This is a genomic window from Nonomuraea sp. MTCD27, assembly GCF_041950495.1.
Lineage (GTDB): Bacteria > Actinomycetota > Actinomycetes > Streptosporangiales > Streptosporangiaceae > Nonomuraea.
Genome location: NZ_JBGNUW010000021.1, coordinates 1 through 220,623, shown reverse-complemented (window position 1 = coordinate 220,623; position 220,623 = coordinate 1). Strand labels below are relative to the sequence as shown.

The window sequence follows — 220,623 nt, the reverse complement described above, 5'->3', positions numbered from 1 at the left end:
TCACGCCCTCGAACTGCTGCCGCAGCCGCTCGGGGTACGGGCCGAACCCACCGATCGGCAGGTAGGGCTCGATGAACTCCCACTCCGCGTCCGTCAATTGCACTCGCGTCACGCAAAACGATCTACCAGATCGGACCCCGAAACGAGGGCGGATCCCGCAGATTGATCACAACCAAATACACGCCCTAGCCGCCGCTCTCCCTGTCGTCATCGTCGTCGACGGCCAGGACGTTCGTCCTGATCGTGAAGAACGTGATCAGCGCCGCCACCACCATCATCCCGGCGCTGATCAGCATGGCCATCCGGAACCCGGCGTCGAACACCGGCGGGTTCTCGAACGCGTCGCCCACCAGCCCGACCAGCGGCGGCACGGCGGCCACGGCCAGCAGGCTGCCGGTGCGCGCCACCGCGTTGTTCACCCCGCTGGCCGTGCCGGCGTAGCGCTCGTCGGCGGTGGCCAGCACGGTCGCGGTCAGCGGCGCGACGGCCGCCGACAGGCCGAGCCCGAAGACGAACACCGCCGGCAGCACCAGGAGCAGGTAGGACGAGCCGAACCCGATCATGCTCATGAGCAGGAACCCGCCGGCCGCCACCAGGATCCCGATCGTCATGGGCCAGCGCGGGCCCACCCGCTTGGCCACGTCGCCGGCCCGGGCCGACAGCAGCATCATCAGGATCGTCGTCGGCAACATCGACAGCCCGGCGGCGATGGGGGAGAACCCCGACACCACCTGGAGCTGCACCACCAGCAGGAAGAACACCACGCCCATGGCCGCGTACATGATCAGCGTCACCACGTTCACCGCCGTGAACACGTGGTCGCGGAACATCCCCACCGGCACCAGCGCGTCGGGTGACCTGCGGATCTGGACCACCACGAACGCGACCCCCAGCGCCACCCCGGCCAGCAGCGGCGCCGGGGCGCCCTTCTCGATCAGGCCGTAGGTGATGCCCGCCAGCGCCAGCGCCGCCAGCACCGACCCGAGCACGTCGAACCGCCCGGCCGCCCGCTCGTCCTTGCTCTCCGGCACGTGCCGCAGTGTGACGAACACGATGAGCGCCGCGAACGGCAGGTTGATCAGGAACGCCCACCGCCACCCCGCCGTCTGCACCAGCCACCCGCCCAGCAGCGGGCCGATGGCGCTGGCCACGCCGCCGAGCCCCGACCACATCCCGACGGCCCTGGGGCGGTCGTGGCGCACGAACGACGCCTGGATGATGGCCAGCGAGCCCGGCGTGAGCAGCGCGCCGCCGATCCCCTGCAGGGCGCGCGCCGCGATGAGGAACTCGATGTTCGGCGACAGCCCGCACAGCGCCGAGGCCACCGCGAACCAGACGGTCCCGATGAGGAAGAGTCTGCGGCGGCCGTAGCGGTCGCCGAGGGAGCCGCCCAGCAGGATCAGCCCGGCCAGGGTGAGCGTGTAGGCGTTGATCGTCCACTGCAGGCCGTCCATGCGGGCGTCGAGCTCCCGCCCGAGGAACGGCAGCGCCACGTTCACCACGGTGCTGTCGAGCAGCGCCAGCCCGGAGCCGAGCACGGTCGCCAGCAGGATCCAGCGGCCGCGTGCCGACTTGAGCTCGACATGATCGTGGAGCTCTTCCGGGTGGTATGTCATGGAACGATCCTCCCACCCGCCATCAGTGGTACGTCCCCCGGGTATCTACGCGTTGCCCAAGGCCCGCAGCACGAACTCCGACACCAGCTCCCCGGCGCGCTCCACCGTCACGTCGCCACTGATCAGCGGCACCCGCTCGGCCCCGATGACGGCGAGGACCATCCGCGCCGTGGCCGCCACGTCGAGCACCCGGAAGTCGCCGGCGTCGATGCCGCTCTCCAGGATCTCCACCAGGATCCGCTGCATGGGCGCGACGTGCTCGGCCAGCCGCTGGTAGGCGTCGGGCCCCAGCGCCGCGCTGAGGTCGGCGGCGCCCGGATGGGGGTGGGCGAGCAGCCCCGTGAGCTGCAGTCGCACGAACACCCGCAGCCGGTCGGCGGGGGAGGCCCCGGCGGGCAGCTCCCGCTCGTAGCTGTCGATGAAGTATTGGGTCACGCGCTCGGTGAAGGCCAGCAGCAGCGCCGCCTTGTCGGGGAAGTAGTTGTAGAGCACCGTGCGGGTGATCCCGGCCTCGCCGGCCACGTCGGTCATGGAGATGGCGTCGATGCCCTGCACCCGCGACAGGCGCGAGACGGCCTGGAGGATCCGGTCGCGCGTCTGGGCGCGGTGCTCGCCGATGGTGGCGGCCGAGATGCGGGGCATACGCCCATCGTAGGCCGGACTCGGCGCGGCGTTCCGCGTAACTCGGATGAGAGCCGTACTACGACGTCCTCGGCGCCGTGGGCCGGCGTAAGTGGAGCCCGCACGGTGACACCCTCGACTGGGTGCGGTTCACACGCGGTGCGTCTCCGCGCTCTAGGAGGCGTTCGTGAACCGGCGGCTGCGGCGCAGCCGGTATCAGGCCGACGAGGAGCTCAGTCAGGGCCAGGCCGCCCGCGACCTGCGCGATCTCGCCGCCAAGGGCTGGTTGCAGCCGTACGGGGAGACGAAGGGCCGCTATTACCAGGCGGGGCCCAGGATGGCGCGGCTCAAGGAGGGCTTCGCCGAGCGGACCGTTCCTCTGCGCGACCCGTACCGGTAGGTCGGATGGTCGGCCGTCCGGCTTCTCCCCCCCGGGCGACGGTCAGGCGGCGGCCTTGACCACGTGCCTCAGTTCGGCCAGGACCTCCGCGTTGAGCTGGTAGGCCAGCCGGACCTCGCTGATCATCCGCTGCTGCTCGCGCTCGTCGAGCTCCAGGCCGAGCACGTCGAGGCGCGAGCGGTATTCGTTCTTGAAGCGCGGCAGGCTGCCCAGCTCGTCGAAGATGTAGAAGTCGACGCCCCCGCCCTTGGCGTAACCGTAGATCTTCTGCAGCTCCATGCGGATGAACTGGCCGCCCGACAGGTCGCCGAGGTAGCGGGTGTAGTGGTGGGCCACGTAGCCGCCCGGCCAGTCGGCCACCTGGTGGATGCGGGCCATCAGGGTGCGGGTGGACTTGGACGGCGCGATCCGGTCGCGCCAGCCGGGGCCGTAGACCGTGGCGAGGTCGCGCTCCAGCGCCGGCTCCCGGTAGAGCTCCGGGAACACGAACCGGCCGGCCACCGGGTGGTCGCTCAGCTCTCGTGACACGCCGTCGAGGGCGGTGTACGCGAAGTAGTGCTGGGCGACCATCTCGCCGTATTCGTGCTCGCTCAACCGCCCGGCCATCAGCGCTGAGAGATATCCCTCGGACTCGGCCGACTCGTGGTCGGCCCAGGTGGCATTCCTCAGGGTCTCGGAGAACGACGTGGTCACGGCCCACCTTTGCTCGTGCTGGCGTTTCATGACGAAGTGTCACAAACGTCGGCGTCCGGCGTCAAGCTGATGACGACACCATGTCATCAAAGCTTGCCTTCCCTCTCACGTACCCAGGAACGGAGAAGCCAAGAGCTCTCGAGCTCGCCCGGCGTCGGCCGTACGGTATGCGTATGGGCTGGGTGCGTGCGGAGGAGGCCGGCGCGGTCGGCGCGGTGCGCAGGAAGGCCGTCGCCCTGGCCGAGGCGGCCGGCTTCGACCAGCTGCTCGTCAGCCGGCTGGCGGTGGCCGTCAGCGAGGCCGTGTCCAACCTGGTCAAGCACGCCAGGGAGGGGGCCGCGCTGGTGCGGCCGCATCCCGAGGCGCCCGCCACGGTGGAGCTCATCGCCCTGGACCGCGGGCCGGGCATGGCGGACGTGGCCCGCGCGCTGCGCGACGGCTACTCCACCTCCGGGACGCTGGGCATCGGCCTGGGCGCCATCTCCCGCAGCGCCTCCGGCTACGACGTGCACTCCCTGCCCGGCAAGGGCACCGTGCTGGCGATGTACTTCACCGCCGGCCGCACGGCCCGCCCGCCGCTGCGGGTCAGCGGCGTCACGCGGGCGGGCGGCGACGGGTTCGCCGTCCACCGGGCCGGCCCGGTCACGACCGTGCTGGTCTGCGACGCGGCCGCGCGCCTGCTTCCCGAGGTGGGCGGGCAGGAGCCGCAGGCGGTCGTGGCGCGGCTGCGCGCCGCGACGGCCGGTGCCGGGGGGATCGCGGTCGCCCGCGTCGAACCGGGCCGCGTGTCCTTCGCCGGGGTCGGCGACGTCTCCGGCTGGGTCGTGCACGGCGGGCGGCGGCGGGGGCTGACGCCCGGGGACGGCGCGCGGGGGTACGCGCTGCCCGCCCATGCCACCGTGGTCCTGCACACCGGCGGGCTGGCCGGCCGCTGGGACCCCGCGGCCCTGCCCGGCCTGTTCACCCGCACCCCGGCGGTGATCGCCGCCGCGCTGATGCGCGAGGCGGACGGCGGGGGTGACGACGTGTGCGTGGTGACGGTACGGCCGGGCCGGGACGACGCCTGAGCGGCCACCCAGGTCGTGCGCTCGGGCGGGCGCTCAGGTCGTGGGCTCAGGTCGTGCGCTCAGGTCGTGCGCTCAGGCGACGGCGTGCGCTCGGGCGGGCGCTCCGCGTAGTGGCAGGCGGCGTAATGGTCGCCGACCGCCTCCAGCGCCGGCTCCACCTCGGAGCACCGGTCGGTGGCCTTCCAGCAGCGCGTGTGGAAGCGGCACCCGGGCGGCGGCGCCACCGGGCTCGGCGGGTCGCCGGCCAGCATGATGCGCGAGCGCCCCCGCAGCCGCGGCTTCGGCACCGGCGCGGCCGACAGCAGCGCCATCGTGTACGGATGCGCCGGCGCCCCGTAAACCCCGGCCGCCGGCCCCATCTCCGCCACCCGCCCCAGGTACATCACCCCCACCCGGTGCGAGACGTGCCGGACCACGGCCAGGTCGTGCGCGATGAACACCAGCGCCACCCCGAGCGTCCGCTGCAGCTCCGCGAAAAGGTTCACCACCTGCGCCTGCACCGACATGTCCAGCGCCGACACCGGCTCGTCGCACACGATCACGTCGGGCTCCGTGGCCAGGGCCCTGGCGATCCCGACCCGCTGCCGCTGCCCGCCGGAGAACTCGTGCGGGAACCGGTGCATCCGGTCCGGCGACAGCCCCACCAGCTCCAGCAGCTCCCCGACCCGGTCCCGCATGGCCCGCGCGTCCCGGGCCAGCCGGTGCACGCGCAGCGGCTCGGCCACGATGTCGTGCACGGTCATGCGCGGGTTGAGCGAGGTGAGCGGGTCCTGGAAGACCATCTGGACGCGGCGCCGGATGTCGCGCGGCACGCCGCCCCCGGAAAGGCCGCGGCCGAAGAACGGGCGGCCGCGGAAGGCGACCTCGCCCTCGTCGGGGCGTTCGAGGCCGACGAGCATCCGGGCCAGGGTGGACTTGCCGCAGCCGGACTCGCCGACGATGCCGAGCGTCTCCCCGGGGTACAGCTCCAGGTCCACGCCGGCCACCGCGCGTACGGCCCCGCCCCGGGAGAGCAGGCCGCCGCGGTAGGTCTTGTGCAGGTTCGAGGCTGTCAACACCGGCTCGTGGTCAGGCGAGGGCGCCATCGAGCATCTCCTCCGAGTGGTGGCAGGCGGCGTACCGGTCGATCCCGGTGCGCAGGACGGTCAGCGGTGGCCTGGTGGTGCCGCACACCTCGCTGGCCCGGTCGCAGCGCGGCGCGAACGAGCACCCGGGCGGCGTCTCGGCCGGGCTCGGCGGGGCACCGGGGATGGCGCGCAGCTCCGAGGCCGGGCTGTCCAGGTCGGGGATGGCGGCCAGCAGGGCCGCGGTGTACGGGTGCGCGGGCAGGTCGTACAGCTCGCCGACCTCCCCGCTCTCCACGATCCGCCCCGCGTACATCACCGCCACCCGGTCGCTGACCTCGGCCGCCACCCCGAGATCGTGCGTGATCAGCAGCACGGCGGTGCCCAGCTCGCGCCGCAGCCGGTCGATGAGCTCCAGGATCTGCGCCTGCACGGTCACGTCGAGCGCGGTCGTCGGCTCGTCGGCGATGATCAGGTCCGGTTCGAGCGCCACCGCCATGGCCACCAGGATCCGCTGCCGCATCCCGCCGGAGAACTGGTGCGGGTAGTCGTCGATCCGCTTGGCCGGGGCCGGGATGCCCACCAGGCCCAGCATCTCGATCGAGCGCGCCCTGGCCTGCTTGCGCGACAGGCCGAGGTGCACCCGGTACAGCTCGCCGATCTGGTCGCCGATGCTGAGCACCGGGTTGAGGGCCGACAGCGCGTCCTGGAAGACGAGCGTCATCTCGCTGCCGCGCAGAGCCCGCCGCTCCTCGGCGCCCATCGCGAGCAGGTCGCGCCCGCCGAGCCGGGCGGCCTCGCAGCTCACCCGGACGTTCGGCTGGTCGAGCAGGCCCATGACGGCCTTGGCGGTGACGGATTTGCCCGAGCCGGACTCGCCGAGCAGCGCGAGCGTCTGGCCGCGTTCGATGGTCAGGTCCACCCCGCGCACGGCCGGGATCTCGCGCCCGTGGGCGGTGAACGTGACGTGCAGGCCGCGTAGCTCCAGGACCGGTGGTTCGCTCACCGCACCCCCTCCTCGATTGTGACGAAAGCTGGCGTAGAGATTGGCTTGGCTGCCGGAAAACAACTTCAATATTGTCTTTCGCGCCCGATCCTGGCAAACTTCCCGCAATTGAACAAGAGGGGTTACCAGATGCTGGAAGCTGCGAAGAGCTACAAGGGCTACCGTTCCTACGAGTACCTGGAGGCAGGTGTCGACTACCGCCGGTTCGACCTGGCGCCGGAGCTCGGCCGGGTCCCGGCGTACGCGGGGCCCGAGCTCACCTCCGAGCAGAGCGGGCGCGTACGCCGCCTGCTCACCGACAGCCTGGTCGTCTCGCTGCACGACCACCCGTCCGTCTTCCCCGACGACATCAGCGAGACCGTCGACTACAACCGCACCGCCCGCCACCACACCGGCTACGAGGGCCTGGCCCGCTCCGGCATGACGGTCGTCTTCGACAACCTCATGGACGGCACCTGCTGCATCACCAGCCAGGCCGGCTGGAAGTGGAACGACGTGGTGGCCGACATCGGCATGCGCCTGTCGGACCTCGCCCACCAGGACTTCCTGATCAAGGTCGAGCGCCTGGCCGACGTGCACCAGGCGCACGCGAGCGGCCGCATCGGCCTCGTGCTCGCCCTGGAGGCGGCCACGATGATCGAGAACGAGGTCGACCGGATCGACATGCTGTACGGCTTCGGCGTGCGCCAGATGGGCATCGCCTACAGCGAGGCCAACACGCTGGGCAGCGGCCTGAAGGAGCGCGGCGACGGCGGGCTGACCCTGTTCGGCGAGAAGGCCGTGCGCCGCATGAACAAGCTGGGCATCGCCATCGACGTCTCCCACTCCGGCGACCAGACCTCGCTCGACACCATCCGCCACTCGACCAGGCCGATCCTCATCACCCACGCGGGCGCCCGCTCGGTCTGGCCCACGAACCGGATGAAGCCGGACTCGGTCATCAAGGCCGCGGCCGAGCGCGGCGGCGTCATCGGGCTGGAGGCGGCCCCGCACACCACCCTGTCGCCCGACCACCCCAGGCACAGCCTGGAGTCGGTGATGGACCACTTCACCTACTGCGTGGACCTGGTCGGCATCGACCACGTGGCCTTCGGCCCGGACACGCTGTTCGGCGACCACGTCGGGCTGCACGACACGTTCGCCGAGCACCTGTCGCTCAACGAGGCGCACGCCGGCGTCGGCTACGAGAAGGTGCCCTACGTGGACGGCCTGGAGAACCCGGCCGAGTGCTTCTGGAACATCATCGCCTGGCTCGTCACCCACGGGTACTCCGACGACGAGATCACCAAGGTCGTGGGCGGCAACGTCATGCGCGTACTGGAAGAGGTCTGGATCTGATGAGACGTGCGGCTCTCCTCACCGCGCTGGCCGTCGCGCTTACGGCCTGCGCCCCCAGCGTCCCCGGCCAGTCCGGCTCGACCGGCTCCCAGGACGGCTCGCAGGCGCCGGCCTCGGCCGACCGGCTGACCATCGGCACGACCGCCGACGTGGTCAACTACAACCCCCTGGTCGGCAACAGCCGGACGGACTCGTGGGTCACCAACCTCATGTACCCGCACCTGACCCAGATGGACGGGACCGGCAAGCGCATCCCGTACCTGGCGACCGAGTGGTCGTACGCCGAGGACGGCAAGACGGCCACGGTCAAGCTGCGCGACGACATGAAGTGGTCCGACGGCAAGCCGGTGACCGCCGACGACGTCGTGTTCTCGATCACGGCCGTGCAGAAGGAGAAGTTCGGCGTGGTGGCCGGGCTCATCACGGCGCTGGACGAGGCCGAGGCCGTCTCGCCGACCGAGGTGCGGTTCAAGCTGAGCCGCCCCGACGGGACGTTCCTCGACAACGTGGGCTTCTGGCTGCCCGTCGTGCCCAAGCACGTCTTCGAGAAGGCGCCGAGCGTGCAGAAGTTCGCCAACGACAAGGACTGGGTCAGCGCCGGGCCGTTCAAGCTGACCAAGGTCGAGCGCGGCCAGCGCTACATCATGGAGCGGGTGGACGACTTCGGCCCCGGCACGCCGGCGGTCAAGGAGATCGTGTTCCGGGTCTTCCCCGACGTCAACACCGAGGTCCTGGCGCTGCGCAACGGCGAGATCGACCTGATCGGCAACGTGCTGCCGCCCGCCACCGCGACCGACCTGAAGAACGACCCGAAGGTCAAGCTGCAGCAGATCCCGTCGCTGGGCTGGGCGCACCTGCAGTACAACACCAAGCGCAAGCCGCTGGACGACGTACGCGTCCGCCAGGCCCTGGCACACGCCGTGGACTACGAGGCCATCAGGAACATCGCGCTCAAGGGCTTCGCCAAGTCCTCCAACTCCAGCGTCCTGACGCCGTCGCTGCCCGCCTGGACGGACCCGGCGTCGAAGGAGTACGTCTTCGACCCCGAGCAGTCCAAGAAGCTGCTGGCCGAGGCCGGGGCGTCGAACCTCAGCCTGAGCATGATCTACGACCAGGCCGACCCGAACATCGCCCGCTGGGCCCCCATGGTCCGCGACGCGGCGAAGAAGGCCGGGATCACGATCAAGCTGCAGGGCCTGGAGCGCAACACGTACCTGGACAAGACCCTGAAGCGGGACTTCGACATCTACGCCGGATCGTGGGCGGTCATGGACAACCCGCCCGCCAACCTGGGGCTGGCCTTCAAGACCGGCGGGTTCATCAACTACGCCCAGGTCAGCGACCCCAAGCTGGACGAGCTGATCGACCGGGCACAGCGGGCGCTCACCACGGAGGAGGCCAAGGCGCCGATCCAGGAGGCCGCGCGGATCATCCATGACCAGGTCTACGACAACGTCCTGTACGTGGAGACGTTCAACATCGCGCACTCCACGAAGTGGACCGGGTTCCAGCCGATGCCGAGCGAGCTGCTGTCCGTCCTGAACCCGCTCTCCCTCGCCTCGGCGAAGCCGGCGGGCTGATCGCCATGCGGTTCATCGGCCTCCGGCTGGCCCGCGGCCTGCTCACCCTGTGGTTCGCGGTCACGGTGACGTTCTTCCTGGTCCGCCTGCTGCCCGGCGACCCGGTGCTGGCCGTGGCCGACCCGAACATGACCGAGGAGCTGCGCCAGAAGCTGCTGGCCGACTTCGGCCTGGACAAGCCCCTGGCCGCCCAGTACGTCGACTACCTCGGCCAGCTCCTGCACGGCAACCTCGGCATGTCGTTCCGCCAGTCGATCCCCGTGACGACCGTGCTCATGGAGCGGCTGCCGTGGACGCTGATCCTGACGATGTCGGCCATGGCGGTGACGATCGTGCTGGGCATCCCGCTCGGCGTGCTCGCCGCCACCAGGGCCAAGGGGTGGGTGGACCGCGTCATCCAGCTCACCGGCGTCACCGCGCAGTCGCTGTTCGTGCCGAGCGTCGGGATCTTCCTCATGTACGTCCTGGGGGTCTGGCTGGGCTGGTTCCCCATCGGCGGCGCGGTCGATCTCGACGCCACCGGCTTCGCCGCGACGCTCAGCATGCTGCACCACCTGGTGCTGCCCTGCCTGTCGCTGGTGCTCATCCAGCTCGGCGGCTACGTGCTGACGATGCGGACCACGCTCATCGACGCGCTCGGCGAGGACTACGTCTCGCTGGCCAAGGCGAAGGGCGTGCGCCCGGGGGCGGTCGTGTGGAAGCACGCCCTGCGCAACGCGCTGCTGCCGACCACCACGATCGCCGGGCTCCAGCTCGGCACCCTGGTGGGCGGCGCGGTGCTGACCGAGACGATCTACGCCTACCCGGGCATCGGCCGCGCCATCTACGAGGCGGTGGGCCAGCTCGACTTCCCTGTCCTCCAGGGCGCGTTCGTGCTGCTCGCGGCCGCCGTCGTGGTGGCCAACCTGATCACCGACGTGGCCTACGGAATCCTCGACCCCAGGGTGCGTACCTCATGACGGCAGTCGCTGTGGAGCTCACGCCGCGCCGGCGGACCTGGGCCTCCTTCCGCCGCAACCCCCTCGGCGTGGCCAGCGGTATCCTGCTGATCCTGCTGGCCCTGGTCGCGATCTTCGCACCGCTCATCGCGCCCTTCCCCGAGGGGTACGGCGCCGACACCTCGCAGCCGCCCTCGGCCGCGCACTGGTTCGGCACCGACGACATCGGCCAGGACGTCTTCGCCCAGGTCATCTGGGGTGCCCGGGTCAGCATGGCGGTCGGCGTCAGCGCCTCCGTGCTGGCCATCGTCATCGGCCTGCTCATCGGCGTCAGCGCCGCCTACTTCCGGCGCCTGGACACGCCGCTCGGCGTGCTGGTGGACCTGTCGCTGTCGCTGCCCGTGCTGCCGCTGATGATCCTGGTGGCGGCGCTGGCCGGGCCCAGCGTGCGCACGCTGGCCGTGGTCATCGCGCTGTTCAGCTGGCCCGAGGTGGCCCGCGTGGTCCGCTCGCAGGCGCTGTCGATCGTGCCCATGCCGTTCGTGTCGGCGGCCAAGGTCGTCGGCGGCTCGTCGTTGTGGATCGTGCGCAAGCACCTGCTGCCCGGCGTGGTGCCCGTCGTCGGCGTGTCGGTGGTGCTCACCACCTCCCGCGCCGTGCTGGCCGAGGCCGGGCTGTCCTTCCTCGGCCTGGGCGATCCGAACAGCTGGTCCTGGGGCACGATCCTGCACAAGGCGCAGCAGTCGGGCGCGCTCGCCTCCGCCTGGTGGACCACGCTGTTCCCGTCGCTGGCCATCCTGCTGCTGGTCCTGTCCACGACCCTGCTGTCCGTGGCCTACAACGACGCTCGCAACCACAGGAACGACACATGACCTTCTCCCAGAGGCTGCCCGACACCTTCTACGCGGGCGCGCTCGACCGGGTCCGGGCTCTCATGGCCGCCGAGGGGCTGTCGGCGCTGCTGCTCGACGACCCGCTCGATGTCGCCTACCTCACCGGCTTCCACCACTTCCCGAACGAGCGGCCGGTCGCCTGCTGGCTGCCGCTCGACGGCGACCCGGTGCTGCTGGTGCCCGACCTGGAGCGGGAGTACGCCCAGGACCAGCGGGCCCGGGCCGAGATCGTGGCCTACCCGGAGTTCCCCGGGATCAGGTCGCCGTTCGCGGTGCTCGCCGGGCACGTACGCGTCCCCGGCACGGCCGGGTACGCGCCCTCCATCAGCGTCGCCCGTACGCGGGCGCTGGCCGAGGCGTTCCCCGCGACCCGCTGGAGCGCCTGCGACGCGGTCGGCCGGGTGCGGCTGCGCAAGCAGCCCGAGGAGATCGCGCTGCACGAGGAGGCCGCCCGCATCGCCGACCAGATGATCGAGGCCGGCGTCGAGCTGGTCAGGGCGGCCGTCGAGGCGGGCGGCGAGCTGCCCGCCGAGACGGAGCTGGCCGCGCACGTCATCTCGTACGGCTCCCGCCTCATGTACGCCGGGCACGAGGACGTCGTCGTGGTCCCCATGCTCACCGGCGGCCTGGTCTACGGCGGGCCCAACTCGGCCCAGCCGCACCGCCTGCCCGGCGGCGACCGGCTGCGGGCGGGGGAGACGTTCATGCTGTCGCTGGGCTGCGCGGTCGGCGGCAGGTTCGTGGAGAGCGAGCGCACGTTCGTCATCGGCGAGCCCAGCTCGCGGCAGGCCCGCTACTACGAGGCGGTCCGGGAGGCGCAGGAGGTCGGCACCGAGGCGCTGATCCCCGGCGTCACCTGCGAGGAGGCCAACCGCCGCTGCCTGGAGGTGATCGAGGAGGCCGGGCTCGCCGAGCACATCCGCCACCGGCAGGGCCACGGCATCGGGCTCGGCTTCCACGAGCCGCCCTGGCTGTCGGACGGCGACGCGACCGAGCTGGCCCCCGGCATGATCCTGTCCAGCGAGCCCGGCGTGTACGTGCCGGGCCACGCCGGCTACCGCATCTCCGACACCGTCCTGGTCACCGGGTCGGGGCCGCGCCGGCTGACGGCGTACCCGCGCGAGCTCACCGACGTCATCATCTGAAAGGGACCCGCTTTGCTCGTCGACATCAACGACAACCCACTCAACGTCGAGATCCTCGGCGAGGGCGAGAACGTGATCATCGCCCACCACGGCGCGCCGGGCCTCGGCTCGCTCGCCGAGCCCAGGAGCAGCTTCGGCCGGCTCGCCGACGCGTACAAGGTGGTCGTCTTCGACGCCCGGGGCTCCGGGGCCAGCGGCCTGACCGGCCCGTTCACGCACGAGCAGTGGGTGGCCGACGTCGAGGGCCTGCGCGAGTGGCTCGGCGCCGAGCGGGTGGTGATCGCCGGCGGCTCGTACGGAGGCTTCATCGCCATGGAGTACGCCGCCCGCCACCCGGACCGGGTGAGCGCCGTGGTGCTGCGCGACACCTCGGCCGACAACGCCAACCAGGAGCTGGCCACGCGCAACGCCGCGGCCTCCGCGCGGGTGCGGATCGACCGGGACAAGCTCGACCGGATCATGTCCGGCACCGTGCGCGACGACGACGACCTGCGCGACTGCTGGCGCGAGATCCTGCCCCTCTACGACCACGACTACGACCCGGCCGCGGTGGAGCGGCGGGTGGCCGCCACCCCCTACCACTACGAGACGCACAACTACGCCTTCGCCGTGAACCAGCCGAACTACGACATCAAGCACCTCCTGCCCGGCATCGAAGCCCCCACCCTGGTGACCGTCGGGCGGCACGACTGGATCACGCCTCCCGAGTGCAGCGAGCTGATCGCCCGCCTCATCCCCCGAGCCGAGCTGCGGATCTTCGAGAAGTCGGGGCACTCGCCGCAGGTCGAGGAGGCCGAGCTGTGGGAGGCCACCGTCCGCCAGTTCCTCGCCACCGCGCTGGGCGAGGTGCGAGCACGGGCCTGATCGCGCGATGATGCCCCCGATGGAAGATCTCGACGAACTGGACCGCAAGATCCTCGCCGCGCTCCACGTGAACGGCCGGGCCAGCTGGACCGACATCGCCCAGCTGCTCGGCATCTCCACCACCACGGTGGCGCGCCGGGCCCAGCACCTGATCGGCGCGGGCCTGGCCCGGGTGGCGGTGCTGCCGCACCTGGAGCACGAGGGGCCCGTCCACGTGTTCATGGTGCGGCTGACCTGCGCGCCCGGCAGCCAGCTCAGGGTCGCGGGACTGCTGGCCAGGAACCCCGACATCCGGTACGTCACCATCGTCACCGGCGGGTACGACATCGTGTTCGAGCTGGTCGCGCCCAAGCACCGCGACCTGTACTCGATGCTGGTCGACTTCGTCCACTCCGTGCCCGGGGCCCAGCAGAGCAACGCCGACCTGGTGCTGCACACGTACAAGGTCAGCTACGACTGGAGCGTCCCGGTGCTGGGGGACCGGGCGGCGCCGTTCGCGCTGCGGCGGCCCGCGCACATGTGCGAGCGCGGGCACCTCGACGACGTCGACCGGGAGGTGCTCGCGGCGATGCGCGAGGACGGCCGGGCCAGCTTCCAGTCCGTCGGCCGCCGCCTGGGCATCAGCGAGAGCACGGCCCGGCGGCGGCTGGAGGCCATGCTGGAGCGCGGCTGCGCCACGATCACCACGTTCATCCCGGCCGCCGCGCTCGGCTACGAGGCGGAGATCCTGTTCTGGCTGTCGGTCGAGCCCAGCATGCAGGACAGCGTGGCCGAACGGCTGTCGAACGAGCGCGGCGTGCGGATGATCGCCTCCATGCTGGGGCAGGCGTCGCTGATCTGCGAGGTGATCGTGCCGACCACGGCCGACCTGCACCATTTCACCTCCCGCACGCTGGCCTCCGTCCCGGGGATCCAGTCGTGGACGGCGGGCGTGCAGGTGCTGACCGTCAAGCGCGGCTTCCTCATGGTGCCCTGGGCCGAGGACCGGATCGCGGCGGCCCTGGCCGGTTGACCGCTCACAGGGGCGGGAACGGCAGGCCGCTCGTGTCCAGCTCGAACGAGCCCCGGGCCACGGCGAGCCGGCGGCCACCGCCGTCGGACGCCTCCGGCAGGAGCTCGACCGGCAGCGTGAAGCCGCGCCTCCTGGACGCCAGGCGGGGCCACTCGTGCACCTCCTCGATCGACCCCCCGCCCTGCTTCCTGAGCTCCGCGACGAGGGCCCGCTCGGCGGCGTCGCCCCACGTGTCCGGGGTGCCGGCGAACGCCGCCGGGTCCTCCTTGACGGCCGCCTCGTGGACGCCGCGCAGGACGGGCCCCGCCCGGCCGCCCGACACCATGTTGGCCGGGGCCCTGATGTGCCAGCGGTAGACCAGCGCCATGCCGCGCTCGGAGGTGACCACCTCCTTGACGCGGGCCGGGCGGGGCCCGTCCGGCGACGGCACCGTCCACGTGGGCGGACCGGCGGGCGCGTCCCAGGGGGTCTCGCCGATGTCGCGGATCCGCAGCCGCGCCATGGGCCACATCGCGCGGCGGAAGCCGTCCACGGTACGCGCGGCCATCTGGAAGCGGTAGAACCAGTGCCAGCCGCGGAACATGTCGTACTCCTCGACCGTGGCCAGCGGGCGCCGGCCGCCGCCCTCCTGGGGGACCGCGGGCCGGGAGGTGTACTTGCGCTGGTTCTCGTCGAACAGCGCCGCGCCGTTCGCGCCCCAGGCGAGGGCGACGTCGATCCCGAAACGCCCGACGGCCTCCGCGAACGCGACGCGGTCGGTGGCCTTGAGGTAGGCGAGGAAACCCGGCAGCTCGGCCTCGCCGACGGCGGCCCCCGGGGCGGGGCCGGCGGCCAGGCCCGCCGTCCAGTGGCACGGCCCCAGCGAGACGAACGCCCGGTCGTAGGCGTTGAGGCCGTCGAAGTAGCCGACCGCCTCGACCTCGCTCACCGCGCGCACCACCTTGTACGTGCTGAGGGGCGCGCGGTCGGCCGCGTCGAGCAGCTCCCGCAACGTGGGCCCCCGTCCGCCTCCGCCCTCGCTCCCGTCGTGTCCGGGGGCGGGCAGGAGGTGCTCGGGCAACATCTCGCCCTCCGGCCGCCACGTGTGCCCGAACTCCGGCCAGGACCGGGGCCCCTGCCAGTCCGGCGGGACGTCCGGGGGCGGGGTGCCCAGAACCCGCCAGTCGCCGGCCACGTCCAGCTCCGGGTGCGCGGGGGCGACGGGCGGGCGGGCCGGGCGCGGCCAGGTCCGGGTCAGGTCGCGGACGTAGAAGCGCGGTCCGTTCGCGGTGACCTCGCGTCCCCAGACGTTGCCCGCCCAGACGCCGCCCGCCTCGACGCTGCCTGCCTCGACGTCGTTCGCCCCGGCGTTGCCTGCCTCGATGTTGCTCGCCTCGGCGTTGCCCGCCCGGCCGTCGGTCATCCGGTGCAGGCGGTCCGGCTGGTTGTCGCGCAGGTCCCACGCCTCCACGACGATCGGGCAGCGCCGCCGCCGCTGCTTCCAGCGGCGCAGCACGAACCGGGTCCACGGGTTCACCACACCGGTGATCGGCTCCGCGTACCGCTCGTAGAAGCGGGCGGGCACCGGGACGAGCCGGTCCGACCAGCGGATCAGCTCGACTTCGGCGCCCGCGGCATGGGCGGCGGCGACCGTGTCCTGCACGCCGCGCGTCACCCCGAACCCGTCGGCGGTGACGCCGCCGACTTCGAGGACCTCGCCGTCCACGCACACCCGGAACGGCGGGGCGGCGGGGAACGCCGAGCGGGGCCCGGCCTTCAGCACGGGGGAGTCCGCCGCCATCCCCTCGGTGAGCGTCGCCCGGCCGGGCTCGCGCTCGGTGGCGGAGTCGGGCAGCGAGGCGTAGCGCTGGAACTCCATGACCGCCAGCCACGTGGCCGTGGTGAAGGTGGTCGCGTCCGCCGGGGCCAGCAGGAAGCCCAGCTCGCGCAGGTCCCGGTGCAGGTCACGGACGTGCGTGGTGCCCGTCAGCTCCGGCCGCTCCTGGCCGCCGTACCGGGCGGGCGCTTCGGGGGCCGGGTCCCGGTCGCCGGGCCGCAGGTCGTACTCGCCGTACAGGCCGGACGTGGGCCGGATGAGGGCCGCCAGCAGCCAGGCGAGCATCTGGTCGAGGTCTTCCAGCATGAGCCGTCACCTGCCGTGGATCGTCGTGGCACCGCCTCCTCGACGGTAGGCCCGCCCGCGCCTGCCCGCCCCAGGGAGCGCACTAGGGAAACCTCTGGGCGTCCGAGCCGCACAGCGTGGGCCCGTCTTCTCCCATCGGAAGCCCGTTGACTCCCGTTAGCGGGTGTAACGGTGCTTGGCCCCCGGCGGGAAGTACTCCGGGTCGCCGGCCTCCCGGAGCCGGATGAACGGCATCTGCTGCTGCTTGGGGACATAAGCCGCGAACTCGCTGTTGAGCCGCAGGAGCTGGGCGTGAATGGACGCGCCCACCGCCTGGGCCACCTCGTCGGACGGCTTCTCGCCGGGCATCAGCTCCACCGTCACCGTCAGGTGCCGGTCCCGGCGCTCGTCCTCGGCCACCTCCACCACGAACTTGCCGGTCACCGCCCCGCTCACCTCCGGCTGCTCCAGGCCGACCGCGATGTTCTCCGGGTAGACGTTCGCGCCGTAGTAGGACACGGTGAAGTGGCTGCGGCCGAAGACGTACACGAACGGGCGCTCGGGGCCCCGGGCGCGCGGCTCGAAGCCGCGCTCGCGGACGAAGCCCAGCAGGTCACGGTACGGGATGACGCCGCCCTCGTCGGCGATGTGGTAGCGGATGAGCGGGACACCGTTGTCGCCCGAGAACAGCAGCGTGCCCTCGTGCTCCTCGAAGAAGCGGACCCCGGGGTCGTACTGGACGAGGGTCGGCAGCCGGGACTCGCCGAACAGGTCCCTGGCCGTGCGCGGGCGGCCGGCCAGGAACCTGCGCAGCTCGACCGACAGCGGGGTCTCGTTGCCCAGGACGCCGGCGTCGGCGGTGCCGTACAGGGAGGCGATGCCGCGTACGGGGTCGGCGATCCCGGCCCGCTCGGCGACCAGCGCGCGCCACTCCTCGCTGAACACCTCGCCCGCCGTGACCAGCTTGACGTTCCAGTCCGCCCAGGGCAGGTCCTCGGTGTCGATGACGTTCTTCAGGAACGGCGGGTAGCCCAGCAGCACGACCTGGTCGAAGTGCGGGGCCAGCTCGGGGAGCACCCGCAGGATCTCCCGCCGGTCGGTGCCCGGGGCGACCACGGTGATCGGGTAACCGCGTTCGGCCAGGTGGCGGCAGCAGCCGACGGTGAACAGGCCGCCCACCCAGGTGCCGAGGGCGAAGCAGACCACGGCCAGGGTGCGGCGCTCGCCGGCGTCGAAGGAGTCCCTGAAAACCTCCTCGAAGCGGTCGGCGATCACCCGCTCGTCGCCGACCGAGCGCGGCCAGAACGACGGCACCCCGGTGGACCCCGACGAGACGGCGATCATGTCCCCGATCACACCGTCCCTGCACAGGTCGGGGAGGGGGTGACGGCTGGTGTAGTTCTCCTTGGTGGTCATGGGCAGGCTCGCGAAGTCGGCCAGGGTCACGATCTTCGACGGCTCCACGCCGTGCTCGGCGAGGAACCTGCCGTAGGCGGGGACGGTGGCCGCCACCTGATGGAAGAGCTCAACCGGGTCCATCCGCCGACTGTACGACGAGGGGGCGGGGGAGCGGAACGCGCATAAGATCGTTCTCTGTAACGAAACGAACGCTGAAAGTGATGACTCTGTGAATTCACGGGGGTGACTCACCACATGAGGATCATTGACCGGCTGTGCCCGGCTGGCGCGGCCTTACTGGGAGCGGCGGTGCTGGCGTTGAGCGGCTGCGAGGGCGGCCCGCCCGACCCGGTCGTGGACACGACGACGGCCTCGCACGACCAGGAGGAGCAGGCGCCGCCGAAGAAGGATCAGGGGCCGGCCGCGCCGGGGTGCCCGGAGGGCGGTGGTGACGCGGTCGACCCCGCCTGCCCGAGCGTCCGGGCGGGGGAGACCTCCGAGGGCGGCATCACCGAGCTGCCCACCGCCGAGCCCACCGAATCGTACGAGACTCCGACGCCCGATCCGGAACCAGAGCCGGAACCAGAACCCGAGCCGGAGCCGGAGCCGATGCCCGAACCAGAGGATTCATGACCGGAATCCCAGACAGCGAGCCCGGGAGCAGGGCACCAGACGGCTCCCGGGCCGGCGTCAAGATCGACCCGATCGCCCTCAGCACCTTCCTGCTCACCTCGTCCGCCACCGTCGTCATCTATGTCGGCTGGATCTACACCGACAGCTACCTGGAGCTGTTCCAGCTCAATGCCTCCGCCATCGGCTACCGGCTCGACGAGTACGCCCTGCGCGGCCTGAACATCTTCCGGTCCGACATCCTGCCCTGGCTGGCGGTGCTGCCGCTCGTCTGGCTCGCGATCGGCCTGCAACGCGACATCGCCCTGCGGCGGAAACTGCTCGGGGGCGGCGGCCTGGGCCTGACCGCCACCGGGCTGATCCTGGCGGCGGTGGCGCAAGGCGGCGGCTCGGTCAACACGATCCTGATCCTGCTCCTCATCGCGTTCGGCCTGCCCATGCTGGTCGCCCCCTTCCGGGACCGGCCTCTGGGACGCAGCGCGTTCATCATGGCGGCCGGTGTCGCCATCCTCTGCCTCCTCTGGAGCGCCGCCCTGTTCGCCCAGATCCGGGGCAGGGAGGCGGCGCGCGAGTTCGCCGCCGGCCTGCCCCGCCGCACCCAGGTCTCGATCTTCGCCAAGGACCAGCTCGCGCTGAGCGCCGTGGGCGTCACCAGGACCGACCTGCCCGAGGGGGCGTACCGCTACCGCTACGACGGCCTGCGCCTGCTGCTCAGCCGCGAGGCCAAGCACTACCTGGTGCCCGCCATGACGTACGAGCAGTGGCGGACCGGCTATGGGCGGACCATCCTGGTGAGTGAGAACGAGGCCATCCGCATCGAACTGCTGCCCGGCTTCCGCTCCGGATAGCCGTCACCGCCCGCGCTCCCCGCCCACCCTTACTCACCCGCCACCCTTACTCGGCCGAGCTCGCCCGCCCCCGCCTCACCGGCCGCGCGTCGCCCGCTTCGCCTCACTCGTGCCGCCTCACTCGTGCCGCCTCACTCGCCCGGCCGCACCAGCCCGCTCTCGTACGCGAACACGATCGCCTGGGCCCGGTCGCGCAGCCCGAGCTTCATCAGCACCCGCCCCACGTGCGTCTTGACCGTCTGCTCGGCCACGAACAGCTTCCCGGCGATCTCCTGGTTGGACAGCGCCTGGGCGACCAGCGTGAGCACCTCGGTCTCCCGCTCGGTCAGCTCCTCCACCCGCCTCCCGGTCGCCGGCCGGGGCGTGCCGAGCCGGGCGAACTCCGTGATCAGCCGCTTCGTGATCGCCGGGGCGATGAGCGCCTCCCCGGCGGCGACCACGCGTACGGCCTCGGCGAGCTGCGCCGCCGACGCGTCCTTGAGCAGGAACCCGCTCGCCCCCGCCCGCAACGCCTCGTAGACGTAGTCGTCGAGGTCGAACGTCGTCAGGATGAGCACCCTCGTCGAATCCTGGCGCGCCAGCAGCTCCCTGGTCGCCTCCAGGCCGTTCATGACCGGCATCCGCACGTCCATGAGCACCACGTCCGGGCGCAGCTCGGCGGCCCGCTCCACGGCCTCCCGCCCGTCGGCCGCCTCTCCGACGACCTCGATGTCCGGCTGGCCGCTCAGGAACACGGTGAACCCCGTGCGCACCATCCCCTGGTCATCGGCGATCAGAACCCGTATCAAGCGCTCTCCCTCTCCGCGATCGGCAACGTCGCGCGTACCTCGAACCCTCCGCTGGCAAGGGGCCCGGCGTCGAGCGTGCCACCGAGCAACGCCGCCCGCTCCCGCATGCCCACCAGCCCCTGCCCCGCCCCGCGCCCGGCCCTCTCCCCTGGGGCGGTGCCCGGTCCGTTGGTGATGCGCAGCCGCAGCTCGCCGCCCTTGCGGGCGACGTCCACCGCCACCGTGGCGCCGGGCGCGTGCCGCATCGCGTTGGACAGCGACTCCTGCACGATCCGGTACGCCGACAGCTCCACGGCCGGCGGCAGCCCGTCGAGCGTGCCGCTCCGCTTGACCAGCACGGCCAGACCGGCCGCACGTGCGTTGGCGATCAGCTCCTCCACCCGGTCGAGCCCCGGCTGTGGCGCGGTGTCGGTACGGCCATCCTGGTCGCGCAGGACGCCGAGCACCTGACGCAGCTCCGCGATGGCCTCCAGCGACAGCCCCCGGATCTCGGCCAGCCCCGCCTCCAGCTGCGCGGGATCGCCCGCCGCCTTGAGCGGCACCGCCTCCGCCTGGATCGCGATCACCGACATGTGGTGCGCGACCACGTCGTGCAGCTCCCGCGCGATGCGGGCCCGCTCCTCCAGCACGGCCTGCGCGCTCTCGGCCTGCCGGGTGCGCTGCTCCTCCTTCACCAGCTTCGCCGTGGCGGTGCGCCGGACGCGGACGTTGTAGCCGAACAGCACCGCGACAGACACGATGACGGCGATGAGCGGCATCGAGTTGGGATGGATCATCCAGGCGGCGAGCACCGTGATCACCCAGACACCCACGGAGATCCGCCGCTCGCAGCGGACGGCGACGGAATAGAGCACCATCAGGTAGGTGAGGATCGCCGACACGGGATAGGGCGGATCGCTCTGGACCAGCGTGATGTCGACCCACACGACGACCGGCATCCCGGCGATCGCCACCCGCCAGGCGGCCAGCGGCCACCGGTGGCGCAGCGCCATGGGGAGGGAGACGCCGATCGCCGTCAGGTAGGCGAAGAGCTCGGACACCGGCCCGGGCGCGTTCCCGTGGAGCGCGAGCGTACGGGCGGCCCCGGCGTTCCAGTCGAGCACCATGGAGAGGGTGAGCCCGTAGAGGACGATCGCCAGGACGAGATCGGCGGCCTGGACCAGGTTGTAGGTCCGGAACGGGACCAGGATGCCGAGCGGGCGCGGCACCGGATAGGTCAGGCGGGGCGTGGCGGCCGGAGGATCGGCGTCCCCCTGGAACAACGCCAGCCCGAACGGCCGCACGACCGCCGTCGCCGCCTGCCGCACCCGCCCGCCCGGCTCCGGCCGTTCCCCGCCCCCATCGCCACGACCCCCGGTGTCGGGACGGTCTCCGCCCCCATCACCACGACCCCCGGTGTCGGGACGGTCGCCGGCCCCGTCGTCAGGACCGCCCGCGTCAGGCCGGTCGCCAGCCCGATCGCCACGATCGTCCCTTCCCGCGCTTCGCAGGCGGCCGTGCGCGAGCGCCTGGCCGAGTTCGCGCACGCGCCGGACGAGAATCACCCGGTCAAGCTTAGGAGCCGCCCAGGCGGAAGGCGTCACACCCAGGTTTGATTCTTCCTCACCCTCAGGTATCGCTTACATGATTACGATCGCCCTGAGCGAACATCAGCAATGAAGGGAACAGCACCAGGCTCCGATGAGTTGAGCCGGTATAACTCAACCCTTTGGAGTTCGCATGAGTGAGAGCTTGATCCTCCCGGTCCTGCCGCTGGACGACGAGGTCGTCCTGCCGGGCATGGTGGTTCCGCTGGACCTGTCCGACTCCGAGGTGCGCGCTGCCATAGAGGCGGCCCGTGCATCCGGTGGCAACAAGCCACGGGTCCTCCTCGTTCCCCGGATTGACGGTCGTTACGGCGCGATCGGTGTCCAGGCCGTGATCGAGCAGGTCGGGAGGCTCCCGGGCGGTGAGCCGGCGGCAGTGGTGCGTGGCGTGAACCGCGTGCGCGTGGGCACCGGCACGACCGGACCGGGCGCCGCGCTGTGGGTCGAGGCCGACACGATCGACACCGTCGCGGCCGGCGAGCGCGCCCATGAGCTGGCCAAGGAATACAAGGCGCTGGCCACCACCATCCTGCAGAAGCGCGGCGCCTGGCAGGTGGTCGACCAGGTCAACCAGATCGACGACCCCTCGGTGCTGGCCGACAGCTCCGGCTACACCCCGTGGCTGACCACGGCGCAGAAGGTCGAGCTGCTCGAGGCCGCCGACCCGGCCGAGCGGCTGGCCAAGCTGATCGAGTGGTCCCGCGAGCACCTCGCCGAGCTCGACGTCGCCGAGACGATCCGCAAGGACGTCCAGGAGGGCATGGAGAAGCAGCAGCGCGAGTTCCTGCTGCGCCAGCAGCTCGCCGCCGTGCGCAAGGAGCTCAAGGAGCTCAACGGCGACTCCACGGAGACCGAGGAAGAGGACTACCGGGCCCGGGTGGAGGCCGCCGACCTGCCGGAGAAGGTGCGCGAGGCCGCACTCAAGGAGGTCGACAAGCTGGAGCGGACCCCCGACCAGTCCCCTGAGACCGGCTGGATCCGCACCTGGCTCGACACCGTGCTCGACATCCCGTGGAACGAGCGCACCGAGGACAACTACGACATCACCGGCGCCAGGGCCGTGCTCGACGCCGACCACACCGGCCTCGACGACGTCAAGGACCGCATCATCGAGCACCTGGCCGTGCGCAAGCGCCGCCAGGAGAAGGGGCTCGGCGTGGTGGGCGGCCGCCGCAGCGGCGCCGTGCTGGCCCTGGCCGGCCCTCCCGGAGTCGGCAAGACCTCGCTGGGCGAGTCCGTGGCCCGCGCGATGGGCCGCAAGTTCGTACGCGTCGCGCTCGGCGGCGTCCGCGACGAGGCCGAGATCCGCGGCCACCGGCGCACCTACGTCGGCGCGCTGCCCGGCCGCGTCGTGCGCGCCATCCGCGAGGCCGGCTCGATGAACCCGGTCGTCCTGCTCGACGAGGTCGACAAGGTCGGCGCCGACTACCGCGGCGACCCCACGGCCGCCCTGCTGGAGGTGCTCGACCCGGCACAGAACCACACGTTCCGCGACCACTACCTCGAGGTCGAGCTCGACCTGTCCGACGTGCTGTTCCTGGCCACGGCCAACGTCCTGGAGGCCATCCCCGGGCCGCTGCTCGACCGGATGGAGGTCGTCACGCTCGACGGCTACACCGAGGACGAGAAGGTCGCGATCGCCCGCGACCACCTGCTGCCCCGGCAGCTGGAGCTGGCCGGGCTGACCGCCGAGGAGGTCACGGTCGAGGACGCGGCGCTGCGCAGGCTGGCCGCCGAATACACCCGTGAGGCCGGCGTCCGCTCGCTGGAGCGCTCGGTCGCCAGGATCCTGCGCAAGGTCACGGCCAGGGACGAGCTGCCCGTCACCGTGCGGGAGGACGACCTGGTCGACTACATCGGGCGGCCCAGGTTCGTGCCGGAGTCGTCGCTGCCCGAGGCCAAGCAGCGCACCTCGGTGCCGGGCGTGGCCACCGGCCTGGCGGTCACCGGGGCGGGCGGCGACGTCCTCTACGTGGAGGCGTCGCTGGCCGACCCGGAGACGGGCGAGACGGGGCTCACGCTCACCGGCCAGCTCGGCGACGTGATGAAGGAGTCGGCCCGGATCGCGCTGTCCTACCTGCGCTCGCACGGCGCGGAGCTGGAGCTGCCGGTCACCGCGCTGAAGGACCGCTCGGTGCACGTGCACTTCCCGGCGGGCGCCGTGCCGAAGGACGGGCCGTCGGCCGGTGTGACGCTGACGACGGCGCTGGCCTCGCTGCTGTCCGGGCGGCTGGTCCGCGGTGACGTGGCCATGACCGGCGAGATCTCGCTGACCGGGCGGGTGCTGCCGATCGGCGGCGTCAAGCAGAAGCTGCTGGCCGCGCACCGGGCGGGCATCACCACCGTCCTCATCCCGGCCCGCAACGAGCCGGACCTGGACGACGTGCCTGAGGAGGTGCGCAAGGAGCTGACCATCCACCCGGTCAGCGACGTGCGCGAGGTCCTGGACATCGCGCTCGCCCCGGCTCAGGTCGCCTCCTCCACCGTGGCGGCCTGACCCGCAGGGCCACTGCCCCGCCGCACCCGGCCTCCCGGGGTGCGGCGGGGCAGTCGCCTGTCCACCCGCACCGCCGGGACCGCCGGGACCGCCGGGACCGCCGGGACCGCCGGGACCGCCTGCACTCAACCACCCCCTGCACCGCCGCCGCCCGTTCTGTGCGTCCTGCGCGGTTTGCGGGAGCTCGCCAGGGCCGCCGTCGGGACGGCCTCCTGACGGCGGAACGCGGGGCCGCCAGGCCGACCTGTGGCGGAGCGTGACGCGGATCACGAAACAGACGGGGAATACAGGGATCTCACCACGTCGTTAGCAACGGCGTGAACGAGGCATACGTGACCGACCGCAGCGCCCCCAGGGACGCGGCGTGTCGCTGCATGCGTATGGGGCGAATGCCGGCCCGTTAGAGCACTCCGTCCGCCCGTTCTCCTCGAAGGTCGTCATGATCACACCTGGTTTCGTGCTGCGCAGGCTGAGCCACCTGCCGTTCCACCCGGGCACCCGCTGACCCCGAGCCCTCTCTTCCGGTGATGTACGTTCCCGCGGCCCCGCTGGCGGCCGCGCTCAGTCGTGGGGATTTTCCGTGATCCAGGCTTCAGGCCTGCGCAAGCAGTACGGCACCACCGTCGCCCTCGACGGCGTCGACCTGCACGTGCGCGAAGGCGAGATCTACGGCGTGCTCGGTCAGAGCGGCGCCGGCAAGAGCACGCTCCTGCGCTGCGTCAACCTGCTCGAACGCCCCACCGCGGGCACCGTCACCGTCGCGGGCCAGGACCTGACGGCACTCGGCAGCGGCGAGTTGAACCGCGCCCGCCAGCGCATCGGCATGATCCACCAGCACTTCGCCCTGCTCTCCTCCCGCACGGTCGCCGGGAACGTCGCCTTCCCCCTGGAGGTCATGGGCGTGCCCAGGGCCGAGCGCGAGCGCCGCGTCGCCGAGCTGCTCGAACTGGTCGGCCTGGACGGGCGCGGCAAGGATCGTCCCCACCAGCTCTCCGGCGGCCAGAAGCAGCGCGTCGGCATCGCCAGGGCGCTGGCCGGCAACCCGGCCGTGCTGCTGTCCGACGAGGCCACCTCGGCGCTCGACCCGGCCACCACGCAGTCGATCCTCGCGCTGCTCAAGCGCCTCAACGCCGAGCTCGGCCTGACGATCCTGCTCATCACCCACGAGATGAACGTCGTCAAGAGCGTCTGCGACTCGGTCGCCATCATGTCCCGCGGCCGCATCGAGGAGTCGGGCGTCATCGCCGACCTCATCAGGACCCCCGGATCCCGCCTGACGAGGGAGATCTTCCCGCTGCCCGAGCCCGCGCCGGCCGGTTCCGTGACGCTCACGTTCACCGGCGATCCCCGGCAGCCGGTGGTGTCGGAGGTGGTCAGGAAGTTCGACGTGGACCTCAGCATCCTGGGCGGCTCCATCGAGGAGCTGGCCGGGGGCTCGGTCGGCCGCCTGCGGGTCGCGCTCGACGGCGCCGACTCGACCGCCGCGCTGGCGTACCTGCGGGACTCCGGACTGATCGTCGAAGTGGCTGGGGAGGCCGCGTGACCTGGGAAGAGATGCTGCCGCTGCTGTGGCCCGCCACGCTGGAGACGGCGCAGATGGTCGGCTGGTCCACGCTGTTCACCGCGCTGCTCGGGCTGCCGCTGGGCGTGGCGCTCGTGGCGTTCGACCGGGGCGGGCTGCGGCCGGCGCCGGCGTTCAAGTCGGCGCTCGGGTTCGTGGTCAACGTCGGGCGGTCGCTGCCGTTCATCGTGCTGATGATCGCGATCATCCCGTTCACCAGGCTGGTCGTCGGGACCACCATCGGGACCGCCGCGTTCGTGGTGCCGCTGACCGTGGGCGCGGTGCCGTTCTTCGCCCGGCTGGTCGAGACGGCGCTGCGCGAGGTCGGCGCGGACGTGGTGCAGGCGGCCCAGGCCATGGGCGCGAGCCGGACCACGATCGTGCGCAAGGTCCTGCTGCCCGAGGCACTGCCCGGCCTGGTGGCGGGCCTCACCGTGACCGTGGTCGCGCTCATCGGCTACTCCGCCATGGCCGGCACGCTCGGCGGCGGCGGTCTGGGCGACCTCGCCGTCCGGTACGGCTACCAGCGCTTCGAGACGCTGCTCATGATCGTGACGGTCGTGCTGCTCCTCGTCATCGTGCAACTCCTGCAGAGCCTGGGCGACTGGGTCGCTCGGCGCCTATCGCATAAGTAAGGAAAAATCATGAAAATTCACCGCCTTGTGGGTGCCGTCGCGCTGGCTCTGTCGCTCGCCGCATGCGGTACGTCGCAGTCGGCGACGGAGGCGGGCACCAAGACCGCCGAGTCGGCCGACACCGTGCTGAAGATCGGCGCCAGCCCCGTGCCGCACGCCGAGATCCTGAACTTCGTCAAGCAGAACCTGGCCCCGGCCGCCGGGCTGAAGCTGGAGATCGTGGAGTTCACCGACTACGTCCAGCCCAACGTGCAGCTCGAGGAGGGCCAGCTCACGGCCAACTTCTTCCAGCACAAGCCGTACCTCGACGACTTCAACGCCACCAAGGGCACCAAGCTGAGCTTCGTCGCGCCGGTCCACCTGGAGCCGCTGGGCCTGTACTCCAAGAAGATCACGAACGTCTCGGCGCTGGCCAGTGGCGCGACCGTGGCCCTGCCGAACGACGCCACGAACCTGGGCCGCGCGCTCAAGCTGCTCGCCGACAACGGCGTGATCACGCTCAAGGACGGCGCCGGCACCGCCGCCACCGAGCGCGACGTGACCGGGAACCCGAAGAACCTGCAGTTCAAGCCGCTGGAGGCGGCGCAGCTCCCGCGTTCGCTGGAGGACGTCGACGCCGCGGTGATCAACGGCAACTACGCCATCGAGGCCGGGCTCAAGCCCGCCACGCAGGCCCTGGTGCTGGAGAAGACCGCGGGCAACCCGTACGTCAACGGCCTCGTCGTCCCGGCCGGCCACGAGAAGGACGCGAACATCGTGACCCTCGGCAAGCTCCTTCAGGACCAGAAGGTCAAGGACTTCATCGAGCAGAAGTACGAGGGCTCGGTCATCCCCGCGGAATGATTTCGAGTACGCCAGGGGAAAGATCGGGAATATCGCCTTGTCGATCCTTTTATGGCGTCAAGTGAATTGAAAGCGGCGCGCAATGCGGCGGGCGTACCAAGACGGGGTCAGCACAACCTCTCCCGAGGAGGCCCCGAAGTGCGATTCGTGTCACGAATCATGCTGGGTGTCACGGCCGCCGCATTGGTGGCGATAGGCGCTCCGGTCGCCGCGAACGCGACGACCACTTCCGCAACAACCGCCACATCCGCCTATGTCGTCGACTGGGGACCCTATTTCTCCGGCGACCACAAGGCCAAGGCCGACGGGCATGTGGCCGTCGAGAAGAAGCGCTTCAAGCACTGGTCCTGGAAGTGGGAGCCGGTCAAGAAGTGGGTCTGCAAGAAGGATCACAAGGGCGAGCGCCACTGCAAGTGGGTCGTCAAGAAGGTCAAGAAGTGGACGTGGGAGTGGCGGTTCAACCACTTCTACACCGTTCACAGCACGCTCACCAATGACAAGTGGTGGGGCAAGAAGAAGTGCGCGTGGGAGACGTTCAAGGTCGTGAACAAGGACGGCTCCTCGTACTTCAAGAGCTTCTCCTTCTGCGGGAAGCACTCGGCGCACTTCTCCTTCTCCGGTAAGAACGCCGCCCACATCTACGTGGACGTGAGCAGGGGCGACCGGCACCGCCCGACCGGCTACCACTCCGGCTGGAAGGACGTCTACCACGCGGCGGCCTGACCGCCCATTGAGCCGCGGCCTCGACGGCGAGGCCGCGGCTCTCGGCGTGCCGGGAAACGGGTTCTGGCGCGGCGGGCGATCAACCGAATAGTGTTCTGGTCATGTATCCGGGAGCCATCGCAGCAGTCACCCCAGACAAGCCCGCTGTGATCATGGCGGGCTCCGGGCAGGTCGTCACCTACCGCGAGCTGGACGAGGAGTCGAACCGGCTGGCCCACCTGTTCCGCGCGGCCGGGCTGCGGCCGGGTGACCACATCGCCTTCATGCTCGCCAACCACCCCCTCTTCCTGGCCGTCGCCTGGGCGGCGCACCGCTCGGGCCTGTACTACACGCCGATCAGCTCGCGGCTGCAGACCGACGAGCTGGCCTACATCGTGAACAACTGCGGCGCCCGGGTGTTCCTCTCGAGCGCGGACCTGGCCGGCGTCGCCACCTCCATCACCGCCACCACGCCGGACGTCGAGCTGCGGCTCATGCTGGACGGCGTGGCCGAGGGCTTCGAGTCGTACGAGGAGGCGGTGGCCAAGCAGCCGGTCACCCCGATCGAGGACGAGTGCACGGGCATGGACATGCTCTACTCCTCGGGCACCACGGGCCGGCCCAAGGGCGTCAAGCTGGCCTCCACGCACGGCCCGCTCGACGAACCCGGCATGCTGCTGCAGCTCATCAAGGGCCTGTTCGCGCCGTCGGAGGACAGCGTCTACCTGTCGCCCGCGCCGCTCTACCACGCCGCGCCGCTGCGCTACAGCCTGACGTTCCAGCGGCTGGGGGCCACGGTCGTGGTGATGGAGCGCTTCGACCCGGAGCAGTACCTGGCGCTGGTGGAGTGGTACAAGGTGACGCACTCGCAGCTCGTCCCCACGATGTTCATCAAGATGCTCAAGCTGCCCGAAGAAACCCGGACAAAATACGATCTTTCCTCCCTCCAGTACGCCATCCACGCCGCCGCCCCCTGCCCCGTCCCCGTCAAGGAGCAGATGATCGGCTGGTGGGGCCCGATCATCCACGAGTACTACGCGGGCACCGAGGGCAACGGCTTCCTCTACGTCGGCCCCCAGGACTGGCTCCAGCACAAGGGCACGGTCGGCCGCTCGCTGCTCGGCGTCGTGCACATCTGCGACGAGGACGGCAACGACCTGCCGCCGGGCGAGCACGGCACGATCTACTTCGAGAACGGCGGCCGCTTCGAGTACCACGGCGACCCCGCCAAGACCCGCTCCTCCCAGGACCCGCTCGGCCGGGGCTGGACCACGCTGGGGGACATCGGCTACCTGGACGAGGAGGGCTTCCTCTACCTCACCGACCGCCGCTCGTACATGATCATCTCCGGCGGGGTGAACATCTACCCGCAGGAGGCCGAGAACGTGCTGTCGGTGCACCCCAAGGTGGCCGACGTGGCGGTGTTCGGGGTGCCGGACGAGGAGATGGGGGAGCAGGTCAAGGCCGTGGTCGAGCCGGTGTCCATGGACGAGGCGGGACCGGGGCTGGAGGCGGAGCTGATCGCGTACTGCCGGGAGCACCTGGCCCACTACAAGTGCCCCAGGTCGGTGGACTTCCGGCCGGAGCTCCCCCGCCATCCGACAGGCAAGCTCTACAAGCGGCTGCTGCGGGACGAGTACTGGCCCGCGGAAAAGTAAAATCTGGAAATTTCTTCCGGCGCGGCACCCCTGGTCCTGACCTCGATCGATAAGGCCGGCATCAGGGGTCGACACCCCCCTGGATCACGGGCTTAACGTGCGCTTACGCGACTCTTGACACCCTTGAATCATCGGGATTTGAGGAGATGACAGATGAACGCGAACGAGCCTCGCGAGCAGGGCACCGGCGGGTGGAGCCAGTTCGGCGCCACCCCGCCGGCCGCCGGGGGCTTTCCCCGGCGGGACACGATCGCCATGGAGGTGCCTCCGCCTCCGCCTCCCGCGCCGCCCAAGAAGCAGCGCTTCACCGTGGGTCAGAAGGCCATCGCCGGGCTCGCCCTGGCCGCCATGGCGGTCGGCGGCGGAGCCGTGGGGGCCGTCGTCGCCACCTCGTTCCAGCCCGAGACGGTCGCCGGCAGTAACACCGGCGCCCCCAGCCCCGTCTTCAAGTCGGCTTCGGCGCAGCTCACGGTCGCCGAGGTGGCGGCGAAGGTGCAGCCCTCCGTCGTGATGATCCAGGGGCAGACGGGAGAGGGCTCCGGCGTGGTGCTGTCGGAGGACGGGCTCATCCTCACCAACAACCACGTGGCCGTCGGCGCGGGACAGGGCGGGCAGATGACCGTCAAGTTCAGCGACGGCAAGACCGCCAAGGCCACCGTCGTCGGCACCGACCCCGCCACCGACCTCGCCGTCATCAGGGCGGAGGATGTCTCCGGGCTGACCAAGGCCACGCTCGGCGACAGCGACCAGCTCAAGGTCGGCGACGCCGTGCTCGCCATCGGCAGCCCGCTCGGCCTCGACGGATCCGTCACGGCGGGCATCGTCAGCGCCCTCGACCGCACGCTCAACCTCGGCAACGACCAGCGTCAGCAGATCCCGCCCGGCTGGGGCCAGGAGCAGCAGAGCCAGGCCGCCCCCACCACGATCGGCGGCGCGATTCAGACCGACGCCTCGATCAACCCGGGCAACTCCGGTGGTGCGCTGGTGAACGCCGCGGGCGAGCTCATCGGCATCAACACCGCGATCGCCTCGGAGGCCGCGGGCGGCGGCGTCGGCTTCGCCATCCCGGTCAACACCGCCAAGCAGGTCTCCGAGCAGCTCATCAGCAGCGGCAAGGTCAGCCACGCCTTCCTCGGCGTGAGCGTCACCGACGCGACGGGCGACGTCCCGGGCGCCCTCGTCAGGCAGGTCACCGACGGAAGCCCCGCCGAGAAGGCCGGGCTGCAGCAGGGCGACCTGATCACAAGAATCGGCGACAAGGCGGTTGACGGAGGCGATACGGTTGTCGGGCAGGTCAGAGGTTTCAAACCAGGGCAACAGGTCAAGATCACATATATGAGGGACGGCGCGACCAGCGAGGTCACCGTCACTCTCGCGGAGAACAAATAACAGGACCCCCTCATGGACGGGTGTGCCGTCGAGATCGCTGCGGACTCGGCGGCACACCCCCCCAATCCAGACCCATCCGGTCGGGAGGGTCAGGAGAAGCGCCGGCCCTCGTCGCGGCGATAGGCCCAGGCGGCCCCCGCCGCCGCGGCCACGGTCCACACGGCCAGCGCCACCAGCGCCACCGGGTCCGGCGTGGTGCCCGCGGTGATCGCCCACAGCAGCTCCGCCACGCCTCTGGTCGGCACGTACGGCGAGACGACCGCGATGAAGTCCGGCAGCATCGCCGGGGGCAGCAACAGCCCGCCCACGATGGCCATCGGGAAGAACAGGGCCTGCGACATCGCGATCGCGCCCTTGGCCGTCATCACGAAGCCGATGAACAGGGCCATCAGCATGAACGGGATGACCCCCACGACCAGCACGCCCAGCCCCAGCAGCAGCCGCACCGGCGTGGTCGTCGCCTCGGTGAGGAACACCGCGACCAGCAGCACCGGCACCACCGACACCAGTGTGACGGCGAGCGTGGCCAGGATCCGGCCGGTGAAGCGGGGGAGCGGGCCGGCGGGGAGCGTGCGCAGGTACGGGTTCCACGGCTGCTCGCGGTCCTGGGCCACGGTGATGCTCAGCCCGATGAGCGCCCCGGCCATCGCGCCGAAGAACATCAGCGAGCCCGTCGCCATGGTGGCCGGCCGGGGATCGTCACCCGCCAGCGGCACCACGAACGCCACCATGGAGATGGCCGGGAACAGCGCCCCGGCCAGCAGGCCGATCGGCACCCTGAGCTGTTCCAGCAGGAGATAACGGGTGTGCGCGGCGACCAGGCTCGACATGCTCTGTCTCCTTCGAGGTGAGGGCGAGGAAGGCCTCCTCCAGGGTGGTCGGCCTGACCTCCAGGCCGGAGAACGGCGTGCCGCTCCGTACGAGCTCGACGACCAGCCGGTCGGGGTCGGTGGTCACCAGGTCGACCCGGCCGTCGTGGCGCTCCGTGCCGATCACGCCGGGCAGCTCGGGCAGCTCCGCGGCGACCAGCGAGACGCGGCGCACGCCCACGAGGTCGCGTACGGCGCGCACCGTGTCGTCGGCCAGCACGCGGCCCTGGCCGACCACCACCACCCGCTCGGCCAGCGCCTCGATCTCCTCCAGGTAGTGGCTGGTCAGCAGCACCGTGCCGCCGTCCTCGTGGAACGACCTGATGCCCGCCCACAGCGAGCGGCGCGCCTCGACGTCCAGGCCGGTCGTGGGTTCGTCGAGGAACACCAGCCGCGGCCTGCCCGCGAACGCCAGCGCCACGGCCAGCCGCCGCTTCTGCCCGCCGGACAGCCCGCCGACCTGCCGGCCGGCCAGATCATCCAGCCCGAAGCGGGCCAGCAGCTCGCCCCTGTCCGCCCTGTCGGGGAAGTGCGCCGACACGAAGTCGACGACCTCCCCGACGCGCAGCGTCTCGGGCAGCCCCGTCTCCTGCGGCGTCATGCCGATCCCGCGCCGCGCGACCGGGTCCTGGGGCGAGCCGCCGAACAGCTCCACGGTGCCGGAGGTCGGCCGGCGCAGCCCCACGAACAGGTTGATCAGGGTGGACTTGCCCGCGCCGTTGGGCCCGAGCAGGCCGACCAGCTCGCCGGCCCGGATGTCGAGCGAGACGCGGTCGAGCGCCAGCACGCCGCCGTAGCGGCGGGTGGCCTCGATCGCCCGGGCGAGGACCGTCATCCCATGCCTCCGGCGTTGTCGAGCAGGGCGCGGATCGCCTTGGTGTAGTCCTCGAAGGCCAGCCGGCCGCGCTTGGTGAGCGCCACGTAGGTGACGGGGGTGCGGCCCTTGTGGGTCTTGGTGATCCGGACGTATCCGGCCTCTTCCAGCTTGGTCAGGTGCACCGACAGGTTCCCGGCGGTCATGCCCAGCAGCTCCTTCATCGAGTTGAAGGCCATCTCGTCCCCGTCGCCGAGGACGTTGAGCGAGGCGATCACGCGCAGCCGCGCCTGCGCGTGGATCACCGGGTCGAGCTCGGGCAGCGCCTTGTCCGCCGTCACAGGCAGCGCCTCAGCCACAGCCCCGCGACCACGAAACCGCCGCCCAGCAGCACGGCCGTCAGGAGCGCGTGCCAACCGGCGCCGAGCAGCACGCCCAGCGCGTTGACGCCGGCGGTCCAGGCGCCGACGAAGAACATCGGCCAGTTGAGCCAGACCGCGCCGCCGGCCATGTAGAGGACGGCCACCACCATGAGCGCGGTGCCTCCCCAGAGCAGGCCGCTCTCATGGTCCGGCAGCAGCGAGCCCATCCGGAGGGCGATGACCACCATGAGCAGCATCCCGGCGAACCACGCGTAGCCGTACATCATGCCCCTGGCGGCCGAGTCGCCGCGGACCAGCATGTTCATCCGCACGATCCCGTACGCGGCCACCGCCCCCGCGACGAGCTGGGCGCCCATCAGCACGGCCACGGCCTGCATCTGCGTGATGGGCGCGTAGGACTGCCCGTACAGCCCGTAGTGCAGGAACAGCGCGCCGAAGCCGAGCAGCCAGGCGGCGCCCCATGGGACGTAGAGCAGCAGCGGATCGCCGTAGAGGCGTTTGACCGTGGCCACGCTCTGCTCGTCGATGATGCGGAGCGTCTCCTCGGGACTGCGCTCTTCGTCCACCATGCAAACTCCTCGAAATGACAAACTGGTTTGCATCGTAAACCTGATGGCGCCGCCAGCTCAATGCCGGGGCGGGTCCGAGAGGGTTACCGCCGGGTGAGGACCTCGGACTCCCACAGGTCGCGGTAGTAGCCGGGCACGGAGACGAGCTCGTCGTGCCGTCCCCGCTGGACGACCCGGCCCTCCTCCAGCACGACCACCTCGTCGACCAGCTCCAGCCCCTTGAGGCGGTGCGTGACGAGCAGCGTCGTGCGGTCCCTGGTCACGTCGAGCAGGTCGCTCATCAGCCGGTCGGCCGTCTCCTCGTCGAGCGCCTCGGCGGGCTCGTCGAGCAGGAGCACCGGCGGGTCGTACAGGAGCGCCCTGGCCAGCGCCAGCCGCTGCAACTGGCCGCCGGACACGGTCCTGCCGTCCTCGCCCAGCTCGGCGTCCCACCCGGTCCGCTCGACCCACTCGTCGAGCCTGGCGTCGCGCACGGCCCGCCGCAGCGTCTCGTCGTCGGCGGCGGGCCCGGCCAGGCGCAGGTTGTCGCGGAGGCTGGCGCGGAAGATGTAGGGGTCCTGGGTCAGGCCGGTCATCAGCGTGCGTACGTCGTCGCCGGACAGGTCCCGCAGGTCGGCGCCGTTGACCCTGATGCCGCCGGACTCGGGCTCGACCAGGCGCATGAGCGCCGCCAGCAGGGTGCTCTTGCCGGCCCCGCTGGGACCGACAATCGCGACCCGCTTGCCGGGGGTGAGCCGCAGCGACACGCCGTCCAGGGCGGGGCGGGCGGCGTCGGAGGCGGCGTGGCGGACCACGAGGTCGTCGATCTCGACGGTCAGCGGGGCCTCGGGGCGGGGCGCGGGCGCGGCGGGCTCGGTGACCGCCGGGGTGGCCGAGCGCACCTCGCGCAGCCGCCCCAGCGCGGCCATGATGCCCGCCATCCGCTCGCCCGCCGCCGCCAGCGGCAGCACCGGCTCGAAGGCGACCAGCGAGGTCAGCGCGAGCACGGCCGTGCCCACCGAATCAGCCCCCGCCGCCTGGGCGAGCAGGACGACGGCCGCCACGGTCAGCCCCTGCACGAGGGTGCCGCCGGCCAGCGCGGCCGCGTGCACGCGGGCCTGGCGGCGCTCCAGCGCGGCCAGCGACTCGTCGGCCGACAGGGCCTTGCTCAGGGCCTCGCCGTCGGCGCCGTACGCGGCCAGGTCGGCGGAGCCGTGCACCAGGTCGGCCACCCGGCCCGCCAGCGCCGCCCGCGCGGGGGCGATCCTGGCCGACCAGCGGCGGGCCGCGGCGGCCGTACCGGCGGGCAGCAGCACCCCGGCCACCACCAGCCCCGCCACCAGCACCAGCGCCGCCACCGGCAGGATCGTCAGCCCGATCACGACGGCGGCCAGCCCCGCGATCGCCGCCGCGGCGGCCGGCAGGAGGCAGCGGACGAGCAGGTCCTGTACGGCCTCGGTGTCGTCCACCATGCGGCTCAGCAGGTCGGCGCCGCCGTGGCGGGGCTGCTGGGGCGGGATCAGGGCCTGGTAGAGCCGCTCCCGGGTGCCGGCCTGGGCGCGCAGGGCGACGTCGTGGCCGGTGAGGCGCTCGGCGTAGCGGAAGACGCCCTTGCCGGTGGCGAACGCCCTGGTGGCCACGATCGCCACGCTGAGGGCGGCCAGGGGCGGCTGCTCGGCGGCCCGCGTGATCAGCCAGGCCGCGGCGGCGATCAGCCCCAGCCCGGCCAGGTCGGCCGCCGCCCCCGCCAGCACGGCCCAGCCGAGCCGCGTGCCCATACGCCGGTTCACCGCCCGCTCCCCTCACGCCTCGCCTCAGCCCGCTCCTGCCCCCTCCGACCGCCTCCGGCGCCCGGAGGCGGATCGACACCCCCCGCCGTACGCGCCGCACCCGCCGCGTCTGCCGCGGGCGCCGGGCCATCGTGCGCGAGCCCGTCGTGCGCTGGGCCGTCGTGCACCGGTGCCGCGCCCGCGTCGGCGATGCGCGCTTCGGCGGAGGCCGGGCGAGCGGCGGCGGCGACCGGTTGGGCGGCCGGTTGGGCGGCGGCCGGTTGAGCGGCTGATCGCGGTGCCGGCCGGGTGGCCGAAAGAGCGGTCGGCCGGGCGTCGGCACCAGCCGGCTGGATGGCGGGGGACCGGGTGGTGTCGGAGGTGATGCGGCCCTCGTGGACGCGGATGACGCGGTCGGCGAGGTCGATCATGGCTGGCCTGTGGGCCACGATGACGGCCGTGCGGTCCCGGGCCAGGTCCGAGGTGGCCGCGACCACCGCCGCCTCGCTGCGCCCGTCCAGCCGCGCCGTGGGCTCGTCCAGGAGCAGCGCCGTGGCGCCGGCCCGGCAGAAGGCGCGCGCCAGCGCGATCCGCTGCCGCTGCCCCGCCGAGAAGTTGGTCCCGCGCTCGCCCACCACCGTGTCGAACCCCTGGGGCAGCGCCGCCACGAAGTCCACGTGGGCCGCCGCGGCCGCCCGGCGGACCTCCTCCAGGGACGCCGCGGGCGCCCCGAGCCGGATGTTGTCGGCCACCGACGCCGCGAACAGGTGCGGCCGCTGCGCCACGAACGCCAGCCGCGCCCGCCAGCTCGCCAGGTCGAGGTCTCGCAGGTCCGTGCCGTCGATGAGGACCCGCCCCGCGGACGGCTCGACGAAGCCGAGGATGAGGTGGAGCAGCGTGCTCTTGCCCCCGCCGCTCTCGCCCACCAGGGCGACCCGCTCGCGCGGGCCGATGGTGAGCGAGACGTTCTCCAGCGCGGGGGTGTCCCGGCCCGGATAGCGTACGGTCACGTTCTCGAGGCGGATCTCCGGAGCCCCGCCGCCGGGGGACTCCCGGCGCCCCTCGCGCTCCCGCGGCTCCTCCGCCGACCGGTCCAGTACGGCGAAGGCCGCGTCGGCGGCGGCCACCCCCTCCATCGAGGCGTGGAAGCGCGTCCCCATCGCCCGCAGCGGCAGGTACGCCTCGGGTGCCAGCAACAGCACCAGCAGCGCCGTCGTCAGGTCCAGCGACCCCCCGAGCAGCCGCAGCCCGATCGGCACCGCCACCAGCGCCAGCGACAGCGACGCGCACAGCTCCAGCACCAGCGACGACAGGAACGCCACCCGCAACGTCCGCATGGTGGCGCCGCGGTGGGCGTCGGCGATCTGCCCGATGACCGTGGCCTGGTAGCGGGCCCGCCCGAACGCCCGCAGCGTGGGCAGGCCGCGCACCACGTCCAGGAAGTGGCCGCCGAGCCGCGACAGCGCCAGGAACTGCCGTTCGGTGACGGCCTTCGTCGTCATCCCGACCAGCGCGCCGAAGACGGGGATCAGGGGCAGCGTGATGAGCACGATCACCGCGCTCGCGAGGTCGGCCGCGAACAGCCGGATCAGCACGGCCAGCGGCACCACCGCGGCCACCGCGATCGACGGCAGGTAGCCGGTCAGGTAGGCGTCGAGCCGGTCCAGGCCGCGCCCCGCCAGCGTGACGAGCTCGCCGGAGCGGTGCGCGGCGAGCCGGCCGGGGCCCAGCTCGCGCAGCCGCTCCAGCAGCCGGTGCCGCAGGGCCGACTTCACGCCCGTCGCGGTCCGCCCGGCGAAGACACCCTGGGTCCAGGCCAGCAGCGCCCGTACGCCGACCACCGCCGCCAGCAGCGCCAGCGCGGCGGCGGTGAACCGGCCGGACAGCACCCCGGCCAGCAGCTCGGCCTGGACCAGCACGAGCAGCCCGGCCAGCAGCGCGGCGGCCATGGTGACACCGAGGTGGCGGCGGACCGAGCGCTCGGCCCGCATGAGTGCGAGGAGATCCTTGTGCACGTTCCCTCAGAAGAACGACGGGAGCCGGGAGACGTCCTTCCCTGGGCGGAAAGTGCGCCACACCCATACTTGCGCGCCCAGCATGATGGGTGCGAACGGCAGCACCATGACACTGAGCACATTCAACGTAGCCGGGGGCGCGCTGTGCTCCAGCAGGTACGGCATCGCGCCCGCGAGCACCCCCACCGCGGGCAGCGCGGCCACCAAACCCGAGACCAGCAGCACCCGCCCCGACCTGGTGGCGCCGAACACGCCCGGCGTCCGCCAGCCCAGGAACGTCCACCCGTGGAAGGCGAACAGCAGCGTCACCACCACGCCAAGTAGCAGCCCGACCGGGTGCACGGGGGAGGACTCGAACCCGGTGGCGGCCGCGTACAGCGCCATTCCCCAGCCCACGGACAGCCCCAGCGACCCGAACGCGATCGCCCCGTCCCACAGCCCGCGCCACGCGGAGCCGTCCAGCCTGCGCCGGAACCACAGCCCGGCGTCCCGCAGCACCCAGCACAGCAGCATGGCCACCACCAGCGGGTACAGCCCGAACAGCACCTCGCCCTCCAGCAGCGGGTAGACGCCGAACATCGTCCCGGCCACCGCCACCAGCCACACCTCGTTGGCCAGCACGTACGGGGCCATGGCGGCCACCATCCGGTCCCGGTTGGCGCGCGTCCTGCCCAGCACCGGCAGCAGCAGCCCGACCCCCAGGTCGAACCCTTCGAGCGCGAAGTAGCCGGCCAGCAGCACCGCGAAGAAGAAGAACCAGATCACTTCCATTGTCAGCACTCCTCAGTAGCCGGCTCAGTAACTCAGCGCGGGGGTCCGTGGCTCATCGGCGGCGGCCCCGAGGTCGAGGGCCCGCGGCCCGCGCCGGATCAGCCGGGCGATGAGGACGTAGTCGACGATCGCCAGCAGCCCCAGCACGGCCGCGAACCCGATGAGCGAGGCGGTCACCATGCCCGGCGTCAGGCCGGGCGACATGGCGTCGGCCACGGTGAGCTTCTCCCAGATCATCCAGGGCTGCCGCCCGATCTCCCGGGCCATCCAGCCCATGATCGACAGGGCGAACGGCAGCGGCGTCATCGCGATGAGGATCGGGTGCGTCCACCGCGCCCTCGGCAGGATGGAGATCATCGGCAGCATCACCAGCAGCACGACGAGCCCCAGCAACTGGCCGAACTCGATCATCAACCCGAGCCCGACGGCCGCCGCCACGTTGTGGTCGCCGAACTTGCCCTCCGGCACCCCGGCGAACTGCGCGTACCCGAAGCCCATCGTCAGGAAGATCCCGATGGCCGCCGTGACCACGCCCATGCGCAGCGACCGGGTGAAGAACTCCACCTCGGGGGCGCGCCGCCGCAGCCGCCACGCGCTGGCCCCCACCAGCACCATGCCGCCGGTGAACAGCCCGGCGCCGATCACGTGCGGGAAGGAGAAGATCAGGGCCTTGTTCGTGAGCAGGGCGCCGAAGTCGGTCAGCTCCATCCGACCGCCGGTGACCACGGCGCCCGCCGGGTTCTGCAGGAAGGAGTTGGCGACCATGATGTAGAACGCGCTCGCGTACGCCGTCAGCGTCACGACCCAGATGCAGGCCACGTGCGCCCACTTGGGCAGCCGCCCCCAGCCGAAGATCCACAGGCCCAGGAACGTGGACTCCAGGAAGAAGGCCACCAGCGTCTCCATCGCCAGCGGCGCGCCGAAGACGTCGCCCGCGTAGTGCGAGAGCCCGCTCCACGCCAGGCCGAACTGGAACTCCATCACCAGCCCGGTCACGATGCCCAGCGCGTAGTTGATGACGTAGACCTGCCCCCAGAAACGCGTCATGCCTTCGTGCAGCGGCTTGCCCGACCTCGCCCACCGGGTGTGCATGATCGCCACCAGCGGGGCCAGCCCCAGGGTGAGCACCACGAACAGGAAGTGCAGGCTGCCCGTCACCGCGAACTGCGTGCGTGCCAGATCCAGTACGTCCATACATCGCTCCGTTGTCGTGCCTCTCTATATGTAGAAAGCCTACATGTAGACTGGCTACATGAAGCACGGGTGTCTAGGATCGATGTCATGAATCCCGATGCGCTGCGCGGGCACATGGACGCGCTGCTGCTCTCAGTGTTGGAGCGAGAGCCGCTGCACGGCTACGCGATCATCGAGGCGCTCCAGGAGCGCAGCGGTGGTGCCCTCAACGTGCCCACGGGCACCGTCTATCCGGCCCTGCGCAGGCTGGAGCGCATCGGCTACCTGTCCAGCGAGTGGGCCACGGTGGGCGGGCGCAAGCGCCGCACCTACCGGCTGACCGACTCGGGCAGGAAGCAGCTGCAGGGGGAGCGATCGGCCTGGCGGGAGTTCACCACCGTGATCGGCGGCGTCCTGCGGGCCGAGGCCAGGGTCATCGGGTGAGGTCGGAGGCGGGTGCCCGGGTGATGCGTACGCAGCGCGTGGCGCAGTAGATCTGCATGCCCCACATGGCGGCGGTCACCAGGTTGGCCAGCACGCCCGGCAGGAAAGCGAGCGTGTTCGGCGCGTCCGTGCCGTATGACAGCAACAGCCCGAGCCCGGCCGTCACCGGTAGCGCCGTCCACACCAGCACGCCCAGCGACCTGGTCGCCACCCGCGGCCGGCGGATCCACCGTGCGCCCCGGCTCAGCGCGAACAGCACGAGCCCCCCGTAGAGCCCGGTGGCGAGCTGGATGATGTCCAGCAGCCGCGCGACGGTCACGTACCACGCCGGCCGGTTGATCCAGATGTCGTCGTGCGCCGGGTAGATCCGCCACAGCACCGACCACATGGCCACGGTGATCGGCACGCTGACGAACATCAGCACGCCCAGCCGCCGGCCGGAGGAGGCGGTCAGCTCGGACTGGTAGCCGGCCGCGATCTCGGAGACCTGCCCGAACTCCGCCACCGCCAGCCGCTCGGCCTCCGCCCGGTCGAGCCCGTCGGCCTCGAACGCGTCGGCGGTGTCGGTCAGGCTGTCGCGCGCCTCGACGACCATGTCGCGCTTGGGTCCCCGGGGCCCGGCCAGGGCATCCTCGAGTTCTGCCACGTAGTCGTCGATGAGCATGGCTCCCAGTGTACGGACGGTGATCCCCGGTCCCCATCAGGGAATTCCCTGATTTCCGCCCGAGCGGTTGTCGTGTAGGAAAAAGCCTACATATAGTGGCTGACATGCAAATCTCCTCCATCCTCACCATCACCGTGCCCGTCGCCGACCAGGCGAAGGCGCTCGACTTCTACACCGGCGTGCTCGGCTTCGAGGTCCGCACCGACAACCCGTTCCCCATGGGCCGTTGGCTCACCGTCGCCCCCAAGGGCGCCGAGACCGCGCTGCTGCTGGCCTCCTGGTTCCCGGACATGGCGCCCATCGGCGGCCTGGTCGTGGCCGCGCCCGACCTCGACGCGCTGGCCGCCCGGCTGCGCGAGCACGGGGTCGCCTTCGAGGGGCCGAGCGAGCAGGCGTGGGGCCGCCAGCTGCTCTTCCACGACCCGTTCGGCAACGGATTCGTGGTCAGCCAGGCGTGACGGCCGACCACGTCTTCGCCGCGCTGGCCAGCCCGGCCCGGCGCGAGCTGCTGCGACTGCTGCTCGACGAGGGCGCCCAGCCCGCCGGCCGGCTGGCCGAGCGGTTCGACATGAGCAGGCCCAGCGTGTCGGAGCATCTCAAGGTGCTCAGGGACGCGGGCCTGGTGGCCGAGACCCGCAAGGGCAGGGAACGCCACTACCGCCTGGAGGCGGCACCGCTCATGGAGCTGCGCGACTGGCTCACCCCGTACGAACGGTTCTGGCGGGAGAAGCTCACCGCCCTCACCACTCTGCTCGACGACATGGAGGACGACGATGTCCCACGAGAAGACCGCTGAAGATCTGCGCGCCATCCGGCTCGACCAGTTCATCGCGCACCCGCCCGCCAAGGTGTGGCGCGCGCTCACCGAACCCGAACTGGTCGCCCGCTGGCTCATGCCCAACGACTTCAAGGCGGAGGTGGGGCACCGGTTCACCTTCACCACGCAGCCCAAGAAGCAGGTCGGGTTCGACGGGGTGGTCCACTGCGAGGTGCTGCGGATCGAGCCGGAGAAGCTGCTGAAGATCAGCTGGAGCGACGGCAAGCGGGCCGACTGGACGGTCACCTGGCGGCTGGAGCCCGAGGGCAGGGGCACCCGGCTGTTCCTCGACCACGAGGGCTTCGACCCGGACGACGAGGTGCAGCAGCTGTCCCGGCGGATCATGGGCGGCGGCTGGCCCCGCCACTTCGGCGCCATCGAAGCCATCGCCGCCGACCTCTGACCCGCCACCCACCCGCGCGCCCACCCGCGCGCCCACTCGCGCGCCCACCCCGGGCCCGTCCCGCTCCGCCCGTCCGGTGGAAGCGGCAGGCGGGAGCACGCTCGGGCGGCTTCCGCCGGTTCGGCCGAAGCCGCGCGTGGGAGCACGCTCGGGCGCTCCCGCCCGTCCGGTGGGAGCGGCGCGGGTGGAGGGGCCGTACGGGTCAGCGGTGGACGGTTGGGTTCGGGGGAGCGGGGCGGTTGGTGGCGTGGGAGGCGGAGCCCCAGAGGACGGCGGCGGCCGTGATCGCCGCCAGCAGGGCGAACCAGGCCGCCGCCCGCCCCATGCGCATGCCGTACCCGCACAGGAGCCACGACACCGACAGCCACCACCCGTGGCCGGCCTGGCGCCGCATCTCCATGGCCGCGAACGCGAAGTCGGCCGAGGTGGCGCGGTCGCTGGGCCGCAGCCCCGCGTAGAGGGCGGCCAGCCGGTCGGGTGAGGTGCCCGGGTCGTCCGCGTCCGCCCGGCCGCGCACGCTGGACTCGTCGGCCAGCGCCCGCCTCCGGGAGAACCAGCGCAGCATCGGCCAGCGCAGGCTCAGCCGCACCCCGCGCGGCGTGATCGCGAACGTGCAGTCCTTGACCCGCACCCCCGAGGGATGGGACAGCCCGGCGAACCGGCACGCCGACAGGTCCAGCCCGGACAGCCCCAGGTCGGTGGCCTCGACCTGCCGCAGCGACGTCAGCATGGACGTGCCCCGGCCCGTCACGGTGGCCGGGCCGCGCAGCACCGCGCCCTCCAGGTCGGCCTGCGAGTCCGTGAGCCGCACCGTCGTGGCGCCCGTCACCTCCACGCCGCGCAGGTCCACGCCGCAACGCGCGACCGCCACGTCCAGCGACCCGTCGGCGCGGGCCCGGGTCGCCGAGAGCCGGCCGGTGGCCGACAGGTACGCGTCCGCGGCGAAGTGTGCCGCCTCGAACCCGGCGTGCCCGCTGACCTTGCGGAACGACAGGGTACGGCCGAAGCGCGCCCCCCTGAAGGCGGCCCCGTCGCCGAGCCGGGCCCCGTCGAAGGTGGCGTACCCGTCGAACCTGGCCCGCTCGCACGACAGCCCGTGACCGAAAACGGCCTGGCTGAACAGCGCGTCGCGGGACATCACGGCCCGGTCGAGCGAGACGTGCCCGCGTACGGTGACGCCGTGAAAGGACAGCTCGCGGATGAACCGGACACCGGCCAGCGACACGTTGCCCTCGAACCGGGCGCCGAAGAACGAGGCCAGCCGGTCGAACCTGGCGTTGTCCAGCGACACGTCACCGGCGAACGTCACCCCGGGCAACCGGACGTCGCCGGTGAACCTGGCCCGGTCGAGCCGGGTGCGTCCCGGTCTGCCTCCGGTGGCCTCCAGGATCCTGGTCAGCAGGTCGCTGGTGACGGTGGTGCCGCGCAGGTCGAGCAGGCGTCCGGGGGACATCTCGCCGAGCGCCGCGCCGAGCTGTTCCGGGGTGAGGTGGGCGAGGCAGAAGCCGGACGGCCGGCTTGCGACTCCGGTGCAGGCAGCCGAATACGCGCAGGTGACCCAGTCCATGCATGGGTGATACCCGCCGCGGCCCATGTCAAGGTTCGATGATTTTATGTTGTAACCACATTTATGGGGAAATATGCAGTCTAAATTCCCCGTAATGTGCCCGACATGCGTGCTACATCCCGAGCGTCCCTGGCCGCCCCGAGTGCGGTAGCCGGTGCCGCCGGACCGTGCGCGTCAAGGGCAGCTTGACAGCCGGCCGTCGTCCGCCGTTCGTGGACGATCCCCCGACGGGGGAACGCCTGCCGCCTCCCCTCACACCGCCGCGCCCGGCGCCGGAGCATGGAATGCTGGTGGAGGGTACGTGGTTGAAAACGGATGCATTTGCAGCTACGAACAAGCGAGGAGCCACTTGTGGCGACCATCGAAGTAACCGAGAAGAACTTCAACGACATCGCCGACAAGGGGATCGTGCTGCTCGACTTCTGGGCCGAGTGGTGCCCGCCGTGCAAGAAGTTCGGCCCGATCTTCGAGCAGGCGTCGGACAAGCACGACGACATCACCTTTGGCAAGATCGACACGGACGCGGAGCAGGGGCTCGCGCAGGGGTTCGACATCACCTCGATCCCCACGCTGATGGCCATCCGTGACGGCATCGTGGTTTTCGCCCAGGCAGGTGCTATCCCGGCGCCCGCGCTGGACGACCTGATCCGGCAGGTCAGGGCGCTCGACATGGACGCCATCCGGGCCGAGCTCAGCGAGGAGCTGAAGAACGCCCAGCAGAACTGACCCCGTCCCCGCGACCTGCCCCGCCCGTACGGCGGGGCTTTCGCGTTTCCGGGGCCGGTTCCCTCCGGGTCAGGGCTTGCGCCCGACCCCCACGTAACCGAAGTCGATGCCGTTGCCCGGGGCGGACGGGTCGTCCGGACGCCAGCCGTTCGGGAACGTCAGCCCCGGCTCGGCCAGCTCGTAACCGTCGAAGAACCGCAGGATCTGCTCGCGGGTCCGGAGGTTCAGCGCGGCCGTGGCCTTCTTGTAGATCTCCAGGGCCTGCGGGGTGGTGTCCGGTGTGGGGTCCACCGCGTGGCTGATCACCAGGTGGCTGCCCGGCGCGCTCGTCTCGCGCAGCTTGGTCACCACGTCGTAGGCGATGTCGTCCGGGATGAAGTGCAGGATCGCCAGCATCAGGAACGCCACCGGCTGGTCGAAGTCCACCAGCGAGCCCAGCTTGTTCAGCAGCTCGTCCGGCTCGCGCACGTCGGCCTGCAGGAAGTCGACGTTCTCCTTCCTGGCCAGCAGCGCCCTGCCGTGCACGCACACCACGGAGTCGTAGTCCACGTAGACCACGCGGGCCTCGGGAGCGATCTCGTGCGTGTTGCCCTGGGTCGGCAGGCCGGCGCCCAGGTCGACGATCTGCCGAACGCCCGAGTCCACCAGGTGCCGCACCGCGCGGCGCAGGAAGGCCCGGTTCGCCCGGGCGCCCTCCTTGGTGTGCGGGAAGTTCTTGAGGATCTGCTCCGCCGCTGCCCGGTCGGCCGCGAAGTTGTCCTTGCCGTCGAGGTAGTAGTCGTACATGCGCGCGACGTTGGGGACGTTTGGGTCGACCCCCTCCGGAGCACTATCCACGTCGTTATCTCCCGAAATATTGGTATCTTTCGGGGCGATCATAGTCGTGGGACCCGTCAATTCACCGGAATTCGCTTACGTCCGGCAATGAGACCTAAATCACTCAGGCCCCATGGGCGGGCCGGAGGGTGTCCGGCCCGCGCGCCAGGTCAGCCGCGGTAGAGCTCGGCCACCCGGAAGGCCAGGTCGAGCGACTGGCTGCGGTTGAGCCGGGGGTCGCACGCCGTCTCGTAGCGCGTCGCGAGGTCGGTCTCGCCGATCTCGTGCCCGCCGCCCACGCACTCCGTCACGTCGTCGCCGGTGAACTCGATGTGGATGCCGCCGGGGTGCGTGCCGAGCGACCGGTGCACCTCGAAGAAGCCCGCCACCTCGTCCAGCACGTCGTCGAGGCGGCGCGTCTTGTGCCCGCTCGGCGCCTCGAACGTGTTGCCGTGCATCGGGTCGCAGATCCACGCCACCCGTGCCCCGGTGGCGGTGACCTCCTTGACCAGCGCCGGCAGGTGCTCGCGGATCTTGGAGGCGCCCATCCGGGTGATGAACGTGAGCCGCCCCGCCTCGTTGGCCGGGTTGAGCTTGTCGATGAGCGCCAGCGCCTCGTCCGGCGTGGTCGTGGGGCCGAGCTTGACGCCGATCGGGTTGCGGATCTTGGCGAAGAAGTCGACGTGGGCCCCGTCGAGCTGGCGGGTGCGCTCGCCGATCCAGACCATGTGCGCCGACACGTCATAGGGCAGCCCGGTGCGCGAGTCGATCCGCGTGAGCGCGCGGTCGTAGTCGAGGATGAGCGCCTCGTGCGAGGAGTAGAACTCGACCGTGTGGAACTCCTCGGGGTCGGCCCCGCAGGCCCGCATGAACGCCAGCGCCTGGTCGATCTCCCTGGCCAGCTGCTCGTAGCGGCGCCCGGCCGGCGACTCGCCCACGAAGTCCTGGTTCCACGCGTGCACCTGCCGCAGGTCGGCGTAGCCGCCCTTGGTGAACGCCCGCGCCAGGTTGAGGGTCACGGCCGAGGAGTGGTAAGCCTTGAGCAGCCGCCACGGGTCCGGCTGGCGCGACTCGGCGGTGAAGTCGAAGCCGTTGACCATGTCGCCCCGATAGGCGGGCAGCTCGACGCCGTCGCGGACCTCGGTGCCCTTGGAGCGCGGCTTGGCGAACTGCCCGGCCACCCGGCCGATCTTCACGACCGGCACCCGGCCGGCGTAGGTCAGCACGATGGCCATCTGCAGCAGCGTCTTCAGCTTTTGGCGCACGTTGTCGGCGGTCGCGCCGGAGAAGGTCTCGGCGCAGTCACCGCCCTGCAGGACGAACGCCTCGCCACGGGCGACGGCGGCCAGCTGCTCCTTGAGCTGGTCGCACTCGCCGGCGAAGACCAACGGGGGCAGGCCGCCGAGCTCGGCGACAACCTTGTCGAGCTCGCCGCGGTCCGGCCAGTCAGGCTGCTGCGCCGCGGGGAGGGCTCGCCAGGAATCGAGATCCACGAGATTGCTGCTCACGAGATACGAGGGTATTCCACTGGCTCGACCCCACCGACCCCCTTGTCCACGTTGTGAGAATGCGGTTATACGCGTACGAACCCAGAGGAAGTCAAAGTTCCTTTACTGTCACGTGCTCGGGTCTGACACCGTGGCCGATGAAGCGCGCCGCCACCCGGTTGATCACCGGGATCCTCGTCAGGTCGCGCGGCATCCTGGAGGGGTCGAAGCGCCGTGACAGCGCGGGGCTGATCACCCGGTTCTGCACGAGCCGCTGGGCCGCCTGCGTGATCCGGGTCGGCAGCATGCGCCGCCGCTGCAACCGGTGGAGCGTGGACTCGGGGATCGGCGCGCCCGCCCTGAGCGGCCCGGCCAGCAGGTTGGCCGTGGCGACCGCGTCCTGCACGGCCAGGTTGACGCCCACCCCGAACACCGGCGACATGGCGTGCGCGGCGTCCCCGATGCACAGGAAGCCGGGCCGGTGCCAGCGGCGCAGCCGGTCGAGCGCGACCGTGAGCACGCTGACGTCGTCGAAGCCGGCGATCTGCCCGGCCCGCTCCGCCAGCCACGGCAGCAGCTCGGCCACCGGGCCGCGCAGGGCGTCGATGCCGCTTTTTCGCAGCGTGTCGTAGCCGCCCTTGGGGATCAGGTACGCCAGCTGCCAGTACGTCTCCCGGTTGATCGCGACCATCATGTGCCCCGACGACACGCGCAGGAACGTGTCGTCCCGGTCACCGGCGTGTCTGGGCAGCCGGAACCACACCACGTCCATCGGCGCGCCGAGGCTCTCGGGCACCAGCCCGGCCCGGCCGCGCAGCACCGAGTGCCGCCCGTCGGCGGCGACCGTCAGGTCCGCCCTGATCTCGTGCTCGCCGGACCCGTCCCGGTAGCGCAGCCCGCGCACGGCGCCGCCCTCGCGGATCAGGTCATGGGCCTCGGCGTTCATCAGCAGCCGGAACCCGGGGTAGCGCCCGGCGGCCGAGGTGATGAGCTTGAGGAGGTCCCACTGCGGCACGAACGCGATGTAGCCGTACCTGCCGGGCAGCCTGCGCAGGTCCGCCAGCCTGATGTCGCCGATGTCGGAGACCATCTTGAGCCCGTACGCCTTGCGGTGCGGGAGCTCCAGGAATTCCTGGGCCAGCCCGAGCTCGTCGAGCACCTGCAGCGTCGAGGGGTGGATCGTGTCACCCCGGAAATCCCGCAGGAAGTCGCCGTGTTTCTCCAGCAGCGTCACCTCGACGCCCGCCCTGGCCAGCAGCAGGGCGAGCATCGCTCCGGCGGGGCCGCCGCCCGCTATCACGCAGCCCATAATTCATCACCCCATGAAATTCTCGCACGTCATGTGAAAAGAGCAAGCATCAGAGCCATCCGGCGTGCCCGAACAGCCGAAGTACATGCGTGAGCCGCCTCTCACACCAGGGAGTGGACGATGAAGGACGAACTCCACACCCTCTCTGGCGCCTACGCCGTGCACGCACTGCCGTACGCCGAGTGGGTGCTGTTCGAGGAGCACCTGCACGCCTGTCAAGGATGCGCGGCCGAGGTGCGCCGCCTGCGGGAGACGGCCGCGAGGCTGGCGGAGGCGGTGGCCGAGCCACCGCCCGCCGGACTTCGGATCCGCCTCCTCGACGCCGCACACCGGTCACGGCCCCCCGATGCCCGGTCCGATCCCCGGTCCGATCCCCGGTCCGACGGCCGGTCCGCTGACCGGCCCGACGGCTGGCCCGGCCACTGGCCCGAGCGGGTGGCCGACGACAGCCCGACCGTCTGGAGACCGCCGAGGGAGCGCGCGCCCGCGGCCCTGCCGCCCGACGCCCCCACGATGGGCCTCCCGGGCGGCCTCCCGGGCGGGCGGCAGGTCACCGACCCGCCGACGCTCAGCCTGCCGCCGGAGGCCGCGTTCCGGATGGCGCCGGAGATCCCCGTGACCCCGGAGGGAGGGCAGGTGGTCCCGCTGCGGCGCAGGCGTACGAAGGTGCTGGCAGCGCTGTCGGCGGTGTCCGCGGCGGCCGCGGTCGCGCTCGGCGCGGTCGCCATCGACGCGCGCCGCGACCTGGGCGACCTGACCACCAGGAACGAGGAGATGATCGCCGTGCTGGCCGCCCCGGACGCCGAGACGATGCGGCAGCCCGTCACCACCGGCGGCACCGGCACGCTCGTCATCTCCCGCGCCGAGGGACGCATGGTGTTCACCTCGTCCGGCCTGGCCGACCTGCCGGACACGCAGGTGTACGAGCTGTGGCTGATGGGCCCCGACGGGCCGCGCCCCGCCGGCCTGCTCGACCGGAGCCGGGACGGGGTGAGCCCGCCCGTGGTGGTCACGCCGCTGGACCGCGACGAGCGCGTGGCGCTCACCGTCGAGCCCGCGCGGGGCTCGGACAAGCCCACGACCCAGCCCGTCATGCTGGCCGAGCTGCCCGAGGCGTGATCGAATCGGGATGGACTGCCGGGCCTGACGGACCGATAGTGCATCTCATGCGTACTTTCGCGGCCCTGGTGCTGGCCGCCGCCATGTTATGCGTGTCACCGGCCACCCCGGCGAGCGCCACCGCCGAACCGGGCTCCGCCACGGTCGTGCCCGTGCAGGTCACCGGCACGACGGCCAAACGATTCAACCTGATCATCATGGGCGACGGCTACACCGAGGCCGAGCAGGCCCGGTTCCGGGCCGACGCCGACCGGCACCTCAACGTGATGTGGTCGATCGAGCCGTTCAAGTCGTACCGGAACTACATCAACGTCTACCGGATCGACATCGTCTCGGGGGAGTCGGGCATCAGCTGCGACCCCGGTCTGGACGCGCCGCGCCGTACGACGCCGCTGAGCATGGGCTTCTGGGGCCGGTGCAACCCGAACAGCGTCCAGCGCCTGATCACCATGGACAACGCCGCCGCCACCCGCTACGCCGACCTGGTCACCGGCACCTCCTCCGGCAACCGGCAGATCCTCGCCCTCGGCAACAGCGGCACGTACGGCGGCGCGGGCGGCTCGTACGCCACCGCCTCCGGCAGCAACAGCATGTCCGCCCTGATCAGCCCGCACGAGCTGGGCCACTCCCTGGGCGGCCTGCAGGACGAGTACGACTACTACCAGCGCGGCGTCCCCGGCGGCGCCTACACCGGCCCCGAGCCGTCCAGCGCCCACCACACGCTGCTCACCGAGCAGGAGCTGCGCGACCAGCGCAGGAAGTGGTGGCGCTGGCTGGGCGAGCCCAGCGAGTCGGGCGGCCCGATCGGCCGCTACGAGGGCGGCCTGTACTACACCAGCGGTGTCTGGCGGCCGAGCGCCCACTCGATGATGAAGACCCTCGGCTACTACTTCGACCAGGTCAGCCGCGAGGTCATGGTGCAGCGCATCACCGCCAAGACCATGGTGATCCAGGACTCCACACCGACGGGCGCGCCGGTCGGCGCCGACCGGGTGCTCTGGGTCGAGCCGATGCGCCCCGTCAGCCACTCCCTGACGACCACCTGGAACGTGGACGGCAAGGACCTCCCCGGCGACCGCGACACGCTCGACCTGCGCACGCTCGGCCTGGCCCCGGGCACGCACACGGTCACCGCCACCGTCTCCGACCCGACCGGGTTCGTCCGCGACCCGGCGATCAGGACCGCCATCACCAGGACCCGCACCTGGACGGTGGACACCGCCCGCACCACCCCGCCGGACGGCGTCGAGCCCGCGTTCGTCTCCTCCACCCCCACCGACCGGCCGCTCGGCCGCGACGACGTCGTGTACGTCGAGACCACCCACCCCGCCGCGGCCGTGCCCGAGGTCACCTGGACGCTGAACGGCGACCGGTTCACGGGCACCGACCTGGACCTGGGCGAGCGCGACCTGAAGCCGGGCACGCACACGCTCACCGCCAGCCTCGGCGGCCGGACGCTGACGTGGACGGTCGACGCCACCGCGCCGGACACCGGGTACGAGCTGTCCCGGCCGCTGGCCAGGTCCGGCCACACCTACGTCTACAACGGCCCCTTCACCATGCGGCTCACCGGCTCCGACGACCGCGACGGGTACGTGGTGTCGGAGTCGCGGGTGGACGGCGACGGCTGGTTCAACTACTTCGGCTGGCCCACGTCCTCGGAGCTGCCGTGGACGTACTCCGAACAGGGCACGGTGATCGACTCCCTCGTGTACGGCAAGCTGCCGCGCGGCCGGCACACGATCGAGTACCGCTCCATCGACGCCGCCGGGAACTACGGCGAGCCGGAGGACTTCACCGTCACCACCATCGCCCCGCCGCCGGCGTGCACCCGCACGGTCACCGGCACGCACCAGGGCGCGCTCACCGTCGCCGACGGCGTCACCTGCCTGGACGGCGCCCAGGTCACGGGGGCGGTCACGGTCCGGCCGGGCGCCTCGCTGGTGGTGACCGGCGGCCGGATCACCGGCGCGCTCACCGCGGCCGGGCCCGCCGAGGTGCACCTGCTCGGCGCCCGCGTCAGCGGCGCGCTCGCCGTGAGCGGGGCCGGGAACCTGACGATCGTGGGCGCCGACCTGCGCGGCGCCGCGCTGCTGAGCGGCAACACGGCACCGGTCCTGTCGGGCACCATGGTCAGGGGCGCGCTCGCCTGCCCGGGGAACACGCCCGTGGACCTCGGCGTGCCGAACACGGTCAAGGGCGGCGGCCGGTGCGCCGACCTAGCGGACGGCCCCCGGGGCCGCGCGTACGAGGCGGTCCAGCACCTCTCCCAGTGAGGCGGTCGCGAGATCGCGGACCCTGGCGTACTCGTCCTCCGGGTACTGCCGGGGTCCGTTCTCGACCAGCAGGATCAGGTACAGGTAGGCCCGGTAGAGGTCGATCCGGATGCGTGCCGCCGGGGTGAGCTCCAGCGGCGTCACCTCGCGGTAGCCCGCCAGCAGCGGGTCGTCCTCCTTCAGCTCGCCGAAGATCGTCGGCGTGACGAACTCGGCGAGCGGGTCGCCCCAGAAGGCCCGCTCGTGGTCGATGATGGCCTGGATCCGCGGCGGGCCGCTCAGGTCGAGGAAGACGTTGCCCGCCCACACGTCGAAGTGCACCAGCCGCGGCGTCGTCACCTCGTCCAGCGCCGGCGCCGCGGCCTCGCACACGGCCATGATCTCCGCGGCCGGGCGCGGCAGCGGCGTCGGGTAGCGCTCGGTGTCGCCCAGCAGCGCCGCCACCATCGCCAGGAACGCCTCCCGCCACGTGGCGCCCACGATCCCGGCGTGCGGGTAACCGAACACCTCGCCCGTCACCGTGTTGAACCGGGCCAGATGCCCGCCCAGCTCCCGGCGCAGCGCGGCCTCGCCCTCGGGCTTGACGTCGTTCCACGACACCCCGTCGAGCGCGGCCAGCAGCAGGTAGTCGCCGCCCAGCACCGGGTCGTCGAACCCGGCCCGCAGCAGCCCGGCGACCGGCACGCCGGCCTCCAGCGCCAGGCCGATCGCGGCGGCCTCCATGCGCAGCAGGTTGCGCTCGTAGCTGAGCTGCTCCAGGTCGGGCGGGGGAGCCAGCTTGAGCACCGCCTCGCGCCCGTCGTCGAGCTTCAGCCGCCAGACGGCGTTGGCGTAGCCGTCGGTCAGCTCGGTGGCGGCGGTGACGCCCGTGCCCACCGCCCGCCGGACCAGCGCGTCCAGCTCTGCCTCCGATAACCGGCGCTTCGTCCTGCTGTCCACGGCACCTCCCTGTCGATGTCACATGGCGCCCCGCCCCCGCCCCCGCCCGGGACCGCGGCGGGCCGGGGCGCTTCCCCGTCAGGCGGACTCGCGGCGCACCAGGTGCGTGTCGAGGATCACGACGGGCTGGCGCAGCTCCCGGCCGTTGATGCGGGCCACCAGCAGCTGGGCCATCTGCCGGCCCATGGCCTCGGTCGGCTGGTGGACGGTGGTCAGCGGCGGGTCGGCGTGCAGCGCGGCCTTGGAGTCGTCGAAGCCGATCACCGCCACGTCGCCGGGGATCGCCCGGCCCGCGGCCTTGAGCACGCGCATCGCGCCCAGCGCCATCGGGTCGGACGCGGCGAAGACCGCGTCGAGCTCGGGATGCGTCCGCAGCAGCTCGGTCATCGCCGCCGCGCCGCTGTGCTCGGAGAAGTCACCGTAGGCCACCAGCTCCGGCAGCCCCGAGGGCAGCAGCGCGTCGCGGTAGCCCGAGAGGCGGTCGACGCCCACGCCCATGTCCTGGGAGCCGGCGATCGTGGCGATGCCGGTGCGGCCCAGGCCCAGCAGGTGCTTGACCGCCTGCCGGGCTCCTGCCCTGTTGTCCATGTCCACGTAGCTGTAGGGGTCGAGGCCGACGGGCCGGCCGCCGAGCACGGTCGGCACGCCCATCGCCTCGAGCCTGCCCGGCAGCGGGTCGGCGCCGTGCAGCGACAGGAGCAGCACGCCGTCGACGTGCTGCCCCGTCAGGTAGTGCTCCAGCCGCGCGTGCTCCTCCGGGGTGCGTGCCATCGCCAGGATGAGCTGCAACCCGGTCTCGGCCAGCGCCGAGCCGATGCCGCGGATGGTGCCCGCGAAGTACGGCTCGTCGAAGACCCGGAACTGGGACTCGGACACCACCAGCGCCACCGTGTCCGTGCGGCGCGTGACCAGGGCCCGCGCCGCACGGTTGGGCACGTAGCCCAGCTCGCGGATGGCCAGCTCAACGGCCTCGCGGGCCTTGGCGCTGACGTTCGGCGAGCCATTGATGACTCTCGACACCGTGCCCCGGCCTACCCCGGCCCGAGCCGCGACTGCCTCAAGAGTCGGTCGGTTCATGGCGCCTATTCTGCCGGATGATCTCCGAGTACCAGAGCGCGCTGTCCTTGAGCAGCCGTTCCTGGGTCTCGAAGTCCACATGTACCAGGCCGAAGCGCTTGCCGTAACCCCAGGCCCACTCGAAGTTGTCCATCAGTGACCAGGCGAAATAGCCCTCCAGGGGCACGCCCGCCTCGATGGCCTCCTTGCAGGCGCCCAGGTGCGCCTCCACGTACGCCTGCCGCTCCCGGTCGTGGATCCGGCCGTCGACGAGAACGTCGTCGAAGGCGGCGCCGTTCTCCGAGACCACCATCGGGATCGGCGGGTAGTCCCGCGCCACCCGGGTGAGGATCTCCACCAGGCCGCCCTCGTCGATCTCCCAGCCCATCGCGGTGACGGGCCGGCCGCCGTTGACGAAGGACACGTGCTCGCTGCCCACCCACGGAGAAGCCGAGTCCGTGGGGGCCGCCGCCGCCGACGCCCTGCCGCCTGGTGCTCCCGAGACCGTGAAGCGGCTGTAGTAGTTGACGAGCAGCACGTCGATGGGCGAACCGATGGTCTTCATGTCGCCCGGCTGGATGACCTCCGGGTCCATCCCCAGGTCGTCGAGCACGTCCTGCGGATACTGGCCGGTCAGCAGGGCGTCGAGGAAGAACCGGTTCTGCAGCCCGTCGATGCGCCGGGCCGCGTCCAGGTCCGCCTCGCTGTCGGTGGCGGGGGTGACCGCGTACAGGTTCACGCAGCCGCCGACCCGCCGGGCGCCCATCGCCTGGACGGCCAGCCCGTGCGCGAGGTTGAGGTGGTGCGCGCCCCTGATCGCGTTCTGCGGCTCGCGCCTGCCCGGGGCGTGCTCGCCCGAGGCGTAGCCGAGGAACGCGGCGCACCATGGCTCGTTGACGGTGCTGAAGGTGTGTACGTGGTCCTTCAGCGCTTCGTGCACCGCCGAGGCGTACTCGGCGAAGCGGTAGGCCGTGTCACGGTTGGGCCAGCCGCCCTGGTCCTCCAGCGCCTGGGGCAGGTCCCAGTGGTAGAGGGTCAGCCAGGGGTCGATGCCCTGCCGGAGGAGCTCGTCGGTGAGCCGCCGGTAGAAGTCGAGGCCCTTCTGGTTGACCGCGCCGGAGCCGGTCGGCTGGATGCGCGGCCAGGAGACCGAGAAGCGGTAGGCCGTCAGGCCCAGGTCCGCCATGATCGCGACGTCTTCCTTGAACCGGTGGTAGTGGTCCATGGCGACGTCACCATGATGGCCGTTGAGCACCCTGCCCGGGGTCTTGGTGAAGGTGTCCCAGATGGAGGTGCCGCGGCCGTCCTCGGCGACGGCGCCCTCGATCTGGTACGCCGACGTCGCCGCGCCGAACGCGAAGCCAGTGGGGAAGCGCAGGCCGGAACGCGTCTGTTCCTCTTGAGTCGTCACGCCTTGACCGCACCTTCCATGAGTCCGCCGACGATCTGGCGGCCGAATGCGATGAATACCGCGATGAGCGGAATGATGGACAGCGCCGTACCTGCGAAGATCAACGTGTAGTTCGTGGAGAACCGCTCGTTGAGGTTCGTGATCGCGGTCTGCACCGTCGGGTTGTCCGGGGTCAGCACGATCAGCGGCCACATGTAGTCGTTCCAGATGAGCATGAACGTGTTGATGCCGAGCACGGCCATGCCCGGACGCACGGCCGGCAGCACGACGTTCCACCAGATGCGCAGCGTGGCCGCGCCGTCGACCCGGGCGGCCTCGACCAGCTCCATCGGCACGGCCTGCCGGGTGTACTGGGTCATCAGGAACACGCCGAACCCGTTGAGCAGGTAGGGCAGGATCACCGCCGTGAGCGTGCCCGTCCACTCCAGGCTCACCATGAGCCGGTAGAGCGGCACCACGCCCATCTGCTGCAGCGGCACCGCCATCGTCAGCAGCACGAGCAGCAGCAGCAGGTTACGACCCTTGAAGCTGAGGTTGGCGAAGGCGAAGCCGGCCAGCGTGGAGATGATGACCACGGAGACGGTGACGACGCTCGCCACGATGAACGAGTTCGTCAGGCCGGTCAGGAACTTGGCGTCCTCGTTGTTGAGCACCGCGACGATGTTCTCGCCCAGGTTCCCGCCCGGCAGGAACACGGGCGGCACCGCGATCGCGTCGGCGTTGGTGCGCGAGGCGATGACCAGCATCCAGTACAGCGGGAACGCCGACAGGACGATGGCCACGGCCAGCATGACCCTGGTGATGATGGTCGGTGACCAGTTGGTCATTTCGTGCCCCCGATCCTGCGCACGACCAGGAAGTTGATGAGCGCGCCAACGAGAATGAGCAGGAACAGCAGCCAGGCGGCCGCGGAGGCGTAGCCGTAGTCGTACTCACGGAAGCCCTGCTTGTAGATGAACATGGCCACCGTCTGGAACTGTCCCTGCGACCCGCCGTCGGGGTTGCCGTTGTAGAACGTGATCGGCTCGGCGAACAACATCAGCCCGCCGATCGTGGAGTTGAGCACCACGAAGATCATGGTCGGGCGCAGCATCGGCAGCGTGATCTGCCAGAACTGCCTGCGCCGCGAGGCACCGTCGATCGCGGCGGCCTCGTACAGGTCGCGCGGGATCGTCTGCATGCCGGCCAGGAAGATGATCGCGTTGTAGCCGGTCCAGCGCCAGTCGACCATGGTGGCGATGGCGATCCACGACGGGATCCGCTCGGCCCGCCAGTTGGTGGTCTCCATGCCGAACTGGCCCAGGATCCAGTTGACCAGGCCCCAGTCGCGGGCGTACAGCTGCGTGAACACCACCGAGACGGCGACCACCGACGTCACGAGCGGCAGCAGCACGCTCATGCGGATCGCCAGGCGGAACCGGAAGCGCTTGTTCAGCGCGTTGGCCAGGAACAGCGCGAGCAGCATCTGCGGGACGGTGGCGAGCACGAACATGCCCACCGTGTTCACCACGGCCCGCCAGAAGTCGTCGTCCCCCAGCAGCGCGGTGTAGTTGCCCAGCCCGGCCCACTCCGTGGTCCCGGCCAGGTCGTAGTCGTAGAGCGAGTAGTAGAGCGTGAAGACCAACGGGAAAAGCCCGAAGGCGGCGAACAGCAGGAAGTAGGGAGACACCAGGGCGTACGGCATCGCCTTGACGTCCATTCTGGAACGCCAGCGGCGGCCGGGCGGGCGGTCACGGCGGTGGGTGTTCCGTGCCGCCCGCGGAAGGGTGTCGAGGCTCATAACAGACCTTTCAGCGGCAACATGCCCGGCCCGCTCCTGGCGGGCCGGGCGGGGAGATCAGCCCGCGGCCTTGACCGCGTCGTCGACCAGCTGCTGCCAGGCCTTGTCGTAGGGGACGGAGCCGTCGTCCATGCCCTGGATGACGGACTCGATGGCGTTCTTGACCTGGGCGTGCTTCACGCCGAGGAAGACCGGCTGGAGGCTCGACGCCGACTTGGCGAAGATCTCACCGATGGGGGCGTCGTTGAAGAACTCGTTCTTCGCGCCCTGCACGGCCGGGTCCTGCTGAGCCTTGGTGTTGCTCGGCATGTTCCCGAAGTCGGTGAAGATGCTCGCCTGCGTCGTGGCCTGCGTCAGGTAGTCGGCCACCTGGGCCGCTTCCTTCGGGTGCTTCGACTGCTTCGGCACGGCCAGCCAGGAGCCGCCCCAGTTGCCGCCGCCACCGGGCACCGCGGCCACGTCCCACTGGCCCTTGCCGGCGTCGCCCGCGTTGCCGCTGACCACGCCGAGCATCCACGACGGGCAACCGACCGTGGCGAACGCGCCCTTCTGGGTGCCCGCCGCCCACTCGTCGGTGAAGTTGCGCAGCTTGGCGGTCAGGCCCTGCTGGCTCATCTTCTGGGCGAAGTCGAAGCCCGTCTTCACCGCCGGGTTCTTGTCGACGATGAGGTTGTTGCTGGTGTCGAAGTAGCTGACGTTGCCGTTCTTGGCCGCCTCCTGGTAGAGCACCACCTGGTAGAGCGTGTTGGTGCCGTCAGCCCACTTGGTGTCCTTGACCTTCGACTGGAACTGCTGGCCGACCTTCATGAACTCGTCCCACGTGGGCCACAGCGCGCTGACCTTGTCGCGGTCCGTGGGCAGCCCGGCCTTCTTGAACAGGTCGGTGCGGTAGCAGATGCTCATGCCGCCGATGTCGGTGCCCAGACCGAACACCTTGCCGTCGGCCGCGACGCCGTTCTCCCACTTCCACGCGGGGAAGTCGGCCTTGCGCGACTCCAGGCCGTACTCCTTCAGGTCGGCCCACCACTCGCTGCGCGCCTTGGCCAGGCCCATGCCGCCCTCGTCGATGCCGACGACGTCGCCCGCGCCGCTGCCGGCCTGGAGCCACTGGATCATCTGCGGCCAGTACTGCTGCTCGAACTGGTCGGTCAGGTTCTCGTACTTGATCTGGATGTCCTTGTGCTCGGCGTTCCACTTGTCGACGGCGTTCTTGTAGCCGAAGTTGGAGCCGCCGCCGAACGTCTGGACGCGAATCGTGACCGGCTCAGCCGCCGCTGACGACGCTGGAGCGCTGGACTCCGGCGTGCTGCCGGAACCACAGGACGCGACGGCCAGCGCCGCCGCGGCCAGGGCCGAGGCCGCGGCAAGACCGCCGCGACGCTTGCTGATCATCATGGTGGACCCCTTCTCGGGTGAATGGTGGGGAGGTGCACCGCGGCACGCGCTCCGCCGCGGTGGGAGACTTTGGGAGCGCTCCCACAAAGGGTGCACTTGCGGGGTCTGGACGTCAATCCCGCGAAACGCAACCGTTACCTATGGTGCGGTTTACAACTGTGAAACCGGATTTTCCACGATAAATAGCCCAAAGAGCTGATTGGGAGCGCTCCCACCACAAGAGACATCTTTTGTGTCGCATCAAGGGCATGTCACCCGCACAGCCTGCCCTTGCCCCCGCTGACAACCGGCAGTCACGCCGCCGGGGGAGTGCGGCGGCGGGGCCGTCGCGTCCCGATCTCCGTCCAGATAGTGAGAAGATTTGTCTCGTGCGGTGGGCCTATCGCCGCCCCCAGAAGGCGTACGGGTCCCGCCCCGGCCGGAACCCGTGGGCCGCCGCCATGTCCGCCGCCTCCCGGAACCCGTGGGCCACGGACGAGGGGTCGTGGGCGTCGCTGCCGAAGGTGACCGCGTCCCCGCCTTCCTTGTGCCACCACCGCACGATCGCCGGGTTCAGCGGCAGGCGCGTGTTGATCTCCAGAGCCCGGCCCGACGCGGCGGTCGCCCGCAGCGCGTGCCGGAACTCCTCCTCGAACGCCGCCAGGTCGAACGGGCCCGCCGTCCGTTCCGGCCAGTAGCGGATCGGATAGTCGATGTGGGCCAGCACCGAGAACACGTCGCTCCCGGCGACGAGCCGGGCGACCTCGGCCAGGTAGTCCCGGACGACGTCGGCCGCGGCCCGGCGCTCGTAGTGGCCTGGCGGTTCGGCGAAGCCGTCGCCGATCGGGAGGCAGTGCAGGGAGCCGAGCACCAGGTCGAACCGGCCGGCGCCGAGCACCTTCGCGACGGCCGCGGTGTGCCGGTGGGGCTCCCCGAGCTCCAGGCCGGTCAGGATCCGCAGGTCCGGGAACAGGTCCCGGCACCTGTCGATCTCCTCCAGGTAGCCGAGCGCGTCGAACGCCGGAGGGGTCAGCCGCCCCTCCGGCGTGGTCAGCGTCGCGAGGTGGTCGTCGGGGTCGGGGACGATCGTCCAGACCGTGTGGTCGACGTGCTCGGTGAAGGCGATCGCCGGCAGGCCGAGGTGCACCGCCCGCGCGCAGGAGCGTTCCATCGAGCCCGCCGGGGCGTCCCAGGACCACTCGCTGTGCACGTGGCCGTCCAGTGATGGCGTCAAGGGTTCCACTACTTCCGACACATCGATCCAAGGGTCACAGGAGCAGCTCGCCCACCGTCTCGCCGTACAGCACCTCACCCGTCGGCTTGAAACCGAGCCGCAGGTAGAACCGCTCGGGCCCGCCCGTGCCGCGCTCCCACAGGACCGTGACGCGCCGATGGCCGCGCCGCCGGGCCTCCTCGCACACGGCCCGCACGGCGAAGCGGCCGTAGCCCTTGCCCTGCTCCCCGGCGGCCACGTTGAGGCGCCAGATGCCGCAGCGGAAGGCGCCGATCTCGTTGCCGGGGTCGAAGTTGCCCATGACGAACGCCACGGCCCGCTCCCCGTCGCGGACCAGGCGGGGCCAGGCGGTGTGGCGGGCGGCGTACGCCTCGGCGAGCGAGGCCATCACCGGGGCGACGAACGCCTCCTGCTCCGGGCTCACCTTGATGCCGAGGGCGGCGGAGAGGTTGCCTGGGGTGATCTCTTCGAGTCGTGGTGGCACGGGTCTCCTCACAGCTCCGGGGGTTTCGCCGCCGCGGCACGCTCCTCCAGGAGGGCGCGTTCGCGGGCGTTGCGGGTCATGCCCGCCGCCCGCTCGAACTCCGACCTGGCCTCCTCCATCCGCCCCAGCTTGAACAGCAGGTCACCGCGCACGCTGGGCAGCAGGTGATAGTCCTTGAGCGTCGGCTCGTCCACGATCTGGTCGAGGAGCTCCAGCCCGGTCGCCGGCCCGTACGCCATCGACAGGGCCACCGCCCGGTTGAGCTCCACGACCGGGGAGCGGGACATCCGGGCCAGCGACTCGTACAGGCTCGCGATCCGCACCCAGTCGGTGTCCTCCGCGTCGACGGCGCGGGCGTGACAGGCGGCGATGGCCGCCTGCAGGGTGTACGGCCCGGGCGTGCCGGCCAGCTCCTCGGCCCGGTCGAGCGCGGCCAGCCCGCGACCGATGAGCAGCCGGTCCCAGCGGGCGCGGTTCTGCTCCAGCAGGAGTATGGGCTCGCCGGACGGGCCCACGCGGGCGGCCGAGCGCGACGCCTGGATCTCCATGAGCGAGACCAGGCCGTGCACCTCGGGCTCCTTGGGCATCAGGCCGGCCAGCACGCGGCCCAGCCGGAGCGCGTCCTCGCACAGCGCGGGGCGCATCCAGTCGTCACCGGCGGTCGCCGAGTAGCCCTCGTTGAAGATGAGGTAGATGACCTCCAGCACGGACGACAGGCGGCCGGCCAGCTCCGCGCCCTGCGGCACCTCGAACGGGATCCGCTGGTCGGCCAGGGTGCGCTTGGCGCGGACGATGCGCTGGGCCACGGTGGACTCCGAGACCAGGAACGCCCGCGCGATCTCGTCGGTGGTCAGGCCGCCGAGCACGCGCAGCGTCAGCGCCACCCGCGCCTCCACCGACAGCGCGGGGTGGCACGCGGTGAACACCAGCCGCAGCAGGTCGTCCTCGATCTCGTCGACCTCGGGCAGCTCCTCCTCCAGGTCGAGGCGGTGGCCGAGCTCGGCGAGATTGCGCTGGAGGCGTTCGTTCCTGCGGATCAGGTCGATGGCGCGGCGCTTGGACACGGTCATCAGCCAGGCGCCGGGGTTGCGCGGCACGCCGGACGCGGGCCACTGCTCCAGGGCGGCGACCAGCGCGTCCTGCGCCAGCTCCTCGGCCAGGCCGACGTCGCGCACCATACCGGCGAGCCCGGCGATGAGCCGGGCCGCCTCGATGCGCCAGACCGCTTCGATCGCGCGATGGGTGTCGGAAGCCGTCACGGGCCCATGAGACCAGCCCCGCGCCCGCCGTCGCAACCCGGTCCGGTCAGGGGGTCAGGCGCCAGGGGGTCAGGCGCCGGGGTCGTCCACGCCGAGCCGCTGGCGCAGCGCCTCCTCGCGCTCGCGCTCCTCGGCGGGCATCGAGTCGTCCGGTACGTCCGAGGCGTCGAACACCCGCCACACGTCCAGCCCGATCCCGTCGTGCCCCGGCGGCACCGGAATCCGCAGGGCCCACTCGATGGCCTCCTCGCGCGACTTGACCTGGATCAGCCAGAAGCCCGCGATCAACTCCTTCGCCTCGGTGAACGGCCCGTCGATCACGCTCGCCCGGCCACCGCTGTAGGCGATCTGCGCCCCCTGCGAGCTGGGGTAGAGGCCCTCGCCGGCCAGCAGCACCCCGGCCTTGGCCAGGGACTCGTTGTAGGCGTGCATGTTGTCCACGAGCTCCTGGCTGGGCAGGACCCCGGCCTCGGTCTCCGCGCTGCCCTTGCCCACGATCATGAACTTCACCGCTGTGCTCTCCTCCGCTTCCGTGGCGGCCCCGGGAGCCGCCCTCACCCGACGCGTCGAACGGCCGCGCCGCGGATCGACACGCTCCCGGCGCGTTGTTCCGCGTTGTTTCCCGCCGAGCCCGGGCCGCGATGCCGTCCAGAACGTACTCGAGTCAGGTCTCGAACGGCTCCCGTCCGTAATAAATCTACAGTGTAAAGGCGGCCAGCTCGTCCAGGAAAGCGCGCGCCGTGGGCGCGCAGTCCTCCGGCGACGGGACGGCGAGGGCCAGCGTTCGGGTCATCGCCGGCTCCAGGGGCCGGGTGACCACCGAGCCGAGGTCGGCGGGCAGGCCCAGCGTGGGCACGATGCTGACCCCCAGGCCGGCGCCGACCATCTCCAGGATGGCGGCGGGCCCGCTCGCCTCGAGGGCGATGTCCAGCCGCACCCCCTCTCCCGTCGCCGCGCCGGTGATCAGCGGCCGGCAGCCGGCGGTGGTCAGGATGAACGGCTGGCCGGCCAGGTCGGGCAGGCGCACGACCGGGTGGGCGGCCAGCGGGTGCCCGGCCGGCAGCACGGCCACCATGTCGTGGGTGCTGAGGTGCGTGGTGTGCAGGCCGGGGGCGGGCAGGGTGACGACGCCGATCTCGGCGGCGCCGCGGTGCAGCCAGTCGCGGATGTCGTCGTCCACGCCCTCGAACAGGCGCACCCGGACCTGCGGGTAGCGGTCGGTGAAGGCGCGCAGCAGCTTCGCCACGATCGTGCCGGTGGCACTGGGCAGGCTGGCCAGGCGCAGTTCGCCGGTGATCTGGCCGTTGGCGGCGGCCACGTCGGCGCGGATGAGGTCGAAGTGCCGCAGCGCCTCGCGGGCCCGGGCGAGCGCGCGGCGGCCGGCCTCGGTGAGGGCGATGCCGTCGCGGTGGCGGACGAACAGGGTCGCCCCGAGCTCGCGCTCCAGCGTGGCGACGGCGCGGCTGACGGCGGGCTGGGACATGCCGAGGTGGTCGGCGGCGGTGGTGAAGCCGGCGTGGTCGGCGACCGCGACGAGCACTCTGAGCTGCGCCAATGTCATGCCGACATACCCTAGTTGGTATTTGACCGGGGCTGGAGCAGAACACGATGGTTATGCCATGACCACGCGAGAGACGATTGACGTAGACGGGCGGCGGGCCGGCTATCTGACGGCCGGGGAGCGGGGCCCGATGGTGCTGCTGCTGCACGGCACGTACTGGAGCCGGGTCTGGGCGCCCGTGATCGACCGGCTGGCCGCGGCCGGGCTGCGGCCGGTCGCGGTCGACCTGCCCGGTCTGGGGCGCTCGGAGGGGGAGTTGACGGTCGAGACGGCGGCCGTTCCGGCGCTGGCGGAGTGGGTGGCCCGCTTCGCGGCGGCGGTGGGGGCGGAGGAGCCGGTGGCCGTGGCCGGGCACGACATCGGGGGCGCGGTCGCGCAGCACCTGCTGGCCGCGGGGCCGGTGCGGGTGCGCAGGCTGGCGCTGGTCAACTCGGTCACGTACGACTCCTGGCCGGTGGCCGCGGTGGCCCGCTACCGCGACCCGGCGGTGGCCGCCGCGACGACCGCCGAGGACGTGCTGGCCGCGCGCCGCATCGCCGTAGGTGCCGCGCTGGCCCGTCCGGCGACGGAGGAGGAGCTGGCCGACTACCTCGACCCCTGGACCGACCCGCGGGTCTGCCGGTCGTGGCTGGCCCTGGCGGGCGCGGCCGACAGCCGTTACACGCTCGACCTGGTCCCGGCGCTGCGGGCCGACCGTACGCCGAAGCTACTGGTCTGGGGTGAGGACGACCAGTTCCAGCAGGTGCGGCAGGCCGAGCGGTTCGCCGCCGAGATGCCCGCCACCAGGCTGGTGCGCATCCCGAAGGCGGGTCACATCCCGATGGAGAACGACCCGGACGGGGTCGCCGGGGCGCTGGCCGCGTTCTTCCTGGAGTGAGCCGGGCTTATCCCGATGTGCCCGCATCGGTTTGACCCGCCGAGCGCGGCGGGGTTACCGTCAGGCACATGGCATACCAATGTGATCGCATTGGATTGGCGTGAGGGCCGTCAGTCTCGCCGGCCTGCTGCCGCTGGCCGGGCCCCGCCGCCTGCTGCCGCTGGCCGGGCCCCGCCGCCTGGTGCCGTTCGGCCTGTTCGGTGCGGGCGCGGCGACGCTGGGCCCGCTCGGCACGGTGCCGCTCGGCCGGCTGGTCTCCCACGGCGGCGCCGCGCCGCTGATCGCGTTGCTCGATGCGGGAGGCCCCGCTCCTGCTGGTGCTGGACGAGCCGACCGCCTCCCTCGACGCCCCGGCCGAGAGCGCCGTCTTCGCCCGCTACGCCGAGGCCGCCCGCCGCCACCCCGGGACCGTCACGCTGCTGGTCACCCACCGCTTCCCCACGGTGCGGACGGCGGACCTGATCGTCGTGCTCGACGGCGGCCGGGTCGTCCAGCGTGGCACCCACGACGACCTCGTCGCCCGCCCCGGCCCGTACGCCGAGCTGCATGCCATCCAGCGCGACGCCTTCACGGCGGCCGACGGGCTGTGACGCGGGGAGCGCCGCGGGTCATCGCGAGGCCCGCCGGAGCCTGAGCAGGGGTGCTGGTGAGCATGCCGCCACGCCGAGGACCGGTGCCCGGCACGCTCATGACGGGCATCGGCATCGCCGGGGGAAGCCGGGAAACGCGACGAGCGCGCGTCCCGTTCGGGGACGCGCGCTCGTCGCGTTCAGGGAAGGCGGGGGAACCCCCTCGGCCGGAGTCCGTCAGGCGCGGTACTGCGGGTAGCCGTAGCCGACGACCTGGGACTTCGGACGGATGCGCTCCTCGACCCGGCCGTTGCCGGTGTTGCCCTCGATCGTGGAGATGGTGCCGTTCTGGTTGTCCTTCACGACGAACCCGACGTGCTGGATGTCGCTGAGGCTCTTGCCGCCGTCCCAGGAGAAGAAGACCACGGCGCCGGGCTTGGCGACGGTGCCGAAGCGGTGGTTGGCGGCGAACCACTTGGCGTGGGCGACGGTGTAGGCGTCCCAGCCGACCTGCGGGCGGGCGCCGGTCTGCTCGCCGACCCAGGAGACGAACATCGAGCACCAGGCGGCGTTCAGGTACGCGGCGCGGTTGCCGCCGTCACGGGCGACGGTCTCGGCGGCGCGCTTGGAGGCGGCGTACCACTGCTGGTACTTGGTGCCGCCGCCGTAGGCGTTCTCGGAGGTGCCGACCTGGGCCCTGGCGAGGGCGAGGACCTGGTCCGCGGTGACGTTGACCTTGGTCTCCTCCACCCTGTCGCCGGCCTTGTGGGCGGCGATGGCGGTGTCCGGGTGCCTGGCGGCGGTGGCCGCGGCGACGCCGGTGGCGGTGTCGGCATTGGCGGCTACGGCGTTGGCGCCGAGGGCCGAGGCGATGACGGTGGCGCCGAGGACGGCGCGGGCGATGGTGGTCTTCGAGGCAGCGGAAATACGGTGCTTGGCCATCGAGGGGGTTACTCCTTGCTTCCATGCCGCTTACCGGGTTAGCTGACGGGTTCGGGCGTGGAAGCTGCCCTACGGCACCGGAGTGCCGATTCACCCCAAAGGACATGGGTCCCCGGTTCCGCGCGGACGCGGATTCAGCGGTCACAGGGCGATCCTGTGATTTGTCGTGCGATGGTCAGACATAGCCGGACAAACCGGACGTATGCCTCAAGTTGCCCCATAAGGTAATACATGAGGCAAGAGGATTACAAATCCATAAAAGCGCGGCTAGGCAAGTTGCCTGCGTGCGTCGGCCAGAAGCCCCATCATGGCAAGGGATTCGTCAAGCGGCATGATCGAGGATTCGGTCCTGCCTTCGGCCGTGGCGGCGCGGACTTCGCGGAGCTCTCCGGCGTATCCGTTGTCCGCCGGATCGAGCACGTGCTCTTCCGGCTCCATGGAGGGCCCGGTGAGCAGGATCCGCTGCGGGGCCCAGAACGGCGCCTGGATGTCCGCCCGCATCTGAGTACCTACAACACTGGCCTGGTTAGGGTAATTCCCCAGCAATGAGGTGGCCACGAGAGCATGCCTGCCACCGGGGTAGAGCAATACGCCGGCCGCCTCCGCGTCCACCCCGTTCGGGGCCAGGGAGCCGGTGATGCGCAGGTCAGCGGGCATGCCCAGGAGGAGCTGGGCCAGGCCGAACGGGTAGATCCCCAGGTCGAGCAGCGCGCCGCCGCCCAGCTCCGGCGCCCACAGCCGGTGCGCCGGGTCGTACGGCAGGGCGAAGCCGAAGCTGGCCTGCACGGAGCGGATCTCGCCGAAGCGCGGGTCGGTCGCGATCCGCCGGACGAGGGGGTTGAACCTCATCCACATGGCCTCCATCAGGAACACGCCCGCCTCGCGCGCCAGGCGCACCATCTTCTCCGCGTCGTCCACGGTCGCCGCCAGCGGCTTCTCGCAGAGCACGGCCTTGCCCGCGGCGATGGCGGCCTCGGCCACCCGCAGGTGCTGCGCGTGCGGCGTCGCGACGTAGATCGCGTCCACCGCCGGGTCGGCGCACAGCTGCTCATAAGAGCCGTACGCCGACTCCGCCCCCAAAGTCGTGGCCAGGGCCTGCGCCCTGGCGAGGTTCCTGGATCCGACGGCGGCCACCCGCATCCCGGGCTCCGCCACGATGGCGGCCCCCACGGTACGCGCGATGCCGCCGGTCGCCGCAATTCCCCATGTGAAATCTTGCACGCGGCAGATCGTATCCGGATGGTAAAAGGTGACTTATGGCGGCGTCATGTAACGGTAATTCCTTTACGTCACATGAGCCACTCCGGTCACTCACGTCATGTTGAAAGTCTCGGGATCGGGGCCGATGCGCCTGCTCCTGTTCATCGCGCCGATGGCCGCCATGTCCTCGGCGTCGAGGATGAAGCTGAACACGTCGATGTTCTCGGCGATCCGCGCGGGCGTCACGGACTTGGGGATGACCACGTTGCCGAGCTGCAGGTGCCACCGGAGCACGATCTGCGCGGGCGTCTTGCCGTACTTCTCCGACAGCACCGCCAGCGCCGGGTCCGCGAGCAGCCCCTTGCCCTGCCCGAGCGGGCTCCACGCCTCGGTGAGGATGCCGTTGGCCTCGTGGAAGGCCCGCATCTCCCGCTGCTGCAGGTAGGGGTGGAGCTCGATCTGGTTGATGGCCGGGGTGATGTCGGTCTCGTCCATGAGCCGGGTGAGCGTGTCGACGGTGAAGTTGGACGTGCCGATGGCCCTGGCCCGGCCGTCACGGTAGATCTTCTCCATCGCCTTCCACGCCTGCACGTACTTGTCCTGCTTCGGCACCGGCCAGTGGATGAGGAAAAGATCTACGTGGTCGAGGCCCAGCCGGGTCAGGCACTCGTCGAAGGCCGCCTCCGCGCGGGCGTGGTCGCCGTTCCACAGCTTCGTGGTCACGAATACCTTCTCGCGGGGCAGCCCGCTCGCGAGCACGGCCCGCCCCACGCCCTCCTCGTTGCCGTAGGCCGCGGCGGTGTCGACGTGCCGGTAGCCCGCTTTGAGCGCGGTCGCGACCGCGTGCTCGGCCTCGTCGGCCGGTACCTGCCAGACGCCGTACCCGAGCTGCGGGATCTGCACGCCGTCGCTGTTGAGCATGAGCGAATTCATACCCTCCATTGTTCACGTCGCGTTTCTGAGGGCTTAAGCCGGTGGGGCTAGCTTGAAGCGGTCGTGAACGGGCCATCACCCCGCTGGGAGGGCAAGGAGTGGTCGAACAGGCGTCGGCCTGGGTGGAGTCCCCGCTCCAGATGCTGTGCGCCGTCGAGGCCCACCACGCCGGGCTCCTCGGACCCGCGACGGCCATTGTGCCACGTGCGGGCCTGCGGCCCCTGAAGGCCACGCGGCGCGAGCTGCGCGCCCTGGGGCTCCCGGAGGGCCTCGAGCTGGCCGAGCCGCGCGAGCGCATGCCCAGGCGCGTGCAGGCGGTCGGAGACGCCTTCTCCGGCAAGGTCCAGCTGCGCTGGCTCACCTCCAGGCCCGGCCACATCGTCATCGTGGACGACGGGCTGGCCACGCTCCGGCTGCTGGAGCTGCTCGCCGCCGGCCCGTACCGCCCGCTGCTGCGCGCCCGCGCCCAGCCCACCCGGCTGCGTGCCGCGCTGGGCGTGGCGGCCGCGCTCCGGCTGCGCATGAGCAAGGTGTCGGTCTTCACCGCCCTGTCCGTGGACGACAAGCTCGAGGAGGCCGTCCGCCGCGCCGGGGTCGACCTCGTCCGCCACGACTTCGCCTGGTTGCGCGCCCAGCCGCTCAGCGCCGAGGGCCCCGCCGAGCGCACGGTCGTGCTCGGCACCTCGCTCGTCCGCAACGGCCTGGTGCACCGCGACCACTACCTGCGCTGGCTGACGGACCTGGCCGCGCGCGAGCCGCTGGCCTACTACCCGCACCGCCGCGAGGACCCCGTGGACGTCGCGCTGATCCGGGAGCGCCCCGGCATCACCGTCCACGACGCCGGCGTGCCCGCCGAGCTGACGCTGCGCGGGCTGGACGCCGGGCAGCGCGTGCTCAGCCTTCCCTCGACCGCGATCACCTCGCTGCGGGTGCTGCTCAGCCCGCGCGGTGTCGCCGTCGAGCCCGTGGACGTTCCCGATGACTGGTGGACCAGCAGGGCGGCCCCCGCCCTGCGATCACATTTGACTGGAGTGTCCGGGTGAGAGTGTTGGCGGTCGCCGACTCCGACTCGTATCTGAAATGGGCGGCCTGCCTGCTCGGTGACCTGCCTTCGGGCTGCGTGACAGAGCTGGTCGTGGTGCGCACCCCGATCGCCCCCTCGCCGGAGCAGATCGCCGCCGCAGTGGGCGGGCGGGAGGCGCCGCCGGTGCTGTCCGCGCGCTCCGTGCGGCGGCTGGCCGAGCGGACGCAGCCCGACGTCATCCTGGTGGCCTGCACGGGCCCGGTGGTGGACGTGCTGGTGGCCGAGGTGCTCAACGGGCTGCGCCCGCGGCCGGTGTTCGCCAGCGGGCTGCCGGGCATCTCGGTGCCGGCGACGGAGAAGGCATGGTTGTTCCGCAGCGGCTGCGACCTGTTCGTGGTGCACAGCGAGCGGGAGGTGGCCGAGTTCTCCGAGATCGCCGCCCGGCTCGGCGGGGGAGGGGCGGTGGGCCTGGCCCGGCTGCCGTTCCTGCGGCCCGAGCTGACCTCGCGGGGCGGCAACCGGGTGGTCTTCGCCACCCAGGCCAAGGTGCCGCGCGAGCGGGAGCAGCGCGAGCGGATCCTGCAGTCGCTGGCCGAGCTGGCCGGGCGGCGGCCGGACCTGGACGTGGTGGTCAAGCTGCGCGCGCTGGAGGACGAGCGGCAGACGCACAACGAGCGCCACCACTACCAGCGGCTGTGGCGGGAGATGGGCGAGCCGGGCCGGCTGGCGTTCGAGGCCGGCTCGATGCACGACCAGCTGGAGCGGGCGGCCGGGTTCGTCACGGTGAGCTCGACGGCGGCGCTGGAGGCCATCGCCATGGGCGTGCCGTCCCTGGTGCTGAGCGACTTCGGCGTGAGCGCCGAGATGATCAACCTGGTGTTCGAGGGCAGCGACCTGCTCGGCACGCTCGACGAGCTGGCCGCGGGCGGCTTCCACGACGCCTCGCCGGCCTGGTGCGCGGCCAACTACTTCCACCCGGCCGAGCGCAACGACTGGGCGGGGCTGCTGACCGGGCTGGCGATCGCCAGGCCGCGGGTGCCCGCCAGGTCGCTGCTCGACGGGCCGGAGCACGCGGCGGGGCGGCGCAGGGCCCGCCTCCGGGTGGAGGTGCCGCCCAAGATGCTCCGGGCGGGATACAAGGCCAAGCGCCGCATGCGCCGCTACCTCAGATCGCTGACCTGATCTTCCTGCGGATCCTGGTGAGGGCGCTGGGCTTGTCGGCGAAGCCCAGCGTCTCCAGGCGCTTGCGCTTGAAGTAGCGCGGATCGAAGTCGATGCTGTCCGGCCGCAGGTCCGGGTAGGTGTCGGCCTGCATGCAGTAGCCCACCGCCCGCACCAGCGCCGGCAGGTCCGTGACCGGCGGGCGGTCGAGGCCGCCCTCCGCCGTCAGCCGGGGCAGCAGCGCGTCCACGATCGTGGCCGGGATTCGGTTGCTGTTCTCGTACGGGGTCAGCCGCTCCAGCACCAGGTCCGCGCCGTACGACGCCACCGGCAGCCCGAAGTAGCGCTGCGCGGTCACCAGCCCGGTGGAGAAGCAGCCCACGACCAGCTCGGGCCGCAGCGCCGCGAAGCAAACCTCGGCCGGCACGCTCTCCCCGGCCACCGACAGGCGCACCCCTAACGAGCCGGCGGCGGCGCGCAGGAGCTGGGCGTGCCGCCGCCCGGCGGCCGGGTGCGGCTTGAAGACGACGTTGGTGCAGCCGCGGGCGGCCAGGGCCTTGAGCATCGTCTCGTGCAGCCCCGCCTCCTCCTCCGGCGTGACGATCTCCAGCGCCGACAGGTACTGGCCGAGGATGATCGCCTGCCCGGCCAGCATGTCGGGGGCGGTGGCGGTGACCTCGTGCACGATCGACAGGAACCGCTCGTCGGGCAGGATCTCGGGGGCGACGCCGTACTCGCTGAGCAGCAGCGGCTTCAGCCCCGGCACCAGGTCCAGGTGGATCAGGCGGCCGATGCGGCGGAAGATCTCCGCGGGCAGCGGGTCGCGGGTGGGGCCGTAGCTCATCAGCCCGTCGGAGTAGACCGTGATCGGGCAGTCGCGCACCAGCCCCGCGATCGTGCGGGCCGGCGGCACCGCGATCGACTCCAGCACCAGCTCCTCGACGCCCTCCAGGCCCCAGTGGGAGCTGATGAGGCGCTCCATCATCGGCACCTCGATGACGCGCGCCCGCCAGTCCGACGGGTGCAGCGGCGCGATGAGCTCGTTCCACGAGTGCACCTCGTCGAAGCGCGAGCGCAGCACGGCGAAGCCGGGCGTCTTGTCCAGCGGCGTGGCCACCTCGGGGATGGCCGCGTTGGTGGACACGACGAGCACGCGGCGGCCGTCGCCGAAGCGGCCGTCGTCGATCGCGGCCGCCAGCGACATCGCCCCGAACAGGGTTGAGGCGTAGAAGAGCTTCACCTAGGACTCCTCCCGGTCACGGCGGACCCGGACGTGCTGGCTTGGGGGCAGGTCGGGCACCAGGGCCCGCAACGTGGCCTCGCGTTCGACGGACATCCGCGCCACCGACTCGGCCACCAGCTCCGGCGGCAGCACCCGCACCATCTGCGCGCCGCGTTCCTCGAAGCGGGCCCGCAGCGCCGGGGTGAACCGGTCGCCGATCTCCAGGTGGTGGGCGAGCAGGGCGCAGAAGTTGCGGGCCGCCTTGGGCAGGAACTCCGGCTCCAGGTCCTTCAGGACCAGCTCGAACGCGTCGAAGAAATGCAGCTGGCGCTCGTCGCCCACCTGCGTCAGCGAGCCGGACACCAACCGCCGGTAGAACACCCCGGCCAGCGACACCACCGCGAACGAGGCCGCCTCCCGGTGCAGCCGCCAGATCCACGGCCGGTCCTCCGCGGTGTGCAGGGAGCCGGGGAAGTGCAGCAGGTCGCCCAGGGAGCGGCGGTAGATCCCCGCCCACGCGTACGGGTAGTCCACCATGGTCCGCACGCTCGCGGGCAGGATGGCGTCGCGGGGATCGAGCACCACGCCCCGCCGCGCCAGCGGAGCGCGGTGCACGACCCGTTTACGGCCCTCGACCTGCACGTGGTCGGCGCGTACGAAGTCGCAGCCGAGCCCGTCGATCGCCTCGACGAGCCGCGTCAGGTAGCCGGGGGCGAGCCAGTCGTCACCGTCCATGAACGTGACGTACCGGCCCGTCGCGGCCGACAGGCCCGTGTTGCGCGCGTCCGCCAGCCCCACCGGAGCGGGGTTGCGGACCACGGTCAGCCCGGGGAGGTCACCGGCGAAGTCGTCGATGATGTCCCCCGTGGCGTCCACGGACCCGTCGTTCACGACGATGAACTCGAAGTCGTGGCGCGCGTTGCGGGACAGGGAGGTGAGCGCGTCGGCGATGAAGCGCTCGCCGTCCCGTACGGGCACGACGACCGAGAGCGTGATCAATGTGCGTTTCTCCTGATGGGAACGGTCAGACGGTCACCCGGCGCAGGCGGGCCTTCGGAGCCTCCTCGCCGGGGAAGACGCGCTTGACGCCGTCGCCCATGGCCTGCTCGATGATGCGGATGTCGCGGACCAGGTGCTCCAGCCCGGACGGCTCCAGCGAGGCGGCGTGGTCGGAGCCCCACATCGTCCGGTCGAGGGTGATGTGCCGCTCCACGCAGACCGCTCCGAGCGTGACGGCGGCCAGGGAGATCTGCAGACCGCGCTCGTGCCCGGAATAGCCTACGGGGACACCGTACCGCTCCTTGAGCGTGGTGATCGTCCGCAGGTTCGCCTCCTCGGGAGGCAGCGGGTACGTGGACGTCGCGTGCATCATGATCAGCTTCTCGGTGCCGAGGATCTCGACGGCCGCGTCGATCTCCGACAGCGTGGACATGCCGGTCGAGAGCATGATCGGCTTGCCGGTGGCGGCCAGGGCGCGCAGCAGCTCGTGGTCGGCCACGCTGGCCGAGGCCACCTTGTGCACCAGGACGTCCATCTCCTCCAGGAACTCCACCGACGGCACGTCCCACGGCGAGGCGAACCAGTGCAGCCCGCGCTCGTCGCAGTATTTAGCGATCTGCCGGTACTCGTCCCGGCCGAACTCGGTGCGCTCCTTGTACTCCAGGTACGTCATCTCGCCCCACGGCGTCTGCCTGATCTGGCCCTTCTGCTCCTCGGGCACGCAGATCGCGGGGGTGCGCTTCTGGAACTTGACCGCCTGGCAGCCGGCGTCGGCCGCCACGTCGATGAGCTGCCTGGCCAGGTCGAGGTCGCCGTTGTGGTTGATGCCGATCTCGCCGATGACGTACACCGGCTCGCCGTGGCCCACCATCACCTCGCCGATCGCCACCGGGCCGAGGCGGGGCCGCGTGCGGATCTCCGAGGCGGGCGCGGCGGGCAGCTCGGGCCGGGCGGCCACCACCCGGTCGCACAGCTCGCGCACCGCGCCGGAACCGCCGGGCCTGGTCAGCACCACGCGGGCGGCGGCGCGCACCCGCGGGTGCGCGTCGGGGGTGGCGACCGGCCAGCCGACCTCCGCCATCGGGCCCAGGTCGTTGACGTCGTTGCCGACGTAGGCCACGCGGGCCGGGTCGAGGCCCTCGATGCTCAGCCAGTCGCGCAGCACGGTCCGCTTGTCGGCCAGCCCCTGCAGCACGGGCACGCCGAGCTTGCGGGCGCGGGCGGCCACCACCGGGTTCTGCTCGGTGGACATGACCAGCACCTTCACGCCGGACCGCTTGAGCAGCGCGACGCCCATGCCGTCGGAGCGGTTGACCAGCACCATCTCGCGGCCGTCGGAGTCGACGTAGGCGCGGTCGTCGGTGTGCACGCCGTCGAAGTCGGTGATGACGGCGTCCACGTCGATCGGCTCGGGCGTGTCGATGAACGGGGCGAGCGCGCGCACGAGCTCCAGGTCCTCCGGGTTGTCGATCTCGATGGCGTGCTTGGTGGGCACCGGCTGGACGGCGATCTCGCCGAAGAAGCGGTGGCCGTGCTCGCGCAGGCCGGCGGTGCGCATGACGTAGAAGGCGCCGTTCTCGCGGAACTCCGGCGCGCGGTCCTGACGGCGCTGCCTGACGGCCGGGTCGTGGTTGATGCCGCCGCCGGTCGCCGTCCACAGGAACTCGTGCGTGGGCAGCCCGGACACGACGGAGTCGGCCTCGCCGTCGAGCACCTTGCGCACCGCCGCCGACAGGTCGTCGGGGTCGATGAACGCGCTGGTGGCCTGCACCAGCACGACGACCTCAGGGTCCTCGCCCAGGGCGTCGAGCGCGTGCAGCACCGCGGACTCGCTGGAGGCGGTCGCGCCGCTCAGCTCCGCCGGGCGCTCCACCACGATCGCGCCCGCCTCCCTGGCGGTCTCGGCGATCCCGTCGTGGTCGGTGCTGACCACGACCTGGTCCACCAGCTCGGCGCGCAGGCAGGCCCGCACCGCCCGGGTGACCAACGGGACGCCCCCCACCAGGGCGAGGTTCTTCAGGGGTACGCCCGCCGAACCTCCGCGGGCGGGAACTACGGCCAGGACTCGCAAGGTGTGTCTCCTCAGTGCATCGGATTGCACCCAGAAGCTAGAGGGCTGGATTGAACGGCCAGCGTCACCGTCATTAACTTTCCATGGGGATCCGGTAGAGCAACTCTGGCCGACCCACTCCGCCGTACTGCGGGATGCGGGCCGCCACACCCAGCTCGACCAGGTATTCCAGGTAGCGCCGGGCCGTCACACGGGACACCCCGATCGCCTCGGCCACGGCCTGCGCGCCCATCCCGTGCGGGTGCTGCCGCAACCGTGCCACCACGGTGTCCAGGGTGTCCCGCGCCATGCCTTTGGGCAGCTCCGAGGGGCCGCGCAGGGCGCCCAGCAACCGGTCCACGTCGCCCTGCCCGACCGCCAGGCCGGCCTCCTCCTTGAACCGGGCGTAACGCGTGAGCTTCTCGGCGAGTGTCGCGTACGTGAACGGCTTGAGCAGGTACTGGGAGATCCCCAGCGACACCGCTGAACGCACCATGGCCAGATCGCGCGCGGAGGTGACGGCGATCACGTCGCACATCAGGCCGGCCGCGCGCACCGCCCGGCACACCTCCAGCCCGTGCATGTCGGGCAGGTACAGGTCGAGCAGGATGAGGTCCACGGGCCGATCCCTGGGCCGCCCGCGCAGGAAGCGCAGCGCCTCCTGGCCCGACCGGACCACCCCGGCCACCTCGAACCCGGGCACCCGCTCCACGTAGATGCGGTTGGCCTCGGCGGTGATCTCCTCGTCCTCGACCACCAGAACGGAGATGACCGGGCCCGAGCCCGGCACCGGGACGGTCATGATCGGGGCAGCCTCACCGTGAACGTCGAGCCCGCCACCTCGATCGTGCCGCCCAGCCGCCGCACCGCCTGCCCCACCAGCGCCAGGCCCAGCCCGTGCCCGTCGCCCTTGGTGGTCCAGCCCTTCTCGAAGGCCGCCGGGCCGGTCAGCCCGGGCCCGTCGTCGGACACCCTGATCACCACGCCCCGCTCGTCCCCGCTCAGGTGCACCTCCGCCCGGGAGGCCGCGTCGAACGCGTTGTCGATCAGGTTGCCCACGATCGTGACCAGCTCGCGCGGGTCGAGGCCCGGGTCGTCCAGCTCGCTGTCCTGACTGATGACCAGCTCACTCCCGCGCTCGGCCGCCTCGGCGCTCTTGCCCAGCAGCAGCGCCGCCAGCACCGGCTCGCGTACCGAGCCCACCACCCGGTCGGTCAGCTCCTGCGCGGCCCGCAGCTCCGCGGTGCCCAGGGCCACCGCCTGCTCGGTGCGGCCCAGCTCCACCAGCGTGATGACGGTGTGCAGCCGGTTGGCCGACTCGTGCGCGGCCGAGCGCAGCGAGTCGGCGAAGCCGCGCTCGGCGTCGAGCTCGCCGGTCAGCGCCTGCAGCTCGGTGTGGTCACGTACGGTGACGACCGTGCCGAGCCTGCTGGCGGCGCTGTTGACGGCCAGCACCCGGTCGCCGACCAGGTGGACCCGCTCCTCGCCGGCGGTGAGCACCTCGGCCAGGCCCAGCTCGCGCACGTGCCGGCCCTCGGCGTCGGCGGGCAGGCCGAGCAGCAGCCGGGCCGCGTCGTTGCACAGCGTCAGCGTGCCGTCCCGGCCCACCAGCAGCAGGCCCTCCCTGACGGCGTGCAGGACCGCGTCGTGGTGCTCGTGGATGCGGCCCAGCTCCACCGGGCCAAGGCCGTGCGTCTGGCGGCGCAGCCGGGCGGTGACCAGCCAGGTGCCCGCCGCGCCCAGGGACAGCGCGAGCGCGACGAGCAGCGCGCCCCAGGCGAGCTGGTCGCGCAACCTGCCGCTGATCCGGTCGATCGTGATGCCGGCGCTGACCAGCGCGCGCACCCGCCCGTCCGCCATGACCGGCGTGACCGCCCGCCTGGAGGCGCCGAGCGTGCCGGTGTAGGTCTCGGTGAACGTCTCGCCCGCCAGGGCCCGCCCGGTGTGCCCGAGGAACCGCTTGCCGATCTCGGTCCGGTTCGGGTGGGTGTAGCGGGTGCCGTCGGGCTTCATGATGGTGACGAAGTCGACCCCGGTCGCCGTGCGCACGCGCTCCGCGTACGGCTGCAGCCGCGTGCTCGGGTCCGCCTCGTCCAGGGCGTCCAGCACGTCCGGGGAGGCCGCCACGCTGACCGCGACGGCGCTCGCCGTGCGGCCCGCCTCCTCGGTGAGCAGCTCGCGGGCCTGCACCAGGGCGAGCGCCGCGCCGCCCGCCACGGTGACGGCGACCACGAGCAGTTGCAGGACGAGCATCTGCCCCGCCAGGCTCCAGCGCCGCATCTGACATCTCTTTCGTGAACGAAACTTACTCAATAGTGACCTGCATCACTGGTGAGCCGCATAGTCGCACATCAAGAAGGTCCCTCCCAAAAAGCCGGAGAACCCCCCTATGCGCGATCGCACTCGCTATCTCTACCTGGCCGTCATCGTGGCGGTCCTGCTCGGGATCCTGGTCGGCTTCATCTGGCCGGACGTGGGCAAGGAGCTCAAACCCCTCGGCACCGGTTTCGTCGCGCTGATCCAGATGGTGATCGGTCCCATCATCTTCTGCACGATCGTGCTCGGGATCGGCTCGGTGCGCCAGGCCGCCAAGGTCGGCAAGGTCGGCGGCCTCGCCCTCGGCTACTTCATCGTCATGTCCACAGTAGCGCTGGTCATCGGCCTGGTCGTGGGCAACCTCATCGACCCCGGCTCCGGGCTGCAGCTCACCGACACCGCCCGGCAGGCCGCCGAGGCGGAGGCGGCCAAGGGGGCGGACGCCAGCACGGTCGACTTCCTGCTCGGCATCATCCCCGAGACGGTGGTGTCGGCGCTGACCGACGGCTCCGTGCTGCAGGCGCTGCTGGTCGCGCTGCTGACCGGGTTCGCGCTGCAGGCCATGGGGCCCAAGGGCGCGCCGATCCTGCGCGGGGTGGAGCACTTCCAGCGGCTCGTGTTCCGCATCCTCGCCATGATCATGTGGGCGGCGCCGGTGGGCGCGTTCGGGGCGATCGCGGCCGTCGTGGGCGCCACCGGCATCGAGGCGCTCAAGAGCCTGGCCATCATCATGGTCGCCTTCTACGTGACGTGTCTGCTGTTCGTCGGCGTGGTGCTGGGCACGATCCTGTGGCTGGTCGCCCGGATCAACCTGTGGTCGCTGCTGCGCTACCTGGGCCGCGAGTTCCTGCTGATCCTGTCCACGTCGTCGTCGGAGACGGCCCTGCCCAGGCTCATCGCCAAGATGGAGCACCTGGGCGTGAGCAAGACCGTGGCGGGCATCACCGTGCCGACCGGCTACTCCTTCAACCTCGACGGCACCGCGATCTACCTGACCATGGCCACGCTGTTCATCGCCACCGCCACGGGGTCGCCGCTGGAGTTCGGGGAGCAGGTGGCGCTGCTGCTGTTCATGATGATCGCGTCCAAGGGCGCGGCGGGCGTGACCGGGGCGGGGCTGGCCACGCTGGCCGGCGGCCTGCAGGCGCACCGGCCCGAGCTGGTGGACGGCGTGGGCCTCATCGTGGGCATCGACCGGTTCATGTCCGAGGCCAGGGCACTGACGAACTTCGCCGGCAACGCCGTGGCCACCGTACTCGTCGGCACCTGGACCGGGGAGTTCGACCGGGAGCGGGCCGACCGCGTGCTGGCCGGGCAGGCGCCGTTCGACGAGGCCACGCTGCTGGACGACGACGACGCCGGGACCGGGACCGGCGGGGACACGGGCGACGAACCGCGCGAACCCGCCAAGCAGATGTCCCCCGCCTGACGCCCCACGACCGCCGCCCGGCGTCCTGCCGGACGCCCCCACAACGGCCGCCCGGCGCCCTGCCTGACGGCCCCACGACCGGCTGCGACGGGCCTCCCCTGCCGGAGGCCCCATCGCGGCCGCTCCGGCTCTCCCCGCCGAGAGGCGGCCCGCTCCTCATCAGGACCCCCAGCCGAAGTGCGGTGGGAGAGAGCCTGCGGGACGACGAAAGCGCCGGACTTCTGGAAAAGGCCGCTCAGACGGCCGGAAGGCGCAGGACGAACCTGGCGCCTCCCCTGAAGTCCTCCACGCAGATCTGGCCGCGGTGCGCCATCGCCACGTCCCGCGCGATGGCCAGGCCCAGCCCGGTGCCGCCGGCGTCGCGGCTGCGGGCGGCGTCCAGGCGGGTGAAGCGCTCGAAGATGCGCTCGCGGTCCTCCACGGCTATCTCCATGCCGTCGTTCTCCACCGCCAGCACCGCCGTGCCGCCGTCCCTGTGGCCGTCTCTGGGGGTGTCTCTGTGCCCGTCCCTGGGGCCCTCCCTGGAGACTTCCCGGGAGACCGTGACCCGGACCGTGTGCTCGGCGTGCCGCTGGGCGTTGTCCAGCAGGTTCGTCAGGACCCGGGCCAGCTGCAGGCGTACGCCCTCGACCACCACCCCCTCGGCCAGGTCCACGCGCACGGGGATCTTGTCGCTGCGTACCGCGAGCTCCTGGCGCACCAGGTCGGCCAGGTCGATGCGCTCCTTGGCCATGTCCACCCGGGAGCCGATCCTGGCCAGCAGCAGCAGGTCCGTGATGATCGCCTCCAGCCGGTCGGTGTCCCGCAGCGCGCTCTCGACCAGCGCCTCCATGTCGGTGTCGTCCGGGTAGAGCTGGGCGCTCTCCAGCTGGGCCCGCAGGCCGGCGATCGGGGTGCGCAGCTCGTGCGAGGCGTCGGAGGCGAACTGGCGCTGCTGCTGTGCGGAACGTTCCAGCCGGGCCAGCGTGCCGTTGACGGCGCGGGCGAGCTGGGCCACCTCGTCGTCGCCCGGCGGCTGCGAGACGCGGTGGCTGAGGTCGCCGGCGTGCACGGCGTCCAGCTCGGCGCGCATGGTCGCCACCGGTCTCAGCGCCCGGCCGGTGACCAGCCACGTCGCCCACGCGGCCAGCGCGATGAGCAGGGCCACCTCGGCGAGCACGATGACCTCGAGGGTCCGGCCGGCCAGCGCGTCGGGTGTGCTGCGGCCGGCGTAGACGATGGGGGAGTCGGAGTACATGGACACCCGCACCGCCGACAGGTGCACGCACTCGGTGGGCAGGCAGCTGGTGGTGTTGACCACCCGGTTCTCCGTGGTGGGGCGCACGTCGCTGAGCGGCGGCAGGTTCCTGGCCGCGTCACTGGTGGCCAGGAACCGCCCGTCGGGCCCGACGATCTGGATCAGGTCCACCGACGGGTCGGGCAGCGGGATGGAGGCGCCCATGGGCAGGGCGCCCCCGCGCATCTCGTACGCGATCCGCTCGGCGGTGTCCCTGGTGGCGTTGTAGACGCTGGCGGCGATCAGGGCCCGCGCGGTGAGGATGCCGCCGATGGCCACGGGGATCAGCACGAGGGCCGCTACAGCCGTCGCGATGAGGGTGACGCGTCCGCGCAGGGACCTGGCCCACCAGGGTGCCACTCCCCGAGGTTACCGAGCGTGATTGCTGCCATTTGTCGGGTATTTGCCGGGTAGAGGGAAAGATTCCGCCAATCGTCAGCGCTGCAGCCAGATTGTGGTGTCGGGCGGGAGGGTGCCGTCGGCCGCGAGCGGGCCGCTGGACAGCAGCACCTCGCCGGCCACGTCGAGCCGCACCGGCTCCTCACCGGTGTTCAGCACCACGACCAGCCCGGGGTCGCGCTCGATGGCCAGCACGTCCTTGGGGGAGTCGAGCCACGTCAGTGTGCCGCCGCCGAGCGCCGGGTGCCGCTTGCGCAGCTTCAGCGCGGCCCGGTAGAGGTTCAGCGTGGAGGCGGGGTCGTCCTCCTGGGCCTCGGCCGACAGCGCCGACCACTCGGCCGGGATCGGCAGCCACGGGTCGCGCCAGCCCAGGCCCTCGGCGGAGATCCACGGGAGCGGCACCCGGCAGCCGTCGCGGCTGTCGCCCCGGCGCCGGAACGCCGGGTCCTGGCGCAGCTCGTCGGGCAGGTCGAGCACCTCGGGCAGGCCGAGCTCCTCGCCGTTGTAGAGGTAGGCCGAGCCGGGCAGGGCCAGCATGAGCAGGGTGGCCGCCCGGGCGCGGGCCAGGCCGCCGTGCCGGGTGACGTGGCGCGGCTTGTCGTGGTTGGACAGCACCCACGTGGTGGGCGCGCCGACCAGCTCGGCCTCCTTCAGGGACTTCTCGATCACGTTGCGGAACGACTTGGCGTGGAAGTCCGCCATCATGAACTCGAAGTTGAACGCCTGGTGCAGCTCGTCCGGGCCCACGTAGCGGGCCAGGCGCTCGGGCGAGGACACCCACGCCTCGGCCACCGCCATCCGCCCGCCCGGGTAGGAGTCGAGGATCGGCCGCCACTCGCGGTAGATGTCGTGCACGCCGTCCTGGTCGAAATAGGGCACCTGCTCGTCGCCCAGCATCTCGGCCTGGGGGCCTTCCTTCTGCCCCACGTCGGGCAGGCCCGCGGCCTTGATCATGCCGTGCGCCACGTCGATCCGGAAGCCGTCCACGCCCCGGTCGAGCCAGAAGCGCAGGATGTCGCGGAACTCGGCGCGCACCTCCGGGTTGTCCCAGTTGAGGTCCGGCTGCTCGGGGGCGAACAGGTGCAGGTACCACTGCCCGTCCTCGACCTGCGTCCACGCCGGGCCGCCGAAGATCGACTCCCAGTCGTTGGGCCGGTCACGGAAGACGTAACGGTCACGCAGGCCGGCCTTGAACCAGGGGTGCTGGTCGGAGGAGTGGTTCGGCACCAGGTCCACGATGACCCTGATGCCCTTGGCGTGCGCGTCGGCGACGAGCGCGTCGAAGTCGGCGAGCGAGCCGAACATCGGGTCCACGTCCCGGTAGTCGGCCACGTCGTAGCCGCCGTCGGCCATGGGGGAGGTGTAGAAGGGGCTCAGCCAGATGGCGTCCACGCCCAGCTCGGACAGATAGTCCAGGCGCTCGCGCACGCCTGCGAGGTCGCCGACGCCGTCGCCGTTGGCGTCGGCGAAGCTTCGCGGGTAGACCTGGTACACAACGGCGTCGCGCCACCAGTCGTCGTTGCCGAGCATGGTTGTCCTTCCCCCGGATGACCCGAGATGTCGGGTGATGTTCTGTGAAGGATGTCGCGATCGCCCGCCGATGGTCAAGTGCAAGTTTCGGAAAGTTGCAGATCTCCTCCGCAGCCGCCGGGACGGGTTGCCCGCCAGGTCAGACAGGCTGGGCAGGATCTGGATCAGGTAACGCTCTTTCGCAAGTTCTTCCAATTCTTGCAAAGAGCCGCTAGCGTCCCGGAAACGTTCAAGCTTTCCTCTGACGGCGGCGCGTGTCGCGCCGCCGTTCCTCCGTGACCTCAGGAGGTCCCCCATGCGCATGCGGGCTCTGGGTGTGGCAGCCCTCGCCACCCTCGCGTTCGCCGCGACGGCGTGCGGCAGTTCCCAGTCGGCGGCACCGGCGGCACCCAGTGCGTCAGCCTCCGCCCCCACCGCGGTGGCCGGCGGCGGCACGCTCGTGATCTGGGCGGACCCCAGCCGGGTGCAGCCGCTCAAACCCTTCGCGGACCGGTTCGGCACCGAGAACGGCGTGACCGTGGAGGTGAAGGAGATCAGCAAGGACAACCAGATGACCTTCCTGACCGCCTCCCAGCAGGGCAGCGGGCCGGACATCATGATCGGCGCGCACGACTGGATCGGCAACCTGGTGCAGAACGGCGCCATCGACCCGGTCACCCTGACCGAGGAGCAGAAGGCGGCCTTCTCCCCGAAGGCGATCCAGGCGGTGACGTTCAACGGCCAGATCTACGGGGCCCCGTACGCGGTCGAGAACATCGCCCTGATCCGCAACACCGAGCTCGCCCCCGACGCGCCCGCCACGATCGAGGACATGATCGAGAAGGGCACGGAGCTCAAGAAGGACGGCAAGGTCAAGGAGGTGCTCTGCATCCCCGTCGGCCAGAAGGGCGACGCCTTCCACGTCTACCCGATCTTCGCCTCCGGCGGCGGCGCCCTGTTCGGCGCCACGGCCACCGGCGACCCCGACCCCAAGCAGGTGCTGCTCGGCTCGCCGGAGTCGGTCAAGGCGTTCGAGAAGCTCAAGGCGCTCGGCGAGAAGGGCGACGGCGCCCTGCGCACCTCGCTGACCAACGAGAACTACATCGTCAACTTCGCCGGCGGCAAGTGCGCCTACCTCGTCTCCGGCCCGTGGGCGATCAGCGAGGTCAAGAAGGGCGGCATCACGTACGACATCACGGCCGTGCCGTCGTTCAAGGACGGCGAGCCCGCCACCCCCTTCGTCGGCGTGCAGAGCTTCTTCGTCGCCTCCAAGGGCAAGAACAAGGCCCTGGCCCAGGAGTTCGTCGCCAACTACGTGACCGACAAGGACGTCGCCAAGGCGCTCTACGACGCCGACCCGAGGCCCCCGGCGCTGACCGCCGCCCTCCAGGAGGTCCAGGCGAGCGACCCGGACGCGGCCAAGTTCATGGACGCCGGCAAGGACGGCATGCCGATGCCCGCCATCCCCGAGATGGCCGCCATCTGGGAGCCGTTCGGCATCGCGGAGACGGCCGTGGTCAAGGGCGGCGACGCGGCCAAGGCCGCCGCGGCGGCGCAGAAGGCCATCGACGGCTCGCTCAAGAACTGACGTCATGGCTCTGGACGTGCGTGAGGCACCCAGAGAGGGCGCGGGGCCGGCCGAGCCGGCTCCGCGGCCCCGCCGGGAGATCACCACGGCGTTCGTGGTGAGCAGGATCATGGTGCTGGCCATCGCCGCCGCGATCCTGCTCTACGCCGTGCCGCCGCTGGTCGCCGCCGGGTCGTGGGTCTCGCTGGGGCTGCTGTGCGCGGTGGGCGCGCTCATCGCCTACCTCTACCTGACCCGGCGTTTCATCCCCGCCAAGTACCTCGTTCCCGGCACCGTCTTCCTGCTCGCCTTCCAGGTGTTCCCCGTCGTCTACACGGTGACCACCGCGTTCACGAACTTCGGCGACGGGCACCGCGGTGACAAGGCCGCCGCGATCACCGCCATCGAGACCGGCTCGGTCCGGCAGGCGCCCGGCTCGCCCGAGTACTCCCTGACCGTGGCGCTGCGCGGCGAGGAGCTGGTGTTCCTGCTGGTGGACCCGGCGACCGAGCAGGTTTCGCTGGGGACCGCCGACGGGCTCTCGCGGCTGGACGGAGCGCAGGTCGGCGTCACGGGCAAGGTGCTGAGCGCGCCCGGGCTGACCGTGCTCAAGGCGCCCCAGGCGGCCGCCCGCGGGCCGGAGGTCTCCGCGCTGGCCGTCCCGACCGGCGACGGCCTGATCAAGGCGAACGGGCTCAGCCGGGCCGTCGAGGGCAAGGCCGCCCTGGTGTACGACGCCGGCTGCGACTGCGTACGCGGCGAGGGCGGCACCTGGACGGCCGACGAGGGGCAGGGCTACTTCGTCAACGCCGAGGGCGAGCACCTGGCACAGGGCTGGCAGGTCAACGTCGGCCTGGACAACTTCTCCCGCGTGCTGACAAATCCCACTATTTCGGGATACTTCGCGGGGGTGCTGGGCTGGAACATCTTCTTCGCCCTGGTCTCCGTGCTCGGCACGTTCGGGCTCGGCATGTCGGTGGCCCTGGCGCTGCACCATCCGCGCATGCGCGGCACCCGGTTCTACCGGATCGCGCTGATCCTGCCGTACGCGATGCCCGCCTTCGCCATGCTGCTGGTCTGGCGCGACATGTTCAACCGCGACTTCGGCCTGATCAACCAGCTGCTCGGCGCCAACATCGACTGGCTCGGCGAGCTGGGCACCGCCCGGTTCGGGGTCATCCTGGTCAACCTGTGGCTCGGCTTCCCGTACATGTTCCTGGTCACCACCGGCGCGCTGCAGGCCATCCCGCGCGAGCTGACCGAGGCGGCCGCCATCGACGGGGCCACGCCGTGGCGGGCGTTCCGCCGGGTGACGCTGCCGCTGCTGCTCGTCGCCCTCACGCCGCTGCTGATCTCGTCGTTCGCCTACAACTTCAACAACTTCAACGCCATCGCGCTCACCACCGACGGTGGCCCCTTCCCCGCCGAGAACCCGCAGGTGGGCGGCACCGACCTGCTCATCACCTACACGTTCAGGCTGGCGTTCGGGGCGGGCGGCGCGCAGTTCGGCTTCGCGGCGGCGATCTCGGTGTTCATCTTCACCATCGTGGCCGTCATCTCGGCCGTGGCGTTCCGGCGCACCCGCAGGCAGGAGGAGATCTACGCGTGAAGATGACGCTACGGCACGCCTACGTGCTCATCGTGTGCGCGTTCGCGGTGTTCCCGATCCTGTTCGTGCTCTCCGCCGCGATCAACCCGATGGGCACGCTGGCCTCCACGGACCTGCTGCCCACCGGCGCGAGCCTGAACAACTTCGCCAACCTGCTGACCTCCGACACCTACCCGTTCGCCCGCTGGTTCTTCAACTCGGTCTTCATCGCCCTGGTGTCGTCGTTCGCCAGCCTGCTGCTGTCGATGCTGGCCGCGTACGCCTTCAGCCGCATGCGCTTCGCCGGGCGGCGCGTCGGTCTGCTGGCGCTGCTGCTCATCCAGATGTTCCCGCAGTTCCTCGCCATCGTGACGATCTTCATGATCTTCACCGAGGTGACCGAGCTCTACCCGGCCTTCGGCTTCAACACCGTCTGGGGGCTCCTGCTGCTCTACCTCGGCGGCGCGCTCGGCGTGAACACCTGGCTGATGAAGGGGTTCCTCGACACGGTGCCCAAGGAGCTGGACGAGGCCGCCACCGTGGACGGCGCCACCCACGCCCAGATCTTCTGGCGCGTCATCATGCCGCTGGTCACGCCCATCCTCGCGGTCACCGCGCTGCTGGCGTTCATCGGCACGATGAGCGAGTTCCTCATGGCCAACGTGTTCCTGCGCGACCCGGAGAGCAAGACGCTCGCCGTCGGCATGTACGGCATGATCGCCGGCGACCACCGCAACGCGAACTTCGGCATGTTCGCCGCGGCCACGCTGATCACCGCCGTTCCCACGGTCGGTGTGTTCCTGTGGTTGCAGAAGTACATCGTCTCCGGGCTCACCGCCGGAGCTGTCAAGGGATAGGTGCAGATGCGCTATCTGGGGGAGCCGCATCACGACGGCTCAGCTCTGTATGTCTCCGACCAGCGGCCCGAGCTCGGCTCGCGGGTGACGGTCTGGCTGCGGGCGCCGCTGGCCGCGGGGGTCACCGGCGTGCACGTGCGCGCGGTGCACGACGGGGAGCCGCGCTACTTCGAGGCGTCCCCGGACCCCTCGCGCCGGGACGCGGGCGGGTACGGCCGCACCGACGTCTGGTGGCGGGCCGAGATCACCGCGGTCAACCCCGTCACCCCGTACCGCTTCCTGCTGCGCACCGGGAGCGGGCACTCCTGGCTGACCGCGGCCGGGCTGTTCGGCCACGACCTCACCGACGCCGGCGACTTCCGCCTGGTCTGCCACCAGGCGCCGCCGTCGTGGATGCCGGACGCGATCGTCTACCAGATCTTCCCCGACCGCTTCGACCGCTCCGGGCCCATGCCCGACGTGCCCGACTGGGCGATGCCGCGCGACTGGGACCGCGACCCGGTGATCGCCACCGGCCCCGGCACCTCGCAGCAGTTCTACGGCGGCGACCTCGACGGCATCGTGCGGCGGCTGGACCACGTCCAGAGCCTCGGCGTCGACACCGTCTACCTGACGCCGTTCTTCCCCGCCCGCTCCAACCACCGCTACGACGCCTCGAACTTCGAGCACGTGGACCCGCTGCTCGGCGGCGACGACGCCCTGCACCGCCTGTCCGGCGCGCTGCGCGACCGGGGCATGCGGCTGCTCGGCGACATCACCACCAACCACTGCGGCGACGCGCACGAATGGTTCACCGCGGCCGTCTCCGACGTGAACGCCCCCGAGCGCGAGATGTTCTACTTCGACCCCGAGACCGGCGACTACGAGTCCTGGTGGGGGTTCAAGACGCTGCCCAAGCTCAACTGGGGCAGCGAGCTGGTGCGCTCCAGCATGACGGCGGTGCTGAAGAAGTGGCTCGGCCCGCTGGACGGCTGGCGGGTGGACGTGGCCAACATGACCGGCAGGCGCGGGGGCGACGACTACGCCCACGAGGTCGCCGCCCTGCTGCGGGCCCAGCTCGGCCCCGAGGCCGCCTTCATCGCCGAGCACAACCACGACGCCACCCGCGACCTCGACCGCGACGGCTGGCACGGCACCATGAACTACGGCGGCTTCACCCGGCCCGTCTGGGCCTGGCTGCGCGACCCCGGCCTGGACCTGGAGCACTTCCTCGGCGCCCCGGGCGGCGTGCCGGAGCGCGACGGCCGGGCCACGCTGGCCGCGTTCCGGTCGTTCGCCTCGCAGATGTCGTGGCGCTCGCTCGTGCACTCCTGGCAGCTCCTCGACTCGCACGACTCGCCCCGCATCCGCACGGTGACCGGCTCGCGCGAGCGCCACCTGCTCGCGCTCGGCCTGCAGGCCACGCTGCCGGGCACGCCCATGGTCTTCGCCGGCAGCGAGTTCGGCCTGACCGGCGTGAACGGCGAGCACTCCCGCACCCCGATGCCCTGGAACCGGCCGCACGACCAGGACCTGGAGACGCTGGCCGGCTACCGGGAGCTGTTCGGGCTGCGCCGGGCCGAGCCCGCCCTGCGGCACGGCGGCCTGCGCTGGCTGCACGCCGACGCCGACTGCCTGGTCTTCGCGCGCGAGACGTACGAGGAGTCACTCCTGGTGTGCGCACGCCGCGCGCCGGGCGAGCCGCTCGCCCTCGGCACGCACGCGACCGGCCTGTACAACGCGCCGGACGGTGACGTCATCCCCGGCGAAGGACCTTCGCTACGTGTGTGGCGCCTCACGCGTCGATGACGCTACGGTTGCCTCTGCTGATTCTCCGTGTCCCCAACTAGATAGTGGTGTGCTCGCATGAGGTTGCTCTCCGTAGCCGTTATGGCCTCGCTCCTGCCTGCCGTACCGTCCGCGGCCGCAGCCCAGACGAGCGCACAGGCGGGCACCACCTACTACGTCGACTCCAGGTCGGGCGACGACGCGGCGGCCGGCACCAGCGCGGCCGCCGCGTGGAAGTCGCTGGCCAACGTCAACGCCGCCGAGCTCAAGCCGGGCGACACCGTCTCCTTCAAGCGGGGCAGCTCCTTCACCGGGCCGCTCACGCTGGAGGCCAACGGCACCGCCGCCCGGCCCATCGTCGTCCGGGCCTACGGCAGCGGCGCGCTCGCCAGGATCAGCGGCGGCGAGGCCGACTGCGTGGTCGTCAAGGGCAACCACTGGCGCATCAGCGGCCTGCGCGCCTCCGGCTGCCGCTGGTCCGGCTTCGAGGTCGGCGGCGACTCCAACGAGCTGGCCGGCGTGCAGGCCGACCGCAACATCGCCGGCGTGTACGTCACGCCGTCCGGCTCGCGCAACACCATCCGCGACAGCGTCCTGACCGACAACAACCGGATGAGCGTCAACGACGACGGCGGCGACAACGACTCCGGCGCGTTCGGCGTGCTCCTCAACGGCGACGACAACGTGGTGACCGGCAACACCATCACCGGCAGCTTCGCCAAGAGCGAGGACTACGGCACCGACGGCGCCGCCGTGGAGATCTTCAACGGCGACCGCAACCGGGTCACCCACAACACCTCCCGGAACAACGAGACGTTCACCGAGCTCGGCGCCCAGAAGGGCAAGACCGCGACCGGCAACCTCTTCGCCTTCAACGTCGTCACCTCCTCGCGCAGCCGCGGCTCCTTCCTCATCACCCGCGGCCCGCGCCACATCGTCGGCCCGGTCAAGGGCACGGTCGCCGTGCACAACTCGGTCTATCTGCCGGCCGCGGACACCATCGGCTGGTCCTGCCACGACGGGTGCTCGCCGTCGATCCTGAAGCTGCGCAACAACGTGATCCTGGTGGGCGGGGAGGCGGGCTGGGAGGACGGCGCGGGCGCCGACGAGGCCGGCAGCGTGTACAAGGGCCGCACGGCCAGGTTCAAGCTCGGGCCCAAGTCGGTCATGGCCGACCCGAAGTTCGTCTCCCGTACGGACCTGCGCCTGCGCCCCGGCTCCCCGGCGCTGGGCCGCGGCGTGTCCCTCACCGCCAGGTGGTACGGCGGCAAGGCCTTCGCCAAGGACCTCGCGGGCAAGCCCCTGACCGGTTCCCCGGACGCCGGGGCGTACCAGCGCTGAGACGTGTCTAGAGTGGTCAGCGTGGTTCCAGAGGTTCCTGAAGATCTTCGCCGGCCGCTGGTGCGGCAGCTCGCCGAGTCCGACGCCCCCCGCCACTACTGGCACATGGGCGACGACGACGGGCGCGCCTGGCTGTTCGAGAGCGTCGAGGGCGACGGCGAGCACTGGGCCGTCCGGCAGGTCGAGGTGGGCGCCGACCGCGCCGCCCGCCGCTACTGGTGGCGGCACCTGCACGACGAGCAGGGCTTCCTCACCGACCAGCCGCTGGAGATCTGGGAGCTGACCGAGATCACCCCGGTGGCGTTCGAGGCCGTCTGGGAGGCGGCGGGCTGAGACGATCCGCCGGGAGAGCCGGTCGAATCCGGGGCCGCCTGTTCGACGCGTTGGTGACAGACCAGCACAGAGCATCGGAAAGGAAGGGACCCAGTGGACTGGAAGCTCGAGGTGGTGTCGATCCCGGTGGCCGACGTGGAGAAGGCGAAGCAGTTCTACAGCGAGCGGCTCGGGTTCGTGGTCGACCACGACACCCGGATCAGCCCCGGCACGCGGATCGTGCAGCTCACCCCGCGCGGGTCGGCCTGCTCGATCGTGATCGGCGCGCCCGCCGGGGGTGCCGTGCGGGGGCTGCAGCTCGTGGTGCCCGACATCGACGCCGCGCGGGCCGAGCTGGCCGGGCGCGGCGTCGAGGTCAGCGACGTCAAGCACTACGAGAAGGACGGCACCCTGGCCGACGGCAAGGGCGGCCGGTGGAACTCGTTCGTGTTCTTCAACGATCTCGACGGCAACGGATGGGTGCTGCAGGAACGCCCTAGCGGGGAGTGAGCGCGGGGTAGAGGAGCTCGAGGCCGCCCGACAGGGCGGCCTTGACGTTCTGGCTGACGCCGTCGGCCAGGACCTCGTACGCGCCCTGCTCCAGGCCGTCGAGCGCCTGCGCGACCACCTCGGCCGGGCTGACCTTGGGGTCGGTGACGCCGGCGGCCATGTCGGTGTCGATGTAGCCGGCGTGCACGCCGAGCACGTGGGTGCCCTGCTCGCGCAGCTCCACCCGCAGCGCGTTCGTCAGCGACCAGGCCGCCGCCTTGGCCGCCGAGTACGTGCGCAGGTGCGGGAACGTCACCCACGACAGCACCGACAGCACGTTCACCAGGGCCCCGCCACCGTTGCGGGCCAGCACGGGCGCGAAGGCGTCGCTCATGGCGAGCGTGCCGAAGTAGTTGACCTCCATCTCCGCGCGGGCCGATTCCTGGCCGGGGCCGTACGGCAGGAGGACGCCCGCGTTGTTGATCAGGAGGTCCACGTCGGTGCAGCGCCCGGCCGCGGCCGTCACGGCGGCCGGGTCGGTGATGTCGAGCGCGATGGGCGTCAGGTCCGGGTCGGTGACGGTGTCCGGGTTCCTGGCGGCGGCGTAGACGGTGCGGGCGCCGCGCTCCAGGAGGGCGCGGGCGAAGACGGCGCCGAGGCCGCGGTTCGCGCCGGTGACGAGGGCGGTGCTGCCGGAGATCTTCATGAGGTGTGCTCCAGGATGAGGGCGTTGGCCAGGCCGCCCGCCTCGCACATGGTCTGCAGTGCGTAGCGGGCGCCGTGCTCGCGCATGGCGTGGACGAGGGTGGTGGTGATGCGGGCGCCGCTGGCGCCCAGGGGATGGCCGAGGGCGATGGCGCCGCCCTTGACGTTGATCTTGGCGGGGTCGGCGCCGGTCTCCTGCTGCCAGGCCAGTACGACGCTGGCGAACGCCTCGTTGACCTCGAACAGGTCGATGTCGGCCAGCCGGAGCCCGGCGCGGCGCAGGACCTTCTCCGTGGCCGGGATCACGCCGGTGAGCATGAGGACCGGGTCGGAGCCCGTGACGGCGAAGGTGTGCAGCCGGGCCAGCGGCTTCAGGCCGAGGCGGGCCGCCGTCTCCGAGGTGGTGATGAGCACCGCCGCGGCCCCGTCGTTGATCGGGCTGGAGTTGCCCGCCGTGACGGACCAGGAGATCTGCGGGAACCGCTCGGCGTAGCCGGGGTCGGCGAAGGCGGGCCGGAGCCCGGCGAGGATCTCCCCGGTGGTGGACGGCCGTACCGACTCGTCGTGGTCGAGGCCCGCCACGGGTGCGAGCTCGTCGGCGAAGGACGCGGCGGCGGCCTTGGCGTGCGAGTGCGCGGAGAACGCGTCGAGCTGCTCGCGGCCGAGTGACCACTTGGCGGCGATCAGCTCGGCGCTGATGCCCTGCGGCACCAGGCCCTCCGGGTAGCGGGCGGCCACGGCGGGGCCGAACGGGTCGGCTCCGGCGGGCACGTTCGACCACATGGGCACGCGGCTCATCGACTCCACGCCACATGCCACGACCAGGTCGTACGCGCCGGACAGGACTCCCTGGGCGGCGAAGTGCACGGCCTGCTGGGACGAGCCGCACTGCCGGTCGACGGTGACCGCGGGCACCGAGTCCGGCAGGCCGGCCGCCAGCCAGGCGTAGCGGGTGGTGTTCATGGCCTGCTCGCCCACCTGGTCGACGCAGCCGCCGATCACGTCGTCCACCAGGGACGGGTCGATCCCGCTGCGCTCGACCAGCGCGCTCAGGGCGTGGGCGAGCAGGTCGACCGGGTGGACCCCGGACAGGGCCCCGCCGGGCTTGCCCTTGCCGATCGGGGTGCGTACGGCCTCCACGATGACGGCGTCACGCATCGCGGCCCCTCCTTGTCAGTTGGAAAACCGAACCCACTCTAGGTGAGTTGGATTTTCCAACGCAACACTTAGCTGGAGAAACCCGCCAATCCATGGATGATCAGCCGGATGGCCGTGTCGAAGTCGCGGCTGATCTCGTCCGGGTCGTCCGGCAGGTGGCCGCGCGTCTCGGCGACGACGAAGCCCGTCACGAACGCGTGCAGCACGTCGCTCGTGCGCCGCAGCTCCGACTCCGGCACCCCCGCCAGCCGCAGGATGCGATAGAGCGCCTGCCAGATCGACATCTGCCGGTCCGCGACGGCCTCCGGATGGTTCTGCAGGTAGGTCCACAGGCTCTGGTGCTCCCGCGCGTGCCGGTAGTAGGCCAGGGCCAGCTCCCTGAGCTGCTCCTGCCAGGGCGAGCCGTCGTCCGGCGGCAGCTGGACGTGGTGGGCCGCCGTGGCGCAGATCAGGCCGATCAGCGCCTCCTTGCTCGCCACGTGGTGATAGAGCGACATCGGGTTGACGTTCAGCTCGGCCGCCAGCTTGCGCATGGACAGCCCCTCCATGCCGCCCTCGTCTATCAGGCGCAATGCCACGGAGCTGATCTCTTCGAGAGTCAGGGGTGCGCCCCTGCGCGCGCTCACTGCCATACACCGTATGGTAGCGTCAGCCATACGGTGTATGGCTATGGAAGGGAGCACTCATGGCGCGGATCCCCGCCCCGCAAGGTCTGCCGATCGTGGGCAACACGCTGCAGATCCCGTCGCACTCGCCGGTGGAGCACTTCGTGAAGGTGGCCGCCGAGCACGAGGAGGGCATCTTCCAGCTGGAGATCGCCGGGCGCCGGGTCGTGCTGGCGTACGACCCGGACCTGGTCGTCCAGCTGTGCGACGAGAGCCGGTTCGTCAAGCGGATCAACCCGCCGCTGTCGATCGTGCGCGACTTCGGCGGCGACGGCCTGTTCACGGCCGAGCTGCACGAGCCGGTGTGGGGCCACGCGCATCGCATCCTGATGCCGGCCTTCAGCCAGCGCTCGATGAAGGCCTACTACCCCCAGATGCTCGAGGTCGCCGAGCAGCTCGTCGAGTCGTGGGCAGGTCGCCAGGGGGAGGACCTGCCCGTCGCCGACGACATGACCCGGCTGACGCTCGACACGATCTCGCTCACCGGGTTCGGCTACCGGTTCCACTCGTTCGACTCGCCCGAACTGCACCCGTTCCTGAAGGCCATGGGCGGCGCGCTGACCGAGGCCATGCTGCGCAACCAGCAGCTGCCGTTCGTCACCCGGCTCAAGAAGAAGCACGAGGAGACCTACCGGCGCGACATCGCCACCATGCAGGCGCTCGTCGACGACGTGATCAGGCAGCGCCGGGCCGAGGGCGGCGGGGGCGCCAAGGACCTGCTGGGGCTCATGCTGGAGGCGTCCGACCCGCGGAGCGGCGCCCGCCTGTCCGACGAGAACATCCGCAACCAGGTCCTCACGTTCCTGATCGCCGGCCACGAGACCACCAGCGGCCTGCTCGCCTTCGCCCTGTACAACCTGCTGCGCGAGCCGCACACCCTGGCCCGCGCGTACGACGAGGTGGACCGGCTGCTGCCGGGCGACGAGCCGCCCACGTACGAGACGATCATGAAGCTCGACGTCATCCCCCGCATCCTGGAGGAGACGCTGCGGGTCTGGTCGCCGATCCCTGTCTTCGCCGTGAGCGCCGTCCAGGACACCATGCTCGGCGACTACCTCATCCCGCGTGACCAGGGCGTCGGCGTGCTGCTGCCGCCGCTGCACCGCAGCGCCAAGGCGTGGGAGCGGCCCGACGAGTTCGACATCGACCGCTGGCTGCCCGAGCACAAGAAGCACCACCACCCCGGCGCGTACAAGCCGTTCGGCAACGGCGAGCGGGCCTGCATCGGCCGCCAGTTCGCCCTCACCGAGGCCCGGCTCGCGCTGGCGATGATCCTGCGGCGCTTCGCCCTGTCCGACCCCGGCGCCTACCGGATGAAGATCAAGCAGACGCTCACCCTCAAGCCGGACGGGTTCACGCTCCGGGTCCGCGAGCGGCGCGCGCACGAGCGCGCCGTCGTGGCCGAGCAGCGGGCGCAGGAGAGCGAGCAGCAGGACATCGCCGTGACGGGCGTGCCGCTCACCGTCGCGTACGGCTCCAACCTCGGCACCAGCGCCGACCTGGCCGAGCGGCTGGCCGAGCGGGCCGGGCGGGCCGGGTTCGCCACCACGCTGACCACGCTGGACGAGCTGACGCCGCCCGCCGAGGGCCTGCTCGTCGTGGTGGCCTCCTCCTACAACGGCAAGGCCCCCGACAACGCCCAGCGCTTCGACGCCCTGGAGTCCCTGCCCGACCTGTCCGGAGTGCGGCTGGCCGTGCTGGGCTGCGGCAACACGCAGTGGCCGACGTACCAGGACTTCCCCCGGCGCGCGTTCGAGAAGCTGACCGCCGCCGGGGCCGTGCCGCTGGTCGAGCGCGGCGAGGCCGACACCGACGGCGACTTCGACGGCGACGTGTCGGCCTGGACCGCCCGGCTGTGGGCGGCGCTGGCCGCGGAGTACAGCGCGGCCACGGATCTGGGGGCGGGCGCCGGGCCGCGCTACGCCATGGAGGTGCTCACCGAGGCCGAGGTCAGGCCCTCGGTGGTCTCCGAGCGGGCCGTCCCGCTGACCGTCGTCTCCAACGAGGAGCTCACCGGCGACCCCGAGGGGCTCTGGGACTTCTCGGTCGAGGCGCCGCGCCCCGGCGTGCGCTCCATCGTGGCCCGGTTGCCCGAGGGCGTGACGTACTCGGCCGGCGACCACGTGGCCGTCTTCGCCAAGAACGACCCCGAGCTGGTGGAGTGGGCGCTGCGCTGCCTGCGCGTCCCGCGCGAGCAGGTCGTGCGCCTGCGCACCGCCGGCGCGACCCACCTGCCCGTGGACACGCCGGTCACGGCCGGGCTGCTGCTGACCGAGTTCGCCGAGCTGCAGGAGGTGGCCACCAGGTCCGACCTGCGGGCGCTGGCGGACCACACCGCCTGCCCGTGGACCACGGGCCAGCTCGCCGAGCTGACCGAGAGCTACGCCGACGAGATCCTCGCCAAGCGCGTCTCCCCGCTGGCCCTGCTGGAGCGCTTCCCGGCGATCGAGCTGCCGCTGCCGGTGTTCCTGGAGCTGGCCGGGCCGATCAAGCCGCGCTACTACTCCGTGTCCTCCTCGCCGCTGGCCGACCCCGCCCTGGTACGCCTCACGGTCGGCCTCGTCGAGGGCCCCGCCTGGTCCGGCACCGGCACCTACCAGGGCATGTGCTCGGCCTACCTGGCGGGGCTGAAGGAGGGCGAGGTGTTCTACGGCTACGTCCGGGTGCCCGCGCCGCCGTTCCGCCTGCCGGACGACCCGGCCACGCCGGTGATCCTGGTGGGCCCCGGCACGGGGTTCGCGCCGCTGCGCGGCTTCCTGGAGGAGCGCGCGCTGACCGGGGCCACCGGGCGGGCCGAGGTGTTCACCGGGTGCCGCCACCCCGAGCACGATCTGCTCTACGCCACCGAGCTGGCCGCCTGGGACGAGGCCGAGGGGGTGACGGTGCACCGCGCGTACTCGGCCGTGGCGGGGCACCCGTACCGGTTCGTCCAGGACGCGGTCGCCGCCCGCGCGGACGAGGTGTGGGAGCTGCTCTCGCAGGGCGCCCACGTCTACGTCTGCGGCGACGGCCTGCGGATGGCGCCCGCCGTGCGGCAGGCCCTGCTGGACATCCACCGCGACAGGACCGGTGCGGACGGGGCCGCCTGGCTGGCCGGGCTGGAGGCGGCGGGCCGCTACCAGCAGGACGTGTTCGCCTAGCGGCAGGTAATGAGGGAATTGTCAGAAATTGGCAGCAACAACACGATGACCTGCGGAAACCCCAACTCCCTTTTATCGACAATCCGGACTTAACACTGCATCCTGGGATATAACCGCAGCATGTGCGACATATCCGTGGAACATGCTGGAAACCTTTCCACGGCACTGTGAGAGCCTCTGGAAAGGGGGCGGCAATGCTGCTGCGACTGAGGGTGTCGTTGCCCGACCGGCCGGGCGGTCTCGGGCAGGTTGCGAAGGCGCTGGGTGCGCTGGGAGCGGACATCCTGCAGGTCACCGTGCTCGAGCGGGAGGCCGGTCGGGCCGTGGACGACTTCACGGTGTCCTGGCCGGGCCCGGTGACCGCCGCCGAGGCGCGCGAGCGGCTGTCCGCCATGCCTGGCGTACGCGTTGAAGGGGTTTGGCCCACCAAGGAGGTGCCCGGCTCGGCCCTCGACTACGACCTGCTCATGCACGTGGCCGCCGAGCCCGCCAGGGGCTTCGCCACGCTGGTGGACGCGCTGCCGGGGCTGTGCGGCGCGGAGTGGTCGGTGGCGGTGGTCGACGGGGCGGTGCGGCACGCCTCGCTGGCCGCCCCCAGCGAGTTCGAGCTGCCCGAGCCGCCTCCCCGGGCCATCACGATGGACGCCAAGGAGCTGCGGCTGATGTTGCTGCCGGTGGTCGCGGCCGGGCTGCACCTGGTGGTGGCCCGCGCCGAGGGGCCGGTCTTCCACCGCGCCGAGGTCGAGCGCGCCGCCCGCATCGTGGACGTGGTCTCGAAGATGGCCGCCCGGTCGTACGTGGCTGATTGACCGAACAATCATCTGGTCACTAACGTGAGCGGTCTGATCGTTGTCAACAGGAGCAGAGCCCTTGACCGTTCACGAGCCCGCCATCGGCCGCTACTATGAGGACTTCACCGTCGGGGACGTCTACCAGCACCCCATGGGCCGCACGATCAGCGAGGCCGACAACACCTGGTTCACGCTCCTGACCATGAACACGAACCAGAACCACTTCAACGCCCACCTCGCCGCCAGGTCCCCCACCGGCAAGATCATCGTGAACTCCGGGCTGACCGTGGCGATCGTGCTCGGCATCTCCGTCATCGACGTGAGCCAGACGGCGATCGTGAACCTCGGCTGGGAGGACATCAAGCTCACCCACCCGGTGTTCGTGGGCGACACCCTCTACGCCGAGTCGAAGGTGACCGCGAAACGCGAGTCGAAGTCGCGCCCGTACGCGGGGATCGTCACCTGCTACACGCGCGGGCTCAACCAGGACGGTGACGAGATCATGTCCTGGACGCGGACCGTCATGGTCTACAAGCGCCACGCCCCGCACGACAAGGGCTACTTCCCACAGGCCAGGACCGGCCCGCTCTGAGGAATTGAGGCACATGGACTTCGAGCTGACCGACGAGCAGAAGGCCTTCCGCGAGACCCTGCGCGCGTTCGTGGAGAAGGAGATCCTGCCGGTGGCCACCGAGTGGGAGCACTCCGGCCGCTATCCCACCGAGATCGTCGACAAGATGAAGCAGATGGGGCTGTTCGGCCTGTCCGTGCCGGAGGAGTACGGCGGCATGGAGGCCGACATGGTCTCGTTCGCGCTGGTCTTCGAGGAGATCGCGCGGGGCTGGATGGGCGTGGCGGGCACCATCGGGTCCCACTCGCTGGCCTGCTGGATGATCGCCCGCCACGGCACCGAGGAGCAGAAGCGGCTGCACCTCGCCGACCTGGCCAGCGGCGCGCGCCGCACCGCGATCGCGCTGACCGAGCCCGGCGCGGGCACCGACCTGCAGGGCATCCAGACCCGGGCGGTACGCGACGGCGACCACTACGTCGTGACCGGCACCAAGACGTGGATCACCAACGCCCGGCACGCCGACCCGCTGCCGGTGCTGGTCAAGACCTCCATCGCCGAGCCGGCGCACAAGGGCATGTCGGTGCTGCTCGTGGACCCGTCGTCGGCGGGCTTCAGCGTCAGCCGCGACCTGCCCAAGCTCGGCTACAAGGGCACCGAGACGTGCGAGGTGGTGCTCGACGAGGTGCGCGTGCCGGTGTCCGGCCTGCTCGGCGGCGTCGAGGGGCGCGGCATGCAGCAGGTGCTCGGCGGGCTGGAGATGGGGCGGATCAACATCGCCGCCCGCGCCGTCGGCGTCGCCCAGGCCGCGTACGACGCCGCGCTGAACTACTCGCGCGAGCGCACGGCCTTCGGGCAGCCGATCGCCGAGTTCCAGGCCATCCAGCTCAAGCTCGCCGACCTGGCCACGGAGATCCAGGCCGCCCGGCTGCTCACGTACTGGGCCGCGTCCCAGGCCGACGGGGGCAAGCGGGTCGACATGGAGGCGGGGATGGCGAAGTACTTCGCCTCGGAGGTGGCGCTGAAGGCGTCGCTGGAGGCGATGCGGATCCACGGCGGGTACGGCTACTCGCAGGAGTTCGTGGTCGAGCGGCTCTACCGGGACGCGCCGCTGATGGCGATCGGCGAGGGCACCAACGACGTCCAGCGCATGGTGATCGCCCGCGCGCTCATCTCGGGCAAGGGCAAGGTGGGCTGGTAACCTCCCCGGATCAGTCGTGCCGGGGCAGGCCCGACACCTCGTGGTCGGCGTGGAACAGGGCTTCCGCGATCAGCGCCCGTACGTGGGAGTCCCTGGCCCGGTAGAGCACCCGGCGGCCGTCCCGGCGGGTGTTCACCAGTCCGGCCAGCCTGAGCTTGGCCAGGTGCTGGGACACCGACGGGCGGGGCACGCCGATGGCCCCGGCAAGTGAGTTCACATCGCGTTCCCCGGACGACAGAAGCCACATCAGGCGGAGCCGGGTGCCGTCGCTGAGCATCCTGAACGCCTCGATGGCCGCGTCCACCTGGGCGGGGGTAGGTTCTTGCGACGGTTCCGCACCTGAGGTGTTGTCGCGTGCGTACATGACTACATATCCTGGTCAAAAGGGACGAATTGCGCAAGCGAGGGATGCCATGTCTGACCAGCGCGACCCGGCTTCGACACCGCACCAGCACGATCATGGGGACGAGCACGGTCATGGGCACGGTCATGGCCACGGTCATGGCCACGGTCATGGCCACGGTCATGAGACCGGCCACGGCCACGGGCACGGTGAGGAGCGGGGCCGGGGGATCAAGGCGGTGCTGGGCCGGGTCGTCCACGCGCTCGCCCCCCACAGCCACGACACCTCGGACAAGACCGACTCCGCCCTGGAGAGCAGCAGCCGCGGCATGCGCGTGCTGGGCATCTCGTTCGCCGTCCTCATGGTCACCGCCGCCGTCCAGGCGGTCATCGTCGTGGCCTCGGGCTCCGTCGCGCTGCTCGGCGACACCCTGCACAACCTGGCCGACGCGCTCACCGCCGTGCCGCTGGCCATCGCGTTCTCGCTCGGCCGCCGCGCCGCCACCCGCCGCTTCACCTACGGGTACGGCCGGGCCGAGGACCTGGCGGGCATCGTGATCGTCGCGCTCATCACCGCCTCGGCCGCGCTGGCCGGGTACGAGGCCGTCCGGCGGCTGCTGGATCCCCAGGAGATCACGGCACTGGGCTGGGTGGCCGTGGCGGCGCTGATCGGGTTCGCGGGGAACGAGTGGGTGGCCCGCTACCGGATCAAGGTGGGCAAGGAGATCGGCTCGGCCGCCCTGGTGGCCGACGGCCTGCACGCCAGGACGGACGGCTTCACCTCGCTGGCCGTCCTGCTGGGCGCGGGGGGCGCCGCGCTCGGCTTCCCGATCGCCGACCCGATCGTCGGGCTGCTGATCACGGTCGCCATCTGCTTCGTGCTGCGCGACGCCGCCCGCGAGATCTACCACCGGCTCATGGACGCCGTGGACCCCGCCCTGGTGGACGACGCCGAGCGCATCCTGGCCGGGGTCGACGGGGTGCGGCAGGTGGGATCCGTACGGCTGCGGTGGATCGGGCACGCGCTGCATGCCGAGGTGGAGATCCTCGTCGATCACGACATGTCGGTCGTGGCGGCGCACAAGGTGGCGGTGGAGGCGGAGCACCGGCTCATCCACGAGCTGCCCCGGCTGCGGGCCGCCACCGTCCACACGGACCCGCACGGCCCGGCCGGCGCCGACCACCACGCCTCCCTGACCGCCCACCGCACCCGCTGACCCTCCCCTCCGCCCACCGACGTCTCATCCGCCCGTCTCATCCCCCCGGCCCATTTCGGCTGCCCTGACCGGCTGCCCTGATCGGCCGCCCTGACCGGCCGCCCTGACCGTTCGCGTTCCGGGCCCGCGCCGCACGCCGCACGTCCTCGCCGCCGTGCCGCGCCCTCCTGACGGACTGCCGCAACCCCGCGGGAGGTGGGGCCCGAAAGGCGCCAACCCCCGCATCACCCCCTGCGGAACGGGTAAGTTGGGGCGAGTGTCCGCCACCGCCGCCGCCCTGCCCGCGCCCACCCCCGTCGCGAGGCTCGCCTGGCTGGACGCCCTGCGCGGCATCGGCGCCCTCGCGGTGGTGGCCGAGCACCTGCTGCCCTGGTTCCTGCCGGCTCTCCGGCCTTACTGGTTCAACCTGGGCGTCTACGGCATCCTGGTGTTCTTCCTGGTCAGCGGCTACATCATCCCGACCTCCCTGGAGCGCCACGGCGACGTGCGCGCCTTCTGGATCAGCCGCTTCTTCCGCCTCTACCCCCTCTACCTCGCCGTCATCGTCCTCGTCCTGGCGCTGGCCTGGTGGGTGCCGGTGCGGGAGGCCGTGCCGCGCGACGGGAGCGCGGTGGCGGCGCACGCGACCATGCTGCTCGACGTCGTCAGCGTCGGCGGGGTGGCCGACACCATGTGGACGCTCTCGTACGAGATGGTGTTCTACCTGCTGGTCACGGCGCTGTTCCTGACAGGCGGGCACGGGCGCAGCGGGCTGCTGGCGATGCTGTTCGCGGCCGGGGCCGTGGTGGTCGGGCTGGTCGCGCCGGGGGCGGTGCTGGGCGGCGGGTGGCCGGCGTACGTGTCGTGCGCGGTGTTCGTCGTGGGGCTGGCGGGCGTGCTGCTGGGCAGGCTCCGTACGGCCGCGGCCTGCGTGCTCGGGCTCATGGCGGTGGTGTTGCTGGTGCTGAGCAGCCGGGTGCCGTGGCTGGGGACGGCGGTGCTGGCGGTGATGTTCGCGGGCACGGCCATCCACCGGTGGGAGCGGGGCAACGGCGGCCTGTGGCCGGTGGCGGTCACCGCGGCGCTGGTCGGGATCTCGCCGCTGTGGGCCATCGAGAGCGGCTGGTGGTGGGTGCAGGCCGACGTGTGGTTCACGACGATCGCGCTGGCCGGAGCCACGTTCGCGGGCGGGATGGCGCTGCGCGGGCGGCGGCTGCCCCGGCTGCTCGTGTGGTTCGGGCTGATCAGCTACTCGCTCTACCTGGTGCACCATCCGCTGCTGAAATACTTCGTGGAGGTCACCGGTGACCTGCGGCGGGCGGAGGTGCCCCGCCAGGTCGCCATGGCGGTGCTGGCCGTCGCCCTGGTCGTGGGCGCCAGCGCGCTGACCTACCGCTACGTCGAGCGTCCCATGCAGGAGATGGGCCGCCGCGTGTCACGCCGGTGCCGTAGCGGGCTCCAGGGCGGGCCTGAGGGCGGGCTTCAGGGCGGGGGCGATGCCGGGGTGGCGGGACAGGGCGCGGGACACCACGGGGTCCTCGGCCATGAGGAAGGCCAGGTGCCTGACCGCGTGCGCGACCACGTTGGCCAGGGCGAGCCGCTCAGGTGACGGCGTCGCCGGGGCCCGGCCGCGGGCGATCTCCAGCACGGGCACCTCGACCGCGGGCAACCAGGGCGACGGATCGGGGCAGACCGCGTATGTCAGCACGACCTTCCCGTCCGGCTCATATCGCCAGCTCGTGGAGTGCACGACGACGTCCGGGTCGCCGGCGGCGACCCCGCTGAGCCGCCGCGCCGCCTCATCAGGGCTTTCCCCGCGTAGCGGCTGGGTAATGGCATGCCGGTAGGACCAGCGATTGTCGGTGCCCACCCGTAGCATGAGCGTCTCAACCGAGACCACGTGTCTTCCCGTCACCGCCACCAACTTACTGCCCATCATATGCAAGTGCGTTCCCAACGCATATTGTCTCCCGCTCTTGAACACCGCGGCGGACCGGGCTGTAGTCGAGGGCGTGCGAGAGAGAGGCCGACAGCCATGCCCGGTTTGCTGGTGCTGATGGGGTCGGGCGAGACGAGCCCGACCATGGTCGAGATCCACCGTGCCGCGGCGCGGACGCTCCGCCCGGGGGCGCGAGCCGTGCTGCTCGACACTCCCTACGCCTTCCAGGAGAACAGCGCCGACATCTCCGCCCGCGCCTGCCGATACTTCGCCCACAGCGTCGGGCTGGATGTCGAGGTGGCTCCCGCGATCACGGGCGCCGACTGGGTGTTCTCCGGGCCCGGCAGCCCGACGTATGCGCTGGACCGGTGGGCGGGCTCCGGGGTCGCGGGCGACCTGCGGGCCCGGATTCGCGCTCGCGAGGGGGTGACCGTGCTCGCCTCGGCGGCGGCCTGCACGGCGGGGCTGGCCACCGTGCCGGTCTACGAGATCTACAAGGTGGGCGCGGAGCCCCACTGGCGCGAGGGCATCGACCTGCTGGAGCCGCTGGGGCTGCAGGCCGTGCTGATCCCGCACTTCGACAACGCCGAGGGCGGCACCCACGACACCCGCTACTGCTACCTCGGCGAGCGCCGCCTGTCGCGCATGGAGCGCGAGCTGCCGGCCGGCACGGCGGTCCTCGGGCTCGACGAGCACACGGCGCTGGTCGTCGACCTGGAGAGCGAGTCGGTGCGGGTGGCGGGCCGGGGCGGCCTGACCGTGCGCCGGCCGGGGTCGCTGACGGTGCTGCCGTCGGGGAGCCGTACGCACCTGGCCGAGCTGCGCCGCCTGGCCGAGGGCCGCGCCGGCACCCCGGCCCCGCCCCCGCCCGGCCCCGTCGAGACCACTCCCGCCGAGGTGACGCTGGAGGAGTCCATCCAGTCGTGCGAGGAGCTGTTCAAGGCCGCCGCCGCCCGCCCCGACATGGTGGCCGCCGCCCAGGCCGTGCTCGACCTGGAGGCGGAGATCGTCAAGTGGGCCGCCGACACGGAGGAGGACGCGGGCGGGGTGGAGCAGGCCAGGGAGCTGATGCGGCTGCTCATCGCCCGGCTCGGCGAGCTCGCCTCGACGGCGACCCAGCGCTCCCAGGGCCTGCCCGCCCTGGTGGAGCCGCTGCTGGCGCTGCGGGCGGAGCTTCGGGAGAAGGGGTGCTACGACGTGGCGGACGCGCTGCGGGCGGCGATGGCACGCGGCGGCGTCCTGATCGAGGACACCCCGGACGGCCCCCGCTGGACCCCGCCCTCCTGACCCCGGACGAACATCCGCGCTCACCGGGCTCCGCCGCTAGAACGTCCTGGCGACTTCCCTGGCCCGCTCGCCCGCCTGCTTGCGCTCGTTCTCGTACGACCCCGTCAGCGTCGGATGGTGCCGGATCTCCTGGACGTCGGCGATGCCGGCCCACGTCAGCCATCCGCCGAAGAACGTGGACTGGAAGTCGGTGCCGAACTCCGGCCCCAGCGCCGGGCCCCAGACGGAGCTGGTGTAGACGACGGCCGCGCGCTTGCCGGTCAGCAGGGCGCGGTAGCCGGTCTCGGGATGCACGTCGAAGATCATCGCCGGCTGGCTGACGACGTCGATGAACTGCTTCAGCTTGTACGGCACCCCCGAGTTCCACATCGGCACGCTGAACAGGTAACGGTCATAGGCGTCGAACCGCTCGAAGGTTCGCACGGCGGCCGCCCACGCCTCCGCCTGCTCGCCCACCGGCGTGCCGCCCCCGAACACGGTCATCTTGGCGCCCGCGGCGGCGGGGCCGAACTCCGGGAGCGTCCCGTCCCACAGGTCGAAGTGGTCCACGCGGGAGCCCGGGTGGGTGGCCAGGTACTCGTCGGTGAAGGTCCGCGCGAGGTCCAGCGAGATCGACTCGCTGCCGCGCGGGGAGGCCGAGATGTGCAGCAGGTGGCTCATGAGGTCAGGTCCCTTCAACTTTCCGGACTGCGGTCCGTTTTCTGGTCCCGAAGATACGGACTGTGGTCCGGTTGGTCAAGGGCAAAAGAAACGGCCGGTCGCCATGGTGGCGTCCGGCCTGGAAGGGGGAGAAGGAAGGGCTACCGGCGCGGGGGGTCGATGCGGGCGCCGTCCGAGGTGAAGATCATGATGCGGGAGAGGTCCACCGCCACCTTGGCGGCGTCGCCGGCGCGCCAGACGGGGCGGTTCCCGAGCCGGATGATCAGGTCCGACCGGCGGTGGATGCCGCTGTTCGGGTGCTGGCCCACCTGCTCCTGGTCCTGCGGCTCCTCCCTGGGGTGCGAGAACAGCCGCCGTACCAGGTTGGACACCATGCCGTGCCCGTTCTTCTCGCCGTTGACGCGGCTCCCGCGCCCGCGCGGGTCCGGCGGCTCGGGCACCGGTACGGCCGGCATGCCGCACTCCAGGTACGCCAGCCATTCGTGCCCGTGATACTCCAGCGCCCGCACCCGCCCGAAGAACGACGGCCCGTCGTACGACTCCGGCACCGGGGCCAGCCCGTCCGGCCGCAGCCCGATGAGGACCTGCCCGCCCGTGTGCTGCGAGATGGCGTACGCCCTGGGATCGCTCCACGGCATCGTCAGCCTGTGCGGGCCGAAGTCGAGCATCACATATTGGTTCTGCGGAGTCCTGACACCCGCCGCCAACAGGTTCAACTGCTGGGAGTTGAGAAAAGCCGCCACGAAGGCCGTCGCTGGATCGTTGTAAATCTGGGCCGGAGTTCCGACGTCCTGCAGGACGCCGCGATTCAGGATCGCGATCCGGTCCGCCAGCGTCAGGGCCTCCACCTGGTCGTGCGTGACGTAGATCGTGGTGACGCCGAGCGACCTGACCAGCGACGAGATCTCCATCCGCAGCTCGGTGCGCATGCCGGCGTCCAGATTCGACAGCGGCTCGTCCATGAGGAACAGCTTGGGCTGGCGGACGATCGCCCGGCCCATCGCCACCCGCTGCCGCTGGCCGCCGGAGAGCGTGCCAGGACGGCGGTCGAGCGTCTCGTCGATGTGTAACGCCTTGGACAGCTCGGTGACGCGCTCGCGCACCAGGCCGGGATCGGACTTGGCGATCTCCAGGGGGAAGGCGATGTTCCCGCGTACCGTCCGGTGCGGGTAGAGCGCGCCGTTCTGGAACACCATCGCCACGTCGCGGTCACGCGGGGCCAGGTGGTTGGCCATCTGCCCGTCCAGCCAGAGGTCCCCTTCGGTTATCTCCTCCAAGCCCGCGATCATGCGGAGCAACGTGGACTTGCCGCATCCGGAGGGGCCGAGGAGGACGAGGAACTCGCCGTCTTCCGCCCGCAGGCTCAGCCGGTCGACTGCGAGGTAGTCGCCCGGATACACCTTGGTCACTTTGTCGAGAACGACCGAGCTCATGGGCCCACACCTTGCGTGTCACCTGTGACGAGGCTGATTGAAGAGGTAGTACATCGCGCCTTAACGCTACATGTCCACCCTTGACATAAAGATTCTCGTTCGTGGGGGTTTCGGTCGGGGGTTTTGGGTGTCCGTACACCGAAATTTCCGGTTCTGGGCTCTGTGGAAGGGCTTGCGTAAAGTTGCGGAAAGAGCTTTCATAGTCGGAACGTACGGGGGAGATTCGGGGGAAACCATGACCGCTTGGTGGCGGAACGCCGCGATCTACCAGGTCTACGTGCGCAGTTTCGCTGATGGCAACGGCGACGGGATCGGGGACCTGATCGGCGTTCGCGATCGCCTGCCGTATCTCGCGGAGCTGGGCGTGGACGCCATCTGGCTGACGCCGTTCTACACCTCGCCCATGGCGGACTTCGGCTACGACGTGGCGGACTACAGGGACGTTGACCCGCTGTTCGGATCACTTGCGGATGCCAAGGCGCTCATCGACGAGGCGCACGGCCACGGGCTGCGGGTCATCGTGGACGTGGTCCCGAACCACACCTCCTCCGCCCACCCCTGGTTCCAGGAGGCGCTGCGCGGCGAGCACCGCGACCGCTACATCTTCCGTGACCGGCCCAACGACTGGGAGTCGATCTTCGGCGGCCCGGCGTGGACGCAGGTCGAGGACGGGCAGTGGTACCTGCACCTGTTCGACTCCGCGCAGCCGGACCTGAACTGGGACAACCAGGAGGTGCGCGGGGAGTTCGAGTCGATCCTGCGCTTCTGGCTCGACCTGGGCGTCGACGGCTTCCGCGTGGACGTGGCGCACGGCATGGTCAAGCCGCGCGGCCTGCCCGACATCGGCCGCGGCAACCAGGCCAGGATGGTCGGCAGGGAGCCGGTGCCGTTCTTCGACAACGACGGTGTGCACGAGATCCACCGCGCCTGGCGGCGCGTGCTCGACTCCTACCCGGGCGAGCGCATCGGCGTGGCCGAGGCGTGGGCGCCGACGGCCGAGCGGCTGGCCATGTACGTCCGCCCGGACGAGCTGCACCAGGCGTTCAACTTCCACTACCTGTTCACCCCGTGGGACGCCGCCGAGCTGCGCGCGGTGATCGACTCCTCGCTGGCCACGGCCGCCTCCGTGGGCGCGCCGACCACCTGGGTGCTGTCGAACCACGACGTCAAGCGGCACGTGACCCGCTACGGCAACCTGGCCAGGGCCCGCGCCGCCGCGCTGCTGACGCTCGCCCTGCCCGGCTCCGCCTACGTCTACCAGGGCGACGAGCTCGGCCTGCCCGAGGTGCTCGACCTGCCGGCGGAGCTGTGCCAGGACCCCCAGCGGCTGCGCGACCCCGACAGCGGCCGCGACGGCTGCCGGGTGCCGCTGCCCTGGACCCGGGAGTCCGGCTGGAGCGACCCCTGGCTGCCCATCCCGGCGGACTGGGCCGAGCTGAGCGTGCAGGCCCAGCAGGGCGTGCCCGGCTCGACGCTGGAGCTGTACCGGGAGGCGCTGCGGCTGCGGCGCGACCTGGAAGGGGAGCTCACCTGGCACGACTCGCCGGAGGGCACGCTCGTGTTCTCCCGGGGCGAGTTCGTCTGCGCCGTCAACCTGACCGCGGCACCCGTGGACTTCGGGCTCGATGAGTTGTTCGGCGGGGAGTTCGGCGGGGAGCTCCTGCTCGCCTCCGATGTCCCTGGAGCAGCGGATTCGGCGGCCTGGTGGAAAGTAAAGTGTGTGCCATGAACGGTCACGCTCGCCTAGCCGACATCGCCGCCCAGGCCGGGGTGAGTGAGGCCACGGTCAGCCGGGTGCTCAACGGCAAACCCGGTGTCTCGGCCGCCACCCGCCAGGCGGTCATGACCGCGCTCGACCTCATGGGCTACGAGCGCCCGCCCCGCCTGCGGCAACGCAGCAACGGGCTGATCGGCCTGGTGACGCCCGAGCTGGACAACCCGATCTTCCCCGCGTTCGCGCAGGCCATCGAGAAGGCGCTGACCCAACACGGCTACACGCCCGTGCTGTGCACCCAGCTGCCCGGCGGCGCGCCCGAGGACGAATTCACCGAGCTGCTCGTCGATCGCGGCGTCAGCGGCATCGTGTTCGTCTCCGGCCTGCACGCCGACACCACCGCCCGGATGGACCGCTACACCCGCCTGACCGACCGCGGGCTGCCGATCGTGCTGGTCGACGGCTACAGCGAGCACATCGACGCCCCGTTCATCTCGCCCGACGACCGCCTGGCCGCGCGGCTGGCCGTGCAGCACCTGGTCGACCTCGGCCACGAGCGGATCGGGATCGCGCTGGGGCCGCGCCGGTTCGTGCCGGTGATCAGGAAGATCGAGGGCTACAAGCAGGCCATGGCCCAGCTGCTCGGCGCGGCCGACGTCGACGACCTGATCTCGCACTCGCTGTTCTCGGTCGAGGGCGGGCAGGCCGCCGCCGCGCAGCTGCTCGCCCGCGGCTGCACCGGCATCGTGTGCGCGAGCGACCTGATGGCGCTGGGTGCGATCCGCGCCTGCAGGCAGAAGGGGCTGTCGGTGCCGGGAGAGGTGTCCGTGGTCGGGTTCGACGACTCGCCGCTGATCGCGTTCACCGATCCGCCGCTGACCACCGTGCGCAAGCCGATCGGCGCGATGGCCTCGGCGGCCGTGCAGACGCTGCTCGAAGAGGTCAACGGCGCCCCTGCCAAGCACGTCGAGCTGATCTTCCAGCCCGAGCTGGTCGTGCGCGGCTCCACCGGCTCCGGCCCGCTGGTCAACCGATGACGCGGGACGTCCTCGTCCTGGGCGGCGCCGGGGTGGACACGACGGTCTACGTGCCCGAGCTGCCGCTGCCGTACAAGGACACCTATCTGGTCCCCCCGGTCGTCGACCGGATCGGCAGCACCGGCGCCGGCGTGGCGCTGGGCTGCCACGCGCTCGGGCTCGGCGTCGCGTTCGCCGACCTCATCGGCGACGACCCGCAGGGCGCGCTGATCCGCCACGCCCTGCGCGACCTCGACTGCCGCTGGGGCCCGGCCGCGGCGGGCACCCGGCGCAGCGTCCTGCTCGTGGGGCCCGACGGGCGGCGCACCTCGCTCCACGACCCGAAGTTCACGCCCGGCGAGCGGCTGCCCCGGGAGCTGTACTCCGACGTGCGGCCCCGCCACGTACACGTGTCGATCATGAACTTCTGCCGCCACGTCTACCCCGACCTGGACGGCGTGCCCGTCTCCACCGACCTGCACGACTGGGACGGCGCCGCCGACTACCAGAAGGACTTCGCCTACGGCTCCGACCTGGTCTTCCTGTCGGCCGCCGCCCTGCCCGACCCCGCCGCCACGATGCGCGACATCCTGGAGCGCGGGCGCGCTCACACGGTCGTGTGCACGCGCGGCGCCGGCGGCTGTCTCGTCCTGACGCGCGGCTCCGAGGTGCGCGCCTTCCCGGCCGCGCCGCTGCCCGGACCGGTGGCCGACAGCAACGGCGCCGGCGACGCGTTCGTCTCCGGATTCCTGTACGGCACCCTGCGCGGCAGGCCGCTGGAGGAGTGCGTGCGCCTGGGGGCGATCGCCGGCGCGCACGCCTGCACGGTCGCCGGCACCCACGAGTCCCCGATCAGCGAGCGGCTGCTGCTCGACAGGGCCTCGGCGTAGCCCCGTCACATCCTGGCCGGTTGCCGCCGGTCCAGCTCCCGCCAGGTCCGGCAGACGAAGGGCGGGACGGAGATCACCACGTAGACGCAGGTGAAGGCCAGGAGGGTGGCGTCGAGGCCGGTGAGGGCGGTGAGCGAGCCGGCCAGCAGCCCGCCCACCGGCATGCCCGCGTACGCGGCCGCCGTCATGGTGCCGATCACCCGGGCCCGCATCGGGGCGGGGATCCGGTCGTACTGGAGGATGCCCAGGATGGGGTTGATCGCGCCGGCCGCGAACCCCGACACCGCGGTGACGGCGAGCACGGCGGGGAAGGGCGCGCCCACGGCCAGCACCAGCACGCGCGGGACCCCGGCCATGAGGAAGCACAGCCCATAGGTCAGCCTCATGGGTAATCGGTGGCCCGCCGTGCCGTACACGATCGTGCCGGCCACCGCGCCCGCGCCCAGCACGCCGGTGAGCAGCCCGAACACCCGCGGGTCGCCGGCCACGTCGCGCGCGTACAGCACCAGCAGCACCTGCGTCACTCCCGTGTCCAGCAGGTTGACCACCACGATCATCGCGGTGGCGCTCAGCTGCAGCCGGTCGTGCCGGAGGAAGGTCAGCCCGGCCCGCAGGTCGCTCACGTACCCGCCGGATTCGCGCCGCTGCCGGCTGACACGCGGGACCCCGACGGCGATGAACAGCGCGGACAGCAGGAACGTGACCCCGTCCACGAGCAGCAGCAGGCTCGGCCCGAGCCACAGGATCAGCACCCCGGCCAGCGGCGCGCCCACCATCGCGGCCCCGCGGTAGACGCCGTCGTACGCGGCCGTGGCCCGCTCGATCCGCACCCCGGCGATCCCGGCGAGGTCGGGCAGCATGGCCTTGCGCGCGGTCTCCCCGGGCGTGGCCGCCAGCCAGCGGACGAACAGGAGCAGCAGCAGGAGCGGGTAGCTCAGGCCGGTGGTCAGGTAGAGCGCGGGGACGGCCAGCACGATCAGGCCGCTGGCCAGGTCGGACAGCACGCTCGTGACGCGGAACCCGAGCCGGTCCACCAGCGCGCTGCCGAAGGCGGCGGAGATGACGATCGGGAAGGTGGTGGCGAACGAGGCCACGCCCGTCAGCACGGCGCTGCCGGTGATCTCCAGGACGAACCACGGGATGGCGAGGATGGAGAGCATGCTCCCGGTCACGGAAAGGGCGTTGGCGGCCAGCAGGGTGATGAATGGACGCCTCACGCGTTGAGCCCCCGGCATCGGTCTCCGGATTCAGCGTTCCTCATGGGCGGCTTGTGGTCAAGGGAGCCCGTTTGAGGGGATAAGTCGCGATATAAGGTCATTTGATAGTACTATTCCGCCGTGATCGAGAGGTGCGAGCTGTGAGCGTCGTGGTCTGTGGCGAGGCGATGCTGCTGATGCTGGCCGAGCCGGGCATCCCCCTGGAGCGCGCCACCGCGTTCCGCCGGTCCGTGGCCGGCGCGGAGAGCAACGTGGCCGCCGGCCTGGTCAGGCTGGGCCACGAGGTGCGCTGGCTGGGCCGGGTCGGATCGGACCCGGCGGGCAAGTCCGTGCTGGCCATGCTGCGGGCCGAGGGCATCGACACCCGCCACGCCGTCACCGACCCGCACGCGCCGACCGGGCTGCTGCTGCGCGACAGCCACCCGGCCAGGGCCATCGACGTCCAGTACTACCGCGCCGGCTCGGCCGCCTCCAGGCTGGCCCCGGAGGAGCTGGCGCCCGGGATGCTGAGCGGAGCCAGGCTCGTGCACGTCACCGGCATCACGCCGATGTTGTCCGACTCCGCGCACCGGGCCACGCTCCGGCTGCTCGACCTGGCCGCCGAGGCGGGCGCGCTGATCTCGTTCGATCCGAACATCCGGCTCAAACTGGGCGCGCCCGCGCAGTGGCGCGAGCGGGTCGCGCCGCTGCTCGGCCGCGCCGACGTGGTGCTGGCGGGGGAGGACGAGCTGGAGCTGCTCGGCGTGGACCCGGCCGGGCTGGGCGGGCTCGTCGTGGTCAAGCACCGCGACAAGTCGGCCACGTGCGGCGGGCTGCGGCAGGAGGCGTTCCCGGTGCCCGTGACGGATCCGGTGGGGGCGGGGGACGCCTTCGCCGCCGGGTTCCTGTCCGGGCTGCTGCGCGGGGCGCCGTACGAGGTGTGCCTGCGCGAGGCGGCGGCCGTCGCGGCGCTCGTGGTGCAGTGTGCCAACGACACCGACGGGCTGCCCGACCGGGCCGCCCTGGACCGCGCGCTGGCCTCGTTCACCGCCTCGAAAACCGGGGCCGGCGAGACCGTGCACCGCTGATGAGAACGCCAGGAAGGGAAGTCATGTACCGCTGGGAAATCGTCGAGGCCGTCACCGCGCAGCGGGTGTTCGGGATCGTCAGGAGCGCGGGGCCGCAGGAGGCGGTGGCCGCCGCCGAGGCCGTGCTGGACGCCGGGCTGAAGGCCGTGGAGGTGGCGCTCACCACGCCGCGCGCGCTGACCGCCGTCGCGCGGCTCACCGAGCAGCGGCCCGAGGCGCTGGTCGGGGCCGGCACCGTGCTCGACGCCGCCGCCGCCCGCGCCGCCGTGGAGGCCGGCGCGCGCTTCCTGGTCTCGCCGAACCTGCATCCCGAGGTGATCCGCGCCGGGCACCGCTACGGCGTGCCCGTGTTCCCCGGCGTTGCCACGCCGACCGAGATCGTGCGGGCCCTGGAGGAGGGCGCGGACGCGGTGAAGCTCTTCCCGGCCTCCGCCGTGTCGCCGTCGTGGCTGCGCGACGTACGGGCCGCGCTGCCGCAGCTGCCCGCGATCCCCACCGGCGGCGTGACCATCGACAATGCGCCTGACTGGATCGCGGCCGGCGCGGTGGCCTGCGGCATGGGCTCGGCGCTGACCTCGGGCGGCGCGCAGGCGGCGGGGGAGCGGGTCACCGCGCTGCTGGCCCGGCTCGCCCGGGCGCGCTGACCGTCATGGGGCTTCAGGGCCTGCACGGGCAGGTGGTCGACGGGATCGGGTGCTCGCTCGCGGCCGGGGAGATCCGCGCGGGCGAGGTGCTGCGGCTGGAGGACGTCCAGGAGCGGTACGGGGTCTCGCGCACGGTCGCCCGCGAGGCCGTACGCGTGCTGGAGTCCAAGCGCATGGTCACCAGCCGCCCCCGCGTCGGCGTCACCGTGCGCCCGGAGTCCGCGTGGAACCTCTACGACCCCCAGGTGATCCGCTGGCGGCTCGCCTCGCCCCGGCGCGAGGCGCAACTGCGCGAGCTGGCCGAGCTGCGGGCCGCGGTCGAGCCCGCCGCGGCGGCGCTGGCGGCCGGGCACGCCGCGCCCGGCGAGCGGCAGGAGCTCATCGCGCAGGCGCGGGCCCTGATCGGCGCGGCGCGGGCCCGCGACAGCGAGGCGTTCGTGACCGCCGACGCCGCCTTCCACCGGGTCCTGCTCGGCGCCTCGGGCAACGGCATGTTCGCCCAGCTCGCCGAGGTGACCGAGGAGCTGCTCGTGGGCCGGCGCGACCTGCTGCTCCTGCCCGAGCGGCTGGACAACCCGGCCGTCCGCCGCCACCTCGACGTGGCCGAGGCGATCGCCGCCGGCCGCGGCGCGGAGGCGGCCCAGGCGGTCGGCTCGATCGTGGCGGCGGCCCGCAACGAGGTCGAACGCATCCTGGACGGCACCGCCTGCCCCCTCCCCACCTGAAACCCCGCGCCCCCGCCCGTGCGCCCCCGCGTCCCGCGCCCCCCGTCCGACGCCCTCAGTGCCGATGAGCCTTGCCTCACGCCACACCACTCTCAAAAGGACGCCCGCCAACTGCGGGGGGAAAGCCGTGCGGGGGCTCAGGGACGACGGACGGCTGGCCGGAGCGTCAGGGGCGCGGAGCATCCGGACAACCTGGGCGATATATGCTCACACGTGATCAACATCCTCTGACCGGGAGGCCGCCCGATGACCGTCGCCGTTCACGTCGGCCCGGAACCCGTGCCCGTGCTCATCGACGCCGTACGCCGAGCAGGAGGCCGCGTCGTGCCGCTGGCGGAGGCCGAGGCGATCGTCTACTACGGCAGCGACGACCCCGCCGAGGTGCGGTCGATGCTCCACGAGGGCATTCGCTGGGTGCAACTCCCGCACGCGGGCGTCGAGCGCTGGGCCGACGCCGGGGTCATCACCGAGCATCCCGTCTTCACCGCCGCCACCGGCTCCTACGGCCCTGCGGTGGCCGAGCACGCGCTGGCCCTGATGCTGGCCGCCGCCCGCGGGCTGCACCGGGCGGCCCGGGCCACGACGTGGGGACCCAACACCTCCAGGGTGTTCGCCGGCTCGACGGTCGCGATCGTCGGCTGCGGCGGCATCGGCCGGGCGCTGATCCGGATGCTGGAGCCGTTCGGCTGCACGGTGGTGGCGGTCAGCGACAGCGGTGACGTGCCCGGCGCGGCGAAGGTGCTCCCGCGCGCCCGCTACCGCGAGGCGCTGCCGGGGGCCGACTACGTGGTCGTCTCGGCGCCCGCCACCCCGGGCACGCGGGGCATGTTCGGGACGCGCGAGTTCGAGCTCATGGGCACGGACGCGTGGCTGGTGAACGTGGCCAGAGGCGGCCTCGTCGTCACCGGCGACCTGGTGGCGGCGCTGCGCGCGGGCGACATCGGCGGGGCGGCGCTCGACGTCACCGACCCCGAGCCGCTGCCGGCCGGCCACCCGCTGTGGGAGCTGGACAACGTGCTGATCACGCCGCACAGCGCGAACCCCCGTCCCGCCTACTGGCGCGGCCTGGCCGAGCGCGTCACCGCGAACGTGCACCGCTTCCGGGACGGCCTTCCGCTGGAGGGCGTGGTCACCCCGGCCCGCGGCTTCTAGGCCCGGCCGGGTCCGGGCCTTCCGGCGTGGCCGGGCCGAGGCCGCCGCTTCCGGCTCAGGCCGCTGCGGGCGCGCAGTGCACCGGTGGTCGGCGGCGCAGCGGTGGTCGGCGGTGCAACGGTGGTCGGCGGTGCAACGGTGGCGGGCGAGCGTGCGGCAGCCGCCGCTAGTCGAGGTTGAGCCGGGCTCCGGTGCTCTGCCCGGAGTCGTGCACCTCGATCCCCGTCGGGTCGAGGTCCTTCGGCAGCTCGAACACCAGCACACCGGTGAACGTCTGGCCCGCCTCGATGCGGATCGGGGTGATCTCCTTGCCGCCCTTGTCGAGCAGCCTGGTGCCGCCGTGCAGCGTGTCGTCCTCGTCGATCAGCTTCTGCTGGCCCGGGTCGAGCACCCTGGCCTCCTCGCCGACGTTCCTGACCTGCACGCCGACCTGGCACGTGCGCTTCGCCGCCGCCTTGGCGGGCTTGGGGCACTCGGAGCCGGTCACGGCGAAGCGCAGCTTGCCGTCCTGCACCGGCCCGTCCTCCCCGGCCGCCGTCGAGCGGAAGAACCAGGCCAGCACGGCCAGCAGCACCACCATCACCACGACCGCGATCACCAGGGCGGTCAGGCAGCCCGCGAACACGCCGCGCTTGGGCCGGGCGGGACGGTAGCCCGGCAGCCGTCCCTGACCGGTGGTCGCGTGGTGCGGCAGCGGCACCTGGCCCGTCTGGTGGGGGAGCGGCACCTGCCCGGTCTGGTGCGGCAACGGCCCGCGCGCCGGCGGCGGCCCCTGCGGCACGCGCGCGCCGCCCGGCCTGGGCCCGGTGCGCTCGGCCGGTGACGGCTGTTGTGGCAAGCGGGACGAGCCGCCCGGCGTAGGGCCCGGTGTCGGGCCCGTGCGCTCGGCGAGCGGCGGCTGCTGCGGCACCCGGGACGAGCCAGGGGTCGGTCCGGTGCGCTCGGCGGGGGAGGGCTGTCGCGGCCCGTGGGACGACCCGGGCGTCGGCCCCGTGCGCTCCGCGGGCGGTGGCTGCTGCGGCACCCGGGAGGAGCCCGGCGTGGGACCCGTGCGCTCGGCGGGGGGAGGCGGCTGCGGGGCGCGGGACGACCCGGGCGTCGGGCCGGTGCGCTCGGCCGGTGGCGCCTGGCGCGGACCGTGGGCCTCGGGAGGCCGAGGCGACTGGGGCGGCTGGGCGAGATGGCCGGGGACGGGACCGGTGCGGTCAGGCGGCATCGGGTGCGGCATCAGCGGCCCGAACTCCGACGGGTTCCACGCGCTCGTCAGGTGCTTGCTGGCGGCGAGCTGCGCGGCCGGCTCGTCGGCCGCGCCCACGAGCTCCAGCAGCAACTGCTTGGCCGGGGGCCGGCGCGCCGGGTCGGGATGGATGGCCGCCGCGACCAGCCGGTCGAGCGGCGCGGGCAGCCCGCGCAGGTCCGGCGGCGCGCTGCGGGCCCTGGCCGCCATCACGTAGGCGTCGCCCTCGCCGAACGGATGCCCGCCCAGCCCCGCGTACGCGATCAGCGACCCCCACGCGAACACGTCGCCCGCCGGGCTCGTGCGCCCCTCGAAGACCTGCTCGGGAGCGATCCAGCCGGGCGTGCCCATCACCATGCCGGCGTTGGTGTGCCGGGAGTCCACGTGGGTCGAGCGTGCCAGCCCGAAGTCGATCACCCGCGGCCCCGCCAGCGTCAGCATCACGTTGGCCGGCTTGAGGTCGCGGTGCACCAGCCCCACCGCGTGGATCGCGGTCAGCGCGGCGGCCACGCCCACGGCCGCCGCGTGCAGCACCGACGGCGACAGCGCGCCGTGCTCGATGAGGTGGTCCTCGAGGGAGATGCCGTCGATGTACTCGGTGACGAGGTAGAGGACGCCGCGGTCCTCGCCGTGGTCGAGCACGCGGGCCGTGCAGAACGAGGCCACCTTGCGCGCGTTGGACACCTCTTCGTGGAAGCGCGCCCGGTAGACGGGGTCGGCGGTGTAGTCGCGGCGGATCGCCTTGAGCGCCACGCGCGGGCCGTCGGCGGCCTTGGCGAGGTAGACCACGCCCATCCCGCCGGAGCCGAGACGGCTGATCAGCTCATAGGGGCCGATCGCCGGCGGGTCTTCCGGCTGCAGAGGAGTGCCTGCCGAGCGCCCCAACGTCGCCGTCCTCTCGCCGTCGTCATCGCGTCTCAACCCGAACCGATCCTCCCGCCGGCTCGTTCTCTGGCAACCCGAACCGTTCCGCCCGTTTGTACCCCAGACTCTAACGGAGGAAGGGCCTGCCCGTTGGCCACTAGCCCTGAGCAGGGTCGCGCCGCAGGGGGCGCATCGACACCCGCAGCCGCGACAGGTCGATCGTGTGAGGCAGCGGCCGGTGCGGCGACAGCAACCGCCCGACCGGCTTGGGGCGGGCGGTGCGCAGGACGGCCCCGAGGAAGGCCGTGCCGACCGCGAGCGTCAGGTGCACGCCGTCGCAGCCCGGCCGGGCCCACCACTCGTCCGCGGCGGTGCCGTCCAGCCAGATCTCGGGCGCGAACGTGTTCGCGTACGGCAGGCGCGCGCTGCGCTGGTGCGCCGCGATCGGCACGAGCACGGTGGTGCCGGCGGGCAGGGCGGTGCCGTACCACTCGGTCTCGGCGGTCGTGACCCGCGACAACGCGGGCACCGGCGGCCACAGGCGCAGCCCCTCGCGCAGGCAGGCCCGCAGGCGGTCGGGGTCGTGGCGGGCCGCCTTGCGGTGGGCCGGGTGGGTGGCCAGCAGCGCCAGGGTCTGCGTCAGCCCCGCCGCGGTCGAGCCCAGCCCCATCAGCCAGTACGCCGCCTGCATGAGCCCGCGCGACTCGGCCTCCGGCGTCTCGGCGATCAGCCCGGCCAGGCTGCCGGGCTCGGCACGGCGCAGGTGGTCGATGATGCGCGCGTCGTAGCGGCCCGAAAGGATCTCCCGGCGCCGCCGGGCCCGCCACCGCCCGGCCCGGGTGACGCCCGCCAGCAGCCGGGTGAGCTCCTCGTCCCGGGCCGCGCCGTCGCCGTAGACGCAGCGCCGGGCCACCCGCTGCCAGCAGGCGTTCACCCGCGCGTGGTCCACCACGCCGCTGGTCAGCTCCTTGGCCTCCTGCGCGGCGATCTCGATGAACCGCGGGCGCAGCACGTCGGTGGGCAGGCCGAACGGGCGCTCCTCCAGCGCGGGGGCGTAGGCGTCGCCGTCGGACAGCACGCGCAGGGCGTCGCGCTTGGACAGGACGAGCAGGACGGAGCGGCGCAGGCCGCGCACCAGCACGGGACGCCCGCCGTAGCGGGCCTCGAAGGCGGCCAGGAGCGCGCGGGAGCGCAGCGGGTCGCGGCCGTGCGTCACGTGCGGGGTGCCCGGTGGCACCAGGGTGGCCAGGCGCAGGCTCTCCAGCAGGGTGGCCCTGGGCAGACCCCTAGGCACGTTCGGCCTCCCGCAGGGCTCGGTCCCGCGGGGCGGGTGGGAAGGTCATGCGTCGATGTGATCGCCCCGGGGACCGCGTTCGCAATCACGGGTTTCGGTCACTGGAACACTTTCGGCCTCAAGATCTGCCGACGTTCCGGTGACCGGAACAAGGGTCACAGGCGGAGGAGCATCGCCGAGATGGCCTGGGCGGCGCCGCGTACGGAGATGCTCAGCTTGGCCAGCGGCGCCAGATGGGCGGGCGCCGCCACGCCGAGGGACATGCAGATCCGCCCGCCAGGACCGAACACCGGCGCGGCCACGCAGGCCACGCCCTCGGTGTACTCCTCCTGGGAGTAGGCGATGCCGTGCCTGCGGACCTGGGCCAGCTCGCGTTCGAGCCCGGCCAACGTGGTGATCGTGCGGCGGGTCATCCGCTCGAACGAGCCGCGCGCCAGCAGCTCCTGGCGCAGCTTCGGGTCGAAGGCCAGCAGCGCCTTGCCGGTCGCCGTGCAGTGCAGCGGCGCCCGGTCGAGGCTGTCGGAGCGCGAGCAGACCCGGTTGTGGCCGTACAGGCGCTCGACGTAGCGGGCCTCCAGGCCCGAGGGAACGGCCAGGTTCACCGTCTGCCTGGTGGTCTCGTACAGGTAGAGCAGGTAGGGGAGCACCAACTGCCGCGTGCCGGGGACACGCGCGCGGGTGATGCCCGCCATCGACTCCAGCAGCTCGCCGGGCAGGTAGGCGTTGCCCACCCGCCGGGCCAGCTCCCGCGAGCAGAGCACGCCCAGGATCCGGTGCGCGGTGGACTTGGGCAGGCCCGTGCTCCGGCAGAGCTGCGACAGCGTGACCGGGCGGGAGGCCGCGCTGAGCGCGAGCAGGATGTCGATCCCCCTCTCCAGGCTGCCCGGCTGGGACGCGGGGCGCTCGTCCGTCACCGTGTGCACGTGCGGTAGGTGGCTGGCCGTTTCCGTCGGCATCAAGTTCCCTTTCGCTCTCCGAGTAGCGGAAGGGGCTTCCCGGGGCTGCGTTTTTCCATTTCTTGGCGTACCCGGCTGCCGCCCGCTGATACCCCGGCTCAGCGAAGTGCGATGATCTCCGCGTACACGGAAACTGCCACCTCACCAGGCGTTCTGGCCCCAATGTCCAGACCCGCCGGGACATGCACCCGTTCCCCTCCCTTCACCCGCGCCAGCACCGCCGCGCCGCGCTTGCGGCTGGCGATCAGCCCGATGTACGGCACGCCCTCGGCCAGCGCCTCCGCCAGGACCGCCTCCTCGCCCACCCCGTGCGAGGCGACCAGCACGGCCGTGGTGTCGGGGGCGATGGGCGTCATGCCCGATTCGACCGTGTAGCCGAGCGCCTTGCCGACGTCGGCGAAGGCCCGCGCGATGGGGCTGTCGCCGTGCACGTGGACGAGCGTGGGCGGCAGCACGGCCTCCAGGAAGATCTCCAGCGTGCCGCCCGACAGGCAGGGCTGGCCCACCGCGACCAGGCCCTCCTCCTCGTGCGGCTGCTCCGCCTCGGGGGTGATCCGCAGCAGCGTGGCCTGCCCGGTGCGCATCAGGCGCAGGCCCTGCGCGCGTACGGTGTCGGTGGCGCAGGTGCCACCGACGAACCCCTCGATCGTCCCGTCGGGCAGCACCAGCGCGCGGTCGCCCGCCTTCGCGCTGGTCGGCCGCTGCGCCCGCACGACGGTGGCCAGCACGTACGGCTCCCGCCCCGACCGCAGCCGCGCGGCCCGGCCGTCCAGGTCGGCCCCCGGCGGCGGGGTCAGTGGGCCCGGCGGGACCGGCGGCCCGCCGCGGGGGCGGGGCGCCGGCATGCCGATGAACTCGCTCACGGGATCGCCAGGTCCGTGCGGAACGGGTCGCCGTTGATGACGCGCCACACGTTCGCCGGGGTGAGCGGCATGTCCGCGTGCCGCACGCCGTACGTCGAGAGCGCGTCCACCACGGCGTTGACCACGGCCGGGGGCGACCCGACGGTGGCCGACTCGCCGACGCCCTTGGCCCCGATCGGATGCGTCGGCGAGGGCGTCACGGTCTCGCCCAGCTCCCACGACGGGCACTCCATCGCGGTCGGCAGCAGGTAGTCCATGAACGAGGCCCCCAGGTGGTTGCCGTCCTCGTCGAACGCCATCACCTGCATGAGCGCCATGCCCACCCCGTCGGCCAGCCCGCCGTGGATCTGCCCCTCGACGATCATCGGGTTGATCCGCACCCCGCAGTCGTCCACGGCCACGAACCTGCGCACCTTGACCTGCCCGGTGCCGGGATCGACGTCCACGACGCAGATGTAGGCGCCGAAGGGGTAGGTGAGGTTGGGCGGGTTGTAGACGGTGACGGCGTCCAGGTGGCCCTCGACGCCCTCGGGCAGCTCCAGGTTGGAGTGCGCGGCCAGCGCGATCTCCGCCAGCGACCGGCCGGTGCCCGGGTCGCCCACCACCGACCACTTGCCGTCGGCCCACTCCAGGTCGTCCGGGGACGCCTCCAGCATGGCCGCGGCCACGATCTTGGCCCGGTCGCGCACCTTCCTGGCCACCAGCGCCGTGGCGGCGCCGGAGACGGGGGTGGAGCGGGAGCCGTACGTGCCCAGGCCGAACGGCGTCTGGTCGGTGTCGCCGTGCACCACCTCCACGTCGTCGGCCGGGATGCCCAGCTCCTGCCCGACGATCTGCGCGAACGTGGTCTCGTGCCCCTGCCCCTGCGACTGGCACGACACCCGCAGCACCGCCTTGCCCGTCGGGTGCACGCGCAGCTCGGCGCCGTCGGCCATGCCGAGGCCGAGGATGTCCATGTGCTTGCGCGGGCCCGCGCCGACGGCCTCGGTGAAGAAGCTGATGCCGATGCCCATCAGCTCGCCCCTGGCCCGCTTGTCGGCCTGCTCGGCCCGCAGCTTGTCGTAGCCGATCATGTCCATGGCCAGGCGCAGCGCCTTCGGGTAGTCGCCCGAGTCGTACTCCCAGCCGGTGGGGGAGTGGTACGGGAACTGCTCGGGGCGCAGCAGGTTGCGCATGCGCACCTCGGCCGCGTCCAGGCGCAGCTCGGCGGCCAGCACGTCCACCATGCGCTCGACCAGGTACACGGCCTCGGTGACGCGGAAGGAGCAGGCGTAGGCGACGCCGCCGGGGGCCTTGTTCGTGTAGACGCCGGTGACCTCGCAGTGGGCGGCCTCGATGTCGTACGAGCCGGAGAAGACGTGGAAGAACCCGGCCGGGAACTTGGTCGGCTGCGCGGTGCCGTTGAAGGCCCCGTGGTCGGCCAGCACCTTCACCCTGATCGCCTGGATCTTGCCGTCGCGCGTTGCGGCCACCTCGCCGCGCATGTGGTAGTCGCGGGCGAAGGCGGTGCTCATGAGGTTCTCGGAGCGGTCCTCCATCCACTTGACCGGCTTGCCGGTGACGATCGAGCCGACGATCGCGCAGACATATCCCGGATAAATCCCGACCTTTCCGCCGAAGCCGCCGCCGATGTCCGGCGAGATCACCCGGATCTTGTGCTCGGGCAGCCCGGCCACCATCGCGTACAGCGTGCGGTGCGCGTGCGGCGCCTGCGTCGGGCACCAGACGGTGAGCTTGCCGGTGACCTTGTCGAAGTCGGCGACCGCGCCGCACGTCTCCAGCGGGGCGGGGTGCACGCGCGGGTAGATCAGGTCCTGCTCGACCCGGACCTCGGCCTGCTCGAAGATCGCGTCCGTCCGCGCCCGGTCCCCGGCCTCCCAGTCGAAGATGTGGTTGTCGGTACGGCCTTCGAGATCGTCCCTGATGACCGGGGCGCCCGGGTCGAGGGCCTTCCTGGCGTCGACGACCGCGTCGATGGGGTCGTACTCGACGTCGATCAGCTCCAGCGCGTCGCGCGCCGAGTAGGCGTCCTCGGCCACCACGAACGCGACCTCCTGCCCCTGGAAGCGCACCTTGTCCGTGGCAAGCACGGCCTGCGTGTCCTGCGACAGGGTGGGCATCCAGGCCAGGTTCAGCCCCGCCAGGGTCTGGCCGGTGATGACGGCCTTGACCTTCGGGTGCGCCTCGGCGGCGCTGGTGTCGATGGAGACGATCCTGGCGTGGGCGTGCGGGCTGCGCAGGACGGCGCCGTACAACATGCCGGGCAGCCGTACGTCGTCGGTGTAGTTGCCGCGCCCCCTGATGAAGCGGGCGTCCTCCTTGCGCTGCATGCGGCCGTAGCTCATGACGTGGCCTCCACGCTGGTCGCGGGCTCGGAGCCGGCGGCATCAGAAGCCGCGGCCCACTGGATCGAGCGGACGATGTTCTCGTAGCCGGTGCACCGGCACAGCTGTCCCGAGATGGCCTCGCGGATCTGGCCCTCGTCGGGATCGGGGTGGCGGTCCAGCAGCCAGCGCGCGGTCAGCAGCATGCCCGGCGTGCAGAACCCGCACTGCAGCCCGTGGCACTCCACGAACCCCTTCTGCACCGCGTCCAGCTCGCCGTCGCGCTCCAGGCCCTCCACGGTGGTCACCTCGTGCCCGTCGGCCATGACGGCCAGCACGGTGCACGACTTGACCGGCACGCCGTCGAGCTGCACCGTGCACACCCCGCAGTTGGAGGTGTCGCAGCCCCAGTGGGTGCCGGTCAGGCCCAGCTCGTCGCGCAGGAAGTGCACGAGCAGCAGCCTCGGCTCGACGTCCCTGGTGTACGGCTGCCCGTTCACGGAGACCGTGATCCGCATGTCAGATCCTTCCCGCGGCAGTGGTCAGGGCGCGCCGGGTCAGCTCGGCGGCCAGGTGTCGCTTGTAGTCGGCGGGGCCGCGCTGGTCGGCGTGCGGCTCGCAGTTCGCGGCCGCGATCCGGCCCGCCTCCGCGAACGCCTCCTCGCCCGGCGCCCGGCCCTCCAGGTACGCCTCCGCCTCCGGGGCGCAGAAGTGCTCGGCCCCGACCGCGGTCAGCCCGATGCCCGCCTGCGCGATCACGCCGTCCTCGATCCTGAGGACCGCGCCGGCCGCCGCGACGGGCCAGTCGCCGACGCGCCGCTCGACCTTCACGTACGCGCTGCCCGTGCCGGGCGTGACGGGCACGCGGAGCTGGATCAGCAGCTCGCCGTCCGCGACCGCGGTCTCGTAAGGACCCTCGTGGAATTGTCTGACCGGAACGGTACGAGTGCCGCCACGCCCCTGGATGACCGCGGTCGCCCGCAATGCCGAGAACACCGCCGACAAATCCTCAGAAGGATCGCCTTGACACAAGGAACCTCCAACGGTCCCCCGATTTCGCACTATTGGGTCGGCAATAACGCGTTCCGCATCCCGAAATATCGGGAAAATGTCGGTGGCGGTGGTGCTCTCCAGCAACTCCGCGTGCCGCACCAGCGCCCCGATGGCCAGCTCGTCGCCCTCGACCCCGATCCGCCCCAGCTCAGGGGCCAGGCCGTTGATGTCGATCAGCGCCTCGGGCTGGGCCAGGCGCAGCTTCATCATGGGGATGAGGCTGTGCCCGCCGGCCACCACCCGGGCCTCGGGACCGTACCGCTCCAGGAGCTCGAGCGCGTGCGGAACGCTCTCGGCTCTCTCGTATTCGAACCTCGCGGGAACCTGCATGAGAGCACAGTGCTGTTACCGATTTGTCGCGACAATCCGCAAATAAGGGTTTCCTTAATGGGGTCCGGAGAACTATGAAGGGTGCGTGACACTCAGCCAGCTCGGCGCGTTCGTTTTCGTCGCCCGCCTCGGCTCCGTCAAGGCCGCCGCGCGGGCGCTCGGCGTCAGCGAGCCCGCCGTCTCCCAGTCGCTGGCGCAGCTGCGCCGGCACCTCGGCGACCCGCTGGTGACCCGCTCCGGCGACCGGATGGTGCTCACGGAGGGTGGCCGGCGGCTGCTCGGCATCGCCTCCCAGATGGTCGCCCTCGGCGCGGAGGCGGTCGCCGCCGTGCAGTCCGGCCACGTGGCGCGCCTGCACGTGGTCATGGACGCCGGGCTGGCCGAGTACGTCGCCGGGCCCCTGATCTGCCTGTTCACCCAGCGCAAGTCGGTGGACGCGACGACCGGCGTGGCGGCCACGACGGAGGTGCCGCTGCTGCTGACCAGCCGCCTGGCCGACGTCGCGCTGGGCGCCCAGGCGCCGGGGGAGGGCCTGGTCAGCCGGCCCGTCCTGCGCTGCCGCCTCATCGTGGTCGGGGCGCCGCGCGGCCGCCGGGACCACTGGCTGGTCGGCCCGTCCGGCACCGACCCGGCCAGCGACACCAGCCGCCTGCTGCGGTTGTTACGGGTGCCGGAGTCGCAGGTGCGCGTCTTCGCGAACCAGACGGCGGCCTGGAAGGCGGCGGCCGAGGGCGCCGGGGTCGCGCCCGCCACCGCCCACCTGGTGGCCTCCCAGGTCCGCAGGGGCGAGCTCGTGCCCATCGACACCCCGGCCACCCCGCTGCCCGCCTACTGGTACGCCACCACCCTGGAACCCACCAGCCGCCCGGCCGCCGCCGGCACGTTCCTGGACTTCCTGACGACCCCGGCGGCCACGCAGATCATGCGTACCCCGGACGACGGCATCCCCCGCAGCCGCTTCCGCCCGCCGGTGCACGTGTCGATCTGGAGCTGATGAACCGCGCCGGAGCCGCCTGCCCGGGCTCGGCTCAGTATTTGGCCCAGTAGATCATGCGGCCGTAGGAACGCAGCTTCGCCGGATCGGGAGCTCCGTCATGAATCCTCGGCTCAATGACCGGACCTTCCCCGGAGCGAAGAGCGTCCATCTCGAAGACCCAGGAGCGCCTGAACGGCGTCCGAGCTGCTCCCATGCGCGGAACACGAACACCTTCCACGATCAAGCGGCCGGGCCACCCGGAACGCGAGTTACCTGAGGGCCGCCGCCTCCGAGGCCAGCTTCTCCACGCGTCCCCAGTCGCCGGCCGCCAGCGCGTCGGAGGGGGTCAGCCAGGTGCCGCCGACGCAGCCCACGTTCGGCAGCGCGAGGTAGTCGGGGGCGGTGTTCACCCGGATGCCGCCGGTCGGGCAGAAGCGTACGTCCGGGAGCGGCCCGCCCATCGCCTTCAGGTAGGGGACGCCGCCCGCGGCCTCGGCCGGGAAGAACTTCAGCTCCTTGATCCCCCGCTCGACCAGCGCCATCGCCTCGGACACGGTGGCCGCACCCGGCAGGTACGGGACGCCGCTCGAGTCCATCGCCTCCACCAGCGACAGGGTCGTGCCGGGCGAGACCAGGAACTTCGCCCCCGCCGCCACGGACGCCGCGATGTCGTCGGTCGTCCGGATCGTCCCCGCGCCCACGGTCGCCTCGGGCACCTCGTCGGCGATCCTGGCGATGGCCTCGCGCGCGGCGGGCGTGCGCAGGGTCACCTCGATGACCGGCAGGCCACCGGCGACCAGCGCCCGGGCCAGCGGGACGGCGGTCTCGACGTCCTCGATCACCACGACGGGGATCACTGGGGCGAGATCGAGCAGGCTCATGGATTCCTTCTCCTCATCGGCCGGTCGACGGCCGTCCAATGCCGGGAACGGCTGGTGCCGCTCTCAGCTCACGAACTCCCTGCGGGCACGCTGGCTCAGCCAGGCGGCCGCGCCCGTCATCCCCGGCTGGGATGCGACGATCAGCACGGTCCCGATGCCCGCCAGGTAGGCGGCCATGTCGGGATTGGCCTCGAACCGCGTACGGAAGCCACTGGTACGCACGCGTTCCACGATACGTGGCAGCACTCCGCCGGCCAGGTAGACCCCACCCCGGGCCCCGAGCGTCAGCGCCACGTTCCCGGCGAAGCTGCCCAGCATCTCGCAGAACACCTCGATCGTCTCGGCGCACAGCGAGTCGTCCTGCCGCGCCACGATGTCCGAGGACGTCAGGTCCGGCGCGCTGACGCCGTTGACCAGGGCCAGCGCCCGGTACAGCCGCACCAGCCCGGGCCCGGACAGCACGTGCTCGGCCACCACGTGCGGCATTCCCATCGTCTCCAGCGCGCGGACGATCTCGAACTCCCGCTGCTCCACCACCGGCACCGTGACGTGCCCGCCCTCGCCGGGGACCGCCGTCCAGCCGTGCTCGGTCGGCACCAGCCCGCCCACGCCGAGCCCGGTCCCCGGGCCCAGCACCGCCTTGACCCCGTGAGCCGGCTCGGGCCCGCCCAGGGACACCAGCTCGTCGCCCGCCAGGTGCGGCAGCGACACGGCCAGCGCCTCGAAGTCGTTGAGCAGCCGGGCGTACGGCACGTCGAGGTCGCGTACGGAGCCGGCCCACTTCGAGTTCGTGAGCCGGTAGCGGTCGCCGTCGATCGGTCCCGCCAGGGCCAGGCACGCCGCCCCCGGTCGCACTCCGCCCGCGTGTTCCGCGAGATAGGCGGCTACGGCTTCGGGGAGGGTGTCGTAGTCGGCACCGGCCAGGACCGCGACGTTCGACGGGCGCGCTCCGGGCGAGGTGACCAGGCCGAACCTGGCGTTGGTCCCCCCGATGTCGGCGACGAGCCAGGGAAGGTCAAAGGCACTCACACATACCTCCGGCGTTCAGGGCGGCATCAAGATCGCTCGCCGTACACCGAAGAATGCCACGACCGCACACGAGGGTCACCGCATCAGCCCGGCGGGGCGCGCACCTACCGGCGCGCCCGTCTCCAGGTGGGAGGAGCCGGCCTCGGCCGGGAAGCCCAGACCGGGGCCGTGGTGCGGCGACTCGGCGCCGCTCACCCCGAAGATGCCGGCGCCCTGCTCGGCGTGCCCGGCCATCCGGCGGAAGGCGGCGAACAGCTCGCGGCCCGTGCCGACCCACTGCGCGTCGCTCAGCGGGCGGCCCTCGGGCACGCGCCGGGCCAGCTCCTCGGCCGGCACCAGCAGTTCCAGCGTGCCGTCCGCCGAGTCCAGCCTGATCACGTCGCCGTCGCGCACGAGCGCGATCGGCCCGCCGTCGGCGGCCTCGGGCGACAGGTGGATGGCCGCGGGCACCTTGCCGGACGCGCCCGACATGCGGCCGTCGGTGACGATCGCCACCCGCTGCCCCCGGTCGAGCAGCACGGCCAGCGGCGAGGTGAGCTTGTGCAGCTCGGGCATGCCGTTCGCGCTCGGGCCCTGGTAGCGGATGACGGCCACGAAGTCCTGCCCGTCCAGCTCGCCCGCCTCGAACGCCTTCATCAGGTCGAGCTGGTCGTGGAAGACCTTGGCCGGCGCCTCGATGACCAGGTGCTCGGGCTTGACCGCGGAGACCTTGCTGACGGCGCGGCCGAGGTTGCCCTCCACCATGTGGATGCCGCCGTCCGCCGAGAACGGCCTCGCGACCGGCCGCAGCACGTCGAGGTCCTTGCTGCCCCCGGTCACCGGCGACCAGACCAGCTCGCCGTCCACCAGCTCCGGCGCCTCCCGGTAGCGGTCGAGGCCGGGGCCGGCCACGGTGAGCACGTCGCCGTGCAGCAGCCCCTCGTCGAGCAGGTCGCCGATGAGCACCTGCATGCCGCCGGCGTCGCGGAAGTGGTTCACGTCCGCCTGGCCGTTCGGGTAGATCTTGGTCAGCGACGGCACGACCTGCGACAGCTGCGCCAGGTCGTCCCAGGTCAGCACGATGCCCGCGGCCGCGGCCATGGCCACCAGGTGCAGGGTGTGGTTCGTGGAGCCGCCGGTGGCCAGCAGGGCGACGCAGGCGTTCACGATGGACTTCTCGTCGACCAGCTCGCCGATCGGCGTGTACTCCGAGCCGTGCGCGGTGATCTCCACCGCGCGCCGACCGGCGGCCCGGGTGAGGGCGTGGCGCAGCTCGGTGTGCGGGTTGACGAACGTCGAGCCCGGCAGGTGCAGGCCCATGACCTCCATCAGCGCCTGGTTGGAGTTCGCGGTGCCGTAGAAGGTGCAGGTGCCGGGGGAGTGGTACGACTTCGCCTCGGCGTCGAGCAGCTCGTCCCTGCCGACCTTGCCCTCGGCGAAGAGCTGCCGGGTGCGGGCCTTGACCTTGTTCGGCAGGCCGGAGGCCATGGGGCCGGCGGGCACGAACAGCGCGGGCAGGTGCCCGAAGTGCAGCGCCCCGATGAACAGGCCGGGCACGATCTTGTCGCACACGCCCAGCAGCAGCGTGGCGTCGAACATGTCGTGCGACAGCGCGATCGCGGTGGCCATGGCGATCACGTCGCGGCTGTAGAGGGACAGCTCCATGCCGGCCCGTCCCTGCGTGATGCCGTCGCACATCGCCGGCACGCCGCCCGCCACCTGCGCCACGCCGCCCGCCGCGCGTACGGCCGCCTTCAGCTCCGGCGGGTACGTCTCGTACGGCTGGTGCGCGGACAGCATGTCGTTGTAGCTGGTCACGATGGCCACGCCGGGCTTGGCCGCGGCGCGCAGGACCGGCTTGTCCTCGGCCGGGGCGCCCGCGAAGCCGTGCGCCAGGTTCGCGCACCCGAGGTGCGCCCGCGCCGGGCCCTTCGCCCTGGCGGCCTCGCCGTCCTGGCGGATCCGCTCCAGGTACGCGCTCCGGCTGGCGGAGCTGCGCTCGGCGATGCGGTCGGTGATGTCCTGGATGATGCGGTTCACAGTTCCTCCTCGTGCCAAGCGCGACCGCTGCGGCCGAGCAGTTCGTGGGCTCCGGCGGGGCCGGTCGTACCGGCGGGGTAGGGCTCGGGCAGGGCGGGGTCGGCCTTCCAGGCGTCGAGGATCGGGTCGATCCAGCGCCAGGCCGCCTCCACCTCGTCACGCCGCATGAACAACGTCGGGTTACCGGCCAGCACGTCGGTCAGCAGCCGCTCGTACGCCTCCGGCACCCGGGTGGTGAACGTCTTGCCGAAGCTGAGCGACATCGGCACCGGCTTCAGCGTCACCTCGCCCGCGCCCGGCTCCTTGGCCATGATGTGCAGCTCGATGCCCTCCTCCGGCTGCAGCCGCAGCACCAGGCGGTTGGGCGCGCCCCCGGGGAAGATGGAGTGCGGCACGTCCTTGAACTGCACCACGATCTCCGAGCGCCGGTACGGCATCCGCTTGCCGGTACGCAGGTAGAACGGCACCCCCGCCCACCGCCAGTTCTTGACCTCGGCCCGGATCGCGGTGAACGTCTCCACCCGCTCCGACGCCTCCGTCGGCGGCGTGGAGGCGGGCTCGTCGAGGTAGCCCGGCATGCCGTCGGCCTCGGTGTACTGGCCGCGCACCGTGAACCGGTCCACCTCGCCGCCGGTGATCGGCCGCAGCGACTGCAGCACCTTGACCTTCTCGTCGCGGATCGACTCGCGGTCGTTGCGGGCCGGCGGCTCCATCGCGGTCAGCGTGAGCAGCTGGAGCAGGTGGTTCTGCACCATGTCGCGCAGCGCGCCCGCGTGGTCGTAGTAGCCGCGCCGGCCGGGCGTGCCGACGGTCTCGGCGGCGGTGATCTGGACGTGGTCGATCCACAGGGAGTTCCAGACCGGCTCCAGGAAGGCGTTGGCGAAGCGCAGCACCAGGAGGTTCTGGACCGTCTCCTTGCCCAGGTAGTGGTCGATGCGGAAGATCTGGCGCTCGTCGAAGATGGCGCCGACCTCGTCGTTGATGCGCTGCGCGCTCGGCAGGTCGTGGCCGAGCGGCTTCTCCAGCACCACGCGGGAGCGCGGGGTGACGAGGCCGACCTCCTCCAGCTCGCGGCAGAAGGGGCCGAACGTCCTGGGCGGGCTGGCCAGGTAGAAGACCCGGTCGCGCTGCTCGTACCCGGCGAGGAGCCTGGTCAGCGCGCTCCACCCGGACCTGTTCTGGCCTCCGACGTCCACCGACACGTGGTGCAGGCGGCCCAGGAAGCGCTGCCACATGGCGGGATCGTCGACGGGCACCTGGTCGCGTACCTCGGCGTCCACCTTGCCGCGGAAGTCTGCGTCGGTCAGTCCACCCCTGGACATGGCGATGATGCGGGTCTCCGGGGCGAGCCGGCCGTCCCTGTCGCAGTGGTACAGCGCCGGGAGCAGCTTGCGCATGGCGAGGTCGCCGGTTCCGCCGAAGACGACGAGGTCGGCGATGTGGGCAGGGCTGGTTGCCGGGTGGGTGGACACGGTAAGGGGCTCCGATGATCTACCAAGCAGGGACAGAACGGACACTAACGAGAGTTTGGGTCACACACAAGCGGAGTTTTGGTATTTGAGATAAAAAAGTTCTGACTTTTCATGACACAACCCCATGTGGTTCACTTAGCCGATGCCACGACGTACCGCCGCGACCCTTGCCACAAGTGGTGAGGTGCTCCGCCTCATCCGCACCGGTGAGGCCGTGACGCGGGCCGACCTCGGCCGGGTGACCGGCCTGTCGCGCCCCGCGGTGCAGCTGCGCGTCGGTGAGCTGCTGGAACGCGGCCTGGTCGTGGAGCGCGACGACGCCCCGTCCACGGGCGGGCGGCCGCCGGTCCGGCTGGAGTTCAACGCCGCGGGCGGCGTGGTCCTGGTGGCGGCGCTCGGCGCCAGCCGCACCCGCGTGGCCGTGTGCGACCTGGCCGGGCAGGAGCTGGCCGGGCGCGAGTTCACCATGGACGTGGAGCAGGGGCCCGACATCGTGCTGCCGCTGCTCATGGACACCTGGGACGAACTGCTCGGCGACCGGCCGCGCGCGATGATCAGGGGCGTCGGCATGGGCGTGCCGGCCACGGTCGAGTTCGCGCAGGGCCGTACGGAGAGCGCCCGCGTCATGGCCTCCTGGACCGGCGTGGTGATCCCGCCGATCATCCGCGAGCGCTTCCCCGTGCCCGTGCTCGTGGACAACGACGTGAACGTGCTGGCCATCGGCGAGCACCGCGGCACCTACCCCGAGCTGGACGACCTGATGTTCGTGAAGATCTCCACGCGCATCGGCGCGGGCGTGATCGCGGGCGGCGGCATCCTGCGCGGGGCGCTCGGCGCGGCGGGCGAGATCGGGCACATCCCCGTGCTCGACGGCGGCGGCGTGCTGTGCCGCTGCGGCAACTACGACTGCGTCGACTCCGTGGCCAGCGGCACCGCGCTGCTGCGGGAGCTGCGCGGGCGCGGCAAGGACGTCAAGACGATCTCGGACGTGACGACGCTGGTGCGCGCGGGTGACGCCGAGACGATGGCCACCGTCCGCGAGGCCGGCCGCCGGATCGGCGAGGTGCTGGCCGGCGCGGTCAACATCCTCAACCCGTCGGTGGTCGTGCTCGGCGGGGACGTGGCGGAGGCGTTCGGGCCACTGGTGTCGAGCATCCGGGAGGTCGTCTACCGCCGCTCCACGGCCCTGGCGACCAGGCGGCTGCGCATCGAGCCGAGCCGGCTGGGAGCGGGCGCGGGCATCAGCGGCTGCGCGGTGATGGTGCTGGACCACGTACTGTCGCCGGAGGCCGTGGACGAGACCATGACCCTCACGACACTGCGCCGCGACCGCGCGACCCCGACCCCGGCGTAGCGACCGCGCGACCCCGACCCCGGCGTAGCGACCACGCGACCCCGACCCCGACCCGGCGTAGCGTCGGTGCGACCCCGGCCACTGGTTGCCGCGCGCCGGCTTCAGAGATCCCAGCGAGGCTCGTCGCTCTCCCGCACGAGGCCGTCCGCCCCGAAGATCAGGTACCGGTCGAGGTCGTCGGCGAACCACCGGTCGTGCGTCACGGCCAGCACCGTCCCCTCGAACCCGCCCAGCCCCCGCTGCAACGCCTCCGCGCTGGCCAGGTCGAGGTTGTCGGTCGGCTCGTCGAGCAGCAGCAGCGTCGCGCCCGACAGCTCCAGCAGCAGGATCTGCAGCCTGGCCTGCTGCCCGCCCGACAGGGTCTCGAACGGCTGCCCGCCCGCCGGCGCCAGCTCGTACCGGGCAAGCGCCGCCATCGCCTCGTTGCGGGTCATCGCGTGCTCGCGCATCACCACCTCGGCCGCGGGCCGCCCGTGCAGGTCGGGCCGCAGGTGGGTCTGGGCGAAGTGGCCGGGGGACACCCTGGCGCCCAGCCGCGCGACGCCGCTGTGCGCGATCGGCTCGCCCGCCAGCAGGCGAAGGAAGTGGGACTTGCCGGTGCCGTTCATGCCGAGCACGCCGACGCGCTCGCCGTACCAGATCTCGGTGGAGAACGGCCGCAGCAGGCCGCTCAGCTCCAGCTCCTCACAGACGACCGCGCGCTTGCCGGTGCGGCCGCCGCGCAGCCGCATCCGTACGTTCTGCTCCTTGGGCGCGCGCTCCGGCGGCCCCGCCCGCTCGAACCGCTCCAGCCGCGTCACCGCTGACTGGTACGCCCCCGCCAGCGCGTCGTTGTTGGCCGAGCGCTGCCGCAGCGTGTGCACCAGGCGCCGCAACCGCCCCCGCTCGTCCTCCCACCGCTGCCGCCGCTCCTCCAGCCGCTCCTTGCGCTGCCTGCGGGCCTCGGCGTAGCTCGCGAACCCGCCGCCGTGCACCCACACCCCGCGCGCCTCGACGGTGACGATCCGGTCGGCGGCCTCGGCCAGCAGCCGCCGGTCGTGCGAGACGAGCAGCACGGTCTTCCCCGACGCCTGGATCGCCCGCTCCAGCCATTGCTTGCCCCGTACGTCCAGATAATTGTCGGGTTCGTCGAGGAGCAGCACCTCGTCGGGCCCGCGCAGCAGCGCCTCCAGCATGAGCCGCTTCTGCTCGCCGCCGGACAGCGTGGTCAGGCTCCGATCCCTGATCTCCTCGTACGGCACCCCCATCGCCTCGGTGGCGCACACGTCCCACACCACTTCGAGCTCGTAACCGCCGGCGTCGGCGTAGTCGGCGATGGCCTGCGCGTAGCCGAGCTGGTGCTCCTCGTCGTCGCGCGCCGAAATGGCCGCCTCGGCGCCTTCGAGCGCCGCCCACGCCTCCTGGATCCGCCGGGGCGCCACGTTGAGCAGCAGATCGCGCACGGTCCCGGCGCCCAGGAACTGCCGCATGACCCCGACCCCCCCGCTCGCCACGACTCTGCCTGCCACGGGGGCCACCTCCCCGGCGATCAGCCGCAGCAACGTGCTCTTGCCGGCCCCGTTGGGCCCGACCAGCGCCGCCTTGGCGCCGTCACCCACCTTGAACGACACCTCCAGCAGCAACGGCCGCCCGTCGGGCAGCAGGTACGTCACCTCGCTCACGTCGATGTGCCCCATGACCACCCTCCTCCGGACCAACGTTCCACCCACTAGACCATCGATCCGGTCACTCGTACAACGTATTATCTCCGGATGGACAACGTGTGGTCGCGCCCCCGCAGGACGCCCCGGCAGACCCTGACGCTGGACCGGATCGTGGAAGAGGCGATGGCGCTGCTGGACGAGGAGGGGGTCGGCCGCCTGACCATGCGCCGCCTCGCCGAACGCCTGAACACCGGCTCGACCACCCTCTACTGGCACGTCAAGACCAAGGACGACGTCCTGGACCTGACCCTGGACGCCATCTTCCGCGAGGTCCGCCTGCCGGCGCCCCCTCCTGCAGGCCACGGCCGGGGAGAGGCGGGCTCGGCAGGCACCGCTTCCTGGGATGTCGAGCGGGGCGGCCTGCCCGGCACCGCTTCCCGGGATGTCGAGCGGGAAAGGGGCGGCCTGTCCGGCACTGCTGCCGGGGATGTCGAGCGGGGAGGGGGCGGCCTGCCCAGCACTGCTTCACGGGATGACTGGCAGGCGCGGGTGCGTGGATTGATGCGCGGCTGGCGTGCGGCCCTGCTCCGCCACCCGTGGTCGGCCACCATCCTCGACCGGCCCCTCATGGGCCCGAACGCGCTGGAGCGCACGGAGTTCCTCTACGAGACCCTCACCGCCGCCGGTTTCACCGCACCGAACGCGGCGGCGTACAGCCTGTCCAACTACGTCATGGGCTCGGTCATCATGCAGGTGACCTGGGAGGGCCGGAACGGCACGGACACCGACGGATTCCTCCGCGACCGCGCCGACCGCTACCCGGCCCTCGCCGAACACGGCCTGGACCTGGACTGGGACGCCACGTTCGACGAGGGCCTGGGCTACTTGCTGAGCGGAATGGAGCAGTCCCGCACCCACCCCTCCCAAGACGCCCACCCATAACCTCCCCACACCCACCCACCCACGTCCGCCCACCGACGTCCGCCCGCCGACGTCCGCCCGCCGACGTCCGCCCGCCGCTCGCCCACCGCTCGCCCACCGCTCGCCCACCGCTCGCCCACATCCGCCCACTCCGGGGCGGGCGAGTCAGTGGGTGGGGTGGGGAGGCGTCTCGTCGCGGGTCTGGCGGGGGAGCATCAGGCCCGCGACGAACGTCGCGGCGATCATCCCCGCCGCCACCCCCAACGCGACCTGCACGCTCCCCGTCCCGAAGTACACGGTCCCCAGCAGTGCCAGCCCCAGCGCCCCGCCCACCTGCTGCAGCGCTGACAGAGTGCCGGAGGCGGAGCCGGTCTCCGAGGGGTCGACGGCGGCCATCACGATCCCGAAGTACGGCGTCATGATCAGCCCGCTGCCCAGCCCCGCGACGGCGAGCGCCGGAGCGAGCTGCCACGGCGAGACGCCGGGCCCGGAGACGACGATCATGGCGAGCACCCCGAGCCCCATGACGAGCGCCCCCGCCAGCAGCACCTTGCGCCCGTGCCTCCGGGCGGCCTGCGCGACGCCCATGCCCGCGATCATGCCGAGCGAGGACGGTACGCCGGTCAGTGCCGCCTTGAGCGGGGAGTAGTGCAGCCCGAGCTGGGTGTAGAGGCCGACGATCAGGAGGAACCCGGCGAAGGCGGCGAAGTAGATCGCCCCCGTCACCATGCCGGACACGAACGCGGGCTTGCCGAACAGGCTCGGCGCCACCAGCGGGTCGCCGCCCCGCGCGGCCTTCCTCCTCTGGTGGGCGGCGAAGAGCGCGAACACCGCGACGGAGGCGGCCATCATCGCGAACGACCAGGCGGGCCAGCCGTGCTCCCGCCCCTGCACCAGCGGGAAGACCAGCAGCACCACGCCGGCCGAGGCCAGGACCGCGCCGGGCAGGTCGAGCCGGGTGCCCTTGCGGGGGCGGGAGGCGGGCAGGAAACGCAGGGCGGCCAGCGCGGCACCGGCCCCGATGGGCAGGTTGATCAGGAAGATCAGCCGCCAGTCGACGGCGGTCAGCGCGCCCGCCAGGATGGGCCCGCCCACCGCCGACAGCCCCATGACCGGCCCGAACAGCCCCATCGCGGTCGCCAGCTCCCTGGGCGGGAACATCTCCTTCATCAGCCCCATGCCCTGCGGGATCATCGCCGCCCCGAACAGCCCCTGCACGATCCTGGCCGCGATGATCGTCTCGGGGGAGAAGGCCAGGGCGCACAGCAGCGAGCCCACCGTGAACCCGGCCACGCCGATGAGGAACATGCGCCTGCGGCCCACGATGTCGCCGAGCCGCCCGCCGGTCAGCAGGCCGGCGGTCATGGCCAGGATGTACGCCGCCCCCAGCCACTGGATCAGAGAGGTGCCGCCGCCGAGGTCCGCCCGCATGGTCGGGCCCGCGATGTTGGTGACGGTGGCGTCGAGCAGCTCCATCACGGAACCGGCGAGGATCACGGCGAGCGCCGGCCACCGCCACCGGTAAGGCGCCGCCTCCGAGGCGGCCGGGGGTTGCAGCGTGGCGGCCCCTGCGGTCCCGACGGGGTCCTGGGAGGCGGGCGTGGAGTCCGTGGGTGATTGTGCCGGGCGGGTGTCCAGTGCGGTCATCGCAGGCCTCCGATTGCGGAACGGCTTGTTCTGTTCCAACAATAACAGAACGGAACGCTTTATTCCACAATGAGGGCAAGATCCTTCCCTGGACACCCCGGAACCGGGGGATCAGGAGGAGGAAGGAGAGGCGAAGGTGCCTTCGCGGCGGATCGTCTGCCAGGGCAGCCGCACCCCGAGCAGCGCCGTGGCCAGCGACTGAATGACCACCAGGTACATGAGCTGCCGGTACACGAACTGCTGCAGCGGCAGCACCCAGAGCACCCTGGCCCGCTCCCGGTCGAGCCGCAGCGCGTACCAGCCCGTCAGCGCCTGTACGGCCACGAACCCGGCCCACACCGCCACCACCGGCAGCGGATCGCCCATCAGCACGCTGTAGACGGCCATCACGTCCACCACCGGCGCGAACAGCGGCAGCACCACCTGGAACAGCGCCAGATAGCCGAGCCCGCGCCGCCCGAACGTCCCCCGCTCGGTCACCGCCCGCCGGTGCTTCCACATGGCCTGCAGGGTCCCGTAACACCACCGGTAGCGCTGCCGCCAGAGCTGCCGCAGCGAGGTCGGCGCCTCCGTCCAGGCCAGCGCCTTCTCCTCGTAGACCACCCGCCAGCCGTTGCGGCAGATGGCCATCGTCAGGTCGGTGTCCTCGGCCAGCGTGTCCACGCTGAGCCCGCCGGCGGAGTCCAGGGCGGCCCGGCGGAAGGCGCCGATCGCCCCGGGCACGGTGGGCATGCAGCCGAGCAGGTCGAACGCGCGGCGGTCCAGGTTGAAGCCGATCACGTACTCGATGTGCTGCCAGCGGCCGAGCATGCCGCGCCGGTTGCCGACCTTGGTGTTGCCGCTGACGGCGCCCACTCCCGGGTCGCTGAGCGGCGCCACCAGGTGGCCGATCGTGTCCGGCTGGAACACGGTGTCGCCGTCCACCATGATCAGGATGTCGTGGGCCGCGTACGCGATGCCGGTGTTGAGCGCCGACGGCTTGCCGCCGTTGCGCTGCCTGATCACCCGTACGCCGGGCAGCCCGAGCGCGGCGGCCTTGGCGGCGGTGTCGTCGGTGGACCCGTCGTCCACGACGATCACCTCCACCTCGCCCCGATAGCCGGTGGTGACCAGCGACAGCACCGTCGCCTCGATCCCCGCCGTCTCGTTGTACGCCGGGACGATCACGCTGACCGGCGGCGGCGACGGCCACGGCGCCGCCCGCCCGGCCCGCCTCTTCCCGCCGCGCACGCGCCGCACGTGCACCCACGCCAGGACCAGGAAGAACAGCAGCCGGGCCAGCGTGAGCACGCCCGCCCCGGCCAGCACCCACGCCAGCGTCTCCACGAAGGCCGCCGAGCCCCGTTGCGCCAGGCTCAGCCCCTGGCCGATGAGGACGTCCGCGCTGCCGGCCGGCACGTACGCCGAGCTCAGCCCGAGCCCCTCGGTCAGCGTCGTGGCCCGGTACCCCCGCTCGCCCAGCCGCGTGAGCAGCCGGTCCACGGCCTCGACCGTCTGGCTCCGGTCGCCGCCGGAGTCGTGCAGCATGACGACCGCGCCGCGTCCGCGGGCGGGCGTGCCGGCCCGGACGATCTCGTCGGTGCCGGGCCGGCTCCAGTCCTTGGTGTCCAGGTCGGTCAGCGCCACGAGGTACCCCTCGCGCCCCAGCTCGCGCATCGCCTGCCACTGCGGGGCGGTGACGGAGTCGGGCGTGGAGGAGTACGGGGGCCGCAGCAGGCGGGTGTGCACCCCGGTCGCCCCCGCGATGGCCTTCTGCGTGAGCGACGCCTCCAGCCTGAGCCGCCAGGCCGGGACGCCCGAGATGTCGGCGTGCGCGTAGGTGTGGTTGCCCAGCTCGTGGCCCTCGTCCACGATCCGCCTGGCCAGGGCGGGGTTCTCGGCGACGCGGGCGCCCACGGCGAAGAACGTCGCCTTGGCGCCGTGCCGCTTCAGCACGTCGAGCAGGCGCGGCGTCCACACCGGGTCGGGCCCGTCGTCGAACGTGAGCGCCACGGTACGCGCGGGCAGGCGCAGGCTGGCGGGCCCCTGACCGGTCGTGTTCACCACGGGGCCGCCCTCGCGCACGCCCTCCGGGGCCGGGGACGCGGCGCTCGGGGCGCGGGTCTCGCCGACCTCGTTGGTCGCGTACCCGTGCAGCACGAGCGCGACCGACATCAGCAGCACCGCGACGACCATCAGGAACCAGTGACCGCGCGGGTCGGCCTGCCGGGGACGGTGGGTCGCGGGGGAGGCGGGTTCGACGGGCCAGACGTGGGTGTCGGCCTGGGTCACGTCTTGGGGCCCTGCGTCTTGTTCGGGTCCAGGCCCGGGGGCTCCTTGGTGTGGCCCGGCGGCGTGTGCCCGGCGCCGCCCGTCGGCCCGGTCGTGGGCGCGTCCGGCGTCGGGGACGCGGAGGAGGAGGGGGCCCGCGTGGCGCTGGGGGTGGCGGAGGCGGTCGTGCCCGGCCGGGCGGTGGGTTCGGTGCTCCGCTCGGGAGTGCGGAGCACGGTCCTGCTGCGGGTGGGCGTCGAGGTGACCTCGGTGCTCGCCGGGGGAGCGACCGACCGGCTGGGCCGCGGGGTCGGCGACTCGGACGGCCGCGACTCTGGGGTGGCGGGCGCGGACGTCTCAGGGCCGCCGTCGCCCGGCCAGTCCACGGCGTCGAGCCTGGTCGTGCTGAACGCGCCGCCGATCAGGATCGCGGCCGTGGCCAGCATCAACGTGCCGAGCAGGATCCCGGCGACCATCAGCACCCGCCTGCGCCGGCCGCTCTGATCGACGAACACCGCTGTGCTCGGCGTCCGATCCGTTCCACTCACGGGTCAAATGGTAGAGAGGAGAGCGCACTCCTATGACCGATGTAAAGGTTTGTCCGAATAATTCACAGTTAATCGTGATCAACTCTGCCGCTGACCAGCGAAACAATGATCTGTCAGCACGAGCACAACAGCCCGCGCAGCGCCGTCTCCAGGCACAGGTCGGTGCCGGCGGGCGTCGGCCACTGGAAGCGCACGAGTGACTCGTCCACCCGTACGGTCGCCCCGAACCGGTCCAGCTCCCACAGCCACACCTCCCCGGCCGGCTCGCCGAGCTGCCTGGTCACGCCCGCCGTGAGCTGCGGCCGGTGCGAGGCGTTGACGTGCGCGAGCACCCGCTCCGCCGTCTCGGTCAGCGGGTCGGGCGCCGCCCCCAGGTAGTCGTCGGCGTCCAGCAGCCCGGACTCCTGCCCGGTCAGGTAGACGACCTGGCCGACGTCCAGCCGCAGCAGCCGCGGCGCGTCCCGCTGCCCGAACCGCTCCAGCGCGTCGAACAGGCTCTCGTCCGCGGTGTGCGCGGCCACCGCCACGGCCGCGGCGCGCGCCTCGGCCTCCGGTACGGCCTCCGCCCAGCCCTGCACCTCGATCAGCCCGCGCGGGTGGGTGACCGTGCCCAGTTGCCGCATCGACGTGAGGTTCACCGCCACGACGGCGTCCTCGCGCAGGCCGTGCAGCGACTCGCCGGGCAGGACGAGCAGGATGGGCCGCCCGCGCTCGTCCACCCCGCCGCGCGCGGGCGAGGGGGCGCCGTCCACGGAGAGCTTGGCGACGCCGGCGGTCGCGGCGAGGGTGCGGACCCGCTCGGGGATCGGCAACATGGCGACTCCTTGAGCAAACAATGGTGTAGGTTAGCCTTGCCTAAGTAAGGATTACCTAATCACATTGAGGTGAACGTGCGCTACACCGGCCCCAAGGTGCGACTGTCGCGTCGCGCGGGCGTCCCGCTGACCAGGAAAGCCGTCCGCTACTTCGAACAGCGCCCCTACCCGCCGGGCGAGCACGGCCGCAAGACCAACCGCCGCACCACCGGCGACTACGGGCTGCGGCTGATGGAGAAGCAGAAGCTGCGCTGGTACTACGACGTGTCGGAGCGGCAGCTCCGCCGCTACTGGGACCTCGCCGTGCGCAAGCCGGGCGCCTCCGGCGCCGAGCTGGTCACGCTGCTGGAGAGCCGCCTGGCCTCCCTCGTGCTGCGCTCCGGGCTGGCCCCGTCGATCTACGCGGCCAGGCAGTACATCACCCACGGGCACATCGCCGTGGACGGCCGCAAGGTGGACATCCCCAGCTACCTGGTCAAGCCAGGACAGGTCATCACGGTCCGGGAGCGGTCCCGCGGGATGCAGCCCTTCGTGGCGGCCGCCGAGGGCGTGCACGCCGACGAGCGCATCGCGCCGTACCTGTCGGTCGACCTGAAGGAGCTGCGCTTCACGCTGGTGAGCCGGCCCGAGCGCGAGCAGATCGTCGTTCCCGTGGACGAGCAGCTCGTGGTGGAGTTCTACTCCCGTTAGGCGCGGCGGGAGCGGCAGAGCGCCACGTGGCCGGACGTGGCGCTCTTTTCATGTCGCCTTTCGTGCCGCCGGGGGCTCAGCCGCTGCGCACCCCGCGCAGCTCGGCGATCTCCTTGCGCAGCTCGGCCAGCTCGTCGAGGATCTGCTGGGTGTGCGCCGTGGTGTCCTCCAGCGCGGCCCGCTCCTCGGCGTTCTCCTCGTCCATCGCGCTCACCACCACCGCGAGGAAGAGGTTCAGCACCACGAAGGTGCACACGAGGATGAAGATGGTGAAGAAGATCCAGGCCGTGGGGTGCCGGCTCATGACCTCGCGGGCGATGTTGCCCCAGTCGTCGCCCGTCATCGTCTGGTAGAGGGTGAACAGCGAGGTCGGCAGGCTGCCGAAGCGGTCGGGCGCGGTCTGCCCGTAGAGCTTGGTGGCCATGACGGCGGCCACGTACAGGACGAGCGAGAGCAGCACCACGATCGAGCTCATCCCCGGCATCGCGCGCAGCAGCGCCGAGACCACCCGGCGCAGGCTCGGCACGACCGACAGCAGCCGCAGCACCCGCAGGATGCGCAGCGCGCGCAGCACCGACAGGCCGCCGGTCGTGGAGGCGAAGGCCACGCCGATGATGAGGGTGTCGAAGATGTTCCAGGGGTCGCGGACGAAGGCGGTGCGCTCGACGTAGAGCTTGGCGATGAGCTCGGCGGTGAAGATGTAGAGCGCGATGTGGTCGATCACGGTGAGCAGGGCGCCGTGGCGCTCGACGACGGCCGGGAAGGTCTCGAGGCCGAGGGTGACCGCGTTGAGCAGGATGACGCCGATGACGAACCGCTGGAAATGCCGGTGGGTGAGGAAGGCACGGGTGCGTTCACGCACGGGGGAAGGCTCCTAAAGGGTGGATCATGTGCCACACCATGATGACGCAACATGATCAAGAGGGGGATCGTGGTATAAATGCCGACCTGACCGCAGAGATGAGGGGGCGAGCGAGCGTGTCTTATCCCGATTACGGTCCTGGCTATTACGGCCCGCCGCCGCAGAGCCATCCCAGCGGCACCACGATCCTCGTGCTGGGCATCCTCAGCCTGGTGGTCTGCACCTTCATCGGCCCCTTCGCGTGGTCGATGGGCACCAAGGCGCTACGCGAGATCGACGCCAGCGGCTATGTCTACGAGAACCGCGGTCACGTCCAGGCCGGGCGCATCTGCGGCATCATCAGCTCAATCATGCTGATGGTCACGCTCGGCTTCGTGGCCCTGGGCCTCTCCGTCGCCCTCATCGGCGGCGCCTTCTCCTCCACCGGCTCCTACTAGAGCCCGCCCGCCGAAGCCGCCCAGGCCGGCTTCGAGCAGGTCGAACGCCTTCTCCGCCTGCGTTCTGAGCAGCGGCGCGATCCTCTCCCACGGCTCGCCCGCCAGCATCATGGCGACCGCGTGCTCGCTCAGGATGCGGGTGGTGTTGAGGATGTGCGCCGCCGCCAGCTCCGGGGTCAGGTCGTCGGGGTCGGTGTCGAGCTCGTCGGCCAGCGCCCGCGCCAGGCCCCGCACCCGCTCGACGTGCATCTCGCGCAGCCGGGCCACCAGCGCCGGGCTGGCGTTGACGATCCCGGTGAACACGTCGTTGCCCGCGTTGAGCCCGTGACGCCAGTCGCGCGTGTCGATCGCGTCGAGGAAGTCGCGCCGGAACGCGCGCACCACGCCCTCGCCGGGCCCGCGCTCCCGGAGCACCTGCTGCGGCAGCTCCACCGCCAGCTCCTGCCGGTCGGCGAACAGGTCTTCCTTGGTGCTGAAGTAGTTGAAGACCGTGTTGACCGACACGTCCGCGGCCTGCGCGACCTCGGCCACTGTCACGTTGTCGAACCCCCGGGCCATGAACAGCCCCATCGCGATGTCCGAGATGCGCTCCCTGGTCTCGCGCTTCTTCCGCTCCCGCAGCCCCTCTCGCATGCCTCCATCCTATCGAGTTTGCAGTGACCCCAAAATTGTTGTTACTCTAATTTTGGAGGCGATTAAATGATCAAGACATCGGGTCTGAGCAAGACCTTCGACGGCGGCGTGGAAGCCGTCAGGGGCGTCGACCTGTCGGTGGAGCCCGGCCAGATCGTCGGCTTCCTCGGTCCGAACGGCGCGGGGAAGACCACGACCATGCGCATGCTGACCACGCTGCTGCGCCCTACCGCCGGCACCGCCACGGTGGCCGGCCACGACCTGATCGGTGCGGCGAAGGAGGTGCGCAGGCGCATCGGATACGTCGCCCAGGGCAGCGGGATGCCGCCCGTCACGCCGGTGAAGGGCGAGCTAGAGCTCCAGGGCCTGCTGTACGGCCTGAGCCGCCGCGAGGTCGCCGCCAGGACGGCGGAGGTCCTGGCCAGGCTGGAGCTCACCGGGCTGGAGACCACGTTCCCCGCCGCGCTCTCCGGCGGCCAGCGCCGCCGCTTCGACATCGCGTTCGCCCTGCTGCACGAGCCGGCGCTGCTCTTCCTCGACGAGCCGACGACCGGTCTCGACCCGCAGAGCCGGGCCAACCTGTGGGACCACATCCGCTCGCTGCGCGCGGAGAAGGGAATGACGGTGTTCCTGACCACCCACTACCTGGACGAGGCCGACGCGCTCTGCGACCGGCTGCTGATCATCGACCACGGCCGCATCGTGGCCGAGGGCGCCCCGGCCGAGCTCAAGAGCGGCGGGCGCACGCTCGACGACGTGTTCCTCGACATCACCGGCAGGTCGCTGCGCGAGGTGAACGAGCTGTCCGGACAGGGGGCCTGATGCTGCGTGACACCTGGGTGCTCTTCCGCCACGGCGTGAGCGTCACGCTCCAGCAGAAGGTCGGCATCGTCTTCGGCGTGATCCAGCCGCTGCTGTTCCTGGTGCTGTTCGGGCCCATCTTCGCCACGATCGGCACGTGGGAGACGCTGGTCCCGGGGCTGATCGTCCAGCTCGGGCTGATGAGCACGGGCATGGCCGGGTTCGGGGTGGTCTTCGAGAAGCGGCTCGGCGTGCTGGAGCGCATGCGCGTCACCCCGGCCAGCCGCCTGGCGCTGCTGCTCGGGCGGGTGCTGAACAACGTCGTCACGCTGATCGTCCAGACGCTGCTGCTGCTCGCGGTGGCCTTCGCCTTCGGCCTGCGCGCCCCGGCGCCGGGACTGGCCGCCGGGTTCGTGCTGGTCGTCGTGCTCGGGGCGGGCCTGGCCGCGCTGTCGTACGCGGTGGCGCTGAGCCTGAACGAGCAGCTCTTCGCGCCGGTGATGTCCACGGCGGTGGTCCCGCTGATCCTGCTGTCCGGGGCGTTCCTGCCGATGTCGATGGCGCCGGGCTGGCTCGACGCGATCTCGCACATCAGCCCGTTCAGGTACGTCCTGGAGGCGATGCGCGACCTGTTCCAGGGCCGGTACGCGACCGGCACGGTCGGCGCCGGCGTGGCCGTGACCGTGGTGTTCGCCGTGGTCTGCCTCACGATCGGGACGCGGGTGTTCAACCGGGAGCAGGCGTAGGAATCCGGGCCGGGAGGGCGGCCCGGTCCTCGCCGGAAGGGGTCAGGGCACGCTCTTGGCCCGCCGCTGGAGCGCGGCCATGAGCCCGGCCGGATCCACGGTCCCGTAGCCGTAGTCGTAGTCGAACCCGACCTCGCTGCGGTCCTCCGCCGTACGCCGCAGCAGCGCCCGCAACTGGGCCGGCGACAGCTTCGTGGCCGGCCACCGGGTGCGCACCGCCGCCACGAGCCCGGCCGCCACCGGCGCCGCGGCGGACGTGCCCGTGTCCGGCTGGTCCGCGCCGAACGCCTTCGACCCGGAGAAATGCGTGTACGCGCACACGTCGGGCTTGCGGGCGGTCAGCCGGCCCGGCCCCTGCGAGGAGTAGCCCACCCGCTCGCCGTTGACGTCGACGCCGCCCACCGACAGGGCCTTGGGATGGGAGTTGGCGCCCACGATGGGCCTGCTGGAGTAGGCGCAGCGGCCGTCCGCGCACTCCCGCCCGCAGTTGCCCGCCGCGAACAGCACGTCGGCGCCCGCCTTGTCGAGGGCGGCCACCATCAGGTTGAACGGATGGGCGGCGTTGTCGGAGTAGTTGCCCGGATGCCCCACGGGGAAGTCCCACTCGGGCGAGAACGAGCCCCACGAGTTGTTCACCACCAGCGCCCTGGTCCCGGCCGGCTGGGCGTCGAGCACGTTGCGCAGGTGCGCGAAGGCGGCCACCGCGTCCGACAGCAGCCCGTCGAGCGCCGAGCCGCCCGGCCGGGTGGACAGCAGCACCGGGATGTCGATCAGCGTGGCCTGCGGGGCCGCGATGAGCGTGTCGAACGCGCACATCGTCCCGTGGTCGACCTCGAACTCGCCCGGCCGGCCCGGCACGCCCGACGGGCTCCAGCACCGCTCGGCGTCCAGCGTGACGCCCCTGCCGAGGTGCCGGGCCGTGTGGGCCGCGTTGATCCCGGTGTCCAGCACCGCCACCGCGACGCCGGTGCCGTCGAGCCCCTGCGCGTGCAGGCCGGGCACGTTCAGCAGCCGCTCGACGTCGTGCCAGTCGCCGACCGGCGGGTCGCCCCCGCAGGCGGGCGTGGACTCGATGACGGGGTCGGCGAAGATGCCCACCACGTCGGGCCTGAGCGCGGGCAGCAGCGTGACCCTGGCGGCCAGCTCGTCGTCCGAGATCGTGCCCCTGACCAGCACCGACGCGTCCTCCGCGGCCAGGGAGTAGTCAAGCGGCTGGTTGAGCGAGAGGGGATCGCCGCCCGCGGAGGGAACGGGCCTCGGCACGGCCACGGGGACGAAGGCCGGGTCGAGCTCCACCCCGGGCAGACCATCGGCGACGTCGGCCGTGCTGGCGCTCTGGCCTGGGTCGACGACGGCCGCGACCAGGTCGGGGGAGGGACGGAGCTGGATCAGTATCCGCATGTGTCACCACCGGACGGTTTCTTGGAGGGAACGAACCTCCCAACATTCCTTCATCCGTCCCGGCACGTCCAGCACATCTCGGGGGTTTTGACCTGCGCGAACACCCCAATCGGCGCGAAGCGGACGACATTTGTTCTGGGCTGTCAGACTTCCTTGTTTTCGGTCTGTTCACTACGGTGAGGCATCATGACGCTCCAGGCGCAAAAGCCGGTAGACGACGGGGAAAAGGCACACTGGCTGGCGGTGCGGCCGCGACTCATCCTCGCCAGTGCCTTCATGCTCTTCCTCGAGTTGGCGCTGATCCGGTGGACCGGGTCCAACATCGTCCATCTCAGCTATTTCACCAATTTCGTGCTGCTCGGCTCTTTCCTCGGCATCGGGCTCGGCTTCCTGCGCGTAGGGCGCTCGCGGCGGCAGCCGTACTACTCGCCCGTCGTGCTGGCCGTCCTGGTCATTGTCGTGCTGACCTTCCCGGTCACCGTCGACCGCAACACCGAGGGCGTCCTGTACTGGACGAGCCTGTCCACCAGCGGGCCGCCCGCGTGGGCGATCCTGCCGGTGATCTTCTGCGCCGCGGCGGTGGTGCTCATGGGGCCGGCCGAGCTCGTCGGGCGGTGCTTCCCCGAGTTGCCGCGCCTTGAGGCCTACCGCTACGACCTGATCGGCAGCCTCACCGGCATCGCCGCGTTCACGGCGCTGTCGTTCCTGAGCGCGCCGCCGGTGTTCTGGGGGCTGATCGGGGCGATCTGCTACGGCTTGCTGCTGGTGCCCCGGCCGCGCGCGCTCTACGTGGGGCTGGTGACCGTGCCGTCCCTGGCCGTGGTCGGGCTGCTGCTGGCCGAGACGCTCACCGCCGGGGCCATCTGGTCGCCCTACTACAAGGTCACCACCAAGCAGCTCCAGCAGCTCGGCATCCCCGTCACCGACATCGCGGTCAACGGCATCCCGCACCAGCAGGCCGTGCCCGCCGCCGCCCGGCTGCAGTGGGAGGCCCAGTACGGCCTGCCGTACGAGCGGACCAGCAAGCCGCCCAAGGACGTGCTCGTCGTCGGCGCGGGCAGCGGCACCGACGTGGCGATCGCGCTGTCCAAGGGCGCCACCCGCGTCGACGCCGTCGAGATCGACCCCAAGCTGCGCGAGCTGGGCGGCTCGGTCCACCCCGACCGGCCCTACGACGACCCGCGCGTCACCACCCACGTCACCGACGGCCGCGCCTTCCTGGAGCGCACCGGCGACAAGTACGACCTGATCCTCTTCGCCCTGCCCGACTCGCTCACCCTGGTCTCCGGCGCCAGCTCGCTGCGGCTGGAGAGTTACCTGTTCACCGAGGAGGCCATGCGGGCGGCCCGCGACCACCTCAAGCCGGGCGGCACGTTCTCGATGTACAACTACTACCGCGAGAGCTGGCTCGTCGACCGCCTGGCCTCGACCATGCAGGGCGCCTTCGGCCACAAGCCGTGCGTGGACGTGGTCAGCACCGCGGGCCAGCAGGCCGTGATCACCGCCGGCCTGGCCCCCGCCGACCAGCGCTGCGCCACGGAATGGCCGGGCGCCGCGCCGGGCACGCCGCAGCCCGCCGGCGACGACCGGCCGTTCCTCTACCTCAAGGACGCCACGATCCCGCCGATCTACGTCATCACGCTCGCCCTGATCCTCATCGTCAGCCTGCTCGCCGTCCGCGTCGTGGCCGGCCCGTACCGGCGGATGCGGCCGTACGCCGACCTGTTCCTGCTCGGCGTGGCGTTCATGCTGCTGGAGACGAAGAGCGTGACCGGGTTCGCGCTGCTGTTCGGCACCACGTGGGTGGTCAACGCGATCGTCTTCGCGGGCGTGCTCGTGGCGGTGCTCGCCGCCGTCGAGGTGACCCGCCGCTTCCGCACCCCACCGCTGCCGGTCATGTACGGCGTGCTGCTCGCGGGCCTGCTGCTGGCCTGGCTCGTGCCGAACGAATGGCTGCTGTCGCTCCCGCTGCCGCTGCGCGCGGTGGCGGCCGTGACGGTGGCGTTCCTGCCGATCTTCGCCGCGAACGTGGTCTTCGCCAAGCGCTTCGCCGAGACGGCCGACGCGACCACGTCCTTCGGCGCGAACCTGCTGGGCGCCATGGTCGGCGGCTGCCTGGAATATGTCGCGCTGGTGATCGGCTACAAGGGCCTGCTCATCGTGGCGGCCCTGCTCTACCTCGGCGCCCTGGCCCTGCTGCCGAGGAAGAACTCCGCACTGGTGTGACACTCCGGCGAATTACCGAGGTCATTTCTGAAATGGCCTCGGTATTTTCTTGACCGATGGTCAGATGGATTGTTTCGGATGTGGGTTGATTTGTCGGAGACTGCGAGGTGAGGTAGACGTAGGGGTACCAGCCATGCCTTGATCGCGATGTTCGTTGAACGTGGAAAGGGAAATTCTTCTTCCCGGAAATGGAGGTACGGGATCGGGGGTGACGTCCGGTAAACCCACGAGAAAAGGTGTAATCATGGCGACACAAGGGGCAGCAAGGATAGATGTCGAGCTCGCCCTGCGGCAGGAGTCCGACCCCGTGCCCGCCGGTCGCGCCGAGCAGATCGCCGGAGTGCTGCCGAAAGGAGTGCTGTTCGCGACCCCGGCGCCGCCGCCCACCGGAGAGCAGCGGACGCCGCAGGAGGAATGGACCCTCACCTCCGCCTGGCCCTACCTGGGCCGTACCGCCACCGGGACCGCCGCCGTCCATTACGGCGCCGGCCACGACCGCCTCGTCCGGCCGATGATCCTCGCCGACGGCTTCAACCACGGACCCAGCGACCTGCCGGGGCTGTGGCGCCACCTCAACGCGCCCTACCCGCCCCACCAGCACCGCCTGCTCGACCAGCTCCTCGCCCAGGGCATCGATGTCGTGCTGCTCGGCTTCGGCGCCCGGCACACCCACATCCAGGCCAACGCCGGGGTGGTGGCCACCTGCGTCCGCCGGGCCATCAGCGGGCGGGCCGGTGACGCGCCGCTGATCGTCGGCGGCGTCGGCATGGGCGGGCTGGCCACCCGGTACGCGCTGGCGGAGATGGAGAACCGCGGCGAGGACCACCAGACCATGACGTACCTGTCCTACGACTCGCCGCACAACGGCGCGTGGATCCCGCTGATCCTCCAGCAGCTCGCCTACTTCGCCGCGAAGCTCTCCCCGGCCGTGCCCGGCCAGGCCGACCTGATCAGGAGCCCCGCCGCGCAGCAGCTCCTGTGGGCGTGGGTCGAGAGCGGCCGCTACTCCGGCCCGGTCGCCACCGCCAGCCCGCTGCGCGTGGAGTTCCTGGAGGACCTGCGCCGCGTCGGGTGGTTCCCGGTCCGGCCGCGCAAGCTCGGGGTGGCCAACGGCGCCGCCGACGGCACCGGCAGGAACGTGCCACCCGACGAGCTGGTGTTCGAGTGGAGCGCGCTGGGCGGCCTCGTCGGGGCGAACGCGCGTACCCAGCCCGATCGCGGCCGCAGGCGGCACGTCGGCGGCATGCGGGCGGTGCCGATGTGGGCCAGCAAGAGCTACACCAGCGACGTCGCGCCGTTCGACGGCGCACCGGGCGGGACGCTGGCCGTGTACGGCATGCTCGCCGACAAGCTGGGCGTGCCGATCGCGACCCGCCTGCGCTCGGCCTGCTTCGTCCCGACGGTCAGCGCGGTCGCGCTCCACTACGACCCGCTGGAGTGGACGGTCGATCTCTACACCGACATCACGTCGCTGTCGCCGGAGCACAGCCAGCTCGACGACTTCCAGTGCGACTCCCAGAACTCCGAGCACGGCCAGGTGACCGGTCCGCTGGCAGAGTGGATCCTGGGACAGCTCGGCAAGTAGCCGAAGAGCGGTCCGGCGGGCGCCCCGCCGGACCGCGTCGGGGGAGGACATGTTGCTGGAGGAGATGCTGCCGGGGGACGACGGGCTGCTCGCCGACCCCTACCCGGCCTACGCCCGGCTCCGGGAGGCGGGCGTGCCCCACCTGGTGACCCTGCGCAGCGGCCTGTACGGCTGGCTGGTGACCCGCTACGACGACGCCCGCGCCGCGCTCGCCGACCCGCGGCTCAGCAAGGACCCGCGGCACGCGCCGCCCGACTGGCAGGCGGCGGGGCGCGGCCGGCCGCTGGAGGACCGCTCCGGCCTGGGCACCCACCTGCTCACCACGGACCCGCCCGAGCACACCCGGCTGCGCCGCCTGGTGACCGGGTTCTTCACCCAACGGCGGCTGGAGCGGCTGCGGCCCCGGACCGAGGAGCGGGCGCGCGACCTGGCCGCCGGGCTCCGCCCCGGCGACGACCTGGTCGGCGACTTCGCCTCGCCGCTGCAGCTCGCCACGATCTGCGACGTCCTGGGCGTGCCCGAGGGGGACCGTACGGACTTCCAGCGGTGGACGACGGCCGTGGTGTCCTCCGACTCGGGCAAGGAGGCCCGGCCGCAGGCGCTGCGGCGGCTGGCCGCGTACGTGGGGGAGCTGGTCGAGGGCAGGCGGCGGGCACCGGGGGACGACCTGATCAGCGCGATCACGGCCGCCGCGGACGACGGCGAGCGGCTGTCCGAGGACGAGCTGCTGTCGATGATCTTCCTGCTGCTCGTCGCCGGCTACGAGACGACCGTCGGGCTCATCGGGCTGGGCGCGCACACGCTGCTACGCCACCCCGGCGCGCTGGAGCAGCTCCGCGCCCGCCCCGAACTGATCGACCGGGCGGTGGAGGAGCTGCTGCGCCACGACAGCCCGGTCGAGCTGGCCACGTGGCGCTTCGCCCTGGAGCCGGTGGAGTACGGCGGCGCCCGCGTCGAGGCCGGGCAGCCGATCCTGGTGGCGCTGGGCGCCGCCAACCGCGACCCCGGGCGCTTCCCCGGGGCGGACCGGCCCGACCTGACCCGGGAGGACAACGCCCACCTGAGCTTCGGGCACGGGCCGCACTACTGCCTGGGCGCCCTGCTCGCCCGCATCGTGGGCCGGGCCGCCCTGGGCGAGGTGGCCCGCCTGCCCGGGCTGGCCCTCGCCGTGCCGCCGGAGCGGCTGCGCTGGCGGGCCAGCCTCACCGTCCGGGGGCCGGTGAGCCTGCCCGTGACGTTCGGCGCCGGCTAGCCGGCCAGGGGCCGCAGACCGGCGAGTCGGTCAGAGGCCGCAGAGGTCGTCGATCGACTGGGCGCTCTTCTGGCTGTTCTTCGTGGGCGTCTGGGTGGGCGCGGCCAGCCGGGTCTTCGTGGGGGTCGGGGTCGAGCCGGTCGCGCTCGGGGAGGCGGTCACTCCGGCGGTCTGCGCCTGGCGGGCCGGGCGCATCGAGTCGCTGATGGCCTTTCTCGTGGCCTGGCGGATCTTCGCCCAGTCGGGGCGGCCGGAGTAGAACTCCGGCGGCACGAACTGCAGGCTGGTGATCTTGGCGTCCTTGACCTTGACGGCCAGCTCGACCAGCGGCTTGACGAGGTCGCGAGGGATGTTCGTCTGGGCCAGCCGCTTGGCCGCGCCGGCGATGCGCTCGAACCTGGTGAGGATCACCGAGGGCGTGGCCTGCTGCGCGAAGGCGGCGATGACGCAGCGCTGGCGGGCCATGCGGGAGAAGTCGTCGCTGCCGACGCGGGAGCGGCCGTACCACAGGGCCTGCTCGCCGGTCAGCTTCCGGTCGCCCGCCTTGATGGTGCCCGCCGTGCCGTACAGACCGCCCCACTTGACGTCCTGCTCCACCCTGATCCTCAGGCCGCCGATGGCGTCCACGAGGTCGGCGAAGCCGTACATGTTCATCAGCATGTAGTAGTCGATCTTCAGGTTCAGCGTGTAGCCGATGGCGTCCATCAGCGCCCGCGGGCCCTTGTCCTTGCCGCCCATGAGCTGAGGGTTGTCGTTGGCGTACTGCCAGACCTCGTTGAGCAGGCCGCCGTTGGGCAGCTCGGCCATGAAGCCGTTCGGGAACTGCTTGTGCAGCGGCGAGGACGGGGGGAAGCGGACGTGCTGGAGGTTGCGCGGGAGGCTGAACAGGACCGTGGCGCCGGTCTTGAGGTCGACGCTGGCCACGTTCATGCTGTCGGTGCGCACGCCGGTCCGGTTGCCCGCCGCGTCACCGCCGACCAGCAGGAAGTTCACCCGGTCCCGGCCGTTCCACGGGTCCTCGGGGTTCTGGGCAACCTGGGGGGTGTCGGGGTCGGGCCGGGACTGGAAGACGTCCCCGATCGCGTTGCGGGCGGTCAGCACGTAGTTGGAGGCGAGGGCGAACGGCGACATGACCGCCACGCACAGCACGCCCACCACGATGCCGGTCACCACCTGGCCCTGCTGGTGCAGCTTGTTCGGGCCGAGCGCCACGTAGGACGTCACCAGCAGCGCGAACCAGGCCAGCGCGAGTGCCGAGGCCACGACGACGACCGTGAGCATCATCCCGTCGTCGGCGAACGTGGCGATGTTCGACAGGTCGCCGATCACGATCAGGCCGTAGGCCAGGAGCCCGAGCAGCAGCACCGCGTACACGCTGACCAGCACCAGCCCGGTACGGCGGTGCCCGGCCCGCAGATGAGCGGCGCCGGGCACGACGGCGGACAGCGCGGTCCAGCCCAGGACGGCGCCGGGTGTCAGCGGTTTGGCGAAGCGCGGCCCTCTGGAGGGCGCCTTCTCGCGAGGGGCGGATCCGGCGGTGGCTGCGGAGGCCGGGCCGGACCGTCGCATGGGGCGGCGTTTCCTGCCTCCTGGCACGGTCTCCACCCCATCGCGATTGCTCACACCCGGCTCCTTACACGCCTACCAGGCAAAATTGGCGTATGCCCCCGATGGGCACAAGATTGCCAGGATTCTAGTGCCCTTATATGGACATCAGAGACATGTGCTCAACATGAGATGAACGCCACGGGGACATCAGGAGACCGTTGAAGAGGGCGCCAGCCACGTGTTGCACTGGTATGTCTTGCTCTTCTCCCACCCCTGCCGGAACCAGCGGTTGTTGTTGGCCGGCGTGCCGTGGTCGCGCGGCCAGCCCGGATGGTCGCCCACCTGACCGTAGAACCAGTACAGCCGGCTCCGGTTGGAGGTGTTCACCGGGTACGACGCCGCCACCGACCGCATCCACATGCCGCCGAAGCAGGTGGCCTGCAGCTCCAGCCGCCGGCTGAGCGCCAGCTTGCCGCTCTGGCTGGTCGAGTCCAGGGTCGAGCGCCACCACGAGTCCATCAGGCCCGTGATGTTCTGGACGTGGTGGCCGTACTCGTGGGCCATCATGCTGATGATGCCGCCGTGCCAGTTGATGATCTGGCCGTACCCTCGGGCGTTGCCGTTGCCCGTGGCCATGGCCGAGGTGGAGGCGTAGATGGTGTTGTTGCGCGGGCAGTAGTACGGCACCATGCTGCCCGCCGACGGATAGTCGCCGCAGGCGCCCCTGCCGCGCTTGGCCGCGATGGCGTAGCCGGGCGGGCTGAACCGGATGCCCTGCTTCTCCAGGATCGGCTGCCAGGCCCGGTCCATGCACCTGCCGGTCTTCAGGATCAGCGCCTTGAGCTGGCTGTGGTTGTAGATGTTGGCGTTGCCGGCCCGGCAGTTGAGCCTGGGCAGGGTGCCGGCCCGGTACATGGTGTTGTTCTTCAGGCTCGTGTTGAGCGTGACCTTGGCGGGCGGGGTGACGGTGGTGTCCGGCTCCTCGTCCTCGGTCGGCCGCTGCGTGGGCTCCTGGTCACGGGTCCGCGTGGGGGCGGGCTCGGGGTCCTCGTCGGAGCGCCGGGTGGGCTCCTCCGACGGCTCGTACGTCGGGTTCGCGACCGGCGTGGACGTGTCCGAGCTCTTCGAGCCGCCGAGCATCACCGCCCCGATGACGATCAGCACGAACAGCGCCGCCAGCGACCCGAACACGGTGCCGAGCACCGCGACGACCCCCATCCCCGACTTCCTGCGCGGCGGGGGGTGCGGCCACCGCAGCGTCGGCGCGACCGGCGGTGGCGGCGGAGGAGGCGGCGGCTGCCGGTACGGTGGCCCGTGCGGCGGCTGCCCATAGGGCGGCCCCTGCGGCGGCTGACCGTAAGGCGGCCCCTGCGGCGGACCGTACGGTGGTTGCGGGTAGGGCGGCTGAGGGTGGGGCGGCCCCTGCGGCGGCGGTGGCCCCTGCTGGTAAGGATTCCCCTGTGGCGGCGGTGGGGGAGGGGGCGGCGGCTGCGGGTACGGGTTCTGCTGGCCGCCCTGCGGCTGCGGTTGCCGGTAACCCGGCGGCGGCCAGGGTAACGAGGGGGGCCGCTGTGGCTGTCCTGGTCCCTGTGGCGGGGGTGGATACTGCCCGTTCCCTGTCACCGTGTCTCCCCGTTCACCCGGTTGTCTGCTATGCCAGATTTGCGCCGCGACTTGGCGGACCCTTGTCAAATTTGGGGCAAAAGCATACTGATTTATCACCCGTCACGGATGTAGCGGTGCTCGGTTACAGTCCGAAATCATTCGAGGTGATCTCCGCTATCTTTCGGTCCCGGCGGCGGGCGGTGTCCTAGCTTCATTGACATGAATCTCCAGCAGCTCCGCTATGTGGTCGCGACTGCGGAGCACCGCACCATGACCGACGCGGCCAGATCGCTCTACATCGCGCAGCCTGCGCTGTCCCGCGCGATCCGCGATCTCGAGCGCGAGCTCGGCATGACGCTCTTCGCTCGTTCCGGCCGCGGGGTGGTCGTCACCGCGCAGGGACGCCGGGTGGTCAAGCTGGCGAGGGAGGCACTCGACGCGGTTCACGAGATCGAGGGCCTGGCCAACCAGGGCACGGTCACCGAGGCGGAACTTCGCATCGCCGCCACGCCCAGCCTCGAACCCGGCCTCGCGGGGCGGCTGCTGCCCGCCTACGCGGCCGAGCACCCGGGAGTACGCGTGCACATCGTGCGCTGCGACGGCCGAGACGGTGTCGTCAGCGCCATCAGGGATCAGCGGGCCGACCTGGGTCTCACGGACCTGCCGGTGCCCACCGATCTCATCACCCATCCACTCGAACGCCAGGAGATCGTGCTGATCTCCCCGCCCGCGCTCGATCTCCCCAACCCCGTGCCGATGGGCAAGCTGCACGGCATGCGCCTGGCGCTGCCCGCCCGTGGCAGCATGCGGCGCAGGGAGCTCGACGCGATGTTCGGCAAGTACGCGGTCACCCCGGTGGTCGTGCTCGAAACCGACGAGCGCAACGGCTGGCTGAACGCCGTACGCGCCGGGCAGGCATCGTTGCTGTGGTACCGCGGCATGGCCGAGCAGGCCGGACGCGCGGGCCTGGTGGTGCGTTCGCTCGAACCCGCGGTGCGTCGCGTCATAGCCGTCGTGCACGCCCGCCGCCGCCTGCCACTCATCGCCCAGGACTTCCTGGCCACCGCGGAAAAGGGGACAGCCGCCTGACCACTTTCGGAACGATCCATGTCCATCCACGAGCCGACCGGCGAACCATCTGACGAGTCATGTGATCGGGCCCGGAACAACGGAGCCCGGGGGGCCCGGCGACGCGGCCGTGCCCCTGAGGGCCGTCGAGAACCCGCCGTCAGCTCCCGATACGCAGTACCTCCCCGGAACCCGCCAGCGTGCCCCTGTTGGACACGTAGTAGGCGCCGTCCGGCCCGGCCACCACCCCCGTCGGGGTGAACAGGCCGTCCCTGGCGACAAGTGTCCTGGTGCCGTCGCGTTCGACGCGGTGCAGGGCTCCCGCCGGGTCGCCGGAGAGCAGCCCGTTGGCGGCGATCTCCAGCACCAGCAGCCGGCCGCGCCGGTCGAAGGCGATGTCCACGATGTTGGTGAAGCCGGAGGCGTACACCGCCGGCGCCTTGCCCGGTGCCAGGCGCCACACACTGGCTCCCCCCACGGGGAAGGGGAAGCCGGTGAGCCGGCCGACGTACAACGCGCCGTCGGGCCCGCGGGCCACGCTCGTGGGCACCGGGTGCATCGGAATGTCGCCCCCACCCGGCCCGGGGACCATGCGGACGTCGAACACGGCGACCGTCGAGATCCGGCCGCCGGGGCGCACGCGCAGCACGTCGTTGGCGCCCGCGTCCACGACCAGCGCGCCCGCTCCCTCGGGCAGCACCGCGTAGGGCTGGCTGTCCGGGCCGGTGCCGGGCTGGCCCTGGTCGGGGTCGTTGGCGCTCTCGTACGCGCCGAGGTCGGCGACGGTCCGCCACCGCGCGCCCGAAGCCTTGACGAGCGTGGCGAGGGCGGCGCCGTCCGGGCCGAGCTGCGCCCGCCTGGCCGGGTCCGTGCCCAGCCCGATCGGGACGAGCAGCCCGCCATGGGTCACGGCCACGTCGTGCGCGCCGAGCACCTCGCTCAGGTTCGGCGTGCCCAGGGACGGCAGGCCCGTCACCACCCGGCGCTGCCCGTCGCGGGAGACGGCCGTCACGGCGCCGCTGGGGCCGAGGCAGAACGTCTGGTCCTGGGCGCCGGTGATGCACGGGCCCGGGCCGCCCCGGCCCGCCTCGGCCACGTACAGGGTCCCGTCGGGGCCGAAGCCGAGCCCTCTGGGGTTGTCCAGCCCCGAGGCGATCACCGTCACGGCGGCCTGATCAGCGGCCTGATCAGCGGCCTGATCAGCCGCCGCCGCCGGTAAGGCGCTCGCGGCGACCGCGAGGACCGCCGCGAGGACCGCCGCGAGGGCGGCCGACGTGAGGCGGGCGGCGGGCCGCTCGCGTGCTGCGCGCATGGCCCGTGCCTAACACGTCGCGCGCCCGGTGAACAGGGTCCCCGTCCTCATCCGGCCACAGATAGCCGCAAAAGGTATTAATGGGTCAGCGGGTCACCGGCAGGGCGACCACGGCGCGCAGGCCCGGTGCCGCGTCCTCCAGGTGCACCGTGCCGCCGTGCGCCCGCACGGTCTCCCGCACGATGGCCAGCCCCAGCCCCGCGCCCCCCTCGTCCCGGCTGCGGCCGGAGTCGAGCCGGGTGAACCGGTTGAAGACGCGCTCGCGGTCCTGCTCGGGAATGCCGGGGCCGTCGTCGGTGACCGTCAGCACGCCGTCGGCGGTCAGCGTCACCTCGACCTTGGAGGCGGTGTGGCGGACCGCGTTGTCCATCAGGTTCGTCAGCACCCGGCTCAGGTCGAGGGCGTCGCCGCGGACCACGACGGGGTCGCACACCGTCAGGCGGGCCTCGGCGTACCGGTCGACGGTCTGGCGTACGACCTCGTCGAGGTCGACGGGCTCGCGCCGGGCCGGCACGCCGCCGCGCTCGTCCAGCCTGGCCAGCGCGAGCAGGTCCTCGGCCAGCCGGGACAGCCGCATCGTGTCCTCCAGCACGCCCTCGGCGGTCTCCTGCCAGTCCTGCCCGTCGGGATGCCCGAGCGCCACCTCCAGCTGCAGCCGGATGCTGGCCAGCGGGCTGCGCAGCTCGTGCGCGGCGTCGGAGACCAGCGCCCGCTGGCGCTGCTCGGCCTCCTCCAGCCGGGCCAGCATGCTGTTGAGCGTGGTGGCCAGCGAGTGCACCTCGTCGCGCGACTGCGGCACCGGCAGCCGGCGCGACCTGGCCGTGTGCGTGATCTCCGCCGCGCCCCTGCGCAGCGCCGCGATCGGCCGCAGGGTACGCCCGATCATCAGCCAGCTCGCCACCGCCAGCAGCACGACCAGCGCCGGCGTGCCGACCAGCAGCACCCGGCCGGCCGTGCCGAGGCTGGTCTGGATCTCGCCGATGGGCCGGGCCGCCACCACCGTCACCCCCCGGTCCGCGCTGAGCACGACGACCCGCAGGAACCCCGGGATGGCGTACGGCCGGCCGTCCAGCAGCGTCGCCTGCCCCTGCCGGAGCACCTTCGCCCGGCCCGCGGCGTCCAGCAGCGGCACCAGCCGGTCGGTGCCGTACGTGACGTGCGTGATCCGCCCCTGGGCGTCGATCACCTGCACGATCGTGCCGTCGTGGGTGGTGATCGGGCTGGTGAGCGTGCCGGCGTCGGCCGCCACCCGCACGGCCTGCGCCTGCTGCACGGTGGACTCGTCCACCGTGTCCATCAGGGCCCGGTCCAGCACGCTGAGCAGCACCGACGCCGACAGGGCCAGCGCCAGCGCGAGCACCGCGGCCGCCGCCACCGTCAGCCGGAACCGCAGCCCCTGCCGCCGCCACCAGACCAGCGGCGACTCAGCCACCGTCGCCCGCCAGCCGGTAGCCCGCGCCGCGCACGGTCTGCAGCGAGTTCCTGCCGTAGGGGACGTCGATCTTGCGGCGCAGGTAGCCGACGTAGACCTCGACCACGTTGGGGTCGGTGTCGAAGGTGTCCCACACGTGCTCCAGGATCTCCGACTTCGACACCACCTCGTCCCGCCGCCGCATCAGGTATTCCAGCAGCGCGAACTCCCGCGGCGTCAGCTCGATCGGGCTCTGCCCCCGCTCGACCTTCCGCCTGGCCGGATCCAGCGACAGGTCGCCCGCGACCAGCACCGACGGCCGCCGCCCCGCGTCGCGCCGCATCAGCGCCCGCAACCGGGCCACCAGCACCACGTACGAGAACGGCTTGGTCAGGTAGTCGTCGGCCCCCAGGTCCAGCCCGTCGGCCATGTCGTACTCGCCGTCCTTGGCCGACAACATCAGGATCGGCACCCAGTTCTCCTCGGCGCGCAACTGCTTGCACACGTTGTAGCCCGACAGCCTGGGCAGCATGATGTCGAGCACCACGACGTCGTAGTCGCCCTGCCTGGCCGCGTGCAGCCCCTCCTCGCCGTCGTGGGCGAGGTCCACGGCGAAACCCTCGGCCTGGAGCCCTCGCTGGAGCGCAGCCGCCATGCGCCGCTCGTCCTCGACGACAAGTACTCTCATGTGGCGATTCTCCCGTTCGCGCGCTGAGACGACGCTGAGAAGGCTGAGAGCCGTCTCAGACTGTCTCAGGTCTCCCACAGGATGCATGACGCAGGCTCTGGGCATCGACATACGGTTAAGGAGTGAGATGCGTAGAGGCACGTTCGTGAGGTGGGGAGTCCCGATCGCGGCGGCAGCCGTGATCGGAGCCGCGATCGGCGCCGGTCCCGTGATCGCCGCGGTGAGCGGCGAACCCGTGCTGCCGGAGCGCTCGGCCCAGCAACTGCTGGCCGACGCCGTGGCGGCCACCGGCAAGGACGGCGGGATCCCGCCGATGTCCGGCACCGTTCAGCAGACGGCCTCGCTCGGCCTGCCGGCGCTGCCGCAGACCGGCTCGGCCTCGCCGCTGAGCCTGCTGTCCGGCTCACACGAGGTGAAGGTCTGGTACGGCGCGGCCGACAAGCTGCGCGTGGCCTTCCCGACCCAGCTCAACGAGACCAACCTGATCCTGAACGGCGGCCAGGCCTGGTACTGGGACAGCGCCACCAACACCGCCACCAAGCTGACCATCAAGCCGGAGGCCGGCCCGGGCCATGCCACGCCCGTGCCGCGCCCGACCGAGCTGACGCCGCCGCAGCTGGCCGAGCGGCTGCTGGCCGGCGCCGACGAGCACACCGCGGTCCGGGTGATCAACACGGCGGAGGTGGCGGGCCGCCCGGTCTACCAGCTCGTGCTGTCGCCCAAGGACGAGAGCTCCCTGGTGCAGGAGGTGCGCATCGCCCTCGACGGCGAGACGTACGTCCCGCTCCAGGTGCAGGTGTACGCCAAGGGCTCGGCCGAGCCGGCGTTCCAGCTCGGGTTCACCCAGGTGACGTTCACGCCCCCGGCGGCCGAGAACTTCACCTTCACCCCGCCCGCGGGCGCCAAGGTGGAGGAGCAGACGATCGGCGCGGACCAGGGCTTCGGCGAGCACGCGGAGGAGCGGGCCGAGAAGGCCCACGACGTCGCGGGCGACCTGAAGGTCGTCGGTGAGGGCTGGTCGGCCGTCGCGGTCGTCCCGTTCTCCATGGCGGACCTGGCCGCCAAGCCCGCCGAGACGCCCGAGGGCTCCGGCGAGCGGTTCGGCGGTGGCGGGGGCGACCCGGCCGCGCTGCTGGACAGCGTGCTCAAGTCCGCCACCCCGGTGAGCGGCACGTGGGGCTCCGGCAAGCTGATCAAGACCAAGCTCGTCACGGCCCTGCTGACCGACGACGGCCGCCTGCTGGTCGGCGCGGTCACGCCGGAGGAGATCACCAAGGCGGCGGGCACCAAGTGACCGCCGTCACGTACGAAGCGGGGGCGCCCTTCGGGGCGGCCCCGCCCTCCGGGGACGCCGCGATCGTCACCCAGGGGCTGACCAAGCGCTTCCGCGGCGGCCAGGTCGCGGTGGACGCGCTGGACCTGGCGGTGCCGCGCGGCTCGGTGTTCGGCTTCCTCGGGCCCAACGGCTCGGGCAAGACCACCACGATCCGCATGCTGCTCGGCCTGGTGGCGCCCACGGCGGGCGAATACTCCGTGCTCGGGCTGCCGCAGGCGCAGGCCCTGCCGAAGGTGGGGGCGCTGGTCGAGGGGCCGGCCTTCTACCCGTACCTGTCGGGCGCGGCCAACCTGATGCGCTTCGACGCGGCCGACCCGACGGCGCCGGGCGGCACCGCCCGGCGGCGCGTCGCGGACGCGCTCGACCGCGTGGGGCTGTCGGCCGCCGCGGGCAAGCGCTACCGCAACTACTCGCTCGGCATGCGCCAGCGCCTGGCCATCGCGGCCGCCCTGCTGGGACCGCGCGAGCTGCTCGTCCTGGACGAGCCCACCAACGGGCTCGACCCGCAGGGCACCCGCGAGGTGCGCGCGCTGGTCAAGGAGATCGCCGCCGAAGGCACCACGGTGTTCGTCTCCTCGCACCTGCTGGCCGAGGTCGAGCAGATGTGCACGCACGCCGCGATCATGCGGACCGGCAAGCTCGTCGCGCAGGGCACGATCGCCTCGCTCAACGGCGGCCTGGTCACCCGGATCAGGGTGGAGACGCCGGACACGGGCGCCGCCGCGCGGGTGCTCGCCGGTCTCGGCCTGGCCGACGTGCGGCCGGAGGGCGGGCAGGTCCTGGCGGAGCTGGGCGGCCACGCGCCGGAGCAGGTCAACGCCGCGCTGGTGGGGGAGGGCGTGGCCGTACGCGGGCTGGCCGTGGTGCGGCCGAGCCTCGAGGACGTGTTCGTGGGACTCACAGGGGAGGGCTTCGATGTCGACGGCTGAGAGCCGGGCCACGACGGCCACGCGGCGGATGCCCGGGCTCGTGCCGGTGACCGAGACCATGCGCACCACCGAACGGCACGCGCCCGAGCCACCGCCCCCCGCACCCGCCGCACCCCCGCCCGGGCCGTCGGCCAGGACGACGTGGGCGTTCTGGCGGCTGCTCGGCTCGGAGCTGGGCCTGACCTTCCGCCGCCCGCGCAACCTGGCGATGCTGGCCGTGCTCGCCGGCGTGCCGGTGATCATCGGCGTCTCCCTGCGTGCCTTCGGCTCCTCCGGCGACGACGACATGGGCGGGATCATCCAGGCCGTCGCGGGCAACAGCCTCATGCTGACGTTCGTGTCGTTCTCGTTCCTGGTGCTGCTGCTGATGCCGGTGGCCGTGAGCGTGGTGGCGGGCGACTCGATCGCCGGCGAGGCCGGGGGCGGGACGCTGCGCTACCTGCTGGCCGCGCCGGCCGGGCGGACCCGGCTGCTGGCCGTCAAATATCTCAACGCGGTCGTCTACGCCTACGCGGCCACGGCGGTGGTGGCGCTGTCCGCGCTGGTGACGGGGCTGCTGCTGTTCCCGGTCGGTGACGTGACGCTGCTGTCGGGGACCACGATCTCGATGGCGGACGGGCTGGTGCGGATCGCCATCAGCGTCGGATACGTCGGGGCCGGCATGGCGGCGCTGGCCGCGATCGGGCTGGCGCTGTCCACCTTCACCGAGGTGTCGATCGGGGCCGTCGCCGGCACCATGGTGCTGGTCATCATCTGCCAGGTGCTGCGGGCCGTCCCCGAGCTCGGGGCGATCACGCCTTACCTGCTGCCGACCAGGTTCACGGACTTCGACGCGGTGCTGCGCAGCCCGATCGACACGGGGGCGCTGGGGGAGGGGCTGCTGGCGTTCGGGGCGTACATCCTGCTGTTCGGGTCGATCGCTTGGGCACGCTTCTCGGGCAAGGACATCACGTCCTGACGGCACCCGTCCTGCCTGGGCTCGTCTTGACGGCGCCGGCCCTGCGCCTTGACGGCCCCCTTCCTGCGGGTGGCAGCGGGACGCCCCGGAGCGGGCGGCGGAGGCCGGGGTTCGGGGCCGTGCGCTCCGGGACGCCGTCGGTGGCGTCCCGGAGCATTGGCGTCCGGGTCCCGCTGTCAGGCGGAGGGGCGGCGGCGCAGGCCCAGGGCGCCGATCACGACGCCCATGACGCCCACCGCCAGGCCGGCCCCGCCGAGCAGCCGGGCCGTGCCGTCGGAGGCGGACGCGGCGGCCATCGGCGTGACCGACGGCGCGGCGACCGCCGGGGTCGCACTGGGACTCGCACTGACCGAAGCGCCCTGTGAGCTGCCGTCGTCGGCGGCCGGCACCAGCTTGAGCAGCGGCGCCGGGTGCTCGGGCTCGGTCCCGTCCGTCTTCGGGGCCTCCGACCAGTCCACGACCTCGCCTCCCGAGTAGGTCTGCTTCGTCGGGAACATCAGCGAGTCGACGTCCTTCGGCAGCTGGCCCATGGACACCTCGAACTCCTGGAACTCGCCAGGATTGATCTTCCCGCCCTCCCAGACGACCTTGGTGACGGCCTCCTCCAGATCGCCGTACTCGGTCTTGACCGGGGCGGGCAGCTTGCCCTCGGTCACCTTGACCTCCCACCCGGGCACGGGCTTGACGGACACGAAGGCCAGCGGGTGGTCGGCGGGGAAACTGACTTCGATCTTGGTGGTCGAGGCGTTGTCGCGCTCGTTGGGCACCCGGAAGGCGACCTTGGTGAACCCGCCCTGCTCGGCGGTGCCCGGCTGGATGGTGACGTGGGCCAGCGCGGGCAGGGCGAGGCCGGCGGTGAGGGCGGTGGTGGCGGCGAGCACGGTCGCCGCACGGCGTACGAAGGACATGCGAGAGCTCCACTTGGTGAATCGGGGGGATGAAGAAGGGTGTCAGACGGTCAGGCGGGAAGTGGAGGACCACGCCTGGCCACGCTGTGCCGGAACCCCGGCTGGAGCGGGACGACCCTCGTGTGGACGATCGGGGTGCGGAACCACAGCACGGGCGCGGCGGCCGGTGCGAGGAGGACGAGACGGCGGCCGAGGCGGCGCAGCAGCGACCAGAGCGCGGCCTCGCCACGCGACAGCCACAGACCGGTGATCACCGTGGCCGTCAGGTGCGTGAGCAGCATGCCGGCGTTGACCGCCAGGCCGCCCTGGGCGTGCCCGTGCACCGAGACGTAGGCGGCGCCGTCGCCCGCGAACAGCTCGTGCAGCCCGAGCTGCGCCCCGACCAGCACCAGGTTGATGGTGCCCGCCGAGCGCTCCCTGCCGCAGAACGCCAGCCCCAGCGCGGCCACGCCCGCGAGCCCGAGGGCGGCGACCCCCGGCTCGGGCGCCGAGCCGCCGCCGAGAACGTGGGCGAGCGCGGCGAGCGTCACGCAGACGGCGGCGAAGGCGGCCGTCCGCGCGAGGCGGAAGGGGAGATGCGCGCGCATGGGTGTGCCCCATGCTCTCACGGGGCAGGGAGTCTTGAGACCTCGAGTTCCAAGCTGGGCAATGCCTGGTCCGAAAATGGCTTTTGTCGCTAGGGTCGTGCCGACCGCGTTGACATAGAGGTGAGAACGTTGCGGCACTTAGGTGGTTTGCTCATCGGGCTTGTGGTGACGGTGGCCGTGCTCGGAGGCGGCGGTTGGGCCGTACAACAGGCAGTCGGCAATGCGGCCGCGAATCCGCCGGACAGTCAGAAGATGTGGATCGCGCTCGGCGCGATGGCCGCCGTCGGACTGGTTGTCGGGCTCGTTACGGCCGGCCGGATCTCGCCGCTGGCGACGTTCGTGCCGTCCATGGTGTTGCTGGCGTGGACAGTCGTGTACGCGCTCGACATGAACCGGGCGCTTTCCCTCATACCGACGGAGCCGTCGGTCAACCAGATCATCAGAGACGCCGGATTCGGCGACAGGACCATGCTCACCACGGGCATGTTCGCCCTGCTCGGCGTGGTCCTGTTCATCCCCGTGCTGATGCCGTCGCGCTGGTCCCGCCAGCGCGACGAACTTGACGAGGACTACGAGACCACGCCGGAGGGCAGCTACTACTGACACTCACGTGGGGCGCGGGCGTGGCTACGTGGTGGCGGTGCCGGTGTAGAGGCGGGTCACCACGTCCTCGATCGAGGACTGGTCGGGGGCCGTGGCCATCAGGTCGTCGAGGGTGCCGTCGAACGCCAGGTGCCCGTGGTCGATCAGCATGACCCGGCGGCACAGCCGTTCGATGTCGCCGAGGTCGTGCGTGGTCAGCAGGACGGTGGTGCCGCGCTCGGCGTTCACCCGCCGCAGGAAGTCCCGGATGCTGGCCTTGCTGACCACGTCGAGCCCGATCGTCGGCTCGTCGAGCACCAGCACGTCGGGCGCGTGCAGCAGCGCGGCGGCCAGGTCGCCCCGCATGCGCTGCCCGAGGCTGAGCTGGCGCACCGGCGTGCGCAGGAACCCGGCCAGGTCGAGCGTCCCGGTCAGCTCGTCGAGCCGGGACCTGAAGGTGGCGCGGTCCACCTTGTAGAGGTGCCGGATCAGCTCGAAGCTGTCGACGAGCGGCAGGTCCCACCACAGCGTCGTGCGCTGACCGAACACCACCCCGATGTGCCGCGCCAGCGTGGTGCGCCGGCGCGACGGGTCCAGCCCGGCCACCCGGACCTTCCCGGCGGTGGGGGTCAGGATGCCGCACAACATCTTGATCGTGGTGGACTTGCCGGCCCCGTTGGGCCCGAGGTAGCCGACGAACTCGCCGGCGGAGACGGTGAACGACAGGTCGCGTACGGCGTGGACGACGTTTCTCTTCACCTTGAACGAGCGTCCGGCCCGGTCAAGTTCGATCATGGTCAACTCCCCGTGGATCGGTAGTGCCGGATGCCCTGCCGCCAGGCCAGCGCGGCCAGCAGGGCGAGGACCAGCGCGGCGGCCGGTCCGAGGAACCGCATGAACTCGGGCGTGCCGAAGGGGTCGTCCCGGCCCAGGACGTACAGGCCCGGCTGCCAGTTGACGTAGGCCAGCGGCAGCACGTACGTCACGCCCCTGACCAGGTCGCGGGCGTAGATGCTGAGGGGATACTGGTTGAGCTGGTGGCTGCCGTAGGTGAAGGCGCTGACCACCTCGGGCGCGTCGGTCAGCAGGAACTGCACCGCCCCGGCCATCGTCCACAGCGCGGAGAAGATGACGATCCCGGTGAGGACCATGACGGGGATCATCCAGGCGCGCCGCCAGTCGATCCCGAGCGCGGAGATCGCGTAGCCGAGCACGAGCGCGGCCTGCAGGATGCGCCCGATCCGGGTGGCGTTGAACCGGTCGGCGGCCAGCTGGATCCACGCGCTGACGGGCCGGATCAGGACGGTGTCGAGGGTCCCGGCCTTGATGTGCTGGCTGATGCGGTCGAGGTTGCTGACGAAGGTGTCGCAGACGGTGAAGGACAGGCCGGCGGCGCCGTACAGCAGCAGCACCTCCTCGCGGGAGAACCCGGCGAGGGCGGTGGTGTTGGCGAAGATGACCAGGATCACCGCGACGTCGAGCGCGGCGGTGACGAAGCCGAGCACGGTCATCAGCACGAACGAGGCGGGGTACGCGGCCGCGGCGCGGGTCCAGGTCCACAGCAGCAGGAAGTACGTCCTAACCACCCTGGATCACCACCTTGTGGCGGATCGCCCTGGTGCCGAGCGCGCCGAGGCCGAGCAGCACCACGGCCCAGAACGCCTGGAAGGCCAGCGACTCCAGCACCGGGGCCTTGCCGAGGTAGAGGTCGGTGGGCACCTGGACCATGGCCGCCCAGGGGAGGGCCCTGGCCAGCTCGCCGAACCAGCCGGGGAAGATGTGCAGCGGCAGCATCATCCCGCTGAAGAAGGTCATCAGGACCATCGACAGGATCGCGACGCCGCGGTCGTCGAGCAGCCAGCAGACCGACAGCGCGGTCAGGTAGCGCCAGCCGAAGCTGACGACGACGGCGATCGCGAAGCCGGTCAGGAACGCCAGCCACCGGCCCGGGTCGGTGGGGAGGAGGATGCCGAACATGACGGCGCCGACCAGCATGGGCGGGGCGCCGCGGACCACGAACAGGTAGGCGGCCCGGCCCACGTCCTCGGCCAGCGTCCAGAGCTGCAGCGACGCGGGGCGGACCAGGTCGAGCGCGATGTCGCCGCTGCGGATGCGCTCGGGGATGCTCAGGCCGCCGCCGAAGAGCTGCATCGGCCCGATGAACGCCTGCGTGATGAAACAGAAGGTGACGGCGTCGGTCATGTCGTAGCCGGCCAGCCCGGGGCGGGCCTGCCACAGCGCGATGAGGATGTAGGCGCGCAGGATGCCGAACACGCTGTTGGTGAACGCGCCGGCCAGCGCCGCCCAGACGTAGGTGGCGTGCTTGCGGAATCCGTACCGGACGAGCCGGGCATAGAGCGGTATGGTTTTGCACCTCCGGGGGGTGATGGCACGGTGACGGACCGTGCCTGGACCCGCGCACGGGTCTGCCGTTGGGAAACACGGAATTATCCGTTGCGGGGTCAGCGGTCCGCAACGCGATAAACGGCGCGCGGGCCCGGCCATTGGGGCCCCGGTGTCATGGTGCCGAAATATCCGTGTAAGAGATGAGTTACTTACTGGCCGGTAGGGCGATGTTGAGCGGGGAAGAACAATCTTCGGAGGGTCGAAGATGCGAATCGACAGGGATGTGATCCCCGAGTACCCCTTGAGCTGGCAGGCTCGCGCTCTCACCGGTCTCATGCGCGGGATCGTGAAGCCGGCTTCCATTCTCCTGCTGCGACATCCGCTCGCCCTGGTCGGCGCCGCCCACCTCGGCGATCTCGCGCGGCTGGTCCGGGTGCCCCATCCCGCGCACGTCGCGATCGTCCCGGCGGCCTTCTCCTCGTGCGGCGGCGAGTGGGTGCGCGGCGGCCAGGGGCTCGACGAGCGCAAGGTGGTGCTCTATTTCCACGGCGGCGGCTACTTCTCGTGCTCCCCGCGTACGCACCGGTCCATCACGTGGCGCTTGTCCGTGGTGGCCAGGCGGCCGGTGCTGGCGCTGGACTACCGCCAGGGGCCGGTGCACAAGCTGGCCGACTCGCTGGCCGACGCGATGGACGCGTACGACTGCCTGCTGCGGCGCGGGTACGCGCCCGAGGACATCGTGCTGGCGGGGGACTCCGCAGGCGGCCACCTGACGCTGGCGACCCTGCTGGCGCTGCGCGACGCGGGACGGCCGCTGCCCGCCGCGGCGATCTGCCTTTCCCCGTGGGCCGACCTGACGGACGTCCCGCGCCGGGCGAACCGCTGGCAGGACCCCATGCTGCCAGCCGGCCGGGTGCGCTGGCTGGCGCGCCGCTGGACCTCCGGCCTGGACCCGTGGGACCCGCTGGTCTCGCCGGTGCACGGGGACTTCACGGGGCTGCCCCCGCTCATGATCGTGACCGGCTCGACCGAGGTGCTGAGGGACGAGGGCCGCCGGGTGGCCGAGCGGGCGCGGCTGGCCGGGGTGCCGGTCCGGTACGAGGAATGGTCCCGGATGCCGCACGTCTTCCCGATCCTGGCGGACGTCGTGCCCGAGGCGCGGCTGGCGTTCCAGCACATGGCGCAGTTCGTGAAAGCGGTGAGCGAAAGGCCCGCGTCGATGGGGGACGCGACGGCGGCATGAATTTTTACCTGTCCTGTTTGGGATAATTAACATCCGGTCAGCGGCAAGAACAGTGTAAGGTTAGGTATACCTAACTTGCATCAGGGGGCTAGTCCGATGGCTGAGCAGCGCGCGGATCACCACCGGGGGGTCGTCCAGCGGACCGAACGCATCTCGCGTCACATGGTGCGTGTCGTGGTCGGCGGTGACGGCCTCGCGGACTTCGCCTGCACGGGGCTCACCGACCACTACGTGAAGCTGGTCTTCCCGTACGAGGGCGTCGAATACCCCGAGCCGTTCAGCGTGAAGACCTGTCGCGAGACCATGCCGCGCGAGTTGTGGCCGCGCCTGCGCACCTACACCGTCCGCGCCTGGGACCCCGACTCCCGCGAGCTGACCCTCGACTTCGTGGTCCACGGCGACGAGGGACTGGCCGGCCCCTGGGCCGAGCGCGCCGAGCCGGGCGACGAGCTGCTGATGCTGGGCCCCGGAGGGGGCTACGCACCCGACCCCGAGGCCGGCTGGCACCTCCTGGTGGGCGACGAGAGCGCGCTGCCGGCCATCGCCGCCTCGCTGGAGGCGCTGCCGGACGGGGTGCGGGCGCACGTGTTCGTCGAGGCGGACGCGCCGGAGGACGAGCAGAAGCTCGAAACGGCCGCCGACGCGCGGATCAGGTGGATCTACCGGGGCGACCGGCCCGTGGGCGAGAGGCTCGTGGCGGCGGTGCGGGCGCTGGAGTTCCCGGAGGGCGACGTGCACGCGTTCGTGCACGGGGAGGCCGGGTTCGTGAAGGAGCTCCGCCGCCACCTGCGCGTCGAGCGGGGGGTCGGGATGGACCAGCTGTCCATTTCCGGATATTGGCGGATCGGTGTGGACGACGAGACGTGGCGGGCGGTCAAGCGCGACTGGAACCGCCAGGTCGAGGCCGAGGAGCAGGCCGCGATCGCCTCCTGAGCGTCCGATCGTCCGCGGGCTCACGGGGCGCGACCGCCTGCCGAGCCTCGGGCAGGGCGGCTGGGGGCGCGTACGGGCACGTCCGATCCGGCGCGCGGCTCGGCAGTCGAGCGGCCGACGGGGACGGTGACGACGATCATTCCCCGCCTGGCACCCCAGGCGCAAAAGTCCACTTCAGACCGCCAAGTCACACCATTTACTTACTTGGGAGGAACGACAGCCTTACCTCCAATACCCCTTATGTAAGACATGCGGAAAGCCCCGCCGGATGCCGCCACAGTGTGCTTTGCCATGACACTGATCAGGAGAGGCGAACCCGGATGGCGCGTGGTGCAAGCGACATGCCTCCTGGCGTGCGACCGCTTACGGTGGGGGACCCGGTCATCATCGGGCGATACCTGCTCCTCGGCCGCCTCGGAACGGGCGGGATGGGAGTGGTGTATCTGGCCGAACACCCTCAGGGTGGCCTGGTGGCGCTCAAGACGCCGCATGCGGTGCATCTCAACGATGCCACGTTGCGGGCGCGTTTCGCCGAGGAAGTGGCTTTCTCGCGAAGATTGGTGCCTTTCTGTACGGCGGCGGTCGTGGAGGACGGCACCGACCGGGACCGCCCGTACCTGGTCACCGAGTACATCCCCGGCCCCGCCCTCTCCCAGGTCGTCCTGGCCAGGGGACCGCTCACGCCCGACCTCGCCTATGGGGTGGCGCTCGGCGTCGCGGCGGCGCTGGTGGCGGTGCACGAGGCCGGACTCGTGCACCGGGACCTCAAGCCGGGCAACGTGCTGCTGTCCACCCGGGGGCCACGCGTCATCGACTTCGGCATCGCCCGCGACGTGGACACGCTGTCCGCGCACACGCAGGCCGGGCAGGTCATGGGCAGCCCGGGCTGGGTGGCGCCGGAGCGGCTGACGGGCGGCCCGGCGCTGCCCGCCTCCGACGTCTTCGCCTGGGGGTGCCTGGTGGCCTTCGCCGCGACCGGGCATCACCCGTTCGGTGGCGGGGAGGCCGACGTGCTGACCCGGCGCATCCTGTTCGAGCCGCCGCGCGTCGAGGGCGTGCCGGCCATGCTCAGGCCCGCCGTCGAGGCCGCGCTGGCCAAGGAACCGGCCGACCGGCCGGGGGCCGCCGATCTGCTGCGGGCGCTGCTGGCCGCCGGGGGCGTGGGGGATCCGTGGGATCTGCGCCAGGCGGTGGCGAGCGTGCTGGGAGAGATCTGGACGCCCGTGCCGTACCCGCCGGGGGGCGGGCTGGTGCGCCTGGCGCCGGCTCCCGACCCCGAGATGGAGCGTTCCGGGGCGACCCGGCGCAGGAGCCGGGCGAAGTCGGGGGCACAGCTCTCGCACGCCAGCTTCGCGGCCCTGGCCACGGTCACGATCGCGGCGATCACGGTCATCGCGGCCTCGGGCGGCGACGGGCTGAGCATCGGGGGCGGCTCGCTGCTGCCCGGCCCCCTGCCGACCGTGCAGCCCCACGGCACCGCGGACTCCACGGTCCGGCCCACGGCCACGACGGTCAGGGGCCTGCCGACCGTCCGCCCGGCGACGACGGCCCCGCCGCCGGGCACGCCCACGGTGTTCGTCACCCAGACCCGTACCAAGGGCCCGGTCGCCGTCCTCACCCCCGAGCCCGGCCGCCGGAGCACGTTCCCGCCCCCGCTCCCGCACACCAGCGGCCCCGGCGACCAGGACGGGGACGATCCGGGCCAGTGCGCGAGCCCGGCCGGGCGGCGCCGCGGCAACGCGGCGGCCCGGCGCGACTGCCCGCAGCCGTCGGGCTCGATCACCACGATCCCGCAGGACGGGCCGGGGGAGTCGCCCGGCCCGTCGACGTCGGTCTCGGACACCCCGACACCGACGGCCACCGCGACCCCCTGACGTCACAAGGTGAGGACGATCAGCTCGTGATCCTTCCGGCACGACCCGCCGCACCCCGCGTCGTCCATGAGGGACAGCGCCCCCCGGGCCTCGCCGAGGGCGGCGTGCAGCACGACGGTCACCGCCGTCGGTCCCCCGCAGTGGGACACGGTGGCGTACGAGCCGTCACCGCTGATCCAGCTCGCCGGGGCCAGAGGCAGGCGGCCAGCGTCCTGGTTTGCCCCGTGGGGCGGACACCTGCGTGTGCCGTCCCGGATCGGGGGTAAGGGCGACACGGCCCGTACAAGGAGTGGTGAGATGCGGCAGACGCGGAGCCGGGCACGCGCGGTGCAGTTCCGGCACTACGGCGACATCGACGTCCTCGAGGTGGTCGAGGTCGACGAGCCCGTTCCGGGGCCGGACCAGGTGCTCGTCGCGGTGCGCGCGGCCGGCGTCAACCCCGGCGAGGCGGCCATCCGCTCGGGCCGGCTGGACCACATATGGCCGGCCACCTTCCCGTCCGGGCAGGGCAGCGACCTGGCCGGCACGGTCCGCGCGCTCGGCGAGCGCGCGCACGGGTTCGCGGTGGGCGACGAGGTGCTCGGCTTCACCGACGACCGGGCCAGCCACGCCGACTACGTCGTGGCCGACCAGGACCACCTCGTACGCAAGCCGGCGGGCGTCGGCTGGCCGGAGGCCGGCGCGCTGAAGGTCGCCGGGACCACGGCCTGGGCCTCGGTCGGCGCGGTCGACGTGCACGAGGGCGACATGGTCGTCGTCTCGGCGGCCGCCGGTGGCGTCGGCATCCTGACCTCGCAGCTCGCCCGCCTGCGCGGCGCCCGGGTCATCGGCCTGGCGAGCGAGCCCCACCACGCCTGGCTGGACGAGCACGGCATCGTCCCCGTCGACTACCGGCGGCCCGACCTGGCCGCCGCCGTCCGCGCCGCGCACGGCCACGTGGACGCCTTCCTCGACACCTTCGGCAACGGCTACGTCGACCTCGCCCTCGAACTCGGGGTGCCGCCCGGCCGGGTCAACACGATCGCGGACTTCCCGGCGGCGGAGAAGCACGGCGTGCACGCCGTGGGCGGGAGCACCGCGTCCACCGCCGAGGTGCTCGCCGCCCTGGCTGAGCTGCTCGGCACCGGCCGCCTCGAGCTCCCGATCGCCGCCACCTACCCGCTGGCCCGGGTCCGCGACGCCTACCGCGAGCTGGAACGCCGTCACACCCGGGGCAAGATCGTCCTGATCCCCTGATCCGGACCGCGCCGCGCCGGTCAGTTTGGCGATACGCCCGGTTTGTCGGCACGCGAACGGCTACCGTGATCGCCCGACAGGTGGAGCCGGCGGCGGAGGATGTCTCGTGCGTAGGACGATCGCGTGCCTGTCCCTGGCGCTCCTGCTGCTGTCCTCCTGCGGCTGGTCCCGTCGCGTCTCACCCGGCGAGTTCGAGACCCGGGCCCGGGAGGTGACAGCGCGCTGGCAGGGGTCGGCCGACGACCGCGCCTGGCGCGCGGGGTTCGTGCCGCTGGAACCGCTGAACCCGCGGGGGTGGGCGAGCGCGGACCAGGTACCGGCCTGGGCGCTCCTGAGCGCGCACAACGGCGTGTGGCAGCAGGCCACCGAGCTGCCCGCGGACGCCCCGGCCCCCGCGGACGTGCGCTGGCCGGACGGGTCGGTCTCGCAGGTGCCGCTCGTCGCGGCGGCGAGCGCGTACGCGGCGTTCAGCGCACCCGAGGACTTCATCGAGGAGGAGTGCCCGGCCAAAGGCTGCCGCCCCCTCCGGGTGACCGGCGCCGAGCTGGGCGAGGTGCCGCTGGAGACCAGCCGGGGCCGGATCGGGGTGCCCGCCTGGATGTTCACCGTCAAAGGGATCGAGCAGAGGTACGTCCACGTGGCGGTCGACCCCTCGGCCGTCGCCGCCCGCCCCGAGCCGCGGCAGGAGGACACCGAAGAGGTGATGGGGTTCGAGTCCGTCGCCGGTCGGCCTGCCGAGCTGCTGCTCCAGTACGGCCACGGCGCCTGTGACACCGTCCACGGGGCGCGCGCGTACGAGACCGGCCAGGTGGTGGTGGTCGACGTGGACCAGGAGGGCTCCGACGGGCTGTGCCCGGCGATGCTCAAGATCGACACGATCACCGTCACGCTCGCGCGACCGCTCGGCGACCGCCTCGTGCTCGACTCCGGCACGGGGCTGCCGGTGGTGCGCGGGGTGAATCGCCGCTGACGGCGACCGGCCGGGGCGAGTGCGCGGCACCGTCCGGCCGCGTACGGCAGGCCGCCTACCAGGGCAGGTCCACCATCGGCACCCGAGCCCTGCCGCAGCCCGGGGGGCCCGCCCGGGCTCTCCGCGGACCTGTGAGCGTGTTTGTGGCAGACCTCACATGAGACGGCGGCCGGTCGCCATGGCCGGAAAGCCTTTTGTGGGGTCTCCACAAAGCAGCGGGTCCGGCATGCGCCATGCGGGACATTGGTGTACCAGGTGGTAATCAAGCAGGGTAGAGAAAGCTACGGGCGACGATCCGAGATCCGGACGTCGCCTTCTGCGCATGCGTATTTGGGAGGCTCTGCCGGTGTTCAGTCGTGTCGCCATCGTCAACCGTGGAGAGGCCGCGATGCGGCTCATCCACGCCGTCCGTGATCTTTCCGCGGAAACCGGGACACGGATCGAGACGGTCGCCCTCTACACCGACGCCGACCGCAACGCGACCTTCGTCCGTGAAGCCGACGCCGCCTATTTACTGGGACCCGCCTCGGCCCGGCCCTACCTCGACCACGCCGTCCTGGAGCGGGCGCTGATGGAGACCGGGGCCGACGCCGCCTGGGTCGGCTGGGGTTTCGTCGCCGAGGACCCGGCGTTCGCCGAGCTGTGCGAGAAGATCGGCGTCACCTTCATCGGGCCGAGCGCCGAGGCGATGCGCCGGCTCGGTGACAAGATCGGCGCCAAGCTCATCGCCGAGGAGGTCGGCGTACCCGTCGCGCCGTGGAGCCGGGGCGAGGTCGCCACCCTCGACGAGGCGCTGCGCGCCGGCGACGAGATCGGCTACCCGCTGATGCTCAAGGCGACCGCGGGCGGCGGCGGGCGCGGCATCCGCATGGTCTCCTCGAAGGAGGACCTGACCGACGCCTACGAGCGCACCAGCCAGGAGGCGCTGCGCGCGTTCGGCTCCGGCGTGGTCTTCCTGGAGCGCCTGGTCACCGGCGCCCGCCACGTCGAGGTCCAGGTCATCGCCGACGGGCAGGGCACCGCGTGGGCGCTGGGCGTGCGCGACTGCTCGGTGCAGCGGCGCAACCAGAAGATCATCGAGGAGTCCGCCTCGCCGGTCCTGTCGGCCGAGCAGACCGCCGAGCTGAAGGCCTCCGCCGAGCGGCTCGCCGTGGCCGTCGGCTACCAGGGCGCCTGCACCGTGGAGTTCCTCTACCACCCCGGCGACAAGCTGTTCGCCTTCCTCGAGGTCAACACCCGGCTGCAGGTCGAGCACCCGATCACCGAGATCACCACCGGCACCGACCTGGTCCGGTTGCAGCTGCACGTGGCCGCCGGCGGCAGGCTGGAGGGCCCGCAGCCGGCCGAGTCCGGCCACGCCGTCGAGGCCCGGCTCAACGCCGAGGACCCCGACCGCGACTTCGCGCCCGCCCCGGGCCGCATCGCGCGCCTGGTGCTGCCCTCCGGGCCCGGCATCCGCGTGGACACCGGCGTCAGCGAGGGCGACACCATCCCGGCCGACTTCGACTCGATGATCGCGAAGATCATCGCCTACGGCCGCGACCGCGAGCAGGCGCTGGGCCGGCTGCGCCGCGCGATGGCCGAGACCACGGTGATCATCGAGGGCGGCGCCACCAACAAGAGCTTCGTGCTCGACCTGCTCGACCAGCCGGAGGTCATCGACGCGAGCGCCGACACCGGCTGGATCGACCGCGTGCGCGCCGAGGGCCGCCTGGTCAGCCACCGGCACTCCGCGATCGCCCTGGCCGCCGCCGCGATCGAGGCGTACCAGGACGAGGAGGAGGTCAGCCGCCGGCGGCTGCTGGCCACCGCGCACGGCGGGCGCCCGCAGGTGCAGCACGAACCGGGCCGCCCGCTCGACCTCAAGCTCCGCGGCGCCGCCTACCGGCTGAGCGTGGCGCGGGTCGGGCAGCAGCGCTTCCGCGTCGGCATCTCCGGCGGCGGCGAGCCGCACCCGGTCGACGTCGAGGTCGAGCGCTTCGACGAGCACAGCGGCCGGATCGTGGTCAACGGCCGCCGGTTCCGGCTGGTGTCGGCCACCCACGGGCCGATCCACCTGGTCGAGGTCGACGGCGTCACCCACCGGATCAGCCGTGACGAGGGCGGCGTCGTACGCTCCCCCGCGCCCGCGCTGGTCGTGGCGACGCCGCTGTCGGTCGGCGACGAGGTCGAGGCCGGCGCGCCGATCCTGGTGCTGGAGAGCATGAAGATGGAGACGGTGCTGCGCGCGCCGTTCCGCGCCCGGGTCCGCGAGTGCCCGGTGTCGGTGGGCAGCCAGGTCGAGACCGGTGCGCCGCTGATGCGCCTGGAGCCCCTCGCCGACGAAGGCGCCGACGAGGGTGTGGCGGGCGCGGGCGAGACCGTGGAGATCGACCTGCCCGCCGAGCCGTCCGGCGTCCCCGCGGCCGACAGGGCCGCGCGCGACCTGCATGACCTGCGCAGCCTGCTGCTCGGCTTCGACGCCGACCCCTACGACCGCGAGCGCGCGCTGTCCGGCTACCTGGCCGCGCGGGCCGAGCTGGGGAACCGGCCGCTGGAGGGCGAGCTCGACCTGCTCACCGTGTTCGCCGACCTGTGCGAGCTGAGCCGCAACAAGCCGGGCGGCGAGATCGACGTCGAGCCGCACAGCCCGGTGCACAGCCCGCGCGAATACTTCCACAGCTACCTGCAGAGCCTCGACGTCGAGCGCGCCGGCGTCACCGAGGGGTTCCAGACGAAGCTGCGGAAGGTGCTCGGTCACTACGGCGTCGACGACCTCGACCGCACGCCGGAGCTGGAGGCCGCGGTCTTCCGGATCTTCCTGGCCCAGCAGCGGATGAGCACCGGCGTCGGGATCGTGTCGGAGCTGCTGCGCCGGTGGCTGGCCGGCGCCCAGCCGGTCGAGGAGCTCAGCGAGCGCTCCGGGCTCGCCCTGGAGCACCTGGTCGAGGCCACGCAGGTGCGCTTCCCCGCGGTGTCCGACCTGGCCCGCGGCGTGGTGTTCCGCTGGTTCGCCCAGCCGCTGCTGCGCCGCAACCGCGCCAGGGTGTACGCCGCCGTCCGCGGCGAGCTGCGTCACCTTGACCGCAACCCGGACGCGCCGGACCGCGCCGAGCGGATCCAGGCCATGGTGGCCAGCTCCGAGCCGCTGGTCCGGCTGATCGGCCAGCGGATCGGCCATTCGGGGCGCGACCACGCCCCGCTGCTGGAGGTGCTGACCCGCCGCTACTACGGCAACCGCGGCCTGTCCGAGGTCACCGTGCGCGAGATCGCGGGGTGCCGGTTCGTCACCGCCGAGCACGCCGGCGCGGGCGGCGTGACGCGGGTGATCACCACCGCGGTCGACATCGCCGCCCTGCCCGACGCCATCGGCGCCGTCGCCACGTTCGCCACCGAGGCCGACGCCACCGAGGCCGGCGCCACCGAGGCCGGCGCCACCGAGGCCGGCGCCACCGAGGCCGGCGCCACCGAGGCCGGGCACGGGCTGGTCGCCGACCTCTACGTCACGTGGGAGGACCAGCCGGACGCCGACGCGATGGCGGTACGGCTCGGGCAGCTCCTCGCCGAGCACCCGCACCCCGCGGGCGTCCGCCGGATCACCACCACCGTCGCCGGCACCGGCGGCGCCGTGATGCACCACCACTTCACGTTCCGCCCCGACGGCACCGGCTTCGCCGAGGACCGGCTGATCCGCGGCCTGCACCCGCAGATCGCGGAGCGCCTGCAGCTGCAGCGGTGGCGCGAGTTCGACCTCACCCGGCTGCCGTCCGCGGACGAGGAGATCTACCTGTTCAAGGCCGTCGCGAAGAGCAACCCGGCCGACGAGCGGCTCATCGCCATGGGCCAGGTCCGCGACCTGACACCGCTGCGCGAGGCCGACGGCAGGCTGGTCGCGCTGCCCTCGGTGGAGGACGCGATCACCGCGGGCCTGGACGCGATCCGCAACATCCAGGCGCAGCGGCCGCAGAACAAGCGGTTCGACACCAACCGGATGATGATGTACGTCTGGCCGTCGACCGAGCTGTCCACCGAAGAGCTCAACATGCTCCTGCAGCGCATCCTGCCGACCACCGCCGGCGCGGGGCTGGAGGAGGTGCAGTTCGTGGCCCGCCAGCGCACCGCCTCCGGCGAGCTGACCGAGGTCGCCGTGACGATCACCCTCGACCCGGGCCACGGAGCGCACCTGCACGTCGGCGAGCCGCCAACGGAGCCGGTGCAGCCGCTGGACGACTACCGCCAGAAGGTGCTGCGCGCGGCCCGGCGCGGGAACGTCTACCCGTACGAGCTGACCGGCCTGCTCGCCGGCCCGCAGGGCAGCTTCGCCGAGCACGACCTCGACGAGCACGGCGCGCTCGTGCCGGTGGACCGGCCGAAGGGGAAGAACTCCGCGGCGATCGTGGCGGGCGTCGTCACGACGCCGACCGAGCGGCATCCCGAGGGCGTCACCCGGGTGGTGCTGCTCGGCGACCCGACCAAGGCGCTGGGCGCGCTGTCGGAGCCGGAGTGCTCGCGGGTGATCGCGGCGCTCGACCTGGCGCAGCGGATGCGGGTCCCGCTGGAGTGGTTCGCGCTGTCGGCGGGGGCGCGGATCTCGATGAGCTCGGGCACCGAGAACATGGACTGGGTGGCCGCCGCGCTCAAGCGGATCGTCGAGTTCACCCAGGACGGCGGCGAGATCAACATCGTGGTCGCCGGGATCACCGTCGGCGCCCAGCCGTACTGGAACGCCGAGGCGACGATGCTCATGCACACCAAGGGCATCCTGGTGATGACGCCGGACTCGGCGATGGTGCTCACCGGCAAGCAGTCGCTGGACTTCTCCGGCGGGGTGTCGGCCGAGGACAACTTCGGCATCGGCGGCTATGACCGCGTCATGGGGCCGAACGGCCAGGCGCAATACTGGGCGCCGAACCTGGCGGCGGCCCGCGACGTGCTGATGGCCCACTACGACCACACCTACGTCGTGCCCGGCGAGGCGGCGCCCCGGCGGGCCCGCACCTCCGACCCGGCCGACCGCGACGTCACCGAGTTCCCGCACAAGATCGCGGGCAGTGACTTCACCACCGTCGGCGAGATCTTCTCCGCGCGGCACAACCCGGACCGCAAGAAGCCGTTCGACATCCGCACGGTGATGCGGGCGCTGTCCGACCAGGACCACCCGGTGCTGGAGCGCTGGGCGGGCATGGCGGACGCGGAGACGTCCGCGGTGCAGGACGCGCACATCGGCGGCTGGCCGGTCTGCCTGGTCGGCATCGAGTCGCGGTCGGTGCCGCGGCGCGGTTTCCCGCCCACCGACGGGCCCGACACCTACACCGCGGGCACGCTGTTCCCGCGGTCGTCGAAGAAGACCGCGCGGGCGATCAACGCGGCGTCCGGCAACCGGCCGCTGGTGGTGCTGGCGAACCTGTCCGGGTTCGACGGCTCACCGGAGTCGATGCGCAAGCTGCAGCTGGAGTACGGTGCGGAGATCGGCCGGGCGATCGTGAACTTCGAGGGCCCGATCGTGTTCTGCGTGATCTCCCGCTACCACGGGGGCGCGTTCGTGGTGTTCTCCAAGGCGCTCAACCCGAACATGACCGTGCTGGCGCTGGAGGGCTCGTTCGCCTCGGTGCTGGGCGGCGCGCCGGCGGCGGCCGTGGTGTTCTCCGGCGAGGTGAACAACCGCACGGCGACCGACCCGCGGGTGACGGAGCTGCAGAGGCGGATCTCGGCGGCCAGCGGCGCCGAGCGGGCGGCGCTGAACGCCCGGCTCGCCGAGGTGCAGTCGGCCGTCCGGGCGGAGAAGCTGGGCGAGGTCGCGGCGGAGTTCGACCGGGTGCACAGCATCCAGCGGGCGGTGGAGGTCGGCTCGGTGGACGCGATCATCAGCGCCGCCGAGCTGCGGCCGCGCATCATCGAGGCCATCGAGCGCGGCATGGCGCTGACCCTCGGCGAGACCGGCCCGGCCGCCGAGGCCCTGGTCTGACGCGGCGCGGGCGTTCCGGCGGTGACCACCCCGCCGGGACGCCTCCGACGCCCGCCGGCTCCAGGGAACCGGCTACCGCGCCCGGCGGCGGCGGGGCGGCTCAGCTGGTTGCCGCGTGCCGTTCCAGGAAGGTGTAGACGTCGGCCTCGTCCACGCCGGGGAACGACCCGGGCGGCAGGGCGGCCAGGACGTGGGAGTTGGCGCGGGCGGACGGCCAGGCGTAACCCTCCCAGCGTTCGGCCAGATCGGTCGGCGGGCGGCGGCAGCAGTCGCCGTTCGGGCAGTTGGACTTCGTCCGGTGGGTGGTCTCGCGCCCCCGGAACCAGCGCGACTCCTTGTACGGCACCCCCAGCGTGATCGCGAAGTCCCGCTCGCGCGACGGATCGACGTGCGCCACGCAGAAGTAGGTCCCGGTGGGCGAGTCGGAGTACTGGTAGAAGACTGAGAACCGGTCCGGCGAGGCGAACACCTGCCGACCCGACCACTGCAGGCACATCCGCTGCCCCTCGATGGCCCCCTGCTCGTCGGCGGGGAAGACGATGCCGTCGTTCTCGTACGCCTTGTAGATGGTGCCGCCGGCGTCGTTGCGCACGAAGTGGCAGACGAGGCCCAGGTGGTGGGTGGCGAGGTTGGTGAAGCGGTGGGCGGCCATCTCGTACGACACGGCGAACACGTCCCGCAGGTCCTCCACCGACAGCGCCCGGTCGGACTTGGCCTCCTGAAGGTAGAGGGCGGCGGCCTTCTCCGGCACGAGGACGGCGGCGGCGAAGTAGTTGGCCTCGGTGCGCTGGCGCAGGAAGTCGGCGAAGTCGCGCGGCTTGTCGTGGCCGAGCGCGAGGTGGCCGAGCGTCTGGAGCAGGATCGTGCGCGGGGTGTGCATGCCGAGCTGCTCGTGCTTGACGTAGATGCGGCGGTTGCGCAGGTCGGTGATGGAGCGCACGGAGCGGGGCAGGTCTTGAGCGGTGTGCACGGTGTAGCCGAAGTGCGTGACCAGGCTCTGGATCATGCTCTGGGACAGGGCGCCCGCACGGTAGCCGACGGCGTCGAGGGCCTCGGCGGCGGCCTTCTCGATGTCGGGGAAATAGTTGCCCACCTCGCGCTGGCGGCGGCGCAGCTCGGCGTTGGCGGCCCGGGCCTCCTCCGGCGTGGCGGTGCCGCGGGCCTGGCGGGCGCGTAGCTCGCCGTACAGGCCGAGGAGGTGTTCGAGCACGTCGTTCGGCACGCGTGCGGAGACCTTGAGCCGCGGCAGGCCCAGCCCTGCGTAGACGGGGTCGCGCTGCGCCTCCTCCAGCGCGATCTCGAGCTGCGCGCGGCGGTTGGGCGGCTGGCGGCGCAGCAGCTCCTCGACCGGGACGCCCAGGGCGGTCGCCAGCGACTTGAGCAAGGAGAGCTTGGGCTCGCGCTTGCCGTTCTCGAGCAGCGACAGCTGGCTGGGGGCCCTGCTGACGCGCGAGCCGAGGTCGGACAGCGTGAGCCCGCGTTGTTTGCGCAGGTGGCGCAGGCGCTGGCCAAACGCGATCAGATCAAGCTCTTGCGTCAAAGACAGCGGTTCTTCGCCCAGCAAGGAGGCCATGTCGGCATCTTAGACAGAAATTCGGCCCATTTTCTAGCCTTCGCGATCGGACGGTTCCCGGCGGCGGCCCGCCCGCCCCGGCCCGCGTTCTCACCGCACGATTGGTCTAGGCCAACGGTAAAACTTGCGATTTCTTCACAGCTGAATACCCACAGGTAATGCACATCAGCGAAATTTTCGCGATTCTTCTGCTGTCTTCGCACTGTTTGACCCCCCACCCAGGGGCAGAGACTCGGCGTGAGCACCCAGGGGACGGCAAAGGAGCGAACAATGATCGATCGCCTCAAGGGAGCTGCTGAGCAGCTGCAGGACGAATGGGACAACGACCCTCGCTGGGAGGGCATCGAGCGCACCTACAGCGCCGAAGACGTGATCAGGTTGCGCGGCAGTGTGCAGGAGGAGCACACGCTGGCCCGGCTGGGCGCCGAACGGCTGTGGAGCCTGCTGCACACCGAGGACTACGTCAACTCCCTCGGCGCGCTGACCGGCAACCAGGCGGTGCAGCAGGTGAGGGCCGGTCTGAAGGCGATCTACCTGTCCGGCTGGCAGGTCGCCGCGGACGCGAACCTGGGCGCGCAGACGTATCCGGACCAGAGCCTGTACCCGGCCAACTCCGTGCCCGCCGTCGTGCGCCGCATCAACAACGCGCTGCTGCGCGCCGACCAGATCACCTGGTCGGAGGGCGACGCCGACGCGCCGTACTGGCTGGCGCCCATCATGGCGGACGCGGAGGCCGGCTTCGGCGGCGTGCTCAACGCGTTCGAGCTGATGAAGGGCATGATCGCGGCCGGCGCCGCGGGCGTGCACTGGGAGGACCAGCTCGCCTCCGAGAAGAAGTGCGGCCACCTGGGCGGCAAGGTGCTGATCCCGACCGGCCAGCACATCAAGACCCTGAACGCCGCCCGCCTCGCCGCGGACGTCGCCGGAGTCCCCACACTGGTCGTCGCGCGGACCGACGCACAGGCCGCGACCCTGCTGACCAGCGACGTGGACCCGCGCGACCAGGCGTTCACCACCGGCGAGCGCACCTCCGAGGGCTTCTACCGGGTCAGGAACGGGCTGGAGGCGTGCGTGGCGCGCGGCCTGGCGTACGCGCCGTACTCCGACCTGCTCTGGATGGAGACCGGCACGCCCGACCTGGACGTGGCCCGCGAGTTCGCCGAGGCGATCAAGGCCGAGTACCCGGACCAGATGCTGGCCTACAACTGCTCGCCGTCGTTCAACTGGAAGAAGCACCTGGACGATTCGACGATCGCGAAGTTCCAGCGGGAGCTGGGGCACATGGGGTACAAGTTCCAGTTCATCACGCTCGCCGGGTTCCACTCGCTGAACTACGGCATGTTCGACCTGGCCCAGGGGTACGCGGCGGACGGCATGACCGCGTACGTCGAGCTCCAGGAGGCCGAGTTCGCCGCCGAGGCGCGCGGCTACACCGCCACCCGCCACCAGCGTGAGGTCGGCACCGGCTACTTCGACCTGGTCAGCACCGCCGTGGCACCCGACTCCTCGACGACCGCGCTCAAGGGGTCGACGGAGGAGGAGCAGTTCGCCCACTGACCCCGCAGACTCGCCGGCCACCTCCAGGGCATGGGATGGTTCCCCCGGCGAACGGGCCGCGCCAGTTCCCCCCAGCACTGGCGCGGCCCGATTTCTCGCGCTCGATGCGCTCCTCTTGCGGACCCGCCGCGCCCACGGCCATGCTCGAATCCAGCACGAGTCGATCTCGGGAGGCGTGGTGCGCACCAACGATCCCGGCGTCTCCCGCCGGAGCAGGCCATGACGGTGACGGTGCCGCCGCCTCCGGTCCGCCGCAAGAGATCGGTCTCCGGGCGGGTGCGCACGCTGGCCGGGCTGTCCCTGGTGACGCTGGCGCTGCTGCTGGCGGCGATCCTGGCGGGCGCGGCGAGCACGGGAGCCAGCCTGCGCACCATCGGGCATGACGCCGGCCCGCAGGTGCTCGCCACCGCGGGCCTGTACCGGCAGATGTCGGAGATGGACGCGCTGGTGGCCGAGACCCTGCTGCTCGGCAGGGAATACGGCCCCCAGCAGCAGGCCGACCTGACCAGCTACGACCAGCGGCGGCTGGAGATCTCCGAGAGCCTGCTCAAGGCGTACCGGCTGGCCCTGGACGACCCGGTCGAGCAGCGCACGGTCGAGTCGCTGATCGAGGGGCTGGGCCGCTACGAGCGGCTGGCGGCCCAGGCCCGGCTGCTGGACACCCAGTCCGGGCACACGGCCGGACAGCCGCCCGACAACGTGGTCGAGGCCTACCAGAAGGCCACCGACCTCATGCACCGCGAGCTGCTGCCCCAGGCGTACAACCTGACCCTGGAGACCGGGACGATCGTCAGGCGCGCGCACGACGCCGAGCGGTCGGCCACCTCGCTGGCCAGCTTCGCCGTCGTCGTCACCGGGCTGCTCGCGCTGGCCTGCCTGCTGGGCCTGCAGGTCTACCTGACCCGCAGGTTCCGCCGGATCCTCGCGCCGGCGCTGGTGGTCGCCACCGTGCTCACCGCGGCCGGCCTGCTGACCGGCACGACCCTGCTCAACCTCCAGGGCGAGGCCCTGGAGGAGGCCAAGCGGCGCGGGTTCGACTCGGTGCTGACCCTGACCAGGGCGCGGGCGATCAGCATGAGCATGCACGGCGACGAGAGCCGCTACCTGCTCGACCGCTTCCGGAAAGACACCTACGAACACACCTTCCTCGACAAGTCGCTGACGGTCGCGGCCGTCGAGTCCACCAGCCTGCCCGACTACCAGAGCAAGCTGCACGTGGACTTCGAGGGGCTGCTCGGCGGCCTCACCGGCGACGACCGAAACCGGCTCTTCGCCGCCTACCAGAAGTTCCAGCAGGCCGACGCGCGGATGCGGACCATGCCCGGCGAAGCGGCGATCAAGTTCTGGGACGGCGAGCTCACCGAGGCCTACGAAGGCTACGACAAGGTGCTGGAGGAGCTGGTCAGGCGGCACGAGTCCGACTTCGAGCGCGCCATCGACAACGGCGACGGAGCCCTGGAGACGCTGTGGCGGTGGATCCCCGCGGGGCTGGCCGCCGGGGCCCTGCTCGTCCTGGCCGGCGTCTGGCCACGACTCAGGGAGTACCGGTGAGACGACTGCTGATCTGCCTGATCCTGCTGCTCACCGCGTGCGGCTCCACGCGGCCCGCCTCCATCGTGGACAACGACGAGCTGATCGTCGCCATCCGCTCCGACGTCCCGCTGATCAGCTTCAAGGGGCAGGACAACGCCTACCACGGCTTCAACGTCGACGTGGCCGAGGACCTCGTCGCCCGGCTGGGCAAGCGGATCCGCTGGCTGGAGATCAAGGCAGGGGAGCAGCTCACCGTGCTCACGGACGGGCGGGCCGACCTGGTCTTCGCCCACATGTCGGTCACCTTGGAGCGGAAGAAGGTGATCGACTTCGCCGGGCCGTACCACGTCGACTTCCAGGACATCGCGGTGCGGCCGGCCGACAAGGACAAGGTGCGCGACGTACGCGACCTGGCGGGCCGCAGGATCTGCTGGGTGCGCGGCACGAACATCGCCCAGCGGATCGTCCAGGAGCGCCGGGTCGAGGCGATCCCCGTCGAGGCGCCCGACTACAACGTCTGCCTGGAGATGATCAAGGACGGCAGGATCGACGCCATCTCCACCAACAGCCAGATCCTGGCGGGGCTGCTCACCAAGCCGGGCGTCGACCTGCACCTGGTCGGCGCGGCCTTCAACGAGCAACGGACGTCGATCGGCGTGCGCAAGGGCGACGTCGCCGGCTGCGAGGAGCTCAACCGGGCGATCACCGAGATGTACCAGGACGGCACGGCACACATGCTGCTGGACAAGTGGTTCGGCAAGTCGGGCATCGACCTGTCCGTGATCGCGGTCCCGCAGTTCGAGGGCTGCTCCTAGACGGGCGATCAGGCGGGCGGCCCGGCGACCTCCGCGCCGAACCGGCCGACGAGCGCCTGCTTGGCCCGCCCGGCGACCTCCACGTCGTAGGAGACCAGCTTGACCGTCGCCGGATCGGCCGCCTTGGAGTGGGCCGGCACGTTGGTGTTGGTCGGCAGGGCGTAGAACTTCGCCAGCGGACCCAGCCGCTGGGACGCGCCGCTCAGCGCCCAGTCGACGTATTCGCGCGCGCTGTCGGGATTGTGCGACCCGGCCAGCACGGCCAGGCCGCCGAGCTCGTAACCGGTGCCCTCCTGCGGGAAGGTCACCTCCAGGTTCGGATAGCCCTGCTCCTGCGCGGCGACGCAGTCATGGGAGAAGACGACGCCGACCGCCACCTCCTCCTTGGCCGCCTGCACGGCGGCCGCGCTGCCGGAGGAGTTGTATCGCAGCACGTTCGGGTGGAGGTCGCGCATGTAGCGGAGGGCCGCGTCCTGGTCGCCGCCGGCGAGCTCCACGTGCGTCCACAACGTGGTGTAGGCGGTGCCGGAGGTGGCCGGATGGGCGAGGGCGACGCCGCCGCGCAGCCGCTCGTCCAGCAGCTCCCGCCAGGAGCGGATCGGCCGCAGGCCGCGCTCGGCCAGCTCTTCGGTGTTGTTGCAGAAGGCCAGCACGCCGGCGTAGATCCCGCTCCAGGCGTTCTCCCGATCGGCCCATCCCTGCCGGATCTCGCCAGCCTTCTCGGATCTGTACGGCTCCAGCAGCCCCTGCCCCTTGGCGGCCACGTACGAGTCGGCCGGACCGCCGTGCCAGACGTCGAACTCCTGCCGCTCCCTGGCCGCCTTGATCCGCTCCAGCGCCTCCCCGCTCGACAGCCGGACGAAGTCGGCCTCCACGCCGGTGGCATCGGAGAACCTCTTGACCATCATCGCGCACCACTGCTCGCTCGCACCGCACGCGACCGTGATCTTGTCCCGGCGCGGCGTCGCACAGCCCGCGGCCATCAGGACCGCTAACAGGGCGATGGCCAACGGCCTCATAGCCTCTCCAAGGATCGGTGCCGATCCCATTCGACACTCCACCACCGGCGTCACGCAACCGATCTCCGTGCCTCCGGAGACGGGCGGCGACGAGTTTCCGCGCCCCGCGGAGTCCAAGAAGTGGGACGGTTGTGCCTTCCACTCGAAGCGGTTACGTCGGCCGTCGAAGGCCGAGGAGAGAGGTGCGCGATGAAACTGGTTGTGCAGGAGTTCCTGACGCTCGACGGTGTCTCCCAGGGCCCGGGTGCCCCGGACGAGGACACCAGCGACGGGTTCACGCAGGGCGGCTGGTTCGTGCCGTACCTGGACGAGGAGTTCGAACGGCTGGTCGGCGCCTGGCTCGGCGAGGCGGACGCGCTCCTGCTCGGCCGCCGTACCTACCAGAACTTCGCCCGGGACTGGCCGAAGATGACCGACCATCCCGCCGCCGCCATCATGAACGGCCTGCCGAAGTACGTGGCCTCCCACAGCCTGACCACGGCGGGATGGAACCCGACCACGATCCTGTCCGGCGACGTCCCCGCCCAGGTGGCCGAGCTGAAGCGGCAGCCCGGCCGGGAGCTGCAGATCCACGGCAGCGCCCGGCTGGCGCAGTCCCTGCTGGCCGCCGGGCTGGTCGACACGTTGCGGCTCGCGATCGCCCCGGTGGTGGTGGGCCGGGGCCGGCGCCTGTTCCCGGACGGCGGCGCCCCAGCCGGCCTGCGGCTCGTCAGCCAGCAGACGACACCGGGCGGCCTGTCGGTGCACACCTTCGAGTCGACAGGCCTTCCGGAGTACGGGACCTACGGGGCCGGCGCGTAGGCCCCGCGGGCGATGGCCAGTCGCACTCACCGCTGCCACCGGCCGACGGCACTCAGCCGCGCGACTCCGGCGGGACGTACTCGAAGGTGGGCCCGGCCACGGTGCCTTCCTCGTCGGCCAGCTGCATCAGGGCCTGGGCCTTGCCCTTGACCGCGTACATGGTGCCGGTGGCGTCCGCGAGCAGCTTCGGGTTGCCGTTGAACGCCTGCTCCAGCAGGTTCAGCAGGTCGCAGTAGGTGCTGTTGAACTGTTCCTGCGCCGTACGGATCGGGTTGCCCGGGGCGTGGTCGGCCAGCTGCGGGTTGTGCCGCATCGGAGACACGGCGGCCAGGTCCACGGAGACCGTCTCGCCGGTGGGCCCGGTCTGCGCGGTGTCGCCGCGCCGGTAGCGCCGGCCGGCCTTGAGCTCCTGGAACCGGTAGTAGTGGGCCACCTCGTCCCGTTCGGGGTGGAAGATGTCCTGGTCGCCGTCCCAGACCCCGCCGCGGGCCGTGCCCTCGCCCTGCTCGACGATCTCCTCCATCGCACCCAGCGCGGACTCGAGGTCCTCCACCGGGAACAGCTGCCCGGCGGTGTGCCGGAAATGGGTGCCGCTCACCTGGCGGGCCGGATCGCCGGTGAAGACCGCCTGCTCGCCGAGCTGCTCGCACAGGTGGCGCAGCCCCTGCTCGATCGCGGCGTAGAACTGCCCGATCGTCTCGTAGCCGGCGCCCTCGGCCGGGCCGCCGGGCGGCGCCGGCTGTTCGAGCCGCAGGAACATCTCCAGCGCTTCCGCGCCGAAGGGCAGCAGCGACAGCTCCAGGGAGGGGGCGGCGTGGGGGAGCCGGCGGGGATGCGGCGGCAGCATCTCCGGCGTGTCCAGGCGCGGGCTGCCGCCGACGGCGTTCAGCAGGTTGGCGGCCAGCGCCAGGTGCAGCATCTCTTCCACGAAGACGCTGCTCACCACCTCGGCGGCCGCCGGATTGCGCTCCGGGTCCAGCGAGTACAGAGCGCACAGGTACGGCGGCAGGGTCGCGTGCTCCAGCTCGACCGCCCACTGCAGGTGCTCGCGCAGGCTGTCGAGCGTGTCGATCCGGGCCGATGCGACGGCGTTCCGGGATTGGGAGTGGTTCATTTGTGACATACCTCAGTTGTCGGAAGGGGCGGAGGTCACCGCCACCAGATCGGCGCTTCGCGAGTCTCACGCGCTCTCATCGCGTGCTGTCCTCGTGCGCGAACCGTGCTACTTGGGGAGCTCGTCGCGGCCGGGCCAGTCGCGGTAGCGGATCTGGCCGAGGGCGGCGCCGTCGTCCGGCACCAGCGAGCGCTCCAGCACCTCGGACCCGAAGTAGTGCGCGTGCGGGTCGGTCACCACCTCGCGCGGGTCACCCCAGTGGGCCAGCGCCTCGCGGAAGAACTCGTCCATCCGGAACACCTCGGGCCCGGCAACCTCGGTCCTGCCGTTCAGCGGGGTTCCCACAGCGGCCCGGCCGACCGCCTGCGCGACCTCGTCGCCCGCGATGGGCTGGAAGAGCACGGGCGGCATCCGTACCTTGCCGTCGTCGGTGGCCTCGTCGGCGATGCGCCGTACGAACTCGAAGAACTGGGTGGCGTGCACGAGCGAGAACGGGATCGACGACTCCTGGATCAGCTTCTCCTGAGCGATCTTCGCCCGGAAGTAGGCGTTGCCGGGCGGCCGCTCCGTACCCACGACGGACAGCGCGACGTGGTGCCCGACGCCGGCCTCCGCCTCCGCGGCGAGCAGGTTGCGGGTGGAGGTCGTGAAGAACTCCAGGACGGCGGCCTCCTCGAAGGAGGGGGAGTTCGACACGTCGATCACCACCGACGTGCCCTTCAGCACTTCGGCCAGCCCTTCGCCGGTGAGGGTGTTCACCCCGGTGTTCGGTGCCGCCGCCACCGCCTCGTGACCGTGCTCGCCCAGCTTCGTCACCAGCTTCGACCCGATCAACCCGGTCCCGCCGACTACCACGATCTTCATGACGAACTCCTCCTGTCCGCGCCGGGGGACCTGGTCGCCCCCGGTCCTCAGCTAAGACAGCGGAGCCCTCCAGGCTGTGACAGCCTCGGCGAAACAACTTCGGGGCCGCACATCACCGACGTCAGCTCGTGACCGGTCCAGCCCCCTGCCGGCAGGCGTTGCCCGCCGACGCCGGCGGTCAGCGGTCGTCGTCCGCGTCGGTGATCGGTTTCGACGCCACCGCCATCAGATGAGCGCTGACCCCCAGCATGGACGGCTCGGACTCGGTCAGCCGGAGCACCCGCAGCAGAGCCTCCGGCTCCCGCAGCAACTCGTCGAGATTGCCCAGCGGCCCCGCGAACCCCTCCACGGCCAAGAGACGCTCGTGGACGAAGCCCGCCAGCTCCACTTCCGGCCCCACCTCCTCCGCCCGGTGGAAATACGCCCAGAAGACCTCATCGGGCCTGTCCGGGGTGTTGCTCAGCCCCGTACGCAGATTCAGGTCGAACGTGTCCCAGACCTGCTGGTCACCCAGCAGCCCCCGGGTGGTCGCGTCGATGACCCACGCGTAGCGGCCGATGACCTCGGCCAGCAACCGGCCCCCAGGCCGGAGCACCCGTAAGGCCTCCCGCAGCGCCAGCTGCCGGTCGGCGGCGCCGGCAAGGTGATAGAGCGGGCCCATCAGCAGCACCGCGTCAAAACCCGCGTCGGGGAGCGGGAGGCCGCGAGCGTCCCCGAGCCGGCACGAGAAGCCTCCGCTCTGGCTGCGGGCAGCGAGAGCGGAGGCCTGCTCGATGTGCTTCGGCACCGGATCGACCAGCACCACCTCATGGCCGAGCTCGGCCAGGTGCGCCGCATGCGTCCCCGGCCCACCTCCGACGTCGGCGACCCGTCCGCTCTCAGGCAGGAACCGCCGGAAGATGTCCCAGGTACGCCTGCGGGTGAGCTCACCGCGCGGAGTAGCCCAGAGACGCCCTGCCTCGTCGTTCAGCACGTAGTGTCTGAGCACCCGATCTTCGTCTGCCACGACAGAAAGTCTTCCGCACGCTGCCGCCCGGCGGGTTGACCTCGCCCTGCCGGTCACACGGCCCGGTCACACGGCCGCAGGACGGCCGGAAGCGATAATCCGCTGCTAATACGGATTATCACGGCGATTATCTCTTGACGCCCCGTGGCGTCCGGTTTCACAATGACCGGACTAATACGCATTATCAGCTGACGGGTGATACGTACTGTGACTGCTTCAGGGCGGCGTCTGACGCAGCAGGACATCGCGCGCATGGCCGGAGTGAGCCAGACGACGGTGTCGCTGGTGCTCAACGGCAGGGCCGAGGGCGAGGTGCGGATCTCGCCCGAAACCCGCGAGCGGGTGCTCCAGGTGATCAGGGAGACCGGGTACGTGGCCGACCCTGCGGCGCGCCGGCTCGCCGAACGGCGCAACCGCATCTATGGCGTGTTCACCTACGAAGCCGTCTTCCCCGCAGAGAGCGCGGATTTCTACCACCCGTTCCTGGTCGGCATCGAGGAGTGCGCCGAGGAGGCGGGCTGTGACCTGCTGCTGTTCACCAGCGCCAAGGTGGAGCGGGGTGAGCGGCGGCGGATCTTCAGCGCGGAGAGCCGGATCCGGCTGGCTGACGGATGCGTCCTGCTCGGCCGGACGATCGACCGGGAGGACCTGTCCAGGCTGCTGTCCGAGGGCATCCCGTTCGTCTCGGTCGGCCGCCGCGACGACGCGGGTGGGCCGGTGCCGTTCGTCGGAGCGGACTACCCGCCGGCGGTGCGCGCGCTGGTCGAGCGGGCGGCGGCGCTCGGGCACCGGCGGATGGCCTACGTCGGAGCGGGGGCGGGCGCGGAGTCCTACGCCGACCGGCTGCGCGGCTTCACCGAGGGCGTGGCCGCGACCGGGGTCGAAGGGCTGCAGCTGGCGACCGCGGACCGGCTGTTCGGCTCCGGCGCGAGCGTGGTGTTCGCCGAGGAGCTGGCCGATGGCGCGGCCATCGCCGAGGCCGCCCGGTCCCGTGGCCTGGACGTGCCGCGCGACCTGTCCATCGTCGCGCTGGGCGCGCCCACCAGGCCCGTCTCGACCGACATCGACTTCGCCGGGTTCCGCATCCCCCGGCGGGAGATGGGCCGCAGGGCCGTCGAGCTGCTCACCCGGGTGCTGGAGCGCGGCGGCACCCCGCAGGAACTGCTGGCGTGCGAGCTGGTCGAGGGATCGACGCTGGCACCCGTACGCGAGGGGAGGTAACTCCCCGCCTGGTCGAGACATCGGGAGACGCGCTCGGCGCCGGCCTCACGTTCCCGCACCGCCCATCGTGCGCCCCCATCCCGTCCAAATTCACCCTGCCGCAGGCGTTCACCCGGTTCGCCGACGCCTGTGGCACGCCCTCTGGAACGCACACACCCCTCTGAAAGGCCGACCATGCTGTCCCGCCGTACCCTGCTCCGCGCCGCTGCCCTGCTCCCGGCGTCCGCCCCCGTGCTCGCCTCCGGCACCGCGTTCGCCGCGGTTCCCGACCTGGCGCCGCCGCCGACCGTCGACCGCGCGTTGTTCGCCCCCCACGAGCAGCGCTTCGCGCCGTACCTGGTCACGCTCGCGCCCATGGTCAACGACATGGCCGACAGCGGCTTCTTCGCCGGTGGCTGGTGGCGCACGCCGGCGGCGACGTTCAACGCCCGCGTGCAGGAGCACGTCTTCACGCTGGCCTGGTTCTACGCCAACCCCCGCCCGTGGAACCCGTACGCCGGGGACACGAACCTGCTGGCCGCGCTCGACGCGGCGCTCGGCCACTACCTGTCGCTCCAGCACCCCGACGGTTCCTTCCCCGAGTACAGCCGCAACGAGCACGGCCTGGCGCCCACCGGGTTCGGGCTCGGCTACCTCGCCAAGACCCTGTGGATGCTGCGCTCGGCCGGGGTGCTGCCCGCCAGGCAGGCCCAGGTGGCCACCGCTCTGCGTACGGCCATGACGTGGTTCCTGAACCCCGGCAACCGCACCGTCTGGCAGGAACCCCTCCACTACGCCAACCAGACCGCCTCGGGCCTGGCCGGGGTCGCGTTCGCGCTCAAGCACGACCCCGACCCCGCCTTCGCCACGAGCCTGACCGAGGCGTTCGCCCGGATCGCCGCGACCGGCGTGAGCCCCGCCGGCTTCTTCCACGAGGAGCGCGGCCACGACATGAACTACAACTTCGAGGTCATGCTCCCCGAGCTGGCCGACGCCTACCACCACAACCCGGACCCTAACCTGGTGGACATGGCCCGCGCCTTCACCGGCTTCCTGTCCTACAACCTGCTGCGCGAGCCCGACGGCTCCGGGTACATGGTCAACGTCGCCCCCTCCACCCGCACCAGCGCCCGCTGGTACGACGAGGTCCGGCCCGACCCCGACAGGACCGCGCTCAACTGGACGTTCACCCGCGAGGTGCCGCTGCTGTCGGCGTTCATGACCGCCCGCGAGGACCTGGCCGAGGCCCGCGCCGCCTGGGCCGCGTCCACCGACCCGGTGACGCCGCTGGCCAAGCAGGACACCTCGCCGCGCATCCTCACCCACGGCCTCAACGGCGAACGCTTCCCCAGCCGGCGGCAGCGGGCCGCCGCCATCGCGAACCTGCCCTACCTGCGCTCGCACGACTTCGTCGAGCTGCGCAGAGACGGCGGGCAGGACTTCCTGTACGTCCGCAAGCCCGGCCTGTACCTGGGCGGCTACTTCGGCAACCGCGCCTCCCGCAGCCGCACCGGCCTGACCTTCCTGTGGCACCCCGAAGCCGGCACGATCATCTGCGGGCTCAACGACAACAACCACGCCTGCTGGTCCACCGTCTTCCCCGGCCAGGTGCCCGACTCCAACGGCTCCCTGCCCGCCACGTACTTCCGCGGCGCCCCCGGCGGCACGGAGTGGACCGGCGGCTCGGCCCCCGCCGCCTTCGGCATCCGTTACGGCAACGCGGACGTCACCACGGACGTCCTGGTCACCCGCCGGACGATCCGGCGCACCGTCACCGCGAACGCCCCCGCCACCGAGCAGATCCCCCTCGTCCTCCAGCCCGGGGACGTCCTCACCTTCACCGACGGCACGCGGGCCGCGTTCGGCGGGTCGACCACCGCCACCGCCGACGGCTTCGACGTCCGCCGGGGCGGCACCACGATCCGCTTCCGCTGGGGCACCCCGCTGCCGGCGACCGTCGCCGCGGGCAGCGTGCGCTACTTCCGTGACGGCGCCCGCCGCTTCCACGCCCTGCGCATCCCTCACCAGGGCACGTTCGACCTCCAGGTCATCGTCGGGTGACCCGGGACCCCGTCCGGGGGCCGGCGCTCGTCCGGACCCCCGGCCGGGGCGTCAGGGCCGGGTCAGGCGGGTGCGTAGACCCGGTGCACGAACTCCGCGAGCTTGTTGTCGGGCAGTTCCTTGGCCAGGTCGGCCTCGCTGACCATGCCCACGATCCGCTTGTTCTCGAGGACGGGAAGCCGCTTGATCTGGTGCTGAGCCATCATCTGCAGCGCCTCCTCGAGGCTGCTGCCGGACTCCGTCCACACCAGGCCGTGGGCCAGCTCGCCCGCCGTCATGCGGTCGAGGTCCTTGCCCTCCGCGCAGCACTTGATCACGATGTCACGGTCGGTGATGATGCCCTTGAGCCGGTCGTCCTCCCCGCAGATCGGCAGCGCGCCGACCGACAGGTCACGCATCATCTGCGTGGCCGTGCGCAGGCTGTCGTGCTCACCGATGCACTCGGCCCCTTGGTGCATCACGTCCTGGACCCTCTTGTTGGTTCCCGGTGTGCCCATTGGTGCCTCCTTCGACAGGTGCCGATGGAACCTCCAACTGTCGCCTACCCCTCAATCGGCGAATCATCGCAGGTCGAAGCGGGTGTTGCGGATTGCGGGCCCTGTTAGCACGTCGTGGCCCCGGGTAGCCGCGCTGGTAGCGAGGCACCGAAGCGGGGGCACCGGAGCGCGGGCGGCTGATCGCGGTCAAGGGGGAGTCATGACGGGGATCAAGCAGGTCAGCGAGAAGAAGCTGATGCTCTGCTCAGGCCGCGCGTATCCGGATCTCGCCCATGAGGTGGCCCGCGAGCTGCGTATCGAGGTGACGCCGATCGACCTGCGGGAGTTCGCCAACGGCGAGATCTACGTCAGGTTCGAGGAGTCCGTACGCGGCTCCGACGCGTTCGTGATCCAGAGCCACTCCGCCCCGATCAACACGTGGATCATGGAACAGCTCATCATGGTCGACGCGCTCAAGCGCGCCTCCGCCCGGCGGATCACGGTGGTGGTGCCGTTCCTCGGGTACGCCCGCCAGGACAAGAAGCACCGCGGCCGCGAGCCGATCTCGGCCCGGCTGATGGCCGACCTGTTCGCCGCCGCCGGGGCCGACCGGCTCATGGCCGTCGACCTGCACACGGCGCAGATCCAGGGCTTCTTCGACGGCCCCGTCGATCACCTGCACGCGCTTCCCCTGCTCGCCGACTACGTCACCCGGCACGTGGACACGCGACAGCTGACCGTGGTGGCGCCGGACGCCGGCCGGGTCCGCGTGGCCGAGAAATGGACGGATCGGCTCGGCTGCCCCCTGGCGATCATCCACAAGCGGCGGGACATCGAGCGGCCGAACGAGGTCAGCGTGCACGAGGTGGTGGGCGAGGTGGCCGGGCGCGCCTGCGTGATCATCGACGACATGATCGACACCGGCGGCACCGTGGTACGCGCCGCCGAGGCCCTCGCCGACCGGGGCGCCACCCAGGTCCTCGCGGTCGCCACGCACGGGGTGTTCTCCGGCGACGCGGTCGAGCGGCTCGAGAAGGCCAACCTGGCCCGGCTCGTCATCACCAACACGCTGCCCACCCTGACGCGCTTCCCCTCCGGCCGGCTGGTCGTGCTGTCCATCGCCCCGCTGCTGGCGCGCGCCATCAGAGAGGTGTTCCTGGAGGGCTCGGTGACCAGCCTCTTCGAGGGCGAGAGCTGACCGGCGATGCGCACGCTGGCGGAGGTCGTCAGGCAGATGGGGATGACCGATCCCCGCCTGCTGGCCGCCGTCGCCGCCACGCCGCGCGAGATGTTCGTACCGCCGCGCTCGGCCGGCCGGGCCCAGCTCGACGAGCCGATCCCGATCGGCCACGGGCAGCCGACCTCGCAGCCGTCGCTGGTCGCCCAGATGATCGACGCGTTGCGGCTGACCGGTACGGAGACCGTCCTGGAGATCGGCACCGGCTACGGGTACCAGACCGCCCTGCTGGCCCACCTGGCCCACCGCGTCTATTCCGTGGAACGCCACCCCGACCTGGCCGCACATGCCCGGACCAACCTGGCCGCGGCGGGCGTGACCAACGTCGAGGTCCAGGTCGCCGACGGCACCGCCGGCCTGCCCGCCCACGCCCCGTTCGACGCCGTCGTCGTCTCGGCCGCCGCCCCCACGGTGCCGGGGCCGCTGGCCGGGCAACTGGCCGAGGGCGGCCGCCTGGTCATGCCGATCAGTGGCGACATCGCCGACATCGTCACCCTGTACACCAAGCGACAGGGCCGGCTGGTGCGCGTGCGACCGCTGACCCCTGCCCAGTTCGTCCCGCTCGTCGGCAGGTACGCGGGCACCGCCGACCGCTGACGGCTGACGCCCGATGAGCCGCGGTAGCCGTTCCGGCTCGTGGATCCCCCGTCACCGCCGGGCGAGCTCCCCGGAGCTCCCGGGCGGCCGGTGCGCAGCCGCGCCGGCGGGGTGCGGCCGGGGGGACAAGGCGCAGACCGCGAGGGCGGCGGTCGCGTAGCCGGCGCCGAGCAGGCAGGCGGCGGGCCACCCGGCGGTCGCGTACGTCCACGCCGTGGTCACCGCGCCGAGGGCCGAGCCGAGGGAGTAGAAGGCCATGTACGCGCCGATCGCGCTGCCGGCCTGCCGGGGCCGGGCCGTGGTGATGAGGTGCTGGTTGCTGACGTGGACGGCCTGCACCGCGAGGTCCAGCAGGATCACGCCCGCGCCCAGCAGCCACAGGGACTGCCCGGTGCGGGCGGTGAACGCCCACGACCCGATCAGGACCACCAGTGCCCAGCCCGTGACCGTGCCGGCGTGTCCGCGGTCGGCCCACCGTCCCGCGCGGGCGGCACCGAGAGCGCCGGCGAGCCCGGCGAGAGCGAACAGGCCGATCTGCGCCGGCGTCAGGTGCCACGGTTCGGCGCTCAGCGGGAGTGCCAGCCCGCTCCAGAGCGTCCCGAACGAGGCGAACACGAAGAACGCGATGGCCGCTCGGCTGCGAAACATCCGGTCGGCGGCGACGAGCCGCCCCATGGAGGCGATCACCTGCCGGTAGCCGCCGCGGGCGCCCTCATGCGACTCGTCCGCGGGCAGCGAGATCAGGACGAGTCCGGCCAGGATCACCGAGGCGGCGGCCAGGGCGGCGTACACGCTGCGCCAGCCTGCCGCCCCGGCCAGGAAGCCCGCGACCACGCGGGCGCCGAGGATGCCGACGACCACGCCGGAGGTCACGGCACCGATGTTCCTGCCGCGCTCGTGCGGTGACGACACGGCGGCCGTGTAGGCGACGGTCGTCTGCACCACGACCGCGAACATCCCCGCGACACCGAGCCCCACCAGCGCGAGCGGCGCCGTCGTCGAGGCCGCGACGACGGCGCTTCCCGCCGCGGTGAGCACCAGATGTCCCGCGATGAGCCGCCGCCGGTCGAGCACGTCTCCCAGCGGAACGAGCGTGACCAGCCCGGCCAGATAGCCGGCCTGGCCGATGGCGACGAGCCACCCCAGACCGCCGGCCGTGAGCCCCAGGTCCGACCCCGCCGCGTCCAGGACGGGCTGCACGGCGTAGACGTTCGCCACGGCCACCGCGCACACCACGGCCAGCAGCAACCTGCGCCCTCCACCGAGGATCGTCGACACGCTGTCCTCCAATCAGTAGCAAATTGCAACTAATCGGAGGCTAGGGCAGAATGGTTGCGAAAAGCAACCGAATGGGGGTGTGCATGACAGCCGAGCGCTGGACCGACCCGAGCTGCCCGGTGGCCAGGGCCGTCGACCTGGTCGGCGACCGCTGGAGCCTGCTCATCGTCCGGGACGCGATGGACGGGGCATCCACCTTCACCGACTTCCACCAGCGGCTCGGGATCGCCCGCAACATCCTCACCGACCGGCTGCGCCGCCTCACCGAGCACGGCATCCTCGCCCGGGGCGCCGCCCCATCCGGCAAGCGGCAGACCTACGCGCTGACCGACGCGGGCCGCGACCTGTTCACCGTGGTGCTGGCCCTGCGCCAGTGGGGCGAGCGCAACGCCTTCGCCGCCGGGGAGGAGCACTCGGTGCTCGTCGACCAGCGCGGGGAGGCCGTCCCCGAGCTGCGCGCCGTCGGCACCACCGGCGCGCCGCTCACCTCCAGCACGACTCGCGTCCAGAAGGTGAATTGACCTCTGCCTTGGGCGGGGTTCGTGGAGGCCGGCGGACCGGTCCTTGCGTGCGCCGCTCTCTGCTAGAACTCGCAGCCCACCTCGTTCTCGGCGTCGCAGGTGTCTGTGTTGGGGCCGCCGTCGGCGTCGTCGTTGCCTCCCTCGCCGACGAGTGTGTCGTCACCGTCGCTACCGAAGACGACGTCCCTGGCCGGCCCGCCCGTGAACGTGTCCGCCCCCGCCCCCATCTCCGCTCTCGATCGCAGCGAGGTCTGGTTGCGCAGCACGTCGTGGCCGTTGCGCATGACGGCCGTGATCCGGGTGACTCCCGCGCTCGCGCAGTCCACCTGGTTCGCGGTCACCGCCGCGCACTGCGCGCCCGGATTCACCGTGTCGGTGATGTTCGTGACGAGCAGCGAGCCGTCGACGTCGACGGACACCGTGACGTCATCCGACAAGTTGCCCGCCCTGATCTCCAGCACGGCGCCGGTCACCGCCACGTTGGTGGCGGCGTGAGCCGGCCCGGTGACGGCCAGCAGCGTGCCGCACAGTGCGGCTCCCGCGGTCAGCGCGCGGATGCCGTGCCCGCGCACCGTGGTGGCTCCTGAGCGTGTGTCGTTCCCACGTGTACTCATCTATCCCCTTGCCGGGTGGATGATCGAGCGCCGTCATCGATGCCCGATGCCCCCAGTACAGCGCCACAACGGCCGCCCCTCCGTGCCGGAACGCACCCGCGCTACGCGCCCTTCGGCGTGGACAAGGGGGCCGAGGTGGCGCGGCCGACGTCACCGTCTGGCGCATCGATTCACCGTACGAGCCACAGACGCGAGACTTCCCTCATGACCACAGACCTCATCGTGCGCCCGGCCCAGCCCGCCGACGCGCGCGTCCTGGCCGAGCTGCGCTGGACGTTCAAGCTGGAGGACCACGAAGGACGGCCACCGGCGCCGGTTCGGCCCCTGGAAGAGGCCGAGCGATGGATCCACGACCGGCTCAGCCACGGCCGCTGGCTGGCCTGGGTCGCGGAGACCGGAGGCGACATCTGCGGCCACGTCTTCCTCTGCGTGGTGGAGAGGATGCCGGACCCGTACGGCGACAGCGCCCCGATCGGCTACGTGACGAACTTCTACATCACGCCGTCGCAACGGAACAGGGGAGCCGGTTCGGCACTGCTCGAGGCGCTGAAGCAGCACTGCCGGAGCATCGGCTTCGACACTCTCGTCGTCTGGCCCTCCGAGCGCAGCGGCCCCCTCTGGCGGCGCCACGGCTTCCAGCCTCCCGGCGAGCTGCTGGAACTCCCACTTGACGCTTGACGTTGAAGGTCGCCCACGAGGCGGTCATTCCGGTCGCGAGCCGGGGGTGGGCGTGAGGCGACCTGCGCTTCGTCGCCTACGACAGCGGATACCCCGCCGCCCTGACGGCCATCGCCCGCCTGGTCGCACTGTCTACGCCGAAGGGCGCGGAGCCCGGGTGCGTTCCGGCACGGAGGAGCGGCCGTTGTGGCGCTGTACTGGGGACATCGGGCACCGATGACGGCGCTCGATCATCCACCCGGCAAGGGGATAGATGAGTACACGCGGGAACGACACACGCACAAGAGCCACCACGGTGCGCGGGCACGGCATCCGCGCGCTGACCGCGGGAGCCGCGCTGTGCGGCACGCTGCTGGCCGTCACCGGGCCGGTCCACGCCGCCACCAACGTGGCGGTGGCCGGCGCCGTGCTGGAGATCAACGCGGGCAACATGGGGGACGCCATTACGGTGTCCGTCGACGTCGACGGCTCGCTGCTCGTCACCAACACCGGTGACACGGTGGTGGCGGGCGCGCAGTGCGTGGCGGTGACCGCCAACCAGGTGGACTGCGCGAGCGCGGGGGTCGCCAGGATCAGGGCGGCCATGAACAGCGGTGATGACGTGCTGCGTAACCAGACCTCCCTGCGGGCGAGGGCGGACATGGGAGCGGGCACGGACTGGTTCGAGGGCGGGTCGGCCGTCGACACCGTCGACGGTAACGACGGTAACGACACCCTTCTCGGCGGGGACGGCAACGACAGGCTCTTCGGCAACAGCGAGGATGACTTCCTCGTCGGCGAAGGGGGAGACGACGACGCCGACGGCGGCTCCGACATCGACCTGTGCGACGCCGAAAGCGAGATCAACTGCGAGCTGTAGCGGAGGGATCGGCCCGGGTCCGGGTCCGGGTCCGGGTCCGGGTCCGGGTTCGGTCTCGCGTCGATGGCTGCTCGGTGATGGCGGCGATGGCTTCGGCGCCGGGTTCGACGTAGCGCATGGCGGTGCGGGGGTTCTTGTTCCGGGCCTTGCACATGACGAGTCGCAGCGGCGCTGTTTCAGGGGCGGGTGCTCAAGGGGCAGGCTAGAGGCGCTGCGGGTCGGGGACCCTCCGGCCGAAGGCCGACAGGCCCTGCTCGTGGTGCTCGATCAGGCCGAGACGGCGATAGAAGGAGTGGTTGGAGGGGCCGGCCGGGGTGGATTCGTGGTCGGTGGTGAGAACGAAGTAGCGGCAGTGCGCATACCGGTCCTTGAGTCGCTCCAGCAGCCGGCGGCCGATGCCCTTGCCGTGTTGGCCAGGCTCCGGCACACACGTGCGACGTCACGCGTCCACGGGTGCCAGCCGACCGAGTCGTACAGCTCGAACACCTCGGCCTCGTCGAACGACGTCTCCTGATCGATGATCACCAATTATGGGTCTCCCTGCCGTTCTCAGCGTGAACCGACGCGTTCGAGCCTACTCATGCGAGTGACAGCACTCCGAGGGCGGCGGTCCGGCACGCCCTCCGAGTGCTGCGGCACCGGCTATTCGTTCGGGCAGAAGACCGCTTCGGCGGCCTTGACGAGGAGCGGCTGGAGGGAGTCGTCGGTGTTGGGCACGGCCAGCGTGACGGACAGGGCGAACTGCATGCGACCGTCCGTGGTGGCGAACGTGGCGGCGTTGAAACCGGGCGCGCTGCCCTTGACCTGGGACACCCGGATCGTGCCTCCGCACATGCCGCCCTGACCGCCCTCGGACGGCTTCGGGGAGGGCGGGGCCTGGTTCCTCGGCGGCCCCTGCAGCACCTTCCGCAGCTCCTCCGGCAGCAGCCGGTTCTTGTTGAACGCGGCGTGGAAGGCGCTGATGTCGTGGGCGGTGGAGATGACGCCGCCGGCCGCGTACCCGTAGCTCATGTTGAGCCGGTCGATGTCACGCAGCTTGCCGTTGTCGTCGGGGAAATAGCCGTGCCCGTGCGGACCCTTGATGCCGCCGGGAAACCTGGTGGGCAGGTAGGAGTCGTCCATGCCGACGGGGTCGAAGATGCGCCGCTCGAACTCGGCGGCAACGCTGTGCTTCGTCGTCCTCTCGATGATCAGGCCCAGGAGCATGTAGTTGGTGTTGGAGTAGGAGAACCTCTCACCCGGCTCCTGCTGCCTGGGCAGGGCACGGGACCTCTTCACCAGCTCCATCGGCGAGTAGTACGTGGTGAAGTCGAAGGTGGGGACGACGTCCGGGTGGAACCAGTTGGGGATGCCGGAGGTGTGCTGGACGAGCTGTTGCAACGTGATCTCGTCGGCCCGCTCGACCAGGTCCTTCTCGGCCACTTCCGGCAGCAGGTCACTGAGCCTGTCGTCGAGCTTGAGCCTGCCCTCCTCGACCAGTTGCAGGATCACGACGCCGGTCATCTGCTTGGTCTGGGAACCGACGCGGTAACGAGAGCCGCTCGGGATCCGGCCGCCCTTGCCGCCGATCAGCCGGGAACCGGCCGTGCCCTTCCCGGCGAGCTCGCCGTCGACGTAGGCCTCGCCGATCGCGCCCACGATCTGCGGGTTTCCGGCCAGTTCCGTCAACGCGGCCTGCACGTTCCCCACCTTGGGCCGGTCACTGGTAGCGGCGGAGGGCGTCAGCATGCTCAGGCTCAGCATCGCGCCGCTCAGCCCGGCCAGGCCGGTCGCGGTCACACGATTCACTCTGAAGATCCTTTCCTCGGGTACGGTCCTCCGAGGACATGTCTAGACGTGGGCGGGTTTCCGCACCGTTTCCACCGCCGGTAGGGGAAACAGCCAGGAAACGGTCGCCGGTCTAGACGTGGGCGCATGAACCACCGAACCTCACTGGCGGCGCTGCTGGCCCTGGCGGTACTGCTGAGCCACCATCCGGCCGCCGCGAACGCGTCCGAGACCAGGCCCGGGCCCACCGTCGACTGGAAGCCCTGCCCGGAGTACTCCGACGAGGTCATCCGGGCCCTGGGAATGTCCGAGCAGCAGGTGCCGGCCTTCCGCGCGCAGATGAAGCGGCTGCGGTGCGGGACGGTCAGCGTCCCGCTGGACCACGCAGACCCCGGCGGCCGGCAGATCAGCGTTGCGGTCACCCGGCTGGCCGCCTCGGACAGGGCGCGCAGGATCGGCGCCGTCACCGTCCTGCCCGGCGGGCCGGGCAACAGCGGCTACCTCGATCCCGTCCGCATGATGCTCAGGAACGAGCAGATGGCCCGGCTCAACGAGCGGTACGACCTCATCGGCCTCGACCCCCGAGGCGTCAACAACAGCACCAAGGTCGCCTGCGAGCTTGGTCCCGGCGGAATGCCGGAACCCGGCCCGCTGACCGAGGAGACGGCCAGGAGGATCTACAACGCCCAGGTGGCCGCCAACCAGGCCTGCGGCGACTCCGATCCCGCCTTCCTCGGCCGGCTCACCACCGAGAACGTGGCCAGGGACCTGGACCTGATCAGGACCGCGATGGGCGAGCGCGAGCTGAGTCTGCTCGGCCTGTCCTGGGGCAGCCGGCTCGGCATGGTGTACCGGGGCATGTTCCCCGGGCGCACCGCACGCGTCTTCCTCGACAGTGTCCCGCCGCCGTGGACCCGCCTCGACGAGCACGTCAAGGGCAGCGCGCAGGCGGCCGAACGCAACTTCGGGCGGATGGCGGCCTGGCTGGCCCGCAACGACGGAACCTACGGCCTGGGCGCCACCGCGCGGCAGGTGCGCGACGCGGTGGTGAAGCTGGGCCGCGACTACGACAGCCGGCCCAGGACCTTCACCGACCTGCAGCGGCCGATCGACGGCTCGGCGATCGCCGACCTGGCCCGCCGCAACTCCACCGAGTGGGCGCGCGCGGGCAAGGCGCTGACCGAGCTGCGGGACGCGACCGGCCCCACCGCGCCGCCGACCGTGAAGGAGCTCTTCGCTTCGATGGGGGCGCCCGTGCCTGGCATGCCCGAAACGCTCAACATCACCATGAACCGGGCGGTCAAGTGCAACGAGGACAGCAGCCGGGTCGGCTTCCCCGCGGCGTGGCAGGCGTACCAGCAGCGCGTTGAGCGCCTGCCGGCCACGGGCCGGGCGTGGGGCCTGGGCGTCGAGTGCGCAGGCTGGCCGCTGCCGGTGCGGGACAGCCCGGTGAAGCGGGGCAGGGGCTCGCTGGTGCTCTCCGGGCACCTGCACGAGTTCATGTCCGTCTACGACTGGACGTTGCAGACGCGGCGCGCCATCGGCGGCACCCTCTACACGGTCGCCGACGACGTGCACGTCTCGGCCACCCGGGTGCCGGACTGTGCCGCCGACGTGGTCGCGTACTTCGACACCGGTCGCATCGACCGGGGCTGCCCCGGCATGAGCTGACCGGCGTCGGCCCGGTGGATGCTCATTTCGCCGGGTTCCGGGAGGACAGCCCGGGCCGGGGTGCGGGGGCGGTCGCGGTGGCTGTGTCGTGCGGGCGGGGGGAACCAAGGAGCGCCCACACAGCCAGCGTGGCCGCCGCGCAGACGCCGGTCGTACACCACAGCGTCAGGTGCCACGCCTCGGTGAGCAAGGTCGCCTCCAGAGCCCGGCCAGGCTCGGCGAGCTTGCCGGCGACGATCCGCGCGGCGCGTTCGGGCTCGCCGGCCCGGTCGTGCAGGGCAGTGGCGAGGGCGGCGCCGAACAGGGTGGTGGCCAGGGCGCCGCCGCCGGCCCGCACGGTGTTGAGCAGGCCGGTGGCCATGCCGATGCGGTCCTGTTCGACCCGGTTCACGGCCTGGGCGTCGGTGGTGCCGATCATCAGGCCCATGCCGGCGCCGATGGTCGCCAGCGGGGCCAGGAGCCCGGTGGCCGTGATGCCGGGGTGGAGCGTGGTGAGCCAGGCGTTGCCCGCGGCGATCAGCGACAGGCTGACGGTGACCAGGGCACGGGGCCGGACGCCATGGTTGATCAGGAAGCCGCCCAGCTGGGGGAGGAGCAGCACGGGCGTGGTGAGCATCAGCATGATGAGCCCGGCCTCCTGGACGGACGCGCCTCCCGCCGCTTGGAGGTAGGTGGGCAGGTAGGCGGTCACCCCGGCGGGTCCGGCGGCGAGGAGCAGCCCGGCCAGCGTCCAGGCCAGGAAACGGCGGTCGCGCAGCAGGCCGAGGTCCAGCACCGCGTGCTGGGCCCCGCGTTCGACCAGCACGAACGTCACGAACATGGCCAGACCCGCGGCCACCGGGAGCAGGACGATCGTGCTGGCCCAGCCCGCGTCGGAGGCCTGGTTGACGCCGAACAGGGTGAGGGTGAGCGCGGCGATGAGGGTCAGTGCGCCGGGAACGTCGACGCGAGGTCTCCCACCCGCCCGCGATTCGGCCATGCCGGCCGCGCCGGCCAGCATGAGCAGCCCCGCGGCGGCGAAGAGGGCGAAGGTGGCCCGCCAGCCGAGCGCGCCGACCATCCAGCCGGACAACGTCGGGCCGGCCGCCAGGCCCACGCCCGCCGTCGTGCCCATCGCCGCGTAGACCCGGGTGCGGGCACGGCCGGTGAAGGTGGCGCCGAGCACGGCACCGCCCCCGGCCATCACCCCGGCCGCGCCGATGCCCGACAGCGTTCTGGCCGCGTTCAGCAGCAGGATGCCGTCGGCCAGCGCACTGGCCAGCGCCCCGGCGGCGTAGACGGCGGCGCCCGCCGCGAAGACGCGGCGGCGGCCGAACAGGTCGCCCAGCGATCCGGCGACCAGCATCATCGCGGCGGCTGCCAGGAAGTAGCCCACCACCACCCACTGCAGGGCGGCGCCGGAGGCGTGCAGGTCGGCGCCGATCCGCGGCAGTGCGACGGTGGTGCCGGACATCAGCATCGGCAACGCCAGGAAGCCCAGCAGCACGGCTGCCAGCGTCACGGCCCGCCGCCCGGTCACGGCCGCCCTCCACCGGCGCGGATCACCGCGCCCGGGAACGCCTCGGGGACACGCGGTCCGGTACGGCCCGCCGGCCCGTGCCGCATGCTCATGCCGCCACCGGCGCGCGCAGCGCCTTCAACGCTGTGGACCAGGCGACGACCTCGTCGAGCAGTTCGACCAGGGTGGGCTCCTGGTGGGGGCCCGGGGCGATCACGCCGGGCTCGGCCGGGTCGGTGATCTCGAAATCGGTGAAGGCCGACAGCGCGACCTGGGTGCGCACGTTGGCCACCTGGAGCTCGGTCATGACCTGGCGCAGGTGCTCCACGGCGCGCACGCCGCCGTGCACGCCGTGGCTGACGAAGCCGGCCGCCTTGTTGTTCCATTCGGCGTGCAGGAAGTCGATGGCGTTCTTCAACGCGGCGGGCGCGGAGTGGTTGTACTCCGGAGTGACGAACACGAAGCCGTCGAAGGAGGCGATGGCTTCGGCCCAGGCCTTGGTGTGGGGGTGACGGTACTCGCCGAACAGGGCGGGCGTCGGCTCGTCCAGGACCGGCAGTCCGTACGCGGCCGGATCGACGACCTCGAACGTCGCCCGCCCGGCCGCGCCGGCCTCGTGGCGGGCGGCGACCTCGGCGACCCAGCGGGCCGCCACGGCGGTCCTGCGGCGGGGGCGGGTGCTGCCGATGACGATGGCAATCCTGATCATGCTTGCTCTCCTCGTGGTGCTTTCGGAACATCGGTAAAGTACAACGTGTATGGCAAAAAGTAAAACGTTGACTGTAATCGCATCTGCGGGTCGCCGCCGCCGAGCGGGCGCGAGATGCGGGGCGGCGCGGCCGGTTGCGGTCGGCAAGGACGCCTGTCCGGTACGGGCGGCGTGCGCGACGGTACGGGCGGAGTACGGACAGCGCCGTGCCAGCGCCGGTCCCTAACGTTCACACCAAGCCGCCGAAGACCTCGTCAGCCCGCGGCCGGCAGCCGCTGACGTGCGGCAACGCGTGACTTCCCGCCCACCTCCGCGAGTTCCGCCGATCCCCCACGATGCCCGGAATTCACCATGAAAGGAAACATGTGAAGCCCAGAATCATGACGTTGATCGTGGCCTTCTGCGTCGCGGTCTCCAGCGCCGTCCTCGCCGCCGCGCCCTCGGCGTACGCCGACGGTCTGAGCAATCCGAGCGGCACGCTCACCGTCTCCTGCCCGGGTGCCGAGGCCTTCATCCAGGTCGACTGGAAGACCGCGGACAAGGTGACCGTCCGCTGGCGTATCGACGACAGCGTGGCACCCTTCATCTTCCCCAGCGGCGAGCCCTACTTCGTCCTCCGAGGGTGGCAACGGCCACAACGAGATCGGCCTCAGGTCCGACTGGAACCCCGCGACAACGTCCCCAACATCAATCACCTCAGGGTGCGGGTCCAGAACGGGACGACCGATCAGGGGACGCACTGCTACCAGGAGCGGGACATCTACAACTGGAGCATGATCGCCCACAAGAACGCCATGGCCAAGAGCGGCGCACCCTACATCCTCGGGGGTCTGGGCACGCCCGAGCACCCGGGCTACGACTGCTCGGGCCTGGTCTACTCCTCCTACAACCCGATCGCGAACTTCCCCGGCTGGCCCGTCCGCCGCGCCGTCGACATGTGGAACTGGGCCAGGAACAACCAGTCCCCCGGGAAGTTCTACGCCAAGGAGGTCGCGTACTCGGGCCTGAAGGTCGGTGACCTGATCTTCTACAAGACGACCGCGGAAGCCGTCGGCCACGTCTCCTTCTGGGAGGGGGACGGCCGGGTCCTCGACGCGCTCGAGCCGGGAACCAACGCCGGCGTCCATGACGAAGGCAGCCTCCGCAACGTCCGCGTCGCGGCCTTCCGCATCCTCGGCGTCGCGACCATCGACAACGAATGACGTCTCTCCTGGGGGTCCAGGCCGCGACCGGGACGCCCAGGACACCGCCGCCGGACGACGACCACCGCTCCGCATAACACAGGCCCCGGTGTGCTTTCGCCAGCACGCTGGGGCCTGTGGCGTCTTCTGGCCTAGGATCGTCTGGTGCCCCGAAGGTCGCAGATCAACAATCTGGTCACTCGGAGTAGGTACGAGTGACGGAGACAAGCTTCGGCGGGCTGCTTCGAGCCCATCGCCGCCGCGCCGGACTGACGCAACGGCAACTCGCCGACCGGGCGGGCGTGAGCGCGGGCACCATCCGCGACCTGGAACAGGGCAGGACGAGAAGCCCGAAGCGGGACTCGGTCCAGGCCATCGCCGTCGCACTCGGATTGGGCGGGCCCGAGGCCGAGCACCTGCACGCCGCCGCCGAGGCCCATCGCCCCCCGCGCACCGAAGCCGATCCGATCCGTGGCGGCCCGCTGCGCATCCGTGTGCTCGGTCCGATCGAGGTCTGGCACGGCGAGGTCCAGGCGTCCCTCGGCTCCGTGGCGATCGCCGGGTCGTGCGGTTTCCGCCTCCTCGAAAGGCAGGCACTGGCCGCGCTGCACGCGTCGAGACGATGAACCGGACCAATCAGGGAGCGGCGGCCCTGCGGACCCGGAGCCGGTGACCCGATTCGTGCTGCTACGGTGCCTTTCGGCGATCAGTGCCGGAGATCGGTCGCCACGGGCCCGGCCCCGACCGCCCCTTAGAAGGAGTGACCCTGCGACGAGACGGACCGTGGCGGCGGATGGTCATCGCGTTCGTGCCGGGCCGGCCCACCCTCGAAGCCGCTCGGGACTCCGAGCACGAAGGAGACCATCGGATGAGCAGCGAGATGACCATGAGGGTCTGGCGGGGCAGAGCCGGTGCCGGCGGCGCGCCGGAGCCGGTGCGGGACCTGGTCGAGTTCTCCGACGGATCCGGATCAGCGCGGTTGGTCGCCTACCCGGAGCGGGAGCTCCCGCCGGGCGGCGTGCCCGCGTACCTCGCCGCCCGCGGCAGCGGTGCCCGCTCATTCGTGCTGTGGGCCGACGAGCACCGCCGGGAGCGGGTGGCGACCTTGGTGACCGCCTCGGCCGCCGGCGGCGTCGCGACGTTTCAGGTTTTCGGGGCACACGGCGAACTCATCGGCACCTTCGTGCGCGAGAAGGCACTCCGGGGCAGGGGACTGCGTACCCGCTGGACCGTGCGGCAGGCGGGCGGCCGTGAGGCGGTGGGCTACAAGGGCCGCATCGTCTGGTGGTGCGTGTGGTGGGCGCTGTGGCCGGTGCAGGCGCTGTTCCTGCTGTCGGCTCTGCTGGGGAACGGTGGCGACGTCGCGCGCGGGCCCAGGCGCATCATCTGGCGGGCGGACGGACGGACACCGCTGGAGTTCCGGTCGGGCGGCGACCGGCTGCTCCTGCACGCGCCGGAGACCGACTGGAGGCTGGCGGCCGCGCTGACGGTCCTGCTGCGTGCCTTCGACAGCTGGGTGGGCGTGCCGTGGGACGCCCGCAAGGAGTGACCGGTCACCCGGACGGCGCCGGTGCGGGGGCGAACGGAAGCCGGCCCGGAATTCAGAGCCACGCCTGGAGCTCCTCGCCGTGCGGGTCGTCCACCAGGCGGCATGCGTCCCCGCGGCCAGGGCCGCGGGCGGCTCGCCCGGGCCGAGCAGGGCCTCGGGCCCGCGCAGCCGGGGCAGATGGGTGACGTCGAAGACGAACGGCAGCTCCACGGCATGGGCGGCGCCCAGCCGGCCGAGCGCGGTTCCCCGAAGGACGCCTCCGGCCATCATGCGGACGGGCGGCCTGTCGGACGCATGACTGCACTCCTGATCACAGGGGTGCCGGGGCGTGCAGCCGGCTGGCGTCGTGGCTGGGCGGGATGCCGTACTGGCGGCGGTACTCGCGGCTGAACTGGGAGGCGCTGTCGTAGCCGACGCGGTGGGCGACCCCCGTGATGTCACCGGCGTGGGTGGCGAGCAGGAGCCGGGCCTGCTGGAGGCGGATCTGCTTCTGGAACTGGATGGGGCTCAGCGCGGTGATCGTCTGGAAGTGGCGGTAGAAGGCCGAAGGGCTCATGCCGGACAGCCGGGCCAGGTCCTCGACGCGGAAGGGCTCGGCGTAGTGGTCCTGGATCCAGCGGACGGCCCGGGCGATGTGGCTGAGGCTGCTGTCGGCCAGGCCCAGCTGGCGTACGGTGCCGCCCTGCTCCCCGGTGAGCAGCCGCCAGAGGATCTCCTGTTTGACCAGCGGCGCCAGCACCGCCTGGTCGCGGGGCCGCTCCAGCAGGCGCACCAGGCGGATCAGGGCGTCGAGCAGGTCGGCCGTCATGCCCGCGACGGCGATGCCCGGCAGCGCCACCGCCCGGGGGCGGGGGAGATCGCCGGAGCCGGCCCGCAGGAGAAGGTCGGCGATGGCGGACGGCTCCAGGACGAGCGCCAGCCCCAGCGCCGGACGCTCCGGGCCGACCTCGACGAAGTGGCCGGTGACGGGCAGGTCGACGGAGGCCACCAGGTAGCTGCCGGGGCGGTATTCGTGGATCCGGTCACCCACCGCGAGCCGTTTGGCGCCCTGGGCGAGGACCGCCAGCACCGTGCCGGACATCGCGGGTGACGGCGGGCCCGTCCGCTCGGCCTTCGCGATGTACAGGCCGTCGATGACGGTGGTCTCCTCGGGCCGGACGTGGCGGGCCAGCAACGCGCGAAGCTCCTCGAATCCCATGCCCGGATTCCACCACAACCATCCCGGATCAGCACGCCAGACGGAGAGGATCGTGCAAGAGCCGAGGAGCTTCGTTCTACCGTTACACCAGCTCCAGGCGATGAAATGGAGTCACCCGGCCGAGGGCGAAGAATCCCTGGCCGAGGGAATCATGCATGGCCATCCTCGAAGGAGCACTGTCGTGAACGTCCGCTACGGGTTCAACGCCACCCTGACCGCCAAGCCCGGCATGGGCGAGCGGCTGGCCGACCTGCTGCTGACCGGTCTGGACGCGGGCAGCCCGGCCGCCGACGAGCACTGCCTGGTCTACCTCGTCTGCCGGTCGGCCTCCGACCCCGACGTCGTCCACGTCACCGAGGGCTGGACCAGCGAGGAGGACCACCACCGGATCTTCGCCGGCCAGGCCGCCCAGGCCCTCGTCGTCCAGGTCCAGGACCTGGTCGCCGCGCAGTCCCCGTACACCGACCTCGTGCCGGTCGGCGGCAAGGCCGCCTTCTGATCCCCCGCGAACACCTGCCGGAAGGAAACACCATGTCGTCTCCCGCGCGCCCCGCTCTCGACCCCGAGCTGAACGCCCTGCTCGCCGGCCTGCCGCTGGTCCGGCAGATCACCCCGCAGATCCTCGCGCAGTTGCGCCAGATGCCCCCGTCGCCGGTCGAACCCCTGCTGGAGGGCCGGGAGGTGCACCGGCGTGAGGTCACCGTCCCCGGCCTCGACGGCGCGCCGATCCCGATGACGGTCCTCACCCCGGCCGGCGCCGGTTCCGGAGCGCCGTGCGTCTACTGGATGCACGGCGGCGGCATGATCATGGGCGACCGGTTCTCGCAGATCGACATCCCCCTCGAATGGCTCGACGCGCTCGGTGCCGTCGTGGTCACCGTCGGCTACCGGCTCGCCCCCGAGGCCGGCGGCACCACCCCCGTCGAGGACTGCTACCAGGGCCTGCGCTGGATCGCCGGCCACGCCGGCGAGCTGGGCATCGACCCCGGCCGCATCGTCGTCGCGGGCGCCAGCGCGGGCGGCGGCCTCGCCGCCGGCGTCACCCTCATGGCACGCGATCGCGGCACACCCGCGATCGCCGCCCAGGTCCTGATCTGCCCCATGCTCGACCACCGCAACACCACCACCTCCAGCCGCCAGTACGCCGGCGAACCCGGCGTGTGGACCCGCGAGACCAACGCGTTCGCCTGGAGCGCCGTCCTCGGCGACCGCACCGGCGACCAGGTCCCCGCCTACGTCGCACCCGCCACAGCGGACAACCTGTCCGGCCTGCCCACCACCTACATCGACGCCGGCTCCGCCGAGGTCTTCCGCGACGAGGACGTCGAGTACGCCACCCGCATCTGGGCCGCGGGCGGCCAGGCCGAACTGCACGTCTGGGCCGGTGGGTTCCATGGCTTCGACGCCCTCTTCCCCCACGCCGGCCTGTCGGCCGCCGCCCGCCGGACCCGCACCCAGTGGCTCACCCGCACCCTGGGAGGGCCGCGCGTGCGCTCCGCCTCCGAGAGCGAGCGTGCGGCAACGGCGGGACCATGACGGACTTCGCGTGGAACGCCGCTTCTGCTCAACCGGCGGTGGACATCGTGCGGGCCCGACGTGACGCTCCGGGCGACCCGCATCGTCCGATGACGACATAGTCGCGACCCCGAGTTGGACACGAAGTGTCAATGTTTAAGATTTCATGACTCGTCCATGCCTAATACGGGTTTTTCATTGTTTGTCGGTTTACGCTCCCCGGCATGCATGCTAAGTCCCGGGTTCGGGCGATCATCGTTGCGGCCGGCGTCCTCGTCGGCTCGATCGCCGCCCTGCCCTCACCCTCCGTGGCCGCCGCGGCGCCCGGAACCGTGGTCATCAGCCAGGTCTACGGCGGAGGCGGCAACTCCGGCGCCACTTTCTCCAATGACTACGTCGAGTTGTTCAACCGCAGCGGCGCCCCCGTGTCGCTGGACGGCTGGTCCGTGCAGTACACCAGCGCCACCGGCACCGGGAACTTCGCCGCCAACAAGGCCGACCTCGCCGGCACCCTCGCGCCGGGGCAGTACCACCTCGTCCAGCTCGCCGCCGGCAGCACGCCCAGCGGCGCGCTGCCCCAGCCCGACAGCGTCGGCTCGATCAACATGAGCGGCACCGCGGGCAAGGTGGCGCTGGTCCGCTCGGCCGAGGGCCTGGCCTGCAACGGCTCCTCCGCTCCCTGCTCCGACGCCCAGCTCGCCCAGCTCGCCGACCTGGTCGGGTACGGTGGCGCGAACTTCTTCGAGGGCTCCGCCGCCCCCGCGCTCACCAACGCCACCGGCGGGCTCCGCAAGAGCGGCGGCTGCGCCGACACCGACGACAACGGCGCCGACTTCGAGACCGCGGCCCCCGCGCCGCGGAACGGCGCCACCACCCCGGCCCCGTGCGGCGCCGACCCGTCCCCGACGCCCACCCCCACGCCGACCCCGACTCCGACCCCGACCGAGAGCTGCGACACCCCGTCCACGCACCCGATCTCCCAGGTGCAGGGCAGCGGCGAGACCAGCCCCGTGGCCGGCCAGAACGTCCGGGTCGAGGGCATCGTCACCGGCTCCTTCCAGGGCTCCGGCGGGCTCGGCGGCTTCTACCTCCAGGCCGCCCGGCCCGACGCCGACCCGGCGACCTCCGAGGGCCTGTTCGTGTTCTCCTCCTCGCCGGTCAAGGCCGGCGACCGGGTGCTCGTCTCCGGCAAGGTGATCGAGTACAACGGCCTCACCGAGATCTCGCCCGCCACCGCGGTGAACGTCTGCGGCACCGGCGCGATCAGGCCGGCCAAGGTGGACCTGCCGCTCAGGAAGGACGGGGTCACCTTCGAGCGCTACGAGGGCATGCTCGTCACCTTCGACGACGACCTCGCCGTCTCCGAGACCTACAACCTGGCCCGGTACGGCGAGATCACCCTCGCCGAGGACGAGCGGCTGTGGCAGCCGACCGACCGCAAGGGCGTGGACACCGAGAAGGACGCACGACGCAAGATCCTGCTCGACGACGGCTCGGCCGCGCAGAACCCGCCCACGCTGCCGTACCACACCAAGGGATCGAACACCGTCCGGATCGGCGACGAGGTGAGGGACCTGACCGGCGTCCTCACGTACGGCTTCGACGTCTACCGCGTCCAGCCGACCCAGCCCGTGGTCTTCCGGGCCGAGAACCCCCGCCCGGCCCAGCCGGCGAAGGTCGGCGGCGACGTCCGGGTGGCCAGCCTCAACACGCTCAACTGGTTCACCACGCTCGGATCCCGCGGCGCCACCACCGCCGCCGAGCGCGACCGCCAGCTCGCCAAGCTGGTCGCCAACATCACCACGCTCAACCCCGCCGTCGCCGGGCTCATGGAGGTCGAGCGCAACGACGACGTGGCGCTCAACGCCCTGGTCGACGCGCTCAACGCCAAGGCCGGCGCCGGCACGTACAAGGCGATCACGCACCCCAACCCGGGCACCGACCTCATCCAGACCGCGCTGATCTACCAGCCGGCCAAGGTCACCCCGGTCGGCCCGGCGCGCTCCTCCTCCGACCCGATCTTCAACCGGCCGCCGCTGGTGCAGGCCTTCGCCAAGGCCGGCCGGCCCGGGAAGACCTTCACCGTCCTGGTGAACCACTTCAAGTCCAAGGGCTGCACCGACGCCGACGGCCCGGCCACCGGTGACGACGCCGACCAGGGCGACGGGCAGAGCTGCTACAACGCCAAGCGCGTCAAGCAGGCCAAGGCCGTGCTGGCGCTGATCGACAGCCTCCGCTTGACGAACGCGCTCGTCGTCGGCGACATCAACGCCTACGGCGAGGAGGACCCGATCCACACCTTCGAGGACGCCGGGCTGGCCAGCCTGAGCAAGAAGTACGTCAAGAAGGAGGACCGCTACAGCTACGTCTTCGACGGCCTGTCCGGCGAGCTCGACCACGTCCTCGCCGACAAGGGCGCGCGCAAGCTGGTGACCGGCGCCACCATCTGGCACGTCAACGCCGACGAGGGCCGGTTCATGGACTACAACACCGAGTACAACCCGCCCTACCTGTACGCGCCCGACGCCTTCCGCTCCTCCGACCACGACCCGCTGCTGGTGGGCCTGCGGCTCTGAGGACGCGCGCCGGCCACGGCGGAGCCCCCTCCGCCGTGGCCGGACGCCGCTCGGCGATGAGGCCGATGGACGGGTGCGCGTCAGAAGTGGATGGCGCGAACCTCTGTCACGGTGAAGTCGTCGATGATGTGCCGGTTCCGCAGCAGGAACCCGACCAGGCCCGCCACCGCCTCCACCCCGTTGGCGGCCGGGGCCTGGCCGGTAAGGAGGAAGACCAGAGGGGTCGACGGCTGGTCGATCGCGAAGTGCCGGCCGTGGCGATGCACGTCGTGCAGAACCTTGATCGGGATCGCCCGGGGCGAGGTGAACCACACGGCGACCTCCCACAGCGGCAGGGCCGGATCGGCATCGGCCGCGGCTTCGTAACACGTCACGCAGCCGTCACCGACATGGCGCCCGTGAGGGCAGGTCCATCGGGCGATCTCGGCCTGGGGCTGATGGCGAGTGCTGAGGGTCGTCGACTCGACCACACGGCGGCGGCACCGGACGGGCTCTGCCTTTGATCGCGCGGAGTGCTCGTCGATGATGATCCTTTCGGGGTGTCGCAGAAACTCGTCCGGCGATGAGGTCGGTCAGATGGGGTGCGGGGTCGCTCGTCGGGCGTAGGGGACGAGGTGGTCGCTCTCGGGTTGCGGCCGGGTCATGCTTGGTCCTGAAGATCGGGCGGGTGGGCACACTTGTGCTCACGGTAGTCCCTGACCCCGCCGACGGCGACCGCGCCACGGCCGGACGGCCCGGCTCGCACGAAAGGGGGAGCATGCGAGACGCGAACGAGCACTATCGCGCCCTGGTGGCGGAGTGGTTCACCGGGCCCGTGTGCCTGACCTTCTCTCATGGCATCGGCGTCGACCGCGCCGCCGCGGCCTTCGGAGATCTCGGCACGGGCCGCTCCCGCACCTACCGGGAGGCGATCGAGGCGGCCTACGAGCCGCGCCAGGCCGCCGGCATCGGCTGCACGGCCATCGCCGGGGAACTGGGGGAGTGGCGACCGTCAAGGCGTCGGCCCTCGTGCTCTGCGAGCGCCTGACCGGCGAGCGGCTCGACGGCGACTGGCTGAACCGCGAACATCGATGGCTCACCTGGGAGGAGTGGGACTGAGGCACGGCGGCCCGTGCTCAGCCCTTGATCGCCCCCACCAGCCCGTTGATGAAGTACCGCTGCAGGAACAGGAAGAGCGCGATCACCGGCAGCACGATGATCAGCGACGCCGCCATCACCTCGTTGTAGCTCGGCACCTCGCTGGAGATGAGCGCCTCCAGGCCCAGCGGCAACGTGAACTGCGACCGGTCGGAGAGCGACACGCGCGTCAGCACGTACTCGTTCCAGGTCGGGACCGCCGTCAGCACGGCGACGGTGATGTGCGCCGGCTTGGCCAGCGGCAGGTAGACCGACCAGTAGATCCGCGCCTCGCCCGCCCCGTCCGACCTGGCGGCCTCGCGCAGCTCGCGGGGGATGGAGGCGTAGCTGCTGGTCAGCAGCAGCACCGTGAGCGGCGCGGTGCCGTTGACGAAGGGCAGCACCAGCCCCAGGTGGGTGCCCAGCAGCCCGAGGTTCTTCTCCAGGATCACCACCGGCAGCAGCACCGTGATGCCGGGGACGAACAGCAGCGCCACGAAGAACCAGTACAGGAAGCGGCGGCCGGGGAAGTCCAGCACGGCGAAGGCGTACGAGGCCAGGCTGTAGACCACCAGGACGCCGGCCACGGTCATCGCCGTGACCTGGAGGCTGTTGAGGAAGTAGTCGAGGAAGTGCAGCCGGCTCCACGTGGCGATGAGCGTGTCGAGGGTGGGCTCGCGCGGCAGCAGGTTGCCCTCGAGGATCTCGGCACGGGTCTTGAACGCGCCCGACACCATCCACAGGAACGGGTACACGCTGACCAGCGCGTACGCGATCAGCCCGGCGTAGGCGAAACGCTTCACTGGACCCTCCGGAGCAGGCGCGCGTTGGCCAGGGTGAGCAGGACAGCGCCGGCGAAGAGCAGCCAGCCCAGCGCGCTCGCGTGGCCGAGCGACGGCGCCAGCCCCTTCATGAACGACAGCCGGTAGGCCATCAGGCCGAGCACGTCGGTGTGGCCGCCGGGGCCGCCGTTCGTGGCGATCAGGAAGATCTGGAAGCCGTGCAGCGCGTCGCGGACGCCCAGCAGCACGATGGCCACGGTGATCGGCCGCAGCAGCGGCCAGATGATGCGCCGCAGGACGTGCCAGGAGCCGGCGCCGTCGATCTGCGCCGCCTCGACGATGCCGCGGTCGATGGCCTGCAGCCCGCTGAGGTAGAGCAGCGTGGCGACCGGCACGCTCGACCACACCAGGATGACGATCAGCGTCGGCAGCGCGGTGTCCGGATTGCCGAGGAAGCCCTGGGGCTGCTGGAGGCTGCCCAGGCCCAGCGAGCCGAGCAGCAGGTTGATCGCGCCGTCGGGCTCCAGCACGTAGCGCCAGGCGTAGTAGACGGCGATGCCGGTGGTCACGTACGGCAGGAAGTACACCGAACGCAGGACGGCGCGCAGCCGGGTGACGGAGTTCAGCATCACCGCGAGCGGCAGGGCGATGGCCACGGTCAGCAGCGGCGTGACGACCATGACCTGCACCGTGTTCCCGGCGGCCCGGCGCAGGTCGGCGGCGAGCGACGGGTCGGCGTGCAGCAGGTCGGCGTAGTTCCCGAGCCCGACCCAGCGCCATTCGGGGGTGAAGCCGTTCCATTTGGCGAAGCTCAGCAGGAAGCCGCTGGCGATCGTGTACGCGCCCATCAGCAGGAACAGGGCGACCGCGGGCGCCACGAAGGCCCACCCGACCAGCCGGCTCCGCCACCGCGCCGCCGCCCGGGCCCGCGCGGGCGGCTGCTCGCGCAGCCGCCCAGGGGGTAGTTCGACGGAGGTCGTGCTCACTGCGTGGACTTCCACATGGACGCCACGATCTTGTCCAGCTCGGCGCCCGCCTGCTGCGGGCTCAGCTCCTTCAGCGGCGTGAGCCGTACGGTCAGGTCACCGGGCTTGACCTGGTCCCAGTCGGAGGGGAAGAAGCTGTCGTCGGCCGCCTCGTACGCGCTCTCCGGCGGCCCGGAGAAGTGCTTCTGCAGCGCGGCCAGATCCTTGCCGAGCAGCGCCTCGGCCTGCGTGCCGAGGTCGGTGGCGGGCAGGTCGAGTGACTCCTTCGCCACCATGCCCGCGCCCTCGGGCGAGGTCACCCAGTCGATCCACCTGACGGCGGCCTCGCGGTTCTTCGTCGTGGCCGTGACGCCGAGCCCGGTCAGGGCGAGCGGCGCCATCGAGATCTGCTTGTGCGTGCCCTCGGTTGTCGGCGGGACGGGGAAGGCGAGCACCTTGTCGGGGCTGAGCCCGTTCTGGGCGAGGAAGGCCAGCGTGAACGTGCCGCCCACGGCGAAGGCCGACTTGCCCTGCGCGAAGGCGATGTCGGCCTCGTCGATGCCGAGCGTCGTGGTGCCGGGCATCCAGTACGGCGTCAGCCTGGCGTACGCCTCGAGCGTCCGGACACCGTCCGGCGACGCGAACCCCTGCGTTGTGCCCTTGCCGAACAGGGCGTGGAACCGTTCCTTGCCGAGGTGGGCGAAGGCGAGCGGCTGGTAGATCCAGTTGAAGCCGGTCTGGGAGACCTTCAGCCCCAGCGACAGCCCGCCCTGGCCCTTGGCGGTGGTGGTCTCCAGCGCCTTCAGGAACTCCTCCCACGACGCCGGCGGGGTGGCGGGATCGAGCCCGGCGGCCCGGAGCTTGTCCTTGTTGGCGTAGACGATGCCGAAGGCGCCCGCGGTGAACGGCACGCTGAAGCGCTGCCCGGCCTTGCCGCTCTTGATCGGCGAGTCGGCGGCCACCGCGTCGATCTTCTTCTGGGTGAGCACGCCGCTCTCCCGCGTGGAGGGCAGCAGGCGCTGCTTCCAGGCGTCGGTGACGTCCGTGGCGAGGTCCTGCAGCAGGCCCGACGCGCCCATCTCGAAGTCCTCGCCGGAGGAGTGCACCTCCAGCACGTCCGGCAGGCCGTCGGTCTGCGCGGCGCTCTGGACCTTGCTGACGAACACGTCGTCGGGGGTGATCGCCTCGACCGTGACGCGGATGCCCGTCTTGGCGGTGAACTGTGCCGCCGCCTTGTTCAGGGCGTCGGCGTGCGACTTCTTGAACGTCCACATCCGCAACGACTGCCCGGCCGGCTCCTGCCCGCCCCCGCTCCCGCCGCCCGAGCACGCGGCGAGTCCCATCGTGAGCGCCACGGCCAGGCCGAGCGCACGCTTGCGCACCGTTGTCATCGGTCTTTCCTTTCCGTACGGCTAGCGCACGCTCTCGAACTTCTGGACCCAGTACCGCGTGCGGTCCAGGTAGGCCGTCTCGGCGGCCCTGCCCTGCTTGCCGTAGGCGCCCTGGAAGGTCTGGTAGCCGTGGCCGGCGGGCGGTGTGCCGTCGGCCGGCTCGATGACCGAGCCCTCGTGCCACTCGTTGAACGAGGTGACCGACACCCAGGTCGGCGAGCCGCCGATGGCCGGGTCGAGGGCGTTGGTCCACTGCCGGTCGTAGGCGGCGCCGTTGTCGCGGGCGATCGTCGGCGTGGTGTTGCCGGGAACGGCACGGTCGTCGACGTAGCCGGGGGCGACCGAGGGAGCCCAGATCAGCCCGTTCGCCCTGGCGTAGTCGCCGGCCTGCTTCCAGCCGGGCGCGGTGGCCCCGGCGATGCCGTCGTAGGTGTACATGCCGCTGAAGTGGGCGATCTTCGTGGTGTCGGTGGTCTGGGCGAGGATGACGTTGTCCGCGTTGACCGCGTCGAGCGCGGACCAGTCGGCGATCTGCAGGCTCCAGAAGACGTAGAAGACGTTGTCGAAGGCGGGATGCGAGCCGTACGTCCGGTGCAGGTAGCGGATGTCCTCGACGGTGGAGGCGGCCGTGCGGCCCTCGTACGGCTCCAGGTGCCAGGCGACCTTGATGCCCTTCTCGGCCGCGGCGTCCATGACCCGCGCGGCCAGGCCGTCCTCGTAGCTGCCCTGGCCCCACCAGCTGTAGACGATCACACCGGCGCCGGTCCGGCCGATCCACTTCATGTGCCGGGCCAGGACCCCGGCGTCGCCGGAGTCGTACGCGCCCAGGGCGGGGTAGAGGTCGGCGCCGACGTCGTCGGGCGGGGTGTGGCCGCCCTGCTGCCAGTGGCGCCACTCGCCGCTCGCGGCGGGCGTGCCGTACCAGGGGTAGTAGAACAGGTGCACGTTCGGCGACAGCTTCGCCGCGCCGGCCGGCGGCACCTGGGGGAGCCAGGCCAGGGCCGTCAGGAGGAGGACGAGGACGAGGTTCCGACGTTTTGCGATCATGGCGTCCTTTCGGGGGGTGAAGGAAGCTGCCGGGCGCGCAAATCGTTAAGATGCCTCCGAAATCTACACGTAACGCATGCGGTGTCAAGAGTTCGCCTCAGGCGGATTGACGGCGTACGAGGCGGGCGGGCACGACGAGCTCGGTGGACGGCTCGTCGATGGCGCCGCGCAGCCGTTCGAGCAGCCGCACGGCCGTGGCCTGGCCTATCTCGCGGGCCGGGTTGGCCATGGTGGTCAGGCCGGGGGAGACCATGCCGGCGGCCTCGATGTCGTCGAAGCCCATCACGGCCAGGTCTCCCGGGACGCGCAGGCCGCGCTGTGCCGCCACGTCCAGGGCCCCGATCGCCATGACGTCGTTCGCGCACAGGACGGCGTCGGGCGGCTCCGGCAGCTCCAGCAGCCGCGCCACGCCCTCCGCGCCGCCCGCGCGGCTGAACTCGGTGTGCGTCACGAGGGCACGGTCGGCCGGCACGCCGGCGTCGGCGAGGGCCGCGCGGTAACCGGCGACGCGTTCGGCCGCCGGGCCCTCGGCCGCCGGGCCGCACACGAACGCGATCCTGCGGTAGCCGCGGCCGAGCAGGTGACGCGTGGCCTCGGCGGCGCCGCCCTCGTCGTCGCTGTGCACCAGGTCCACGCCCCGCTGGACCAGCCGGCCGCCGAGCCGCACCACCGGGATGCCGGCCTCGATGACCGGCAGCAGGTCCTCGGCGTGGGTGTGGAACACGGCGAAGGCCAGCCCGTCGACCTGGCGGGCGATCATCTGCTCGATCGCGGCCCGCTCGACCCGCCGCACGCCGTCGGTGTTGCTGATGATCTGGTCGTAACCGGCCGGGCCGAGCACGTCCTGCAGGCCGCGGGCCAGCGCCGGGTAGAACGGGTTGGTGATGTCGGGGATGATCAGCCCGATGGTCTGGCTGCGGCTGGTCCGCAGTCCGCGGGCCAGCACGTTGGGCCGGTAGCCGAGCTCCTCGATGGCCTGCAGCACCCGCCGCCGCGTCTCCTCGGCCACGGGGCGGCGGCCGTTCAGCGTGTGGGACACGGTCGTCGCACTCACCCCGGCCAGGTCGGCGACCCGCCTGATGCTCGGCCGCTCACCCCGGACGGCCCGCGGCTGCTCGTCGAGCCCCGGCGACACCTGGTACACCGCCGCCCCACGGTCGTGAAGAGGGCCCTCGTCCGGGCCCTGACCTGGGGGAGAGCTTTCGAATGGGGTGACGTCCTCGGACGGTCCGCGACCTGGGGGAAGGCCCTCCGACGGGCTGCGACCCGGGGGAAGGTCCTCGGACGGGCTGCGACCCGGGGGAAAGCCCGCGGCCGGGCCGTGGACCCGAGGAAGGCTGTCGGACGCGCCGCGACCGTGGAGGAAGCCCTCGAACGCGCCGCCCAGGACGGCGTACGCCTCCTCCAGCGTGCGCACGCCGCGCGCGACGGCTTCGGCGGGCGGCACCCGGTCGGCGGCCTCCAGCAGGATCGACTCCCACACCTGCCGCAGTGGCCCGAGCGCCGCCGCAGCCAGGATCCGCGGCCTCAGACCGCCCGCCTCCTCCGCCACGGCACCCGCCGAGGGCCCCGCTGCTGACCTCGCCGGTGGGCCGACCGGCGACCTCGCAGGCAGCCCCACCGGCGGCCCCACCGGCCCCACCGGCGGCCCTGCTGGTGGTCCCGCTGGTGGCGCCTCCGGTGACGCCACAGGTGGCCTAGCCGCGGCTTCCTTCAGCGGTCCCGTCAGCGGCTCCACCAGCGACTCCGCCAGGGCGCGCTCACGTGCGGCGAACAGCTCGCGGCCGTAGGCGCGCAGGGTCTCGCTGTCGCGGTAGACCCGGCCGAAGACGGCCAGGTCACCGACCGGCTCGGCGCGCAGCAGGCCGCTCAGCGCGACCGTCACCCACGCGCCCGATCGGCCGCCCGGAGCCCACACGCCCGCCGCCCGGCCGTCCGCTGCCCTCGCGCTCGCCGCCCGGCCGTCCGCTACCCCCGCGCCCGTCGGCCGGCCGATCGGTGGGTGGCGGACCGCTTCGGCCGGGTCGCCTGACAGCAGCGGCTCGTGCTCGTAGAACAGCTGCTCCTTGACGGGGAAGTAGTTGAAGACCGTCTTCGCCGACACGTCCGCCGCCTCGGCGACCTCGTTGACCGTCACCGCGTCGAACCCCCGCAGCGCGAACAGGCGCAGCGCGGCGTCCGCGATGGCGCGCCGGGTCTCGGCCTTCTTCCGCTCGCGTCTGGCCGGGGGCTGCTCGGTCGGCATGCGGAGATATTACATTGGCATAATCCTTTCAGTCACTAAAATTTTACGGTCAGGGCGCCTCCAGCCCCCCGTCGGGCCTGCGGACCCGGGCGGCCCAGCGCTCGTGCAGGTGGGTGACCGGCGGGTGCCGGGCCGCCACCTTCTCGTCCAGGTCGACGCCCCAGCCGGGCGTGTCATGGGGATAGAGGTACCCCTGCCGCGGGTTGATCGTCCCGGGGAACGTCTCCAGGACGGCGTCGGGGTAGACGTGCCCCTCCTGGATCTGGAACGCCGCCGTGGTCACGTCGAGCGCGAGGTTGGCCGCCGCCCCGACGGGGGAGACGTCGGCGGGCGCGTGCCAGGCCGTGCCCACCCCCGTCAGCTCGCACATCGCGACCAGCTTGCGCGCCGGGGTGAGGCCGCCGATCGAGGAGACGTGCAGCCGCAGCAGGTCCACGCCGCCCTGCCTGATCAGCCGGGCCGCGTCGGTGACGGAGCCGAGCTGCTCGCCCGCCGCGATCGGCATCGGCGCCGCCTGGCGTACCTCGGGGAGGCGGTCGTAGAACTCCGGCGCGATGGGGTCCTCCAGGAAGAACAGGCGGTACGGCTCCAGCGCCCGCGCCAGCCCGATCGCCTGCTTGGGGGTGAGCCTGGAGTGCACGTCGTGCATGAGACCCGGCTCGTCCCCGAGCTCCTGCCGGGCGCGCTCGAACAGGGCGGGGGTCTCGCGCAGGTACCGCTGGACGTCCCACCCGTCGGGGTACGGCTGCCCCGGGTAGCCGTTCGCCGTGCCCGGAGCGCCGTAGTGGCCCAGGCCGGGCGCCCCGGTCTGGAGCCGGACGTGGCGGTAGCCCGCCGCCAGGATCGCGCGGGCCTGGTCGAGGGTCTCGGCCACCGTGGCCCCGCCCGCGTGCAGGTAGGTGTCGGCCGCGGCGCGGACCCGGCCGCCGAGCAGCTCGTACACCGGCATGTCCGCGCGCTTGCCGGCGATGTCCCAGAGCGCCATGTCCACGCCGGACAGCGCGTTGTTCAGCACCGGCCCGTCGCGCCAGTACGACGACAGGTGGATCATCCGGGTGATGTCCTCGATGTCGGCCGGGTGGCGGCCCACGAGCATCGGCGCCACGTGCTGCTCGACGGTGGCGGCCACGGCGTGGAACCGCTGGGTGAACGTGGCGCAGCCCAGGCCGTACAGGCCCGGCTCGCTGGTCTCGACCTTCACCACGACCAGCGGCGGGCCCTCCGGCGCGGTGACGATGGCCCGCACCCGCGTGATGCGCAGGCCGTCACGGGCGGGCCAGGGCGCCCGCATCTCCGCCATCGGGCCGGTCGCGGCGGCTTCGGGGCCGGTCGCGGCGGCCCGTGCCTCCCACCCGGCCGCGGCGGTGCGCGCCTCGGGGCCGGTCGCGGCGGTGCCCGCCTCGGAACGGGTCGCGGCGGCGCGTGCGTCCGGGCTCGTCATGGCAGCACGTGCCGCGCGGTGAAGCCCAGCACCCGCTCGGCGGCGCGCAGGTCGACCGGCACGGCGCGGTCGGGCAGCGGGGCCCGCCGCTCGCTGTCGGGATGGAACACGGCCAGCAACTCCTCGGTCGGTTCGGACATCAGCGTGTTGGGCGCGGCGACGGTCACCACGTGGTGGCCCTCGATCGGGCGCGTGACGGCCAGCCACGCCGCCCGCGCGGCGTCGCGGACGTCCAGGTAGCTCCACAACTCCCTGGCGCCGGCGGCCCGGTCGACGGCCCACTCCTCCGCCGTCTGCTGCAGCTTGTCCTCCGGCCCGCCCAGCCGGGGGAAGCGCAGCGCGACGGTGGTCATGCCGTGCCGGCGGCTCATCATCGCCGCGGTGAGCTCGTCGGCCTGTTTGGACAGCCCGTACGGGTCCTCGACCTGCAGCGGGATCTCCTCGTCGACGGGCACGTACGCCGGGTGCAACGTCCCGCCGGCCCAGGCCAGCCCGAGGGCCGACATGCTGCTGGCGATGGCGGCGCGCCGCACCCCCGCCCGGCCGGCCTCCTCCAGGACGACGAACGTGGCCCGGGTGTTGCCGCAGAACACCTCCTCCGGGGTGCCCAGCGCGGGAGCCGGGAGGGCGGCGAGATGGATCACGGCCGCCACCCCGTCCAGCGCCCGCCGCACGGTCTCCGGATCGCCGGCGCTGCCTGCCACCATGCGGTCGAGCGGCAGGTCACCGGGGTCGCGCAGGTCAAGCCCGGTCACCGCCACCTGTTGGCGGGCGAGGAGGTCGAGGGTGGCCCGGCCGACGCTTCCGGCCGCCCCCGTCACCAGCACCCGTCGCGGAAAGTCGGTCATGTACTCCCCATGTGCAAATCGATTTGTGAAGAAAGCATGCATGGGAAGCGGAAGGGGTGTCAAGGTGCGTACAGCGACTGTAAGTTTTGCGCGCCGGAAGAAGCGGCCCGCCGCGGGGTTCCACCCGGGGCCCGCCCGCCTGGCCCGATGGGAAGGCACCCCATGCGGCGCCCCGTGGTCGGCGGTAGGGGGTCGCCGCAATCTCCCGTCGGTGCCAGGCGGGCGTGAGTCTGGATTAAATGCCGCCCTCCCCGGAGGTGCAAGGGGCAGGACCGTTCCATAAAGGAAATTGCGCAAAATGATCGATATTTTGCGGATCTTCGTCGGTTCTCGCCGTTCATCCACTGAAGTAAAGACGCCTTGACAGCCACATTACGGCGCGGTAAGCATCTCCTTGAGTGCCCGAAACGTCCCCAAAACGTCAAGCGCAACCTGGAGCAGCACCCCTCCAGCCCTCACAGCAAAGCGCGGTCGGCGCGCGCCTTGCCTGACGTCCCCCCGGTCAGGAAAGGAAGCCCATGTCTGCGTGGTCGAGGCTGCTCGTCGCGGCGTCACTGGTGTTCACCGGCGCTGCGGCGATCGACATCCCACCCGGCGACTACCAGCACGTCCAGCTCGCCCTCGGACCGTCCGAACTGGGCGAGCCCATGTCGCTCGCCGTCCTGCCCGACAGGTCGGTGCTGCACACCGCCCGCGACGGCACGATCCGCCACGCCGACGCCTCCGGCGCGACCAAGGTGGCGGGCAAGCTGGACGTCTACACCCACGACGAGGAGGGGCTGCAGGGCATCGCCGTCGATCCCGGCTTCGCCGCGAACCGCTTCGTCTACCTCTACTACTCGCCCAAGCTGAGCACCCCGGCCGGCGACGCCCCCGTGACCGGCACGGCGGCCGACTTCGCGCCCTGGAAGGGCCACCTCAACCTGTCGCGCTTCACCCTCAGGCCCGACAACACCCTCGACCTGGCCGGCGAGAAGGTCGTTCTGGAGGTGCCCAACGACCGCGGCCAGTGCTGCCACGTGGGCGGCGACATCGACTTCGACGCCGCGGGCAACCTGTACCTGACCACCGGCGACGACACCAACCCCTTCGAGTCCAGCGGCTTCTCCCCGCTCGACGAGCGCACCGACCGCAACCCGCAGTTCGACGCGCAGCGCTCCTCCGGCAACACCAACGACCTGCGCGGCAAGTTGCTGCGCATCAAGCCGCAGCCCGACGGCACCTACACCGTCCCGGCGGGCAACCTCTTCCCGCCCGGCACGGCGGGGACCCGGTCCGAGATCTACGCCATGGGCTTCCGCAATCCCTTCCGCATGTCGGTCGACCGGCAGACGGGCACGGTCTACCTGGGCGACTACGGCCCGGACGCGGGCACCGCCGACCCCGGCCGGGGCCCCGGCGGCCAGGTGGAGTTCGACCGCATCACCGCCCCGGGCAACTACGGCTGGCCGTACTGCACCGGCACCAACACCGCCGCCGAGACCTACAACGAGTACACCTTCCCCAGCGGCCCCTCCGGCGCCAGGTACGACTGCGCGGGCGGCCCGGTGAACAACTCCTTCCGCAACACCGGCCTCGCCCGGCTGCCCGCCGCGAAGCCGAGCTGGATCAGGTACGGCGACGCCGGTTCGCCCCCGGAGTTCGGCGGCGGCTCGGAGTCGCCCATGGGCGGCGACGTCTACCGCTACGACGCGGGCTCCTCCTCGACGGTCAAGTTCCCGCAGTCGCTCGACGGCCGCTACTTCGCCGCGGAGTTCGGCCGCCAGTGGATCAAGGCGATCGAGGTCGAGAGCGACGGCACGCCCGGCGTGATCGAGGACTTCCCGTGGGACGGCACGCAGATCATCGACTCGGAGTTCGGCCCCGACGGCGCCCTCTACGTCCTCGACTACGGCACGGGCGGCGGTAACCAGGCGCTGTACCGGATCGAGTACCTCGGCGGCGCCAACCGCAACCCCGTCGCCAAGGCCGCCGCCGACCGGACCTCCGGCAAGGCGCCGCTGACCGTGGCCTTCTCCTCGGCCGGCAGCTCCGACCCCGAGGGCGGCGCGCTCGCGTACACGTGGGACTTCGGCGACGGCACCACCTCCACGCAGGCCGACCCGGCCCACACCTACACCGCCGTGGGCACGTTCCGGCCGACCCTGACCGTACGCGACCCGCAGGGCCTGACCGGGACCGCCAGCCTGGTGATCACCGTCGGCAACACCGCGCCCACCGTGACGCTCAACGCCCCCGCCGACGGCCAGATCTTCACCTACGGGCAGGCCGTGCCGTTCAGGGTCACCGTCACCGACCCCGAGGACGGCACCGTGGCCTGCACGGCCGTCAAGGTGACGTACCTGGTGGGCCATGACAGCCACACCCACGCCATCACCTCGAAGAACGGCTGCGAGGGGTCGATCACCATCCCGCCCGACGGCGAGCACGACGCGGCGGCCAACCTCTACGGCGTCTTCGACGCCGAGTACACCGACAAGGGCGGGCTGACCGGCCACAGCGTACGCACCCTGCAACCGGCGCACCGCCAGGCCGAGCACTTCGGCGCCCAGCAGGGCATCCAGATCGCCAATCACGGCGGGGCGGAGGGCGGCGCGACCGTGGGCTTCACCGACAACGGCGACTGGATCTCCTTCGAGCCCTACCTCCTGGCGGGGGTCACCAGGCTGACCGCGCGGGTCTCCTCCGGCGGCCCCGGCGGGACGATCGAGGTACGGGCCGGCTCCGCGACCGGGACCCTGCTGGGCACGCTCGCGGTGCCGAGCACGGGCGGCTGGGACACCTTCACCGACGTCTCGGCCGGCCTGGGCAACGCCCCCGGCGGCACGACCGAGCTGTTCCTGGTCTTCAAGGGCGTGTCGGGGCAGGGCAACCTGTTCGACGTGGACGCCTTCACCTTCGCCACCGGGACGGCGCCGAGCACGACGGCCGAGGGGGAGTCGTACACCTCCGGTTCCGGGGTGCAGGTGGCCACGCACGCGCCGGCCAGCGGTGGCCGGACGCTCGGTTACGTGGACAACGGCGACTGGGCGGGCTATTCGAGCGTTGACACGGGTGGTGCGAAGACGTTCTCGGCGCGGGTCTCGTCCGGCGGGGTGGGCGGGACGATCCAGGTGCGTTCGGGGTCGGCGACCGGCACCCTGCTCGGCTCGGTGGCCGTACCCGTCACAGGCGGGTGGGAGAGCTTCCAGAACGTCACCACCACGCTGACCGGCTCCGCCACCGGACCGCTCTTCCTGGTCTTCACCGGCGGCAGCGGCAACCTCTTCGACATCGACACGTTCACGATCACCAGGTAGGCGGCGATGTTTCACAAACTCCTGAGCCTCGCGCTCGTGGCGGCCGGTTTGACCGCCGTTCCCGTGGATCCGGCCTATCAGGTGCTGGTGTTCTCCAAGACCGCCGGGTTCCGGCACGACTCGATCCCGGCGGGCCTGCAGGCCATCCGCGACCTCG

193 protein-coding genes and 1 riboswitch are annotated in these 220,623 nt (G+C 71.7%); of the genes, 92 read left to right on the top strand and 101 right to left on the bottom strand.

Translation table 11 applies throughout. From position 1 onward, the window contains the following. From ACBJ59_RS47025 to ACBJ59_RS47015, 3 genes are all read right to left on the bottom strand, one after another. Positions 1-112, bottom strand: a 112-nt coding sequence (locus ACBJ59_RS47025; protein ID WP_375116580.1) for a transposase, incomplete at its 3' end; no start/stop codon positions are given. Positions 113-185: 73 nt separating this feature from the next. Beyond that, a complete protein-coding gene (locus ACBJ59_RS47020; protein ID WP_375116575.1) occupies positions 186-1,616 on the bottom strand; it encodes an MFS transporter in 1,431 nt (476 codons plus the stop codon). Positions 1,617-1,661: 45 nt separating this feature from the next. After that, a complete protein-coding gene (locus ACBJ59_RS47015; RefSeq protein ID WP_375116574.1) occupies positions 1,662-2,258 on the bottom strand; it encodes a TetR/AcrR family transcriptional regulator in 597 nt (198 codons plus the stop codon). Between the two features lie 166 nt (positions 2,259-2,424). Here ACBJ59_RS47015 and ACBJ59_RS47010 point away from each other — a divergent pair, with 166 nt between their 5' ends. Beyond that, the gene (locus tag ACBJ59_RS47010) at positions 2,425-2,637 is read left to right on the top strand and encodes a hypothetical protein (protein WP_375116573.1); all 213 of its coding nucleotides are present in this window, start codon (positions 2,425-2,427) and stop codon (positions 2,635-2,637) included. Between the two features lie 42 nt (positions 2,638-2,679). Here ACBJ59_RS47010 and ACBJ59_RS47005 read toward each other — a convergent pair whose 3' ends face one another. Further along, positions 2,680-3,360, bottom strand: coding sequence for a heme oxygenase (biliverdin-producing) (locus tag ACBJ59_RS47005; RefSeq protein ID WP_375116572.1), 681 nt, complete (start codon positions 3,358-3,360; stop codon positions 2,680-2,682). Between the two features lie 143 nt (positions 3,361-3,503). On the opposite strand from ACBJ59_RS47005, the gene ACBJ59_RS47000 reads away from it, so the two are divergent. After that, positions 3,504-4,397 (top strand): ATP-binding protein, encoded by an 894-nt coding sequence (locus tag ACBJ59_RS47000; RefSeq protein WP_375116571.1) that lies wholly within the window; start codon positions 3,504-3,506, stop codon positions 4,395-4,397. A 59-nt stretch (positions 4,398-4,456) separates the two neighbouring features. On the opposite strand, the gene ACBJ59_RS46995 is transcribed toward ACBJ59_RS47000, so the two are convergent. After that, a complete protein-coding gene (locus ACBJ59_RS46995; protein ID WP_375116570.1) occupies positions 4,457-5,482 on the bottom strand; it encodes an ABC transporter ATP-binding protein in 1,026 nt (341 codons plus the stop codon). Further along, positions 5,466-6,467, bottom strand: a complete 1,002-nt coding sequence (locus tag ACBJ59_RS46990) for an ABC transporter ATP-binding protein (protein WP_375116569.1) — start codon at positions 6,465-6,467, stop codon at positions 5,466-5,468. The genes ACBJ59_RS46995 and ACBJ59_RS46990 overlap by 17 nt, the downstream gene beginning before the upstream one ends. A gap of 129 nt (positions 6,468-6,596) precedes the next feature. On the opposite strand from ACBJ59_RS46990, the gene ACBJ59_RS46985 reads away from it, so the two are divergent. The 7 genes from ACBJ59_RS46985 to ACBJ59_RS46955 are packed head-to-tail and all read left to right on the top strand — an operon-like array spanning position 6,597 to position 14,237. Further along, a complete protein-coding gene (locus ACBJ59_RS46985; RefSeq protein WP_364112136.1) occupies positions 6,597-7,805 on the top strand; it encodes a membrane dipeptidase in 1,209 nt (402 codons plus the stop codon). Beyond that, positions 7,805-9,385, top strand: coding sequence for an ABC transporter substrate-binding protein (locus ACBJ59_RS46980; RefSeq protein WP_375116568.1), 1,581 nt, complete (start codon positions 7,805-7,807; stop codon positions 9,383-9,385). The genes ACBJ59_RS46985 and ACBJ59_RS46980 overlap by 1 nt, the downstream gene beginning before the upstream one ends. A 5-nt stretch (positions 9,386-9,390) precedes the next feature. Further along, positions 9,391-10,344, top strand: a complete 954-nt coding sequence (locus ACBJ59_RS46975; protein ID WP_375116567.1) for an ABC transporter permease — start codon at positions 9,391-9,393, stop codon at positions 10,342-10,344. Next, positions 10,341-11,195 (top strand): ABC transporter permease, encoded by an 855-nt coding sequence (locus tag ACBJ59_RS46970; RefSeq protein WP_364112142.1) that lies wholly within the window; start codon positions 10,341-10,343, stop codon positions 11,193-11,195. Before ACBJ59_RS46975 ends, ACBJ59_RS46970 begins: the two co-directional genes overlap by 4 nt. Further along, positions 11,192-12,361 (top strand): M24 family metallopeptidase, encoded by a 1,170-nt coding sequence (locus tag ACBJ59_RS46965; protein ID WP_375116566.1) that lies wholly within the window; start codon positions 11,192-11,194, stop codon positions 12,359-12,361. Before ACBJ59_RS46970 ends, ACBJ59_RS46965 begins: the two co-directional genes overlap by 4 nt. 12 nt (positions 12,362-12,373) lie before the next feature. Then, entirely contained in the window at positions 12,374-13,225 is an 852-nt protein-coding gene (locus ACBJ59_RS46960; protein WP_375116565.1) for an alpha/beta fold hydrolase, read from the top strand. A 19-nt stretch (positions 13,226-13,244) separates the two neighbouring features. Beyond that, on the top strand, positions 13,245-14,237 hold the full coding sequence (locus tag ACBJ59_RS46955) for an Lrp/AsnC family transcriptional regulator (RefSeq protein WP_364112148.1): 993 nt from the start codon (positions 13,245-13,247) through the stop codon (positions 14,235-14,237). A gap of 4 nt (positions 14,238-14,241) precedes the next feature. Here ACBJ59_RS46955 and ACBJ59_RS46950 read toward each other — a convergent pair whose 3' ends face one another. Together ACBJ59_RS46950 and ACBJ59_RS46945 are read right to left on the bottom strand one after the other, a co-directional pair. Beyond that, on the bottom strand, positions 14,242-16,359 hold the full coding sequence (locus ACBJ59_RS46950; RefSeq protein ID WP_375116564.1) for a hypothetical protein: 2,118 nt from the start codon (positions 16,357-16,359) through the stop codon (positions 14,242-14,244). A gap of 156 nt (positions 16,360-16,515) precedes the next feature. Next, complete coding sequence (locus ACBJ59_RS46945; protein WP_375116563.1) at positions 16,516-17,877, bottom strand: phenylacetate--CoA ligase family protein; 1,362 nt, start codon at positions 17,875-17,877, stop codon at positions 16,516-16,518. A gap of 114 nt (positions 17,878-17,991) precedes the next feature. On the opposite strand from ACBJ59_RS46945, the gene ACBJ59_RS46940 reads away from it, so the two are divergent. Further along, the gene (locus ACBJ59_RS46940) at positions 17,992-18,369 is read left to right on the top strand and encodes a hypothetical protein (RefSeq protein ID WP_375116562.1); all 378 of its coding nucleotides are present in this window, start codon (positions 17,992-17,994) and stop codon (positions 18,367-18,369) included. Beyond that, a complete protein-coding gene (locus ACBJ59_RS46935; protein WP_375116561.1) occupies positions 18,366-19,214 on the top strand; it encodes a hypothetical protein in 849 nt (282 codons plus the stop codon). The genes ACBJ59_RS46940 and ACBJ59_RS46935 overlap by 4 nt, the downstream gene beginning before the upstream one ends. 131 nt (positions 19,215-19,345) lie before the next feature. Here ACBJ59_RS46935 and ACBJ59_RS46930 read toward each other — a convergent pair whose 3' ends face one another. Continuing rightward, positions 19,346-20,002 carry a response regulator transcription factor gene (locus ACBJ59_RS46930; RefSeq protein ID WP_364112154.1) on the bottom strand — a complete coding sequence of 219 codons (657 nt, stop codon included), beginning with the start codon at positions 20,000-20,002 and terminating at the stop codon, positions 19,346-19,348. After that, positions 19,999-21,546 carry a sensor histidine kinase gene (locus tag ACBJ59_RS46925; RefSeq protein ID WP_375116560.1) on the bottom strand — a complete coding sequence of 516 codons (1,548 nt, stop codon included), beginning with the start codon at positions 21,544-21,546 and terminating at the stop codon, positions 19,999-20,001. The genes ACBJ59_RS46930 and ACBJ59_RS46925 overlap by 4 nt, the downstream gene beginning before the upstream one ends. A gap of 175 nt (positions 21,547-21,721) precedes the next feature. Here ACBJ59_RS46925 and lon point away from each other — a divergent pair, with 175 nt between their 5' ends. The 7 genes from lon to ACBJ59_RS46890 all read left to right on the top strand — a co-directional run bounded on the left by lon (position 21,722) and on the right by ACBJ59_RS46890 (position 30,873). Beyond that, positions 21,722-24,085, top strand: coding sequence for an endopeptidase La (gene lon / locus ACBJ59_RS46920; protein WP_375116559.1), 2,364 nt, complete (start codon positions 21,722-21,724; stop codon positions 24,083-24,085). Between the two features lie 580 nt (positions 24,086-24,665). Beyond that, positions 24,666-25,628 (top strand): methionine ABC transporter ATP-binding protein, encoded by a 963-nt coding sequence (locus ACBJ59_RS46915; protein WP_375116558.1) that lies wholly within the window; start codon positions 24,666-24,668, stop codon positions 25,626-25,628. Then, positions 25,625-26,281, top strand: coding sequence for a methionine ABC transporter permease (locus ACBJ59_RS46910; RefSeq protein WP_364112164.1), 657 nt, complete (start codon positions 25,625-25,627; stop codon positions 26,279-26,281). The genes ACBJ59_RS46915 and ACBJ59_RS46910 overlap by 4 nt, the downstream gene beginning before the upstream one ends. Before the next feature lie 9 nt (positions 26,282-26,290). Further along, a complete protein-coding gene (locus ACBJ59_RS46905; RefSeq protein WP_375116557.1) occupies positions 26,291-27,124 on the top strand; it encodes a MetQ/NlpA family ABC transporter substrate-binding protein in 834 nt (277 codons plus the stop codon). A 147-nt stretch (positions 27,125-27,271) separates the two neighbouring features. Continuing rightward, the gene (locus ACBJ59_RS46900) at positions 27,272-27,847 is read left to right on the top strand and encodes a hypothetical protein (protein ID WP_375116556.1); all 576 of its coding nucleotides are present in this window, start codon (positions 27,272-27,274) and stop codon (positions 27,845-27,847) included. Positions 27,848-27,948: 101 nt separating this feature from the next. Further along, entirely contained in the window at positions 27,949-29,484 is a 1,536-nt protein-coding gene (locus ACBJ59_RS46895) for an AMP-binding protein (RefSeq protein ID WP_375116555.1), read from the top strand. 153 nt (positions 29,485-29,637) lie between these two features. Beyond that, positions 29,638-30,873, top strand: coding sequence for a S1C family serine protease (locus tag ACBJ59_RS46890; protein WP_375116554.1), 1,236 nt, complete (start codon positions 29,638-29,640; stop codon positions 30,871-30,873). An 89-nt stretch (positions 30,874-30,962) separates the two neighbouring features. Here ACBJ59_RS46890 and ACBJ59_RS46885 read toward each other — a convergent pair whose 3' ends face one another. The 8 genes from ACBJ59_RS46885 to ACBJ59_RS46850 all read right to left on the bottom strand — a co-directional run bounded on the left by ACBJ59_RS46885 (position 30,963) and on the right by ACBJ59_RS46850 (position 39,236). Beyond that, positions 30,963-31,649, bottom strand: a complete 687-nt coding sequence (locus ACBJ59_RS46885; RefSeq protein ID WP_375116579.1) for an ABC transporter permease — start codon at positions 31,647-31,649, stop codon at positions 30,963-30,965. Then, the gene (locus tag ACBJ59_RS46880; RefSeq protein WP_375116553.1) at positions 31,573-32,577 is read right to left on the bottom strand and encodes an ABC transporter ATP-binding protein; all 1,005 of its coding nucleotides are present in this window, start codon (positions 32,575-32,577) and stop codon (positions 31,573-31,575) included. Before ACBJ59_RS46880 ends, ACBJ59_RS46885 begins: the two co-directional genes overlap by 77 nt. Further along, complete coding sequence (locus tag ACBJ59_RS46875) at positions 32,574-32,897, bottom strand: winged helix-turn-helix domain-containing protein (RefSeq protein ID WP_375116552.1); 324 nt, start codon at positions 32,895-32,897, stop codon at positions 32,574-32,576. The genes ACBJ59_RS46880 and ACBJ59_RS46875 overlap by 4 nt, the downstream gene beginning before the upstream one ends. Beyond that, positions 32,894-33,508 carry a hypothetical protein gene (locus tag ACBJ59_RS46870; protein ID WP_375116551.1) on the bottom strand — a complete coding sequence of 205 codons (615 nt, stop codon included), beginning with the start codon at positions 33,506-33,508 and terminating at the stop codon, positions 32,894-32,896. The genes ACBJ59_RS46875 and ACBJ59_RS46870 overlap by 4 nt, the downstream gene beginning before the upstream one ends. An 83-nt stretch (positions 33,509-33,591) precedes the next feature. After that, complete coding sequence (gene cydC / locus ACBJ59_RS46865) at positions 33,592-35,277, bottom strand: thiol reductant ABC exporter subunit CydC (RefSeq protein ID WP_375116550.1); 1,686 nt, start codon at positions 35,275-35,277, stop codon at positions 33,592-33,594. Further along, on the bottom strand, positions 35,274-37,271 hold the full coding sequence (gene cydD, locus ACBJ59_RS46860; RefSeq protein WP_375116549.1) for a thiol reductant ABC exporter subunit CydD: 1,998 nt from the start codon (positions 37,269-37,271) through the stop codon (positions 35,274-35,276). The genes cydC and cydD overlap by 4 nt, the downstream gene beginning before the upstream one ends. Before the next feature lie 6 nt (positions 37,272-37,277). After that, entirely contained in the window at positions 37,278-38,042 is a 765-nt protein-coding gene (locus tag ACBJ59_RS46855; RefSeq protein ID WP_375116548.1) for a cytochrome d ubiquinol oxidase subunit II, read from the bottom strand. A 24-nt stretch (positions 38,043-38,066) separates the two neighbouring features. After that, on the bottom strand, positions 38,067-39,236 hold the full coding sequence (locus tag ACBJ59_RS46850; protein WP_375116547.1) for a cytochrome ubiquinol oxidase subunit I: 1,170 nt from the start codon (positions 39,234-39,236) through the stop codon (positions 38,067-38,069). Between the two features lie 87 nt (positions 39,237-39,323). Between ACBJ59_RS46850 and ACBJ59_RS46845 the strand changes: the two genes are divergently transcribed. Beyond that, the gene (locus tag ACBJ59_RS46845; RefSeq protein WP_375116546.1) at positions 39,324-39,659 is read left to right on the top strand and encodes a helix-turn-helix transcriptional regulator; all 336 of its coding nucleotides are present in this window, start codon (positions 39,324-39,326) and stop codon (positions 39,657-39,659) included. Here ACBJ59_RS46845 and ACBJ59_RS46840 read toward each other — a convergent pair. Next, on the bottom strand, positions 39,649-40,323 hold the full coding sequence (locus tag ACBJ59_RS46840; protein ID WP_375116545.1) for a permease prefix domain 1-containing protein: 675 nt from the start codon (positions 40,321-40,323) through the stop codon (positions 39,649-39,651). The genes ACBJ59_RS46845 and ACBJ59_RS46840 overlap by 11 nt on opposite strands. A 104-nt stretch (positions 40,324-40,427) precedes the next feature. Here ACBJ59_RS46840 and ACBJ59_RS46835 point away from each other — a divergent pair, with 104 nt between their 5' ends. Genes ACBJ59_RS46835 through ACBJ59_RS46825 form a run of 3 tightly spaced genes read left to right on the top strand, consistent with a single transcriptional unit; the run spans position 40,428 to position 41,543 of the window. Continuing rightward, on the top strand, positions 40,428-40,781 hold the full coding sequence (locus tag ACBJ59_RS46835; protein ID WP_375116544.1) for a VOC family protein: 354 nt from the start codon (positions 40,428-40,430) through the stop codon (positions 40,779-40,781). Beyond that, the gene (locus ACBJ59_RS46830) at positions 40,778-41,119 is read left to right on the top strand and encodes an ArsR/SmtB family transcription factor (protein WP_375116543.1); all 342 of its coding nucleotides are present in this window, start codon (positions 40,778-40,780) and stop codon (positions 41,117-41,119) included. The genes ACBJ59_RS46835 and ACBJ59_RS46830 overlap by 4 nt, the downstream gene beginning before the upstream one ends. Then, entirely contained in the window at positions 41,097-41,543 is a 447-nt protein-coding gene (locus ACBJ59_RS46825) for an SRPBCC domain-containing protein (RefSeq protein WP_364112204.1), read from the top strand. Before ACBJ59_RS46830 ends, ACBJ59_RS46825 begins: the two co-directional genes overlap by 23 nt. A gap of 202 nt (positions 41,544-41,745) precedes the next feature. Here ACBJ59_RS46825 and ACBJ59_RS46820 read toward each other — a convergent pair whose 3' ends face one another. Beyond that, positions 41,746-43,110, bottom strand: a complete 1,365-nt coding sequence (locus tag ACBJ59_RS46820; RefSeq protein WP_375116542.1) for a pentapeptide repeat-containing protein — start codon at positions 43,108-43,110, stop codon at positions 41,746-41,748. 351 nt (positions 43,111-43,461) lie between these two features. On the opposite strand from ACBJ59_RS46820, the gene ACBJ59_RS46815 reads away from it, so the two are divergent. Next, on the top strand, positions 43,462-43,836 hold the full coding sequence (locus ACBJ59_RS46815) for a thioredoxin domain-containing protein (RefSeq protein WP_364112208.1): 375 nt from the start codon (positions 43,462-43,464) through the stop codon (positions 43,834-43,836). A 69-nt stretch (positions 43,837-43,905) separates the two neighbouring features. Here the strand turns inward: ACBJ59_RS46815 and ACBJ59_RS46810 are convergent, their stop codons facing one another. The 3 genes from ACBJ59_RS46810 to ACBJ59_RS46800 form a co-directional block, all read right to left on the bottom strand. Beyond that, entirely contained in the window at positions 43,906-44,715 is an 810-nt protein-coding gene (locus tag ACBJ59_RS46810; RefSeq protein WP_375116541.1) for an SAM-dependent methyltransferase, read from the bottom strand. A 107-nt stretch (positions 44,716-44,822) separates the two neighbouring features. Further along, positions 44,823-46,160 (bottom strand): class II 3-deoxy-7-phosphoheptulonate synthase, encoded by a 1,338-nt coding sequence (locus tag ACBJ59_RS46805; RefSeq protein ID WP_364112212.1) that lies wholly within the window; start codon positions 46,158-46,160, stop codon positions 44,823-44,825. 91 nt (positions 46,161-46,251) lie between these two features. Next, positions 46,252-47,448, bottom strand: coding sequence for an FAD-dependent oxidoreductase (locus tag ACBJ59_RS46800; RefSeq protein ID WP_375116540.1), 1,197 nt, complete (start codon positions 47,446-47,448; stop codon positions 46,252-46,254). A 120-nt stretch (positions 47,449-47,568) separates the two neighbouring features. On the opposite strand from ACBJ59_RS46800, the gene ACBJ59_RS46795 reads away from it, so the two are divergent. Together ACBJ59_RS46795 and ACBJ59_RS46790 are read left to right on the top strand one after the other, a co-directional pair. Then, complete coding sequence (locus ACBJ59_RS46795) at positions 47,569-48,567, top strand: anti-sigma factor domain-containing protein (protein ID WP_375116539.1); 999 nt, start codon at positions 47,569-47,571, stop codon at positions 48,565-48,567. Positions 48,568-48,614: 47 nt separating this feature from the next. Next, positions 48,615-50,843 carry a M64 family metallopeptidase gene (locus ACBJ59_RS46790; protein ID WP_375116538.1) on the top strand — a complete coding sequence of 743 codons (2,229 nt, stop codon included), beginning with the start codon at positions 48,615-48,617 and terminating at the stop codon, positions 50,841-50,843. On the opposite strand, the gene ACBJ59_RS46785 is transcribed toward ACBJ59_RS46790, so the two are convergent. The 11 genes from ACBJ59_RS46785 to ACBJ59_RS46735 all read right to left on the bottom strand — a co-directional run bounded on the left by ACBJ59_RS46785 (position 50,787) and on the right by ACBJ59_RS46735 (position 61,941). Continuing rightward, complete coding sequence (locus ACBJ59_RS46785) at positions 50,787-51,782, bottom strand: phosphotransferase family protein (RefSeq protein ID WP_375116537.1); 996 nt, start codon at positions 51,780-51,782, stop codon at positions 50,787-50,789. The two genes, ACBJ59_RS46790 and ACBJ59_RS46785, sit on opposite strands and share 57 nt — an antisense overlap. A gap of 78 nt (positions 51,783-51,860) precedes the next feature. Then, positions 51,861-52,859: a LacI family DNA-binding transcriptional regulator gene (locus ACBJ59_RS46780; RefSeq protein ID WP_364112222.1), complete on the bottom strand. Its 999-nt coding sequence runs from the start codon at positions 52,857-52,859 to the stop codon at positions 51,861-51,863. Continuing rightward, entirely contained in the window at positions 52,840-54,249 is a 1,410-nt protein-coding gene (locus tag ACBJ59_RS46775; RefSeq protein WP_375116536.1) for a GH1 family beta-glucosidase, read from the bottom strand. The genes ACBJ59_RS46780 and ACBJ59_RS46775 overlap by 20 nt, the downstream gene beginning before the upstream one ends. After that, a complete protein-coding gene (locus ACBJ59_RS46770; protein WP_375116535.1) occupies positions 54,246-55,076 on the bottom strand; it encodes a carbohydrate ABC transporter permease in 831 nt (276 codons plus the stop codon). The genes ACBJ59_RS46775 and ACBJ59_RS46770 overlap by 4 nt, the downstream gene beginning before the upstream one ends. Further along, positions 55,073-56,029 (bottom strand): carbohydrate ABC transporter permease, encoded by a 957-nt coding sequence (locus ACBJ59_RS46765; protein ID WP_375116534.1) that lies wholly within the window; start codon positions 56,027-56,029, stop codon positions 55,073-55,075. Before ACBJ59_RS46765 ends, ACBJ59_RS46770 begins: the two co-directional genes overlap by 4 nt. A 57-nt stretch (positions 56,030-56,086) precedes the next feature. Continuing rightward, complete coding sequence (locus tag ACBJ59_RS46760) at positions 56,087-57,424, bottom strand: extracellular solute-binding protein (RefSeq protein WP_364112230.1); 1,338 nt, start codon at positions 57,422-57,424, stop codon at positions 56,087-56,089. A 379-nt stretch (positions 57,425-57,803) separates the two neighbouring features. Next, on the bottom strand, positions 57,804-58,637 hold the full coding sequence (locus tag ACBJ59_RS46755) for a PHP domain-containing protein (protein ID WP_375116533.1): 834 nt from the start codon (positions 58,635-58,637) through the stop codon (positions 57,804-57,806). A gap of 34 nt (positions 58,638-58,671) precedes the next feature. Then, positions 58,672-59,121 (bottom strand): GNAT family N-acetyltransferase, encoded by a 450-nt coding sequence (locus ACBJ59_RS46750; RefSeq protein WP_375116532.1) that lies wholly within the window; start codon positions 59,119-59,121, stop codon positions 58,672-58,674. An 8-nt stretch (positions 59,122-59,129) separates the two neighbouring features. Continuing rightward, a complete protein-coding gene (locus tag ACBJ59_RS46745) occupies positions 59,130-60,380 on the bottom strand; it encodes an RNA polymerase sigma factor (RefSeq protein WP_375116531.1) in 1,251 nt (416 codons plus the stop codon). A gap of 69 nt (positions 60,381-60,449) precedes the next feature. Beyond that, a complete protein-coding gene (locus ACBJ59_RS46740) occupies positions 60,450-60,881 on the bottom strand; it encodes a YciI family protein (protein ID WP_375116578.1) in 432 nt (143 codons plus the stop codon). A gap of 196 nt (positions 60,882-61,077) precedes the next feature. Further along, positions 61,078-61,941: a LysR family transcriptional regulator gene (locus ACBJ59_RS46735; RefSeq protein WP_375116530.1), complete on the bottom strand. Its 864-nt coding sequence runs from the start codon at positions 61,939-61,941 to the stop codon at positions 61,078-61,080. Positions 61,942-61,999: 58 nt separating this feature from the next. Here ACBJ59_RS46735 and ACBJ59_RS46730 point away from each other — a divergent pair, with 58 nt between their 5' ends. Then, a complete protein-coding gene (locus ACBJ59_RS46730) occupies positions 62,000-62,818 on the top strand; it encodes an alpha/beta fold hydrolase (RefSeq protein WP_375116529.1) in 819 nt (272 codons plus the stop codon). Between the two features lie 293 nt (positions 62,819-63,111). Further along, on the top strand, positions 63,112-63,408 hold the full coding sequence (locus tag ACBJ59_RS46725) for a hypothetical protein (protein ID WP_375116528.1): 297 nt from the start codon (positions 63,112-63,114) through the stop codon (positions 63,406-63,408). Between the two features lie 216 nt (positions 63,409-63,624). Here the strand turns inward: ACBJ59_RS46725 and ACBJ59_RS46720 are convergent, their stop codons facing one another. The 3 genes from ACBJ59_RS46720 to ACBJ59_RS46710 form a co-directional block, all read right to left on the bottom strand. After that, positions 63,625-64,329: a CHAP domain-containing protein gene (locus tag ACBJ59_RS46720; RefSeq protein WP_375116527.1), complete on the bottom strand. Its 705-nt coding sequence runs from the start codon at positions 64,327-64,329 to the stop codon at positions 63,625-63,627. Positions 64,330-64,341: 12 nt separating this feature from the next. Continuing rightward, a riboswitch (cyclic di-AMP (ydaO/yuaA leader) is annotated at positions 64,342-64,479 on the bottom strand. A 117-nt stretch (positions 64,480-64,596) separates the two neighbouring features. After that, positions 64,597-65,550, bottom strand: coding sequence for a Gfo/Idh/MocA family protein (locus tag ACBJ59_RS46715; protein ID WP_375116526.1), 954 nt, complete (start codon positions 65,548-65,550; stop codon positions 64,597-64,599). Positions 65,551-65,640: 90 nt separating this feature from the next. After that, the gene (locus ACBJ59_RS46710; RefSeq protein ID WP_375116525.1) at positions 65,641-66,462 is read right to left on the bottom strand and encodes an aldo/keto reductase; all 822 of its coding nucleotides are present in this window, start codon (positions 66,460-66,462) and stop codon (positions 65,641-65,643) included. A gap of 98 nt (positions 66,463-66,560) precedes the next feature. Between ACBJ59_RS46710 and ACBJ59_RS46705 the strand changes: the two genes are divergently transcribed. Together ACBJ59_RS46705 and ACBJ59_RS46700 are read left to right on the top strand one after the other, a co-directional pair. After that, positions 66,561-67,505 (top strand): hypothetical protein, encoded by a 945-nt coding sequence (locus ACBJ59_RS46705; RefSeq protein ID WP_375116524.1) that lies wholly within the window; start codon positions 66,561-66,563, stop codon positions 67,503-67,505. After that, complete coding sequence (locus ACBJ59_RS46700; RefSeq protein WP_375116523.1) at positions 67,502-68,668, top strand: DUF6716 putative glycosyltransferase; 1,167 nt, start codon at positions 67,502-67,504, stop codon at positions 68,666-68,668. Before ACBJ59_RS46705 ends, ACBJ59_RS46700 begins: the two co-directional genes overlap by 4 nt. On the opposite strand, the gene ACBJ59_RS46695 is transcribed toward ACBJ59_RS46700, so the two are convergent. The 5 genes from ACBJ59_RS46695 to ACBJ59_RS46675 form a co-directional block, all read right to left on the bottom strand. Next, positions 68,652-69,887: a polysialyltransferase family glycosyltransferase gene (locus ACBJ59_RS46695; RefSeq protein WP_375116522.1), complete on the bottom strand. Its 1,236-nt coding sequence runs from the start codon at positions 69,885-69,887 to the stop codon at positions 68,652-68,654. The genes ACBJ59_RS46700 and ACBJ59_RS46695 overlap by 17 nt on opposite strands. Next, positions 69,888-70,868: a glycosyltransferase family 2 protein gene (locus ACBJ59_RS46690; protein ID WP_375116521.1), complete on the bottom strand. Its 981-nt coding sequence runs from the start codon at positions 70,866-70,868 to the stop codon at positions 69,888-69,890. Between the two features lie 25 nt (positions 70,869-70,893). Beyond that, positions 70,894-72,939 (bottom strand): N-acetylneuraminate synthase family protein, encoded by a 2,046-nt coding sequence (locus ACBJ59_RS46685; RefSeq protein WP_375116520.1) that lies wholly within the window; start codon positions 72,937-72,939, stop codon positions 70,894-70,896. Positions 72,940-73,012: 73 nt separating this feature from the next. Beyond that, complete coding sequence (locus ACBJ59_RS46680) at positions 73,013-73,720, bottom strand: response regulator (protein WP_375116519.1); 708 nt, start codon at positions 73,718-73,720, stop codon at positions 73,013-73,015. Continuing rightward, positions 73,717-75,198, bottom strand: coding sequence for an ATP-binding protein (locus ACBJ59_RS46675; RefSeq protein WP_375116518.1), 1,482 nt, complete (start codon positions 75,196-75,198; stop codon positions 73,717-73,719). The genes ACBJ59_RS46680 and ACBJ59_RS46675 overlap by 4 nt, the downstream gene beginning before the upstream one ends. A 109-nt stretch (positions 75,199-75,307) precedes the next feature. Here ACBJ59_RS46675 and ACBJ59_RS46670 point away from each other — a divergent pair, with 109 nt between their 5' ends. Then, the gene (locus ACBJ59_RS46670; protein WP_375116517.1) at positions 75,308-76,663 is read left to right on the top strand and encodes a cation:dicarboxylate symporter family transporter; all 1,356 of its coding nucleotides are present in this window, start codon (positions 75,308-75,310) and stop codon (positions 76,661-76,663) included. Between the two features lie 235 nt (positions 76,664-76,898). On the opposite strand, the gene ACBJ59_RS46665 is transcribed toward ACBJ59_RS46670, so the two are convergent. Then, positions 76,899-78,299, bottom strand: a complete 1,401-nt coding sequence (locus ACBJ59_RS46665) for an ATP-binding protein (protein WP_375116516.1) — start codon at positions 78,297-78,299, stop codon at positions 76,899-76,901. A 75-nt stretch (positions 78,300-78,374) separates the two neighbouring features. Next, positions 78,375-79,868 (bottom strand): glycoside hydrolase family 13 protein, encoded by a 1,494-nt coding sequence (locus tag ACBJ59_RS46660; protein WP_375116515.1) that lies wholly within the window; start codon positions 79,866-79,868, stop codon positions 78,375-78,377. A gap of 295 nt (positions 79,869-80,163) precedes the next feature. On the opposite strand from ACBJ59_RS46660, the gene ACBJ59_RS46655 reads away from it, so the two are divergent. The 7 genes from ACBJ59_RS46655 to ACBJ59_RS46625 all read left to right on the top strand — a co-directional run bounded on the left by ACBJ59_RS46655 (position 80,164) and on the right by ACBJ59_RS46625 (position 87,789). Continuing rightward, entirely contained in the window at positions 80,164-81,435 is a 1,272-nt protein-coding gene (locus ACBJ59_RS46655; RefSeq protein ID WP_375116514.1) for an extracellular solute-binding protein, read from the top strand. Positions 81,436-81,439: 4 nt separating this feature from the next. Continuing rightward, on the top strand, positions 81,440-83,023 hold the full coding sequence (locus tag ACBJ59_RS46650; RefSeq protein WP_375116513.1) for an ABC transporter permease subunit: 1,584 nt from the start codon (positions 81,440-81,442) through the stop codon (positions 83,021-83,023). A 2-nt stretch (positions 83,024-83,025) separates the two neighbouring features. Continuing rightward, positions 83,026-83,859 carry a sugar ABC transporter permease gene (locus tag ACBJ59_RS46645; RefSeq protein WP_375116577.1) on the top strand — a complete coding sequence of 278 codons (834 nt, stop codon included), beginning with the start codon at positions 83,026-83,028 and terminating at the stop codon, positions 83,857-83,859. Between the two features lie 6 nt (positions 83,860-83,865). After that, complete coding sequence (locus ACBJ59_RS46640; protein ID WP_375116512.1) at positions 83,866-85,647, top strand: glycoside hydrolase family 13 protein; 1,782 nt, start codon at positions 83,866-83,868, stop codon at positions 85,645-85,647. Positions 85,648-85,728: 81 nt separating this feature from the next. Beyond that, positions 85,729-86,967 carry a right-handed parallel beta-helix repeat-containing protein gene (locus ACBJ59_RS46635; RefSeq protein ID WP_375116511.1) on the top strand — a complete coding sequence of 413 codons (1,239 nt, stop codon included), beginning with the start codon at positions 85,729-85,731 and terminating at the stop codon, positions 86,965-86,967. 21 nt (positions 86,968-86,988) lie between these two features. Then, on the top strand, positions 86,989-87,300 hold the full coding sequence (locus ACBJ59_RS46630; protein WP_375116510.1) for a hypothetical protein: 312 nt from the start codon (positions 86,989-86,991) through the stop codon (positions 87,298-87,300). A gap of 93 nt (positions 87,301-87,393) precedes the next feature. Continuing rightward, a complete protein-coding gene (locus ACBJ59_RS46625; protein WP_375116509.1) occupies positions 87,394-87,789 on the top strand; it encodes a VOC family protein in 396 nt (131 codons plus the stop codon). Here the strand turns inward: ACBJ59_RS46625 and ACBJ59_RS46620 are convergent. From ACBJ59_RS46620 to ACBJ59_RS46610, 3 genes are all read right to left on the bottom strand, one after another. Beyond that, positions 87,776-88,474 (bottom strand): SDR family oxidoreductase, encoded by a 699-nt coding sequence (locus ACBJ59_RS46620; protein ID WP_375116508.1) that lies wholly within the window; start codon positions 88,472-88,474, stop codon positions 87,776-87,778. The two genes, ACBJ59_RS46625 and ACBJ59_RS46620, sit on opposite strands and share 14 nt — an antisense overlap. Beyond that, a complete protein-coding gene (locus ACBJ59_RS46615; RefSeq protein WP_375116507.1) occupies positions 88,471-89,631 on the bottom strand; it encodes a thiolase family protein in 1,161 nt (386 codons plus the stop codon). Before ACBJ59_RS46615 ends, ACBJ59_RS46620 begins: the two co-directional genes overlap by 4 nt. A 68-nt stretch (positions 89,632-89,699) precedes the next feature. Next, positions 89,700-90,263 (bottom strand): TetR/AcrR family transcriptional regulator, encoded by a 564-nt coding sequence (locus ACBJ59_RS46610; RefSeq protein WP_375116506.1) that lies wholly within the window; start codon positions 90,261-90,263, stop codon positions 89,700-89,702. Between the two features lie 53 nt (positions 90,264-90,316). On the opposite strand from ACBJ59_RS46610, the gene ACBJ59_RS46605 reads away from it, so the two are divergent. The 4 genes from ACBJ59_RS46605 (at position 90,317) to ACBJ59_RS46590 (ending at position 95,996) form a co-directional block, all read left to right on the top strand. Beyond that, positions 90,317-93,436 carry a bifunctional cytochrome P450/NADPH--P450 reductase gene (locus ACBJ59_RS46605; RefSeq protein ID WP_375116505.1) on the top strand — a complete coding sequence of 1,040 codons (3,120 nt, stop codon included), beginning with the start codon at positions 90,317-90,319 and terminating at the stop codon, positions 93,434-93,436. Positions 93,437-93,630: 194 nt separating this feature from the next. Next, positions 93,631-94,245: an ACT domain-containing protein gene (locus tag ACBJ59_RS46600; RefSeq protein WP_375116504.1), complete on the top strand. Its 615-nt coding sequence runs from the start codon at positions 93,631-93,633 to the stop codon at positions 94,243-94,245. A 61-nt stretch (positions 94,246-94,306) separates the two neighbouring features. Beyond that, positions 94,307-94,819, top strand: a complete 513-nt coding sequence (locus tag ACBJ59_RS46595) for a MaoC family dehydratase (protein WP_375116503.1) — start codon at positions 94,307-94,309, stop codon at positions 94,817-94,819. 13 nt (positions 94,820-94,832) lie between these two features. Further along, positions 94,833-95,996, top strand: a complete 1,164-nt coding sequence (locus ACBJ59_RS46590) for an acyl-CoA dehydrogenase family protein (protein WP_364112296.1) — start codon at positions 94,833-94,835, stop codon at positions 95,994-95,996. Between the two features lie 10 nt (positions 95,997-96,006). On the opposite strand, the gene ACBJ59_RS46585 is transcribed toward ACBJ59_RS46590, so the two are convergent. Next, positions 96,007-96,360 (bottom strand): metalloregulator ArsR/SmtB family transcription factor, encoded by a 354-nt coding sequence (locus ACBJ59_RS46585; RefSeq protein ID WP_364112298.1) that lies wholly within the window; start codon positions 96,358-96,360, stop codon positions 96,007-96,009. 49 nt (positions 96,361-96,409) lie between these two features. On the opposite strand from ACBJ59_RS46585, the gene ACBJ59_RS46580 reads away from it, so the two are divergent. From ACBJ59_RS46580 to ACBJ59_RS46570, 3 genes are all read left to right on the top strand, one after another. Then, positions 96,410-97,555, top strand: coding sequence for a cation diffusion facilitator family transporter (locus ACBJ59_RS46580; protein WP_375116502.1), 1,146 nt, complete (start codon positions 96,410-96,412; stop codon positions 97,553-97,555). 256 nt (positions 97,556-97,811) lie between these two features. After that, positions 97,812-99,143, top strand: a complete 1,332-nt coding sequence (locus ACBJ59_RS46575; protein WP_375116501.1) for an acyltransferase family protein — start codon at positions 97,812-97,814, stop codon at positions 99,141-99,143. A 426-nt stretch (positions 99,144-99,569) separates the two neighbouring features. After that, the gene (locus ACBJ59_RS46570; protein ID WP_375116500.1) at positions 99,570-100,760 is read left to right on the top strand and encodes a hypothetical protein; all 1,191 of its coding nucleotides are present in this window, start codon (positions 99,570-99,572) and stop codon (positions 100,758-100,760) included. 36 nt (positions 100,761-100,796) lie between these two features. Here the strand turns inward: ACBJ59_RS46570 and ACBJ59_RS46565 are convergent, their stop codons facing one another. Together ACBJ59_RS46565 and ACBJ59_RS46560 are read right to left on the bottom strand one after the other, a co-directional pair. Then, positions 100,797-101,420, bottom strand: a complete 624-nt coding sequence (locus ACBJ59_RS46565; protein ID WP_375116499.1) for an FMN-dependent NADH-azoreductase — start codon at positions 101,418-101,420, stop codon at positions 100,797-100,799. Positions 101,421-101,560: 140 nt separating this feature from the next. Continuing rightward, positions 101,561-102,853: an ABC transporter ATP-binding protein gene (locus ACBJ59_RS46560; RefSeq protein WP_375116498.1), complete on the bottom strand. Its 1,293-nt coding sequence runs from the start codon at positions 102,851-102,853 to the stop codon at positions 101,561-101,563. 235 nt (positions 102,854-103,088) lie between these two features. Here ACBJ59_RS46560 and ACBJ59_RS46555 point away from each other — a divergent pair, with 235 nt between their 5' ends. Genes ACBJ59_RS46555 through ACBJ59_RS46545 form a run of 3 tightly spaced genes read left to right on the top strand, consistent with a single transcriptional unit; the run spans position 103,089 to position 106,473 of the window. Further along, positions 103,089-104,582 carry a glycoside hydrolase family 13 protein gene (locus ACBJ59_RS46555; protein WP_375116497.1) on the top strand — a complete coding sequence of 498 codons (1,494 nt, stop codon included), beginning with the start codon at positions 103,089-103,091 and terminating at the stop codon, positions 104,580-104,582. Continuing rightward, positions 104,579-105,604: a LacI family DNA-binding transcriptional regulator gene (locus tag ACBJ59_RS46550; RefSeq protein ID WP_375116496.1), complete on the top strand. Its 1,026-nt coding sequence runs from the start codon at positions 104,579-104,581 to the stop codon at positions 105,602-105,604. Before ACBJ59_RS46555 ends, ACBJ59_RS46550 begins: the two co-directional genes overlap by 4 nt. Further along, on the top strand, positions 105,601-106,473 hold the full coding sequence (locus ACBJ59_RS46545) for a carbohydrate kinase family protein (protein ID WP_375116495.1): 873 nt from the start codon (positions 105,601-105,603) through the stop codon (positions 106,471-106,473). Before ACBJ59_RS46550 ends, ACBJ59_RS46545 begins: the two co-directional genes overlap by 4 nt. A 5-nt stretch (positions 106,474-106,478) precedes the next feature. On the opposite strand, the gene ACBJ59_RS46540 is transcribed toward ACBJ59_RS46545, so the two are convergent. Next, positions 106,479-107,690 carry an MFS transporter gene (locus tag ACBJ59_RS46540; protein WP_375116494.1) on the bottom strand — a complete coding sequence of 404 codons (1,212 nt, stop codon included), beginning with the start codon at positions 107,688-107,690 and terminating at the stop codon, positions 106,479-106,481. 140 nt (positions 107,691-107,830) lie between these two features. Here ACBJ59_RS46540 and ACBJ59_RS46535 point away from each other — a divergent pair, with 140 nt between their 5' ends. The 4 genes from ACBJ59_RS46535 (at position 107,831) to ACBJ59_RS46520 (ending at position 111,278) form a co-directional block, all read left to right on the top strand. Beyond that, a complete protein-coding gene (locus tag ACBJ59_RS46535) occupies positions 107,831-108,757 on the top strand; it encodes a sugar kinase (protein WP_375116493.1) in 927 nt (308 codons plus the stop codon). Between the two features lie 23 nt (positions 108,758-108,780). Beyond that, positions 108,781-109,401, top strand: coding sequence for a bifunctional 4-hydroxy-2-oxoglutarate aldolase/2-dehydro-3-deoxy-phosphogluconate aldolase (locus tag ACBJ59_RS46530; RefSeq protein WP_364112322.1), 621 nt, complete (start codon positions 108,781-108,783; stop codon positions 109,399-109,401). 5 nt (positions 109,402-109,406) lie between these two features. After that, complete coding sequence (locus ACBJ59_RS46525) at positions 109,407-110,126, top strand: FadR/GntR family transcriptional regulator (protein ID WP_375116492.1); 720 nt, start codon at positions 109,407-109,409, stop codon at positions 110,124-110,126. Positions 110,127-110,372: 246 nt separating this feature from the next. After that, positions 110,373-111,278: a D-isomer specific 2-hydroxyacid dehydrogenase family protein gene (locus tag ACBJ59_RS46520; protein WP_375116491.1), complete on the top strand. Its 906-nt coding sequence runs from the start codon at positions 110,373-110,375 to the stop codon at positions 111,276-111,278. A gap of 166 nt (positions 111,279-111,444) precedes the next feature. Here ACBJ59_RS46520 and ACBJ59_RS46515 read toward each other — a convergent pair whose 3' ends face one another. The 7 genes from ACBJ59_RS46515 to ACBJ59_RS46485 form a co-directional block, all read right to left on the bottom strand. Further along, on the bottom strand, positions 111,445-113,436 hold the full coding sequence (locus tag ACBJ59_RS46515) for a protein kinase (protein WP_375116490.1): 1,992 nt from the start codon (positions 113,434-113,436) through the stop codon (positions 111,445-111,447). A gap of 100 nt (positions 113,437-113,536) precedes the next feature. Further along, positions 113,537-114,673 (bottom strand): cytochrome P450, encoded by a 1,137-nt coding sequence (locus tag ACBJ59_RS46510; protein ID WP_375116489.1) that lies wholly within the window; start codon positions 114,671-114,673, stop codon positions 113,537-113,539. Between the two features lie 155 nt (positions 114,674-114,828). After that, positions 114,829-115,629, bottom strand: coding sequence for an IclR family transcriptional regulator (locus tag ACBJ59_RS46505; RefSeq protein WP_375116488.1), 801 nt, complete (start codon positions 115,627-115,629; stop codon positions 114,829-114,831). Between the two features lie 98 nt (positions 115,630-115,727). Further along, positions 115,728-116,492 (bottom strand): XdhC family protein, encoded by a 765-nt coding sequence (locus ACBJ59_RS46500; protein WP_375116487.1) that lies wholly within the window; start codon positions 116,490-116,492, stop codon positions 115,728-115,730. Continuing rightward, on the bottom strand, positions 116,489-118,837 hold the full coding sequence (locus tag ACBJ59_RS46495; protein WP_364112336.1) for an aerobic carbon-monoxide dehydrogenase large subunit: 2,349 nt from the start codon (positions 118,835-118,837) through the stop codon (positions 116,489-116,491). Before ACBJ59_RS46495 ends, ACBJ59_RS46500 begins: the two co-directional genes overlap by 4 nt. Continuing rightward, positions 118,834-119,334, bottom strand: coding sequence for a (2Fe-2S)-binding protein (locus ACBJ59_RS46490; protein ID WP_375116486.1), 501 nt, complete (start codon positions 119,332-119,334; stop codon positions 118,834-118,836). The genes ACBJ59_RS46495 and ACBJ59_RS46490 overlap by 4 nt, the downstream gene beginning before the upstream one ends. Before the next feature lies 1 nt (position 119,335). Beyond that, entirely contained in the window at positions 119,336-120,199 is an 864-nt protein-coding gene (locus tag ACBJ59_RS46485) for an FAD binding domain-containing protein (RefSeq protein WP_375116485.1), read from the bottom strand. 85 nt (positions 120,200-120,284) lie between these two features. On the opposite strand from ACBJ59_RS46485, the gene ACBJ59_RS46480 reads away from it, so the two are divergent. Further along, the gene (locus ACBJ59_RS46480) at positions 120,285-121,193 is read left to right on the top strand and encodes a LysR family transcriptional regulator (protein WP_375116484.1); all 909 of its coding nucleotides are present in this window, start codon (positions 120,285-120,287) and stop codon (positions 121,191-121,193) included. Between the two features lie 251 nt (positions 121,194-121,444). Here the strand turns inward: ACBJ59_RS46480 and eda are convergent, their stop codons facing one another. From eda to zwf, 4 genes are all read right to left on the bottom strand, one after another. After that, on the bottom strand, positions 121,445-122,056 hold the full coding sequence (gene eda / locus ACBJ59_RS46475) for a bifunctional 4-hydroxy-2-oxoglutarate aldolase/2-dehydro-3-deoxy-phosphogluconate aldolase (RefSeq protein WP_375116483.1): 612 nt from the start codon (positions 122,054-122,056) through the stop codon (positions 121,445-121,447). Positions 122,057-122,119: 63 nt separating this feature from the next. Beyond that, the gene (gene glk / locus ACBJ59_RS46470; protein WP_375116482.1) at positions 122,120-123,085 is read right to left on the bottom strand and encodes a glucokinase; all 966 of its coding nucleotides are present in this window, start codon (positions 123,083-123,085) and stop codon (positions 122,120-122,122) included. A 75-nt stretch (positions 123,086-123,160) separates the two neighbouring features. Then, positions 123,161-125,104 (bottom strand): phosphogluconate dehydratase, encoded by a 1,944-nt coding sequence (gene edd, locus ACBJ59_RS46465; RefSeq protein ID WP_375116481.1) that lies wholly within the window; start codon positions 125,102-125,104, stop codon positions 123,161-123,163. Continuing rightward, entirely contained in the window at positions 125,101-126,576 is a 1,476-nt protein-coding gene (gene zwf, locus ACBJ59_RS46460) for a glucose-6-phosphate dehydrogenase (protein WP_375116480.1), read from the bottom strand. Before zwf ends, edd begins: the two co-directional genes overlap by 4 nt. 142 nt (positions 126,577-126,718) lie before the next feature. Between zwf and ACBJ59_RS46455 the strand changes: the two genes are divergently transcribed. After that, entirely contained in the window at positions 126,719-127,930 is a 1,212-nt protein-coding gene (locus ACBJ59_RS46455; RefSeq protein WP_375116479.1) for an ROK family protein, read from the top strand. A gap of 101 nt (positions 127,931-128,031) precedes the next feature. On the opposite strand, the gene ACBJ59_RS46450 is transcribed toward ACBJ59_RS46455, so the two are convergent. Next, on the bottom strand, positions 128,032-129,606 hold the full coding sequence (locus ACBJ59_RS46450; protein WP_375116478.1) for an ABC-F family ATP-binding cassette domain-containing protein: 1,575 nt from the start codon (positions 129,604-129,606) through the stop codon (positions 128,032-128,034). Between the two features lie 75 nt (positions 129,607-129,681). Here ACBJ59_RS46450 and ACBJ59_RS46445 point away from each other — a divergent pair, with 75 nt between their 5' ends. Further along, a complete protein-coding gene (locus tag ACBJ59_RS46445; RefSeq protein ID WP_375116477.1) occupies positions 129,682-130,515 on the top strand; it encodes a TetR/AcrR family transcriptional regulator in 834 nt (277 codons plus the stop codon). 144 nt (positions 130,516-130,659) lie between these two features. On the opposite strand, the gene ACBJ59_RS46440 is transcribed toward ACBJ59_RS46445, so the two are convergent. From ACBJ59_RS46440 to ACBJ59_RS46425, 4 genes are all read right to left on the bottom strand, one after another. Further along, a complete protein-coding gene (locus tag ACBJ59_RS46440; RefSeq protein ID WP_375116476.1) occupies positions 130,660-132,141 on the bottom strand; it encodes an MFS transporter in 1,482 nt (493 codons plus the stop codon). Between the two features lie 111 nt (positions 132,142-132,252). Next, positions 132,253-134,412, bottom strand: a complete 2,160-nt coding sequence (locus ACBJ59_RS46435; RefSeq protein WP_375116475.1) for a bifunctional polysaccharide deacetylase/glycosyltransferase family 2 protein — start codon at positions 134,410-134,412, stop codon at positions 132,253-132,255. Further along, the gene (locus ACBJ59_RS46430) at positions 134,409-134,939 is read right to left on the bottom strand and encodes a hypothetical protein (protein ID WP_375116474.1); all 531 of its coding nucleotides are present in this window, start codon (positions 134,937-134,939) and stop codon (positions 134,409-134,411) included. Before ACBJ59_RS46430 ends, ACBJ59_RS46435 begins: the two co-directional genes overlap by 4 nt. A 113-nt stretch (positions 134,940-135,052) precedes the next feature. After that, positions 135,053-135,754 (bottom strand): DUF2470 domain-containing protein, encoded by a 702-nt coding sequence (locus ACBJ59_RS46425; RefSeq protein WP_364112364.1) that lies wholly within the window; start codon positions 135,752-135,754, stop codon positions 135,053-135,055. A gap of 75 nt (positions 135,755-135,829) precedes the next feature. On the opposite strand from ACBJ59_RS46425, the gene rpsD reads away from it, so the two are divergent. Beyond that, complete coding sequence (gene rpsD / locus ACBJ59_RS46420) at positions 135,830-136,444, top strand: 30S ribosomal protein S4 (RefSeq protein ID WP_375116576.1); 615 nt, start codon at positions 135,830-135,832, stop codon at positions 136,442-136,444. Positions 136,445-136,520: 76 nt separating this feature from the next. Here rpsD and ACBJ59_RS46415 read toward each other — a convergent pair whose 3' ends face one another. Then, the gene (locus tag ACBJ59_RS46415) at positions 136,521-137,306 is read right to left on the bottom strand and encodes an ion transporter (protein ID WP_364112366.1); all 786 of its coding nucleotides are present in this window, start codon (positions 137,304-137,306) and stop codon (positions 136,521-136,523) included. A gap of 26 nt (positions 137,307-137,332) precedes the next feature. On the opposite strand from ACBJ59_RS46415, the gene ACBJ59_RS46410 reads away from it, so the two are divergent. Further along, entirely contained in the window at positions 137,333-137,743 is a 411-nt protein-coding gene (locus ACBJ59_RS46410) for a DUF4190 domain-containing protein (protein ID WP_375116473.1), read from the top strand. Here the strand turns inward: ACBJ59_RS46410 and ACBJ59_RS46405 are convergent. Next, positions 137,651-138,376, bottom strand: coding sequence for a TetR/AcrR family transcriptional regulator (locus ACBJ59_RS46405; RefSeq protein WP_375116472.1), 726 nt, complete (start codon positions 138,374-138,376; stop codon positions 137,651-137,653). The genes ACBJ59_RS46410 and ACBJ59_RS46405 overlap by 93 nt on opposite strands. A gap of 66 nt (positions 138,377-138,442) precedes the next feature. Between ACBJ59_RS46405 and ACBJ59_RS46400 the strand changes: the two genes are divergently transcribed. Beyond that, complete coding sequence (locus tag ACBJ59_RS46400; RefSeq protein ID WP_375116471.1) at positions 138,443-139,198, top strand: ABC transporter ATP-binding protein; 756 nt, start codon at positions 138,443-138,445, stop codon at positions 139,196-139,198. Further along, entirely contained in the window at positions 139,198-139,923 is a 726-nt protein-coding gene (locus ACBJ59_RS46395; RefSeq protein WP_375116470.1) for an ABC transporter permease, read from the top strand. The genes ACBJ59_RS46400 and ACBJ59_RS46395 overlap by 1 nt, the downstream gene beginning before the upstream one ends. A 42-nt stretch (positions 139,924-139,965) precedes the next feature. On the opposite strand, the gene ACBJ59_RS46390 is transcribed toward ACBJ59_RS46395, so the two are convergent. Then, positions 139,966-141,324, bottom strand: coding sequence for a S8 family serine peptidase (locus ACBJ59_RS46390; protein ID WP_375116469.1), 1,359 nt, complete (start codon positions 141,322-141,324; stop codon positions 139,966-139,968). A 186-nt stretch (positions 141,325-141,510) separates the two neighbouring features. Here ACBJ59_RS46390 and ACBJ59_RS46385 point away from each other — a divergent pair, with 186 nt between their 5' ends. From ACBJ59_RS46385 to ACBJ59_RS46375, 3 genes are all read left to right on the top strand, one after another. After that, positions 141,511-143,550 carry a spermidine synthase gene (locus ACBJ59_RS46385; protein ID WP_375116468.1) on the top strand — a complete coding sequence of 680 codons (2,040 nt, stop codon included), beginning with the start codon at positions 141,511-141,513 and terminating at the stop codon, positions 143,548-143,550. A 244-nt stretch (positions 143,551-143,794) separates the two neighbouring features. Then, positions 143,795-145,135: a hypothetical protein gene (locus ACBJ59_RS46380; protein ID WP_375116467.1), complete on the top strand. Its 1,341-nt coding sequence runs from the start codon at positions 143,795-143,797 to the stop codon at positions 145,133-145,135. A gap of 49 nt (positions 145,136-145,184) precedes the next feature. After that, positions 145,185-146,387: a cytochrome P450 gene (locus tag ACBJ59_RS46375; protein ID WP_375116466.1), complete on the top strand. Its 1,203-nt coding sequence runs from the start codon at positions 145,185-145,187 to the stop codon at positions 146,385-146,387. A 30-nt stretch (positions 146,388-146,417) separates the two neighbouring features. On the opposite strand, the gene ACBJ59_RS46370 is transcribed toward ACBJ59_RS46375, so the two are convergent. Together ACBJ59_RS46370 and ACBJ59_RS46365 are read right to left on the bottom strand one after the other, a co-directional pair. Beyond that, positions 146,418-148,010: an LCP family protein gene (locus ACBJ59_RS46370; RefSeq protein ID WP_375116465.1), complete on the bottom strand. Its 1,593-nt coding sequence runs from the start codon at positions 148,008-148,010 to the stop codon at positions 146,418-146,420. Positions 148,011-148,142: 132 nt separating this feature from the next. Next, positions 148,143-149,153: a neutral zinc metallopeptidase gene (locus ACBJ59_RS46365; protein ID WP_375116464.1), complete on the bottom strand. Its 1,011-nt coding sequence runs from the start codon at positions 149,151-149,153 to the stop codon at positions 148,143-148,145. 606 nt (positions 149,154-149,759) lie between these two features. Here ACBJ59_RS46365 and ACBJ59_RS46360 point away from each other — a divergent pair. Beyond that, entirely contained in the window at positions 149,760-150,629 is an 870-nt protein-coding gene (locus ACBJ59_RS46360; RefSeq protein WP_364112390.1) for a LysR family transcriptional regulator, read from the top strand. A gap of 139 nt (positions 150,630-150,768) precedes the next feature. On the opposite strand, the gene ACBJ59_RS46355 is transcribed toward ACBJ59_RS46360, so the two are convergent. From ACBJ59_RS46355 to ACBJ59_RS46345, 3 genes are all read right to left on the bottom strand, one after another. Next, positions 150,769-151,920, bottom strand: coding sequence for a ScyD/ScyE family protein (locus tag ACBJ59_RS46355; RefSeq protein ID WP_375116463.1), 1,152 nt, complete (start codon positions 151,918-151,920; stop codon positions 150,769-150,771). 85 nt (positions 151,921-152,005) lie between these two features. After that, on the bottom strand, positions 152,006-153,352 hold the full coding sequence (locus ACBJ59_RS46350) for a sensor histidine kinase (RefSeq protein ID WP_375116462.1): 1,347 nt from the start codon (positions 153,350-153,352) through the stop codon (positions 152,006-152,008). Continuing rightward, a complete protein-coding gene (locus ACBJ59_RS46345; RefSeq protein ID WP_364112396.1) occupies positions 153,345-154,019 on the bottom strand; it encodes a response regulator transcription factor in 675 nt (224 codons plus the stop codon). The genes ACBJ59_RS46350 and ACBJ59_RS46345 overlap by 8 nt, the downstream gene beginning before the upstream one ends. A 127-nt stretch (positions 154,020-154,146) precedes the next feature. Here ACBJ59_RS46345 and ACBJ59_RS46340 point away from each other — a divergent pair, with 127 nt between their 5' ends. Genes ACBJ59_RS46340 through ACBJ59_RS46330 form a run of 3 tightly spaced genes read left to right on the top strand, consistent with a single transcriptional unit; the run spans position 154,147 to position 157,242 of the window. Beyond that, on the top strand, positions 154,147-155,313 hold the full coding sequence (locus ACBJ59_RS46340) for an outer membrane lipoprotein carrier protein LolA (protein WP_375116461.1): 1,167 nt from the start codon (positions 154,147-154,149) through the stop codon (positions 155,311-155,313). After that, positions 155,310-156,284 carry an ATP-binding cassette domain-containing protein gene (locus tag ACBJ59_RS46335; RefSeq protein ID WP_375116460.1) on the top strand — a complete coding sequence of 325 codons (975 nt, stop codon included), beginning with the start codon at positions 155,310-155,312 and terminating at the stop codon, positions 156,282-156,284. Before ACBJ59_RS46340 ends, ACBJ59_RS46335 begins: the two co-directional genes overlap by 4 nt. Then, positions 156,271-157,242 carry an ABC transporter permease gene (locus ACBJ59_RS46330; RefSeq protein WP_375116459.1) on the top strand — a complete coding sequence of 324 codons (972 nt, stop codon included), beginning with the start codon at positions 156,271-156,273 and terminating at the stop codon, positions 157,240-157,242. Before ACBJ59_RS46335 ends, ACBJ59_RS46330 begins: the two co-directional genes overlap by 14 nt. A 176-nt stretch (positions 157,243-157,418) precedes the next feature. Here the strand turns inward: ACBJ59_RS46330 and ACBJ59_RS46325 are convergent, their stop codons facing one another. After that, positions 157,419-158,150, bottom strand: coding sequence for a YcnI family protein (locus tag ACBJ59_RS46325; protein WP_375116458.1), 732 nt, complete (start codon positions 158,148-158,150; stop codon positions 157,419-157,421). A gap of 50 nt (positions 158,151-158,200) precedes the next feature. Further along, positions 158,201-158,737 carry an MFS transporter gene (locus ACBJ59_RS46320; RefSeq protein ID WP_375116457.1) on the bottom strand — a complete coding sequence of 179 codons (537 nt, stop codon included), beginning with the start codon at positions 158,735-158,737 and terminating at the stop codon, positions 158,201-158,203. Between the two features lie 165 nt (positions 158,738-158,902). Between ACBJ59_RS46320 and ACBJ59_RS46315 the strand changes: the two genes are divergently transcribed. Further along, positions 158,903-159,340 carry a hypothetical protein gene (locus ACBJ59_RS46315; protein ID WP_375116456.1) on the top strand — a complete coding sequence of 146 codons (438 nt, stop codon included), beginning with the start codon at positions 158,903-158,905 and terminating at the stop codon, positions 159,338-159,340. 24 nt (positions 159,341-159,364) lie between these two features. Here the strand turns inward: ACBJ59_RS46315 and ACBJ59_RS46310 are convergent, their stop codons facing one another. From ACBJ59_RS46310 to ACBJ59_RS46300, 3 genes are read right to left on the bottom strand one after another with little or no spacing between them, the layout of a single operon-like run. Continuing rightward, the gene (locus tag ACBJ59_RS46310) at positions 159,365-160,114 is read right to left on the bottom strand and encodes an ATP-binding cassette domain-containing protein (protein WP_375116455.1); all 750 of its coding nucleotides are present in this window, start codon (positions 160,112-160,114) and stop codon (positions 159,365-159,367) included. 2 nt (positions 160,115-160,116) lie between these two features. After that, positions 160,117-160,905 (bottom strand): ABC transporter permease, encoded by a 789-nt coding sequence (locus ACBJ59_RS46305; protein ID WP_375116454.1) that lies wholly within the window; start codon positions 160,903-160,905, stop codon positions 160,117-160,119. Further along, positions 160,898-161,593, bottom strand: coding sequence for an ABC transporter permease (locus ACBJ59_RS46300; protein ID WP_375116453.1), 696 nt, complete (start codon positions 161,591-161,593; stop codon positions 160,898-160,900). The genes ACBJ59_RS46305 and ACBJ59_RS46300 overlap by 8 nt, the downstream gene beginning before the upstream one ends. A 337-nt stretch (positions 161,594-161,930) precedes the next feature. Between ACBJ59_RS46300 and ACBJ59_RS46295 the strand changes: the two genes are divergently transcribed. From ACBJ59_RS46295 to ACBJ59_RS46270, 6 genes are all read left to right on the top strand, one after another. After that, positions 161,931-162,908, top strand: coding sequence for an alpha/beta hydrolase (locus ACBJ59_RS46295; RefSeq protein ID WP_375116452.1), 978 nt, complete (start codon positions 161,931-161,933; stop codon positions 162,906-162,908). Positions 162,909-163,004: 96 nt separating this feature from the next. Next, complete coding sequence (locus ACBJ59_RS46290) at positions 163,005-163,841, top strand: siderophore-interacting protein (RefSeq protein WP_375116451.1); 837 nt, start codon at positions 163,005-163,007, stop codon at positions 163,839-163,841. A gap of 353 nt (positions 163,842-164,194) precedes the next feature. Beyond that, positions 164,195-165,715, top strand: a complete 1,521-nt coding sequence (locus ACBJ59_RS46285) for a serine/threonine-protein kinase (RefSeq protein WP_375116450.1) — start codon at positions 164,195-164,197, stop codon at positions 165,713-165,715. 297 nt (positions 165,716-166,012) lie between these two features. Further along, the gene (locus ACBJ59_RS46280) at positions 166,013-166,951 is read left to right on the top strand and encodes an NADP-dependent oxidoreductase (RefSeq protein ID WP_375116449.1); all 939 of its coding nucleotides are present in this window, start codon (positions 166,013-166,015) and stop codon (positions 166,949-166,951) included. A gap of 106 nt (positions 166,952-167,057) precedes the next feature. After that, the gene (locus tag ACBJ59_RS46275) at positions 167,058-167,921 is read left to right on the top strand and encodes a hypothetical protein (RefSeq protein ID WP_375116448.1); all 864 of its coding nucleotides are present in this window, start codon (positions 167,058-167,060) and stop codon (positions 167,919-167,921) included. 346 nt (positions 167,922-168,267) lie between these two features. Next, on the top strand, positions 168,268-173,865 hold the full coding sequence (locus ACBJ59_RS46270; protein ID WP_375116447.1) for a carboxyl transferase domain-containing protein: 5,598 nt from the start codon (positions 168,268-168,270) through the stop codon (positions 173,863-173,865). A gap of 100 nt (positions 173,866-173,965) precedes the next feature. On the opposite strand, the gene ACBJ59_RS46265 is transcribed toward ACBJ59_RS46270, so the two are convergent. Then, positions 173,966-175,438, bottom strand: a complete 1,473-nt coding sequence (locus ACBJ59_RS46265; protein WP_375116446.1) for a helix-turn-helix domain-containing protein — start codon at positions 175,436-175,438, stop codon at positions 173,966-173,968. 270 nt (positions 175,439-175,708) lie between these two features. Here ACBJ59_RS46265 and aceA point away from each other — a divergent pair, with 270 nt between their 5' ends. The 3 genes from aceA (at position 175,709) to ACBJ59_RS46250 (ending at position 179,343) form a co-directional block, all read left to right on the top strand. Continuing rightward, complete coding sequence (gene aceA, locus ACBJ59_RS46260) at positions 175,709-176,995, top strand: isocitrate lyase (RefSeq protein WP_375116445.1); 1,287 nt, start codon at positions 175,709-175,711, stop codon at positions 176,993-176,995. 219 nt (positions 176,996-177,214) lie between these two features. Further along, the gene (locus ACBJ59_RS46255) at positions 177,215-178,546 is read left to right on the top strand and encodes a hypothetical protein (RefSeq protein WP_375116444.1); all 1,332 of its coding nucleotides are present in this window, start codon (positions 177,215-177,217) and stop codon (positions 178,544-178,546) included. After that, entirely contained in the window at positions 178,543-179,343 is an 801-nt protein-coding gene (locus tag ACBJ59_RS46250) for a substrate-binding periplasmic protein (RefSeq protein WP_375116443.1), read from the top strand. Before ACBJ59_RS46255 ends, ACBJ59_RS46250 begins: the two co-directional genes overlap by 4 nt. Positions 179,344-179,351: 8 nt before the next feature. On the opposite strand, the gene ACBJ59_RS46245 is transcribed toward ACBJ59_RS46250, so the two are convergent. Next, positions 179,352-180,362 (bottom strand): ABC transporter substrate-binding protein, encoded by a 1,011-nt coding sequence (locus tag ACBJ59_RS46245; RefSeq protein WP_375116442.1) that lies wholly within the window; start codon positions 180,360-180,362, stop codon positions 179,352-179,354. 189 nt (positions 180,363-180,551) lie between these two features. Between ACBJ59_RS46245 and ACBJ59_RS46240 the strand changes: the two genes are divergently transcribed. After that, positions 180,552-181,163, top strand: a complete 612-nt coding sequence (locus ACBJ59_RS46240) for a dihydrofolate reductase family protein (protein ID WP_375116441.1) — start codon at positions 180,552-180,554, stop codon at positions 181,161-181,163. Between the two features lie 52 nt (positions 181,164-181,215). Here ACBJ59_RS46240 and ACBJ59_RS46235 read toward each other — a convergent pair whose 3' ends face one another. From ACBJ59_RS46235 to ACBJ59_RS46225, 3 genes are all read right to left on the bottom strand, one after another. Beyond that, on the bottom strand, positions 181,216-182,277 hold the full coding sequence (locus ACBJ59_RS46235; RefSeq protein WP_375116440.1) for a ferritin-like protein: 1,062 nt from the start codon (positions 182,275-182,277) through the stop codon (positions 181,216-181,218). A 108-nt stretch (positions 182,278-182,385) separates the two neighbouring features. Continuing rightward, positions 182,386-183,141 carry an SDR family oxidoreductase gene (locus ACBJ59_RS46230; RefSeq protein ID WP_375116439.1) on the bottom strand — a complete coding sequence of 252 codons (756 nt, stop codon included), beginning with the start codon at positions 183,139-183,141 and terminating at the stop codon, positions 182,386-182,388. A 178-nt stretch (positions 183,142-183,319) separates the two neighbouring features. Next, positions 183,320-184,147 carry a class I SAM-dependent methyltransferase gene (locus tag ACBJ59_RS46225; protein ID WP_375116438.1) on the bottom strand — a complete coding sequence of 276 codons (828 nt, stop codon included), beginning with the start codon at positions 184,145-184,147 and terminating at the stop codon, positions 183,320-183,322. A 195-nt stretch (positions 184,148-184,342) separates the two neighbouring features. Here ACBJ59_RS46225 and ACBJ59_RS46220 point away from each other — a divergent pair, with 195 nt between their 5' ends. Together ACBJ59_RS46220 and ACBJ59_RS46215 are read left to right on the top strand one after the other, a co-directional pair. Continuing rightward, positions 184,343-185,368 carry a LacI family DNA-binding transcriptional regulator gene (locus ACBJ59_RS46220; RefSeq protein ID WP_375116437.1) on the top strand — a complete coding sequence of 342 codons (1,026 nt, stop codon included), beginning with the start codon at positions 184,343-184,345 and terminating at the stop codon, positions 185,366-185,368. A gap of 174 nt (positions 185,369-185,542) precedes the next feature. Continuing rightward, complete coding sequence (locus tag ACBJ59_RS46215) at positions 185,543-187,408, top strand: hypothetical protein (protein ID WP_375116436.1); 1,866 nt, start codon at positions 185,543-185,545, stop codon at positions 187,406-187,408. Between the two features lie 62 nt (positions 187,409-187,470). On the opposite strand, the gene ACBJ59_RS46210 is transcribed toward ACBJ59_RS46215, so the two are convergent. Next, entirely contained in the window at positions 187,471-187,905 is a 435-nt protein-coding gene (locus ACBJ59_RS46210; RefSeq protein WP_375116435.1) for a CBS domain-containing protein, read from the bottom strand. A 199-nt stretch (positions 187,906-188,104) separates the two neighbouring features. Here ACBJ59_RS46210 and ACBJ59_RS46205 point away from each other — a divergent pair, with 199 nt between their 5' ends. Together ACBJ59_RS46205 and ACBJ59_RS46200 are read left to right on the top strand one after the other, a co-directional pair. After that, entirely contained in the window at positions 188,105-189,082 is a 978-nt protein-coding gene (locus ACBJ59_RS46205) for a ribose-phosphate diphosphokinase (protein ID WP_375116434.1), read from the top strand. Positions 189,083-189,088: 6 nt separating this feature from the next. Further along, positions 189,089-189,718 carry a protein-L-isoaspartate(D-aspartate) O-methyltransferase gene (locus ACBJ59_RS46200; protein ID WP_375116433.1) on the top strand — a complete coding sequence of 210 codons (630 nt, stop codon included), beginning with the start codon at positions 189,089-189,091 and terminating at the stop codon, positions 189,716-189,718. Positions 189,719-189,769: 51 nt separating this feature from the next. On the opposite strand, the gene ACBJ59_RS46195 is transcribed toward ACBJ59_RS46200, so the two are convergent. Further along, the gene (locus ACBJ59_RS46195) at positions 189,770-190,996 is read right to left on the bottom strand and encodes an MFS transporter (protein WP_375116432.1); all 1,227 of its coding nucleotides are present in this window, start codon (positions 190,994-190,996) and stop codon (positions 189,770-189,772) included. Between the two features lie 83 nt (positions 190,997-191,079). Between ACBJ59_RS46195 and ACBJ59_RS46190 the strand changes: the two genes are divergently transcribed. Then, entirely contained in the window at positions 191,080-191,517 is a 438-nt protein-coding gene (locus ACBJ59_RS46190; protein WP_375116431.1) for a winged helix-turn-helix transcriptional regulator, read from the top strand. Between the two features lie 62 nt (positions 191,518-191,579). Here ACBJ59_RS46190 and ACBJ59_RS46185 read toward each other — a convergent pair whose 3' ends face one another. After that, entirely contained in the window at positions 191,580-192,131 is a 552-nt protein-coding gene (locus ACBJ59_RS46185) for a hypothetical protein (RefSeq protein ID WP_375116430.1), read from the bottom strand. 204 nt (positions 192,132-192,335) lie between these two features. Here ACBJ59_RS46185 and ACBJ59_RS46180 point away from each other — a divergent pair, with 204 nt between their 5' ends. Together ACBJ59_RS46180 and ACBJ59_RS46175 are read left to right on the top strand one after the other, a co-directional pair. After that, complete coding sequence (locus tag ACBJ59_RS46180) at positions 192,336-192,809, top strand: GNAT family N-acetyltransferase (RefSeq protein WP_375116429.1); 474 nt, start codon at positions 192,336-192,338, stop codon at positions 192,807-192,809. A 253-nt stretch (positions 192,810-193,062) separates the two neighbouring features. Continuing rightward, positions 193,063-193,668 (top strand): hypothetical protein, encoded by a 606-nt coding sequence (locus ACBJ59_RS46175; protein ID WP_375116428.1) that lies wholly within the window; start codon positions 193,063-193,065, stop codon positions 193,666-193,668. 202 nt (positions 193,669-193,870) lie between these two features. Here the strand turns inward: ACBJ59_RS46175 and ACBJ59_RS46170 are convergent, their stop codons facing one another. Next, on the bottom strand, positions 193,871-194,095 hold the full coding sequence (locus ACBJ59_RS46170; RefSeq protein ID WP_375116427.1) for a GNAT family N-acetyltransferase: 225 nt from the start codon (positions 194,093-194,095) through the stop codon (positions 193,871-193,873). Between the two features lie 215 nt (positions 194,096-194,310). Then, entirely contained in the window at positions 194,311-195,456 is a 1,146-nt protein-coding gene (locus ACBJ59_RS46165; protein ID WP_375116426.1) for a serine hydrolase domain-containing protein, read from the bottom strand. Positions 195,457-195,582: 126 nt separating this feature from the next. On the opposite strand from ACBJ59_RS46165, the gene ACBJ59_RS46160 reads away from it, so the two are divergent. Beyond that, on the top strand, positions 195,583-197,106 hold the full coding sequence (locus tag ACBJ59_RS46160) for an alpha/beta fold hydrolase (RefSeq protein WP_375116425.1): 1,524 nt from the start codon (positions 195,583-195,585) through the stop codon (positions 197,104-197,106). A gap of 22 nt (positions 197,107-197,128) precedes the next feature. On the opposite strand, the gene ACBJ59_RS46155 is transcribed toward ACBJ59_RS46160, so the two are convergent. Continuing rightward, a complete protein-coding gene (locus ACBJ59_RS46155) occupies positions 197,129-198,625 on the bottom strand; it encodes an MFS transporter (protein ID WP_375116424.1) in 1,497 nt (498 codons plus the stop codon). An 88-nt stretch (positions 198,626-198,713) separates the two neighbouring features. Further along, complete coding sequence (locus ACBJ59_RS46150) at positions 198,714-199,313, bottom strand: NADPH-dependent FMN reductase (RefSeq protein ID WP_375116423.1); 600 nt, start codon at positions 199,311-199,313, stop codon at positions 198,714-198,716. A 365-nt stretch (positions 199,314-199,678) separates the two neighbouring features. Here ACBJ59_RS46150 and ACBJ59_RS46145 point away from each other — a divergent pair, with 365 nt between their 5' ends. The 3 genes from ACBJ59_RS46145 to ACBJ59_RS46135 all read left to right on the top strand — a co-directional run bounded on the left by ACBJ59_RS46145 (position 199,679) and on the right by ACBJ59_RS46135 (position 202,043). Beyond that, on the top strand, positions 199,679-200,515 hold the full coding sequence (locus ACBJ59_RS46145) for a C40 family peptidase (RefSeq protein WP_375116422.1): 837 nt from the start codon (positions 199,679-199,681) through the stop codon (positions 200,513-200,515). Positions 200,516-200,709: 194 nt separating this feature from the next. Further along, entirely contained in the window at positions 200,710-201,120 is a 411-nt protein-coding gene (locus ACBJ59_RS46140) for a helix-turn-helix domain-containing protein (protein WP_375116421.1), read from the top strand. A 242-nt stretch (positions 201,121-201,362) separates the two neighbouring features. After that, on the top strand, positions 201,363-202,043 hold the full coding sequence (locus ACBJ59_RS46135; RefSeq protein ID WP_375116420.1) for a hypothetical protein: 681 nt from the start codon (positions 201,363-201,365) through the stop codon (positions 202,041-202,043). 310 nt (positions 202,044-202,353) lie between these two features. Here the strand turns inward: ACBJ59_RS46135 and ACBJ59_RS46130 are convergent, their stop codons facing one another. After that, positions 202,354-203,241 carry an AraC family transcriptional regulator N-terminal domain-containing protein gene (locus ACBJ59_RS46130; RefSeq protein ID WP_375116419.1) on the bottom strand — a complete coding sequence of 296 codons (888 nt, stop codon included), beginning with the start codon at positions 203,239-203,241 and terminating at the stop codon, positions 202,354-202,356. A 181-nt stretch (positions 203,242-203,422) separates the two neighbouring features. On the opposite strand from ACBJ59_RS46130, the gene ACBJ59_RS46125 reads away from it, so the two are divergent. The 3 genes from ACBJ59_RS46125 (at position 203,423) to ACBJ59_RS46115 (ending at position 207,332) form a co-directional block, all read left to right on the top strand. Beyond that, the gene (locus tag ACBJ59_RS46125) at positions 203,423-203,740 is read left to right on the top strand and encodes a putative quinol monooxygenase (RefSeq protein WP_375116418.1); all 318 of its coding nucleotides are present in this window, start codon (positions 203,423-203,425) and stop codon (positions 203,738-203,740) included. A 32-nt stretch (positions 203,741-203,772) separates the two neighbouring features. Then, entirely contained in the window at positions 203,773-204,777 is a 1,005-nt protein-coding gene (locus ACBJ59_RS46120; protein WP_375116417.1) for an alpha/beta hydrolase, read from the top strand. A 203-nt stretch (positions 204,778-204,980) separates the two neighbouring features. Beyond that, positions 204,981-207,332 carry an ExeM/NucH family extracellular endonuclease gene (locus ACBJ59_RS46115; protein ID WP_375116416.1) on the top strand — a complete coding sequence of 784 codons (2,352 nt, stop codon included), beginning with the start codon at positions 204,981-204,983 and terminating at the stop codon, positions 207,330-207,332. A gap of 80 nt (positions 207,333-207,412) precedes the next feature. Here the strand turns inward: ACBJ59_RS46115 and ACBJ59_RS46110 are convergent, their stop codons facing one another. Then, the gene (locus ACBJ59_RS46110) at positions 207,413-207,706 is read right to left on the bottom strand and encodes a hypothetical protein (RefSeq protein WP_364137660.1); all 294 of its coding nucleotides are present in this window, start codon (positions 207,704-207,706) and stop codon (positions 207,413-207,415) included. Between the two features lie 383 nt (positions 207,707-208,089). Here ACBJ59_RS46110 and ACBJ59_RS46105 point away from each other — a divergent pair, with 383 nt between their 5' ends. Beyond that, on the top strand, positions 208,090-208,359 hold the full coding sequence (locus ACBJ59_RS46105; RefSeq protein ID WP_375116415.1) for a hypothetical protein: 270 nt from the start codon (positions 208,090-208,092) through the stop codon (positions 208,357-208,359). A gap of 88 nt (positions 208,360-208,447) precedes the next feature. Here ACBJ59_RS46105 and ACBJ59_RS46100 read toward each other — a convergent pair whose 3' ends face one another. The 7 genes from ACBJ59_RS46100 to ACBJ59_RS46070 form a co-directional block, all read right to left on the bottom strand. Beyond that, positions 208,448-209,251, bottom strand: a complete 804-nt coding sequence (locus ACBJ59_RS46100) for a carbohydrate ABC transporter permease (protein ID WP_364137656.1) — start codon at positions 209,249-209,251, stop codon at positions 208,448-208,450. After that, the gene (locus ACBJ59_RS46095) at positions 209,248-210,216 is read right to left on the bottom strand and encodes a carbohydrate ABC transporter permease (protein WP_375116414.1); all 969 of its coding nucleotides are present in this window, start codon (positions 210,214-210,216) and stop codon (positions 209,248-209,250) included. Before ACBJ59_RS46095 ends, ACBJ59_RS46100 begins: the two co-directional genes overlap by 4 nt. Next, complete coding sequence (locus ACBJ59_RS46090; RefSeq protein ID WP_375116413.1) at positions 210,213-211,586, bottom strand: ABC transporter substrate-binding protein; 1,374 nt, start codon at positions 211,584-211,586, stop codon at positions 210,213-210,215. The genes ACBJ59_RS46095 and ACBJ59_RS46090 overlap by 4 nt, the downstream gene beginning before the upstream one ends. 21 nt (positions 211,587-211,607) lie before the next feature. Continuing rightward, positions 211,608-212,633, bottom strand: a complete 1,026-nt coding sequence (locus tag ACBJ59_RS46085; protein WP_375116412.1) for a glycoside hydrolase family 99 protein — start codon at positions 212,631-212,633, stop codon at positions 211,608-211,610. A gap of 97 nt (positions 212,634-212,730) precedes the next feature. Beyond that, a complete protein-coding gene (locus tag ACBJ59_RS46080) occupies positions 212,731-214,878 on the bottom strand; it encodes a substrate-binding domain-containing protein (protein ID WP_375116411.1) in 2,148 nt (715 codons plus the stop codon). Between the two features lie 49 nt (positions 214,879-214,927). Then, complete coding sequence (locus tag ACBJ59_RS46075; protein ID WP_375116410.1) at positions 214,928-216,319, bottom strand: enolase C-terminal domain-like protein; 1,392 nt, start codon at positions 216,317-216,319, stop codon at positions 214,928-214,930. Next, positions 216,316-217,167 carry an NAD-dependent epimerase/dehydratase family protein gene (locus tag ACBJ59_RS46070; RefSeq protein ID WP_375116409.1) on the bottom strand — a complete coding sequence of 284 codons (852 nt, stop codon included), beginning with the start codon at positions 217,165-217,167 and terminating at the stop codon, positions 216,316-216,318. Before ACBJ59_RS46070 ends, ACBJ59_RS46075 begins: the two co-directional genes overlap by 4 nt. 518 nt (positions 217,168-217,685) lie before the next feature. Between ACBJ59_RS46070 and ACBJ59_RS46065 the strand changes: the two genes are divergently transcribed. Beyond that, a complete protein-coding gene (locus tag ACBJ59_RS46065; protein WP_375116408.1) occupies positions 217,686-220,466 on the top strand; it encodes a carbohydrate-binding protein in 2,781 nt (926 codons plus the stop codon). Positions 220,467-220,623 lie beyond the last annotated feature (157 nt).

Coding starts and splice junctions, on each gene's coding strand:
- ACBJ59_RS46120 (WP_375116417.1), top strand. CDS start 203,773: ATGTCGTCTCCCGCGCGCCCCGCTCTCGACCCCGAGCTGAACGCCCTG.
- ACBJ59_RS46680 (WP_375116519.1), bottom strand. CDS start 73,720: ATGACCGTCCCGGTGCCGGGCTCGGGCCCGGTCATCTCCGTTCTGGTG.
- ACBJ59_RS46255 (WP_375116444.1), top strand. CDS start 177,215: ATGACGGTGACGGTGCCGCCGCCTCCGGTCCGCCGCAAGAGATCGGTC.
- ACBJ59_RS46585 (WP_364112298.1), bottom strand. CDS start 96,360: ATGTACGCACGCGACAACACCTCAGGTGCGGAACCGTCGCAAGAACCT.
- ACBJ59_RS46580 (WP_375116502.1), top strand. CDS start 96,410: ATGTCTGACCAGCGCGACCCGGCTTCGACACCGCACCAGCACGATCAT.
- ACBJ59_RS46425 (WP_364112364.1), bottom strand. CDS start 135,754: ATGTTGCCGATCCCCGAGCGGGTCCGCACCCTCGCCGCGACCGCCGGC.
- ACBJ59_RS46075 (WP_375116410.1), bottom strand. CDS start 216,319: ATGACGAGCCCGGACGCACGCGCCGCCGCGACCCGTTCCGAGGCGGGC.
- ACBJ59_RS46890 (WP_375116554.1), top strand. CDS start 29,638: ATGAACGCGAACGAGCCTCGCGAGCAGGGCACCGGCGGGTGGAGCCAG.
- lon (WP_375116559.1), top strand. CDS start 21,722: ATGAGTGAGAGCTTGATCCTCCCGGTCCTGCCGCTGGACGACGAGGTC.
- ACBJ59_RS46230 (WP_375116439.1), bottom strand. CDS start 183,141: ATGAAGATCGTGGTAGTCGGCGGGACCGGGTTGATCGGGTCGAAGCTG.
- ACBJ59_RS46340 (WP_375116461.1), top strand. CDS start 154,147: ATGCGTAGAGGCACGTTCGTGAGGTGGGGAGTCCCGATCGCGGCGGCA.
- ACBJ59_RS46710 (WP_375116525.1), bottom strand. CDS start 66,462: ATGAATTCGCTCATGCTCAACAGCGACGGCGTGCAGATCCCGCAGCTC.
- ACBJ59_RS47000 (WP_375116571.1), top strand. CDS start 3,504: ATGGGCTGGGTGCGTGCGGAGGAGGCCGGCGCGGTCGGCGCGGTGCGC.
- ACBJ59_RS46675 (WP_375116518.1), bottom strand. CDS start 75,198: ATGCGGCGCTGGAGCCTGGCGGGGCAGATGCTCGTCCTGCAACTGCTC.
- ACBJ59_RS46380 (WP_375116467.1), top strand. CDS start 143,795: ATGGCGACACAAGGGGCAGCAAGGATAGATGTCGAGCTCGCCCTGCGG.
- ACBJ59_RS46570 (WP_375116500.1), top strand. CDS start 99,570: ATGCCCGGTTTGCTGGTGCTGATGGGGTCGGGCGAGACGAGCCCGACC.
- ACBJ59_RS46650 (WP_375116513.1), top strand. CDS start 81,440: ATGGCTCTGGACGTGCGTGAGGCACCCAGAGAGGGCGCGGGGCCGGCC.
- ACBJ59_RS46730 (WP_375116529.1), top strand. CDS start 62,000: ATGACCACGCGAGAGACGATTGACGTAGACGGGCGGCGGGCCGGCTAT.
- ACBJ59_RS46795 (WP_375116539.1), top strand. CDS start 47,569: ATGAAGGACGAACTCCACACCCTCTCTGGCGCCTACGCCGTGCACGCA.
- ACBJ59_RS46400 (WP_375116471.1), top strand. CDS start 138,443: ATGATCAAGACATCGGGTCTGAGCAAGACCTTCGACGGCGGCGTGGAA.
- ACBJ59_RS46735 (WP_375116530.1), bottom strand. CDS start 61,941: ATGACATTGGCGCAGCTCAGAGTGCTCGTCGCGGTCGCCGACCACGCC.
- ACBJ59_RS46160 (WP_375116425.1), top strand. CDS start 195,583: ATGAACCACCGAACCTCACTGGCGGCGCTGCTGGCCCTGGCGGTACTG.
- ACBJ59_RS46835 (WP_375116544.1), top strand. CDS start 40,428: ATGCAAATCTCCTCCATCCTCACCATCACCGTGCCCGTCGCCGACCAG.
- ACBJ59_RS46840 (WP_375116545.1), bottom strand. CDS start 40,323: ATGCTCATCGACGACTACGTGGCAGAACTCGAGGATGCCCTGGCCGGG.
- ACBJ59_RS46530 (WP_364112322.1), top strand. CDS start 108,781: ATGTACCGCTGGGAAATCGTCGAGGCCGTCACCGCGCAGCGGGTGTTC.
- ACBJ59_RS46405 (WP_375116472.1), bottom strand. CDS start 138,376: ATGCGAGAGGGGCTGCGGGAGCGGAAGAAGCGCGAGACCAGGGAGCGC.
- aceA (WP_375116445.1), top strand. CDS start 175,709: ATGATCGATCGCCTCAAGGGAGCTGCTGAGCAGCTGCAGGACGAATGG.
- eda (WP_375116483.1), bottom strand. CDS start 122,056: ATGAGCCTGCTCGATCTCGCCCCAGTGATCCCCGTCGTGGTGATCGAG.
- ACBJ59_RS46660 (WP_375116515.1), bottom strand. CDS start 79,868: ATGCTCGGCAACGACGACTGGTGGCGCGACGCCGTTGTGTACCAGGTC.
- ACBJ59_RS46450 (WP_375116478.1), bottom strand. CDS start 129,606: ATGGGGCACATCGACGTGAGCGAGGTGACGTACCTGCTGCCCGACGGG.
- ACBJ59_RS46655 (WP_375116514.1), top strand. CDS start 80,164: ATGCGCATGCGGGCTCTGGGTGTGGCAGCCCTCGCCACCCTCGCGTTC.
- ACBJ59_RS46870 (WP_375116551.1), bottom strand. CDS start 33,508: ATGGTGGACGAAGAGCGCAGTCCCGAGGAGACGCTCCGCATCATCGAC.
- ACBJ59_RS46365 (WP_375116464.1), bottom strand. CDS start 149,153: ATGGGGGTCGTCGCGGTGCTCGGCACCGTGTTCGGGTCGCTGGCGGCG.
- ACBJ59_RS46605 (WP_375116505.1), top strand. CDS start 90,317: ATGGCGCGGATCCCCGCCCCGCAAGGTCTGCCGATCGTGGGCAACACG.
- ACBJ59_RS46525 (WP_375116492.1), top strand. CDS start 109,407: ATGGGGCTTCAGGGCCTGCACGGGCAGGTGGTCGACGGGATCGGGTGC.
- ACBJ59_RS47005 (WP_375116572.1), bottom strand. CDS start 3,360: ATGAAACGCCAGCACGAGCAAAGGTGGGCCGTGACCACGTCGTTCTCC.
- ACBJ59_RS46845 (WP_375116546.1), top strand. CDS start 39,324: ATGAATCCCGATGCGCTGCGCGGGCACATGGACGCGCTGCTGCTCTCA.
- ACBJ59_RS46640 (WP_375116512.1), top strand. CDS start 83,866: ATGCGCTATCTGGGGGAGCCGCATCACGACGGCTCAGCTCTGTATGTC.
- ACBJ59_RS46105 (WP_375116415.1), top strand. CDS start 208,090: ATGCGAGACGCGAACGAGCACTATCGCGCCCTGGTGGCGGAGTGGTTC.
- ACBJ59_RS46615 (WP_375116507.1), bottom strand. CDS start 89,631: ATGCGTGACGCCGTCATCGTGGAGGCCGTACGCACCCCGATCGGCAAG.
- ACBJ59_RS46385 (WP_375116468.1), top strand. CDS start 141,511: ATGACGCTCCAGGCGCAAAAGCCGGTAGACGACGGGGAAAAGGCACAC.
- ACBJ59_RS46360 (WP_364112390.1), top strand. CDS start 149,760: ATGAATCTCCAGCAGCTCCGCTATGTGGTCGCGACTGCGGAGCACCGC.
- ACBJ59_RS46235 (WP_375116440.1), bottom strand. CDS start 182,277: ATGAACCACTCCCAATCCCGGAACGCCGTCGCATCGGCCCGGATCGAC.
- ACBJ59_RS46280 (WP_375116449.1), top strand. CDS start 166,013: ATGCGGCAGACGCGGAGCCGGGCACGCGCGGTGCAGTTCCGGCACTAC.
- ACBJ59_RS46980 (WP_375116568.1), top strand. CDS start 7,805: ATGAGACGTGCGGCTCTCCTCACCGCGCTGGCCGTCGCGCTTACGGCC.
- ACBJ59_RS46410 (WP_375116473.1), top strand. CDS start 137,333: ATGTGCCACACCATGATGACGCAACATGATCAAGAGGGGGATCGTGGT.
- ACBJ59_RS46325 (WP_375116458.1), bottom strand. CDS start 158,150: ATGTCCTTCGTACGCCGTGCGGCGACCGTGCTCGCCGCCACCACCGCC.
- ACBJ59_RS46490 (WP_375116486.1), bottom strand. CDS start 119,334: ATGCGGATCACGGTCTCCGTGAACGGGCAGCCGTACACCAGGGACGTC.
- ACBJ59_RS46800 (WP_375116540.1), bottom strand. CDS start 47,448: ATGGGCTGCGTGATAGCGGGCGGCGGCCCCGCCGGAGCGATGCTCGCC.
- ACBJ59_RS46820 (WP_375116542.1), bottom strand. CDS start 43,110: ATGGACTGGGTCACCTGCGCGTATTCGGCTGCCTGCACCGGAGTCGCA.
- ACBJ59_RS46895 (WP_375116555.1), top strand. CDS start 27,949: ATGTATCCGGGAGCCATCGCAGCAGTCACCCCAGACAAGCCCGCTGTG.
- ACBJ59_RS46545 (WP_375116495.1), top strand. CDS start 105,601: ATGACGCGGGACGTCCTCGTCCTGGGCGGCGCCGGGGTGGACACGACG.
- ACBJ59_RS46295 (WP_375116452.1), top strand. CDS start 161,931: ATGCGAATCGACAGGGATGTGATCCCCGAGTACCCCTTGAGCTGGCAG.
- ACBJ59_RS46670 (WP_375116517.1), top strand. CDS start 75,308: ATGCGCGATCGCACTCGCTATCTCTACCTGGCCGTCATCGTGGCGGTC.
- ACBJ59_RS46200 (WP_375116433.1), top strand. CDS start 189,089: ATGCGCACGCTGGCGGAGGTCGTCAGGCAGATGGGGATGACCGATCCC.
- ACBJ59_RS46080 (WP_375116411.1), bottom strand. CDS start 214,878: ATGCCGACCGAGCAGCCCCCGGCCAGACGCGAGCGGAAGAAGGCCGAG.
- ACBJ59_RS46290 (WP_375116451.1), top strand. CDS start 163,005: ATGGCTGAGCAGCGCGCGGATCACCACCGGGGGGTCGTCCAGCGGACC.
- ACBJ59_RS46330 (WP_375116459.1), top strand. CDS start 156,271: ATGTCGACGGCTGAGAGCCGGGCCACGACGGCCACGCGGCGGATGCCC.
- ACBJ59_RS46945 (WP_375116563.1), bottom strand. CDS start 17,877: ATGGACCCGGTTGAGCTCTTCCATCAGGTGGCGGCCACCGTCCCCGCC.
- ACBJ59_RS46395 (WP_375116470.1), top strand. CDS start 139,198: ATGCTGCGTGACACCTGGGTGCTCTTCCGCCACGGCGTGAGCGTCACG.
- ACBJ59_RS46825 (WP_364112204.1), top strand. CDS start 41,097: ATGTCCCACGAGAAGACCGCTGAAGATCTGCGCGCCATCCGGCTCGAC.
- ACBJ59_RS46455 (WP_375116479.1), top strand. CDS start 126,719: ATGCCACGACGTACCGCCGCGACCCTTGCCACAAGTGGTGAGGTGCTC.
- ACBJ59_RS46995 (WP_375116570.1), bottom strand. CDS start 5,482: ATGGCGCCCTCGCCTGACCACGAGCCGGTGTTGACAGCCTCGAACCTG.
- ACBJ59_RS46850 (WP_375116547.1), bottom strand. CDS start 39,236: ATGGACGTACTGGATCTGGCACGCACGCAGTTCGCGGTGACGGGCAGC.
- ACBJ59_RS46590 (WP_364112296.1), top strand. CDS start 94,833: ATGGACTTCGAGCTGACCGACGAGCAGAAGGCCTTCCGCGAGACCCTG.
- ACBJ59_RS46215 (WP_375116436.1), top strand. CDS start 185,543: ATGCTGTCCCGCCGTACCCTGCTCCGCGCCGCTGCCCTGCTCCCGGCG.
- ACBJ59_RS46905 (WP_375116557.1), top strand. CDS start 26,291: ATGAAAATTCACCGCCTTGTGGGTGCCGTCGCGCTGGCTCTGTCGCTC.
- ACBJ59_RS46485 (WP_375116485.1), bottom strand. CDS start 120,199: ATGCAGGTTCCCGCGAGGTTCGAATACGAGAGAGCCGAGAGCGTTCCG.
- ACBJ59_RS46445 (WP_375116477.1), top strand. CDS start 129,682: ATGGACAACGTGTGGTCGCGCCCCCGCAGGACGCCCCGGCAGACCCTG.
- ACBJ59_RS46175 (WP_375116428.1), top strand. CDS start 193,063: ATGAGTACACGCGGGAACGACACACGCACAAGAGCCACCACGGTGCGC.
- ACBJ59_RS46810 (WP_375116541.1), bottom strand. CDS start 44,715: ATGATCGCCCCGAAAGATACCAATATTTCGGGAGATAACGACGTGGAT.
- ACBJ59_RS46600 (WP_375116504.1), top strand. CDS start 93,631: ATGCTGCTGCGACTGAGGGTGTCGTTGCCCGACCGGCCGGGCGGTCTC.
- ACBJ59_RS46635 (WP_375116511.1), top strand. CDS start 85,729: ATGGCCTCGCTCCTGCCTGCCGTACCGTCCGCGGCCGCAGCCCAGACG.
- ACBJ59_RS46440 (WP_375116476.1), bottom strand. CDS start 132,141: ATGACCGCACTGGACACCCGCCCGGCACAATCACCCACGGACTCCACG.
- ACBJ59_RS46180 (WP_375116429.1), top strand. CDS start 192,336: ATGACCACAGACCTCATCGTGCGCCCGGCCCAGCCCGCCGACGCGCGC.
- ACBJ59_RS46985 (WP_364112136.1), top strand. CDS start 6,597: ATGCTGGAAGCTGCGAAGAGCTACAAGGGCTACCGTTCCTACGAGTAC.
- ACBJ59_RS47020 (WP_375116575.1), bottom strand. CDS start 1,616: ATGACATACCACCCGGAAGAGCTCCACGATCATGTCGAGCTCAAGTCG.
- ACBJ59_RS46245 (WP_375116442.1), bottom strand. CDS start 180,362: ATGAGGCCGTTGGCCATCGCCCTGTTAGCGGTCCTGATGGCCGCGGGC.
- ACBJ59_RS47015 (WP_375116574.1), bottom strand. CDS start 2,258: ATGCCCCGCATCTCGGCCGCCACCATCGGCGAGCACCGCGCCCAGACG.
- ACBJ59_RS46645 (WP_375116577.1), top strand. CDS start 83,026: ATGACGCTACGGCACGCCTACGTGCTCATCGTGTGCGCGTTCGCGGTG.
- ACBJ59_RS46975 (WP_375116567.1), top strand. CDS start 9,391: ATGCGGTTCATCGGCCTCCGGCTGGCCCGCGGCCTGCTCACCCTGTGG.
- ACBJ59_RS46205 (WP_375116434.1), top strand. CDS start 188,105: ATGACGGGGATCAAGCAGGTCAGCGAGAAGAAGCTGATGCTCTGCTCA.
- ACBJ59_RS46390 (WP_375116469.1), bottom strand. CDS start 141,324: ATGCGGATACTGATCCAGCTCCGTCCCTCCCCCGACCTGGTCGCGGCC.
- ACBJ59_RS46880 (WP_375116553.1), bottom strand. CDS start 32,577: ATGACGGTCCTCGCCCGGGCGATCGAGGCCACCCGCCGCTACGGCGGC.
- ACBJ59_RS46560 (WP_375116498.1), bottom strand. CDS start 102,853: ATGAGCTCGGTCGTTCTCGACAAAGTGACCAAGGTGTATCCGGGCGAC.
- ACBJ59_RS46565 (WP_375116499.1), bottom strand. CDS start 101,420: ATGAGCCACCTGCTGCACATCTCGGCCTCCCCGCGCGGCAGCGAGTCG.
- ACBJ59_RS46550 (WP_375116496.1), top strand. CDS start 104,579: ATGAACGGTCACGCTCGCCTAGCCGACATCGCCGCCCAGGCCGGGGTG.
- ACBJ59_RS46760 (WP_364112230.1), bottom strand. CDS start 57,424: ATGATGATCAGCAAGCGTCGCGGCGGTCTTGCCGCGGCCTCGGCCCTG.
- ACBJ59_RS46740 (WP_375116578.1), bottom strand. CDS start 60,881: ATGATCGTGGGCAAGGGCAGCGCGGAGACCGAGGCCGGGGTCCTGCCC.
- ACBJ59_RS46115 (WP_375116416.1), top strand. CDS start 204,981: ATGCATGCTAAGTCCCGGGTTCGGGCGATCATCGTTGCGGCCGGCGTC.
- ACBJ59_RS46555 (WP_375116497.1), top strand. CDS start 103,089: ATGACCGCTTGGTGGCGGAACGCCGCGATCTACCAGGTCTACGTGCGC.
- ACBJ59_RS46950 (WP_375116564.1), bottom strand. CDS start 16,359: ATGCTGGAAGACCTCGACCAGATGCTCGCCTGGCTGCTGGCGGCCCTC.
- ACBJ59_RS46855 (WP_375116548.1), bottom strand. CDS start 38,042: ATGGAAGTGATCTGGTTCTTCTTCTTCGCGGTGCTGCTGGCCGGCTAC.
- ACBJ59_RS46780 (WP_364112222.1), bottom strand. CDS start 52,859: ATGAACCGACCGACTCTTGAGGCAGTCGCGGCTCGGGCCGGGGTAGGC.
- ACBJ59_RS46265 (WP_375116446.1), bottom strand. CDS start 175,438: ATGGCCTCCTTGCTGGGCGAAGAACCGCTGTCTTTGACGCAAGAGCTT.
- ACBJ59_RS46495 (WP_364112336.1), bottom strand. CDS start 118,837: ATGAGCTACGGCCGCATGCAGCGCAAGGAGGACGCCCGCTTCATCAGG.
- ACBJ59_RS46375 (WP_375116466.1), top strand. CDS start 145,185: ATGTTGCTGGAGGAGATGCTGCCGGGGGACGACGGGCTGCTCGCCGAC.
- ACBJ59_RS46965 (WP_375116566.1), top strand. CDS start 11,192: ATGACCTTCTCCCAGAGGCTGCCCGACACCTTCTACGCGGGCGCGCTC.
- ACBJ59_RS46970 (WP_364112142.1), top strand. CDS start 10,341: ATGACGGCAGTCGCTGTGGAGCTCACGCCGCGCCGGCGGACCTGGGCC.
- ACBJ59_RS46720 (WP_375116527.1), bottom strand. CDS start 64,329: ATGGCCAAGCACCGTATTTCCGCTGCCTCGAAGACCACCATCGCCCGC.
- ACBJ59_RS46770 (WP_375116535.1), bottom strand. CDS start 55,076: ATGACCAACTGGTCACCGACCATCATCACCAGGGTCATGCTGGCCGTG.
- ACBJ59_RS46240 (WP_375116441.1), top strand. CDS start 180,552: ATGAAACTGGTTGTGCAGGAGTTCCTGACGCTCGACGGTGTCTCCCAG.
- ACBJ59_RS46505 (WP_375116488.1), bottom strand. CDS start 115,629: ATGCCGACGGAAACGGCCAGCCACCTACCGCACGTGCACACGGTGACG.
- ACBJ59_RS46935 (WP_375116561.1), top strand. CDS start 18,366: ATGACCGGAATCCCAGACAGCGAGCCCGGGAGCAGGGCACCAGACGGC.
- ACBJ59_RS46355 (WP_375116463.1), bottom strand. CDS start 151,920: ATGCGCGCAGCACGCGAGCGGCCCGCCGCCCGCCTCACGTCGGCCGCC.
- ACBJ59_RS46135 (WP_375116420.1), top strand. CDS start 201,363: ATGAGCAGCGAGATGACCATGAGGGTCTGGCGGGGCAGAGCCGGTGCC.
- ACBJ59_RS46955 (WP_364112148.1), top strand. CDS start 13,245: ATGGAAGATCTCGACGAACTGGACCGCAAGATCCTCGCCGCGCTCCAC.
- ACBJ59_RS46320 (WP_375116457.1), bottom strand. CDS start 158,737: ATGCGCGCGCATCTCCCCTTCCGCCTCGCGCGGACGGCCGCCTTCGCC.
- ACBJ59_RS46150 (WP_375116423.1), bottom strand. CDS start 199,313: ATGATCAGGATTGCCATCGTCATCGGCAGCACCCGCCCCCGCCGCAGG.
- ACBJ59_RS46610 (WP_375116506.1), bottom strand. CDS start 90,263: ATGGCAGTGAGCGCGCGCAGGGGCGCACCCCTGACTCTCGAAGAGATC.
- ACBJ59_RS46190 (WP_375116431.1), top strand. CDS start 191,080: ATGACAGCCGAGCGCTGGACCGACCCGAGCTGCCCGGTGGCCAGGGCC.
- ACBJ59_RS46070 (WP_375116409.1), bottom strand. CDS start 217,167: ATGACCGACTTTCCGCGACGGGTGCTGGTGACGGGGGCGGCCGGAAGC.
- ACBJ59_RS46345 (WP_364112396.1), bottom strand. CDS start 154,019: ATGAGAGTACTTGTCGTCGAGGACGAGCGGCGCATGGCGGCTGCGCTC.
- ACBJ59_RS46210 (WP_375116435.1), bottom strand. CDS start 187,905: ATGGGCACACCGGGAACCAACAAGAGGGTCCAGGACGTGATGCACCAA.
- ACBJ59_RS46065 (WP_375116408.1), top strand. CDS start 217,686: ATGTCTGCGTGGTCGAGGCTGCTCGTCGCGGCGTCACTGGTGTTCACC.
- ACBJ59_RS46085 (WP_375116412.1), bottom strand. CDS start 212,633: ATGATCGCAAAACGTCGGAACCTCGTCCTCGTCCTCCTCCTGACGGCC.
- ACBJ59_RS46765 (WP_375116534.1), bottom strand. CDS start 56,029: ATGAGCCTCGACACCCTTCCGCGGGCGGCACGGAACACCCACCGCCGT.
- ACBJ59_RS46090 (WP_375116413.1), bottom strand. CDS start 211,586: ATGACAACGGTGCGCAAGCGTGCGCTCGGCCTGGCCGTGGCGCTCACG.
- ACBJ59_RS46940 (WP_375116562.1), top strand. CDS start 17,992: ATGAGGATCATTGACCGGCTGTGCCCGGCTGGCGCGGCCTTACTGGGA.
- ACBJ59_RS46725 (WP_375116528.1), top strand. CDS start 63,112: ATGCGGGAGGCCCCGCTCCTGCTGGTGCTGGACGAGCCGACCGCCTCC.
- ACBJ59_RS46185 (WP_375116430.1), bottom strand. CDS start 192,131: ATGAGTACACGTGGGAACGACACACGCTCAGGAGCCACCACGGTGCGC.
- ACBJ59_RS46310 (WP_375116455.1), bottom strand. CDS start 160,114: ATGATCGAACTTGACCGGGCCGGACGCTCGTTCAAGGTGAAGAGAAAC.
- ACBJ59_RS46130 (WP_375116419.1), bottom strand. CDS start 203,241: ATGGGATTCGAGGAGCTTCGCGCGTTGCTGGCCCGCCACGTCCGGCCC.
- ACBJ59_RS46790 (WP_375116538.1), top strand. CDS start 48,615: ATGCGTACTTTCGCGGCCCTGGTGCTGGCCGCCGCCATGTTATGCGTG.
- ACBJ59_RS46520 (WP_375116491.1), top strand. CDS start 110,373: ATGACCGTCGCCGTTCACGTCGGCCCGGAACCCGTGCCCGTGCTCATC.
- ACBJ59_RS46620 (WP_375116508.1), bottom strand. CDS start 88,474: ATGAAGATCTCCGGCAGCACCGCCCTCGTCACCGGCGCGAACCGCGGC.